Raw genomic sequence first — 230,686 nt, forward strand, 5'->3', positions numbered from 1 at the left:
CAGCATAAGCCAATTCTAAATTATTATTCCTGAAAGCAAGCGTTCCTTTTAAATCTTTATAATAATTTACATTTGGCGCTATACTTCCGGCACAAATATATTTCTCAAAAGGTGTTTTATTTACTTTCTGCTGCAAAGCTATCAGGCGATCCATATCCTTTACAGTTGCAGAGCGGTCAAAATACCCAATATAGCTGTAAAAATAAGGAGTATCATATATCGAATATTCTCCTGCATTTTTACTGTCAGATTTCATAAGCAATAAACCCGCAGTTACTCTGTCACCTTGCTTAAAAAATTCACTGCTTGCAATTCGATACAAACTATATAAATTTTTAAATAAACCACTATCACTTTCTATCAAATTTTCAACAGAATTAAAATAACCAAAAAGTTGATTCTGAACTTTTTCGTCGTGCAAATCATTTTGTTTTAAAGCAACCAAAGCCAACTGAATATTTTTTTGCATCTGTATTGATGCATTTGCTTTATCAGAGATCATATTGGTGTATTTTTTTCCTAAATCAACTTCATCATCAATAAAACAAAGTTGGGCAATTGCAGTTGTTACATAATCTTTTTGCTCTCCTGAAATTTGACCATGAATACTAATCAAAAAATCCTTCAATTCTCTTAAATACAAAATATCCTTAGCCAGATTTTCTTGTTTTGCTTTGGCATAATCTTCATACCAATTTGTACCATCAAAGACAACCGATGGACCACCACTGGTATATTGTGGCGTAAAAATCCAATCTTCCAGCTTGTTGATTTCTCTTCCAATCAAAAAACTCAAATACAGACTATTTGGACTTAATTGATAAATTTCCTTTATCGCTTTTAAATCCGGTGCAGGATTGCGCAAACTTTCAATAGATAAAATAACACTTCGTTCTTCATCATTTCGGGCCAAAGCCAAAGTTTCTGCAGTTAATTTCCAGTTATAATGCTGCACAACGGCAAAAGACTTTTCTTCACAGGCAGCAAAAACTTTGCTCAGCAAATAATTCTGCAAAGGTAAATTATCAATGCACAAAGCCTTATAATACAAAGCCCAGGGTGCTAAAATCGTATTTTTATTATTAGAAAAATAAGTGTCATATAAACGAATCACTTGATTTGGATCCTGACCGTAGAAACTGTATCTTAAAATTAAAAAAGCATAACGCTGTTTTAAAAAAGCATCTTTTGCAGACGTAATTTTTTGCTCAAAATTTCCCGGATCCAACCATTTTTTTCCATTACTGCCTGAACCGATATCTCCCCAGGATTCCCACTTCTCAACCGGACTCTTATCGTATTCCAACTTTTTGGCAAATACAATATATTCTAAAAAAGCTTTATTTTTAGGTTGTAATAAAGCTTCAACAAAAGTGTTTCTAACAAAAACATCTTTTAAAGTCTTGTCATCATAAGCATTTTGAAAAACTTCTGCATCTGTTTGATATAAAATAAAATTAATATCCTCAGGGTTTATCTGGCCGTCTAATTTTTTCTTCCATTCCAAACAATTCAATTCCCGATCTGCATTAGAAATTGCATCTGTAGAATAATAAGAATCTGCCGAATAATAAAAAGGAGTAAGCTTAAAAAAAACCTGACGCTGTGCTTTAAACAAAGCCAATCTGCTCGTTTCGGGCGAAACGCTCCATCCGCAGGCAAAAGAAACCTGAAAACTTAACAGTAAAAAAATTAAACTGCTAAAAACGCGCATAATAGCTGGAGATATTTTGGGTTCCATAATCATTTATATATTTTTTATCAAAGGAAAAAAACGTCACTCGGGTTTGATTGTCAATCTGAATTTTGTCTTTTACAATAGAAATCATTTTATCCAACTCGTCATCCGAGATCTTTTCAATCCTGATTTCATCTCCGTTTCTCAGATAAGTTTGTCCAATCAGAATATCATCCTGTAAAATATATTTATCAGATGCTGATTTCTTTAATTTAATGGTATCATTCATCAACTGTTCATAATCGGATAGAATTCCTTTGAATTTATTTCCTCTAAAAACAACCGCCCAACTGTACAACGGCAAAGCGATATCTAATTTAAGTTTATATTGATTATGCGTAATGTATTGTGCTAATTCATCACTTGTTCCTATTGAATTTTTAGTTTGAAAATCATCCGGTTTTGATACATTATAACACATCAGCAGACCTTTATCAACCGGAGGAGTTCCGGATTTTTCAGCATATTTATATTGCCATAGCCGAATTGTAGCAGTAAGATTTGACTTGGGATTTTCTTTTTTTATTTTTTGGAGTAAATAAAAATAATTTTCTTTCGATTTTTCTGACCAGTCACAGTCAAGCAGGATCTCTTTGAAGCCCATTTTTAATTTAGTTAATTCAGCAGATTTTACAGAGTCATAATTTAGTTGCTTAAAGCCTTTCTTATTGTTATAATTTTCCGGATATACAATCTTATAAGCAATTGATTCTGCCTTAATATCATTCATTTTAGTACCAATTTGCTGTATACGCTTGGTAATTTGCACTGCCAGGCTATCCAATTGTTTCTTGTCGGACTTTAAAACAACTTCGTTTGTTATAAAAATACTCGGTGTAATTTCAGGATTGCTTTCATTCAATCTTATGTCATGAATCGTAGCTACGGGTAAGGGCTGTTTTAAAAAAGGGTTCCAGTCTACATCAAAAAATCGAACATAAAGATGGCTCACTTTCATATCTTTAATAATAGAATCTTCTTCTTTCCCGAAAGATAAATCAGTTTTCCAATAACAAAACGACCGAATGACTTCGGCTTCGTTTTCCTTCTCACAACTTCCTGAACTCAGCACCACGAAAAGCAAAACAAAAATGACATTCTTCATATAAAATAATCTCTTATAAATCTTACTCAAAATTAACATTAATATTTGTAAGGATATTGATTATTTATAAACAACTTCAACTTTCGATTCTTACCTTTGCAAAAAAATTATTTATGTCAAATATATATTTAGGGTATCATTTTACAATTGAACCAAAAGAATCGGGATCAGAAATTTTAATTGCTGAATTAGGCGAAAAAGCGTTCGAAAGTTTTACGGAAACTGAAAATGGGATTTCGGCTTTTGTGAAAAAAGATTTATGGAACGAGAATATTCTGGATGACATTTATATTTTACAATCTGAAGAATTTAAAATTGAATACACAGTTGAAGAAATTGATCAGGTAAACTGGAATGAAGAATGGGAAAAGAATTTTGAGGCCATCGATGTTGATGGAAAATGTCATGTTCGTGCTCCTTTTCATGAAAAAACCGATGCTGAATTTGATATTGTAATCGAGCCGAAAATGAGTTTTGGAACGGGACATCATGAAACTACCCATATGATGATTCAGCATTTACTGGAAACTAATGTTGAAGGGTTAAAAACTCTTGATATGGGTTGCGGAACTGCAATTTTAGCTATTTTAGCTGAAATGAAAGGTGCTCAGCCTATTGATGCTATTGATATTGATAACTGGTGTTATTTGAATTCGATTGAGAACGCTGAACGTAACAATTGTCAACATATTACTGTTTATGAAGGCGATGCGGATTTATTACCGGGCAGAAAATACGATTTGATTATTGCCAATATAAACCGTAATATTTTATTGAACGATATGCTAAGTTATGTAAATTGTTTAAACCCAAAAGGAACGTTGCTTTTAAGTGGTTTTTATGAGGAAGACATTCCTTTTATTGATGCATCCTGCACTGAAAAAGGTTTAACGTATGTAAAAAAGTTTCAAAGAAACAACTGGGTTTCATTAAAATACGTAAATTAGATAGTTTATTACAAACAGTACAAAAACCTAAAAACATGAGTACTAAAGAAAAAGTAAGAGAAAAAGTTCGCGAAAAGGAAGCTACAGGTTTCAATAACGAAATCATTGTTTATAATGATGATGTAAACACTTTTGATCACGTAATTGACACTTTAATGCGTGTATGCAGCCACACTCCCGAGCAAGCAGAACAATGTTCCTTAATTGTTCATTATAATGGAAAATGCACAGTAAAAACAGGTCCGATGGATAAGTTAAAACCACAATGTACACAACTTCTGGAAGCTGGACTTAGTGCCGAAATCGTTTAATTGCAAATATTTTCAAAAACATTCTGTTTTATTCTATATTGGAGTAAAACAGAATGTTTTTTTATGGAAGAATACCAAAGCCTCTTTATCTTATGGCATAATATATGTAACTAATAAAGACTACACTATCCGTATAAAACTGATTTGCGTTGATTTTTTTTAAATAATTTAAAATTCCTGCATTCAAAAAAACCTATTACATTTGTATACCAATACTCATTAATCATGAAAAAAATAGCTGCTTTTATCTTTTTATTAATTACTGTAACTTCTTGTGTGAGCACAAAATCAACTTTAAAGAATGTAGACGATAATGCTCCGGATTTAGTTTTGTCAAAAAATAATACGTTTGTCATTACACTTTTCAGCAAAGACAAAAAATATGGTTACAATCCTGATTATCCAATTAATATCTTTTACAGAAATACTAAAGATGAAGCACTCAACGAAACCCGTTTTTTAAATGCTCTGGCTGGACCAAACGGAGAAAAAATCACATATACAAGATTAGAGGCCTGTTGCCCATTTCCGACAAAACGAAGCGATATGGGAGCCGGATTCCTGAATGTTTATGAGTTGAAATGGGAAGGACAAAAAAAGCCGGTTACACTTTATTTAAATATTTATGAAAAAGGTGTTTTGATGGTTCCAATGGGATTGAGTTTAAAGAAAGATTAATAGGTAAACTCAAATTATTATCTCTTTTAATTACATAAAAAAACCGTCTTAAGACGGTTTTTTGTTTTTTAATCATCAATTTCATTATTATGAAATTCTTTCATTCATAATATCCTCGACAACTTCAGGATTTAATAAAGTTGAAGTATCTCCAAAATTAGAAAAATCTCCTTCAGCTATTTTACGCAGGATTCTACGCATAATTTTTCCTGAACGTGTTTTTGGCAATCCTGATACAAACTGAATTTTATCTAATTTAGCAATCGGACCAATATGATCCGCTATATATTGATTAATTTCCTTAGCTAAGTTTTCTTTATTTCTAACTTCACCTGTTTCTTTTAAGATTACATAACCATACAAAGCATTCCCTTTTATTTCATGAGGGAAACCAACAATTGCTGATTCAGCAACTGCAGGGTGCTCATTAATAGCATCTTCAATAGGTGCAGTTCCTAAGTTATGTCCCGAAACAATTACAACATCATCTACTCTACCGGTAATTCTATAGTATCCTACTTCATCTCTTAAAGCTCCGTCTCCTGTAAAATATTTCCCAGGGAAAGCTGAAAAGTAAGTTTCTTTGTAACGTTCATGATTACCCCAGATAGTTCTGGCGATTCCTGGCCATGGAAATTTAATACATAAACTTCCTACTACTTGATTTCCTTCAATTTCATTACGTTTTTCATCCATTAAAACTGGCTGAATTCCCGGTAATGGTAAAGTTGCATATGTCGGTTTTGTTGGTGTTACAAAAGCAATTGGCGAAATCATAATCCCACCTGTTTCTGTTTGCCACCAAGTATCCACAACCGGGCATCTTTTATCTCCAACGTGGTCATTAAACCAGTGCCATGCTTCTTCATTGATTGGTTCCCCAACAGATCCAATGACTTTAAGTGATTTTAGAGGATATTTTTGGATATAATCTAAGCTTTCTTTTGCCAATGAACGAATTGCAGTTGGTGCTGTATAAAATTGTGTTATTTTATGTTTTTCTATAATTTCCCAAAAACGGCTAAAATCAGGATAAGATGGTACACCTTCAAAAATTACAGTTGTGCCTCCATTCAATAGTGGACCATATAAAATGTATGAGTGTCCGGTAATCCAGCCAATATCGGCAGTACACCAGAAAATATCATTTTCTTCATGACTGAAAACATTTTTAAAAGTATAAGCTGTGTAAACCATATATCCGGCGGTAGTATGTACCATTCCTTTTGGTTTCCCTGTTGAACCTGAAGTATATAAAATAAATAAAGGATCCTCGGCATCCATGATTTCTGCCACATTGTAATCAAGGGCAGCATCCAATAAAGGCTGTAACCAAATGTCACGACCTTCCTGCATTTTTATTTCTGTCTGGGTTCTTTTTACAACTAAAACTTTTGTAACTGATGGGCAGGTATCTAAAGCTTCATCGACGATTCCTTTAAGATCAATTGTTTTATTTCCTCTGTAGCCTCCATCTGAAGTGATTACCATTTTACATTCGCAATCATTTATTCTTGCAGAAACTGCAGAAGCTGAAAATCCGGCAAAAATAACCGAATGTATAGCACCAATTCTGGCACAGGCCAAAACTGCTACTGCAAGTTCCGGAATCATTGGTAAATAAATACAAACTCTGTCTCCCTTAACAACACCTTGCTCGCGCAAAACGTTTGCCATTTTAGAAACTCTTTCGTATAATTCATTATAAGTAATATGTAAAGCATTTTCTTCCGGATTATTCGGTTCAAAAATAATTGCCGTCTTTTCTCCTCTTTTACTTAAGTGTCTGTCAATACAATTTTTTGTAATGTTAACTTTTGCTTCAGTAAACCACTTTACTTCGGCATCAGCCATATTAAAATCAACAACTTTTTCCCATTGCTGGTACCAGGTAAAATTTTCTTCAGCTATTTTACCCCAAAATTTCCTTGGCTCTCTTATTGACTTATTGTAATGTTTAAAATATTGTTCTAAATTTTCTATTTTATAATAACTCATAGTTGTTGTAATTTTTTATAAATGTATTAAATAACAATGTATTCTTAAAATTATTTAATTCATAAATTTCATCAAAAAAAAACACATTTTAAAAAAAAGAATGTCTTTTAGTATATTTAATATAAAATTTTAAAATTTAATCAAAATATAGATATTAAAAAAGGCATGATATTTAAACATCATGCCTTTTAAATTTAACAATTTCAATAACAATTAATTTCTTAAACATTAATCTGCTTTATAAAAACAGCAGTAATATTATTTAATTACAACAGAAATTCTACAAGTATATTTAATTAAACATACCTCAATAATTAGGGATTACTTCACTTAACTTACCAATAAATTAGAAGTTAAGTGAATGTAATATGCCTATACCCGGATTATCTTAATAAGTGCTTACTAATTCAAAATATTATATAAAACAAAGATACAGTGCAAAATCCCCCACACACAACGTGGTGTGTAATTCTAATTTATATTATCCGATTTTTTTCATTGCTGTCATAGATGCTCTCAACCATGCTCCTACTTCTTCGATAGGATGTTGACGAATTTCTTTATTCACGGCAATTAAAATTGCATTATCTACTCCGTTTGAAGTTGAGAATGGTTTTCCTATTATATTTGTATCTACTTTTTTCATGAATTCAGTCAATAAAGGCTTACAAGCATGATCAAATAAATAACAGCCATATTCTGCTGTATCTGAAATAACACGGTTCATTTCAAATAATTTCTTTCTTGCAATAGTGTTTGCAATCAATGGCAATTCGTGTAATGATTCGTAATAAGCAGATTCTTCAATGATACCGGCTTCAGTCATTGTTTCAAAAGCTAATTCAACGCCCGCTTTTACCATTGCAATCATTAATACTCCATTGTCAAAATATTCTTGTTCTGAAATTGGAGCTTCTTGTGGAGCTGTTTTTTCGAAGTTAGTTTCTCCTGTAGCTGCTCTCCAGGTCAATAAGTTTTTATCGTCATTTGCCCAGTCAATCATCATAGTTCTGGAGAATTCTCCGGAAATAATATCATCCTGGTGCTTTTGGAATAACGGACGCATGATATCTTTTAATTCTTCAGCAATTTCGTAAGCTTCAATTTTTGCAGGATTTGAAAGACGATCCATCATATTTGTGATACCACCATGTTTCAAAGCTTCAGTGATGGTTTCCCATCCGTATTGAATTAATTTTGAAGCATATGCAGCATCAATTCCTTTCTCAACCATTTTATCAAAACATAAAATAGAACCTGTTTGCAATAACCCGCAAAGGATAGTTTGCTCACCCATTAAATCTGATTTTACTTCAGCAACAAATGATGATTTTAAAACTCCTGCTCTATGCCCGCCAGTTGCTACAGCGTAAGCTTTTGCCTGGTCTAAACCTAATCCGTTTGGATCATTTTCCGGGTGAACCGCAATAAGTGTTGGCACACCAAAACCTCTTTTATACTCTTCACGCACTTCTGATCCGGGACATTTAGGAGCACACATGATTACAGTAATATCCTTACGGATCTGCATTCCTTCTTCTACTATATTAAATCCGTGAGAGTATGCCAAAGTTGAACCATTTTTCATTAATGGCATAATTGCAGTTACAACAGCAGTATGTTGTTTATCCGGAGTTAAGTTACAAACTAAATCTGCAGTTGGAATTAATTCTTCATATGTACCAACTTTAAAACCATTTTCGGCAGCGTTTTTATAAGAAGCTCTTTTTTCAGCAATTGCATCTGCACGCAAAGCATAAGAAATATCCAAACCTGAATCTCTCATATTCAAACCTTGGTTTAAACCCTGAGCTCCGCAACCTACGATAACAACCTTTTTTCCTGCTAATGCTGCTATTCCATTTGCAAACTCTGATTGATCCATAAATTCGCAAACCCCTAATTGTTCTAATTGTAATCTAAGTGGTAATGTGTTGAAATAATTGGCCATTTTTTTAATATTTAATAAGTATGATGTTTAATTTTGTAACTATTTTAATTCGTTTAATAATAATGATGAAATTTCCATTTTTTCTTTAGAAACTGAAATTCTTCCTGAACGTACAAATTGCATAATGCCGTATGGTTTGAATTTTGCATATAATTCTTCAATTTCAGAACGTCTTCCAGATTTTGAAATCACAAAGAAATCGCGAGAAACAGTCACAATCGTAGATTGACTGTCTTTGATTATATTCTGAATTTGTTTCTCATCAAACAATAAACCTGATGCTATTTTGAATAAGGCATTTTCCAAATAAATTGTCTCTTCATCTGTATGATAAAATGCTTTTATAACTTCAATTTGTTTCTCTATTTGCCCTACTATATTTTTAACCCATTTCTCAGTAGTTTCAACTACTATGATGAATCTTGAAACATTCTCTATTTCTGATTCTGAAACGTTTAAACTTAATATATTGATGTGGCGTTTTAAGAATATCCCAGATATTCTATTTAACAAGCCCACATTATTTTCCGAATATACCGAAATGGTAAATGTTTTATCTTCCATGTTTTTTTAACTTAATCTGATATCAGAAACCGAAGCTCCTGTTGGAATCATTGGAAATACATTATTCTCTTTCTCTACCATAACCTCTAAAAAGTACGAATCTTTAGAAGCCATCATCTCTGCCACAGCAGCATCAAGATCTTCTCTCTTAGTTACTTTCTTTGATTTGATATAATACCCTTCAGCAATAGCGCAAAAATTTGGATTTATCATAACCGTAGAAGCATATCTATAGTCGAAAAATAATTCTTGCCATTGACGTACCATTCCCAAAAATTCATTGTTTAACACGACAATTTTTACCGGGACTTTTGTTTGGTGAATTGTACCTAACTCCTGTATATTCATTTGAAAACCACCATCACCAATAATAGCAACCACTTCACGATCTGGTCTTCCCATTTTGGCACCGATAGCAGCAGGCAAAGCAAATCCCATTGTTCCTAATCCTCCTGAAGTAACGTTACTTTTAGTTGAATTGAATTTAACATAACGGCAGGCAAACATTTGATGCTGACCTACATCCGAAACCATTATTGCATCACCTTTCGAGTGCTTATTAATCATTTCTATAGTTTCTCCCATGGAAATTCCTTTGCCATTTGTTGGAGCTAACTCTTCATTAATAACCTTATCTAATTCAATTTTATATTTTTCCTTGAATTCATTATGCCATGAATCATGTGATTTTTTATCAATTAATGGAATCAAAGCAGTCAATGCCTCTTTAACATCTCCTAAAACAGCAACTTCAGTTTTTACGTTTTTATCAACTTCAGCAGGGTCAATTTCGAAGTGAATTACTTTCGCTTGTTTAGCATAAGTAGCTAAATTTCCGGTAACACGGTCATCAAAACGCATTCCAAGTGCAATTAAAACATCACATTCATTAGTCAGAACGTTAGGTCCATAATTACCGTGCATCCCTACCATACCTACATTCAAAGGATGATCTGTCGGTAAAGCTGAAAGGCCTAAAATTGTCCAGGCAGCCGGAATCCCTGATTTTTCAACTAATCTTTTTAATTGTTCTTCTGCTTCACTTAATATAATACCCTGACCAAAAACAATAAATGGTTTTTTTGCATTATTAATAATATCAGCAGCTTCCTGTACTTTTTTCAGATCCAACACCGGTTTTGGGTGATAACTTCTAATCCCCGTACATTTTTCATAACTAAAATCAAACTCATCAAACTGGGCATTTTTAGTAATATCGATTAAGACCGGACCTGGACGGCCTGATCTTGCAATATAAAACGCTTTTGCAATAATTTCCGGAATTTCGTGAGCTTCTGTAATTTGGTAATTCCATTTGGTTACTGGAGTTGAAATTCCAATAATATCAGTTTCCTGAAAAGCATCAGAACCTAATAAATGTTTTCCAACCTGACCCGTAATACACACTAATGGTGTAGAATCGATTTGAGCATCGGCAATACCAGTTACTAAATTTGTTGCTCCTGGTCCCGAAGTTGCAATCGCTACACCCACTTTACCAGTAGCTCTTGCAAAACCTTGTGCCGCATGAGCTGCACCTTGTTCGTGACGCACCAAAACGTGGTGCAATTGATCCTGAAATTTATATAATTCGTCATAAACCGGCATTATGGCTCCTCCCGGATATCCATAAACCAAATCTACTCCTTCTGCCAATAAACACCTGATAACGGCTTCTGCGCCAGATATTTTAATTGTTTCCATTTTATATCTTTTTTAAAACCTCTGAATATTTTTTGAATCTAGAGGTTTCTATTTTTTTTAAATTTATTTGTCAGTAACACATCCTTCAGAGGCACTGGAGACCGAACGCATATATTTAAGTAAAACTCCTTGTTTAATTAATGATTCCGGTCTTTTCCAATTGGCTTTACGTTTTGCCAATTCTTCATCGGAAATCTTCATATTAATAGTATTATTTACAGCATCAATTGTAATAACATCGCCGTTTTCTATCAATGCAATTCCACCGCCTTCATATGCTTCCGGAGTAACGTGACCCACAACAAAACCGTGAGATCCTCCAGAGAAACGTCCGTCAGTAATTAAGGCTACAGAACTCCCTAAGCCTGCTCCCATAATGGCAGATGTTGGTTTTAACATTTCAGACATACCGGGACCGCCTTTTGGACCGCAATAACGAATAATCACTACATTTCCAGGCTTCACTTCACCTGCTTGTATTCCTCTGATTACATCCTTTTCACCTTCAAAAACTACAGCTGTACCTTCAAAAAACTCTCCTTCTTTTCCGCTAATTTTAGCCACACAACCTTCTGTTGCTATATTCCCGTATAAAATCTGAATATTTCCGGTAGCTTTTAAAGCTTTTTGAATTTCAAAAATTACTTCTTGCCCATCTTGTAAATCAGGAACTGAAGCTAAATTCTCTGCTATTGTTTTTCCTGTTACAGTTAAACAATCACCGTGCAATAAACCTTCTTTTAATAAATATTTCATTACTCCCGGAACACCACCTACATTGTGTAAATCTTCCATTAAATATTTACCGCTTGGTTTCAAGTCTGCTAATAATGGTGTTTTATCGCTAATATCCTGGAAATCTTTTAGTGTCAATTCAATACCTACGGAGTGAGCCATTGCAATTAAGTGCATTACTGCATTGGTCGAACCTCCTAAAACAGCTACCATCGTAATTGCATTTTCAAATGCTTTACGAGTCATAATATCCCTAGGCTTAATATCTTTTTCTAATAATATTCTGATGGCTTTACCTGCATCAACACATTCTTGTTTCTTTTCTGGACTCAAGGCAGGATTAGAAGAACTGTAAGGCAAACTCATTCCCAATGCTTCAATTGCAGATGACATTGTATTTGCAGTGTACATTCCACCACAGGCTCCGGCACCCGGACAAGCATTTTGAATTACTCCTTTGAAATCTTCAGGTGTAATCGTGTTCTTGATTTTTTTACCTAAAGCTTCAAAAGCAGAAACAATATTCAAATCCTCCCCTTTCCATTTTCCCGGATGAATAGATCCTCCATAAACCATAATAGAAGGGCGATTTACTCTTCCCATAGCCATTAAAGCTCCCGGCATATTTTTATCACAACCCGGAACGGCAATCAGACCATCATACCATTGTGCTCCCATAACCGTTTCGATAGAATCTGCAATTACATCACGTGAAACCAAAGAAAAACGCATTCCATCATTACCATTAGAGATACCATCACTTACACCAATAGTATTAAAAATCAAGCCAACCAAATCCTCTTTCCAGACGCCTGTCTTAATATCTTTAGCCAGGTCGTTTAAGTGCATGTTACAAGGATTTCCGTCGTAACCCATACTCACAATTCCTACCTGCGCTTTTTTAAGATCCTCTTCTGTCAAGCCAATTCCGTAGAACATAGCCTGAGAAGCTGGTTGTGTTTCGTCTTGCGTGATTGTTTTGCTGTACTTGTTTAATTCCATTATGTAATATTTGTAATTTAATTTTATTTCTAAAAAAAACCTCCCAACTAAGTGGGAGGTTATAATATATATCTTTCAATTATATTTATACCATTCCCGATGCAGATGTGCTATACACATTGACAACAATGACAGAAGTAATAATAATTGAGATTTGCATCATTTATTTTTTTGGTGTCACAAAAGTATAAAAACTAATAGGACTAAAAAAATAAATCTCAACATTTTAAATACTTCTTGTTATTTATTTCAACATTTAACAAAAAACATTAAACAATCGTTGATTGTCCGATATGAACATTATCATTATTAAAATAAAGCAGGTCATCTTTACTAAAAATAAAGTTTGAAATAAATTCGCCTACTTCATTCGTACCAAATTTTGAATCCGATTTTAAATCAGTAGTAACAACTTTAAATTCGATTGCTTTTTCGACTGCTTTATAAATCACATTTGATTCTTTAAACAACCCAAAATGTTCTAACAACATTGCAGCTGATAAAATAGAGGCAATTGGATTAGCTATATTTTTTCCTTTTGCTTGTGGATAAGATCCGTGAATTGGCTCAAATAATGCATTTTTCTCTCCTAAAGATGCCGAAGCCAATAAACCGATAGAACCAGTAATAACACTTGCTTCATCTGATAAAATATCTCCAAATAAATTTTCTGTCAAAATCACATCAAATTGTTTTGGATTTAAGATAATCTGCATTGCTGCATTATCTACAAATAAAAAATCGAGGACAACATCAGGATAGCTTTCGCTTACTTTCTGAACTACTTTTCGCCACAATCTTGAGGTTTCCAAAACATTTGCTTTATCTACCATAGTTAGCTTTTTGCGTCGGTTTTGTGCCGATTTAAAAGCCAAATGTGCAATTCTGGTAATTTCTTCTTCTGAATATTCACATAAATCTGAAGCATGAGTTCCTTCTTCATTTAATGTTTTTGCTCCAAAATAAGCTCCGCCTGTTAATTCTCTGAAAATAGTAAAATCAGCTCCTTCAATAATTTCTCTTTTTAATGGAGAAGAATCAATTAGCGATTTATAAGGTTTAATAGGTCTAATATTTGCAAATAAACCCAGCTCCTTACGCAGTTTTAATAACCCTTGTTCCGGACGGACTTTTGCATTCGGATTGTTATCATATTTAGGATCTCCAATAGCTCCAAACAAAACTGCATCTGTATTCAAGCAAAGATTCAGTGTTTGCTCAGGAAGCGGATTTCCTGTTTTGTCAATAGCTACAGCTCCCATCAGGGCTTCTTCAAAAACAAATTCATGATTATACACTTCACCAATTGCATATAAAGCTTTTTTGGCTTGCAAAATTACTTCCGGTCCAATTCCGTCTCCTCCTAAAACTGCTATTTTCAAATTCATAATGCCTCGTTCTTTATGTATTTAAAATTTTATTTTTCTAAATTTAATTTCTTATTAAATCGCCCTGAATTTTAGATGCTTCTATAATCTGATGAATATCTTCGTCTAAAACTTCTTTTTTGATATCAGCGAATTTCAGGAACTCAATATATACGATATCCAATTGTACTTTTGTAAGTTCATAACCTACTTTCTTAGCACGATATGCCAATGCAGCTCTTCCACTTCTGGCAGTAAGAATAATCGAAGATTCATTTACACCAACATCCAATGGATCCATGATTTCGTAGGTTGCTCTGTTTTTGATTACTCCATCCTGGTGAATCCCGGAACTGTGTGCAAAAGCATTTGCTCCTACAATAGCTTTATTTGGCTGTACCATCATACCCATACTTTCAGAAACCAAACGACTCATTTCGTTTAATTCTCTTGTATTGATATTAGTATCTAAATTTAAATAAGGATGTTGTTTAAAAATCATCACTACTTCTTCAAGTGCTGTATTTCCGGCTCTTTCACCAATACCGTTTATTGTACACTCGATTTGTCTGGCTCCATTTATAGCACCCGAAATTGAGTTCGCAGTGGCCATTCCTAAATCGTTATGACAGTGACATGAAAGAATTACATTCTCTATACCTTTTACGTTTTCTTTTAAATATTTAATTTTTGCTCCGTATTCTTCAGGCAGACAATATCCTGTTGTATCCGGAATATTTAATACGGTTGCTCCTGATTTGATTACTTCTTCACAAACTTTTGCTAAAAAAGCGTTATCAGTTCTACCGGCATCTTCTGCATAAAACTCAACGTCTTCGACATAAGATTTAGCATGAGAAACTGCAAATTTTGCTCTGGCAATAATATCTTCCGGAGTAGTGTTTAATTTATGGAGTATATGAGATTGTGAAGTTCCGATTCCGGTATGGATTCTGGGTTTCTTAGCATGCTTTAAAGCAGCTGCAGCAACGTCAATGTCGTTTTTCACGGCTCTTGTCAGTCCGCAGACGGTTGCATTCTCTACGATCTTACAAATCTCAGAGACCGATAAAAAATCGCCCGGACTTGACACAGGAAAACCTGCTTCGATGATATCAACTCCCATTTTGTCAAGTCGTTCAGCGATAACTAATTTTTGTTTAGTATCTAACTTACATCCCGGAACCTGTTCTCCATCACGCAAAGTGGTGTCAAAAATTTGAACTTTCTCTCTATTCATATTCATTTATTTAATGTAATTTCACATCTTGATAACAAATATATATTGTACTACTTCAGTATGAAATTCATTTTAATGAAATTATACTGTTCATAAAACAATTTATAACGTATTAAATAACTAACAACCAATAAGTTACATTATTATATTTTACAATGGCTAACCATCAAAAAGATTTCTTATTTGTTCTGATTAAATCCCTTTCAAAATCTGAGAAAAGACAGTTTAAAATTTTTGCAAGCCGATTAGAAACGAGTTCGAACACTAAATTCATTGAGTTATTTAATATTTTAGATAAATCGGAAACCTATGATGAGAGGCTTATTTTAAAAAGCGGAATCATCAAAAAAGTACAGTTATCTAACTTAAAGTCATATCTGTACAAACAGATTTTAGTTAGCATACGTTTGAATATTCCCAGTCAGAACATTCGTTACCAATTGCGTGAACAGATTGATTTTGCTGTTATTTTATACAATAAAGGATTATACAAACAAAGTTTAAAAATTCTGGATAAAACCAAAATCATAGCGCTTGAAAATGACGAAAAATACATGGCATATGAAATTGTCGAATTCGAAAAACTCATCGAATCACAATATATTACACGAAGTATTCAGGGTCGTGCCGATGAATTGGTTATTCAGGCCAAAGAATTAAACTATCGGAATACTATTTCAAGTAAATTATCGAATTTATCGCTTCAATTATATGGAATAATGCTTAAAACCGGCTATGTAAAAAGTGATGAGGAATACAAATATATTGATGATTATTTTAATAAACATATTTCAAAGTTAGACGAAAGCAAGTTTGGTTTCAGAGAAAAGTATTGGTTCTATAATGCTAATCTTTGGCGTAGCTTCCTTGTTCAGGATTTCCTCGCAAGTTATAAATATGCTTATAAATGGGTTCGCCTTTTTTATGACAACCCAAATATGATCTATCAAAATCCTGTATTCTTTCTAAAAGGAAACCATTATTTCCTGGAATCTCTTTATATGTTGAAATATAAATCAAATTTCAAAAAATATTTAACGCTTTTAGAAGAAACTATTGAGGATTCGAAATTTCCTGTGAATGATAATATTGCATCACTATCCTTCTTATATGTGTATAATAATAAGTTAAATTATCATATTCTGGAGGGAACTTTTGCCGAAAGCGAATATTTGATTCCTGAGATTTTAGACAAAATAAAATTACACAGCGAGCACCTCGATGAGCATCATGAAATGCTGTTTTACTATAAAATTGCCTGTATTTATTTTGGAAATGAAAAGTATAATGAATCTATTTTTTATTTAGATAAAATCATTAATAACAAAAACTTAACGATGCGCGAAGACTTAATGTGCTTTGCACGTATCTTGTCGTTAATTGTACATTATGAGCTTGGAAAAGATTATTATTTAGAAAATCATTTGAAAAACACGTACAAGTTTTTATTGAAAATGAATGATTTACACGAGGTTCAGAAGGAAATCATTAAGTTCCTGAAAAACCTGAATAATTTCTATCCAACCGATATTAAAAAAGAATTTATTAAAATGCGTGAGCGTTTTATTGAATTGGAAAAAAACACTTATGAAAAAAGGGCTTTCCTATATCTGGACATTATTTCCTGGCTGGAAAGTAAAATAGAAAACAGAAAAATTGCCGATATCATGAAAGAAAAGGCAAAATTAAATAGCCGTTAAAACAATGTAACAAATTTAACTAAAAGCTGTTTTTATGCTTTTGGAGGCTCAAAAAAGCGTTTTAAAAAATCTTAACTTATGTCCAACAAAGTAATAACAAAACCTTAACAGCAAAAGATTCATATATATATGATCTTTGTAATGTAATAAACTGGTTATTTATTATTTTGGTTTTGGTTAGTTAAATGATGCCGGCGTCTTCCAGATGCCGGCATTTTTTTGTACAAATTTTGCTTCAGGTTTTCTTTGTTTCAGGTTTCAGGTTGTTTGACTTTGAGCATAAATATTAACCGTACAAGATTTACCTAAAAATGCAAATATATTCCTTTGCAAACCTTGCGAAATCTTAGCAAACTTTACGATTAAAAAAACACAATCCAAAAAACTTGAAACCTGAAACAAAGAAAACTTTAAACTAATTTCCTAATCTTTCGTGTAGTAATTTAAAATACGGAAAAGCCTTTAATAATCGGCTTCCATGCCAGGAGAACATTTCACCATCAACAAAAACGGTTTTGGCGTGATGTGTAAATCTTCCAATTTCAAAAGCGTCTTCTTCCTTAAAAGGATATGGCTCTGAAGAAAGTAAAACCAGGTCCGGATCACCCTCTAAACGCATTTTTTTAAGTTCGATTTCAGGATAACGCCCTTTATCTTCGTAGATATTCTGAAAATGATTCAATTTTAATAATTCATTGATATAAGTATCCTTTCCTGCAACCATATAAGGATTCTTCCAAATAAAATAAGCAGCTTTTTTTTGTGGAATATCCTGAACATATTTTTTAAAATCGCTTAAAACAAAAGCCAATTTGTTATTCCATTTTTGGGCTTCAGTCCTGCAATTAAAGAGCTGTCCGAAATCTGAAATCATCTGAAAATTATCTTCAATCGTAATGATATTTGTGACCCAAACTGGACAGATTGTATTTAATTGTTCAACAATTTTCTTAGTGTTTTCTTCCTTATTGCAAATAATAATATCCGGCTGTAATAGTTTTATCTTCTCAAAATGAATTTTCTTAGTTCCGCCAACAACTTTCTTAGTTGATTTTAAATGATATGGATGCACACAGAACTTTGTTATTCCGATGATCTTTTCTTCTAAACCAAGATCATATAATAATTCGGTTTGAGAAGGAACCAACGAAATAATACGTTTTGGAACTGTTTCAAAAGAATGCGAATTACCAATTTGATCAATTAATTGTTTCATGTTTTCTTTGTTTCAGGTTTCAAGTTTTGGGTTGTCTTTTACAGTAAAAGTTCGTAAAGGTTTACACTACTGTAACGCAAAGTTATTTCTTTACGAAATTTTGCTTTGCCGTAAATTATGTTCAAAGTAAAACAACGTGAAACTTTAAACCTGAAACTTTAAACCAATAATACTTTTCATTTCCTGTTGCACTTTCAAAGCCTCTTCCCTCGCCTTTTCAGCAAAATCTGTTCCTTTGGAAGCATAAATAATGGCTCTGGCAGAATTTACCAATAGGCCAACTTTATCATTCATTCCGTATTTGCAAACTTCGGACAAACTTCCGCCCTGAGCGCCAATTCCGGGAACTAATAAGAAACTGTCCGGAACAATTTTACGAATTTCTGCAAAATATTCTGCTTTAGTAGCACCAACAACATACATCAAATTTTTACTATTTTTCCATGTTTTGGAAGTTTCTAAAACTTGTTTGTATAATTCTTTTCCGTTTGTAGTCAATGTCTGAAAATCGAAAGCACCTTCGTTTGACGTTAAAGCCAGCATAATTGTATGTTTATTCTCGAAAGCCAGAAAAGGCTCAACAGAATCTTTCCCCATATAAGGAGCAACGGTTACACTGTCAAAATTCAAATCTTCGAAAAAAGCTTTTGCATACATGCTCGAAGTGTTTCCTATATCACCGCGTTTTGCATCGGCAATGGTAAATATATCAGGATAATTATCGTTGATGTAATTAATTGTTTTTTGAAGTGAAAGCCATCCTTTTATGCCATAAGCCTCAAAAAAAGCAGTATTTGGTTTATATCCCACAGTTAAATCGTGTGTGGCATCAATTATAGCTTTATTGAACTCGAAAATAGGATCTTCGGTTTCTAATAAATGAGACGGGATTTTTGATAAATCGGGGTCTAATCCGACACATAAAAATGATTTTTTCAGAAGAATTTGTTCGTGCAGCTGTTGTGTTGTCATTCTTGTTTTTTTGGAAAGTATGCAAAAATAAAAAAAGCCACTCAATTAAGAATGGCTTTTTGATATTATATTCAATTGTGATTAAAAATTACCTAAATAAACAATCTCGGTTCTTCTGTTCTCTGCCCTTCCTGCAGCAGTTTTATTTGATTTAACCGGTTTTGCAGCTCCAAATCCCTGAGAAGTTAAATTTGCAGGATTAACCCCTTTTGCAATTAAGGCATCCATAACAACTTTTGCTCTTGCCTCTGATAATTTTTGGTTTACTTTAGCATTTCCTACATTATCAGTATGCCCATTGATTGCAAATCTGGCATTTGGATAGTTTTTCAAAATTTCTTTGATAGCATCTAATCTTGCTGAAGTTTCATTATTATTAGCATTACTTAAAACAGCTTTTCCTGATGTGAAGAAAATAGATTTTGCTTCTACCTTTAACTGTTCCAATACAGCTTTGTTAACTACCGGACAGCCTTTGTTTTCTGCAGGACCGGCAATTGCAGGACAAGCGTCATCTTTATCTAAAACACCATCTTTGTCGGCATCCAAATTCGGACATCCTCTATTTTCAACTAAACCGGCAACTTCCGGGCAGGCATCATCTTTATCCAAAACGCTATCTTTATCAGTATCTTTCCAAGGGCATCCTTTATTTTCTACGGGACCTGCAACTGTGGGACAAGCATCAGCATTATCCAGTAAAGTATCTCCGTCAGAATCTTTCCATGGACAACCTTTATTTTCTATCGGACCGGCAATTTCAGGACAAGAATCATCTTTATCAAAAACTTTATCTCCATCTGTATCCGACCAAGGACAACCATGGTTTTCAACTGGTCCGGCAACTTTTTTACAACCATCTTCTTTATCAATAACACCATCTCCGTCAGTATCTTTAAATTTCTTTTCATAAACCGGAATCTTCATACCAACATGAAAGTCAGCCCCTTTTGATTCTTTAGAAACTACGTTGCTAAGTACAGAACCCGAACCGACAAAGAAAGCTCCCAGTCTAATTCCGGAACCTACCTGCATTCCGCTATATTCCATCCATGTCATTGGCACATAAAAACTAAACCATCTGCTTTCATAACGAGGTGTCAAAGATACCCTGTCGGCAATTCCGTAAGCGTTAAGTTTATTTGTAGAAACCATATTAATGTCTCCATTCAGGTTTAGATAGAATTTTTTGTACATATTCCAATCTACATCAGCATGAAGTGCCGTTGGCAAATTTGTTTTTGCTCCTTTTGAAGTTGACGTTTTAGTATAATGTTCGTTTAGGAAATCATACAAATTATCCGCATCATCAATCATTTGCTGTGTTACAATACCATTTACATCATAAGTATCCTGTTTTGCATTTTTATAATCTATCGATCCAATATCTGTAACAGACAATCCAAAACGTACTTTATATTTATTTAGGTCCCTAAAGTTATTATCCGCCGGTTTTGCATTATTTAAATCATAATCTGTATAATTAGGTCTCCATTCGTAAACAAGTCCTAAATCAAAGCCAAATCCTCTTGAATCAGCATCAAACTTATAATCTTCATTGGCTTCAAAATCCTGGCTTGCACCAATGGTAATTTCTCCGTTAGAAATCAAGACTCCGGCACTGGGATTTATATTGTTTTCTGCATACGTTACATTAACATCCTTTCCCTGAATATATCCGTTTACGCCACCCTGCAGATATTTGGCTGTTAAACCTCCTTTTAAAAAGTGCTGGTTGTGCTGATATAAAACGGCAGCATAAGAAATCCCTAATTCTCCCCATGTATTTGAAGCTCCTTTTGCGTTCCCTGCATTCAGATTAAAATCGCTCGATTCATCTAATCCGTCTTTAACCTGATCAATAAGGTTTCCATTAATATCTCTTAAGTTTGTTATAGATCTCGCTCTTGTAAAAACTGCCAATGTATGTTTTGGTGCAATATTAAACATAAACGATGGCCCCATAATATCAAAATTAATACGGGCATTATTTGCATTTGAGGGAGTTATTTTGGCTTCACTGTCGATATCATAATCCTTTTTAAAAACATCAAAAAATTTAACACCATACAAATCATTTCCTACTGTACCACTAACAGAAAACAAATTAATATCTGTTTTAAAACGAGAGTCTGCTATTGATGCCGGATTAAAAAGTACGCTTTGTACACCGGCATAATTATCATGAAAATAGCCTGTGTAAGATTGCGCAGTTACTGTTAAACCGAAAATTAAGAATAGTAAAATTAAAAATGTCTTTTTCATTAAGATTTATTTTTTGGGTTTCAAATTGGGCGCAAAACTACAATAATTGATTTACAAATAGAGTATCTTACATTGAATTGATGTAACATCTTTAATAAATTATGTAAAACAAAAAAAAGTTGATTTTTTAAATTTGAAGATGCACACAACAATCGGCAATACGCTATAATGTGAATTATACAACAGTCACGAAAATATATATAACACAGACCCGGTTAATAATTCGGAATTTTACATAACACAAATAATTTAATTTTAATAGTTATGAATATTACCGAAATAAAAGGAAACTGGAATGAATTGAAAGGGAAATTGAAACAAAAATATGCTACATTGACTGATGATGATTTGATGTTTGCCGAAGGAAAAGAAGACGAAATGTATGGAAACCTTCAGCAAAAATTAGGTAAAACAAAGGAAGAATTGCATCAGATTTTGTCAGAATTGTAAACTTTTTCAAATTAAACCAGTTATACCGCCTAATTTAAATTAGGCGGTATTTTTTTGATTTTCAAACTTTAAAGATTTACATTTATCAAAAGCTTACTTTAAATTAAAAAACCAAAAATAAATTAATTATCTTTAACCATATTTTTTAAAAATGAAGTTATTTATAAAATTTGATATTAATACTATTTGTACTCTTTTTTTAAAACAAAAACTGGAGGAACAAAATTTAAATTTTTCTACCTTAGGATTCGGAGAAATTGAACTTGATGAAAATCTTAGTGCTGAAGCATTGGAGGATTTGAAAAATAATTTAAGTCCTTTAGGTCTTGAGATTGTAGAAAATCAGAAAAGTGTTTTAGTTCAAAAAATAAAAGATGCAATAATAGAATTAGTTTACACTGATGATAATAATAATTTTAAAAGTTCAGCATATTTAGCTGATAAATTAAATCATAGTTATGGTTATTTATCCAATGTGTTTTCTGAGGTAACCTATTCTTCTATTGAAAATTTCATTATTATTCAAAAAATAGAAAGAGCAAAGCAGTTAATGATTGTTAATGAAATGAGTTTAACCGAAATTGCTTTTTTACTGAATTATTCGAGTGTTGCACATTTAAGTACTCAGTTTAAAAACACAACCGGAATAACACCTTCAGCATTTCTCAGAATTATTAAGAAGCGAAGAGAAAATTTAAAGTAAAACCAAACACCTATATTCAATGCAGAAAAACGCATTACACATTTTGCTCGCTGATGACGACGAAGATGATAGACTTTTTTTTAAAGATGCCTTTGAAGAAGTAAAAGTGCAGACGAAAGTCGAATTTGTTTTCGATGGATTACAATTAATGGAACATCTTATGAATCCTGATACAAAATTACCTGATATTTTATTTCTGGATTTAAACATGCCTAAAAAAACGGGTAAAGAATGTTTGATCGAAATAAAAAAAACAGAACATTTAAAAGACATAATAATTGCAATTTACTCCACATCGTCTTCCGATGAAGATATTGAAGATACATTTATTGAGGGAGCTAATATTTATATCAAAAAACCGAGTGATTTTAATGCGCTTAAAAAAATTATTAATGAAGTTATAACGCTAAACTGGCATTATCATACATCAGGATTAAATCGTGATAACTTTCTTTTAAGCCTTAAATAATTGCAATAATAATGAAATGGATACCTAAGTTTAATTCCTCAAATTATTTGAGAGTTATTTTTATAATAGCTATTTTCATTTTACTATTTCTTTCATCGATAACTTACAAACACAATCGTGGTCTAAACAAGTCCACTAAGTTATTAATGCACACGTATGAGATAAACATACAACTTGAGCGGCTGATGTCAGCTATTAAAGATGCTGAAACTGGTCAGCGTGGGTATATGATTACCCGAAACAGCCGATTTCTCACTCCATATCTCTTTTCCCGCGACAAGGTAAATACATCTTTCATTACTTTAAAGAAGCTTACCGCTGATAATCCAAAGCAAAAACAAAATCTCAAAAAGTTATTCAAATTAATTATTCAGCGGTATGTTTCTTTTGAAAATTGTTTAAAATACAGTGATCCTAAAACTTACGATAAAAGAAAATTAGACAACCATATGTTTGGCGGTCGTATCCTGATGGAAAACATCCGTTTTCAGGTTGATGAAATGAATGACATCGAAAAAACATTTTTAGAGAAAAGTTTAAGAGAATATGACGAAGAAATTTCTCTTGGTCCTGTTTTTTCAATTTCCTTATTTCTGGCAGCATTAACCTTTATTTTGCTAGCTTACAGACAAATAAGCAATGATATAGAACGTCTTAAGGTATATAATAAAAAGCTTTTAATTTCGTCAGGCCTAATAGCAGAATCTGAAGCAATAGGTAAATTCAGTACCTGGCAATGGGATTTGGCTACTGACAGAATTGATTATTCTGAAAATCAATTCCGTCTTCTGGGATTCCAACCCAATGCATTTATTCCTGATAAAGATACTTTTTTGAACTTTGTACACCCTGACGATAAAGAAGCAATTGCTGAATCGATGGAAGGCGTAATCAATAATGGGGAATTACCTTTTATCTACTATAAAATTATTCAGCCTCATAATGAAATCCGGTATTTTAAGTCTACAGGCAAATTACTTATAGACAAACAAGGCAGTAAAATTTTACTGGGAATTAATTTTGATATTACCGACGAACATTTATTAAACATCAAACTTAAGGAACGCAATAATGAACTTGAAAAAAGCAATCAGGAACTAGCTTCTTTTAATCATGTTGCCAGTCATGATTTACAAGAGCCTCTTCGCAAAATCCAAACTTTTATTTCCAGGATTTCCGATGCCGACAAAGCCACTCTTTCTGACAATGCCAAAGATTATATTTCAAAAATCGAAACATCAGCCAAAAGAATGCGTGTACTGATTGATGATTTATTATTATTTTCAAAAACTAATACTACCAAGAAAGAATTCATTAAATCTGATCTGAATGAATTATTAGAAAATGCCAAATTAGAATTAGCCGTAATAATTGATGAAAAGAAAGGAAATTTTAAAATTGATAAATTACCCAAACTTAAAGTAATTCCATATCAGATAGAACAGCTTTTTATTAACCTTATTGGAAATTCCCTAAAATACAGCCAGCCTGGTATTACACCTCAGATTACTATTGGATGTGACAAAATTCTTTCAATTGAGTATCCTGAATTATTAGACCAGTCTTTTAAAAAATTCTACAAAATTTCTTTCACTGATAACGGAATGGGATTTGATCCACAGTTTAAGGACAACATCTTTATATTGTTTCAGCGGTTACATTCGAAAACTGATTATCCCGGAACCGGAATTGGATTAGCAATCTGCAAAAAAATTGTTGAGAACCACAAAGGTTATATCACTGCAGACAGTGAACCAACCCGAGGCTCAGTATTTACTGTGTTCCTTCCCGAATAATTCTTCAAAAAAAACACCATGTTATGCGTTATATAACTTCCATTATGGGAATTATATAACGTTTCTTTTTTATGCTGTAAAGTAAAACCTACTCTTGGTTTGCATCTTTGTAATGTAATAATGAAGTAATAAAACAATGCCTCTAAAATCATCATTTTTAAAAACAATTTGCATAGTGATTTTAATAATAACTATTTCATCTTGTAAAAAAAATGAAGGTTCCGAAAAGGTAAATAATAAATACGTTCTTACAAAAAATAGTGAAGAAATTGAAGCTTATTTTTTTATAGCGGTTGCAAATTTAACAAAATCGATTATTTCAAAAAGTCAGCTGGCACAACATAGGAGTTTAAGAAATACTATAAAGGGTATCAGCATTAAAATAGAAAACAATCAAAATTTGTTACTGCAGGAAATTAATAAAATAGCCATCAAAAAACTCATTATAACAAATGAAATAAATTCAACGGTTACTCCTGGAGACCTATATGAACTGGTTGATAAAAGACAAGTAGGTTTTGATAAATCATACGTCAATTCGATCATAAAATCTTTATCTGAGCAAATAGACTTATTTGAATCTATTTCAAAGAAAACAGAAGATATGGAAATATTAAGCCTAATTGTTCATTATTTACCAAAACAATATGATTTTTTAAGAGAAGCCGAAAAAATTAAAAAAGAAATCAATTAAAAGCCTACAATTATTATTAACTAAATTTTAAAATTATGAAAATGCGATCAAATATTTTATGCGCCTTAACACTTTTCTTAACAGCTTCATTCGGAATGCTGCATGCTCAGGATAATAATGTAAATACTGAATTTGGTGTAAAGGGAGGACTTAACATGTCTAATTTATATACGGACGATGCTGATGATGAAAACGTATTATTCGGTTTTAATGCCGGTGTATATGCTACATTACCTGTATCAGATTTTATTGCTATTCAGCCAGAGTTATTATTCACTACAAGAGGTTCAAAATTAGAGTATAACAATGCCCTGGCCCAAGGAAATGTAAAATTAAAATTAAATTATATTGAACTTCCTTTGTTGGTAAGAGTAAATATTACTAAAAATTTCAATATACACGCTGGTGGTTACGCATCTTATATGGTTAGTGCTAAATCGACAGGTGATGGAGATTTCGAATTCGAAGATCAATACGATACCGACGACTTTAACAAATTTGATGCTGGTATAGCTGCCGGTGTTGGAGTAGATTTTAACCCAATTAGCGTTGGATTACGTTATAATTACGGATTGACAACTATAGAAAAAGATGGAGATGATTCATCAGATCTAAAAAACAGCAATTTGTCCTTATACCTTTCATACAAATTAAATTAAACAATTAATTATTAACCATAAATTTTAAAGACCATGTCAAATTTATTATACACAATTGCAGTTATTTTAGTTATTCTTTGGGCTCTCGGGTTCTTTGTTTATAGCGCAGGAAGTATTATCCACGTATTATTAGTAATTGCTGTAATCGCAATATTATTCAGACTTATCAAAGGTCGTGAAATTTAAAAATCAACATTATTAAATATTATATTAATCTATTAAATCAAATATTATGAAAACTAGCACAACAGTTTTAGGAATTTTAGGAGCCGCAGCGGCGGGAGCATTTTTAGGAGTTTTATTTGCACCGGACAAAGGAACCAATACAAGAAAAAAAATCTCAGATAAATCAAAAGATTACGGAGATAATTTAAAAAGCAAAGTAGATGGTATCATAAATACTATTACTTCAAATGGTAAAGACATTATTGAAGAAGGAAAAGCCAAATTCAATTCTGTAAAAGACGACTTCAATTCTGAAGCAAAAACTGTAAAAACGAACTATTAAAAAAAGTGAATTTTTCAAATCATAAAATTTTTTACCATGGAATCAAATGCAACAACAAATGAAAACTTAAATCTGTATGAAAAGGCAGAAAATTATGCTAAAACGAGTTTAGAATTAATTAAACTCAAAACGGTATTAGCCTCTGCTGACGCACTGTCAACAGTAACATCCAGAATAGCAGTCGGAGCTGTTGTTGCATTTTTTACCCTGTTCCTGAATATAGGAATCAGTTTATGGCTTGGAAAAATACTTGGTGAGTATTATTACGGTTTTTTTATAGTGGCATTATTTTATCTCATTGTGGCTGTTGTTTTGCATAAAACACAGCATAAACTAATAAAAACACCTATTGGAAACATGATTGTTTCCAGCATTTTAAAAGATTCTAAAAACTGATTTAATAATTCATAAAGAAAAAGACAGTTATGGAAACTATTTACACTATTGATTCATTAAATCAGAAAATTAAACTTTTAGAAGAGCAACAAGATAGAGAATGGTGTGATATTAAAGATGAAATCGATGAAATTAAAGAGAATTTAAAACCTCTTAACCTGATTCGAAATACTGTGGAAGAAATCAATGAAAGTATAGGATTTAAAAGTAATCTGGCCCAATCAGCAATAAGCATTGGAATAGGTTATCTGGCAAAAAAACTGGTAGTAGGAAAAACCCATTCGACATTTAAAAATATCCTTGGGTCGTTAATACAGCTGGCCGTTACCACTTTAATTTCTAAACCGCAGGAACCATCACATGAAGAAGCATCACAAGAGTAATTGTTAAACCTTAATTACAAATATTATGGAAAAGTTAAATGAAATAATAATAAAAAACGGTGTACACCTTTACTCAAATCTATATAAATGTTTTGAATTCACAAGAGTATTTCTAGGTATCTAACCCGTTTATACGTTTTATAGACAAACGGTTAAACAGTTAATACCTTCACTATAAACCCTAATTTTTATAATTAGAGCCTTATAAAAAAAAGCAAAGTTTACATTAGTGAACTTTGCTTTTTTGCCATAATAAAACCAAACTAAAATTGAATATTTGTCTTTTGTTGTTATTTATAATTTTGATAGATTGGAAGCTTCAAACCAGCATAAAGATTACAAGCTTTAGAATTGTTTGAAAACAAATTAGAAACAACAGAACCGGAACCAATAAATAAAGCACCAATTCTAAAACCGGCTCCTACCTGAGTACCGCTGTATTCCATCCAGGTCAATGGAACATAAAAGCTAAATTGTCTGATTTCATATCGCGGTGTAAATGTAACCGAATTAGCAATTGCTGTTCCGTTTATTTTTTCTGCATTTACCAGTCCAAAATCACCACTTAGATTCAAATAAAATTTATTGTTTACATTCCAGTCAAAGTTAGTATGCAAAGCGGTTGGCAAATTTGCTTTTACCCCTTTTCTTGCAGAAGTTTTTGCATAATTTGTATCAAAAAACTCAAAAATATCTTTTGCATTATCAATATCATTCTGAGTAACCGTTCCTGTTAGGTTGTAAGTATTTTCAATAGTATTTTTATAGTTAAGCTTGCCAATATCAGTTACAGCCACTGCAGTTTTAAGTTTATATCTGTTTCCTTCACAGGTATGGCAGTTGGTACGATACTCGTAGGTAAAACCTATATCAATGCCTAAGCCTGCTGATGAACCATTAAACTCCGGATCTTGTCCGTTTTGATAATCATAACTTGCAGACGTTCTTAATGTCCCTGTTGAGTGAAATTCACTCAATGCCGGATCAATATCATTTTTATTAAAAGTAATACTCAGATCATTTCCGTTGATATAAGCGTTTGCTCCCGCCATTAGATATTTTAATGTAATCCCGCCTTTTATAAAATGTTCATCATCATCCAATAATACAGTACCATACCCCGCTCCAATTTCTGCCCAGGAATTACTGACTCCATTGGGGTTTCCTCCTGTTATCGAAAAACTGTTCGATGCATCTGCGTCCTGATTAAGTTCATCAATTAGCGCACCATTTACATTAACAAGACTGGTTATGCTTCGTACGCGGGTAAAAAGAGCAATACTATGCCTGGGCGTAATATTCATCATAAAGGAAGGCCCCAGAATATCGACATTAAAATTCCCTCTGTTATTCGTTTTAATATTTTTGCGGGCCTGTGTTTCAAAATCATACCCACCACCTAATGCCTCGGTAAAATTAACACCATACAAATCGTTTTGCCCTGTCGAACTTACTGAAAACACAGTAATATCGGCTTTGTATTTTGAATCTGCAATAGAAGATGGATTAAACAACACTCCCTGAATTCCGGCGTAATTATCATCCCGAAATCCAAAATACGATTGTCCGTTAACGTAAAAAATGCTTCCCAAAAAGCAATAAAACAGCAAAGTTCTTTTCATAAAATTATTATTAAGTGATTGGTTAGTTAATAATTTTGTGATTTAAGGGCACGCAAATATGAAACAAAAAATGACAAAAAAAAACCTAACTAATTGCAGATTAGTTAAGTTTTGCTATTATAGTGCTAATATTCAGAAAACCTCAGAAGCTTCTTTCAATTTCCCAAGTAAAAAAACCGAACATTAGTCCGGCTTTTATGTTATTCTTTACTCTATTTTCTATTCTCTAAAATTTTAGAACACCTCCGAAGCTTCTTTCAGTTTCTCCATATTGTTTACCAATTGCAGCTCGGCAATAATTTTCTGAATATCACCATTCATGATATTTCCTAAATCGTAAAGTGTCAGGCCAACTCTGTGATCCGTTACACGACCCTGCGCATAATTATACGTACGAATCTTAGCCGAACGGTCTCCCGAACTTACCTGCGATGTACGTTTTGTAGCATCCTCAGCCTCTTTTTTGGCCAATTCCTGCTCATATAAACGGGAACGTAAAACCGTCAAAGCTTTGTCTTTATTTTTATGCTGTGATTTCTGATCCTGACATTGCGCCACCAATCCGGTTGGAATGTGTGTTAAACGTACAGCCGATTTTGTTGTGTTAACCGATTGTCCTCCAGGCCCTGATGAACAGAAGAAATCTACACGAACATCGTTCATATCAATCTGAACATCAAACTCTTCTGCTTCCGGTAAAACCATCACTGTTGCAGCCGATGTATGCACACGACCCTGAGTTTCCGTCTGAGGAACACGCTGAACACGGTGAACACCCGCTTCAAACTTCAAAGTTCCGTAAACATCTTCTCCGGTAACTTCAAAAATAACCTCTTTAAAACCTCCCGAAGTTCCTTCGTTCATATCCACAACCGAAGTTCTCCAACCTTGGTTCTCACAATATTTGGTATACATTCTGAACAGATCTCCGGCAAAAATACTCGCTTCATCCCCACCCGTACCGGCACGAATCTCGACCATCACGTTTTTAGCATCTTCAGGATCTTTAGGGATCAGCATAAACTTGATTTCTTCCTCCAGTTCCGGCAATCTTTGTTTTGCTTCGTCCAGCTGCATTTTGGCCATTTCGGTCATATCTGCATCACTTCCATCCGCAATAATTTCGTTTGCCTCATCTATATTAGCCATCAAAAGCACGTATTCATCACGCTTTTCAGCCAATGCTTTCAGGTTTTTGTACTCCTGATTCAATTGCACATAACGTTTCTGATCAGAAATAACATCCGGCTGGATAATCAAATCCGAAATCTCGTCAAAACGCTGTTTTACTATTTGAAGTCTATCTAACATTTTCTAATTCCTTTTATTGGAGTGCAAATTTACGAAAAATAGTTGATAGTTAAAAGTTGTTCGTTGATGGTTTTTTCAGGAGCTGTTTCCTGCTCTCCGCTATATCTTTTTAGGCAGAATGTTTACGGTTGAATTAGATATTTTTCGTTTACCTAAAAAGGATGCCGCTGCTATCAGGGCTAGGGATTTTTGTTTTTATAATTTCGTTTATGGTTTTCCGTAAAATCAATTCACTGAAGAGATTTACTTTAGCAAAAAATCAGGTGTTTTTACTTGGTGGTTGATTTAAATTAAAGGCGATGTTTGTTTTTTATAAGAACTTAATTATTGTAACTATAAAACCAACAAATATTAAAGGCAAATGGAGCAAAGAATTAAAATACAACAAAATATTCCAAACAAAATTACGACTGATAAAGTTTTATTCTTTGATATGGATGGAACATTGATTGATACAGATCTTGCTAACTTTCTTTCTTACATGAAAGCGATAAAATCAGTAACGAAATTAGATCTAGATCTAATTTATAATAACGATAAACGATTTAGCCGTAGTGATCTTAAAAATTCAGTTCCTAATTTGAGTAAAACTGAATATGAAAGAATAATTCAAGAAAAAGAAAACTATTATATAGACTTTTTGTCAGAAACAAAACTTATTACAAGAATTGCAGATATTCTTTTTAAATATTCAAAAACAAATACAACTGTTTTAGTTACAAATTGTCGTGAAGAAAGGGCTAGGGTAACATTAAAGTATCATGGTCTCTTTGATAAATTTGATAATCTTTTTTACCGAGGATTAGTCGTTAATGAAAACGAAAAAATAAACAAATTTCAAAACGCAATTTTTAAATTAGGTATTCCATCAAATTTAGTTGTCATTTTTGAAAATGAAGAAATAGAAATTACTGATGCAAAAAAAGTAGGCATTGAAATTATTAACCCTATAATCATTTAGAAATGAATAGCTTTGAAATTCTTCCAGAAAGAAGTTGGTATACAAATCCAACAACGAATAATCGACAACTTGGGCGATTTATTTCAAAATCTACTGATGCATTTTATCACTCTGATTATCACGGAGGAAATGAAAGTATTAGAAATACAATAGGAACGACTGAAAATATCATTTGCACTCTAAAAAATCAATTTCATGAAAAAAGTAAAAATGAGTTAGAACAGGCAGAGAAAAATTTAATTACAATTTTGGAAAAAGATTTACCACAAATTCTACAAGAAACAGGAAAAAATAATCTCTATATTTGTGTTATCCCAAGAGCAAGAGCAGAAAAAAATTATACAAAAAATCAATTAACATTTAAACTATCTGTTGCTAATGTCGCACATAAGTTGAATGGCTTTATCGATGGAACAAATTATATAATAAGACATACAGATACGCAAACAACACATTTGGCTAGGTCAGGACATGGTGGTGGAGGGAATTTACCTTACCCTGGAATAACAAATGAAACCTGTAAAATTTCATCAGAAGTTGATGGTAAAGATATTTTATTGATTGATGATTTATATACTAAATCAGTTAATATTGATGAAGATGCCATTCAATCATTATTCGATAATGGAGCTAATTCAGTCGTATTCTATTCTATTGGTAAAACCCTATAAACAAGTATATTTTTATAACTTTATAATAATTTAAAAACAATGAAATATACAAAAAACACACTCAATATACTGACTGCTAAATCATACAAAGGAATTGGCAATGCTTGGATAGTGAAAAATCTAAAAGGAAACGAAAGCGTTGATATTATTGTTTCCTTACTAAACAAAACAATTAAAGGTGAACTAACCACTTCTGAAGAATTTGAAAACCTAAAAAAAAGTTTTGAAGTTAAACTTCTAGAAAAATTTAAAGATTGTTGTGATGGTTTTGTTGCTTTAGGAGACCCAAATTTTCCACAGTATAGAGGAAATGTAAAAGATAGTGAGAGACCTATTTTTCTTTATTACAAGGGCAATATAGATTTACTAAGTATTGAAAACAAAAATATTTCTGTAATTGGACTTTTGAACCCAGACGGAGATATAGAAGAAAGAGAAAGAAAGATTGTCGCTGATTTTGTTAAAAATGGTGCAACAATAGTAAGCGGTTTGGCTTTTGGTTGCGATAGTATTTCACATCAACAAGCATTAGATTCTAATGGAAATACAGTTGCAATCTTACCAAGTCCCCTAAATAATATTTTACCCACAAAAAATAAATCTTTGGCATTTCAAATTGTAGAAGAAGGAGGGCTGCTTGTAACAGAGTACGGTAATGATTTTAAAAGTCCAATGGAATTAAGCACTCGCTATAAAGAACGTGATCGGTTACAAGCTTTGTTTTGTGATACAATCGTTTTGGCTGCGAGTTATGCACAGAATTCGGCTGAAAAATGGAAAATCCTTGGAAGAAAACTTGATAGTGGAGCGCGTTTAGCAATGGGTTACGCAAAAGAATATAACATTCCTCGTGCTATAATGTATGACCAAAATTTCGATAAAAATAATCCAATGTTTGATTTAAACAGAGAGCTTATTGACGAACAAAAAGATATTACAATTATCTCAGACAACAATATTCACGAAACTGTAAAAGAAATTATTACAAAGACAACAACAATTAAAAATATAACATCTTCTCAAACAAGCTTGTTTAATTAGTAACAAGTAATAGCAAATCTGCGCTAACCATTTGCAAGGATATGCAACCATAAATTAATAATAAACTTTCTTGGATATGGGAAAAAGCATTCCTAACGTACGTTTTGAACTCAACAAGGTTTATAAAACTTATGTCAGCCAACTTCAGCTAGCAGGCGATATTTCCAATATCTTATTGGACAATACTAATATCGATTCGGCTGGTGAACAGGTAGAAGGCTCAGTCCGTATACTTTTAAAAGAACTTCTTCCTGAAAGAGTTTCGGTTACACATGGTTACATAGTAGACAAAACAACAAATATTAGTTACCAGCAAGATATTTTGCTAGCAGAAAGTTTCTATACTAAAAGCTTAATTAAATCACTAGATGGAACCGAATTTTTTCCTTTCGAAGCAATATTTGGAAGTGGCGAGGTAAAAAAAACCTGGTCACAATCTAAGTTAACTGCTGCAATAAAATCTATTACAAGAAATAGAGAAGTCTTGAAACGTTACTCGATTCCATCAGATGTGATGTCAACTGGATCGAATTTCATAAAAGTTTCAGAATCGCTGACTAACAATTCATTTAGAAACCCTCTTTTTTGTTTTACATTCTCAATAGATTTTGACAAAACTTACAACGAGGCAGAAATTATGAAAATCTATGAAGATACAAACAATTGGAAATCATTACCAAACATTTCAGTTATATTAAATCGCGGAATTGTCGTTTGTATAGATAAATTAAAACTGGAAAAACATAATGAACTATCAATTATTCTTTATCCGGAATTTATAAGTGATTTTGATAAATATAGCTGGATTTTGTTAACTCTTGAGCCTGAACAAAATTTAGCTTATTTAATATTTATGATTACACAACATATCAATGACACTATTTTAGAAAAAGTGTCATCAATGGAATACGGAAAATCGTTAATTCAAATCAACCAAACATCAATACATCCTCTAAAATGAAATTTGAAAATCTACAAATAAAACGAGTAACAATACACAAAATATTTGCAAAATCTAAAACTGTAACGGAACCGTATGCTGACGATTGCACAGAGTTTGCAAAATTGGGCAGTGAAGGTTTAAAAACGCTACACGATAGAATCGGATCTTGCTTAAATCACAAGTCTAAATTTTTTGAACTGCATCTTGCAGATCTTGCAGATACATCAAATTTTTTCACAATTCAAAAGCCACTTTGGAATTCTAATGATGGCGCTTTTTTAAAAACTTCACAAGATATTGCTGACAAAGCTGCAACAGCACATAAAAATGCAAATATTCCTGATGGTCTATTAGTTGTTATTGAATGTATGGTATCCAATTTAAAATGTGTAATTGTAATCAAAGCTGAAAAATCAGATGCTTTTTCTATGGCAGGAACGAATGTACAGTTAATTAAAGATATTTTTCTTTCTTCGGACAAGGCACTTTATAAAATTGGCTTTACAGTTCATTATAATGAAAAAAGCAAAGCTGTAACAAACTATAGATTTTTTGTTTATGACGATTCCTTTTCGCCATCTAAAGAAGATTTAGCATATTATTTTTATCACACATTTCTAGGTTTTTCGACTGAAAAAAATAGCCAACTCCAAACAAATAAATTACATAAGCATTTGTCTAAATTTACTTTAAAACACATTGCTTATGGAGACAGATATACTGTTTTAAAAAATATCGATCGCGCATTTTTAGATGATACAAATAAGACTCTAAATGCTAAAGATTTTTTAACTTATTTTCCTGAAGAAATACAGGGACTTTTCATAAAAGAAGTTGAAGAGCATTTTCCTACTGCATTTGTCAAAGATATCGCTATCACAACAACAATTAGCACTAAACGTATTGAACTTACGGAAGAAACTATATTGTTGCTAAAAAATGCTCCAGAAGGCATTATTACTGGAAGTACAGACAACATAGAAGATGTAAAAAAACTCAACGCAAGTATTGATTCTGGTAATAAATATAATTTTGCCTTAATTCCCATAGAAAAAGTCAACCACCGCTAGCAAGAGCCTCGCTACATCGCCAAGTTGCAGAACGTTATAAGCAAAGAATATTGCTCACCTAACTTATTAATTCATTATTATTCATTATTCTATTATTAATTTTAAAACTATAATTTATGAGATTTTTACTTTTCCTTACACTATTTTCTTGTTTTTCAAACGCCCAAACTAAACTTTCCGAACCTTCACAATTCATAGAACGATCTTCATATGTTCAAATCAATATGGATGAAACGGAAAAAGCTAGCTTCAAGTCTGGACTAGGAGAGTCTGCAGAGTTTTATCCTTGTCAAATTATTGATTTAAAAAGCAATAACAAAATGAATGGAATGCAAGTAGAAAGTCGATTTATAATTGGTCAACAAGGCATGAGTAACATTTGGGCAAAAGAAACTGCCTGGATAGGTTTAGATGAAATCTCTGATTTAGTAATATGGTTTGAAAACTATGTAATTCCAAATCTGAAAGATGCAGCTGGGAAAAAGAAAACTGTAAAATATATTTTCAATTGTAAAGAAATGATGTTAAAGTTTGAAATCATAAATAAGACACAGATTTTCTCTGTCATAATGAATAATACAGATTATCCTGCAAAATATTTTTGGACGGAATCGCAAGTCGACAACATTCCTAATGTTGTAAAATCATTGAAGTACTTACAAACAAAAAATTAATAAATAATACCCCAGCTGTGCGAAGTGTTCTTCTTAAATGTCATAGGTTGCTGTGCGAAGTCTCCCGACTTCATACCCGTTCCAATAAGCAATTGCTACTCGGCAAGTATTTTACTTCAAATAAGATTTTTATTGGAACGAGAAATGCAGAACTGGTATAGCATGCGGGTACGAAGTCAGGAGACTTCGCCTTTACTTTGGATTTGATAAAAAGCTTTAAATTTATTCAAAGGAAAGCAGAGGTGAACTTTCGACTCCGCTAGTTAAGAACTATGCTGTGCATTAGTCCTCTGCCTTCCCCTTGAATCCCGTTGAATTGCTTCAAATAGAATGATAGACATAGCGGTCTAATAAAGGCTCTAAAGAAGTTCAACATTTTTGTTTATCTTAAATTCAAAGTTATGAAAAAGTATTCATTTTATGTCGGCATTGATGTATCAAAAGCTAAATTAGATATTAATATTCTTGATGCTTCAACTCTTAGGTCAGAGCATTTTAGCATAGAAAATAATATCAAAAACATTTCTGTTTTTATCAAAAATATGAGCAGGCAGGTTAATAAAGAATATATTCTTTTTTGTTGTGAAAACACAGGTATTTATACCAATCATATATCAAGTGCTTCAGTAAAACTCAATCTGGATTTATGGATTGTTCCTGCGATTGAAATAAAAAAATCAAAAGGAATTTCAAGAGGAAAAAATGATAAAATTGATGCCAGGGATATTTCTTATTACAGTTACAGAAACATAGATAAATTAAAACTATTTACTTTAACAGGCATAGAGATTCAAAAACTAAAAATTCTTTATACCGAAAGAGAAAAAATGCTAAAAGCCTTATTGCTTATACAAGCTACAAAAGAAAATAAAGATTTTACAGATAAAATAATTTTCAGGGAAGTATCTCAAATTAACCAGGCTCTGGCTAAATCTATTAAAAATTCGATCAATAAAATTGAGTCGAGAATTAAAGAAATAATTAAATCAAACGATCAATTAACCAAACAAATCCAACTTATCAGATCAATTCCCGGGCTCGGAGAACAAACCAGCGTGTATTTGATTATTGCAACAAAAGGATTTACAGCGTTTAAAAACTGGAGGCAATTTGCCTGTTACTCTGGTGTTGCCCCTTTTGAACATAGCTCTGGTTCCAGTGTAAAAGGAAGGACCAGAGTGAATCATATGGCTGATAAAAAAATGAAGTCACTATTGCAAATGTGCGCTATGACAACATTAAAATATGATCCACAATTAAAGGAATATTACAATAAGAAAAAAGTGGAAGGCAAAAACTCAATGTTGGTTTTAAATAATATCAGATGCAAACTTATAAGCAGGGTCTTTGCTGTTATAGCAAGGGAAACTCCATATATAAATACCTATAAATTTGCATCGTAATTTTTTAGTACTTTTTGTTGTTTTTTATCATAGAATGCACAGCGTCAATAAAACCATTTTATTTCAAATAAATTCAAACCACTGTGGCGTTTAACACCCTGCTCCTTGATTACTTACTATGTCTAAAATGCTGGAAAATGTCTCTAGATTTACTCTCCGAAGTGTTCCCATCATCGCGATCACTGCGAAGTCTCCCGACTTCGTACCCGTTCCTATAAGCAAAGAACTATGTGTAAAAATGATTATTTGTAATAAAAATCTGTATATTTGATAAAAAAGTTGTGCAAGAAGGATATAAGATAAGAAGCCAAACTTTACCACATTTTATAACGGCGACCGTTGTTGATTGGGTAGATATTTTTACTAGAAAAAATTACAGAGACATAGTTGTAGAATCTTTAGATTATTGTATCAAAAACAAATCAATGATTTTGTATGGCTATGTAATTATGAGTAATCATATACATATGATTGTTCAATCCAGCGATGGAGAATTGTCGGATTTATTGCGGGATTTTAAAAAATTTACTGCTGCAAAAATTATAGAAAAAATTAAATCTGATCCGGAGAGCCAAAGAGAATGGATGTTGGAACGTTTTAAATTAGCCACCGAAAGTCATTCCAGGAACAAAAATTATCAGTTTTGGCAATATGGCAATCATCCCGAAGAGATTTACAGTACCAAATTTATGTGGTCAAAGTTAGATTATATACATCTAAATCCTGTTCGTGCCGGTATTGTCGAAAAAGCATCACATTATATTTATTCGAGTGCCAGTAATTACATTTCTGATACAGGTTTAGTAAAAATAGAAAAAGCTGAAATTCCTATTGTTGATGTGCTAAATTTGAATAACTTCATAAGATACAATGAGTATTAAATTTGAAAAACTGCAATGGAATATTGGAGCGGGTACGAAGTCGGGAGACTTCGCACAGCACACTAAACCTGACATTAATTTCTAAAAATATAAAGAATGTTTTTATCCAAATTTATATTTTTTTGATCTATTTTTTTATAACCAATAAGATTTTCAATCAATTACACCCAACAGGTCATACTATTTTATTTATACCCATTTTTCTTGTCTTTATACCTAAATATGGAAGGCTTAAGACATTTTTTCAGAAGTCAGTTTCTTAATTGCTTACTTTCAAGTCTTCAAAAGAGATGAATACAAAAATTAACCAAAGAAACCCAATATGAAAACTACAAAAAAGGTATTACTTTTAATCACGCTAATCTCATTCTGTGCCTGTAAAAAGGAATCAGGAGGAGAAAAATCCAATTATACAACTATAAAAAAAAGTGCCGCTGCTTCTGAGTGTTTAGCTCCTGCTGATTGGTTTACGATCGTAAACAACACCCGCCGGACTCCTCCGCCAAATGAAGGACCAACAAGCGTATTTGCCAACAATGCAACAGTAACTAATTGTGATTTTCATCAATGGTCCTGGCAAAAATTTCTTTGGCTCACCAATGAGGTCAATGGAGTGCCATTTTTTATGACCAATCTGATTCAGGTGAATTCAACAGGTCAAAGATTAGATCCCGGTAATGGGATTGTTTTGACAGATACTGCTCAGGCAAGTTCTACTTCTGATATTTTAAAAACACCTAATTATCCATCGGGTGTTCCTAAATCTACTACGGTCTATTATTCTATATTTATGGACAAACTTATGTACACAACAATGCTAAAATATGGTCCAATAGCAAAAAATGACCCTTCTAAAGTGAAAGACATCACTTTTCCTGTAGGATCATTAGAACTTAAAACCTCCTGGATTGATGCAAGCGTTCTTAAAGATCCTTCTTCTTATTTTATTACTCAGGGAGTAATCAATGGAGTAAAAACAAAAGTGGCACTTTTAGGAATGCATGTAGTTGGAGTTGTAGAGAATCATCCCGAATTTGTATGGGCTACTTTTGAACATGAAAATCTTGCACCTGCTTACGACTGGTCAAAAGCTACACCAACTACTGATGCGCCGGTGACGAGTACAGTTGATTATCCTTTTTTTAATAAAAGCAGCACTGCAACGGTTACGAATATAACTTCAAAAAACGGGATTTATACAGATGTCTTTTCTGTTTATAAATATGGTGTCCCTGTAGAAAAAGCAATGAAAGGTTCATTTAACGTTCAGCTTTATATGAAAACAAGTCAAAATGGTTCGCAGAATTTCAACAATATTCGGATTATTAACCAGAGTGTTAAGTCACAGTTGAAAGGTATTTGGAATAATTATTTTTACAACGGTTCATTATGGATTAATACAGAAGGATACAATGGTACTCCGGCACAAGCTGCTTTATTAGACTCGTTAAGTGGTACTCTTTCAGAATCTACACCAGGGAAATTGACAAGAGGCTCCATTGCAGCCTACAATATTACCATGGAAACCTATGTTCAGGCAGGATTTGGAAAACCATCGTCTATACATGCGAATACAGTTGATAATATTGTTAATTGCTTCTCCTGTCATAACACGTCTCATAAATCGAATCTTTCGCCTCTTTATATTAGCCATGTTTTTACAGGATATGTAGGAAGCCTGCAGGGTTTAAACAGAAAACAAATCAAACAGGAGCATGTTAATGAAATTATGGAAGATTACAACTTACGTCTAAAATTAAAATAGCCAAATAGCAAGCTACTTTATCTTCTAATGTACTGCAAAAATTTATAAGTACAAAAAACCACAAACTTCTGTTTGTGGTTTTTTTTATGCTTTATTCATGGGATATTATACCGGTTTAGGAAATAATTCAGCTATAAATTTTATTTTAAAGTATTACACTTTATTTATAAACTAAATAACAGCAAATCCGCGCGATCGATTGAGAAAAATGTTAATTGAAACATCAAATTTTCAACAACTTACTATAATAAAAGGGAAACTTTCAATTAACTATAGTTATTCATACGATATTAAAGAATTTTATAACCGGGTAATTTTACCTGGAAAATTCTAAAAATATAAAACCATGGCAACAAAAGAAGATTTATTAAAAGAATTAGAAATTCAATCGAAACTATTCACCTTAAATATGTGAACCTATTTAAAAACTCTGAGCAGGATTTAAAAAGTTTTTTTGAAGATAATAAGTAGTCCTTTACATAATCTAATTAAGTAAAACTACCGCTAGCAGTCGTTTGGCGCACATAGTAGTCCACATCACGAATTCTTTAGAATTTGAGAAAAAAAAACTTTGTGCTTGGAATAATTAGTGATAATTTTATAGTCGCTTCGCCAAGTCGCGGAACGTTATGACAAGTTATTGAATAATCCAACGTAATTTAAAACCCCAAAAAAATATGAAGAAATTTTTAAAAGTATCCAGTCTTATAATCTTATTATTGATTACTCCTATTTGCAGTGCACAGAAAAACGATAAAGAGCTAAAAGAAGAAAAAATAGCTATTGTTCTTGATGTTGTTGAAAATGTAGTTAAAGATTTTAATAAAAGGAATGAATTTATTAAAAGATTCAATTTTGATTCGTCTCAGCAAAAATCAAATCTAATAAAATTTGATAGTATCAAAATACTTACAATTAATATAAAAAACAATAATAATGAAGGCTTGTCAATTTTGAAAAATAGATTTAAAAATGATAATAACGAAGAAATTTACAATACCGGCATAAAATATTTAGAATCTATAAAAAAAACAGAAATTGTCTTGCTAGCTTTATTTGATAAAATGTATAAACTCATAATGGGCGAAGACATTAGCGGTGAAGAAATAGAAAAAGCAAAAATTTCTTTAAAAAACTTTGAAACAGCAAAAGCAATTTATAAAAATGAAATAAAGGAATATGCTGGTAAGAACAATGTTATATTGAAATTATAGATATATTTTAATGCTCTGCGAGTGTTCTTTGTAAAAGTTGCAATTGCTCTGCGAAGTTTCTCAACTTCGCAGTGACAAACAAACTTCGCCATTTTTATTTGTGTTATTTTTTGAAATCATATAACAGCACACTCAATCTTTTTTTCCTGAATTATTTTCAAATCGATTATTTTTTGAGCAACAGTTCCTTTTTCGAATAAGCGAATGAACTTGAAAATGGCACTAACAAAATATCCCGGGTTTGAAACTAATCGGGCTATTTCTGTGATTCTTTCATCTCTTAACTGTATACAGGCTTCTATTTGGTTTTCCGGAAGTGCTACAAATTCATTGGCAAATTTCCAGGCACCGTCTCTGGCGGTTTTCATGCTAAAGTCGATAAAGAAGTTGTCTATTTTGCCTGATAATTTTAGTATAATCGTGAGCGTTGGCCAAATTTTGATTAAGCATGTTTCTACACTTGCTACCAGATTGCTAAGAATGGTGTTTATTTGGTCAAAATCAGATTTTAAGTCCCCTATGTTTTCTACTGTACTGACCTGGGCTGATGCTATTCCTAAATCCAGGTTCACATGTGCATTAATTCCAAGCAATAAGTGCTGAGCTACTATTGGCCAGAAAGTTTCGGCCTGCTGAAAGGAGAATTCCCAACATCCGGATGGTTTTTCTTTGGCTTTATATTGATAATAGGCTTTTAAATACCGATTAGCAAAAATAACATCGAGTTTTTCCATTCGCTCCCCGTTTTGAAAAGAACCATTACCGATTCCTTCTTTTATTCTCAGGGTAACTTCACGGTATAATATTGTAAACAAACCTATAGCGCTTTGTTCCAGTTTTGATATTTCAATTATTTCATCCAATAACTGGATAACTTCATCTATAGTAGTGGCTTGTTTTATATTCATTATTAGTTATGGTTAATTAAGCGGAGCGAATATACGGATAATTCAAAATAAGAAGAAGAAAAATATTACAATTACAAAAAAAACGTTAAATTTATTTTTTTTTAAACAATCATTACTAACCAATTAACCAAACTTAACCGATTATGAAATCAAAATTTATTACAATAACCCAGTGTATTCTGGCAACCGCAGTTGTTGCGTGTACAAATCCAACATTGGAATCAGATGTAGAAGCGCCGGAGTCAAATATCAAAACCAGCATATCGACACAAAAAATGGCTGGATACAACCTGGTTGTAGATCTCAATGGTACAGGAGATTATAAAACAATCCAGCAAGCGTTTACTGCTGTAACCGCAAACAATACTGCCGAAACAAAAATTTTTATAAAAAACGGAAGATATAAGGAGAAATTGGTACTGCCAAAAGACAAAATCAATGTCACCATTGTGGGCGAAAGCAAAAATGGCGTGATTATCACCTATAACGATTATGCGTCTAAACTCAATAGTTCGGGAACAGCAATAGGCACAAGCGGATCGGCAAGTTTTGTTATTGCGGGGAGTAATTTCAAAGCCAATTCGGTTACATTTGAAAACAGTTCGGGCAATGTTGGACAGGCAGTAGCAGTTCGTGTAGATGGCGACAAAGCCATTTTTAACAATTGTAATTTTTTAGGATTCCAGGACACCTTATACACACGAACAGACACCAGCCGACAATATTACTACAAATGTTACATTGCGGGAGCCACCGATTTTATTTTTGGCGCATCGACAGCGATTTTTGACCAATGTCAAATTTTTGCCAAAAAAGGCGGCACCTACATCACAGCCGCAAGTACCAGTCAGTCCAGTAAATTTGGGTATGTCTTTCTTAATTGTTTTTTAATCACAGATTCGGGCAAGGCAACTTATTATTTGGGCCGTCCATGGGGTAATTATGCAAAAACAGTTTTTATAAATTGCGACATGGCCAATCATATCAAACCGGAGGGATGGCATAACTGGAGCAAACCGGAAGCCGAATCAACCACTTTTTATGGCGAATATAAATCCACAGGATTGGGCGGTAATATGGATTCAAGAGTAAAATGGGCACATAAGATCACAGATACACAAGTGAAAGAATATACTGTTTCTAAAATATTCAATGGCTGGGTTCCTGTATTGTAAATTTATTATTATTGGCGCTCGTTACAAACGAGCGCCAATAATAATTTATAATACAACCACTGCTTTTTGTTACGACATTACTACCATAACTTAATGGATATTAAAAGATTAACTTCAAATCATATTTTTGATTGAAATATGGAAGTATAAACTTCCTTTTTTTGATATAAATTTGACATTGTTATTGCAGGATTTAACATTTGTAACAGCAAAAATCAATCAAAAACATGAATAATGACTTTTATTACAAATTCATCCTCCCGGATAAGCTGCTAGCTGACTTTATAGAAAATATCGGGATGTTTCATAATCAGTCAGACAGAGCAAAAGAAGTGGTTCTGATGCCTGATGGAAGAGTTGATTTGTTTTTTATGCAGTCTGAATCAGACTCCTTTCATGTTACACTTATTGGTTTGGAAACAGTACCGGAAGAAAGAATTATTCCGCCACACACACTTGCCTTTAAAGTCAGTTTTAAACCACTGGGAGCTGAATATATTTTGCAAACTTCTATTGCTGATATTTTAAACAGCGCAAAAAACTTACCAGTAGATTTTTGGGATTTTACTATCGATGATTTGAAAGATTTTGATAGATTTCATAAAAAAATAACACAAAAAACGCAAGACCTTTTACCCACTGAAATTGACGAAAGAAAGCGCAAACTTTTCGATTTGATTTACGCTTCAAACGGCGAAATAAAAGTAGAAGCACTTTCAGAAAAAATAACCTGGAGCAGCAGACAGATCAACCGCTATTTCAACAAGCAATTCGGACTTTCGTTAAATGCATTCTGCAAAATTTTACGTTTTAAAGCATCATTGAAGCATATTGCAAAAGGAAAACTTTTCCCGGAACTAAACTTCACTGATCAAACCCATTTCATAAAAGAGATCAGAAAATTTTCAGGCGTTGTACCCAGCGAATTGCTAAAAAATAAAGATGACCGATTTATACTATTATCCGTCCTGAAACAACAATAATTTTGAACCGTATTTAAAAACTATACGGAATGTTACCAGAAAACAAACAAGTTGCCATCATCGGCGGCGGTCCGGGCGGACTTACTTTAGCCAGACTTTTACAATTGCAAAGCGTAAATGTAAAAGTGTACGAAAGAGATTTGAATAAAAATGCACGAGTACAAGGTTCTCCTTTAGATTTACACGATGAATCAGGTTTAGCTGCTATTCATAAAGCCAATTTATTTGAAGAATTTAAAAATAATTTTATGCCCGGCGCAGACAAAATGATGATCCTGGACGAAAATGGCACTATTTTTTTCAGTGACCATGAAACTAATTCTGAACAAGATTTTGGCAATGAACATTTTCGTCCTGAAATTGATCGTGGTGTACTGCGAAAAATATTGCTGGAATCCTTGTTGCCCGAAACAGTAATATGGAACAGTCATTTTATTTCGATGGAAAAACAAAATGGAGGCTGGTTACTGCATTTCAAAAATGGCTCATATGCTTACGCAGACATTGTAATTGGTTCTGATGGTGCCAATTCTAAAATCCGGCCTTACATTACAGACATCAAACCATTCTATTCAGGCATAACAATGCTTGAAGGCAATATTTACGAATCCAAAAAAGCAGCACCTTATATGGATTCATTACTAAATGGCGGTAAAATAATGGCGTTCGGAAATACAAAAAACATATTAATGGGACAAAAAGGTGGTGGCGCCCTTGGTTTTTACGCGAGTTTTAAAGCAAATGAAAATTGGACTTTAACCAACGAATTGAATTATGCTGATAAAACACAAATGCTGGAATGGTTCAAAAAAGAATATCCTGAATGGAGCAGCATTTGGTACGAATTATTCGAAAATGTTTCAGTACCTTTTATTCCACGTCCGATTTATTGCATGCCTTTAGATCAAACCTGGGAAACTTTGCCCAATGTAACAATGATTGGTGATGCCGCACACGTAATGCCTCCTTTTGCAGGAGAAGGTGCCAATATGGCTATGCTTGATGCTTTGGAATTAAGTGAATGTCTAACATCTGATAAATATAAAACGGTTCAGGAAGCTATTTCTTTTTATGAATCAAATATGCGTGAAAGAGCATCAAAAGCAGCACAGGAATCTTTAGAAAACGGCGAAAAAATGCACTCTAAAGATTCATTGAAAACGATGCTTTCTTTTTTTAGTCACTAAGTTGCTAAGCAAAAAAACTTTGCGCTTTCGCGCCTTTCGTGATATAAAAGCTTTTAATGTAAATACAAAATTTTCATGCAAAGGCGCCAAGTCGCTAAGTTTAAATGAAATAATAGCAAGGAAAAACTTTGTGTCAGGAGCCTTGGCGGCAAATCCACAAAAAATTTCAATACCAAATTCTAAATCCCTAATTTCGCTTTCAAATTACAAAGAGAAAAATGAAGGTCTGTATTGCCGAAAAACCAAGTGTAGCACGTGAAATTGCATCCGTTTTGGGAGCCAATACCAAGCACGATGGTTATTATGAAGGCAACGGTTATGCCGTGACTTACACTTTTGGGCATTTATGTACTTTGAAAGAGCCTAACGATTATAAACCGCATTGGAAAAGCTGGGACCTGAACAACCTGCCCATGCTTCCTGAAAAATTTGAAACCAAAGTGGTGCAGAATTCAGGTATTGAAAAGCAATTTAAAATCATAAAAGACTTATTTGACAAGGCTACAGTGGTGATCAACTGCGGGGATGCCGGGCAGGAAGGAGAATTGATCCAGCGTTGGGTAATGAATGAAGCCAGTTATAAAGGCGAAGTACAGCGCTTATGGATTTCGTCCCTAACCACCGAAGCCATTAAAGAAGGTTTTGAAAACCTGAAACCATCTGCCAATTACGATAATTTATTCTACGCAGGATTTTCAAGGGCTATTGGCGATTGGTTATTAGGCATGAATGCCACACGGTTGTATACCGTAAAACATGGCGGCTACAAACAGGTTTTGTCTATCGGACGTGTACAGACACCAACGTTAGCCATGGTTGTTGACCGTTTTAAAGAAATAGAAAATTTTAAGCCCCAGCCCTACTGGGAATTACAGACTTTATACAGAGAAACACTTTTTAGTTATGAAGAAGGCCGATTTCTGAAAAAGGAAGACGGTGAAATTTTAGCCAATAAAGTTAAAGAAAGTGAGTTTGAAATTGTTTCTGTTGAAAAAAAGAACGGAAATGAGTTTGCACCAAAACTATTTGACTTAACAGGTTTACAAGTATATTGCAATACAAAATTTGGATTTTCGGCAGATGAAACGCTTAAAATAGCACAAAGTTTATACGAACAAAAAGTTGTTACATATCCAAGAGTCGATACTACGTTTTTACCAAGCGATATTTATCCGAAAGTACCGGGAATACTGCAGAAATTGACGGATTATGCACCACTGACAGAGCCAATTTTAGAAAAGAAAATAAAAAAATCACCTAAGGTTTTCAACGATAAAAAAGTAACCGATCACCATGCGATTATTCCAACTGGCGTACAGAGCAATTTGCCATACAATCAGCAACAAGTATATGATATTATTGTAAAACGTTTTATTGCTGTTTTTTATGACGATTGTTTGGTTGCCAATACAACAGTAATTGGAAAAGCAGCCGATGTAATGTTCAAAACCACCGGAAAAGAAATCCTGAAAAAAGGATTTCGTGTTGTTTTCGAAGACCCAAACGCAAAAGAAAAAGAAGCTGATTTATTACCAGGTTTTGTTGTGGGAGAAAAAGGTCCGCACGAACCTTCTTTTTTAGAAAAAGAAACCAAACCACCGAATCAATTTACGGAAGCTACTTTGTTACGTGCTATGGAAACTGCGGGCAAACAGATTGATGATGAGGATTTACGCGAATTGATGAAAGAAAACGGTATTGGTCGTCCGTCAACACGGGCGAATATTATTGAAACGCTTTTTAAACGTCAGTACATTGTTCGAAACAAAAAACAGGTATTGCCAACACCAACAGGCATTCAGCTGATTGATACGATTCAGAATGAATTAATAAAATCGGCTGAACTTACGGGTTCCTGGGAAAAGCAACTGAAAGATATTGAAAAAGGTACTTTTACCGCTGCTGCATTTATTAAAAACATGAAACGCATGGTTGAAGCTTTGGTATATGAAGTACGCAGCGAAACCACGCACGCCAATATTTCGCATGCAGGAAATATTCAAAAACAGGTTCCTAAAGTTGAGAAAAAGAAAGCTGCAGGTATTTTGGCGGAAACTTGTCCGAAATGTAAAAAAGGAAATCTCATAAAAGGAAAATCGGCTTTTGGATGCAGCGAATATAAGTCTGGCTGTGATTTTTTATTACCCAATGTTTTTGCGGGTAAAAAAATATCAGAGGGCCAATATTTACGATTAGTTCAAAAAGGTTCTACGGTAAATTTAAAAGACTTTAAAACCGATGAAGGTACAGTCGAAGGCCTGATTCGTTTTGAAGAAAATTTTAAACTTAAATTAGAAACTAAAAAAACAGCAGCAAAAGCAAATTCAGATACAACATCAGATACACTAATATGTCCGAAATGTAAAAAAGGAACGATTCTGAAAGGTAAAACCGCATATGGCTGTGGCGATTATAAATTGGGCTGTGATTTTAAAGTAACTTTTGATGACGTCAGAACGAAACTAAAAGATCAAAAACCTACTAAAGAATTGGTTTATGCTATTCTTTGTGGCTAAGTGTTAAGTTATGAGTTAGAAGCGACAATTAACAATCTCTAATTATTTAATTATCCAATTTTATAATTCTATTTTTTATATTTTAGTACTTCAATATAAACACTAAATATTCAAATATATGTTTCAGAAAATTACTCTTTTAGCAGTTTTAGCAGCCGTTGTTTCTTGTCAGAAAAAAGATGCTGCCGAAAAAGATAAAATCAAAATAGCCGACTGGCTGATCGGAAATTGGGAAAATACTTCTCCGGATGGCATTCTGACTGAAAACTGGCAAAAACTAAACGACAGTACTTTTAGTGCAGCATCCTATTTAATAAAAGGAAAAGATACCATACATTTGGAGAACATTGTTTTGGCACAAAAAGGAGAAACACTAACCTACTTTGCCACTGTAAAAGGTCAAAACGACAACAAACCTGTGGCTTTTACTTCTACTAATGAAACCGAAAACAAATTGATTTTCGAAAACCCACAACATGATTATCCTCAAAAGATTACATATACTAAAGGTTCTAATAATACTCTAACTGCTGAAGTTACAGGAAAGTTGGAGGGAAAAGTGACTACCGAAAGGTTTATTATGGTGAAGAAGTAAATCTCTCACGAGTCACAGAGATGCAAGAAATAATTTTATTAAAAAACTTAGCACCTCTGTGACTTTACAAAAACAAAAAAGCTACTCGTCAGCCCCAATCTTATTCACCATCATTATCATAAGCCCGCCTAATAAAGCCATTACCAAAAAAGCCCATTTCATACTTAGAAATTCAGAGATAAAACCCACCATTGGCGGAACTAACAAAAAGCCTAAATATCCAATCGTTGAAATAGAAGTCAAAGCTGAACCATTGCTTAATTTTGATGATCTTGCGGCAATGCTAAAAACTAAAGGCACCACACAGGAAACTCCTACTCCAATTAAAACATAACCAAAGATTGTTGGGTAGACATAAGGCATTATAAAACAAATGAAAAATCCAATAGTAATTAAGACTCCGCTGTAAAAAAGGATTTGCTTAACTCCAAATCTCATTACTGCAGAATCACCTAAAAAGCGACCTAAAGTTACAGCTGTCATAAAAAATACAAATGCTGCAGTTGTCATCTTTGGAGAAGCGTGCAATATATTCTGAAAGTAGATTCCGCTCCAGTCGTACATAGTATTTTCGCATGCCATCGAAACAAAACAAATTAAGGCAAACTTAATCATGTTTTTATCAGGCAATGTGAGGAATCTCCTTTTTTCCTGCGGTATCGGTTCGGTAAGAATCGCCATCGGATAAAAACAAGCTGTTATTGCCATCATCGCAACACTTATTCCAAGTAAATGATAAGACGGTGCTATATGCTGTGTTACCATCACATACCCTAAACCTGCCCCGGCAAATCCTGCCAGACTCCAAACAGCATGAAAACGGGTCACAATTGATTTAGGATACAGTTTCTGGACTTCAAGAGCCTGAGCATTTATCGATAGATTAAAAATATTTCTGGAAGCTCCAAATATCAAAAGTATAAGTATCAATTGCCATACAAAAGCTGCAAACCCGGGCAATGCTACCATAATATTAAATAATACTGCTCCCAAAACCATACAAAATCTGCTGCTGTATTTATTCAACAGCTTTCCGGTAAAAGGCATCGTAAACATCAATCCAATCGGGAAAGCAAATAAGACAGCTCCAAATTGGGCTTCGGTTAAATTTAATTGTGTCTTAATATCAGGAATTCGGGATGCCCAGGAAGAATATCCAAATCCTGAAACGAAAAAAAATACAGTATTGGCTATTCTATACCCTTTGGGTGTGTTCTGTATTTTTTTAAAAAATGGGATAATCATCGGGTTGTTTCTATTTTAATTTGGCTGCAAAATTAAGTTTTTTTTCATATAAGGTAATTTTTTACATTTGTATCGACTGATTTATTCCAAAAACCACTAATACCACTTAAACTAACTACAACTCTATGAACTATTCTAACCACCGAATTTTACATTTTATTTTTATAATTTGTTTATTTTTAATTTCTTCTGCCAGTGTTTTTTCTCAACAAAGCCACGGAAAAATAAAAGGGATTATAACCACATCAGATGGCGATCCTGCAGCTGGTGTAAATATTGTTCTTAAAAATTCAAAATACTCGACTATATCCAATGAATATGGTGCATTTGAATTTAGCAGGGTGAAACCCAACACATATTCTTTACAAATTTCATTAACCGGTTATGAAACACTTACACAGGATGTAACGGTTACCGAAAATCAAACTACAACGCTCCAATTACAATTAACCATTTCTAATAAACAATTAAAAGAGATTATTATTACCAATGGCAGGGGAAAAGCTTTTCCGAAGCAAAGTGTGTATGTTTCTAAAATGCCTTTGAAAAACATTGAAAATCCACAGGTTTACAATGTAGTTTCTTCAGAAATAATGAAGGAACAAGCCATTACTAATTATGAAGATGCCTTAAAAAATGTACCCGGAATTCAAAAATTATGGGAATCTACAGGGCGTGGCGGTGATGGAGGATCTTATTATACTTTGCGTGGCTTTGAAGTTCAGGCCAGTGTCGTAAACGGATTACCGGGTTTAACCCATGGAAGTCTTGATCCTGCCAACATAGAAAGAATTGAAGTAATAAAAGGGCCATCCGGAACTTTATTCGGTAGCAGTTTAGTTAGTTATGGAGGTCTTATCAATACGGTTACTAAAAAGCCCTACACAGGTTTTGGCGGAGAATTTTTATATACCACCGGAAGTTTTGGCCTTAACAGGGTAACTGCCGATGTTAATACCTCATTAGACGATAATAGTGATATTTTATTCAGGATAAATACTTCTTATCAAACAGAAAACAGTTTTCAGAATACGGGGTTTCGTACTGCTTTTTTTGTAGCCCCTTCCCTCTCTTATAAAGTAAACGATAAACTATCTTTTCTTATCAATACTGAATTTATGCAGGAAGAAAAAACAACACCGTCAATGTTGTTTTTAGGAAGGGATTCACAACTGCAATTTGCAAACTTAGACGAATTAAATTATAATACAGACTTGTCTTTTTACAGTAATGATTTATCCATTAAAAATCCTCGTTTCAGTTTACAAGGACATATGAATTATAAAATATCTGATAAATGGACATCTCAAACTGTATTATCACGAGGCTCTTCTAAATCAAACGGATACTATTCCTATATTTATGATAATGAAGATGGTAACGGAGATTTTGCATTATGGATTACCAAAGAACAATCACAAACCAGTACTACTGATATTCAACAAAATTTTACAGGTGATTTTAAAATAGGAAGCCTCCGCAATCGTATTGTAGTGGGTCTTGATTATTTTGAAAGAAATGTAATGTTTGGCGGTTCAGGTTATGCCAGAATTTATAATATTACTCCGCAAGGAGAAATTAGACAATTTGATGATACTGCTCCAAATTACCTGTCACAAACCTCTGTTGATAATGTGTTATCTAAAGAAGAGCCTGTCAATTATAACTCAAAAGATGCAACATACAGTGCCTATGCTTCAGATGTTCTTAATATTACGCCTGCCTTGTTAGCAATGGCAAGTTTAAGAGTTGACTATTTTGATACGGAAGGCAATATTACAACTGATGGTGATGACTATACTCAAACTGCTTTTTCACCAAAATTCGGGTTGTTGTACCAGCCTATCGAAGATAAATTAGCTGTATTTGCGAATTATATGGATGGTTTTAGAAATGTGGCACCAGGCAGACTTTATGATGCCGGAGGAAATTTTTTAGGAACAAAAACTTTTGAGCCTGAACATGCAAATCAATTGGAATTTGGAGTCAAAGCAAATCTTCTTTCTGATAAATTAAATGCAACTGTGAGTTATTATGATATAAATGTAAAAAATCTGGTTATCAATTCTAATATGTCCAGCACACAAGGAGGTGAAGCACAAAGCAAAGGTTTTGAATTTGATCTGAATGCTGCTCCAATAAAAGGACTGAGTATTATTGCCGGATATAGTTATAACGACAGTAAAATTACAAAAGGAAATCCTGGCGATGTCTGGCTTGAAAACGGAAGAAGACCTTTTTGGGCCGGTCCAAAAAATTTAATAAACCTATGGGCAACTTATAAATTTGATTATGGTACGCTTGAAGGATTTGGTTTAGGATTTGGAGGAAATTATGCCAGCGAAAATGCAATATTGGATGGAGCAACAACCGGCAAATTTGTTCTTCCGGAATATACTGTTATGAATGGTTCAGTTTTTTACAGTACTAAGAAATTCCGTATTGCTTTAAATGTAAACAATATAGCTGATAAAGAATATTTTAATGGTGGTTGGTCTACTGTAAATCCGCAAAAGCCAAGAAATGTAGTAGCCAGTTTTTCTTATAAGTTTTAAATCTCTTTTTAGTCATATACAAAGCCTCAAAATCAATTAAGATTTTGAGGCTTATTTTTTTAATTCAAATAAATTATCGTCCTACTACATATCATGCACTTTATACGAAGGTGTATCAGTAAAAAAACAAAAAGTAAAAGCAATTACACTAAATGGCTAGAAAAGAATTATGGACAAATGACAAGGGAGTAACCTCTTTTTATATTGATTTAGTCAAATAATTATATGGTAGAGTTTTGCATATACTGAAAAAAAGATGAAATCTGGAAAATAGCAACCTATTTAATTACTGTAAAATAATTAAAAATTTGTTTCGGAGAATTTTAAAAATTATTAGTTCTAAGCCTTTTTCTGATTGAAAGAGGTTTATTTTTTGTTTTAAATTGTCGCCAAAAACATGATTTTTTTAATCATTTTCATTTTTACTCTATAAAAAAAATTACAAACAATTATCACTTAAAGAGTTACAAAATTAATAATAATTAATCTAAATAAACTTTTAAATAAAAAACTTACCCATTATATTTGCAGAAAATTTTATTTTAAATTATTCTAAATAAACGATATGAAATACATCTTACTTTTAAGTTTATCATTTTTAAGTTTAGCCTCATACAGTCAGGATTACTCAAATAATGATACTGCATCTGCAATTAACGACACTGTGAAAAATAAAAAAGGGGAAATCCTGAAAGATGTAATCATTACAACCAACAGAGAACCAAAACCAGTGACAGCTGTCCGTTCAGGCTTAAAACCAATGGACAATCCACAAGCTATTCAGGTTATTGGTTCAGAAGTTATCAGTCAACAACAAGCTATTCGTTTAAGTGAAGTTTTAAAAAATGCCAATGGTGTTTATGTAAGTTCTGCTCGTGGTGGAGCTCAGGAATCATTTTTCTCCAGAGGATATGATATGTCTGCCAATAATATGTTTAAAAATGGATTTCGCTATAATGCAGGTTCAATTCCGGATATTTCGGGTTTAGATAAAGTTGAATTTCTTAAAGGAGGTGCCGCTTTATTATTCGGAAATGTTGCGCCGGGCGGAATATTAAATTTGGTTACCAAAACACCATCATTCACAAGTGGTGGCGAAATATCAATGCAAATGGGAAGCTATGCTTACTATAAACCATCCATCGATTTTTACGGACCTCTTAGCAAATCAGTTGCTTTCCGAATTAATGGTTCTTACGAAAATTCTGAAAGCTTTAGAGATGTCGTAAAAAACGAACGTTTATATGTTAATCCTTCCTTACTTTTTGCAATCAGTCCAAAAACACAAATTACAGTACAAGGAGATTATTTAACAGCAAACTGGACTCCGGATTTTGGAACCGGAATTATTGGAAAAAAGATTTTAGATTTGCCACGTAACAACTTTTATGGATCTCTTTGGTCAAATGGAAACACTAAATCTGCAAGTGCATCGGTATTATTAAACCACGATTTCAATAAAAACTGGAAATTAAATTTTAACGGTTCTTTTCAGGATTATGACAGACGCTCAAAATCGACAGCTCAATTATCAACTATAAAAGATAATGGTGACTGGACCAGACCATTAGTGCAAAATAAAAACCTGGAGCAAATAGTTGGAGATCAGTTAAGCTTACAGGGTACTTTTAATACAGGAAGTGTTAAACATCAGATATATACTGGTGCAGATTGGGAAAATTCTCTTGCAACGGCTTATACGTATGTATTTAACCCTGCAAATTATGACACTATTAATCTTTTTAATTTTGATCCTGCTACTCAAAGAATGGATGAACCAGCCGCTAGAAATTCTCAAATAGCAAAAACAGATACAAATCGTTTTGGTGCTTATTTTCAGGATTTAATTTCGATTACAGAAAAATTTAAAGTATTAGCAGGTGTTCGCTGGTCCTGGCAAGAAACAGAAGTTAGTACATACAAAGAAACATCTACTGGTGCCGGAAATCCAGAAAATGCAGTACCAACTGTTGCTCCGAAACGTTTAGACAATGCATTTTCTCCTAAAGCAGGATTAGTATTCCAGCCAACAAAAGATGTTTCTTTATTTGCGAGCTATTCTAATTCATTTACACCAAACACAGGAACAACTGTAGATTTACAGCCAATTAAGCCTTCTATTATCGATCAGTACGAAGCTGGTGTTAAAACAGATTTCTTTAAAGGTTTATTGAGCACTAACGTAACTGTTTATCAAATCACCAACAGCAATTTAGCGCAAACCGCCTTACAAGCTGATGGAACACCTTATAATGACACAAGTCTAAAAGTTTTGAGTGGAGAAACAAAAAGTAAAGGTATTGAAGTAGATATTACAGCTAAACCACTAGATGGTTTGAATATTATTGCCGGATACAGTTATAATGATATGCGTTACACTAAAACATCTGGTAAAAATGGAAGTTTTATTGAAGGTGACCGTGTGGCCAGAACACCATCCAATACTGCTAATTTAAGTTTCTTTTATACTTTGCAGTCAGGATTCTTAAAAGGCGTTTCTGTTGGAGCTATTGGAAATTATATTGGAAAAAGAATTGGTGGATGGAACAATCAATACAATACTGATCTTACTAAATACCCTGATGGAATTTGGTATAGAGAAGTTCCGATAGAAGGATATACTACAATTGATGTTTCTGCCGGTTATGAATGGAGAAAGTTCTCAATCTTATGTAAGTTATCCAATATTACAAACGAGTTGAATTATACAGTTCACGAAAACTACAGTGTTAACCCAATTGCACCACGCCAGATTATGGCAAGCTTGCGATATAAATTATAAAAAACCTAACTTGGTTTTATCTAAAAAACTTTTTCTGCCTCTTTCATTTTGAAAAGCAGAAAAAGTTTTTTCTTTTAAAATAAAAAGTATTTTTGCGGAAAGAAATTTCAATCATTACAAAACCTTACAGATAAAAAATATGCCTAGTCCCGTTTCAGAATGCCTTTATTGTCAAAATAATGACACCTTACATCAATTAATGATAAAAATAGGAGATTTAAAAGTATCACAGCTTTTCCTTTTTAAAGAACAATCCTATACAGGCCGCTGTAATGTAGTTTACAATGATCATGCTGTTGAACTTTATGAATTAAGTGACGAACAACGTAATTTATTTATGGAAGACGTTGCTGTTGTTGCTAAAGCAATTGCAAAAACGTTCAATCCTGACAAAATTAATTATGGTGCATTTAGTGACACATTATCACATTTACACGTTCATATTGTTCCTAAATACAAAGATGGTTACGGATTTGGAAGCGTTTTTGAAATGAATCCTCAAAAAACATATTTGACTGATACCGAGTATGAAACTACTATTGAAAAAATCAAAGCAAACTTATAAATAGCCACAAAACCTAATTTGGTTTTATCTGTTAAAAACTTTTTCTGCCTTCCTTTATTTTCGAAAGCAGAAAAAGTTTTTTTTATAACCACAAATTTAAATTACACCCATTTTTTGCATTAAAAAAGTAGCACTTTTATTCTTGCAGATTCCGCTTCGGAGTTTATAATCAAAGTGTAAATCATTATCCTTAATTTCTACTTCAAAGCATTGATTCGTTAAAATTTGAGGATAATCATTCGTTGTCAGGCAAACTTCTATATCATGTGTTGCAATTGCCCCAATTGCTTTTCTTTCGATTATTTTTTTTACAACTTCAATAGTTCCGTTGCGTTTATCATCTGAATTAGTACCACGCAAAATTTCATCCAGTAAAACAAAAGCAGGTTTTTCTTCCAACACATCCATAATTTGTTTTAATCTTTTTATTTCAGCAAAAAAATACGATTCGCTATCAGCCAAAGAGTCAGATAATCGCATCGAAACTAAAACCGGTAAAGGGTGAATTGTTGCTTCTGAAGCACAAACAACAGAGCCAATCCCTCCCAAAACCATATTTATACCCAAGCTCCTCAAAAAAGTACTTTTCCCGGACATATTAGAACCCGTTAATATCATAAACGATTCCGGATAAAAATGAGTATCATTACCTACCCGTGTTGCCGGATTCAGCAATGGATGGCCTAAATCTTTAAAACCAATTTTATATTCTGAATTAATTTCCGGGAAAACAAAATCCTGATTGTTGTAACTCAAATTTGCTAAACTGTTTAAAGCCTCAAATTCACCAATAACAGCAATCCATTTTTCAAGCTCTCCTGAATAGTTTTCCTTCCATTTCAAAAGCGATCTCAATACATGAAGATTAAATAAAAATGTCCCGTTAAACAAAATTGCCGTTACAAAATTTCCAATGGTATCCATTCTCGAAAACAATTCGGATAAATCTTTTAAATGACTGCTTGCAGTTGCATTTTTAAAAATAAGCTGTTGCTGCAAATCAATTAATTTTTTGGATTGAAAATTTTCCGTTTCAATTTTCTGAACTAATAAACTATACTGTTTAATAATTTTATCAATATTATCCGCTTTAGCAATTTCTGATTGAATCCGTTTTAATGATCTTCCCAAAACAACCAAATTGGCTATAAAGACATATGTTAAATAAGATAATAAAATTGTTTTTGAAGTGACAAAATAGGCGGTTAAAAGCCCAAAAAACAAAGTTGGAAGCAGTACAGAAAACACAATTAAAACTTTAGGTAAATTATTATTTTTAAATGACTTCCAATACATTAAAGACTCATATGATTCTTTCGTGTCGGTACTGACAGCTGCAAGGGCATGAAAATCCTGACGCCATTCTATTTTTGATTTGAGTTCCTTGACAGCCTGCTGATTTTCTAAAATTGTTTTATTTGGAAATTGTGACAATAATTGATTTGCGAGTGTCTTTTTTCCAATAAAAGTAGCTGTCCTGTTTAAATTTTGAAATAATGAATGAGCACCAAAAATATCCAGATCATAAGCATACGGGTGATGAAAATCATTAAACTCAATACCATTCTCAAACGGAATCTTTTCTCTTTTTAAATACGTAATTTCGTTTTCATTAATTTTCAAAAGTGCTGTAGTAAGTTGTTTTTGAAAAGATAAACGCGAATGAAAACGCATTAAAAAAACAAACCCGATAAAAAATATAAAAACGCTTATTAAGTATAAGATTTCATTTGTTTTGATATAATAAAACCCCAAATACAGACAAATAAAAATGCTGAAAAGCCTTAAAACACTAATACTGTTATACTTTTTATTGGTTTTATTTAATACGTCTGTGTAATGAACAACCTTGTTTTGATAAAAATCCATGTTTTTGATTTAATGAAACACAAATATAAGTTTTACCGGTACAAAATTGCTCTTGCTCCGGAAATTAGTTATCATGCATAATCAATACCGGAATTGAAACCTCTTTAGTTATTTTTTTACTAAAACCGGAAGAAAAAAGACTTTCAAAAAAGGATCTTTTGTGGGTAATTGTGGTCAGGATATCAATATCTTTAAAAAGAATAAAATCGATTATTGTTTCTTTTACATCATCACTTGGCAGGACCAGGAATTCTACATTTTCATCAGCAAACTCTCTCTCCCATTCTTTAATGGTTTCCACAGAAACATCTGACGTTGTAGTTTTTACATATAAGCTTTTAACTTTTGCATTGGTTTTTTTGGCTATCTTCAAAACTTTTCTCAGTTCTTTTTTATCTTTTTCACGATAACGCGTAGTAAAACCAATCGTTTTTATTTTTTTAAATTTCGCATCTATCGGTACACATAAAACGGGAACTTCCACTCCTGAAATTACGGAGCTTGTGTTGGATCCAAAAAAGAATGTTGTCCAGTCAGAAATTCCGTTTGTACCCATAATTACAAAGTCAATATTATCCTCGGCAACAACATTTTTTAAGTTATATAGCAAGTCACCATCCATTAAGCGATGTTTAATCACAATATCTTCTAAATTTCGTTCTGCTGCTATAGCCTTCAATTTTGGTATTTCATCTTTAAACATTTCAAATTTTGCCAATTCAATAGAACTATAAATTGCTGCATAATTTTCAGGAAAAAACTGGCTGTCATATACCGGAATTTCAAAAGTATAAAGTAAGATAAGCTCAGCATTAACAATTTTGGCAAACTCTAAAGCATGAATAAATGCATTTGTGGCTGCTTCAGAAAAATCGGTAGGGAATAATATCTTTTTCATCTTACATTATATTAAGGTTAATTACTCAAATTTAACGATTCTGAAAACATTTAAACCTGATAATTATCAGTTATTTAACAGTTAATAATTTCTTAAAACTGCTTTTTGAAAGTTCAAACAGAATTTTAAGTATGAGCAGCCTCGTTCGCAGATTTTGAGCCTTTTTTTATACCTTTGCCTTATGATAAATCAAGATTCTATAGTTGCTTTGGCTACCCCTTCCGGAGCCGGAGCTATTGCCATCATTCGAATTTCAGGTTCAGAAGCTATCGCTATTGGGAACTCCGTTTTTAAATCCATAAAAAATAAAGATTTAACCACACAGAAAACACATACACTGCACTTAGGGCATATCGTTGATGATAACAAAACCCTGGATGAAGTATTGGTATCTGTGTTTAAAGGACCAAACTCCTATACAGGCGAAAATACAATCGAAATTTCCTGTCACGGTTCTGCTTATATCCAACAGCAAATTATTCAGCTATTATTAAGAAAAGGCTGCCGTATGGCAGATCCCGGTGAATTTACGCTGAGAGCTTTTTTGAATGGAAAATTGGATTTATCTCAGGCAGAAGCTGTTGCCGATTTGATTTCATCAGACAATGAAGCCTCACACCAAATTGCAATGCAGCAAATGCGTGGTGGTTTTAGTAATGAAATTGCCAAATTACGTGAAGAACTTTTGAACTTTGCCTCTTTAATTGAATTGGAGTTAGATTTTGCAGAAGAAGATGTAGAATTTGCTGACAGAACTCAATTTCATGAATTATTAAACAGGATTGAGTTTGTATTGAAACGTTTAATTGATTCGTTTGCAGTTGGAAACGTAATTAAAAATGGAATTCCCGTGGCTATTGTTGGAGAACCCAATGTTGGAAAATCAACCTTACTGAACGCTTTGTTAAATGAAGAACGGGCAATTGTCTCTGAAATTGCAGGAACCACACGTGATACTATTGAAGATGAACTAGTTATTGGAGGAATAGGTTTTAGATTTATTGACACTGCAGGAATCCGTGAAACTAAAGATGTTGTAGAAAGCATCGGAATCAAAAAAACCTTTGAAAAAATAGAACAGGCACAAGTTGTGGTCTTTTTGTTTGATGGTTTCAGGTTTCAGGTTTCAGGTTCTGACTATATTACCGAAATTGAAAAAGTTAAAAATAAGTATCCGCTTAAACCGATTTTAGTTGTTGTAAATAAAGTCGATTTATTAAGCGAAAATGAAATCGAAAACATCAACGAAAAACTTGAAACTTTAAATTTGAAACTTTTAAAAATTTCTGCTAAAGAAAAAATTGGAGTTGATGATTTAAAGAATGAATTACTTTCATTTGTGAATACAGGTGCTCTTCGAAATAATGAAACAATTGTAACAAACACAAGACATTATGACTCATTACTAAAAGCATTGGATGAAATTATAAAAGTAAAATTCGGTCTTGAAACAAATTTATCAAGCGACTTAATAGCCCTTGATATTCGGGAAGCTTTATACCAATTCGGTCTTATTACGGGGCAAGTCAGCAATGACGAATTATTGGGGAATATTTTTGCCAACTTTTGCATCGGAAAGTAGCAAAACATCACAAAACAACAACAAATAAATAAGTTAAATTATTTATTATCAATATTTTAACTCGTTTTTATTTATACTTTCTTTTAGATATTTGGCGATATTTTGATTAAAAGCCATGGAGTTTGGAGTATAGAAAATATTACAGATGAATAGTGAATGATTATCTGGAACATGCAGAAGAAAAAAAGTAGATGATAATTCAAAATTCATTCAGGAATGAAATAAAAAAGAGGGACCAAAGTCCCTCTAAAATAACCTCCGCACTTCAGTACAGAGTGGTTTAGTTCTTGATAAAGCGTTTAACTATTCGTTTACCGTTCTTATCAAAAACAATGAGATAAGCTCCGGTTTTTAGATTAGAAACATCCAGGTTATCGTCATTGACTTTTTGTGTTGAAACCAAACGTCCAGTGCGGCTATCCACAATGCTAACATCTCTGCCGGTTATATCTGCTGTAAAGAAAAGTGTATTTGAAACCGGATTTGGATATATATTGAATACAGCATCAGTAGTAGCCCCATCCATAATGCCTGATGCAATTTCAGGGGTAGCTGCTGCAGTACCAATACTGGTTATTCTTATCCAGTTGATGTTTACCGCGCTGGTTTGAATGTAGATTCCAAAACTATACGTTCCGGCATTTACATTTACGGTTTGTGTCACCGTTTGCCAGTTTTGCCACCCTCCGGTGTTAGGAATATCAACATTGCCTAAAATGATAGTTCCGCCATTTAAATCAGAGGATATTCTGGCTCCGGCAACTTCACTCGCCACTCTGTATTCGATTAAATATGAACCTGTTGTTGGGAAATTTATATTGTTATACGCCATCCAGTCGCCTGTATCGGTATACGCCACATTCAAACCTCCTCCGGCATCTGTTGTTGCTTCGGTTTGAATTCCGTTCATGGCTGCGTAATCTTCGGCCTGAATTAAAGTTGAAGTCTGCGCAGTTGTAGTTGAAATTAATTTCCATTGTCCGCAAACCTGTCCGTTATCCTGCCATTGTTGTACATTGCCACCATTTGCCGTACTCGCTCCTGCAACCTCTACAATTTTACCGCTGTGTCTGGCAATAATCTTATAAAATCCGTCGCCGGCTGCGTACAAAATAAACTGCTGATTGGTTGTTCCGTTATACGGATATTGCTCTACATTGGCACCATTATCTTTATTAAAATTATTTACATCTAAAGACTGACCGCTGTGATTGGCAATGATTTTATACAATCCGTCGCCCAAATGCGTAAATGTAAATTTCTGATTGTTTCCTGTATTTGCAGTCCCCTGAGCCACATTGGCACCATTTGATAAACTTGCATTCCAAACATCCATATTTAAATTACTGTTTCTGTTCTGCAAAAAGAAAGTCTGATTTCCTAAAGTCGTAACTCCGTTTGCCAAAATTCGGATAGAAGTAACTTTATCATTCCACGTTGTATTCAAACAAGAATTATCAGAATTAATTACGGTTGAAGCTCCTGTAAAATTATCATCCTGATACAAAATTGCCTGAAATCCCTGCGCAACTCGCAACGAAGAAATATCATCGTTTAAAACTCCTAAAGAATTCAAACGTGCCAGGTTATAATCTCCAATCGTTAATCCGCCAGAAAATCCGGTGTAGTTGCAATCTTTATAAACCGTAATTAAATCTGTAGAAGAAGCAATGTTTCCTCCGGGAGGAATTGTTCCTGTAACCGAATAACTTCCGATAGATGCATAAGCCGAATATCCGCCATAACCGGCACTTCCTGCGCCATTGCCATCAACTCCAATAAAATATTTTCCGGCTGGCAAATTAACATTCATAGAAGCATTCAAAGCAAACGGATCGGAGTTCCAGTAGGTTCCCATTTCTGCTCCAGCGGAATTATATAATCGAATTAAAAGATGAAGATTTCCATGTCTTGAAACGGTATTGGCGTTGATCGAAACATTTCCTCCGCCAGTAGTAAACGTAAAGAAATCATAATCTGCATCGCTCGAAATAATTCCGTTTTTTTGGTTGATGGCTCCGCTTGCATTATAATCTAAATTGGCTGCAGCAGCGATTGTGTTTCCGTAATCATCTCCTCTGTAACCTACGCCAAATTTATTGCCTGCAATAATCGCAACGTCATCTTGTTTGTTGTTGGCATAATCGTATTCGCCTTTACTCCATTGAACCACAGGCCTGTAATAACCTGCACCCATAATTGGCGCCCACGCAGTATTGTTGATCCCTACGAAATAATCTTCGGCAGGATTCGTACGCCCATCGTGACCAAGATCGAAAGTATGTCCAACTTCATGCGCAGAGGCATCACCACCAGATTTACCCGAAGTAATAAATACCCAGCAAGGCACATCATTGTCCCAGTTGAAGGAGCCAATATACGCAACTCCCCCTGCTCCCGGAGCCGCAGTATTGGTTGGAGTCACCACCACACGCATTCTTCTGTTTCTTGGGTATGAGTTAAAAACAGCTTCACTTGTTGTAACATTCAAGTTAAAAGGTCTGTAGTCTTCAGCCACAACTTCCCAATGTTCCTGCACGGCCGCATCGCTCATTCCGGATGGCGCTGCATTGATTGCGTTTCCGTTGTTCCAAAGATTCCCTGCCGGCATATTATACCCGTCAAAATCTAAAAAGACACAACCTGCCGCTCCCGGTAAACTTTGTAAATTCAGTAATGCCGGAGCAATTTGAACTGCGACTGTTTTATTTGTTATCTGGCTTTTTTCGGGAACATTTTCATAATTCACGCAAATCAGTGTGTTGATATCTACTTTTGAGACGAAAGCATTTCCATTTAAATCAGAGTAATATTTGTATGCTTCTTTTGTTTTCTTCAAAATGATATGTCCTTCGAGCGATTGATCTTTGACTTTAATGTAAAACGAAGACTCTGCCACGTTTTTTATTTCTCCAATCAAAAACTCACTTGATGCATTCGATTCTTTATAATTAATTTTTCCGTTGAATGTTTTTGAATTTTCAACTTCAAGCAAAATGGTTTTGTTTGTGCCTTTTGCAGTGACAGAATTGACTAATTCTTTTTTCAAATTATTCATAAAAGTTCTGCTTGAACCTAAAGAAGTCTGCGCTGCGGCAAAATAACCAAAAGCCAGAAACACGAGTAAACTTAACGTAAGTCTGTAATTGTTTTTCATATTGATTTGGGGTTAAAGGGTTACAATTAAATATAAAAGCACTGTCCTTCCTTATTGAACTTAACAAAGAAGAAACAGTACTTTTAAGAAAGTTTATTTTTTCACAAAACGTCTTACTGTTTTGATGCCGTCTTTTTCTACCAAAATCAAATAGATTCCGGTTTTTAAACCACTAACATCAATACTGTTGCTGTTTGCTTTTTGAGAAGAAATAGTTCCACCATCCTGAGAATTTATAATACTTATGTTAGCTCCTGAAACCTCAGCAGTAAAGAAGAGCTCACTTTCTGTCGGACTTGGATAAACAGCCAGGCTTTCGATTTTTCCTGTGGAAGCAGATTTTGCAGCCAGAGCAGATGCTGATTTTGTGATGCGGAACCAGTTTAAATTCACACCCGAATTTTGAATGTATATTCCGAAGTTATAGGTTCCGGCATTCACATTTACAGTTTGAGATATTGTCTGCCAATTTTGCCATCCTCCTGTATTGGGTACATTTACAGCTCCTAACTGAATAGTTCCGGCATTTAAATCAGATGATAATTTAGCACCTGAAACAGCACTTGCTACTCTGTATTCAATTACATAATTACCTGATGTTGGAAAATTGATATTGAAATAGGCCATCCAGTCACCTGTATCTGCGTAACCTACATTCAGACCTCCATCAGTATCTGTTGTTGCTTCCGTTTGAATCCCACTCATTGAAGAATAGCTTTCTGCCTGTATTAGAGTTCCTGTACCCACTGGCGGCTGGCTTCCCGTAATAACCTGATTGATTGCCGTTAATAAAGATTTAGAACCTACAGCATCCTGAGATAATTCCCAAATCATAACACCTCCTGCATTTTGAATTGCGAATGTTGTTTTTGCTTTAATAGTTGGAATACCATTGTAGTAAATAGTATTCCCTACCTGATCCTGATTTTCCGAACCCGGATATTGCGCTATAATATTCGCATAAGAAATGCCCTGATTGGCTGCTGCTCCGAAACCATATCCGTAAAAAGGTAATCCAATAATGGCTTTGCCTGCCGGTAAACCTCTTCCTGTCCAGTAGTTAAACTGATTAACTGCCATACTGTAAGGAGAATGCGGTCCAGGATTTCCAGGAGCCCAAGGTCCGGTTGCATCATAGGCCATAATATTGATCCAGTCGTAAGCCGCAAAAGTAGATGATGGTACGTTGGCTCCGCCATATCCTTCAGACAATGCTGCAGTAATTTGTTTTCCTCCTGAATGCAATTTATTCGCCAAAGCAATTACAAAACCTCCGTAATCGCCATTGATTGCAGGCCCTTCCAAATCTACATCGACACCGTCAAAATTATGCGCTACCACATAATCGTAGATTTTCTGGATAAATGCCGTTCTGTTACCTGGCGTAATCAGATTAAAATAATTGTCCCGAATGGCTCCTCCTTCAGAAATGGCACCTCCTCCAAGCGAAACAAAAACTTTTACGTTTTGTGCATGAGCTGCATTAATAATTGTATTAGAACCTGAATTGAAAGTCAGATATCCGTTAGCATCCGGATTTTCAAACGCAATATTAATGTGGGTTAATTTACTGTATTGAATAGTAGTCGAAAAGGAATTCAGATCAATCCAGTTTGGAATGTAAGCGATTACTTTTTTTTGGGCCATTGACAAATTGAAAATACCCACAACGAAAATTATGACCCATCTTAACTGGGTCATCTTGTAATTGTTTTTCATGGTAACTTTTTTAATAGATTAATAAATTTGTAAATATTGGGGAATAATTAAAAGCCTCAAACAATTCTGCTTTTGATCAGAATGTCTGAGGCTTTATTTATTTAAAACTATTTTTTAATGAAACGTTTTGTCGTTTTTTGTCCGTCTTTTTCCAAAACAATCAAATAAACACCAGTTCTTAGATGTGAAACATCTACGCTGTTGCTATTGATTTTTTGGGAGGAAACCGAAACTCCTGTCTGGGCATCTACAATACTCACATTTCCGGAAATTTCTGTTGTAAAGAAAAGCGTACTCTCAACCGGATTCGGATAAATATTTAATGGAGTTTCAATCACAGTTTCTTGTTCTGTAATTTGAGTTGAAGCCGGTTTTATAGTTGAAGCAGCATCTACTTTCGTAATTTTAATCCAGTTGATATTCATTCCGGTATTTTGAATATAGATACCAAAATTGTAAGTTCCCGCGTTTACATTTACTGTTTGAGAAACGGCCTGCCAGTTTTGCCAGCCTCCGGTATTAGGTACATTAACAGTTCCTAACACAATCGTTCCTCCATTCAAATCAGATGATAATTTACCACCTGCTACGGCGCTTGCAACTCTATATTCAATTAGATAAGAACCTGTAGTTGGAAAATTTATACTGTTATAAGCCAGCCAGTCGCCTGTTTCTGTATAACCAACATTTGAACCTCCTCCCGTATCTGTAGTAGCTTCTACCTGAATTCCGTTCATGGCTGAATAATCCTCAGCCTGAATTAAAACAGATGTTTGTGAAGTGGTTGCCGGAACCAGTTTCCATTGTGCGCAAACCTGTCCATTATCCTGCCATTGCTGTACATTAGCACCATTTGCTGTACTTGCTCCTGCCACTTCTACCAATTTACCACTATGTCTGGCAACGATTTTATAAAATCCATCTCCTGTAGCAATCAAGATAAATTGCTGGTTTGGAGTTGCATTGTATGGATATTGCTCAACATTAGCACCGTTATCTTTACTGAAATTATTTACATCCAAAGACTGCCCGCTGTGACTTGCCACAATTTTATACAATCCATCACCTAAATGTGTAAATGTAAATTTCTGATTTGCGTTTGAATTTGCAGTCCCCTGAGCAACATTGGCTCCATTAGATAAACTGGCATTCCAGACATCCATATTTAAATTACTGTTTCTGTTTTGCAAAAAGAAAGTCTGATTTCCTAAAGTCGTAACTCCGTTTGCCAAAATTCGGATAGAAGTAACTTTATCATTCCACGTTGCATTCAAACAAGTATTATCAGAAGTAATCGTTGTTGAAGCTCCTGTAAAATTATCGTCCTGATACAAAATCACCTTAAAACCCTGTGCCACTTTAAGTGACGAAATATCATCGTTCAGAACTCCCAAAGTATTCAAACGGGCCAGATTATAATCACCAATAGTCAATCCTCCGGAAAATCCTGTATAATTACAATCTTTATAAACCGTAATTACATCTGTAGAAGCCGGAATTGAAGGAACCGTTCCTGCATAACCTCCAAAAGCAGCAATTACTTTCGTCGGCTGTGGCGTATGAAGCGATGGCGATTGGTCAGCCACGTCATCATAAGCAAATCCATAAGCCAGATTATCAACACTGATTCCCGGCAAATGCCAGAATTTTGAATAATGATTGGTTGGGTTTACCTGATAAAATTTTGTGGCGTCATACCAATTTTGCTGACCCGGATTTGCAGTTGTAGTATTCACAACATGTCTGTTAATGGCTGCTGTAAGTTGTGCCTGAATCACAAGATCCAAATCGCCGTCAACCAGTCTTCTGTCCAGAACACCTTTTCCTTCCAATGCTTCCTGAGTTGTTGGCCTGTTTTGAACTCTTCCTGTACGGCCAGTAAAACCCCCGGATTGTCCAACCATTTCAAGTTGTTCTCCAATAACACGTCCTTTAAAAACTCCGGCATCTCCTGCATAAAATATCAAATCTTCATTTTTATATTTATTCCAGATAGCATCAATATACGGTTTTAAATAATTCGCCTGAGGTCCTACAGAAGTTCCTCCGGTTCCGTCTGCAAAAGCTGGTGTTTTAGACGGAGCTGTAATTTCGCCGGTTGCTTCATTTACACAACCCTGAAATTCTGATGGCACATTGGCTTTGAAAGCCGCCACAATATCAGCGTGTTTTTTTAATTCACCCACTCGTTTTTGATAACCGTTTGCACCAAATAATTCCAGTCCCATTGGATATTTGTACGAATCCACCCTTGATGGATTTCCGAAGAAACCATATTGATTATTCGTCAATTCGATAATTTCATATAAAATACCCTGATTTGGATCTGTGACGTTCAACGGATTCGGCGAAGTATACCCTGAAGGAGCACCATTAGCTCCAAAAAAGTAAAAATACAGTTGCTGTCCTTTGGCTATAAAAACCCTGCAGCCTGCAATTAAGGGCAGTGTGAAAGTCTTGTTCGGAATTTCGCTTAATTTGGTAAAACAAGCGGCATATTTCGAGTTTTGTCCCGGGCCGGTATTGCCACCAATCGTTGGTCCTGTAACCGTATTGTAAGAAGAACTCATTGGTAAAACCTGACTCGTTTTGGCATTGACCCAAACGTGATTTCCGGTAGTATAATCGATTCCAACAATGGCTACATATAATTCGTTATCATTAAATGTAGAGGTATTGCTGATTGTAAAAGGAATAGCTCCCTGACCGGACATTAAATTTGAAAACACCAGAAACAGTGTCAGAAAAGAAATTTTTGTAAGTTTAATTTTATTCATATGTAGATAATTTTGGGTTACGTAAATAAATCTTAATATCATTTTCGAAATAACTTATTATCCGTCAGGTGCAAATATTTTCTTGAATTTATTTCTAATTTGGGGACATTGAAATAATATTCCAGACAACTTACACCCAATGGATTTTTTATTTTATTGCTTAATCAGTTTTTTAGTCCAGCTTTTTTGATCTGATTTAAAATTCAGAATGTAAATTCCTCTTGACAGCTTGCTAATATCAATTTGACTTTCATTGGCGTTATCGCCTAACTGAGTCTGCCATATCAGTTTCCCTGAATTGTCATAAATCGTAATGATTTTATTATCTAATTTTTCAGGTATTGAAAGCTGAACATAATTGCTGGCAGGATTTGGATACATGGCAAATACTCTGGTTTCTGCTTCAGCTTGTTCAGCAATTACTGCTTTTTTAGCTGTTGATGCCGATCCGTAAGCTTCTATTGTATACAATGAATATCCATAAGGAGCCAGAGCTTTTGCAGTACATAAGATTCTCAGGTATCTTCCTGTTCCACTTACCGTTAAGTCGTCTGTACCTCCATCTCCGGAAGTTTGCGTATTTATCGTTTCGTTTTCTGTAAAGACATTGTCTATAGAAAGCTGCACTTTGTATTGGGTGGCAAAAGCTGCTTCCCATTTTAGTACCACACGGTTGATATTATAATTACTTCCCAAGTCAACATAAATCCATTCTGTTGCATTGGCAAACGAACTTGCCCATCTCGACACAGTTGAATCAGTATCCGTTGCCTGACTGGCGGTGTAAGTAGCATTTTCTTCTGTAGAAGCTGTAGCCGTTTTTCCTAAAGCTAAATTGACATTGATATTTGGAGGCGTATTATTTCTAACAATCACATCGCTGAAAACACCTGTTGTCAAAGTTCCGTTATTATGTGATGTTACTGCCATTCCTACATAAATTGTATTGGCCATTGCAATTGTTCGTGCTGTACCAACCTGAGTCCATGTTGTTCCGTTATCTGATATGTAAGACGTAAATACGTTTCCTGCCCTGACAGTACGAATCCATTTCGGGAAAGTTCCTGCTGCTCCCTGCTGAATTGTTGGCACTGAAACCGCATCTCTCGATAAAAATTCTACTCCTGCTGCAGCCGTAATAGTGGTCATAGCATGTTTAGAAGTTGTCGTAAGCGTTTCACGGAACATCACTCCTGCTTTAGCATACGTATTGGTATCGGTCAATGAAGTTACTCTGGCAATAATTTCTGCATCACCTGTTATCGGTTGGTATACATATTGAAACTGATCACTCGATTCCCAAATATCTGTTCCAGCACCTTTAATGGTAAAAGTTCCATTAGCGTGAGTTGCTTCTCCGGCTGGTGTTACAGCACCCAAATCTGTACTTACCCATGGAGCCGGTAAAGTTGCCGGCGGATTTTCTGTAGAAACTAAATTCAGCGCCCTGATATTATCAAAGAAATAAGTATTTCCGGAACTTGTTCCCGGTTCGAATAAGAATACAAAACGATTTACTTCACTATCCAAAGTCGAAGCATCCGGTGAACTTGCATAGGTAAAAGTTACCGTATGCCATGTATTGGTTTGTTTTACAACTCCCTGATAAACGCTGTGTCTTCCTGCTGGAAAATTAGACGGAATAGAAGCATTGCTTTCTGCCTGCCAGGATATTATTGATCCAACCGGCGCAGATGTATAGATATCCATAGCGAATTTTTTTGTTCCGTTTTTGAAGTCTGCAATATTAGTTAAAGTTGTATTGAATGAAAAGTTATCATACAACTCGGTCGATTTTCTAACATATTTCCCAACATTTGAAGAAGTATTGATTCCTGTCGCACTTGGATTTACAGTATTTGGAGTATAGGTTCCAATGGCATCCCTAAACGTAATATTGTGTGTATTTTGGTAATCTTCGTAAATTACTCCAGGCGTAAAAGTATCCGGAAGTTTGGTAGTACCAATTCTGATATTATCAAAATAATACGTATCGCTTGTGTAGGAACCTGAGTTAAACAATAAAACCATTTGGTTGATTGCCAGATTGGAAGTTCCTAAATCCGGACTTGCATTGTAATAAAAAGTCAATGTTTCCCATTGATTTTGTTTAGTGGTAATCGCCACATAATTACTGTTTCTTCCCGTTGGAAAATTGGTGGGAAGTGATGTTGCACTGTTTTCCAGATTCATACTTACTACAGTTCCAATTGGCGCCGAAGTGTAAACATCAATCATGATTTTATTGGTTTGGTTTTTCAATAAACCGGCATCTTCGATCGTGCTTTGTGCATTAAAGAAAAGAACATCATATTGTTCCGTTACATTTCGAACATATCTCGCCACATTGGCAGAACTGTTAACTGAATTAGAACCCGGATTTGCTACCACAGAATACGTTCCGGTAGTAGTTCCTTTAATAATTCTATTGGTATCGTCATAATTCAGTAAAACATCTGTTGCGATAACTGGCTTTTCAGGTGCTGCTTTCGTAAGGAGATTATCAAAATAATAAGTAGCTCCTGAATTCGAATTCGATTCGAAAAGGAAAACAACGGTGTTAATGGTTAAAGCACTTGTGTTTGGATCGATTACTTTTTCAAATTCAAATTCAATCGTTTCCCATTTGTTTTGTACGGTAGTCGTGGCTTTGTAACCGCTATGTCTTCCTGACGGAAAATTAATGGCTGTTGTTACCAGACTGTTTTCAAGCTGCATGGAAATTTTAGTCCCAACCGGTGCAGAAGTATAGATATCAAAAGAAATCTTTTTTCTGCCGTAAACATAATCATTGGCATTAGAGATTACTACGTTTTTGATATTTATCACATCATATAACTCGGATGAGTTGCGGACATATCTCCCTACCAATGTAGAAGTATTAATTCCCGTCGCCGAAGGATTCGCAACAGCTTCTGTCAGAACTCCCGTTTTATTTCCGTAAACAATATTTCGGTTTGATTGAAAGTCTTCCTGAATCTTTTCTACCGGCAAAGGCACTTCTGTAGTGACAGCTAGTTTATATGTATTGGCAGCGCATCCCGAAACAGTAGTAGCTACGGCAACATCTCCCCCGGATGTTCCCCAGTTTACTGTAATTGTGTTAGTACCTTGTCCTGACGTAATTGTCGCTCCCGTAGGAACTGTCCAATTATAAGCGGCTCCGGAAATAGCATTTATAGAGTATGTTTTATTTGTTTCGTTATTATATACTTTGGCATCTCCCAAAACGCCGTATGTAAAACTGCCACTGTAAACACGAACATAATCAACCTGCATTTTTGCCGGAAAATCAGCCGGAATTGGCTCAACTCCAGCACCATTAACACTTGTATAAGGTGTTCCTAAACTTCCAACAGCTAAATTTAAAATAATATAAAACTGCTGATCATTAAAAGGCCATCCCCCATTTACAGTCGTATTTGGCGTAGCCGTATGAAATAAATTTCCGTCAATAAACCATTTTATGATATTTGGTCCCCATTCTACCGCATATACATGAAATTCGTTGGATAAATCAGTTGGCGAAGTATAACTTCTACCGGTATAATGATAACCTCCACCATCGTAATGAATTGTACCGTCTATGGATTTTGGATTCCTGTGTTTGGCTTCCATAATATCAATTTCACCAGTGTATGGCCAATTTGCTGTGCCTGCCGGTAGCATCCAGAAAGCAGGCCATGCTCCCATTCCGGTTGATAACTTCATACGGGCTTCAATCCTTCCGTATTTGATGGCGTATTTTCCTTCCGTAGTTAATTTTGCAGAAGCATACGGCTGTTGAGGAAATTGTGAATTAGGTTCGTATTTGGCCTGAATATTCAAATAGCTGTTGGTTCCTTCTTTAACAATGGTTGCCTGATTAGGATCATAACGCTGTGCCTCAGCATTTCCGAATCCGCAAAGCGAAGGGCAGCCGTTTCCGGAAATACTTTGCCATTTGGTTAAATCTACGGTTGTGCCATTAAATTCATCTGCCCAAATAAGCGTATTACATTGCGCTTGGGTTTTCAATAATGGCAACAATAGCATAAATGCCAAAATGGTAATTTTTTTTAAATAATGGTAATTTGATTTCGGTGGTCGGCCGAAGACAGAGTTTTTTTGTTTCATTTTTTTAGTTTTTATTAGTAAAGTGCTATTGGTTAAATAAAATAAACTCCGAAAAAATGGATTATTATTTTACCAATAATTGCCAATATTAACAAATAAACTAAGTAAAATCTGTATTTTACTATACGGTTTGACTACGGTGTTAATAAAAAAATGTAATCTTAAACCCTCAGAAAAGTAAAACTGCCTGGGATTTTACTTAATAATAAAACTAAAAATTTAAAATAAATTCAGTGATGTTGGCATCGGATGGAAGCTGAAGTTTTTTTCGGATACGGTAACGGGTATCTTCAACCCCTCTGACAGAAATTCCCAAAAGCGGAGCAATTTCCTTAGTATTGAAATTCATTCGCAAGTAAGCGCACAATCTCATATCACGAGGCGTTAATTCCGGATAGCTTGTTTTGAGTCTCTGCATAAAATTATCATGCAGCTGATTGAAGATTTCCTCAAACTCATCCCAGTGTTTATCTCCCTGCAATTCGTGATCTATCAATTTGTTTATTTTGGTTAATAAACTGAAGTTCACATTAACATCATTCTTCCTGTCAATCTGGCTAATCAATTCTTTTATCGAAAGGAGAATTTCATTTAAATGGATGAGGTTGACAGTATTTGAAGCCACTTTTGCATTTTTTAAATTAATTGTAGATTCCAGGTTATCGCGCATAATGGCCATATTTTCCTGTTCTAAAGCGAGTTTTTGCTCGTTTAATTCGGCACGATTTCGCAACAGTTCTTTTTCCTGATTGAGAATTAATTGTTCACGGTCCCGCTCTGCAATATTTTTTTGATTTTTTATAATGGCGTAAATCAAAGTGCAAAAAAGCAGTAAATACAGTATATAAGACCAGATAGTACGGTACCAGGGTGGTGAAATCTCAAATTTAAAAACAGCTTCTTCGCTTACAACATCATATATATTTTTTGCCCTTACGTGAAAAACATATTCATTTTCAGGCAGATTGGTATATTCTTTTTCAGTTTGAAGGCTCCAATCCGACCATTTGGGTTCAAAACCTTCCAGCCAATATTCGTATTTTGTCGCATCGGTTTCATCGTAATGCAGAGATGCAAATGCAAAATGCAGTGCGTTATTCGAATATGATAAAACGGGAGAAAATTCTTCTCCTGATTTAATATTGGCAGGAAGCACATTAAACCTGTTTGAAAAGAGCAGGCTATCCTTGGGAAAAATACTTTTAACTTCTGAAATTACGGCTTTGTACTTCGACTGATAAAGTTTGTTTTTGGCTACGTTATAATGAATTAATCCATTTTGTGTACCAAAAAAGACATCTCCATTTGTGGTGGTCTGGATATTTTCGAAACCCGGAATATATAAATACCTTAGTTTTCTAAAAGGCAATTCTTCTAAATGTAAATTCCCTTGTTTTCTCCGGTTTATTTTTCCTGTATTTTCTCCCGAAACATACCATGTGTTATTTTGATTATCTGCTTTCAATAAACGAATATGGTTTTCCATACCGAGATATTTCTTAAAAACCGGATCCGGAATCATTTTTCCTGAAGCTACATCTTGTTTGTAAACCCCTTTCGTTGTTCCAAAAAGAATCTCATTATCAATTTTGAAAGTATTCAGAAACAAACTCGAAGGAAAACCATCTGCCTGATTATAGAATATAATGTTTGAAACGGCGTCGAATGTTGCATTGAACCTAATTTTATAAATTCCCTTGTATCCATGTGCTATCCAGATATTTCCTTCTTTATCCGTTTCTATTATCCGACTGCTTTCACCAAAGCCTTTAATTTTGTTTTGAAACACCCATAATCCCTTTATATTCTTTAATAAATATAATCCGGTGTAACCGCCAACAAGCAATAAATCAGGATTTTCAGGGATAATTATACCCTTCCACGCTCCATCCGTTTTGGCTACTAATTTTGCCGAATTACCGGAAATTTCAAATACACCATTCTTTTCAAAAGCCAAAAGGGAACTGCCAAAAAAACCAATATTCCACACATTTTCAGACATTCCGGTAATGTGTTGAAAATGTGCATTTTCACGCTTTCCACTTTTATAAGCTTCCCAATCAATCCAGAATAAACCATTGTCTGTACCGATATACAATTTATTTTGATAAATGTGGCTACAGTATATTTTTGTTTCCGAATTTGATACATCCAATATTCTTGACAGTGGTGAAGAAATCTGGATCAATGAAATCCCTTCTTTCATCGTTACCCACAAATTGCCCTCCTTATCAGTTTTAAGATTGGTTACATATTCATTCTGCAGGCCCATCTGCCTGTTGATATGCTGAATCAATTCTCCTGAACTATTCATTATTATCAATCCGGATTGACGTGTTCCGATTCCAAAATAACCATCAGAAAGCTGAATTGCAACTGTAATTTGATTTTGTTTGAGCAAATAATCCGCTTCTGTTGCAAAAGGCTGTATTTGATTATTTTTATAAATAAAAAATCCTTTTTTCTGTGTGAGAAGTAATAAACCTTTTTTTGTTTGAAATATTTTACTAATCTTCATTCCTGAAAATTGTGCACTATTCGGAATTGCTTTCAGAATATCATTGTCGAGTTTCAGTAAACCTTTTGTATTATCTGACACATAAATATCTTTGTTGACTTCATAAAAATCATCAAAATTAGTTTCGGAAAAGATGACTTTGATTTTGTTGTTTTTATAAATAAATATTCTGTCATTAGTAAAGAAAACGACATCACTTTTACGGGCAACGGTATGGAATACATCTCCTAAATTTCTGGCGCCATCCGGAATTAATTTTACTAAAGAAGTATATTTATACTGTCCGTTTGCCAGCTGAACCGTATATCCAAACTCGCCCTGGGCTCCAACATATATTTTATTTTTTTTATCAATCGCCAGAGAGCGAACCATACTTCTGTTTTCAGGCTGCAAAACAATACTCCATCTCACACCATCAAACTGCATAATTCCGAAATGATTCGCAAAAAACATCATTCCCCTGGAATCCTGGAGAACATCCCAGTTTTCTGAAGCAGCCTTATAGGTTTTCGGGTTATAATTAGTGATAAAGGGGACTCCGATTTTTTTAATTTGGGCATTAAGAATTGGAGGAATAAGCGATATTACTAGAAATAAAATTCTAATTATAAATTTCGTCATTTGTTTTATATGTAGGTTATTTTGTGATTTGGGAATCACATTAAACAGCATCTTGGGGAGAAGCCATTTTTATCACAGCATTCTACTTTCATGCAAATTGAAAATAGAATATTGAAAATCAAATATATATATTTTTTTTAAATGCAACAAATTACATTAATTACTAAAATATAATAATATATTTTTCAAATTAAATCGTCATCAAATTGCTAAAAGTTTTTGAGTAATAAATAATACTTTAAAGGAAAATTATTATATTTTTTTAAAAAAATTGCTGTAAAGCAGTTAAAATTGGGGTTCAAAAATAAACAAGGCAAGAAAAGTAAACCTTTAGTTCCACACCAAATAAAAAACCGCACAAAGTTGTGATGCAATTAGAAGAATAGTTAAAAAAACAGCCTGTTAATTCTGCTTGCAGACACACCTGTTCATACTAAACTATTAATTAGATTTCTCCAGTATTATCTTTATTATCTCATCCTTTGACAATACACCGGACTGGCGCCACAGCTGTTTTCCGTTTTGGAATAACATTATCGTTGGAACACTTCTAACATTATAGGAAGCTGCAATTTCCTGGTTTTTATCTATATCAATTTTAATAATGGAAATACGTTCGCCCAAACTGTCTTTTACCTGTTTCAAGACAGGACTAAGTACTTGACATGGACCACACCATGTAGCATAAAAATCAATCAATACAGGTGTTTTTGCATTAATTATTTCATTAAAACGTGCATTCATAAAATTATTTTTAAGTAATAAAAGCGCAATAAATATTACTAAATTCAGTAAAACCAATAAAACATTTTTGCTATTTAAATTAGTTATTCTAAAGCATAAATGAAAATTATAATTTCTGGCGAATCTAAATCCCAGATCTTAAAAGCCATCTTCATACAAAAATAATCAATTTATTATTGGCTTAAAAGAAGAACACCATATATAAAATCATATTGCTTCATCGAAAAATATGTTGATCATGCTCGTTGGTTTATCATCATTTTATATACCAATCCGAGATATTAAATTTAATAGACCCATAAAGCCACGGGAACTAAGGTCATATAATACAACTTGCCATAAATTCAAACATCGTAAGCGAAATAATGTTGCCGAGCAATTCAAATAATAATTCCACATTCTATAAAAGAAATATCAAATGGTCCGGAATATTCCAAGAATCAATTTGACTTCCGTCAGCCTCCAATAAAGAAGCCTGATTGTAAGCAGTTCATTTTATGAATATAAAAATCCTGTAATATAGAAAACTTTACATTATATCAGTATTCACTTTATTGCTGACAGTCTGCTATTCTATCTCTTTTTTTTCATGGAATAACCCTTAATAAGTGTTTCGACAGCCATCCACGGCCGATTAACCCGAAAAAACGAATTACCACCGCTTTCCAGAATTTTTGACGCCATTACCACCTATTAGGGCATAATTTTTAAAAAATCCGTATAAATACCTTTCTTTATATCTAATTACTCTTTATTCATTATATCCTGTAATTTTTATCATTTTAATAAAATTAAACATTTTAATCAAAGAATTCAGAAAATATTTGTCTCATCAATTTTTGAAAACCGGTAAAAATCTTACAAAAAAAATACAAAAAGTCTTACTAATTACTAAAATATATATTTAATCAGATTTTTTTCACATTCGTTTGATTTATTAATTAACTTAGCTAATAATCCTTAAATAGCAGTTATATGAGATATATATTTTTATTTTTTTCAACAGCTTTTTATGGACAAATATTACACCATCAAATGCTTTCTTCACAAGGAAAATCAATAAAGACAGCTGATGGTCTGATGGTACAACAAACTATTGGCCAACAAAGTCTTACAGGCTCTGCTATTAATAAAGATTATATTGTAATACACGGATTTCAACAAAGCTTTTGGTATAAATATATCAATGCAAATAATGTAGATCCTATCGAGAATATTAAAATAGTAACTTATCCTAACCCATTTACAGAAAATATTAATTTCCAATTTTCAAAAACTATCAATGATATTGTATCTATTTATGTTTTTGATTCATCAGGACGTTTAGTTTACGAACAAAAGAAAAATGCCATCAATAATATTCTGACTATTAATTTGGCAAAATTGCCGACCTCTGGGTATCTAATACGATTAAACGCTGTTAATCTCAATTACTATACTAAAATTATCAAACAATAAAAAAACCAGCTAATTTATTAGGAGCATAATTTAAATGTTTTCTCACTAATAGAATCTGATATATATTTAAAAAGTATAGATCATTTAAAATAGCTCTCTAAATATATCCTGCCTTTAATCCGAATCAAATTCTATTTGCATTTATTTAATATAAAAAATTATGAAAAAGATAACTTTACTTTTACTCTTATTTGTTTCATCTATAATTTATTCTCAAACAAATGGAATAACTTATCAGGCTGTTATTATAAATCCTAACGGAGGAAAAATACCGGGGACAAATATCAATACCCCATTGGCAAATAAAAATATTTGTTTACAATTCACAATTGTAGATGCCGGATCCAGTATGGAATATCAAGAAACGATAAACACATCAACTGATGAGTTTGGTATGGTAAATACCATTATTGGGTCGGGTAATCAATCAGCAGGTTATGCATCATCGTTTTCAAATATATATTGGAGTGTTAATCAAAAAAGTCTGAAAGTAGCATTGGATGTAAATGGCCAATGTTCAAATTTTGTAGAAATCAGCAATCAGCCTTTTACTTCAGTTCCTTCTGCTTTTTCTGCAATAAATGCTGAAAACGTTATAGGAATTGTCCCAATTGGAAATGGAGGAACTAATGCTGCAACAGTTATTGGTGCAAAGACAAATTTAGCACTTGAAAATATTGACAATACAAGTGATTTGAATAAACCAATTAGTTTAGCTGCCCAAACTGCACTAAATCTGAAAGAGGATTTTTTTAATAAAAGCACAGATCTAACGATTGATGGTACTTCAAATATAAAATACCCTACTGTAAAATCTGTTAAAACCTATATTGACACAAATTCATCAATTGGATTAATGGCGATAGCAGCAGAAGTAACTCGTGCCACAACGGCTGAAAGTGTGCTGACAACAGCTTTGGCAACCGAGACCGACGCAAGGACCAATTCTGATACCACATTAACAAATGATTTGGCAACAGAAACTACAAGGGCAACAACAGCTGAAAGCGCTTTGGCGACAGCTCTGGCAACAGAGACAACCGCAAGAACCAATGCCGACGCTACATTAACGGCAAATCTGACAGCAGAAACCGCAAGGGCAACAACAGCAGAAAGTGTTTTGACAACAGCTTTGGCAACCGAGGCCACTGCAAGAACCAATGCCGACGCTACATTAACGGCAAATCTGACAGCAGAAAGCGCAAGGGCAACAACAGCAGAAAGCGCTTTGACAACTGATCTGGCAACCGAAAATACAAGAGCTACAACAGCTGAAAGCGCTTTGGTGACAGCTTTGGCAACCGAGACCGACGCAAGGACCAATTCTGATACCACATTAACAAATGATTTGGCAACAGAAACTACAAGGGCAACAACAGCTGAAAGCGCTTTGGCGACAGCTCTGGCAACAGAGACAACCGCAAGAACCAATGCCGACGCTACATTAACGGCAAATCTGACAGCAGAAACCGCAAGGGCAACAACAGCAGAAAGTGATCTGACAACTGATCTGGCAACCGAAAATACAAGAGCTACAACAGCTGAAAGCGCTTTGGCGACAGCTTTGGCAACCGAGGCCAATGCAAGAACCAATGCCGACGCTACATTAACGGCAGATCTGACAGCAGAAACCGCAAGGGCAACAACAGCAGAAAGAGCTTTGACAACTGATTTGGCTACCGAAAATACAAGAGCTACAACAGCTGAAAGCGCTTTGGCAATAGCTTTGGCAACCGAGACCGACGCAAGGACCAATTCTGATACCACATTAACAAATGATTTGGCAACAGAAAGCGCAAGGGCAACAACAGCAGAAAGTGTTTTGACAACTGATCTGGCAACCGAGGCCACTGCAAGAACCAATGCCGACGCTACATTAACGGCAGATCTGACAGCAGAAACCGCAAGGGCAACAACAGCAGAAAGCGCTTTGACAACTGATCTGGCAACCGAGGCCGCTGCAAGAACCAACGCCGTTGCTACATTAACGGCAGATCTGACAGCAGAAACCGCAAGGGCAACAACAGCAGAAAATGCTCTGACAACTGATCTGGCAACAGAGACAACCGCAAGAACCAATGCCGATGCTACATTAACGGCTGATCTGACAGCAGAAGCTACAAGAGCCACAGCGGCTGAAAGTGTGCTGGCAACTGATCTGGCAACCGAGGCCACTGCAAGAACCAATTCTGATACCACATTAACAAATGATTTGGCAACAGAAACTACAAGGGCAACAACAGCAGAAAGTACTCTGACAACAGCTTTGGCAACCGAGGCCAATGCAAGAACCAATGCCGACGCTACGTTAACGGCAGATCTGACAGCAGAAACCGCAAGGGCAACAACAGCAGAAAGTGCTTTGGCAACTGATCTGGCAACCGAAAATACAAGAACTACAACAGCTGAAAGCGCTTTGGCGACAGCTTTGGCAACCGAGACCGACGCAAGGACCAATTCTGATACCACATTAACAAATGATTTGGCAACAGAAACTACAAGGGCAACAACAGCAGAAAGCGCTTTGACAACTGATCTGGCAACTGAGGCCAATGCAAGAACCAATGCCGATGCCGCATTAACAGCAGATCTGACAGCAGAAACCGCAAGGGCAACAACAGCAGAAAGTGCTTTGACAACTGATCTGGCAACTGAGGCCAATGCAAGAACCAATGCCGATGCCGCATTAACAGCAGATCTGACAGCAGAAACCGCAAGGGCAACAACAGCAGAAAGTGTTTTGACAACTGATCTGGCAACAGAAACTACAAGGGCAACTCTAACTGAAGCGACAAAAGAAGATTTAGCTAATAAAAGTACTGATGGAACATTTGACTCAGATTCTGATGTAAAATTTCCAACCGAAAAAGCTACAAAAACTTATGTTGATACGCAGGTAGCTTCTAATTTAGTTAGAGAATTAACTGATGAATTTAGTTCAGTTATTTCACAAACAGAATTCACTTTAAATCAAATTCCTTCAATTAATAGTAAAGTTAAAATGTATATCAATGGAATTCGGATCAGTAATTCTGCTTATAGCTTAAGTGGAACTACATTAACTTATATTCCTTCCAATAATGGTTCCTACATATTAACTGTAAGTGATAGAATTCAGTTTGATTATTTTTATTAATAACTTCTAATAAAATTATACTATGAAGTTTTATAAAAAAATATTTTGTCATCTTCTTATTTTTGCCAGCCTTCAGGGATTTGCACAAAACACTTTAGACAATTTAGGACTAACGAGCAGCACACCTGCAGCAGTAGCCTATAGTTTGAGAAAATTAAGTAGTTCTTATACTGGCAATGCTATACAAGTGCGTCGCAGCAGCGATGATACCACTGAGGAAATTGGTTTTGATAATAACGGAGATTTAGACACAAGTGCCTTATTAACTTTTGTAAATGGAGATAATGGTTATGTGAGTATTTGGTATGACCAGAGTGGAAATGCCAGAGACATGATTAAAACTGATTATAATTTTCAGCCACAAATAGTATTCTCTGGGGCTTTGAAATTAATTAGTTTAAGAGCTACAATTGATTTTTCAGGAAATAAAGGGTTGGTTTATACAGGTTCACTAAATTTATTTAGTATTTCGACAGTTATAAAATCCGAATCTGCAATATGGCCCAGTTTTCATTCTATATTAGATGCTACTCCTAGAATTGGAGGAATATTGACATCAGGAGGCACTAACTTTTGGCAGGATTTATCACAGCTTGGCATATGGAAAAATGGTATTTCAAAAACAACTTCAGAATCTCTGTCACCTGTTGACCAGGCAATGATTTTATCAATTAGCTCACAGACTCACAATGTAAATCAAATATTCATCGGAAATTATGACGGCGGCGGCGATGGTGGTTCTATTTTAGAAACAGAAGCTATAGCGTTCTCTTCTTTGATTTCTAATAATGACCGGCTACAGTTAGAGTGTAGTCAGGGAGATTATTATGCTATTTCAACAAACTGTAATACTATAGTCAATGTACAACCATCATCAGCCAGTCATTCTGAATGTATGGGAAATTCAGCAACTCCTTTAACGGTAGAAGCTTCTGGCATTAATCTAACTTATCAATGGTATAGTAATACTACAGCCAGTACTATTGGGGGAACACTTATTAATGGTGCTAACAGTAATTCTTTCATCCCTCCTACTGTAGTTACAGGGACTACTTATTTTTATGTCGAAATATCAGGCTCATACGGAGCACCAATAACGAGTACTGTTTCAGGTGCTGTTATTGTAGATGCCATGCCTTTGGTTAGTATTAACCCCGCCACAGTCACCATTAATTCAGGAGATTCAGTAACACTCACAGCCTCCGGGGCGAGTAGTTATACATGGGGATTTAATAATGCCACCCCTTTGGATAAAGTATCCGGCTATAAATTAGCGGTAGGATTACGACTTTTAAGAACCGCCTATTCCGGTAATGCAATCCGCTTGAGAAGAGCGAATGATGATATGGAAGCTGATTTTGGATTTTCAGGAACGAATTTGAATACAGCCGCTATAACTGCCTGGTTAAATGGATCAACCGGCTATTGTGTAAAACTATATGATCAGTCAGGTAACGGGAATGACATGATTGCATCCTATAATGGTGCACAGCCATTATATGTTTTTGATGGTTTAAATAATAAACCTGTATTAAGATTCAACACCAGTCAAAATCTAAAGAACAACGTAAATTTTACTCCACCCTATACTGTTATTTATGCCGGAAAACAAACCGGCCCTAACAGGGGCAGAGTATTAAATGCCAATAATAACTGGTTACTGGGATGGTGGGGAGGCAATAAAAGTCAGGCTCATTTTGATGGTTGGGTTTCACAGCCAGGTGGTATTACTGCGGATAATGATCCGTATGTTTATACAGGAACAGGAAATGGCAGTGAATCAGCCTTTTTTGAAAATGGAGTTTCTAAGACTGTCTCACAAAATGGCGGTTTGTCAGGACCAAACGGTTTAAGAATTAATGACAGTGAATCTTCAGATGCTGATGTTGCAGAGGTTTTTGTTTTTGATTCGGTATTATCAACTAATGACAGATTAGCTGTCGAGAAAAGTTCAGCTTCTTATTATGAAATTTATGGAGGAGGATTTTTAGCCAACACCCCATCAATTATACTGTCACCAATAGAAACCACTACTTATGATTTATTAGGATACTCAGCTAATGAAGGCTGTTCGGTATCCAATACCGTAACAGTGACGGTACTAAAAAGCCCCAATTTAAATAATTTTAATTCGCAGATTAAAACCTATTTTGATAGCTTTTATACAATTTCACCTCCAGGCAGTGATAGTATTGGCGCTATTACATATAGCAGCAGTAATACAGCAGTAGCAACAATTAGTGGTACAACAGTTACTATAACAGGACCAGGAATGACCACGATTACAGCTACTCAGGCAGGCAATGCCACACACTATGGTGATACTATAACTGCCGATTTGACTGTAAATGCTATTTCTGCTTTGACCAAAAACGGTAGGGTTTCGACTTCTGATTTTAATTACGTTAATAAAAATGGGGCTTTGGCCACAAGCAATTCATTGACTATTAACGGACAAATAATAGCTGTTAAGTCTAATGATGGATTATCAGCAGCATCGGCCGGGACAAGTGCTTCACAAATAAAAAGTGATTTCCCGGGAGCCACAGATGGATTATACTGGATTAAAAACTCAAATATAAATGGTGGTAATCCTTTTCAGATTTATGCCGATATGACTACTGATGGCGGTGGATGGACCTTGATATTATGTAATAACAATCCCTCAGGATGGGATGCAGACAATGCTATTTTAAGAAATGAAACTGCCCCTACTACTAATGGACAATATTCAATCATAGCATATGCGGATTATCTTAAAAAGAGCCCAAGCGGTTTTCAATACATGATAGATGCAACTGCCAGAGGGCATTGGGGTGGAATCTGGACAGCTAATCAAGCCTATAGTTTTGTTAAGACAGATAATACTCAAAACAATATTACATTAAATACTAAATTTGATTCATGGTCTTATCAAGACAGTGGAATAGAAGAAATAATGCCCTGGTATTCACCTGGTGCTTGCGGGACCATTACAACAAGTAACGATTCTAATGGGAACTGGTGGGGAACTTTAGTATCTGTTTGTGGTTTTAATCCTGCGCCGTGGTTTGGTTGTTGCGGTAATTCAGATCCGGGCATTATTTGGTATTGGGTAAGATAATAGGCTAAATCCAAATTATTCCTGTATCCAATATTTTGCTGGCATAAAGGGAGTCAAGTGCTGGTTGAAACAGGATAAAAAATGAAAAGTTAAAAATAAGGAAGAGCAGCAAAACAATAAGTGAGGCTAATCTTATTTGCCTTTGGACTGCAATTAAACAAATCGATTCTGGTCCAGAATAATAGTCCACCACCAAATTGTTGAACACTTATCAATTCAATTAGACTTGAAATCCTCCTTATTTCTTAAGACTGTTTAAAAGAAGGATGAGACTATGTTTAGGCATCAACTAAACAGAGAAAGTTTGTAATTGAATTTACTCAATTTCCCCACAGAAAAGACATGTCTCGTGAAAAAGTAAATATTATTAAATAATAAAAAACAAAAAAATGATTTAAAATACTAATAATAAATATTTTAAATCATTTTATTCATGTTTTACTTTTAAATACTATCCAATGTTTTGATTTAAATTTGTAGCTCGAAATTTTAAGGTACAAAAATATATTTTGTCAAATCATGATACACTTAGATTCCACTTCTTCAAAAGTCAGTCGGATAACAAAGGATTACTAAAAACATGCGTATTTTAATGCACATATAATGGCTTCAACCTTACCAGGATATTCGCCAAAAATGTTCCTTACAATATCTTACTTTTTAGTTTTTCTAAATGTCAATTCAAATACGAAATAACAAAGAGCAAGAATTCCAAAACCAAAAACAGCATCACCAATAGCACGCAGCCATTTCAGGGTAACCATTGTGGGCTGCTGCATAAATTCTGCCGAGCGTGCATACCACATACCGTGTTCAATACTCGCTACAGCCTGCAAAACACCTACAGGAAGTAAACTTAGCAATGCCATTGTCAAAAGGCCAATATTGGTTGACCAGAATATAAATTTCAGTAATTTTTCATTCCAAATTTCATGACGATATAAGCTTCTTAAAACAAATAGCATCAATCCAATTCCTAACATTCCGTACACGCCAAATAAAGCAGTATGTGCATGAAGAGCCGTGGTATTTAATCCTTGAATATAATATAAAGCTATTGGTGGATTAATAATGAAGCCAAATATTCCGGCTCCCAAGAAATTCCAAAATGCTACAGCAATCATAAAGTATATTGGCCATTTGTAGTCTACAATCCATGGTGTAGCTTTAGACAGGCTATAATTGTGGTAGGCTTCATATCCAATCAATACTAAAGGAACAATTTCCAAAGCACTGAATGTAGCTCCAAAAGCCATCACAGCAGTAGGTGTCCCGGAGAAATACAAATGGTGAAAAGTACCTAAAATACCTCCTGACATAAAGATGATGGTTGAAAAAATCACATTTAGTGTGGCTGTTTTTGTTTTGAGAAGTCCAAGACGAACGAATAAAAAGGCGATAACAACCGTTGCAAATACTTCGAAGAATCCTTCAACCCAAAGATGTACTACCCACCATCTCCAGTATTCTGCAATGGCTAAATTTGTTTGTCTTCCCCACATTAAACCGGCTCCGTAAAATGAAGCTATGGCGGCACATGAAATTAAGAACATTATAATCAAATTGCGTTCTTCAGTACCTTTTTTAAGCACTGGAATTAATGGGCGAATCATTAAAGCTAACCATAAGAACAGACCAATTAATAAGAAACATTGCCAAAAACGGCCTAAGTCTACATACTCATATCCCTGATGCCCAAACCAGAAATTATCTACCATGTTTAATTTTTGCATTACCCCAAACCATTGTCCGGCCATTGACCCCAAAACAATAATCAGTAAGGCAAAGAACAAAAAATTAACTCCAAAAACCTGAAATTTAGGATCTTTTCCCGAAACAGCAGGAGCAATATACAATCCTGTGGCAAGCCAGGCTGTCGCAATCCAAAATATGGCTAATTGAGTGTGCCAGGTTCGGGTTACGGCATACGGTAAGAATTCATCCAGAGGGATTCCGTAAAAACCATTTCCTTCTACACCATAATGGGCTGTAATGACACCAAAAATAACCTGCAAAATAATGAGTAAACTGACTACCCAAAAGTATTTTTTTATTTGATACATCGAAGGTGTCATCCCTTGTTTTAATAAAGGGTCAAAAGCAGGCGTTTCCAGATGCTCATCTGCACCGGATTTAACATGATAGAAAATTAAAAGACCGGTACATAAAATTAAAAGGATGATACTGACACCAGACCAAATAAGTAAATTTTTTGTAGCCACATTGCCCACTAATTCGTCTGAAGGCCAGTTGTGAGTATAAGATATGTCAGAATCCGGTCTATTGGTTACCGTTGCCCAAGTTGCCCAAAAGAAAAACGCACTCATTTTATGCATTCTTCCCTTGTCTTTTATAGACAGTTTCGGAATGGCATAGTCATTTCGCAATTGATCAAACTTTGGATCATTCATAAACAAACCTTCATAATAAGTACTCAAATAAGCAATAGCTTCAATTCGGTTTTGAGAAATAGTGATCGTTTTGTTTTCTTCATTATAAGTATTTTTTCGAACGTCATTTTGCAGGCGGATCTTCATCATAGCTTGCTGCTCATCAGATAAATCGACAAAGTTTTTTTTGAATTCCTCCTGCGATAATTTATCCAGTATAAAAACTGCTTCGCGATGCAGCCAGTCGGCTGTCCAATCTGGAGCAACATAAGCGCCGTGTCCCCAAATTGACCCCACTTCCTGGCCTCCCATACTTTGCCAGATGTTTTGGCCATCTTTAATTTCTTCCTCTGTAAAAATGGTTTTGTTGTCAGTAGAAACAATTTTAAGCGGAATTGGAGGGGCTTTTTGGTAAATTTCATAGCCATAGTATCCCAAAACTGCAAATGAAATACTCATAACGAGAGCAAACGCAATCCATAGTTTTTTTTCTCTTCTCATCTTTATTGATTTTTAAACTAATTCGTTTAATTATTTATAATAAGTAAAAATAATATTCCCTTAATAAAAGGTTTATGAGTCAAATCATAAAAACAATACTATTTACTTAAACAATTAAAGGTCAGGATAATGTTTTTAGTAAACACTTAAAAAAGAGCGTTTTAAATGTTGTTTGCCGGTTTTTTTGTCGTAATGAATAGTTGAAATAATGAAGCCAGCTGCGCAGGTTTTGCAGCTTTGTCAAATAAGTTTAAGCAATTGACCGATTTTTTTTAAAAGTTGGTTAGTGAGTTAAATTTTTACAAACCCACCACGATTTTCATTCCTGTTAATAGATTGTTGAACGATTAAATCACCAATAGTAATCATATTGTGTAATTCATACAATTCGGCACTTACATTATAGTTCTTTATTTGCTGCTCTATTTCTTTTTTCCAATAAGAAAGTTTTTTATTGGCATTTATTAAATCAGTATCATTACGAATAATTCCGGCATTTTGACGCATCAAAAGTTGTAATTCAGCTTTCGTTTTGGTAACATAATCTATATTGATTTCCGGATTTTTAGTGAATTTCCAGTTAGAAACTGTTTCCGCAGCTTGATTTTTTATAGCAGAATTTTGAGCCAAATAATGATAAATTTTATCCGAATAAACCAAAGCTTCTAATAATGAATTGGATGCCAGACGATTCGCACCATGGAGTCCGGTTCGGGAACATTCACCACAGGCAAACAGATTTTCTATAGATGTTTTTCCGTTTTTGTCCACTACAATTCCGCCACAAAGATAATGTTGCGCAGGAACAACAGAAATCCAGTCTTTGGCAATGTCAATACCAATACTTTTGCAACGTTCGTAAATCATTGGAAAATGTTTTTTGAAACCATCTAAATCTAAATGCGTACAGTCGAGATAAACACAATCATCACCAGTTTTTTTGAGTTCCAAATCAATACTTTGCGAAACAATATCCCGCGAAGCTAAGTCACCTCTGGAATCATAACCAGGCATGAATCGATGCCCATTTTTAGTACGTAAATAAGCGCCAAAACCACGAACCGCCTCCGAAATCAGGAAAGAAGTTCCGGAAGAAGCATCATATAAGGCGGTGGGATGAAATTGAATAAATTCCATTTCTTTAATCACAGCATTGGCTCTCGAAGCCATTGCAATTCCGTCACCGGTTGCAATCATGGGATTGGTCGTATGACCGTATAAATGACCGATCCCGCCAGTAGCGAGTAAGGTAAAATCCGATTGAAAAGTGAGTACTTCTTTGGTTTTCTGGTCTAAGACATAAGCTCCTGAACAGCGGTTGTTTTTTGTAATTAAATCAATTGCCAAATGATAATCTAAAACAGTGATGTTTTCTTTTTGGTGTACCTGGCTTAAAATAGCACGTTGAATTTCCTGACCTGTCTGGTCCTTGTGATGCACGACTCTATTTTCAGAATGCCCGCCTTCTTTGCCTAAATCCAAAGTTCCCTCAGTATTTTGGTCAAATTTAGCACCCCATTCTATCAACTCTTTTAATCGTCTTGGCCCTTCTGTAATTACCATTTCTGCCACCGATTCATCGCACAAGCCATCACCGCAAATTAAAGTATCTTCAATGTGTTTTTTATAGGAATCGCCCACGATATCGGTAACAATAGCAATTCCTCCCTGCGCATATCTGGTATTAGATTCGTTTTCGTTTGCCTTTGTCACAATCGTAACTTTTTTATCCGGAAATTGTTCTGCAATTTTTACGGCAAAAGTCAATCCTGCTACTCCCGAACCTATAATTAAGTAATTGGTATGGATCATTATTTAGATAATTCAAGCATTCTTTCAATAGGAAGCAATGCTTTTTTCATAATAGCAGCAGGAACTGTAATTTCCGGAGCTTCATTCAGCAAACAGTCATACAATTTTTGTAAAGTATTCATTTTCATATACCCACATTCACTGCAGGCACAAGTATTGTCTTCGTTTGAAGGTGCCGGAATTAATATTTTATCAGGAACTTCCTGTTTCATTTTATGAAGGATTCCCACTTCGGTAGCTACGATAAATTTGTTGTTTGGATTGGTTTTTACATATTCAATCATTCCTGCCGTCGAGCCAATATAGTTGGCCGCTTTTAGAATATGGGTTTCAGATTCCGGATGGGCAATAATTTGAGCATCAGGGTTTTGTTTATACAATTCAATTAATTTATCCAATGAAAATGCTTCGTGAACTACACAAGCACCGTCCCAAAGCAGCATTTCTCTGCCCGTTTGTTCCATTACATATTTTCCCAAATTTTTGTCCGGAGCAAATATAATGGGTTTGTCTTTTGGTATAGAATTTACGATTTTAACGGCATTAGAAGAAGTTACCACAATATCTGTTAAAGCCTTAACCTCGGCAGAACAATTCACATACGTAATAACGATGTGGTCCGGATGTGCATCGATAAATTTTTGAAACAAATCAGCAGGACAGGATTCAGCCAATGAACAGCCTGCATTTAAATCGGGAAGAATTACTTTTTTGGACGGATTCAAAATTTTTGCAGTCTCAGCCATAAAATGCACCCCTGCAAAAACAATTATATCGGCATGCACTTTTGTTGCTTCCTGAGACAATCCCAGGCTATCGCCTACATAATCTGCAACGTCCTGAATATCGGATTCCTGATAATAATGCGCCAAAATAACCGCATTCTTCTCTTTTTTCAGTTCCAGTATTCGTTCTTTAAGATTCTTCATTATAATCAATTTTAGTATTCTTTTTTAGTAATTCTCTCTTTTTTAAAAGGAAAACAGTTAGGTGTTTATAATTTTAGGTTGATTTTTTAAACCTGAAATTTTAGAATGATTTTGTTGCGTTTTGTAAATAAAGATTCATTTTTGGCACAAAAAATTAATACCTCAAAAAAGTATCACCCGATTTAATTCCCAAAGCCAATTCTTCGAGATTGGTATTTTCGAGCATAAAAACCAAATCGTTTCGAATCGATTTGAATTTATCGTGCATCGGACAAGGATGGTCTTCAGAACAATTGGTCAATCCCAGCCCACAACCTGTAAAAATGCTGTCGCCATCCAACGCATTTACTATTTGCGCCAATTTAATTTCTTTCATTTTTTCTTTAGGGATCTCAAAACCACCGCCCACTCCTTTTATAGAATTGATGATATTGTCTCTCGATAGGATTTGAAGAATTTTGGCTGTAAAAGCCTCTGGGGAATCTATTTTTTTTGCAATATCTTTTAAGCCGGTACGATTGCCCTGATACGATTGAGAAGCAATAAAAATAGTAGCACGAATGCCGTATTCACAGGTTTTAGAAAACATAATCGTTTTTTTACAATATTAAGAAATTAAGTTTTAATCCCTATTCCAACTTTAAAAGGAAGTTTAATGAAAATTTTATCAGGGCGTGTCCCTGCGTAAAAACTTCGGGTCGGGTTTTTCGTTCCCGCTTTTTTTTATCCCGTAAAAAACGGTATAAAAAAAGAGCTCCACTGCAACCCCTCACGCGAGCAGCTGCTAAACGACAACATTTTTTTTAATTACAATCCTCCAAAACGCACAAAAGATCCAAAAATAACCATCAAAACCCCAATTATGGTAACCGAAACTATATGAAAAGTCATTTCCGGCAATTTCTCAGCACTCTTTTCAAGCTTGGGCAGCACTCTAAATTGAGCACTTAAAGCAAAAAGAACCGTCAATAATAACAAAGCTAATTTTGTTGAAACGATTTTTTCTATAGGTGTTTCAAATTGAAACCAATATTCAATACTAACACCATATTGATAAGCCATCAAAATCCCGGTGATGACCAATAAAACCAAAGCAGTCATTCCTACAGGTTCGTACTTTCTTTCATAATTCAGAATTATATTTTGATTTTTTTCTTTTAAAGCTTGTGGCAAAAAGCCAAATACAAGCAACAAATGACCACCAACCCAAATGGCGGCACTCAAAAGATGAATGATTAACAATAGATGGTGGTTCATATGTGTTTTTGTTTAAGCTTTAAAATTTCAACAGATAACAATAAAAGACCTGCCGGCAGAAAGATACTCGATAAAAATAGATTTTGATAATAATTCGGAAACACTCCTTTACCAAACAAAAACCAAATACCCTGAAGAAACAAAAGAATTTCGGTTGTGACAAATCCCAGTAAAAAAGTTACGATTCCCCATCTTTGTATACGTTTTCCCGAATTTAAAAAATCATTTTGCAGGGCAAATCCAAAAAGAAAACCCGTAATAATTCCCAACATCGTCAAATGGATATAGCCAATCACAAAATTCCTAATCTGATGCGATACCTGTGCCAATTCGGGAACCAAAACAACCAATTGAATAACTACTTTTAAAGCCAATGAAAACAAAGCAAAACCATAAACCGTTTTTGTTATCGTTGGCAAAGCAGTAAAGAAGGATTGAAATTGCCGACGAATAAATCGTATAAAAAGTACAGCAGCAAACAACTGAAGCGCTACTCCAAGAGCATTTAACCAATAAAAAACAGGATTAGACAAATACCAGCTCACCGGCAAAGCCAGTGTTAAAATAGTCGAAGCAACAAATAAATTATAAAACAAACGAAATTTTTCAGCTTCAATAATAAGTTTTGCCTGTTTAAAAAATAAAGCCAAAATAGCAAACAGAAACCAGCCATTAAATTGAAAATGAAGAAAAAACTGAATCGCAATTTGATAAAAAGCGCTTGCTTTTCCTAACAATCCTACTGTGGGACCCAAACACCAAACACCCAACGTAGAAAAAATCATAAAAAACAAAGCCGTACGAAGTATCTTCTTTTCAGTCAAGGTCGCGGAACCGGCATCTTTCTTTATTAAATAACAAAAATAGTAACTGCAGAAAATATGCAAAGTCGAAAAAAGAATAGAAGCAAAAGCATAGCCCTGCGCCGGAAAATCGATCATCATTCCAATTACTGCCAGTTCTGTTATCCAAAATAATCGGTTGTAGATGGGTTTTTGTTGTTTTTCTTTTGGAACAAAAAAATGAAAAATCAAACAGTACAACATCAAATACACCCAACCCAACATCGCTACATGTGAATGACCGTGCATTAAAAACTGAAAATTGACTTTTTCCATTGGTGCTACATACATCCAACGAAGGCATAATCCCATCAATGAAGCGATAAAAAAATTGACAAAACAGATTAGAATCCAACTCTTTCTCATAATTTATCCCCTGTAATTAATTTTAATTTTTTCTGTAGAAAGATTATGATTTTCTAATTCTTTAAAAGAATGTCCAAGTTTTTCTATTGTCGAGGCACCATTTACGAAGTGCTGAATGTAATAATCTCCCGAATATCCCAGGTTTTCCAGAAAGAAAATCATTTCCTGAATATTTTCCTTCTTTAATAAAGCTGAATGTACTGTTGTACGAACTTCAAAAGGTACGCTGTTTTGAAGCAATAAAAGCAATGATTTTGAGAAAGGAATAAAAAGTTTAGACCGGGTAATTTTTTCGAAATTTGCAGGCATTGCTTTAAAATCAAGTGCTACATAATTAATGAGTTTTTTTTTGATCAGTTCTTCCAGTATTTCAGGGTGCGAACCATTGGTATCAATTTTGATTAAAAACCCCATTTTTTTGACTTCTGTAATAAATGAAACAGCTCTTTTGTGCAACAAACATTCGCCTCCGCTAAAAACCACAGCATCCAGCAAATGAATCCTGCTTTTGAGAAACTGAAGTGCTTTGTCAAAAGAAATACTTCCTTTTCCAAATACAATTTCAGGGTTATAACAATACAGGCACCGCATATTACAGCCTGCAAACCAAAGAATGCAAGCCGATTGGTGCGGATAATCTAATAACGTGAACGGCGTAATACTGTAAATAGGGGTACTAACATTTTCCTTCATTGAAATGGGTTCGTTGTTTGTGTTCTCCTTTTTTACCAATATTAAAACTCTCTACAGGTCTGTGGTAGCCCATTACTCTTGTGTACACCAGGCATTTGGTGCGTAATTCCTGATTTTGTTCTAAAATCGCGTTGGTTGTTAGTTTCATTTTTACTGTTTTTAGGTTATGGATTATAGGTTTATTGCTGGTCACAAAGAAGCGAAAAGCTTAGCAATCCTTTACGGTTAATTTTTTTTCAAATCTCAATAAACTTCGCTTTTTCTTCAATAATAATTTCATCACATTTTGGGCAGTATTCATATTCTCCGTTCAAATAACCATGAAGAGGGCAAACACTAAATACAGGTGTTACGGTTATGTATGGTAATTTAAAATTGGTAATCACTTTTTTGACAAAATTTTTGCAGGCTTCTGGGGAGCTGATTCTTTCGCTCATATACAAATGCAAAACGGTTCCTCCGGTGTATTTGCATTGCAATTGATCCTGGGTAAAATCTACCGGAATTTGAGAGCTATTCGTGTAATAAATATTTTCTTCCTGTCCCGCCTGAATAATATCTTCAAAACGTTTTTTGTCTTCTTTGGCAAAACGATAAGTGGTTCCTTCGGCCGGAGTGGCTTCTAAATTGTAAAGATTTCCGGTTTCCTCCTGAAATTGTTTCATTAGGCTGCGGATGTACTCCAGAATTTCAGAGGCAAATTCAATACCGGTTTCAGAAGTTATATCGTCTTTATTATGGGTAAAATTCTGAATCATTTCATTCATCCCGTTCACACCAATAGTCGAAAAATGATTTCTGAAATGCTGTAAATAACGTTTGGTGTACGGATACAATCCACGATCGTACATTTCCTGAATAAAAACTCTTTTTTTCTCTAAAGTCGATTTGGAAATCAACAAAAGTTTGTCTAATTGATGAAATAATGCTGCTTTGTTTCCTTGGTATAAATAACCCAAACGAGCCATATTGATGGTTACTACGCCAATACTTCCCGTCATTTCAGCACTTCCAAAAAGTCCGTTTCCGCGTTTTAATAATTCGCGTAAATCAAGCTGCAAACGACAGCACATACTGCGAACAGCATTGGGCTTGTAAGCATTTTTATTTTCTGTTTGATTGCCATTTTCGTCCAAAACATATTGACTTCCAATAAAATTTTGGAAATAAGAAGAACCAATTTTAGCTGTGTTTTCAAAAAGTAAGTCTGTATTTTCGCCATCCCAATCAAATTCTTCGGTAATATTTACCGTTGGGATAGGGAATGTAAAAGGCTGTCCATTGGCATCACCTTCGGTCATTACGGTATAATATGCTTTATTAATGAGATTCATTTCTTTTTGAAAATGTTCATAGCGTAAATCGGTTACTTTAGAAACACCTCTTTTTTGGGCTCTTGACAAAAGGTCTGAAGTATTGATTCTTTCAAAAATATGACGATCATTTTTGGTCGGGATTTGTGTTTTTAAATCCTCAGGAACAACCCAATCCAATGTGATATTGGTAAACGGAGACTGTCCCCATCGTGCAGGCACATTCAGGTTGTAGACAAAACTTCGTACGGCTTTTAAAACTTCATCATAAGGGAGATTGTCTTTGAATACATAAGGAGCCAAATAGGTGTCAAAAGAACTAAAAGCTTGTGCACCCGCCCACTCACTTTGCAAAATACCCAAAAAATTGGCCATTTGTCCTAAAGCTTCCCTAAAATGAGAAGGGGGTTTGCTTTCCACCCGGCCTCTTACACCGTTAAAACCTTCATTGAGTAACACACGCAAACTCCAACCCGCACAATAACCCGTCAGGCAATCTAAATCGTGAATGTGAAGATCACCATTTCGGTGCGCATATCCTTCTTCTTTTGAATACACTTTATCCAGCCAATAATTAGCAATAACTTTTCCTGCTACGTTACTCACCAGTCCAGCGTTCGAATATGAGGTGTTGGCATTGGCATTAATGCGCCAATCTGTTTGTTGAATATACTCTTCAATTGTTTGGGTGCTGTCGACATAAGTTGTATCATCATTCAGGCCTTCAAGATGTTCGCGCTGCAGCTTTCGGGTGTGTCGAAAGAGCATAAAGGAACGCATTACATCAAAATGTTTTCTATCGAATAATTCTTTTTCGATTAAATCCTGAATCTCTTCCACAGACCATACCTTTTTGTTTTTCAAATAAATAAATATACTTTCATAAACACTTTCATCAACAACTACGGAGATACTCTGAAAACTTTTTTCAATTGCATCTTTAATTTTATAACTTTCAAATGGCTGGTACTTTCCATTTCTTTTGATAACATACTTTTCCATAATTGTTGATTCTTAGTGGTTAGTGTTACTTATTTTGAGTTGAAAAGTCTTTTTCAAGTTTAGCTGCTTTTGGAAACAAAATATTATTTTCCAAATGAATGTGTTTGTGTAAATCCTGTTCGAATTCTTCCAACATTGCAAATGTTACTTTATAGGTGTTGCATCCATCTGCCGGCGGTGTGTAATTACTGCTTAGCTCTGCTATTTTTCTAAAGCGAACCCCTTCAGCATCGTGTTCGTGCATCATCATGGCGATTGGGTTTTCAATTGTTCCAAAATGTGGCAGCTCAATTAATTCATCAGATATAGCAGCATGAACCATTTTTTTGATAAAAGGGAATAAAATCAATTCTTCTTTTTTCATGTGCTGTGCCAATTCTCCGGCACAGCCTTTAAAGAGTTCGTTAATTTCAAGGAGTTCAGGGTGATTAGCTCCGTGTACTCTGCTTAACTTGTCTAAAAACTGCAGCAGTATTGGTGTTTTTTCTGACACATACCTGTGATGTGTTTTCTCAATATAATCAGCTAATAAATCAATCGGCCACGCATTATAATCAATTCCGGAATCACTTTTTGAAGACAGAACTGTTTCAATTTCCTGTAATAAAACATCTGGACTGACTGCTTTTTTCTTGCAAGCTTCTTCAATGCTTCTGTTTCCGTTACAGCAAAAATCTATTCCGTATTTTGAGAATAAGGCTGCTGTTCTAAAATCTTTTGCCACGTATTCTCCTATTGTAATTTGTTCTAAAGTTTCCATAATTTTATTTATCTGTTAAAATTTTCTAATGCAAAACAATGACTGCTTCAATAAAAGAGTTTTTTGTCTTTTAATTAAAAACACTTCATTACTTCGTTGTTATCCAGTTGTGTGATTATTATTTAGTGTATTATTTTAATACTGTAAAATTCGTTTAACTTTTAAAAGCAGAATATGATTTAAATCATATTCTGCTTTTTTTAAATGTGTTTTGCAAAAAAATAATCAGTTATAAGTAGTTTTTTTCAAACAGATTTATTTAAAAAAAATGGTGAACATGATAAATATCATAATAAAGGATGTTTTTGTCCTTTATTTTTACATCATAAATTTCAAACCAAAATAATATGAAAACCAGGGTTAAATTACACACACAAATAAGGGTGATTTTTATGATGTTGCTTACTCTTGTCGGACTTTTTTCTTGCAAAAAAGAAAATGATAACGCAAAAAACTACGAAAATATTGAGGTCAACGGACAGCAGGCAGCCGAACTCACGGCACCTCCGTTGGTTCCAAAACCTGTAGGAAATCGTGAGGCAACAAAATTGGTGGTCAACATGGAAATTAAAGAAATTGAAGGAGAAATGGTTGATGGCGTTAAATATACCTATTGGACTTTTGGAGGTTCCGTACCGGGAAGTTTTATCAGAACCAGAGTTGGTGATGAGGTAGAATTTCACTTAAAAAACCATCCGGATAACAAAATGCCGCATAATATTGATTTACATGCGGTAACCGGACCGGGAGGAGGAGCAACTTCATCGTTAGTAGCACCAGGACACGAAAAAGTGTTTAGTTTCAAAACCATGAATCCAGGTTTGTATGTCTATCATTGTGCCACAGCACCAGTTGGAATGCACATTGCAAACGGAATGTACGGCTTGATTTTGGTTGAACCGGAAGGAGGTTTGCCTCCTGTTGATAAAGAATATTATGTTATGCAAGGTGATTTTTATACCAAAGGCAGCTATGGCGAGCAGGGCTCTCAACCGTTTGATATGGATAAAGCAGTTAAGGAACAACCTGATTATGTAGTTTTCAACGGAAAAGTTGGGGCTATAGTCGGAGATAAAGCTTTAACGGCCAAAGTTGGAGAAACTGTCCGTATTTATATGGGGAACGGAGGTCCGAATTTAGTGTCTTCTTTCCATGTTATTGGAGAAATTTTTGACAAAGTACATATTGAAGGAGGAGATCTGATCAACAAAAATGTCCAAACTACTTTAATACCTGCGGGAGGTTCCGCTATTGTTGAGTTTAAGGTGGATGTTCCCGGAACTTTTATATTAGTTGATCACTCAATTTTTAGAGCTTTTAATAAAGGAGCACTTGGAATGTTGAAAGTCGAAGGCCCGGAAAATAAAAAATTATATTCCGGAACCATACAAGATGGAATTTATTTACCAGAAGGGGGAACAATTCAAGGGATGCCAAAAGGAAAAGCCGTTCCTAAAAGCACTGTTGCAAAAACCGTCTCTGAACAAATTAAATCAGGTAAAGAATTATTTGACAGAACCTGCTATGCCTGTCACCAATCTGGAGGACAAGGTATTCCGAATGCTTTTCCTCCATTGGCAAAATCAGATTTCCTAAATGCTAACCCGGACAGGGCAATTGGTGCGGTATTGCACGGATTAAGTGGGGAAATCACCGTTAATGGCAAGAAATTCAATAATGTAATGACCAGCCAAAACCTGACTGATGAACAGGCAGCAGATGTTTTGACGTATGTCTACAGTAGTTGGGGTAACAATAAAACAGTAATTACTCCGGCAAAAGTAAAAGCAATCAGAGCCAGGCCAGCACCAAAAGTTACTGCAGAGCATTAAAAATAAAATAAGCAAAAAAATAAATTAAAAAAATCAATCAAATGAAAAAGTTTGTATTAAGTATCGTATTGATGGGAATGGGTTTGTATGGTTACAGTCAAAATGCAGCCAATGGTAAATCAGTATATTCCAAAACCTGTATTGCTTGTCACCAGCCAACCGGAGCCGGAGTTCCAGGAGCATTTCCTCCATTGGCCAAAGCTGATTATTTGAATGCCGATGTAAATCGTGCCATCAAACAAGTAATCAAAGGATCTAAGAGTCCGATAGTTGTTAATGGTAAAAAATACACCACACCAATGCCTGCTCAGGCTTTGAGTGACCAACAAATTGCAGATGTTCTAACCTATGTATATTCCAGTTGGGGGAATAATAAAAAAGTGATAACAACAGCTATGGTAAAAGCCCAAAGAAAATAATAATAATAAGTAAAAGAGTACCAATGACAGCACTAAAAACAATAACAGTCTTTTTTATATTCTGTACAGGTACTCTTTTTGCTCAAGAAATAAAAATGGTATCCATAAAGAGTGGTAATTTTGTGCCTCTTTATGGAGCCACTTCTGAAAAACCGGTCAATATTGCCTCTTTTAATATCGATGTATATCCGGTGACGAATGCACAATTTCTTGCTTTTGTCAAAAAATACCCCGCTTACAGTCGTTCTAAAATGAAAGGGATTTTTGCTGATAAAAGTTATCTAACGCAATGGGTAAGTGATTTTGATTATGGCTCAAACAATTTAAGCAATGCTCCAATAACCAATGTTTCCTGGTTCGCTGCCAAAAAATATTGCGAATGTCAAGGCAAAAGACTGCCAACAATGGACGAATGGGAATATGTAGCCATGGCCGATGAAAAACGTATTGATGCCCGTTCTAAAAAAGAATTCAATAAATACATTATGTCCTGGTATGAAAAACCCAAAACCTATCTGAATCCCGTGGGTCAAACCTTCAGGAATTATTGGGGTGTTTATGATATGCACGGTTTGGTTTGGGAATGGACAGGAGATTTCAACAGTATATTTCTTTCCGGCGAATCCAGAAAAGATAAGGCTACTGATAAAAATCTCTTTTGCGGCAGCGGATCCGTGAATGCCACCGATTTAATGAATTATGCCGCTTTTATGCGTTATGCTTTCAGAGGCAGCCTGAAAGCCAATTATACTACCAAAAATCTGGGTTTCCGCTGTGCCAAAGATTTAAAATAGGTTCTAAACCATTTATATTAAAAAAATGAAAAAACTGTTTCTGGGATTAACGTTAATCCTTTTAGTTTTACAAGGGTGTACAACTAATAAAAAATCCGAAGACAAACCAATTTCGGATTTATCCATATACAATCTGCCTTCAAAATGGACCAATCAAAACGGACAAAATCTTGAAATGAAGGATTTAAAAGGGAAAGTACTCGTTATGGTAATGATTTATACTTCCTGCAAAGCAGCCTGTCCCAGATTAGTAGCTGATATGCGAAACATAGAATCCCGTTTGCCTGGTAATATCAAACCAAATGTCAAACTTGTATTAGTAAGTATTGATCCGGAAGTTGATACCCCAAAACGCTTAAAAGAATTTGCTATTGCCAATAAAATGGATGGTGAGCAATGGGAGTTTTTGAGATCTAGCGAAGAAAATACCCGGGAATTTGCAGCAATTTTGGCCGTAAATTACAAGAAAATCGCTCCTTTAGATTTTTCTCATTCTAATATTATAAGTGTCTTTAATGCTGAAGGAGAATTAACATTTCAGCAAGAAGGCCTGGGCGTAAATTCTGATGCAACAATTAAAAAAATTACTGAAGAAGCCGAAAAGATAAATTAGAACTTTTATAAAATCTAAAAAAATGAAAATCCTAAAAATAATTTTTCTGACCCTTATATTAGTAGTCAGCAGCAATACTTTTGCTCAGGAATTGGACGCGAATTTGCAAATTAGACCTCGTTATGAGTTTAGAAATGGTTATAAAGCACCTATTCTTTATGGAGAAACGCCTGCTCAGTTTGTTTCAGCCAGAACCCGTTTGAATTTGAATTTCTTGCAAGATCAATTTATTACTAAACTTAGTCTGCAAAATGTTCGGGTTTGGGGAGATGTACCCATAAATACTAAATCGGATGTAAATGGAATTCAGTTATATGAAGCCTGGGTACAATATAACTTTAATCAAAAATGGAGTGTACGTTTAGGCCGTCAAGTGATTTCGTATGACAACCAACGTATTTTTGGTGAAGCCGATTGGGCACAACAAGCACAAAGTCATGATGCTTTGATGGCAACTTTTAAAAGTAACAAAAACCATTTGGATATCGCGATTGCGTATAATGCAAATACCGAAACTGAACTTGCAATTCCTTATACCGTAGCAAATTACAAATCGATGCAATATGCATGGTATCATACTGAGTCAGGAAAAATAAATATGAGTTTTTTATTTCTAAATACCGGCTACGAAAATAAATTAACCCCACCAATTCCGACACCGCTTCCGGAGCTAAAAGTAGATTATATGCAAACTTTTGGAACCTATTGGAACACCAAAGGAAAATCCTGGGATGGGGATTTATGGTTTTATGGACAAACAGGAAAAAATGCAAATAATCCGGTAAGTGCTTTTGATGCTGCTTTTAATTTTAATTATGCGCTAACCAATAAATTTAAAGTTGGTTTCGGATACGAATATCTTTCCGGAAAAAGTCAGGAAAATACTAGTTCGGCTATAAAATCATTTTACCCTGTTTTTGGAACCAATCATGCTTTTAATGGCTATATGGATTATTTCTATGTCGGAAATTATAGAAATTCAGTAGGTCTGCAGGATGCTTTTTTGAAATTGCAGTACAAAACAGATCAATGGCAATTTGCTTTATTGCCTCATACTTTTAATTCTGCGAATACTGTTTTAGATGTTAATGGCAATAAAATGAGTTCTTATCTTGGAACAGAAATTGATTTTACAGCAGCTTATTCCGTTCATAAATATATAAACATTTCGGGTGGTTATTCGCAAATGTTTGGAACAGATTCGATGCAGATTTTAAAAGGAGGTGATGTAGATCACACCAACAATTGGGCTTGGGTAATGATTAATGTAAATCCTCAAATTTTTTCGTATAAAAAATAATTTTAAGCGCTACAATTTACAATTTTATTCAAGCATTATAATGTTATAAAAATTTTAAAAAATTATATAAGCTTTCAATATTTGGCTATTATAATTTTAATTCATTAAAAAAATCGGATATAATGTTCAAAATGGAACAGCAGTAAAAAAAATAGAATAAAAACAAAATCTTTAAAATCATGAAAAAATTAATCAGTCTTTTGTTTGCAACAGCATTGGTTTCTACTTCATGCAATGCTCAGGATAAGAAAGAGAAAAAAGAAAATGTAACTCCAAAAACTGCTATTGAAAAGCCAAAGGTTAACATTAAAGTCAATAAAAAATATGACAAAAATGGAAATTTGATTTCTTATGATTCAACTTACACCTCATTTTATTCCAACAGAAAGGGGGACAAAGTTTTGATGGATAGTCTGTTTCGGGAATTTAAGCCAAAATTTGACAAACAATTTCCGCTTATGAAAGACAAAAGTTTTAACAACTTGTTCTATAACGACTCTTTGCTGTATAATGATTTCTTCCATGATGATTTTTTCAGTAAGCGAATGGAGTTAAATCAGGAATACATGCGTAAAATGATGCGACAAATGGATTCTATTAAAAATGCTTATTTTAAAGAACAAGGCAAGCAGCTAAAAAACAGAAAAGGGTGATCAATAAGATTATTTTTCTGCATTGGCAAATAGACTAAAACATTAAAAAAGGCATTAATTCATGAATTAATGCCTTTTTTTTGCAATTATAAAATTTCCTGATCAAAAATCTAATCTAAGCCTTCCAGAAATCCTGTCTGCGAACTTTTTACAACAAAATTTGAATCATACAGTAAAGGCCAGTCATTTCCAACATGATTCAGTTCTGTATTATATGGAATCATAAGTCATTATCTCTCAATCCCCAAATCGTTAAAGCGTATTTATTTGCTGCCGGAAGTGCATTATATAGCTGCCTCATCTCTTTGTATTTTTCTTTCTGTGTCAATCTTCTTTCATTTGTAAAAACAGAGATGTCATTAGATGGATTTACTTGTATCTAACTCCGAAACCTGGATTTTTAAACCTTTTGCTACAGCTCTGTTAATATCCGTTTCTATTTGAGCTTTGGTTGGGCTTAAATATTTATTATGCATTTGGAAACCAAGACCATCAATAAGATTACCTGCTTTTAAATCATCTACAATGCCAAAAACTTTGTCTTGTTTTGCGATATTAGTTGAAGTAGCATAAACATTATAAAACAATAATAAGTTGCATCACCTGCGGCATTTGCTGCATTTATGGCCCGTTGAAAACAATCTTTTATGTAGTTAGGCCCCATCCGATTAAGAAAAATAGTATTTCTCAGGGTATTGCAAATATCTATTCCAAAAATTTAATACTGCCAATGAAATTTATTGAGTCCTGAATGGAATGTAGTACTTTTGTTCAATGGCTGGATTTATAATAATTTGAACATTATTTTATACATATATTAAAAATAATACATTCATGTCCAATATTGAATACATTTCAAGCACTTTAATTTTTTCTTAATTAATACTTTTACGTCCAATATTTTTGCTTCTTATTGAAACAAAATTGAGAAATAGAGATAAAGCTGTTAATCGACTAAATAATTATAATAAAAATAATCGCAAAAGAAAATTGGCCGCTGACGCCAATAGCAGCTATGCGAATTTATATGACCAATAAAAAAAATATCATCTATGAAAGGAAATAAAATATGTTTAGGCTTAATCACCGGATTGGTATTCGCATCTTGCGCTACTAAACATTACAAAAAGACGGATAATGGCATAATTGTAAACATAAGCCATCCTAAAGAACATCAATTGAGCAAATTACGCTTACAGGTTTTAGGAAATGATTTGATTCATGTGTCTGCAACACCAGAAAATGAATTTCGAAAAGACTCCAGTTTAATTATTGTGCCTCAGATCGATAATGTTCCTTTTAATGTTTCTAATGAAAAAGATTCTATTAAATTAGTTACTGAAACTTTAAATGTAATGATTTCCCAAAAAGATGGCGGCGTTAAGTTTAAAGATAAAAACGGAAAACTTATTTTGTCCGAAAGTGCCGGTGGTGGTAAAACATTCAGTCCGGTGGAAGTTGAAGGGAATAAAGGGTATACAGTTCGCCAAATTTTTGAATCACCAAAAGATGAAGCTTTTTATGGCTTAGGGCAGCATCAGTCAGACGAGTTTAATTACAAAGACAAAAGCGAGGAATTATTTCAATACAACACTAAAGTTTCTGTACCATTTATTATTTCCAATAAGAACTATGGGCTTTTATGGGATAGTTATTCATTAAGCCGTTTTGGAGACAGCCGTCCTTATGAACAATTAAATGCTGTTTTTAAATTATATGATAAAAATGGTGAAGCTAATAGTTTAACGGGTACTTATAACACGCCGGATAATGGTAAAATAAATCTGGTTCGAAAAGAAGCATCCATTTTCTTTGAAGATATTAAAAGTTTTAAAAACTTACCGGAAAATTTCCCTTTAAAAAATGCTAACGTTACTTATGAAGGCGATATTGAAGCACCACAAAATGGAGAATATAAATTTACTTTGTATTATTCAGGTTATGTTAAAGTGTATCTGAACAATCAATTAGTAGTTCCAGAGCGTTGGAGAACCGCCTGGAATCCTAACAGCTACAAGTTTTCAATGAATTTAGAAGCCGGAAAACGAGTTCCTTTACGAATAGAATGGAAACCAAATGGAGGTACATCTTACTGCGGATTAAGAGTAAGAACCCCTCAACTAACTGAAGAAAAAAGCAATCAGGTCTGGTGGAGCGAAATGAATAAAAAAATAGATTATTATTTTGTTCATGGCAGTTCTATGGATCAAATAGTTAAAGGATACCGTACTTTGACAGGAAAAGCTCAAATTATGCCAAAATGGGCAATGGGTTATTGGCAAAGTCGTGAACGATATAAAACTCAAGACGAAATTCTAAGCAATTTAAAAGAGTTTAGAGAGCGTAAAATTCCTATTGATAATATTGTACTGGATTGGAATTACTGGGAAGAAGATGCTTGGGGAAGCCATAAATTTGACCCAAAACGTTTTCCTGATCCAAAAGGGATGGTAGATTCTATCCACGCGATGAACGGTAAAATGATGATTTCAGTATGGCCTAAGTTTTATAAAACTACCGAACATTTCAAAGAATTTGACCAAAAAGGATGGATGTACCAACAAGCCATAAAAGATAATGTTCGTGACTGGGTTGGTCCTGGCTATGTAGGTTCTTTCTATGATGCTTATTCTGGCGGTGCCCGAAAACTATTCTGGAAACAAATTTACGAAAATTTATATCCAATTGGAGTTGATGCCTGGTGGATGGATGCCAGTGAACCAAATGTACTGGATTGTACAGATATGGATTACCGTAAAACATTGCAGGGACCTACCGCTTTGGGCCCGGCGACAGAATATTTCAACACCTATGCTTTAATGAATGCTGAAGCCATTTATGACGGACAACGAAGCGTAGAACCAAACAAACGCGTGTTTTTATTAACAAGATCAGGTTTTGCAGGTTTACAACGTTATTCAACAGCAACATGGAGTGGTGATATTGCAACACGCTGGGAAGATTTGAAAGCACAAATTTCAGCAGGTTTAAACTTTGCAATTAGTGGTATTCCGTATTGGACTATGGACATTGGAGGATTCTGTGTCGAAGATCGCTATGTAGCTGCTCAAAATGAATATGATAAAAATGGAATAGAAAATTCAGACAATAAAGAATGGAGAGAATTGAATACACGCTGGCATCAATTTGGTGTATTTGCACCATTATACAGATCGCACGGACAATTTCCTTATCGTGAGCCTTGGAATATAGCTCCAAAAGGACATCCGGCTTATGAGTCTATTTTGTTTTATGACAATTTGCGTTATAGATTAATGCCATATATCTATACTATGGCGGGGATGACTCATTTTGACGATTATACAATTATGCGTCCATTAATCATGGATTTTTCTAATGATAAAAAAGTTGTTAATAGTAATGATCAATTTATGTTTGGTCCAAATTTTATGGTTTGCCCTGTTTATAATTATGGGGTTCGTAAAAGAGATGTATATTTTCCTGCCGGAACTAATTGGTATGATTTTAATACAGGAAATTATATTAAAGGGGGACAAACTTTATCTATAGACGCGCCATACGGCCGCATTCCACTATTTATTCCTGAAGGAGCCATTATTCCTGTTGGACCTGAAATACAATATACCGATGAAAAACCAGCTGATACTATTCTTCTGTATGTATATAAAGGCAAGAACGGAAGTTTTAATTTATATGAGGACGAAGGTGTAAATTATAATTATGAAAAAGGATTCCATTCCAATATTCCAATCAGTTATAATGAAACAAACGGTGTCTTAACTATTGGCGAGCGAAAAGGAGAATTTAAAGGAATGTTAAAAAACCGAAGGTTCGTTATTATAGCTGTAAGTAAAGAAAACCGTAAAGCTTTTGTATATGATGCTCAAGGGCAAGTTGTCAATTATGATGGCCATTTACAAACCATTACATTAAAATAATCACAAAACCTATGATGTAATTACAAAAAAAGCGGATGATTGAATCTGGAAAATATATTCTTAAATTGGTAATTCTTCCGGAAATTCATTGTTAGACGCCTTATAAATGTAAAAAAAATTCGACGTCTACAAGTCCCGGTAAAAACAGATTGTTAATTTCTGCATCGGAAAAATAGGCTTTAAAACATAAAAAAGGCATTAATTCAGGAGAGTTAATGCCTTTTTTTCTTGCAATTTATTAAAATATCCTAATTCAAAACTTTAAAATTTAATCTAAACCTTCCAGAAATCCTGTATGTGAACTTTTGACAGCAAAATTTGAATCATACAGTAAAGGCCAGTCATTTCCAACATGATTCAGTTCTGAACTATATGGAATCCACGAGTCAATATCTCTCATCCCCCAAATCGTTAAGGCATATTTATTTGCCGCCGGAAGTGCATTATATATTTTCACCATCTCTTTGTATTTTTCTTTCTGTGCCAACCTTCTCTCATTTGTAAAAACAGAGATGTCATTAGATGGATTCACTTGTATGTCTAACTCCGAAACGTGGATTTTTAAACCTTTTGCTACAGCTCTGTTAATATCCGTTTCTATTTGAGCTTTGGTTGGGCTTAAATACTTATTATGCATCTGGAAACCAAGACCATCAATAAGATTAGCTGCTTTTAAATCATCTACAATGCCAAAAACTTTGTCTTGCTTTGCGATATTAGTTGAAGTGGCATAATCATTATAAAACAATAATAAGTTTGTATCACCTGCGGCATTTGCAGCATTTCTCGCCCATTGGAAACAATCTTTTATATAGTTAGGTCCCATTCGATTAAGAAAAATAGTATTTCTCAGGTTATTGCCGCTGTCATCTACTGCTTCATTAACCACATCCCAGGATTTTACTTTTCCTGCATAATGGGTAACAACAGCAGTAATATATTTTTTTACTTCCAACGCAAATTCAGCATCAGTCCCGGAAAAATCTTTTAACCATGCTGGCACTGCATTATGCCATACCAAAGCATGACCATGAACATTGATGCCATTTGCATTTCCGTAAGCAACAATTTTATCAGCAGCTGTCCAGTTGTAAACCCCGCTTGCAGTAGAAATGGGATCCATTTTCATTTCGTATTCGGCAGAAATACTGCTGAATTCATTTTTCAAAATTACATCATAAGGGCTTCCGCTGGTTAATTGCGAAGCCTTTACTGCCATGCCTACAAAAAATGGGTTTGCCAGTTTATTTGCTTTTACCTTTAAAAATGTAGGGTCTTCGGGAATACCACTGGAACCTGTAGTTACAACACTAATAACATTTGAATACTCCGAAATTTGTGCCTCATTTTTGGCTCTGACTCTGTAATAATACTGCGTCCCTCCTATTAGACCAACTACAACTTCGTTTAAATCAGTAACTTCTTTTGAATTGTAATTGGACACAAAAGTTGCAAAATTTTCGGTGGTCGAAACATCCAGAAGATAGCTTTTAGAATTGGAAACGTAATTCCATTTAGCTTTAAAACCAGTATCATTCACCTCTTTTGGTGCATTTGCAACTGGCTTTTCTAAATTATTGGCAACTGCATTGTCTTCTTTTGAACAAGAATTTAAAAAAAAGATAATGCTGGAGAGCACTAGTAAAAATTTAATTTTCATACTGTTTTTTATTATAGAATATTCTCTTAGTTAATGCGAATACTCCTTTATTTATAATTTCTGTTATATTATTTGAGACTGCATATTACTCCTATAAAAAAGGCTGTTTTTGACCACAACCTTTTTTTAGGAAACTAATACAAAACATCAATTACTGGTACCGAATTTTAATATTATCAAATTTTATTACACTTGGGTTCGGTGTGTCTCCCTGAGCGATTCCCACCTTAATTTCATTGATTTTAGAAACATTCAATGTAGTAGCCGGATTCGAACCATATCCATAATTATCTTTAAAGTCTGCTAATGATATTGTCTTTGTAGCCCAATTCACATCAGTTATTTTAAAATTATAGCCGTAGTTTACGCCATCAATAGTATTCAATTGAATAGCAAATTGAACACCTGGAACATTCGCGCTTACATCAATATCCAGAAAAGCCCTTGCTGCGTCAGTATTAGATGCACTTAAAAAATTAGCTCCACCTCCACCACTGCTTCCGTTGTAACCATTGGCAGTTGAACCTGACCATACGAATGTTGCATAATTGCCTGTTGGGCCGCCTGCCGTGTTTGTGTTAAAAGTATCGACATCACCATAAGCACTCCAATCTTTTCTAAGACCAGCTCCGTCAAAATCAACTACAAGAATTAATGTAGCAAACTCTATTGTTTTTTTTGCCATACCTCCCGGCGTAGTGATTACTAATTCTGATCCGGAAACTGCATCTGCAGGTAAACCGATAATGATTGAAGAAGATGAATTTACAGAATAACTGATTGCTTTTCCTGCTAACGTTATCGAAGAAACATTATAAAACCAGGTGCCTTCAATTTCCAGAGGAAACCCCGGAGTTGCTACAGCCGGAATTGTTTTTACAATAGTCGGGGCTGGCTGTAAAATCTCAATATTTTTAGTTACTGAACCAGTTCCCGTTACAAATGTAATGGGCTGTACGCCAAATCTGCTCCCCAGTTTTTCATCAAACGGAATAGTAAAAATAAACGCTTTATCTGAATTATAGTTTGGATTGAAACTGACATCAATTTTATTGTCCAGTGTAATCTTTTTTAATCCCTCTAAACCTTTGCCTTCCACTCTGACTTTATTAAGTGGAAAGGCCTGATTCAGTAAATCTCCGGGTTCAGCAACCATTGCGTCTACATTTGCTGTAACCATATCATCATTTTGACAAGCCGTAAAAGAAGCCAACGCCAAAAGAATTATAATTCTGTATTTAATTTTATTGATCATAGTATAAGTTAATTAAAGTTAAAAGGAACCGGAGCTTCTAATAATGATGGATTAGTATCAATGGCAGATTGCGGTAATGGCAATTCAAAATAATTACTTCCCGGAGTTATCTTTCTGGAAACCAGCTCTGTTCTGGCATCATCAGAATAAAAACCAACTTCCTGATTCGAAATAATTGCTGTTGCTTCAGCCAGGCCGCGACGTTTTAAATCAAAGAAATACTGCCCTTCAAGTGCAAACTCAACTCTTCTTTCATTAAACAATTCGTCTCTTGTAAGTACTGTTTTAATTGGTAATCCCGCTCTGGTTCTCACTTCGTTGAAGGCACTTAATGCAGACGCCGCTGTTGTAGAATTGGCTCCAGCCAAAACGGCTTCGGCATGCATTAATAAAATATCAGAATACCTTAATATAATCGTGTTTTGTGAAGTTCTCATAAAAAACACATCGTTTCTTTCGGCTGCAGAACCTACAATATACTTTCTGAAATTAGCCGCAGTAGAAGAATATATTTTTTTATACAGAAACCCGCCCTGATTCTTTAACAATTCAGGATAAAAGTCGCCATCAGTCATGATCGTGCTCTTTTTTCTGCTATCCTTTGGTTCGAATCCATTTTGCAATGAAATAGATGGCAGATAAACTCCCCAGCCGTCACCGCCTCCGGTTATTCCTGTGCCTCCAGGAACAATATATGCCTGATTGGTATTTTGAGTTCCCCATTCTGTAGCGATAGCTTTCCATTGCAAAGCAAACATACTCTCATTACTGTTATTGTTTTCCGGACTGCTAAATAAGTTTCCGTATTCCTGAATTAAAGTATACTGTTTTCCGATAATTTGCTGGGTTAAACCGGTACATTCTGCATATTCATGCAGGGTTAAATGCACTTTTGCAAGAATACCCATGGCGACCGTTTTATTAACATATCCTTTCTTTGCTGAAGTTTCAGGTAAATTTTCGATGGCATATTGCAAATCCAGTTTTATAAATTTATAAACATCTGCAACAATATTTCTTTTTGGCTGCGGTGCAGAACCTGCTTTATTAATAATCGGCACAGCTCCAAAAGTTCTTACCAAATAGAAATAAGCATTTGCTCTCATGAATCTTGAAATTGCAATAGCGTTTTTATACGAGGCTTCAGGTAATTCACTTTTTCTCTCTTCAACCAGACTCATTAGATTATTGGATTGATCGATAACCGAAAATAACGAAACGTATCCTTCTGTTAAGATTGGATTTTGTGAGGTTACCTGGGCATCTTTAAATTGTGCATAGGCACCATCAAATGTAAAAGCGTTGCCGGCGTACATATCCCCTACAGCAATTAGGAATTTATCATTAAAAGTAAACCAGGGCTTGAAGTACAGACTCTCAGCGATTCCGTCAAAAGCTGTAATTCCTTCCGGTAAATCGCCCGGGGTTAATTGATTTTCAGACGGTGCATTCAAAAATTCATCCGAGCAGGAAAGTAAAGACAGTAATGGTATAAGCATTCCCATCATAAAAAGTTTAAAAAGTTTTTTCATAACTGGTATTTTTGTGTTAACGATATGAATCATTAAGTTAAAATGTATGTTTTTATAATTTTAGAATTCTAAATTCATTCCTACAGAAGTCGTTCTTGGCACAGGATAACGCCCTAAATCAATACCACTCAGTGTTATATTTTGATCTAAATTTCCTAAAGCAGGATCAAATCCGGAGTATTTTGTAAACGTGTATAAATTTTGGACATTTACATACAATCTAATTTTAGAAAAAATAGATTCTTCGAAAATCTTATCAGGCAGATCATAGCTCAAAGAAACATTTTGAATTCTTAAATAAGAACCATCTTCAACAAATCTGCTCGAAATTCGACCATTACCATTTGGATCATTAAGTGTAATTCTTGGCACATCAGTATTTTCGTTTACTCCTGCTTCAAAGGCATTTAAGGCCTGAGTACTTACATTTGCAAACCGATCTCCAAATCCCGGGTAAATACCATCTGTGTAATGACGCGTAAAATTGTAGATTTCGTTACCCTGGCTTCCGGTTAAAACAACTGATAAACTGATGCTTTTGTATTTAAAGTTATTGGTGAATGCATAAGTAAAATCAGGAATTGCACTTCCTAAAGCTGCCTGATCCTTACTGTCAATTTTTCCATCTTTGTTTAAATCCTTAAAACGAATATCTCCAACTCCGGTTCCCGTTTCCTGAATTGGGCCTGCTGCTAATTCAGCAGCATTTTTGAATAGTCCATCGGTAACATATCCATAAAACTGTCCGACTGGCTGTCCTTCTGTTGTTCTGGTAACGTTATATAAATCGAATTGTACTTTTCCTAATAAAGATTTGCCGTCACCCTGAAAACTGGTCAGCTCATTATTGTATTTTGAAAAAATAATTGTGCTGTCCCACGTAAAATTATCGGTAACAATATTTCTTGTATTCAGTGAAAGATCAATTCCTTTGGTTACAATTTTACCTGTATTCAGATAGTAATTAAGGGCGCTTTGATTAGATTCATCATTGATTTGTTTTGTCAGGAAATCCGAAGAATTTTTAACATAATAATCAAAGTCTAATTTTATTCTGTCATTTAGCAATCCTAATTCAAAACCGGCATTGAAAGACTTAAGTGACTCCCATTTAATATCCGGATTTCCTAAATTATCAATTGTTGGAGATACTCCTCCAAAGGGAGATGAAATTAACGTCAGAATGGTTTGATATCTGTTTGACGGAATATTTTGATTTCCTACCGATCCGTACCCGGCTCTAAATTTCAAATAATTTACAGTAGTCGATAAAGGCTCAAAGAATTTTTCGTTGCTGACTGTCCAGCCTCCGGAAAATGAAGGGAAATAACCCCATTTATTATTAGGTCCAAAGTTTGACGAAGCATCTGCCCTTAATGAAGCTGAAAAAGAATATCGGTCTGAAAAGCTATAATTTAATCTCGAAATATAAGATGCCATAGACCATCTTCCGGAACCGTTTCCATTCAGTGCAGTATCGATATCACCTATGTTTAAGTTGGTAAAATCTTTATTTAAAAACTCCCCCGTTCTGTAACCGCTTAAATACTCATATTGACTTTCCTGCGCTTCCTGACCCAATAAAAAAGTAAAATTGTGCTTATCGTTTATTGTTTTATTATAAGTCAAATAATTTTTAATGTTCCAATAATAGCTTTGATCCTGCTGTTTGAATGATTTGTTTAAAAGTTCAGATACATTTCCTAAAGTATATTTAGGTGCAAAAGCACTGCTTTTTGAAAAATTTAAATCATATCCTAACTCTGATCTGAAAACCAAACCTTTGATAAGCGTAAAATCAGCAAATAAATTACCATTAATTTTAAATCTTTCACTGGTTGAATTATTGTATTCCGACAGTGCCACAGGATTTGTTGCTTCATTTGCCGAAGATCCCAATGTACCGGAAGGACCTGCAAAAGAACCGTCAGCATATCTGACCGGTAATTCAGGAGATTGTCTTAAGGTGTTCATAACTAAACCACCTCTGTCATCGTTTCTTACAACTTGTTGGGACGACTTACTTACCGATAAGTTGTTACCTATCTTTAACCAGGATTTAACATTAGAATCTATGTTTAATCGCATAGATAATCTGTTAAAATTTGAATTTAAAACAATTCCTTCCTGATCAAAATAATTTAAGGAAGTATAATAGCGTGTTCCCTCCTTTTCACCGGAAAAGGACAATTGATGGTTGTACATTGTAGCCGATCTGAAAAGTTCATCCTGCCAGTTTGTTCCCTTTCCTAACAAATCAGGTTTCTGATATTGATACGGAACAGGTTCACCATTTAATTGATAAATTTTTGTCTGATACTTAGCATATTGCGGTAAGTTTAAAACATCAACAGAATTTGTTACTTCCTGAGTAGCTAAATATGTTTCATATGCAAACTTTGATCTCCCTTTTTTTCCTTTTTTGGTTGTAATCAAAACAACACCATTTGCACCATTTGCACCATAGATTGCAGTTGCTGAAGCATCTTTTAAAATATCAATAGTTTCGATATCCGAAATATTCAAACCTGACAATGCAGAGTTTTTAGTCTGTCCACTTCCTCCGCCTAATGCGCTAAACGAAAATGAGTCATTATTTTTATCCGCAAAAACCGGAGTTCCATCGATAACATACAATGGTTCATTACCATTAATAGAAGTAATTCCCCTAATCTGAACAGAGATACCACCACCGGGCGTGCCTGAATTTTGAGTAACATTTACACCGGCCGCTTTACCCACAAGTGCCTGATCAATAGAGGTAAAAGGCTTGTCCTGAATTTCGGAAGCCTTAATAGAGGAAATGGCACCATTAATATCTTTCCTTTTTGAAGTTCCATATCCAATAACAACTACTTCATTTAATTTTTCAAGATCATTGACCATAGTTACCTGCATCACTGATGTTGTATTTGCCCGCAATGATAAATTTTTATATCCTACGTAACTAAAAAGCAGCATAGCATTTGCTTCCACATTGTTTAAAACAAAACTGCCATCAAAATCGGTAACTGTTCCTTTTTTTGTTCCTTCTACTATTACACTAACACCTGGCAAGCTGAAACCGCCTGATGTCACTTTACCTTTAACAGTTTGCGCAAAGAAAAAATTCCCCCACATAAATACTATTAAACACAATAGTTTTTTTAATGTTCTTTTCTGCATAAAATTTGGTTCTTTTAGAGTTAATTAAATAATTAGTTAATTTTTGGTTTAGAAAACATTTAATATTAATGGCTTGTTATCGCTCATTCTTGAATTGTGAGCAAAAATCATTTCTTAAATATTTCTTAACGAAAGTAAAATGTAGAGGAGTGCTATTATAGAACAGATGAAGCATATTGTGCAACAAATGATGCGAAAAAAACTTCTGAGACCCTATAATCATTAAAAAAGACAAAAATTCAAAATACAACTGTTGAAGTATTGGTAAAAATTTTAGTGAAAAAATAGCATTCGTTAAAAAAAAGCAATACTATTTTTTATATATGACTTTTTATTTGAGCTCAAAAGCAGCAGTTTTGAAAAAATTGACTGACAAAAAAAAGAGCTTCGATTTTAAAATCGAAGCTCTTTTTATTGCGTTTTTCTCTCAAAACGGCTTGCTTTAGCGTTTCATTCCTTTGTTCTTTTTTCTTGTGTAGGCAAGTGCCCGTATTTAATTTTATAGCATTTGGCAAAATAAGAAGGCGAAGTAAACCCAACTTTATAGCTGATTTCATTAATATTATTATTCCCCTGTTCGATTAGTTGTTTTGCTTTTTCTAATCGTACATTTCTAATAAACTCATTTACTGAAACACCTGTTAAGGTTTTTATTTTTCGGTATAACTGACTCCTGCTCAGGAAAATTTTAGTAGACAGCAACTCTACCGTCAACTGAGATTCGCTTATATTCTCATTGATAAAATGCAGAATTTTTTGAATGAAATCATTATCCAGTGAAGTCGTTTTTTCTTTTCCGTTTTTTGTGATTCCGCTATAAAATTTCTTAAACATGATTTGCCTGCTTGTAATAAGCTGTGCCAGACTGGATTTTAAAATCTCTAAGTCGAATGGTTTGCTCAAATACATATCGGCACCCGAATCTATACCTTCTAATCTGTCTTTCACCATTGCTTTTGCCGACAGCATTAATAGAGGAATGTGACTTGTTTTTAAATCTCCTTTTATGTTTTTACATAATTGCAGACCGTCCATTACAGGCATAATAACATCTGTAATGATTAAATCGGGTAATTTCTGGACAGCAAGTTCGTATCCTTTCTGACCATTTTCGGCTACAATAACCTTATATAATGTACTGAGTTCATCTTTCAAATAATTTCTTAATTCAGAATTATCTTCAACAATCAAAACAGTATACGCTTTTGCAGTTTCAGCTACAGAATTTTTAATTTCCTGATCAGCAAAATCATCTTCATCGTCCTGATCATTAGCAGATTCAGGTGACATTTTATTTTTGTTTTTTTCTATTTTAAAAGTCTCATCAACTACTTCATTTTCCTTATAAAAAGATTTACCTAACGGAAATAGTACCGTAAATTTCGTGCCTTCTCCCAGCTTACTTTCCACATCAATTTTTCCTTTATGCAGCTCAACAAATTCTTTTACAACCTCTAATCCGATTCCTGTGCTGCCGTAATAATCTTTATTTACGTTATTGAGCTGATAAAATCTGTCAAAAATTCTATTCAGATCTTTTTTGTCAATTCCTGATCCTGTATCTGTAATTGTTATTGAAAATGAAGGAACTTTACTTCCGTTAATTAACAACAAATTATTTTCATCTGATTCATCTATAGAAATAGCAATAAAGCCATTGTCCGGTGTAAACTTAAATGCATTTGAAATAATATTAAATATTATTTTTTCCAGCATTTTAGGGTCTAACCAATCTTCAAGTTCATCTGGTGATTCAAAATTAATAGTGATGTTTCGGACAGCTGCTTCCTCTTTAAAATAGCTAATAATTTCTTTTGTAAATGCCACCACTTCAATTTTTTTCACCTGAAGGAAGATTTTATTAAACTCTAATTTGTTAAAATCCATAAGCTCATTGATCAGCCTGGAAAGCCTGTCCGAACTTTTGTGTACGATTTTTAATTTATTATGTATTTCAGGAGACAAATTTTTGATTCTTAAAATATCTTCCAGGGGGTTAATGATCAACGTTAATGGTGTCCTGAATTCATGCGAAATGTTGGTGAAAAACTGTAATTTTTTATTATTTAATTTCTCTAACTGAATCGTTTTTTCTTTTTCTAAAATTATTGCATGTCTGGCCTTAAAACGATTTTGATAAATTTTATTGAAGTATATAATCAGGAAAACTAAAATAGATACATATATTAAATAGGCCCAAATGGTTTTCCACCAGGGAGGCAGAACTTTTATTTTTAGTTCTAATTGAGCATTGCCCCAGGAACCATCTGCATTAGCGGATTTTACTTTAAAAACATAATTACCGGGCTCCAGGTTTGTATAGGTTGCGGTTCTGTTATTCCCAACATAATTCCAATCTTTTTCGAAACCTTCAAGGTAATAGGCATATTGTTTTTTTTTAGAATTATTATAATTAATTCCCACATATTCAATCGTAAAAACGGATTGTGCATGGTTGAGAATAATTTCTTTGGTTTGAGAAATTACTTTGGTTAACGGCGAAGAATCTTCATTTGGTTTTACGGATCGATTGAATAATTTGAAATCACTGAAATAGAGCCTTGGTGCTTTTTCTGTTTTTTTGATTTCGTTAGGATTAAAATAATTTACTCCCTCGTATCCGCCAAAATACAGCTCTCCATTTCCATCTTTAAAAACTGCATTATTATTAAAATCGTTATCAATAAGACCATCATCTTTGTTAAAATTGGTGCTTTTTTTACTTTTAAAATTGAGTTTTGTTAATCCGGATCCGCCACTTATCCATAAAGAGCCATTATTATCAGAAATTATAGCACGTATTGATTTCTCTTTAAAACCGGGAAAATCATCATAATTTGAAAATACCTTATTTTTTTTATTATAACTGAACAATCCTTCGCCATCTGTTCCGATCCATATTTTTTTATCATTAGACTCATAAATTGATAAAATAGTTTGAATACTGTTATACTTCGTTTTATCGCTGAACATTGCATCCCGCATATTTGTCACTTTAAAACCTGAGTCCGCATTTAAGCTTACCTGATATAATCCTAAAATTGTTCCCACCCACAAAATATCATCAGAATCTACAAAAACTCTGCGAATAAAAGCTTTATCCAAAGAGTTTTCTACAAATGGTTTAGAGTCACAATGGACAAATGTGTTGCTTTTATTGTCAAAATAATGCAATCCTTTTATAAAAGTTCCGATCCAGATTCGGCCTTCTGAATCTTCCGAAAAACTAAAAATTCGATTCGATTTTAATCCTGCTGTATTTGCTGTATTGTAGTTTATGAATCTGGTAGTTCCATCTTTCAAAAAATAGATTCCACGATCCCAGCTTCCTATCCAGATATTTTGTTTACTGTCTATAAATATGGTCTGAATATCAACAGCATCTAAACCTGAATAGTACTTTTGAGTATTTTTGTTAACGTGAATATAACTTTTGTCAGTAAAATTATAAATATCGAGTCCTCCGCCTTCATTGCTTATTAATAAATTACCCTTTTTATCTTTTATAACCGAAGTTACATGACTGGCCTGTAACGAATTATCATTATTTACAAGTGACTCAAGTGAATTAAATTTGTTATTAGGTTTATCAAATACGCCAAGTCCCTTATTAAAATAACCTAACCAGAGCCGCTTTTCTTTATCTTCGTATAAGGACCAAACGGAATTAGATTTTAAACTGAAATTATTATACTTACTGTGCAAATATTTTTGCAGTACTTGTCCTTTATAATTTACAACCAATAATCCATCATTTTCGGTGCCGCAAATTATATAATCGTGACTGCTTTGTATAATAGATAAGATTTTATTTTTGGTAATAAAATAATTTTCAAATTGATAATTATCTGTTTCAGGTTTAATTTTTATCAGGCCATTTTCAGTCGTTCCCAGCCATAAATATCCAAATTTATCTATAACAAGATTTTCTATGTCATCTAATAAAGGCTCTCTTTTAAATTTGTCTTTATAAACCTGTTTAACTTTTCCATTTAAATCGATCTCTAAAAGGCCATAACTAGTTCCTAAATAAATAATTCCCTGCTTATTTTTTGCCGAGCATTTTATTAGAAAATTTGGTCTGTCCAATACCTTTGAGTGAACTAAAGAAGCTTTTAAAGTTTTTATATTAAGCTTGAATAACCCAAAACCATAAGCCCCTAAGATTAGGTTACCGTTATTATCCTGAATAATTGTTTTTACAGTAATTGGCTGATTATAACCTTTTACAATTGCATCCTCAATATTGATTTTAGTAAAATTATCAAGATCTCTATTGTACAAACACAAACCTTCATCAGTGCCGACCCACAAATTATTATCAGAATCAATAAAAGTGGCATAAATAAAGTTGCTGTTTACTGAACCTGGTTTTTTCTGATTGTATTCATATCCAAAATAATTCACCCCATCATATCGATACAAGCCCGCACCGTTCGTACCTATCCAAATAAAACCATTGTTATCCTGAATAATAGAGGAAACAGCTCTTTTTGATGTAGTTTCCTGTATGCTTCTAAATTGGTAGTTGTCAAATTTATCCTGAGAAAACAGATAGTTTACAAACACAAAATAGCATACAAGAATATATTTAATATTTTTCATTTACATCCAATATTATTATTTACCAATTTTATCTGAAAATAAAATTTACAAACTGATTCTATTTTTAAACATATATAAAACAATATTAATAAAACTAAACAGAATACTTACTTTTTCTATACAAATTCTGCCGTATTGCCAAAAACCTGAGTACGATTCACAAAGATTAATCGTACTCAGGATATAGGATCTTTTCAAAAAAAAATATACTATTTTTGAGAGTTTTCTTTCGAGTTCCTCAACATTATTTTAGTTCAAACTTGCCGGTAAGTCCTTCATTAGAATTCCAGCCGACCATGACATTAAACATACCTGGTTCAACTAAAAATTTGCCGTTATTGTCATAAAAACCAAGTGCTGCATCAGTTAATGTAAATTGAATAGTTTTAGTTTCGCCTTTTTTTAGTGCAACAAGCTCAAAACCTTTTAATTCCTTAACGGGCCTAACTACACTCGCAGCAACATCATTTATATACAATTGGACCACTTCTTTTCCGTCAAGATTTCCTGTATTGGTAACATCAACAGAAAGTTCAATTTTGTCTCCTTTTTGAAAGGAAGTCTTTGCCATTTTAAGATTTTTATACTCAAAAGAAGTATAGCTTAATCCATATCCAAACGGGTATAGAGGTGTTTTTTCTACATCAGTATAATGTGACCAAAAAACATTTTGATCTTTATCTGTCGGTCTTCCTGTATTGTACAGATTGTAATAAATTGGGCATTGACCTACATTTCTCGGGAACGACATTGGCAGCTTGCCGCTTGGGTTATAATCTCCATACAAAACCTGAGCGATTGCATTCCCGGATTGAGTTCCTAACTGCCAGGCTTCAACAATAGCAGGAATGTGCTCTGCAGCCCAGGGTAATGCTAACGGGCGGCCATTATTTAAAACCAAAACAATATTAGGATTTACTTTGTAAACTTCCTCTAATAACTGCTGTTGATTACCCGGCAGGCCTAATTCCGTTCTACTGCGTCCTTCTCCGCTTTGAAAACCGATTTCTCCTAAAACCATTACCACAACCTCAGCGTCTTTTGCTGCTTTTTTAGCTGCTTCAAATCCTGAAAAATCAGTGGTATTAATTTTTACTTCGTCAACAAACATTTGTTTATTTAGAGCCACATCAGTTCCTTTTTCATATACTAACGTGTTGTTTTTGTATTGCTGCATCCCTTCAAGAACCGATATTGCTGTATTATCATCAGCTGCAATTCTCCAGCTTCCCAAAGGACTGTTTTTATCATTTGCCAAAGCACCGATTAAAGCTATTTTAGCTCCTGCCTTTTTTAATGGCAGTAATTTTTTATCATTTTTCAATAAAACAATCGATTTTTTGGCTATGTCCAGAACGTCATCATTATTTGCCTTGCTGCCAATACTTGATTTTTCAAGGGCTTCATCACAATTTTTATATGGATTGTCAAACAGCCCTAATTCAAATTTTACTCGCAGAATTCTGCGAACGGCATCATCAATCACACTTTCTTTAACCAATCCTTTTTTTACTAACTGAACTAACTCTTTTACATAAATACCTGATTCCATATCCATGTCAGAACCGGCAATAGCTGCTTTTTTAGCCGCATCGGCACCATCAGCCGCGTAACCGTGTGTAATCATCTCGGCAATAGAAGCCCAGTCAGAAACAACAAAACCCTTAAATCCCCAGGCTTCTTTTAAAATATCTCTTTGCAAAAAGCTGTTTCCGGTTGCCGGAATACCATTTAGAGTATTAAATGAATTCATAAAAGTGCGAATTCCTGCATCGACTGCTGCTTTAAAAGGCGGTAATACAGTATTGTATAACTTAGAATTACTCATATCTACACTATTATAATCCCTGCCTGCCTCTACAAAACCATAACCTGCAAAATGTTTGGCGCAAGCCACGATAGAAGTATTGGCACTTAAGTTTTTTCCTTGAAAACCGCTGATTCTGGCGGTAGCAATTTTGCTTCCCAGATAAGGATCTTCACCGGCACCTTCCATCACTCTTCCCCATCTGGCATCATTCGAAATATCTACGTTAGGTGCAAAAGTCCAGTTCAATCCGGCAGCAGAAGCTTCAACTGCAGCCACTCTTGCCGAATTTCTAATTGTTTCTAAATCCCAACTTGCGGCCTCTGCCAATGGTATAGGACTAAGTGTTTTGTAACCATGTATAACATCAAATCCGAAAATTAACGGAATCCCAAGACGGGTTTGCTCTACAGCCATTTTTTGTACTGCCTTGACGTCTTTAACACCTCTTACACTCAACACAGATCCTACCCAACCCTTCGTTATGTTATTGTATTTTTCTTCATTAGAACCCGACTCCGGTTTTGGTCCTGTAAAATCCCACGAACCATTGTATTGATTCATTTGTCCTACTTTTTCTTCCAAAGTCATTTCTTTCATCAAAAGTGAAATACGCTCTTCAATCGGTTTATTGGCATCCATATGCTTTTTTGTCTGAGCATACCCGTTTCCAAAAACGATTAGCAATAAAAATGCATATTTTTTAATTTGTTTTTTCATCATTGTTGTTAATAAAGTCGTTAAACATGTAACTATCTCTTAGATTATATGTTTTTATTATAATTTATTTTGAATAGTATAATTCTGCAAGTTCATTTAACATGAAATCAATAAAATTCAAGGCTGTAAATGTAGTTTTACCAGTAGTTATCAGAATAGTACATTTGAAGCATTATACAAAACAAATGATGTATTTACATAACTCCACTATCAATAAATAAAGAGATTACTTCTATTAAAAAATGAAAAAATATTTTTCAATTGCCAGCTTTTCATATCCCTGACATTAAATTTATACCGTCTTTCAGTTTCAATTGTAGTACCTCTTTGCTTATCAACAAGAGGCAGTATAATTTTTTTCTGTACAATCTTTTTACAAAAACCTGATTCATTAGCCTCAAAACCCAATATTTCCTTATAAAGATTTGTTAGCTCAGATAATGTAAATTCCTTTGGTAAAAGCTCAAAACCCACTGCTAATTCACGTAAATCATTACCTAATTGATACAGACCAAAATCGAGAATTTTATTATGATTAAACAATAAATCCGGTACATCAGTGACTTCCACCATCTCTTATAGTACTGACTGATGCCAAAAATCGTTTTATACTCTTCAATATTTATCAGTCCATAATATCCTATTGTTACCTTCCGATCTGACTCTTTCTGTCCAAAATCGATAAAAGTTTTTAACTGCCTTATAAATATATTTTTTCCAATTCCATATTCCTGCATCAGGCGAGATGCCGCATCATCGGCACTTTCATTATTTTGAAGCGTGCCGGTTAAAATTTCCCATTTGGCATTTGTACAAATGTTCTCCTTTGATAATAGAACTTTAAGAGTGCCATCATCATAACAAAAAACAGCAGTGTTTATGGCAATCTTACTCATAACATATATTTCTAGATTATTAAATTGCTATCGCTAAATTTAACATCAGGCAGTTTGGTACAATAAGTATAAGATGACAGTCACGAAATTATATTTTCAAATTACAGATTTCGCTGTTTTCATTTTATTTATTTTACCGGAAATTCATTATTCATTCCAAACCATCACACCGGCAGGTTTCAGCGTTTTCTCCCCAACCAGTACTTTGGCATTTGCAGGCAAATTCATTGTATAATCGTTCGAGGAATAATTTACAGCCATATAAAATCCGTCGCGCCAGTAAACGTATATTCCTTCAGGATAATCCTCTGTGGTGGCCCCCGCTTTCGCATAAATCTCACGTAAAACATCCTTTTCAAGCTTTGAATCGTCAGTATCTACACCTATATAAGTAACTGTTCCTTTTCCTATCTTGCGTTGTACGACTGCTGCTTTACCTTTATAGAACTGGTTATTGTAAGTAGCAAGCACTTCGGTATTTTTATCGGCATCGAGCAGATCAGCCCAGTTGTTCCAATTATAATGGGATGATCTCATCAAAATATCTCCTTTGGCATAACCCGAAAGCATATCGGTGGCTTTAACATGTGCACCAATAAGATCAGAAATGGGAGTCGCCCATTCTCCTTCCCAGAAATGTCCTGCGCGATCTTTGGTCGCCGTGCGGCAGGTAATAATCAAATGACCACCGTTTGCTGCATAATCGTTCCATTTCTTTATTAATGCCGAATCGGCCAATTCATAGGCCGGAACAATAAGAAATTTGTATTTTGAAAAATCCGCAGTTTCGGGAATCACAGCTGTAGGAGCACCAAAGGATTTTGCCATTTCAAGAAACTTTACAGGGTAGTTCCATGCGTCCCATTGGAAGGTTTGCTTTTGTCTGTCGATGGACCAGAAATTCTCCAGATTCCAAAGAATGGCTGTTGACCTTGCAGTCAGTTTTTCGGGTATTTTTGTATTGGGTTTGAAGTGCTTTCTAAGCTCTTTTATTTCCTTTATGAACTGCATATAATCCTCCCCTCCCGCTGATGGTGTCACGCCATCGGTCTGCATAACTCCGGCATGGTACTGCTCAGAACTGTACAAAACCTGACGAAAACGATAGGAACAGGCAATCCTCCCACCGGCAGCAAAGCTGTGATACAGCCACATACGCACCGTACCGGGCATCAAGAGCGGGTTATAAGAGCCCCAGTTAACCGGTCCCGGCTGCATTTCCATTACTCCGGAAATACCTCCGACCGATTTATAATACTCAGCTGCAAAAAGAACGACCTTACTATTGCCTAATCGAAACCCTATGTCACCAATATTATCAGTCCCGCTGTTAGGATAGGCAGTATAGGTAGCAAAATCCATTTTCTTTGTTCGCCTTGGATCCGCTCCGGTACAAATGGCAGTATAATTTGTGGTAATGTATTGTTCCTTCGAAATCGAATTACGCAAAACAGTTGCCTGTAAATCGAGGAATTCGGCCTGTGCATCTGCCAGGTAACGTTTAAAATCGAGCAGCGCATGAGGATTGTTACCCCACCATCCTACCAAGTCTGTGTTGGGAATGATTACCTGATCGAAACTGTTGAACCATTGACTCCAGAACGCCGTTCCCCAGACAGCGTTTAAAGTATCGATGCTTTTGTACTTGTTTTTAAGCCATTGCCTGAAAGCCTCCTGAGAAGAAGGGCTATAGTCGGAAATTGCGGGAGGCTCGTTATCAAGCTGCCATCCAATTATGTTTTTATTCTGCCCGTAACGCTTGCCCATTTCGGTCACGATTCTTTCAACAAATGTGCGGTATTTAGGATTGGTGATCGAGCCTAATCCCCGTGTACCATTCTCGCCTCGGATGTAATTGCTGTACATGATAAAAGTTTCAGGATAATTCACTCGCATCCATGTAGGAGTGGTTGCCGAAGGGGTACACATCAGTACCTTCAAATTGTTTTTTACACACAGGTCAACTACCTTATCCAGCCAGGCAAAATCAAATTTGCCTTCTTCGGGTTCCATTTTATACCAGGCAAATTCCGCCAGATGGACGAACTCGAAACCCATATCGGCGATTTTCTTGATATCCCGCTCCCACTGGTTTTCTTTCCACTGCTCGGGATAGTAATAGATTCCGGTTGTTACCAGATTTTTATCCGGAAAATACGAGCTGGTATTTTGTGATTTCACGGTCATTCCGGAAATCATTATTAACATTAATGCCATTAAATACTGCTTCATAATCTTATATTATTGCATTTTTTTAAACTATTCTAGTTTTAAAAATTCAAAACCAGAATAGTTTTGTAAATAATGAACTGATCCTAATTCAGGAACAATGATGATTATTTTGTTTATTTTTCTGCAAGGTTTTTTGACCTTATAGCATTAGATTTTTTAGAAACATATACCTGTAAGACTTTGAAAACCTTGCAGAGTTTTAAACAACTTTGAAAATCAATATTCAGCAATCCAGCGCTGTTTATTAATTATCCTCATTATTTCTTAACAATTTTGAAAGTTTTTACCCCATCAGTAGCAGAAACCTTAACGATATAGACATTAGATTTTAGGGAAGAACCTATAGACATGGAACTTGTAATTTCAGAATGCTGTATACTTTCAACTAGTTTACCAGTCATGTCAAAAATTGAAATATCATTTATTTTATTTGGTTCATCAACTTTAAGAGTAATGGCTGACGAGAATGGATTTGGATACAACATTATCGGTAAACTTGATTCTTCCAGATTATTCTGTTTGGATATTGAACTCGTTTTTGCAGAGGATACTGTATTTATTGACCATTGCTGATTAAAATGGCTGCTTGAGCTCCATTGAGCTAAATCAGCGCCGTTGGTCGTATTACCTATTCCATCAATATACAGACCTGTAGCTTTATTCTTAAACTTAACATAGCTTCCTGCAGTTTCGCGTGTCCAATATTGTGCATCACTGCCACTATAACTATATTGTCCTACAACGGAACCATTGGAATTTCTATACATACCATCAAGATATAAGTTTGTAGCACGATTTTTCAACATCACATAGTTTCCAACCGTTTCAATTGACCATTGTTGTGCCGTGGCGCCGCTGTTGCTATATTGCCCCGCATTGGAACCATTGTCGGACCTATACATACCATCCATCAGTAAATTGGTACCTCGATTGGCTAAAGTAACATAGGTAACAGAAGGTGCTGTCGTTTTTGTCAAAAGTATTGCAGTAGTCGAAAGTTTTGGCACAGATATGGTCAACGAATTTGAATTCACTCCTACCTGACTTGTTTTAAGTGCATTTTGTGTCTCCGATACAAAAGTTTCTTCATTAGGCAGAGACGATAATTGCAAAGTCTTATAATTTCCGTTGGCTACCTGAAATCCGTTAAGATTTACCGTCACATTTTGGGCAGAGTTCATGTCCTTGTTCACAATTATTACCGTCATCTGGTCTGCGGCTTCATTTATCGAGGAATAAGCAGAAACTGTATTTTCTACTGAAGAAACACTTGAAACACTATATTTTTTTGCATTTTTGCTAAATAAGTGCAAGGTTTCCCACATACCGGCAGACCAGTTCCATGGAGAAAAAAGTTCAACGCCATTGTTGGCAAACGTTCCAAGATGCGAAGCATATATAACCGATTCCAGACTTGGATTGCTGCTTGACCCGGTTCCCCATTCGCTTAAACCGGTTGTTATGCCATGATTTGCCCCAAAATGTTCATTTAGCCAGCCATCGATACGCTTGAAAATATATTGTTTTTTAATTGAGGTATCCCATCCCCCGTTAATTTTGCTAATACCATTTGAACTCGGGTAATCATAGTTTTCATCATAATAAATTCGATGTCCCTGCAGTGCCTCAGCATCATTATTATAAGTAGGGTAATTGTGAATATCTATTACATCAACCAGTTTCATACCGGTTGCCTTGTACTCATCGCCCAGACGTTTGATGAAATACTCCATCCATGTATAAAACCTGCCATTTATCCGTATATTTTCATCTGCCCAGTTGTACCAAAACCATTCGGAGGTGTTAACAGGTCCGCAAAGTTTGATACCCGGATAGATTGCTTTCGCTTTCTTTGCCAACTCAATGTAACGATCGATAAAAGCAGCCGCCGATAGCTGTGTTGGCATAGCCCATTTATGTGTGCTACTCCATATATCTACTTCGTTGTCCATATTCCAGTATACAAACTGGTTTTTGTTAAACCCTTTACCACCGGCTCCAAACCAATCATTTAGAATTCCCACAGAAGAGTCTGCCGACCATGGCTTACTGAATAACTCAGGGTTACCGTCAACCTGGGCCTTGTCACCACCAGCTGGGTTAACAACTCCTCCACCGGCTAAATCCTGGTGAGTACCAGACCACTGCTTTGCCTGGTTGAATGCCCAGTCATTGAAGTTATTATTGGTGTTGGATGCAACCCTGCCCAGTAACTGAAAGGCGAACATTCCCTGCATACCGGGAAGGCTGGTATTGATTCTTTGCGCCGCGACACCCCAATCAGTATCATAAACATTATTATACCAGTCGGGATGAACAGTAAGTTTTGCCTGCCAGTTATAGGATGATGCATTGTTACCTCCATTCAGGCGGGCAAAGTTCAAGCCTGCATCTTTATAAAATTGGTCAGGGCGGTCAAAGAAGTCATTTTTTCCATAGATATTCGGCGATATCAAACGCTTATTTTTGGTGGCATCCACAGTTATGGTGGCTGACTGTGCCCACCCGTTCGTGAACATTAAAAGTCCGATAGCAAAAATTGCCAAACGAATACCTCTTCTAAATTGAGGAATAAAAGTAACCGGTTTTTTTTTCATAATAATTAGTGGTTGATAGTTAATAATAATTGATAAAATTTAATTCATAAATGTTAATTTGATTAATAGTTGTGGTTTTTGGTTTAATTTACTTTTCATCCAGATTACTTTTGGTTGTTTTTATTAATCACTTCGCCAGGCGAAATGCTATTAAACCTGGATCACTCTAAATTTCCCGGTTTGTAAATAAACTTATCAAAATCAGCAGAAGCTTTAGTATTTTTACCTTGGGATGAGGCATATAATCCAATATAAACTCCGGTGAATCCCCCATTGGTTTCAGAACTCAAGTACCATACGTTCATCTTGTTTAAGAAATTAAATTGCTTGCCATCCACAGAATAATAAAACGAGTAAAAGTCCTTATCCCCTTTTACTTTTAAATAAATTTTATCGCCGGGAATTTCCATCTCGTATGCGGTGTGGTTCAGTACTCCCATATGATAACGTACTACCAGTTTACGCCTGCCTTTTTCCGATTTTTTTAAAAAGATGTCATAATGAGCCTGAGGTGAGTAGTAAATTGTCATTCCCGCTTCGTCACCTTCCATGGCATCATTCAACGACAGCACAGTGGTAGCCGAAAAATCAATATGTTCCTGTCTGCGTCCCACAAAAGTTGGGGAATCAGCAGCATCCAAAGAAACCGGGCTTGCTTTGAGCCTCAATGAGCCTTTTTTTTCCGTCAAGGAGTAATTATTCATAAATGGGTTTCGGAGGTAGTTCCAGTCAATACCTAACTTCGCTTCATCAAAATCGGTAGAGAGGTCATGTTGCTTTACAGGTTTTAACGGTAAAGTAGGTACATTCATGTCAATATCAACTGTACCGTTGCCATTTATCACAGGCCATGCATTAGTATCCCATCTTACCGGAGCTAAAAATGTTTCACGTCCTAATACGTGATGCAGTAAGCTTTGTGGACGAAAGCCCAGGAATACTATCCACCAGGAACCATCATGTGCCTGAACAAAATCGCCATGCCCGGTACCCTGAATTGGATTGTTTTGTGCAATTTCATTTATGTGCGTAAAAATCGGATTAGAAGGGTTAGACTCATAAGGTCCATAAAGAGATTTGCTGCGCGCAATTGTCATTTTATGTCCATACTCAGTTCCACCTTCCGAAATCAGTAAATAATAAAATCCATCTTTTTTATAAATATGTGGTGATTCAGGATAACGTCCTCCTGTACCATTCCATACAATCCTGCTTTCCGTAAGTCTTTTTCCTGTTTTAATATCTATTTCAGAAATGGTGATGCCTTTACCGTTTGACACAAAGTAGCATTTACCATCTTCAAAATATAACGTAGGATCAATACCTCCCTGATCTACATAAACAGGTTCAGACCATTCACCGGCAGGATTAGCTGTATACACATAAAAATTTCCAGTAGATACATTTGTGGTCACCATATAAAAAAGACCATCGTGATAACGGATTGTAGGTGCATAGATCCCCGCAGAAGGCAGGCATTTCTCTAATGGGAACTGAGAAGGACGTGTCAGGCAATGCCCAATCTTTTCCCAGTTTATCAAATCCTTACTATGAAAGACCGGAACCCCAGGAAAATATTCGAAACTGCTGGTTACCAGATAATAATCATCACCAACCCTGCACACACTCGGATCCGGGTGAAAACCGGAAATGACAGGATTTTTATATCCCTGGGCGTTAGAATAGTGATAGAAACCAAAAATGCAAATTATAAAAACAATTATTTTTTTCATATTTAAAATTTATTTAAAATCAATTACAATGACCTATTTATTTCAAAATAAAGTCTACTGTTCCCCTGATATCAGTGGCCGAAGCTCCAATCATGATTTTGAATTTGCCGGGTTCTGCAATCCAGGTATTTTTTTTGTCATCGTAATAAGAAAGGTCCTCTTTTGTCAAAGTGAAGCTCACCGTTTTTTCCTCTCCAGGCTCTAAAGAAATTTTCTTAAACCCTTTTAATTCTTTAACCGGACGAGACAAACTTGATTTCTCATCATTAACATATAATTGAACTGTTTCCTTTCCTACAACTTTGCCCGTGTTCTTTACTGAAATTGTCACAACTAATGAATCGGCTGCTGTAATTGATTTAGAAGAAATAGCAGGCTTCCCGTATTGAAATGTTGTATAGCTCAATCCATATCCGAAGGGGAAAAGAACAGGGATGTTTTTGGTATCATACCAGCGGTAGCCTACTAAAATATCCTCTTTGTAATATACGTTGACACCATCACCCGGATAACTGAGTTTGTCAAAGGCATGTGCCCCAACGTCTTCCAGTTTTTTAGGAAAAGAAACAGGGAGTTTTCCTGAAGGGTTTACTTCACCGGAAATAATATCCGCCAAAGCATTTCCGGCCTCAGAACCAAGATACCATCCCTGCACAACAGCTGGTGTTTTATCTAACCAGGGCATCAAAACCGCATTTCCGCTTAGTAAAATTACGGCAACGTTTTTATTGACTTTCTGTATCGCTTCAATGAGTTTATCTTGTCCGAATGGCAAACTAAGGGATTTACGGTCCCCACTTTCGCAATCCTGAAAATAATTTTTATTCAAACCGCCAACAAAAAGTACCACATCAGCATGACGGGCTACCTCAACGGCTGCGTTTTGCAAGGAGTCTGTATTTAATTTAGAGGGTTCTTCTGCCCCATATAGCGACGGACCTGAAGCATATCCCATGCTGTAAACAATATGATTTTCACCGTATTTATTCTTTAATCCCTGTAATGGTGTAATTTCATAAGCGGCTTTCAGCGATGTAGAACCTCCTCCAACAATCAGGCTACGTACGGCATTTTCGCCTATCACAGCAATCTTTGTGTATTTATCTGCAGGAATAGGCAAAAATTGTTTGTCGTTTTTAAGAAGAACAACTCCCTCTTGTGCTATTTGTCGTGCTGCTACGCTATGCTCTGGCGACACAAAACGACCGAAAGGACGATTGGCACTCATCGTCGTGCGAAAAATCATTTTCAAAATTCGGCTTGCTTTATCATCAAGCTTCGACATTTCGTATTTCCCCGATTTAATTCCTTTCAAAAACGGATCGGCTAAATAATAACTGGAAAAAGGAAAATGACCTTGTGTGGTCAATCCATTGGTATAGGTGCCCATCTCAATGTCAAGTCCGCCATTGACAGCTTCATCGGTATTATGTACACCGCCCCAGTCACTGATCACTACGCCATCAAACTTCCAGTCATTTTTCAGGATTTTATTCAACAAAATGTCGTTATGACAGCAATGCACGCCCCATATTTTGTTATATGCCCCCATGATTGACCACACTTCCCCTTCCTGAACGGCAGCTTTAAAGGCCGGAAGATAAATCTCGTGCAATGCGCGGCCACTTACATTTACATTAATTTCGCCACGGGAAATTTCCTGGTTGTTGAGCGCAAAATGCTTTACGCAGGCAGCAACTCCATTAGACTGTACCCCCTGAATGTATGGAACCACCATGCGTGAAGCCAAAAAAGGATCTTCACCCATATATTCAAAATTCCGGCCATTGAGCGGGGTACGATAAATATTGACTCCCGGTCCCAACAACATGGTTTTGTTTCGATATCGGGCTTCTTCTCCAATAGATTTGCCGTAAAGCAGCGATATCTCGGGATTGAATGTTGCCGCAAGACATGTCAATGCCGGAAAAGCGGTGCAGGAGTCATTCGTCCACTGAGCCCCGCTCCATTCATCCCATAATTTCTCATCGCTCACACCATGCGACCCATCGGCAGACCATACATCCGGAATACCCAATCGGGGAACTCCTTTTGAACTGAATTTCGACTGAGCATGACAGAGCGCTACTTTTTCTTCTAATGTCATCCTTGACAATGCGTCTTTTATACGAGCTTCTATTGGTTTGCTTTCATCCAGGTAAACAGGCTCCTGTGCCCATCCGCTAGCAGACAACAGCGTAAATAGTATTACGAAAACGTTAATTTTTCTTTTTCTCATGATATTGTATTCTCTTCTATTATTTATCAAACTACATCGTTACTTTATTTTATTATCCCAACAAACCCTCCTCTTGAAAGGCATTCAATTTTTAATGTATCTCCTTTTTTGACTTTTATTATTTCTGAAGAAAAAGTTTTATCATCCTTTCTGTCTTTGATAAGCTGAAAACTATGGTTTCCTTTGCCAAGAAAATCAAACCTTACTATTAAAGTCTGGGACTCATCTTTTCCGTTCAGCCCGGCGATATACCATTGATTTCCTTTCTTACGGGCAATGATTACTTTTTCTCCCGGATAACCGTCGATTAGTTTTGTATCGTCCCAGGCAACCGGTACCTGTTTCAAAAAGTTTTTTGGTTCTGTTGGTAAAGATTCATACGCTTGTGGCCTGTCGGCAAAGTGCTGTAACCCTGATTCAAATACAACAGACAAAGCCAATTCGTGAGCATAAGATGTGATATGCGGATGTTTTGAATTTGAAAAGGTAACCGGAGTGTAATCCATCGATCCGATTACATTTCGTGTAAACGGAAGCGTCGCATTATGACCTGCTGCCTTATCAGTCAATACCTCATTATTATTATACCATTCTGCGCCGTACACCGCCTCGGTAGTCATCAGGTTGGGATACGTGCGAGCCCAGCCGCGGGATACTGTAGCACCGTGAAAATTCACCAATAGATGATATTTTGCCGCATCTTTTAAAATATCAATGTAATATTGCATCATATCCTGCTGGTCACCGGCAAAAAAATCAACCTTGATTCCATACACACCAATTTTATTGAGCCATGAAAATTCCTTGGCACGTTTTTCTGCTGTAAGCAAACGGTCATTCGGCGTCGGGTCAAGCCAGATTGTACCGGAATTATACCACATCAATGGTTTTATTCCTTTGCTTTTTGCATAGTTCACTGCATCATTTATATTGCCGCCATTGCCCATTACATCCCATTCCCAGTCGATCAGCACATAAGGCCAATTCATTTCCACGGCAAGATCAACATATTCAACTACTTTTTTGTAGTCTTTTGAACCGTGATTGTTGGCCCAATAAACCCAGGAAACCGCACCTGGTTTAATCCAGTCTGTATCTTTTAATTGGTTCGGTTCGCTTACATCCGTAATCAGGGTTGATTCGACAATATCTGACAATTTACCAATGATAAGGGTATGCCACTGGGAATTCCATGGTAATGTAGTTTCGACTCCTGTCTGTTTAAAATTATCACGGGGAGAAGGATATGTAACCTTATATTCATTAGCATTTGTCAGGTTAGATAATTTTGCGGCACAATTATTCTCTGTTATACCTGCCTCAGAAATTAGCGCAAAAACTGGTTTGCCATTCACTTTGTACAAAGCCGGAAAACCCCATTCGTGTTCTTTGTTACCAGTCGAACCCGTTTTACTTAATGGGAAAAATTTTTCATACGAAACATCATAAGGCTGCATCCAACGGTCTGTATTTTCGGGTAATACATAAGTGGTAGCTTCGCCAATAATATTAACCTTTGAATCTGACTGATTGGGAAAAATATAGCGAAATGCAATACCATCATTATAAACCCTGAAAATAATATCCAATGGCTGATGATTGGAGTTCTGAAAACGGAATGTTTTTTCAGTACCTAAATTCTCGCACAGCTTGCGTTTGCCACAAACCATTTTATACTTATCGTGTATGGAGACAGGTTTTGATATGGCAATCAAATGCAAGTTATCTGCAAACTGTTCATCGATACGATTAATACCTAGTTTTGAATCGGGTAATACTTCTGTAAACTTGTTTTCAATTTTATACAATACTTTAAAAAAAAGATGGTGTGCAGCATTTTTTTCAGACAAATTCAAAACAACTTTTACTTTTCCGTTGGGTGAAATTATTTCCTGTGCATTTATACTTAAACTTAAAATAAAAAACAGGAAAGAAATGGTCTGCCTCATTAATACTCTCATATACTAATTATTTTTCGTTGATTTAATAATTATACTTTTTCCCTCCAATTCATTGGATGTTACCGATAATTTAATTTCGCCCGTCTGATGATTGCTTTTTATTACTACCAGCGCCCGTCCTTTCCATGCTTTGCGTGTATCTCCTACATATTGTTCGAAGTCTTTCAGATCAGCATTATCTACACCTGCTATGACACCCGGTCCATCAATTTTAAAATCAAGGCGGTTGGCGGCATTCGGTTGGAATATCCCTTCCTTATCTGTTATTTCAATAGTTATGAATGATAAATCCTGTCCGTTGGCCAATATTTCTTTTCGGTCGGCTGTCAATTTTATTTTTGAGGCATCGCCGGCAGTCTGCAGAATGGCTGATTCCATTTCCCTATCATTCTCTACTCCGACAGCTTTAAGCAAACCTGCAGCATATGGAATCGGAAAAGTAGCCTTAAATTGTTCCTCTTTACTGATTTTTTTTTCACCAATGAGTTTGTCGTTAAGGTATAACCTTACTTTCGGATATTTTGAATATACTTCAACCTGAACCGTTTTATTTTCAAAACCGGGCCATGTCCAGCTTTCCCATGTTGGATAAACTGACCACCATGTTTCTTTGATTTCTAACGGTTCCGGGGCTGGTTCACGAACTGCCATGTAAAGTTTCTCATTAGTATTATACAGCATGCTTCTGTAATGCGAAATAGGTTTTCTCCAGCCAATCAAATCTATATCACCGCAGTAAGCACCGTGATAAGGGAAGAAATCATTTTCCCAGTGCTGGCCTGGAACTTCTCCCGAATAATAATAACGGCCGATACCTGACTCACCCAAATAATCCATGGCTGTCCAAACGAAATCCCCGATTACATAATTGTTTTCCTGCACCAGTTTCCAGTTATTAAAAGCATCTTTAGGATAAGATTCGGTTTGAACGATGATACGCGAAGGCACTCTTTTATGATCCTCCGCAGCAGTATGCAGGTTGTAATTATAACCGGCAACATCGTGTACATTTATCAAAGGATCCAGGTTTTCCCATTTGTCGAAATTCACAACTGCAGAAGTTACAGGTCTTGTAGTGTCTATTTTTTTTATTTCCTGCAAAAGCATTTTAGCTGTTTCAACAGCCTCGGGTTTTCCTCGCTCTGCAATTTCGTTACCGATGCTCCACATAACAATAGATGGATGATTACGATCCCTCAAAATCATTGTCTGCAAATCTTTTTTCCACCATTGGTTGAAATACTTTGCATAATCGTTACTGTTTTTTCCAATTTTCCAGCAATCGAAAGATTCGTCCATTACCAGTAAACCCAATTTATCGCAGGCATCCAAAAATGCTTCAGAAGGCGGATTATGGGAAGTTCGAACGGCATTGAATCCACCGGCTTTAAGCAATTCAACTTTGCGTTCTTCGGCACGATCGAAAGCAGCAGCTCCTAAGCAGCCATTATCGTGATGCACACAACCGCCGTTTATTTTCACTGTTTTTCCATTAAGCTGAAATCCATTTTCGGCAGTAAATTTTAGGGAACGAATTCCAAAATTGTTTTTTGTATCGTCCAGCACTTTTTTATCTTTTACTACCTGAACCTGAGCCTGATACAAATGCGGTGTTTCCGGTGTCCAAAGCATAGGATTTGACACTTGTATGGTTTGGCTTATTTCTCTCTCGCTATTGGCAGGAAGTTCAACTTTCACCTGACCATTTCCTGCGCTTTTAGAATTCTTATTCCAAAGAAAAGTCTTTACAATAATGCTCTGGGCGGATGCTGTTTCATTTTTAACCTTTGTTTTTACCTGTACTGTTGCTTTTTTTGAAGATACATCGGGAGTTGAAATAGCAACACCCCAATGTGCCACATGTACAGGACAGGAAGCGATCATCCAGACATGACGATAGATTCCCGAGCCACTGTACCAGCGACTGTTCATTTGTTGTGAATTGTCGACCCGCACAGCGATAACATTCTCTTTTCCAAAATTCAGATAAGGAGTAAGGTCGTAACTGAATGAGGAGTAGCCATATGGATAAACACCCAGCGATTTTCCGTTGATAAAAACTTCAGAGTTCATATAAATACCTTCAAAATAAATAGCTGTTTTTTTTGTTTTCCATTCATCGGGTGCCAGAAAGGTTTTTCTGTACCAGCCAATTCCTGACGGAAAATATCCGCCACCTCCGCCAGTAGTATTTTTAGGATGGATTTTTCCTTCGATACTCCAATCGTGGGGCAAGTCGAGTTTACGCCAGCCCGCATCATTGAAATCATTTGTCTTTGCTTCCGGAGCATCGCCTAAAAAGAATTTCCAGTCATAATCAAATAACTGTTTTCTTTCTATCCCATTTTGTGCATAACCTGAAAAAAAGCTTATAAATAGTATAAATATGAATACTATTTGTTTTGCAAAATATTGTCTTTTGTATGAATTTAAGCGCTTCATTTTGTTGTTTTTATATTTCTAATTCATTCATGGTATGTAATTATAATAAAGACTTTACAGCGCTTAACGCCTTGCAAGGAATATTATCTTATCGCAAAGGAGTTATCCTATACAATCCTGCCCCATGTTGTGGTAAGTCACGTCCAAAACTCCCTTTAAAGGTTCCCAAATCTTTGTGATTCCACAAATCGCGCACTTTTACTTTGCCTTTTATATTAATAGCTTCAAAGTTTACTTTTACACTGGCCTGGTCGTGGAAATTTAATGTTCCTTTATCAACCAAAACTCCAAAATTCACTGAGCCTATTTCTGTTGTTACGTAGCCGGTTGCTGTAAAAGAATCATATCCTTCAGGCAATTGATAAACGATCACTGACTCTGCATGAGCACCAATTCCCTCCCGTGTTTCATCATTTATAATAATTGGGTTATTGTCGCAGGTACGATTGACATTCGCTTCTCCCCAGCCCGAAGTTGCGCCCAGCCATTTGAGGCTGGTCAGTTTTAAATCGCCTTTGGAACCGTGAAGTACCGGATCGACCCAAACGATATGATCCCAATCATTAGTGTTTCCGCCATCTTTCACAAAGAGAACAAGTCTTTTACCCTCTTTTACCGATACTTCTATCTTTTGCGAACTTCCTTTGCCGGCAATTATTGGACTTACATAATCAGCATTGTTTAAATCAAGATTTTCTCCCTTGGTTTGCGCATTGAAAAGGGCTACATACTTGTCTTTGCTATTAGGCACATCGGCTGTCCACACAATCAGATTCTTTTCGCGAGACACCTGACGGTTATTTATGCTGTGTTGATTTACTTTGAGCATTTCGGGATTGGTGAGCATTTCCTTGGTAAAATTGTCAATTTTGGTCATATCTCCACCAAAAATAAGTGGCGAACGGCCAATAGCCCAAAGGCTCATAAGTGTATATTGTTCGTTTTTAGTGAAATTGGTTGGACGTTTGAATTCAACAATTCCAATGGGTAACATATCGGCATCAGGGAAATGTCCGGATTCACGAAAAGGTGTCCACACATCCATTCGCTCAAACATGCCTTGCAACAATCCCCAGCGATCCCAAAAATCATCGGTGATACGCCACATATTGGCATGATTCATAACATGTTCGCCCATTTTAACCGGTGTTGCTCCTGGCGATAAACTTAACAGAATAGGCCGCCCGGTTTTGTCTATTGCTTTGCGAAGAGCCTCAATTTCGGCCATTTGCACATCATCATAAGGACGTGAAATATCGTCACACTTGATAAAATCCACTCCCCAGTCGGCATACATCTGCACAATGGAATTATAGTAAGCCTGACCTTCAGAGCTATTAGCATTAACACCGTACATATCAGGATTCCATCCACAGGTAGAACTTTTAATGGCAATATCCTGAGCTTTTACGTTTGTGCCGAGTACCTGTGTATTTTTTTCGACAGCCTGACGGGGAATTCCGCGCATAATATGAATGCCGAATTTCAGTCCTTTGGAGTGCACATAGTCTGCAAGGTGTTTGAAACCTTTTCCATCGGCGGCCGAAGGAAATTTTTTCAAACCTGGCATTAAGCGGCCATATTCATCCATGGTAAGCATCGCCTTGGGATCGTAAGCATGTCCTTTTGACTCAGGCTCATACCATTGAATATCTACTGTGAGATAGTTGTATCCGCTTGGTAAAAGGTATTTTGCCATCGCATCTGCCTGTTCTTTTATTTGCTGTTCAGTAACCGTTGTTCCAAAACAATCCCAACTGTTCCACCCAAGAGGTGGTGTGGATGCCCATTGATGATACTCTTGCGCCTTTTGTGCATTTATAACACTAAAAACAAGTGCCAAAACCAGGGTAAGCTTATATTTCATTTTTATTTTAATTAGGTAATATTATAGTTTTTCTATTTTAGTTTTTAATTATTCGGTTTAGGAACGCAACAAATCCAACTCTTTGAAGTATTTTTATCTGTCACAATAATCTATTGTTTCCAAATATTCTTATTCACTCTTTGGATATTTGGCTTCGTATCCCAACAGAGTAAGCATTTCAAGACCATATCGCCTTCCTAATTCCCTGTAACCATTGGAATCAAAATGAGCATTGTCAAATCCGGTGCAGCCTTCCGAAGAAATAACATGTGCTGATGGAATAGTATCGGGTAACTTCCGTATAATCGGATTCATTTTTGAACAACAATTGCCATCAGCAGATAATAACTCACCTGCTAAAAGTGGAGCCGAATCTGCATTTAACGAAAGGTCGGTCAACATATCGCCATAAATTTTCTTGACATATGATGGCCATTGTTCTTGTCCTGCATTCGTTTCACCCTGGTGTAAAAGGATTCCTTTAACAACTCCATCTTTTTGAGCCAATTTGGTCAACCCAACAAGATATTGATAAGGATTTCCATCATAAGATGCTACCAGCGAGGTAAACCATTTGTCCTTGTAGGTCGAATCGAAATCCTTGTAAATATCTTTGTCGAACAGCCTGATGTCACAACCGGCAACAGAAACGTTAATAATACCAACTGTAATGTTATCCGGGAGATTGGCAACCAAAGTTCTTCCAAAATAATCTGCTGGCGATAACCCCGAATTGCATTGACATGTTGGTGGAATGGCAGGACTCCATTCAGCCTTTTTTCTATTCAGGCTTGGACAATCCAGTGCCTGAAACACTTTGAACCGATTATTTGTTTTCATGTCCTGGCTCTCTATTGGAGCCGCACCTTGCATGTTTGATTGTCCAAAACAGATAAAGATGTAAAAATTACGATCTTGCGCAAAAGCTCCCGTATTCAAAACGAATAAGCTTACAACAGTAAAAATGAAAATATTTAGCCTCTTCATATTATTAAGTTCATTATTAACACCACATCAAACCGAGATTAATCAAACTAATCCCTAATATTCATTTAGTATAGTGGCATACACTCCATATGACTCATTAGTTACTTTTAAAAAGGCAGAAGTGTATATTCTTTTCCATTATTTTTCAATGTAAATGACATAGAATTCTCTCGTTTAGAGATACTTTTCAAAATATTTGTCTCACTTCCTTTTAATATTGTTTCTTCATTAACTTGAAATGCTAATAAAACCGGCCCATAAAACAGCTGCTTCGCCTTGTCAAGGAATAATTATCCAAAAACAGTCTGACAAACAAACAAAAACAACCCAATATATTTTATTTTATTTTTCACATTAAAAATTGAATATTAGAAAAAAATTATCACTTTGTATTCACCCTAATTACTGTTAGTGAATTTCCCGGAAAAGTTCGCTTGAAACCAGCTCCATTTAATTTCACATTTTCTGTTATCGGATACACTTTCTTTGGATTTTCCAATGTATTCTCATCGAGCGGACTGGCTGATGTAAGCACAATGGCTTTTCCTTTCCCAGTAAAAACTTTTGTATCTTTCAAATCAATTTCCGTTTTTATTGATTTGGCTGAAGCATTTACAACTTTAAGAATCACATCGCCTGATTTATCGTCTTTCACAGCACTCATAATCAATCCCTTAACAGTAAGGTTTTTTTCTAAAATTTCCTGTATTAACTTTCCGTCAAGATAGGCTCTTACGTTGCCTCCTTTGATTTCAATTTTCACATCATACCATTGTTCCGTTTTGGCTTCTCCTTTCATTTCTGTAACAGCCATGCCCATTTCCAGATGCGTAACAGAATTGTTCCAACCTCCTACTTCGAAACGGTTACGTTCCTCATTATTCCTATTATGGAACAATATCTGGAATCCGTTTTCGCCCGAAATCCTGCGAGCTTTCAGAGTGATCGTGTAGTCTTTCCACGTAGAATCTCCCATAAAAATGCTCACTCCTGGTTCTATTGCTGATTGTTTGAGAACTCCATCTTTTACACTCCATTCACCTTTTCCGGTTTGTCTCCAATCCTTACCAAGGTCCGCAAAATCGGGTTTAAACAAAATTTCCCCGTTAGGAGCTGTAACCACAACATCTTTAAATTCGGCCGAATTCATCCAGGTGCCAAAACCAATGCAACCCATTCCTACAGGCATTTCAATGACCGGATTATTCTCTACAGAGAAAGGCAATACATTCGTTCCCTGGTTGTTTGAAAACATTTCCTGAACATAATAGCTTGGCAAGCCAAACCACTGGTGGCTATCGAAATTAATTAGGTTTACCGGCCATGCTTTGTGATTTGCATTGCACAACAACGGTGCATAAGCTCCCAGGACAACTACATCCGAGTTTCGTTCCATGCCTGTCATCCAGGCAGCTTCGCCTATTGCACCGCGCAGGTTACCGTTTCGTGTGCCTGAAGTTACCGCATATTCACCAACAAAAACTTTGAAACCATTGCGGTCGTAGCTGTCATATTTATTTGAATTCCAGATAAACCAATCGGGATTGTTGTAATAATGCTCATCAACTAATTCTGGCTTTGGCTCTTTAGGGTGCCCACCAGCCCACTCGTTGGCAATGAGTTTCATGTACGGGTATTTTGCCTGAATTGCCTTTACAAACAATGGCCAGCGTTCGTTGTAAGGAGTTCCGCCATTTTCGTTTCCAATTTCAATGTATTTCATATTAAATGGTTCCGGATGTCCGTTTTTTGCCCGAAGACTTCCCCAAACCGAAGATTCTGGTCCATTGGCATATTCGATTGCATCAAGCGCATCTTGCACCCATTGTCCCATTTGGTCGAGCGGAACTACTTCTTTGTGTGACATTCCAATGTTTATGCAATAAAGTGGTTCGGCTCCCAAATCTTCGGAAAGTTGAAGATATTCGTGAAACCCAAGTCCGTTAGTGGCATTGTAACCCCATATATTCCAGAGTGCTGTGCGTGTATCAATGCTTCCGATTGTATTTTTCCAGTGGTTCATGTGTTTTAAATCGTCACCTTCCACCCAGCAACCTCCCGGGAAGCGCAGAAATTTGGGATGAAGAGCATCAAGTGCTTCGGAAAGATCGGTGCGTAAGCCATGATTTTTCCATGTTTTATCTGGGAGCAACGAAACCATATCCAGAAATAGTTTACCATTGCCTTCGCCTGAAATTTGCAGGCTTGCTTTAGGATCGCCTGTACTTATTTTCAGATTTACAGTATAATATGCCCAGTCTCCGGTAATTCCTTTTATTTCAGCAGTTGCTATTTCATTACCTTTTGCATTAAGAATTTTTATTTTTAAAGGAGAAGAAAAACCTTCAATTGCACGTGCGGCAAACTTCAGCGTATAACTTTCGCCTTGCACCATATTCATGCCCCAGTAGCCTGAATTTTCCAGTTTAAAAGAACCAGAAGCATCAATTAACAATGCTTTACGATTGAAGGAGTTTAATGGCGGTATCACTTGTTTCGCGAAAAGGTCGGCATTGCTGATCGAAGCCGTACTTTTACCATCGGCACTTGTAAACTTCCAATCCTGAGGGATATCAGCATCTTCAAACGAACGGTTTGTTACCATTTCGGGATACAATCCTCCATCGGCAGAAAGGTTAATATCTTCAAAGAAAATACCGAACAAAGTAGGTGAAATTGCATGCCCCGGATTGTTTACATCAACCGTGATTTTAGCCTTATCCGCTTTGTTCGTCTGAGCGTTTAGAACAGTGCTCAATCCGCAAAGGAATAAACCCGCAATAAGCTTTTTATTTATGTCTTTTTTCATTAGTTTATTAATTTTTTTCATTTACAGCTAACTGTAATGAAGGTGGCAGTTTATTAACCGCCACCAGATTATTGACAGTTCCTGTTTGTATGGCTTTATCTGACTCTTTAAGCTATCGTTTGTGGAATTGCCTTTTGAAATAATATTTTTAAAGCTGTTTTTATCGGGCAATTATAAAAGGTATACTTTTTTTATACCTGCTGTTTTTTACTGATAAGAAATACGAACCGGCAGAGAATGCACTCACGTCCAAGGTTTGTACGACTTGTCGGTCACTATTTACAGTCAGGACTTTTAGCCTTTGACCTGCAAGATTATATATTGCCATTTCGGTTGGTTCTGCAATTGCCAAATCAAATTTTACCTGAAGTTTATCGTTTACCGGGTTAGGATAAATCATTACTGTTTCACTAGTCGGCAGTGTGCTTATATCACCAACCGACAATGGGGCTGTTGCCTTAAGCAAAACTGCAGTTGTTGACAAAGCAGGTACAGTAATAGTAAATGTATTTGAATTAACACTTACAGAACTCTTTTTTAAGGCATTATCAGTGTGAGATACAAATGTTTCCGTTGCTGGTAATGAGGAAAGCTGTAGTGTTTCTGAATTTCCGTTTTCTGCAGAAAAACCATTAAGGTTTACCGTTACAGTACGTGATGCATTCATATCCTTGTTCACAATCATTACAGTCATTTCATCTGCAGTTTGGCTGACAGTGGTGTAAGCCGAAACTGTATTTTCAAGTGAAGAAGTACTGGAAACACTATAATCTTTGGCATAACGGCTGAAAAGGTGTAAAGTTTCCCACATACCTACAGACCAGTTCCATGGGCTAAACAATTCAACACCATTGTTGGCAAACGTGCCCAAATGTGAAGCATATATAACCGATTCCAGGCTTGGGTTGCTGCCTGACTGGGTTCCCCATTCGCTTACACCGGGAGTTATGCCGTGATTGGCACCAAAATGCTCGGTCAACCAGTCGTCGATGCGCTTGAAAATATATTGTTTTTGAGGTGTGTTCTCCCAACCACCGGTAATTGTTTTAATACCGTTTGAACCCGGATAATCATAAGTTTGATCATAATAAATTCTATGTCCTTGCAGTGCCGCAGCATCATCACCATTATACCAAGGGTAGTTGTGAATGTCTAATACATCTACTAGTTTAATACCGGTTGCTTTGTACTCATCGCCAAGACGTTTTATAAAATACTCAATCCACGGATAATAACGGCCATCGATATATATACTTTCATTTGACCATTTATACCATTGCCACTCGGAGGTTGTAACAGGCCCGCAAAGCTTGATACCTGGATATATAGCTTTTGCTTTCTTTGCTAATTCGATGTAGCGATCCATAAAGTCAGAAGCAGATAACAGCGTTGGCATAGCCCAATCATGCGTGCCATTCCATATATCTACCTCGTTGTCCATATTCCAGTACACAAACTGGTCTTTGTTCAGCCCTAAGCCATTGGCCCCAAACCAATGATTAAGAATGCCAACCGAAGAGTCGGCTGGCCATGCCTGACTAAACAAATTAGGGTTTCCATCAACGAGAGCCTTACCCCCGCCGTTTGGATCTGGAGTTCCTCCACCAGCCAAATTCTGACTAACCCCTGACCAGTATTGCGCCTGGTTGTACCCCCAGTCATTAAAATTATTATTGGTGTTGGATGCAGCTCTGCCCAGTAACTGAAAGGCATACATCCCCTGCATATCAGGAAAACTTGTATTAATTTTTTGTGCTGATACATCCCAATCAGCAGCATAAACATTATTATACCAGTCAGGATGAACAGTAAGTTTTGTCTGCCAGTTATAGGCTGACGCATTATTACCACCATTCAGACGGGTAAAGCGCAAGCCTGCATCTTTATAAAATTGGACAGGGTGATCAACAAAGAAATCATTTTTCCCATAGATGTTTGGTGATACCTTTTTTTTATTTTCAGTTGCTTTTACCGTAATCTGAACAGCCTGAGCAAACGTTACAGTGCCGGAAAGACAACAAAAGCTTACTGTAAAAAAACATTTTTTCAAGAATAAAAATTTCAAATTCATATCTAATTTATTTATTTACTACTATAAATTTTTTAAGTTGGTGTTGCGAATTATTACTTATTTTTACAAAATACAATCCGTTGGATAAATGAACGGGAATACGTACAAGGGGTTCTCTAACTCCTGTCTTGTTCATTACCAATCTGCCCAATGCTAAAATAAAATCTGTCAATATTTTTACTAACTATTCTATTTACTGGTTCATCATATATACAATCACTCGTTTATTTGTCCATTTTATAAATCCGATCCATCAATTGCCATTTTTGGTCGGCGGTTGCCTCGGCAGAGCTGTCCTGAAATTGCGACATATGTGCTTCCCATTCACTTTGGCGAGGCTTTAGTGCTAATTCTGTCATTGCCTTGTCGTGATCAAAATCTGCTGTGGTATCCATAATCATGAAAAGTTTTGTTCCAAAAAGAGAGATTTCCATATCGATAATCCCGACCTCTTTCATGCCCTGGGTTATTTCAGGCCACGCAGCCCCTTTGGCATGCGCTTTTTTATAGGCATCGATTAGTGTTGGATCGTTAAGCAACTCCATGGTTTTACAGTAACGTTTGAATAATGTCTGCATATTTTCCTTCATATTATTTTATAAACTATTTTGCTTAAAACTATAACAACTTCCATTTTATATACTAGACCATCAATCGAATTTGATGGATAATTTTCTCATTTAAAAAACCAACACTTGTTGGTAATAACCACTAACGGCTGGTTAACGCCACATTTTATCATTATGCTCGAAGGAGCTCTCTAATGCAATCATCCGGTACTCTTTTCTTCTTGAATCAGAAGAATATTTCATTTTTTAATGGATTATAATATAAGGCTGCTCCACAACTCGTAAACAGTCTTGTTTGGGTATTTTTTTTGGAATGCCATTATTTTAAAAAGTTGCGTGTAAATTACACGCAACTTTTTTTACTTCTAATCAATAATTCAATTGTTATTTTTTAATAATCTTGAATGATTTTGAATCCTTTGCATTTGCACCTTCAACTTTCACTACATACACTCCTGAATTCAATGAAGATCCCATTGACAACTGATTTGAAGACGACTTTGCAGTTTCTACTTTTCTTCCCAAAACATCAAAAACGCTAACTTGAAGCGGCCCTTCTGAATTTGCTGCGTCAACTTTAAATTCGTTGGCAAATGGATTTGGATAAACCTGAACAGAATTAGCCGTAAAATCTTTTGTGGATAATGTAGTGGTAGCAGATAGTTTCATATCATCAAAATAATAAACATCATTTGCCACAGTTCCGCCAGTTAAATCCTTGTCAAAAGATACTCCAACTATATTATAATATCCCCAAAAATTACCAGGAGCCCCGTATTGAATGTCACTACAATTAAATTCGACTGTTACCCATTGGTTAATAGTAGTCACGCTTTGGGTTTTCGTTGTAAATTCTGGATAATAGCCGTTATTTTTAAATTCAATACTTACGCTTACCGGCTTATTTACCCATACTTTCAAAGTAAAATATGGAGTAGCAGTAAAATCAAAGTTAGGAAGAACTGCACTTCCTACATCCTCAGAACTAAGTTGTGCATTCGTACCACCGTTAGCTATGAATTTGCCTACATTGGCAGATGTATTAATCCCCGAAATATTTGGATTAGCTACTTTTGCAAATGCTGTATTTGGCCAGGTACCATTCCATCCCTCTTTAAAAACCTGATTTGCATTAACAGCGTCAAAATCAAAAAGCATTTGAGCGTTGGCTACATTTAACATCCCTGTTAAAGCCAAAAATAATAGTGTAATTTTTTTCATGGTAATTGTTTTTTTAGTTAATAAATATTGATTAGAAATAGGTGATAATTTGTTTAAAAAACCAAGACAAATAGTTTAAAGTCAATCATTTAAACCTATCCGGAACCCAGTTATTAAAAACAATTTTTTTGAAATATTTTCGCCTTTTAAACTAAAATAAGTCTATATATTTTTCTTTATTTTTATTTTATTTTAAGCACTATTGCAATATCGTTTGGGATAATCTTCGGTTTTATAATTACCAGCGAATCGGCATATTGTTTCCATGAAAGTTTTTCTTTACTGCCAAGGATCCGGATGCTTTTGATTTTGGCATTATTTTTATTTTTGCCAAGCGATTTTAAGCAGATATTCCTGGAAGGCACTCCTAAAAGAGTGGCGTAAAGAGTTTTCCCATTTTGATTATAGCGAATATCATTGGCAGACAACTTTACTTTTCCTTCATTGAAACTTTTGTATTCACCAGGTTTTACAGCATCTGAAGCTGGCCCTTCACCATAAAGCTTCCATGGTCGTGTATCAAAAATACTTTCTTTGTTCACGTCCATCCAGGCTGCTATTTTTTCAAGAATGGCAACCTCTTTATCATCGATTGTGCCGTCTCCCTTAACAGGAATATTGAGCAGCAGGTTTCCATTTTTACTGACAATATCAACCAACATGTGGATTACTGCAGCTGCGGATTTGTATCCATTATTTTCATAAACTGATTTGCTGTAGTGCCAGTCGCCGATACAGGTACAGGTTTGCCATGGGGGGTTTTCAATTTTATCAGGAGCACCTCTTTCAACATCCCATACCATGCATTTTTTTTGTTCATCGTTCAGCATTTTCCCGAACAGGACAGCCTCCAGCTTGTTATTGTGGGTTGCCATATTATGGTTATAGAAATCAGCCGCAATTTTTAATCCTGCATCGCTTACCGGGTAAAGCGGCAATACGCTGTCATCAAAATAAAGCAGATCGGGATTGTACTTGTTGATAAGGTCTATGGTACGATTATAGAATTTTTCACAGTAAGCCTGTGAAGGGATCGATGCGCCATTGTTCCAATCCCACTGTTTCCAAAGGCCAAATATATCATCACTTCCTGTGCTTAAAGGGTGATTTTGGGCATAAAGTCCCTCAGGATCAAGCCCTTCCCACCATGTTCCTTTACCATCGGCTTTGGTCAACTTTCCGTCGTATGGAACACCTGCCAGCGTTCCGTTTTTATCTGATTGCTGAGATGTTTCAAACCATGTCCATGTATGTGAAGCGTGTACACTAAGTCCGAATGGAAGATTATATTTTTTGGCTGCTTTTGACCAACCACTGATAATATCTTTCTTAGGTCCCACACGTACAGAGTTCCATTCCTGATATTTGCTGTCCCATAAATCCAGATTGTCATGATGATTTGCCATGGCAAAGAAATATTGGGCTCCAGCCCGTTTGTACAGTGCTACAAGTTTTTCAGCATCCCAATTTTGGGCTTTCCAATCATTAATGACTTCTTTAAATCCAACTTTGGATGGATGCCCGTAATGTTCAACAAACCATTTATATTGGCCACTACCTTCATTATACATATATCTCCCAAACCAGTCTCCCTGTTCCGGTTGACATTGAGGTCCCCAATGCGCCCATATCCCGAACTTGGCATTGCGGAACCATTCAGGAGTTTTATATTGCTGCAGCGATTGCCACGTTGGCGCAAACTTTCCGGCAGCAACAGGTTCATTACCTTCCCTTATCGGGGATACGTAATTTTCCTGAGCTGTCAAAAAATGTGAAAACAGGATACAAACCACTATAAACCGGTCAATTTTCATATGCCTTTATATTTATACTTTTTTCAAATCTCAACAAACAGACCCTATTAAATCGTTCCAACAACATTGCTGAGATAAAACAATTATTTATTTTTTAATAATCTTAAATGATTTTGAGAAATTTAAGTTTACTCCTTCAACCTGCACTATGTATAATCCTGGTTTCAATGAAGATCCCATTAACAATTGCCCTGATTTAGGAGAGGATTCTGCTGTTTCTACTTTTTTTCCCATCATATCAAAAATGCTGACACGAATTGGCTCATTCAATTTTGTAGCTTCAATCTTAAAATCATTAACAAATGGATTTGGAGAAAAATTTATCGAAAAGTTTGGCTCCTCTGCAATATCATCTATAGACACCGAATCCATTTTTGCAGTTTGAGTACCTACTATATTTATTGACCATTGCTGATTAAAATGGCTGCTCGAGCTCCATTGCGCTAAATCAGCACCGTTGGTCTTTATACCCATTCCATCAAGATATAATCCGGTCGCCTTATTCTTAAACTTAACATAGCTTCCTGCAGTTTCGCGTGTCCAATATTGGGCATCACTGCCACTATAACTATATTGCCCCGCAGCGGAGCCATTTGTTTTTTTGTACATGCCATCAAGATACAACCCGGTAGCCCGGTTTTTCAGCATCACATAGTTTCCAACCGTTTCTATTGACCATTGCTGGTTAAAACTTCCGCCACTACTCCATTGTCCACAGTTGGAGCCATTAGTGGTTCTGCCTATTCCATCCATACGCAAGCCGGTAGCCCGATTGGCTAAAGTAACGTAGGTAATAGATTGATTATATCCTGCAATAATGGCATCTAACAGAGGCTGATCCTTTACTACATTATTAGCTCTGTCAAACATAAAACCTGTTTCAAAATAGTATGGTATAATACCATTTGCTTTAGCTTGTTTAGTCACATATTTTGTCCAGTAATCCACAGACTTGTTATGCTTATCCAGATCTTTAGGAAGATAATTCGCATTGTTAATGGCATTCCTCCTCCATGCTGCATATTCACCCAGTATCACAGGGATCCCTTTATCAACAAAATTCTCTTTTATCTTTTTGAATTCAGCATCGATAGCAGTCTCTTCTTCACCACTGGCGTTGCGCTCTGGCTCAATAGTAGAATGATTCCCGGCTCCCCAATAGTAAACCATCTTGCCCCAGCTTGCATCTCCCTCCGTTAATATCGTAAATGTAGCAGGTGTGTAATCATGCACCTCAAGCATCAACTTGTTAGGAATGTTGTCTGCTGGAAGCGTAGTCATCAAAGTAGCAGTTTTGTTAGGGTCAGTGTGAGGTCCCTGCACAACCAGCACTCTATAACTGTTTCTTCCCCCCGTAGAACGAACCGCCTTGATGAAAGTTTCGTGATAACCATTAAGAATTGCCATCTGCTCAGGAGTATCAGCCTTAGGTTCATTCGTGCCTGCAAAAAGAAGGTGCTCGTCAAAATCACGCATGGTTGTAGCAATCTGTTCCCAAATCGCCTTTTGCTTCGCATTAACCGACACTGCCATTTCTGCATTAACATTATCTTCCAGCCAGCCAAGATCCGCATGAGCATTTAGTACCACATACATATCATTAGCCACGCACCATCCAACTACTTCCTTCACACGACTAAGCCACGCAGGGTCAATTGTCATTTTTGCCGGATCGCTTAAATGAGTCCAAACCCAGTTACAAGAAAGCCGTACAGTATTGAAACCTTTTTGTTTTACAAATTGCACATACGATTCGGTAATTTTACTATTCCACTCCCCTTCGACTGGGGATACCATCGTATTGCCAAAATTTATTCCCAAATGCATTTTTGCCGCCAGTTGCACGGCATTACTGGACATACCCGTAGCATTTGAAGGCAAGGCATTGGTATTATAAGACGGATAGCTCACGGTTTGTGAATATGAAGAAAGAAAAATCATATTAACAATAAGTAATACTAATACTTTGTGAAAATGTTTGAAATTCATAATTTTAATGGTTTAATTGGTTAGATAGTATAGAAACACTTTAAATATTATTCTACCTTTTTGTTTCAAATTCTGAATCATCTGAACTCAAAAAAGCTTTATTGCCTTTCATCCTTTTTATTATGACCAAAAAGAAGTATGGGGATACATCTGTGCTGTTAGTTACAAGACCTGTAACGGATTAATAAATGAATTTCCATTCATCAAACAAAAAATCCTCTCCATTAAATACAAAATAAATATTCCCTACTCCTTTGTCTATTTTCTGTCCTATTTTCTTTGAAAGTGTAGCCCATTCCTTTCCATCACCTATAAGGGAAACAATAGGAGTACCTTTCAGATTATTTACATACACATCAATTTTACCTTTTCCTTTTACCCTGGCCTCGAATTTGACAGGAAGCTGTTTGCTGAAATCGGCTCCCCGAACCATAAGACATTGCTTGTCTGTTTTTCCTTTGGCAACCATATTGCCCACATTCCCAACAGCTTCGAACTGGACTTGCCCTGAAGTGCCTGCAATGGTTTCTGCTTGCTGGAGTACAAATGGATTCAAGAGGCTAAGTTGTGACGGACCTTTAAAAGTTGCTTTGCCCATGGGGATATTCACATTCTTTTCATCCACCTGCATTTCTTCGATGCCTACATTACGAAAACCGCCCTTAGTGCCAAAATAATCCTGTAAATACATGGCATGGTAAGTAATATAATATTTCTCTTTAAACTTGAACAGGTGCGTGTGATTGTTTGTCAAAGGACCCACATTAACGTCGCCGGTATTCTTAAAGTAATTATCGCGGTACTTCCAGCTATCCGGATTTAAGGGTGTTTTACTGGTCATATAGGACATACTGCATTGGGTTGGTTTATCAATATTTGTATAAGGCCATTCAGTGCGTTGTTCCCAACTCGTATTATAGGTATAAACCCAGGTTCCATTGATAAAGTTAAGGTCGCTGGCCTCAAAAAAATATGGAGCGGGTATCTTGGCAACATCGCTTGCCAAACTGATCATATCTGCTCCTAATTTGACGATTCTGGCATTATCCGGCATATATTTCGTTTTAGGCGTTCCGCCTCCAAAAGTCAGCCAGCCTGCACCTTTGTCGTCAATCAAAACTCCGGGATCGAACGGAGCATCTACATCGACACCGGGAACAGAACGGTCGACTATGTTCTTTCCTAATGGATCACTCCACGGACCAACAGGAGAGGTGGAAGTAAGCACGGCTGAACCACCACCGCCATTGGAGTAATACAGATAGAAGTGCGTCTTACCGTCTGCTTCCAGCCTGGATGTAATGGAAGGCGCCCAGGAATTCGTACTCCATGGTGCCACCTCGGCAGTATTTATAAGACCATGATACGTCCAGTTGACCATATCATCGGTAGACATCATGACCAGTGTACGGATATGCTCGTATGAATTTTTCCCATCCTTTCCTACATGCTCATACTGTTGATGATCATTCGTGCCATACACATACATTCTTCCATTGTATTCTACAGCTGTCGGGTCGGCTGTAAACATAAAATCTAATAATGGATTCGCATCATTGGAGGTAAGTTTCGGCGAAACATTTGCAAATTTTGCTTCCAGGTTTTCCTTAAACTTTTTCGGTTTACCTGCACTGGTCTGAGCTTCTGCAGATTCTCTGCCTCCCAGAAAAGCCATAACAATGGCTGTACTTAATAATATTTTTTTTCTAAACATGCTTTTTTTATTTTACCCAAAAACGGATACTCGTTAAGGGTTAATTTTTCAATTAATTATCTTTAAGCTCCTGTAACAAAGAGGTTAATCTTCCCTGGAACTGGCAAACGCTTAAATTTCAAGGAAGGAAAATAACCTATGCTATAATTGACACTATACTAATTAATAAATGAATTTCCATTCGTCAAACAAAAAACCCTCTCCATTAAATACAAAATAGATATTCCCTGTTCCTTTGTCTATTTTCTGGCCTATTTTCTTTGAGAGTGTAATCCAATCCTTCCCATCACATGTGAGGGAAACAATAGCTTTATCTTTAAGATTGTTTACATACACATCAATTCTGCCTTTTCCTTTCACCCTGGCCTCGAATTTTTTAGGAATCTGTTTGCTGAAATCAGCTCCTCTGACCATAAGACATTGGTTATCAGCTTTTCCTTTGGCAACCATATTGCCCACATTACCAACGGCTTCGAACTGCACTTGCCCTGAAGTGCCTGCAGTGGTTTCTGCCTGCTGAAGAACGAATGGATTCAAGGGGTTAAGTTGTGACGGGCCTTTAAAAGTTGCTTTGACCATAGGGAAATTCACGTTCTTTTCATCCACCTGCATTTCTTCGATACCCACATTACGAAAACCACCTTTAGTGCCAAAATAATCCTGTAAATACATGGCATGGTAAGCAAAATAATATTTCTCTTTAAACTTGAACACGTGACTGTGATTGTTTGTCATAGGACCTACGTTAAGGTCGCCGGTATTCTTAAAGTAATTATCGCGATACTTCCAGCTATCCGGATTTAAGGGTGTTTTACTGGTCATATAAGATATGTTGCACGCGGTTGGTTTATCAATATTGCTATAAGGCCATTCAGTGCGTTCATCCCAACTCGTACAATAGCTATAAACCCAGGTTCCATTGATAAAGTTAAGGTCGCTGGCCTCATTAAAATAAGGAGCGGGTATCTTGGCAATATCACTTGCCAAACTGATCATATCTGCTCCTAATTTGACAATTCTGGCATTATCCGGCATATATTTCGTTTTAGGCGTTCCGGCTCCAAAACTCAGCCAGCCTGTACCCTGGTCGTCAATCAAAACTCCGGGGTCGAATGGAGCTCCGACATCCACACCTGGGACAGAACGGTCGACTATGTTCTTTCCTAATGGGTCTTTCCACGGGCCAACGGGCGAGGTGGAGGTAAGCACAGCGGAGCCACCACCACCATTGGAGTAATACAGATAGAAGTGCGTCTTCCCATCTGCTTCCAGTCTGGATGTAATGGAAGGGGCCCAGGAATTTTGACTCCATGGTGCCAGCTTTGCAGTATCTATGAGACCATGATACGTCCAGTTGACCATATCATCGGAAGACATCATGACCAGTGTACGGATATGCTCGTATGTATTTTTTCCATCCTTTCCTACATGCTCATACTGTTGATGATCATTCGTGCCATACACATAAATTCTTCCATTGTATTCTACAGCTGTCGGGTCGGCTGTAAACATAAAATCTAATAATGGATTCGCATCATTGGAGGTAAGTTTCGGCGAAACATTTGCAAATTTTTCTGCCAGGTTTTCTTTAACCTTTTTTGGTTTACCTGCATTAGTCTGGGCTTCTGCGAATTCTCCGCCCAGAAAAGCCATAACAACGGCTGTACTTAACAATACTTTTTTTCTAAACATGTTTTTTTATTTTACCCAAAAAACGGATACTCGTTAAGGGTTCATTCAATTAATTAGTTATTGTATCACAGGAATCTCTTTGTCAATAAACCTGGGTTTCATCAGACCGCATAACCATAATATTCACTTTTATCTCCCAACTTGGATTCCCGATCAGATTAAATAATCCCGCCTCAACTTTAAAACCTTCATTTTAAATTCTTCATATTAAGTTTATTCCAAATGATAACCAGTAAGCTTCTTTACTTATAAAATCGAGCTCAGGTTAAGAGATCTTATCCTGCTATTTAACCGGCGTAAATTTGTACAGAACTACTCCATGCATCGGAGCCTTCACCGAAAGAGCTTCTTTGTCCGCATGAATTGTTGCAATATCTTTCTGACGCCAAAGATCACGCACCTTTTGCTTTCCTGAAATACCAAGCTTATTCAGATCCTTGTAAGAGATATCCACTTTCTCCAGTCCAAAATTGCAAAAGCCTACTGCACGACTGCCATCCTCCAATTCTTTTGCATAAATGCGCAGATCTCCGATAGTCTGAACACAGGTAGCCTGTTTGCCAAGAGCATCCTGATTAACTGCAATCACTTCATTGTTTGTCAATAAATTCAGGGTAAAGGCATCCAGCTTTTCCATATCGCAGCCAATTAGCAGGGGAGTAGAGAAAAGGCTCCAAAGGCTGACGTGAAGATACTGTTCATCTGGTTTAAGCCTGCTCGGATGCAGGCTGCCCCAGCCTACTGTTCCTACAACCAGCATGTCCGCATCGTTCCAGTTACCGGGTTTGGCCCAGGCTGCAGTCCGATCCTGAGCTAATGCAATGGCTTTAACGTTGGACCAGGTGTCCAAAATATCATTCGTTGTACGCCAGGAGTTTCCACTTACCGAATCGCCCCATTTCCAAACATCCGACATTCCGTACTGACACAAGCTGAAAACAATGTCGCGGGGTTGCTGACGGATATATTCTCCCATTAGTTTGTATGGTTTGACGGCGGTAGACAATTGATAACCTCCATTGTAAGATATAGAGATTACTTTGTTTGGGTCGTTGTCAGGTATTCCATTTACCGCTCCACCATAGCTGCACCAATCGTATTTCAGATAATCGAAACCCCATTTGGCATACGTTTCGGCATCTTGCTTTTCATGACCATAACTACCGGCACAGCCACCACATGTCCAGGGGCCGGGACTGGAATAGATGCCGATCTTCAAACCCAGGCCATGCACATAGTCTGTCAGGGCTTTCATGTCTCCAAACTTTTTGTTAGGAACTATATTACCAGCCTCGTCCCGCAGCTTGCCCTGCAGGGAAGGATCTTTCGAATCGCGGTTATTTTGCCAGTAGTCGTCAATATTTACATAATTCCATCCATAATTTATAAGCCCGGTTTTCACCATTACTTCCGCAGCGCGCTTAATTTTTTCACCGGAAACTTCATGAGCGAAACAATTCCAGCTATTCCAACCCATTGGCGGGGTTAGTGCAATTTTATCACCACAGATAATGCGTAAACTTTTTTCGGCTATGCCTTTCGCATTCTTTGCCTTCAACTGAACAGCATAAGTGCCGGCTTTTTCAAGCTTACCGGTGATAAATCCTGTTTTTTGATCCAGCTTTAGTCCCTGAGGCAAGCCGGTAACCTGAAAGGTCATTGGCCGGTCTCCGGTGGCAGGTATCCTGAACTGAAACGGAGAGCCTGGGCGGACACCGAAAACGCTTGCGCTATTGATCTTCGGTTTTGCCGATGGTTCAGGGGTAAGAATGTAGGGCTCACTTGGGACAGGATAATAAGTGGCAAAATTTGCCACACCGACCGCCTCAAATTTTGCATCTGCCCAGTCGGCATGATCGCTGTTGTCACCGTTTCCTCCGTCAGTTACCCGCAGCTCAAGTTGTTTCACACCCGAAAGTTTCACATTACATAGCCGGGCAACATCATCTTCATGCATTACACCGCTCGACCAAAGCTTCGCTCCATCGCCGTATACAATAAACTCTGCGGCGGGCTGACGCCCTTTCACCTCATCATCAATGCCAACCTGCGCGATAAACGAATTTGCCTTACCATCGAGCTGAATAAAAAGAGAGCTTTCTGCGTGTGTGCCGAAGCCACGCTCAAAAGTTTTGCCTGCAATGGTCATGATGTTGTCATCAACCGACCTGTTTTTTTTAGGTACACCCCAACCCTGTGAAGCCGGGCTAAGATCCAGCTGATCCAACCAAACAGTTTGTGCGGAAAGACTACCGCTAACGATCAGCAGTAAAATAATTTTATAAAAATGTTTGAGTTTCATTTTTTGTTTTTTTTTAGAAACAATAAATTTTAAATCCATTGTTTCACTGAGAATTCTTTATAAGTAAATCTGTGACTCATAAAAATCACAGATTTTTTAATTCAGTCCTTGCTTAATCGTACCAATACATGATGCCCTGCAAAACTGTATTTTTATTTAGAGTGTCTTACTTTTTAATTATATCCTGCTTTAACGGCATCTAGCATAGCCTGATCCTTTACCTTATTATTAGCTCTGTCTAACATAAAACCTATCTCCCACAAGAATGGCACCATACCATTAGCTTTAGCCGTTTTGGTCACAAAAGTTGTCCAGGCATCTACAGATTTGTTGTGCATCTCCGTATCTAGAGGAATCTGCCCGTTATACTCGGCAGTACGCCTCCAGGTTCCATATTCACCCAGCATCACAGGGATACCTGCATCAACAAACTTTTTAATCTTTCCGATTTCTACACGGAGATCATCCTCTTCTCCATCAGGGGCGTTGCGCAATGGCTCAATAATAGAATGGTTCCCAGCCCCCCAGTAATAACTCGCTTTGGTGTCCGCATTATATACTCCATCTTTTGGTAGATTAAAATGCCAAGGTCCATAAAAATGTACCTCAAGCATCAAACGATTAGGTACCGGGTCATGAGGAAGCGTAGTCGGAGTCATCAGCTGAGAAGTTTTAATAATGTCAGTTGAAGGCCCCTGCACAACCAGCACCCGGTAACTGTTCTTGCCTCCGGTAGCGCGAACTGTCTTGATGAAAGTTTCGTGATAACTATTAAGTATGGCCATCTGCTCGGCATTCTCAACCGAAGGTTCATTTGTACCGGCAAATATAAGATGCTCATCAAAATCACGCATTTTTGTAGCAATCTGCTCCCATATCGCCTTTAGCTTCTGATTAATCACATCTTGGTTTGCCGCATTGACATTTTTTTCCAACCAGCCATCATCTCCGTGAGCATTCAGCATTACATACATATCATTATCCACACACCATTTAACCACTTCGTGCACACGATCAAGCCATTTAGGGTCAATTGTCATTTTATCCGCATTACTTAAATGACTCCAAACCCATCCAGTAGGAAGTCTTACAGCATTGAAACCTAATCCTTTTACAAATTTCACATACTCTAGGGTAATTTTACTATTCCACTCCCCTTCAACTGGAGATTCCATGGTATTGCCAAAGTTTATTGCCATTTCCATTTTATTCGACAATTGCATCGCCGTACTGCTCATTCCTGTTGCATCGGGAGCTTTAGGCGTTAAATTATATGTTGGATATAAGCTGCCTCTTTGTGTAATGGTAATTCTTCGGGCCTGACCATTCCCTGCCTCAACAGTTAGTATAACAGAGCGGGTTAATCCGGTTTCATTACTTAAAGCTGTAAATTGTGTTACAGTAGCGCCACTATTGCCACTTGTTTTGGTTAATTGTAACCAGGATGTTGCCGAATTACTAACACTCCATGTACTGTTTGCTTCAATGGTGATTTCTTCTGATGTACCTCCGTCCGGCTCAAAAGAAATTGTTTTTGCTGAAACCGATAATTGTGGGGCTTCGTCATCGTTTTTTGAACAAGAGACCGAAAATCCGGTAACGATCAGCAGTAGCACAATTTTATAAAAATGTTTAAGTCTCATTTTTTGTTTTTTTAGAATTAATAAATTTTAAGCTTAAAATCTATTGTCATTGTTTCACTGAGAATTCTTTATAAGTAAATCTGTGACTCCTAAGAGTCACAGATTTTTTTAAATTCAGTCTATGCTTAAGGGTACCAATACATGATACGCAAAACTGTATTTTTATTTAGTTATAATGTCTTACTTTTTACTTACCTCCTGCAATAATGGCATCTAGCATAGCCTGGTCCTTTACCGCATTATTTTTTCTGTCTAACATAAAACCTATCTCCCACCAAAAAGGTACAATACCATTAGCTTTAGCCTGTTTGGTCACATAATATGACCAGTAATCCACAGACTTGTTGTGCATAGCCATATCCTTAGGAACAGGCTTACCGAGACCTTCAGTTCTTCTCCAGGTTGCATACTCACCCAGCATCACAGGGATACCTTTATCAACAAATTTTTGTTTCATCTTTTGGAATTCAGAATCAATCACATCCTCTTCTCCGAAGGTAGCGTTGCGTTCCGGCTCAATAGTAGAATGATTTCCAGCTCCCCAGTAATAAATCATTTTGCCCCAACTTACATCTGCATCCGTTACTATCGTAAATAAAGAAGGTGTGTAGTTATGTACCTCAACCATCAATTTGTTAGGAATGTTGTCTGTTGGCATCGTATTCATCAGATCATAAGTTAAAACAGCATCAGTTCTAGGTCCCTGCACAACCAGCACCCTGTAACTATTTTTTCCTCCGGTAGCGCGAACTGCCTTGATGAATGTTTCGTGATAACCATTAAGTATAGCCATTTTTTCGGCATCATCAGCCGGAGGTTCGTTTGCACCGGCAAAAATAAGGTGCTCATCAAAATCACGCATGGTTGTAGCAATCTGTTCCCAAATCGCCTTTTGCATTGCATTAACGGACTCTTGCTTTGCCTTAGTGATATTATTATCAAGCCAGCCATTATCCGCGTGAGCATTTAGCATCACATACATATCATTATCCACACACCATTTAACCACTTCTTTCACGCGGTTAAGCCACGCAGGGTCAATTTTTGCTTTTGCAGGATCGCTTAAATGGGTCCAAACCCAGCCACAAGGAATCCTTACAGAATTAAAACCTGATGCTTTTACAAATTTCACATACGATTCGGTAATTTTACTATTCACCCACTCAGCTTCGGTTGGTGCTTCCATGGTATTGCCAAAATTTATTCCCAAATGCATTTTTGCAGACAATTGCATCGCTGTGCTGCCCATTCCTGTTGCATCGGGAGCTTTAGGCGTTAAGTTATATGTTGGATATAAATTACCTCTTTGTGTAATGGTAATTCTTCGGGCCTGACCATTAGCTGCCTCAATAGTTAGTATAACAGAGCGAGTTAATCCGGTTTCATTACTTAAAGCTGTAAATTGTGTTACAGTAGCGCCACTATTGCCACTTGTTTTGGTTAATTGTAACCAGGATGTTGCCGAATTACTAACACTCCATGTACTGTTTGCTTCAATGGTGATTTCTTCTGATGTACCTCCGTCCGGTTCAAAAGAAACTGTTTTTGCTGAAACCGATAATTGTGGGGCTTCGTCATCGTTTTTTGAACAAGAGACCGAAAATCCGGTAATGATCAGCAGTAAAACAATTTTATAAAAATGTTTAAGTCTCATTTTTTGTTTTTTTTAATTAATATTTTTTTTATTACAATACCTGCGGAAGTTCAAGTTTTATGGAATATCCGCAGGTTTTAATTTTTAATGACTATTAATCTGTTTATTAAATTAAAGAGTTATTTTATTTTCACAATCCTAATATTATCAATGCCTGCACGAAGACCAGTTGTTGGCTTGTCACTGTTATTCATGGTAAAGAAATTTATAGTCTTCTTTTTTGTGCCAAATAATTCTGACAAGCTTACTGCCGAATTACCCGTACCATCTTTGCCATCCTTTTTTGTGCGGAATTCAGTCAATGGAATTGTTACTGTTACCCATTTTCCTGCTGTAGTGAAAGTAGTTGTTTTAGTTTCTGAAAGTTTCCATGGCTCAAAACGTGCTATAAAATCCCAATTGTAATCTCTAAGAATAAAAATAGAAGTGTCTTTCCAATTTCCGGGAACATTAAGTTCAAACTTAAGCACAAATTGATCTATATCTAAATCCAAATCAGCTGCTGAAACCCATTCTGACCCATTTTCAATATTAATGCATCGGCCACCTTCCCACCATGACCCATTACCGGCACCAAGAACACCAGTATTTAGGATAGGATACCAACCATGGTTACCCGGGAAATCGGGATCGTTATTACTGGTCGATGTACCCCATGCCATGCTGCCAATAGTATCAAAATTACAAAGCATGCCTGTTGTTAAATCATTTACATTAAATGTTGTAAGGATTTCACCTGATGCTGTAGTTATTTTTAAAGGCCCGCTAGTTGTGCTATTAGGCATTACAAAGCTAATAGCAGTTCCATCATCTTTACTTATATAATCGGTTATTCCTACCCCTCCAAAACTTAACTCCTTTATAAGAAATAAATTTGTTCCATATACAGTAACCGAATCGTTTTCAACAGGGTTTTCGTTTGAAATACCAGCAAGTGCAGGTGGTCCCGCAACGATATCAATATTGAAAATAGTTGAACCGCCTGTCGTAGCAACTTCAATAGTGTTTAGCTGATTTTCAGGAACCGAAGGAAAAGGAATTACATAAGGGATCTGTACAACAGCATAAGTATCCGAAAACAATCCTGCATCGAACTGAGCTGCCACACCGTTGAAGGCTATCTTAACAGCATTTTTTAAATTTGAACCTTTCAGGACTACCCACTGACCCGGTACCAATTTATTTACAAGAGTATCATTAGGAGCGGCTGCATAATTCCTTATCTCTGTAATAACAGGAGCACCATTTGAATCATCATCATTATTACAAGATGTCAGCGTTGTAATCATAATCATCATGCCTAAAAAAAGCAAATGACTAATACGGTTATTTAATAATTTTTTCATGTTTATATATTTTTTATCACTATTCATAATACGGTACTGATGGCTCGTTCAATTTAGGATTCGCAATCACCTCTGTTGCCGGCAACTGTAAAGTAAAAGTGCCGAAGGTAGCAGGAGAAATAGGCCCAATAGGATCTTTAGGCGTAGCTACTTCGGTATCAGCATTATAATCAAACGGAACCCTTTGTTGATTACTAAGAATATTAACCGCTTTTACAGGATTATAATAAGACAATCTTACCAAATCATACCAATATTGTCCTTCACACGCAAACTCAACTCTTCTTTCATTTAAAATGATATCTGTATTTAGTACTGTTACCGGATCAACACCTGCACGCTTTCTTACCTTATTAAAATACAATAACGCATCAGCATTACTTGTAGATGCATCATTGCCAAGGATAGCCTCAGCATATATTAAATAAATATCTGCTAATCTTAATAATGAATTATGCTCTATAGAAGATGTAGCTGTCATTGCAGGTGAATTATTATCTGCTTCATTACCAATAATATGTTTCTTCATGCCCGGTGCTGTTGCAGTATAACCACCACCGGCAGCATTTAATTCGGCATAATGGTCACCGGTCATCATAATACTCGCTTTCCTTCTTATAGAATCCTGCTTTGTATAAGCTAAAAATAGGTCATAACTAGGTGCCGGAGATCCATAGGCTGATGATTTTTGTGGATTAATCTCGTTACTTGGTGACCAAGTCAGCAATTGATTACCTTCCAGCCATCCACTACTGACACTGGACCATTGCAGTGCAAATAATGATTCCGAATTATCATTATTTTGCGTTTTAAAAAGATCATAATAACTTGGAAACAAAACTGAACCACTGTTTTCGATTACATCCTTTGCATACAGTTTTGCCTTGTCTAAATAGTCCTGATTACGTGTACCTCCCAATTGTCCTAATCCTGCCCAGGTTAAATATACTTTACTTAACATTCCCTTTGCTGACCAGCTGGTAACCCTGCCTTTCTCATCAGTTTTAGGAAGATTCTCTGCAGCAAAAGTCAAATCTTCAGTAATAAATCTGTAGACATCTGCTGTTTTATTTTTATTTACCAAAGGCGATTGGATCAACTTCGTATTATCTTCAATGATAGGCACTTCTCCCCACAATATGGCAAGGTGGTAGTAGGCCATGGCACGTATAAATCTTGCCTCAGCCAATCCTGCATTTTTATCTGCGGCGGAAACTGTTGCCGGCGCATTTTCAATACCCTTAATTGTAGCATTACAGTGTGCAACTATAATATATAGTCCTGTCCAGCCGGTTGTTAAACGTCCATTGGATCCTGAAAGGGTAAAAGTATTAAGCTGCACCAGGTCTGTACCCTGATATTGAAGATAAAGATTTCCGCTTAATATATCCCCTAATGGAATATATGCGCTATTATGCCATTGACCCCATACTTTACCGCCATAAAGTCCTGCCGTAGCTAACCTGATTTCTTGTTTTGTCTTATAAAAATTTTCAGTGTTTGTCTCTGACAGATTGGGACGATCGAGAAAATCATCCGCGCAGCCGCTCAAAACCAGTACGCCCAACAGGGTTAAAATAGTTATTTTGTAAATTGATTTCATATCTGTTAAGTTTAATTTTTTATTTAGTTAATCCTACATTAATTCCCAAAGTAAATGTTCGGGCCTGTGGATAAAAGCCATAATCAATTCCGGCTGCTAACGGGTTCCATGAACCTACTTCCGGATCCATTCCTGTATATTTTGTAATAAGAAAAGGATTGGTTACACTAACATACATACGCAGGGAACTTATATGCATTTTTTGCATCCACTCATTTGGCATTGTATACCCCATAGTCATGCTCTTGCATCTGATAAAAGATCCATTTTCAACGTACTTGTCAGAGAAACGGTTATTTCTGTTGCTGTCACTATTTCTAAGCCCTACAATTGTGGTGTTTGGGTTGGTAACATATACGTTATTGGGATCTGAAGCTGAACCATTTGGATCAATTAAGGCCAATTGAGCATAGTCATTTAATGATTTCAGGTAACCATATTGTGTCAAAGGGTTTTCTCCGGTAATTCTCATACCATTTATTACTTCATTACCAATATTGGCACTAAAGAAAATATTCAGGTCAAAACCTTTATAGCTGAAGTTATTACCAAGGCCCAGTTGAAAATCAGGAATAGGAGAACCTAAATAGGTTCTGTCTTTTTCTGTAATTACGCCATCCCCGTTTAAATCCTTAAACTTAAGGTCTCCATACCATACCCCACCGGAATTTGGTGTGACTGGCAAAACATTGCCATCGGTATCAGTAGGCAAAGCATGCGTTTGAAAATCGCTCGGAGTTGCAAATATCCCCTCTACTTTATAGCCGTAAAAATCACCAATAGATCCACCCACTTTCGTTTGGGCAATAATGTCATTTCCAAGGTATCCAGGCAATGAAGCACCGTCTGTATTTAGTTTCATTACTTTATTTTTGTTATGGGATAACGTAAAATCGGTACTCCAGTTAAAATCTTCTCCGTTTCCTATTATGTTTCTTGAACTCAAATGAAGGTCTAACCCTCGGTTTCTAACAGTTCCTGCATTGATATACGGGGCTGCAATTGCTCCCGGAGAATACCCGGTAGTCGTTCCGGAATACAATGGCAAGGGAACCTGGATCAACAATCCGTCTGTAAGACGATTATAAACATCAACTGAAAGATTAAGTTTCCAGCCAAAAAGTGCTGCGTCAATTCCGGCATTGCTGTATTGTGTTTTTTCCCATTCAAGATCAGGGTTTCCTAAATTAGAAGTAACTTGTGCATTACCAGCCAAACCATTTTGAGTTGAAGTCAATAAAGTTAAATTGGCATTATTTCCGGCATTCTGGTTATTAGTAAGACCATAACCTACCCTTAACTTTAATTCATTGACAATTTTTGAGCCTTTTAAAAATTTCTCGTTATTTAATTTCCAGGCAAATGCCCCTGAATAAGTGGTCACCCAGCGGTTCTCTGCTGCAAATTTTGAAGTACCGTCTGCACGGACATTAGCCGTAAACAAATATTTGTCGTTATAAATAAAATTTACACGCCCAAAATAAGACTCCTGTGCACTCTCTCTTTTAGTCCCGCCATTGGTTGCTGTCAGCGCATCACCGCTGCCTATATTGGTAATATCATCCGAAATGAAATTTCTTCTTGCTGCAGAAACATCTTCGTACTGGGACAACTGTGCCTCATGTCCTGCCAGCACATTAACATTATATTTGCTTTTAAACACTTTAGCATACGTTAAGAAACTTCTGAAAGTCGTAAAATAGTCCTGACTATAGGAATAAAATGCGTCATTCACTACTCTCTCCGCCAACCCAAACTTGTAAGTAGGACTATATCTATCCTCTGTCCTGAATGAAAAATTTCCTGACACTTCGTTTCTAAAAGACAAGGCCTTTGAAAATGCTATTTCTGTATATAAGTTACCAAATAATTGATTTCTTTTAGGGTTATTTTTGTTAATAAGGGCAAGGGCATAAGGATTTACACGCTTTGCAATCCATCCTTCACTGCTTTCTTCTCCGGCATAACTGCCATCAGGATTTTTTACAGGAATATCCGGTGTCTGACCCAATGCCTCTGCGATAACATTTGAACCTGTTGAATTTACATTCTCATCAATATGGGTCAACTGTAAACTGGTTCCTACTTTTAACCAGTCTGTGGTTTTGTTGTCTAAATTCAGCCTTAATGAAGTCCTTGTAAACTCAGACCCAATTGCTATACCATCCTGATTGAAATAAGACCCCGACAATAAATATTGCGTTTTATCATTACCGCCGCTCAAAGTAAGGGTATGGCTTTTTACTGGAGCTTTTCTGAATAATTCGTCCTGCCAGTTTGTACCCTTGCCCAAATATTGTGGATTGGCAAATTCCGGTCTGGTATCAAAATTCCAAACAGCAGCCCTGTCGTTAATAAACTTAGCATATTCCCTTAAATCCATGGTTGGATATTTCTTGATCAGCTCCTGATATCCGGTGGTAAATTCATAAGTGATTTTTGGCGCTCCTTCTTTACCTCTCTTGGTAGTAATAACAATTACACCATTAGTTGCCTGTGAACCATAAATGGCTGTTGCCGATGCGTCTTTCAAGACGTCGATAGACTGAATATCCGAAGGGCTGATAGCTGCCAATGGATTTGTACCATTCCCTGTACCATAACTTTGGCCAATTATAACGCCATCAATTACATATAAGGGAGAACTGTTGCCAAAGGAAGACAGGCCTCGTATTTGTATATTGACACCACCTCCAGGTTGGCCTGAAGTCTGCTGCACTACTACACCGGCCACTTTACCCTGCAAAGCCTGGTCAAATGTTACTGGATGTGTTTTAAGAAGCTCCTCACCGGATATGGAAGATATGGATCCCGTAAGATCTTTTCTCTTTGCTTTACCATATCCAATTACTACTACTTCGTCTAATGCTTTTCGATCTTCTTTTAAACGAATTTTTAATTGGCTGCCTGTAACTTTTACTTCTGTACTTGCATAGCCCAGATAGTTCGCAACAAGTGTCTCTCCAATTTTAGCTTTAATAGAAAATGACCCGTCTACGTCCGTAGTTACACCTGTCTTGGTTCCTTTAAGAAAAATGGTGACTCCAAAAAGTGGCTGACTGTTCGAATCTTCTAATACTATACCAGTAGCTTTTACATCAGAATTTTGGGCTGATGCAAGGCTAAACGAACAAAGCATAAACAACAAGGCATACTTGCCAAAGAGTTTTTTTGCTTTTACATAGCGTTGAATTACGTGTTTTTCATTCATAATTAAATTAGTTTTAAGTTAGTTAATTAGTTAAAAAATAAGTGGTTTAATTTTACATGAAAAGATGCCTTTTGTCATGAAATATTTTTAATGTTGGTTATTTCATTTTGTCATACATTTCCATGTAACATTAGGAACAAATTAACAATAAAGCAGCGCCAAACTACGGCTCATTTTGTATCAAAAAACGGTATCAATTGTTGCATTTGTACAAGAGCCATAAAAAAAAACCTATAAATATTTCATTATCATATTTAATCTCACAAAAAATTGTTATTTCAATAATTTAAAACAAGCTCTGATTCGAAATAAATTCAATATATAAAAGTTAATTTTTTAACATTTAGTTTGCATTGTGGAGGGAGATTCTTTAACAGAATTCTATAGATTTTGGAGGAGTCTTTTGTCTCCATAAAAGCTGCTTTATTTGTTATCCCTTTTAAAATTAATTTTGCTGAAAAATAGAACTGTATGAAAGTTGATGCATCACAAATTAAAGTCATGCTAAAAAGGCAAAATGGAAATAGAAGCTATTGAGTAAACTTCAAAATAATTTTAGAAAAGACCTTCAGTATTCTTCTGATAATACTTGTTTTTAATCCGGGTTCGATTATTAAAAAGAAGGTTTTGAGTTGATTTCAGCCTTAACTGGAGGATTATAATTTAAATACCAAAGTACTGTAGAAGCAAAACCGATTTAAACATGTAAGCTTATCTGAGTTTACCAATAGTTTGGTGCATTTGGAATAAATGGAGACTTACTTTACTTATTCGTTAATGTGTCGAAATTTGATCGAAATTTCAGGGTTATTGTTGAAGAAAAAATTTATTGAGCTTAAAAATCGTTTATTACAAAATATTAGCTCAAGTGCAATCAACATTATTTAGATTTTTTGGAACAATATCCACAACTTGCATTAAGATTGCCTAATATAACTTCTTATCTTGGCATTACACCTGAGTTTCTTAGCAAAATTCGTAGTGAAACTAATCACATTATTTTAGTGATGCGCAATGCTGTAAAAGGTTTTTGCGGAAGCTGAATTAAATTTTTTCCGCTAAATTCTCCCTTAACAGGCGTAATTGTCATATCCCATGCATTGATAATTTCAATTTTATATTTTGAATTTTCGGGTAAATATACAATTTGGCTGCGTGACTGGTCAACACTAAAATAGTGCAGAAAATATTCATCCTTAAAAGCAACATATGAATAGGGCACCCAAAATTCCGTATTGATACTTGGTGTTAAATATCCTGGGGCAGATTCAATTATACTTCTTAGAAACTTAATCCTTTCCTGACTTTGCCCTCTGAGAACTCCCCCTTTTGACCACCACAAAATATCTTGCGATTCATATCCCCATTTAACGGGATTTTCAGTAACATAAGTTTCTCCATGCCCAACAAAGCCACCATTTACAGCAGCACGCCAAAATTTGTTCACCATCTCCTGAGCTGTTAAATTCCCCCACGGCCAATTAATATTTCCTTCGTACCGGCATTCATCATAAACTATTGGTTTTTTATATTTTGGCCTTAATTCTTTTGCTTTATGAGTGTCTTCATTTTGTATGCTCACATGTGTAATCAGGGGGTTTGTCTGGTCATAGAGGTCAGCTCCATTGTGTATTGAACGCAAGTGATTGTAGGGGTCTTTTTCGGCAAATAACTGAATAAAATGGTCCCAATCGTCTGTCTTCTTAGACTTCATAAAATCATATTCATTGGCCAGGCTCCACCATACGTTTTTATAGGCAGCAAAGCGGGCAATAATATAATTGATATATAAATCATCGGTTTTTCTGTCCATTTTTTGAAACCCCCAACGGTCGTAAGGATGAAAAACAATTAAATCGGCTTCGATGCCAAGTGAATCCAATTGCGCTATCCTTTTCTCAATATTCTGAAAATATACAGGGTTAAATTTCGTGTAATCCCAATCAGTTAAAGGCTTTCCCTCAAAAGGATACAAGAGTGGCTCGTTTTTATTCCAATCGTAGTCTTTAGGGAAAATACACATACGCATTTTGTTGAAATATCCATTAGCAAGGGTTTTCAATGTTAATCGGGCAAGACTGTCTCCCTGATGCACCCATGCATAACAGGTCGTACCAAAAGGGTAATATGGTTTATCGTCTGAATAAGCAAAATTAAAAGTATCTTTCACTATCACTTGTCCGTGATTGCTATCGGTGTTTGAAATACATTCAAATTTGCCTTTTTTATTATTGAGTGACTTTAAATTACTTGATGTGATATAAGTCCAGGCACCTGTCGCTTGTGGCATAAAACGGATTTTATATGTCCCGTTTCCATCATAAAAGCCTGAAACTATTTTTATATTCTCACCATTTGTAAATTTAGCAGTTAGCTGTACATCAGTGAACGGATTGCCTTTTGAATCACTTTTAAGAACAATCTCACAAATACGCCATTTTTCAACTTTATTTTGAGCCGAAATACTCGAAAAAGATAAAGAGACTGTCAATAATAGTATTAATTTACGCATAATTATAATTGTTTAATAAGTATCATTCCATATGACATTTCTTCGGTACGGGCATCCTTATTTTTAACATCAGAAACATATCCCAAAGAGTCTCCTACTTCAAATAGATACGGTTTGGACCTTCAAAATCATCGTGGTCTGCTTTGGCCAATTGCTTTTTTTATAAAAAATTATTTTAAAAATTTCCAATAATCAAAATACAGTATATCGGTCTTGGCTTCTCCTTTAAAAACAAAATACAAATCGTGAATTCCTGAAACTTTTTTAACATCAATTGTTTGCGATGCCCATTTGTCATTGCCTCCCGTCATTGGTACATTTACGGTTCCGAGCAACTCTCCATTTTTAGAGTCCAATCGTATCTCCACTGAAACATTTCCGTTGTGCGTTGTGCCAATTCTTGTCGTGAATTTCGAAGCACCTTTACGGAAATCCACTTCTTTTACTTTGATAAAAGCGTCATTGTATTTTGCCATAATATAATTACCAACCACATTATCTTCCATCGACTTCACTCCTTCGGACCAGGCAATGGTTTCAGCTTCCGTTTTGACATAAGGGTTTAATGGATTTAAACTCTGTTTAATACCTTCAGTCATATTCATTTGCACAATCGAACCATCTTTATTAAACGTGACTTCTTCTACACATACTGAACGGGTAAAACCACCACCTTGCGGTAATGCACCATTGTGATAGAAAAAATAGCTCTTTCCCTTAAAATCAATTATACCGGGATGATTGGTAAAAGAATTTCCTTGTGTAGGCATGACGACACCCTGATATTTCCAGGGTCCTGTTATACTTTTACTGGTTGAATAACCAATATGTTCCGATATTGGCCCTGCGGCAAATAATAAATAATACAGACTATTGCGTTTATACAGCCATGGTCCTTCCTCATAAGTGGTAGGTCTTATATCATTTTTTTCTCCTTCGCGTTTACCAAAAGATTCTATAGTATTGGGTACTTGTTTCACTTCGCCCGAACAGGATATCATGTCCTTATTCAGTTTTACATAATACAAGCCGGGATTTCCCCAAAACAAATACGCCTGACCGTCCTTATCAATAAATGGGGTAGGATCAATATCATTCCAGGGATGATGATCGATAAGTTTCTTGCCAATAGCGTCTTTAAACGGACCATAAGGACTATCTGAAACCAAAACCCCTATACCTCCGCCATGCATGGGACAATACAAATAAAATTTGCCATTTCGTTCAATACACTGAACTGCCCAGGCTCCATTATCCTGCTTTGCCCAACTAAAATCTTTTAGGGAAGCAACTATTCCATGGTCTGTCCAATTGACCATGTCGGTTGATGTATAAAGCGACCAATTAAGCATTTTAAAACCCTTGCCGTCGGCATTGGCATCGTCTTCATCATGGCTTGTATACAAATACACTGTGCCGTTATGTACCATTGGTGCCGGATCTGCCGAATATTTGGTCTGCACTATAGGATTTTGTGCTTCTCCAATAGAACAATTTAAGATCGTTATAAGTGTTGCTATAAGTTTATAGGTATGTTTCATTTTATTTAGTTATTAAATCCTCCGTTCGGTTGGATAGTTATACATGATTTTATCTTACTATTTAATTCTGAACCAATCAAAATCAGCATAACCGCCTGTTTCTTTTGTTGCATAATTAAACAAGCCAAAACGATACCCCATAAAATGCGGGATGTCATATTTCATTTTCAATATATTTCCAATAGGATTCCACACTTTTCCATCTAAGCTGTACGAGAATTTAGCTTCATCTTTCCCATTAAGAGTGTAAAGGCTATTAGCTTCATCGTTCATGCCTGTAAAATCGCAATCAATCTTTAAATAAACGCTCTTTTGTGTTAAAGGAATTTGCTGTACTTCTACAGGTTTATCTGAACCGGCACTTACCATTACTATCGATTTTTGACCATTTTCGACCTTCACTCCAACCTGTCCGTATTTTTTTTGAAAGGCACATAATCCTGCGAAATCACCTTCCTTCATTTTGGAAACATCCAGGACAACAGAAGCTGAACTTGTTGGACCAATAGTACGTTGTGTAAGTGTGTTTCTGGCCTGAAGAAAATCAGTGTCCACTCTTCCTGTTTTGAGGCGCAGGAATCCTTTTCTTTCCGTTACAGACCACAGCGCATTATCCGGATTATGATTCCACTGCCATACTAAAGAAAGTGCTGCCTGTCCTTTTTTTCGATTGAATTCATCAGAAGCAACCAAATTCGGAATCAAACCTTTACTGGCTGGCAGGTCTAATATTTCCGGGGCTTTACCATTTTCTCCTAATACAGGCCAACCGTTTTCCCACTTTACGGGAACGAGATAAGGAACGCGGCCAACAGGACCATAATCGCGAAAAAGATAAGAGAACCAACGTCCATCGGGAGTGTCTATCAATCCTCCCTGAGCAATTCCTCTATCTTGAAAAGCAACTTTTCCTTCCCAGGGACCGTTGATATTATCTGCCCTATGTATAAGTACAGTTCGCATTTCACCGCGTGGCGCGCAAATGTTAAATAGATAATATTTCCCTTTTACTTTAAATAATTGAGAACCTTCAGCTGCAAGGCCTACTTCTTTTCCTGTTGGTGCACTGGCGTTTTTGATGAGAACTCTCTCCGGAACGTCTTGTTTAATCTCTGTCAGATCGTCATTTAATTCAACAATTTTTAGTAAATCCCCGCCATAAATCATATATACTTTGCCATCATCATCAAAAAACAAAGAACTGTCATGAAGGGATGGCTTAAAAGAAACTCTTTGCCAGTTTCCTTTATCTATATCTTTTGTTTTAAAAACGTAGGTTTCACCTGGTATGTCATGAGCAAAAGTGGTTAGATAATACATACCTTTGTGGTAGCGCAGACTACTTGCCCATGAACCTCTGCTATAGATGTTTTTTCCTTGTTCCAAATTTAGTGCCGGCAAATCTGCCAAAGTATCATAGGCATAGTTGATGATTTTCCAATTGACAAGATCTGTAGATTTCATAATGGGCACACCCGGGTTCATGTGCATCGTTGTACTGGCCATATAATAATTTTTACCAACCCTGATCATAGACATATCAGGTACATCAGCAAAAATTATTGGATTTTTGGCTTGCGCCAAACCAACGGCCTGAACAAGCAAAACAAGGAAGGCGAAAATAGGCCTAATTTCTTTTCTCATAATTTAAAAATTGGTCAATAGTTTGTAAATGGTTTCAATAAACAAAATAACAAGAAAACAATACCTTACAACGTTTCCTTTTGTATCAAAAAAGTGCGCTAATTGTATTAAATGAAGCCTATATCAAATACATTTATAAATCAGTCTGAAATTTTATGGAATTATGCCAATAAGATTTTGGAAATAGTATAATTCATTGACCGGATTAAAAATATAAGTAGTATCAAAAAAAAGTAGTAAACCTAAGCCTACTACTCTCTAAAATTGTTTTGTATTTGTTATTTAATCCTGTATCCTTTTTTAGTTAGGCATTTGGGAATCCCTCTCAACAGATATTATTGCTGTTTATATATGCGCAGATATTCAGAAGGCAAGGACCCAAATTCTTCTCTAAAGTACTTAGCAAATCTTTTCGGGGAATTAAACCCTACTTCATATGCTATTTCAGCAATTTGCATTTGGCTTTTTTCAAGAAGCTGACGCCCGCGTTTCAATCGTATTGTTCGGATAAATTCAATAGGTCCCTTACCGGTAATGGCAATTAATTTTTTGTATAAATGACCACGGCTCAGGCCTAAAGCTATACTAAGGGTTTCAACAGAAAAATCAATGTCGCTTATATGTTCTTCTACAACTTTAATAGCTTTGGCGATCAGGACTTCATCCAAAGAGGTTATGGTAATTTCTGCAGGAGAGACATCTAATTTTTGGCTAAACGAGACATGACTTTTCTCTGTCCATTCTACAAATTTCTGAATGCGCAGTTTTAGTAAAATAAAATTAAAAGGTTTGGTTATATAATCATCAGCGCCTAGTTCCAAACCTTCCATTACATGTTCTTCAGCGGTACGTGCCGTCAATAGGATAACCGGAATATGAGACCAATAAATATTAGTTTTTATTTGTCTGCAAAGTTCTATTCCGTTCATAACAGGCATCATTACATCACTTACAATAATGGTTACATTAAACTTCTGCAGCAATTGCAAGGCTTCTTCTCCATTATTGGCAGTTATCACATAATATTCATCCTCCAGATTATCTTTAATAAATTCACAAAAATCATTGTTGTCATCTACAAATAATAATATTTTTTTATCTGTAATGCTATTTGTTCCTTCTTCTTCCTGAATAGTAAGTTCGTCTGAAAAAATTTCTGTTGAATACTCTTCTACCGTACCTAATTCAGCTATTTTAATTGGAATATGGAAGGTAAAAATACTACCCCGTGGCACATTATCTGTAACATTTATTGTTCCTCCGTGAAGATTGACATATTCATGTACAATATGTAATCCTATACCTGCCCCGGTTTTTTCCTGTTCTTGCTGAGCCTGATAAAACCGTTCAAAAATATGTTCTTTTTCTTTATTGCTAATACCGGATCCTGTGTCTGAAACACTTACAGAAACAGTATCATTTGCTTGTTTTATATGAATGCGGATGGTACCGCCGTCTAAAGTATACTTGAATGCATTTGAAAGTATATTTGTAAGTATCTTTTGAACTTTATCCCGGTCAAATGACATTGTTAAACTTTCTATATCTGTGAACAACAATAAATTAATATTACGTTCTTCTGCATAAACACAAAATGAAGTGTAAATTTCATTAATAAAACTAACAAAATCGCCGGACTTTAAATTCAGCCTTTCTACACCAACATCCAGTTTATGAAAATCAAGCAGTGAGTTTATTAATGCCATTAGCTGTTGTGCATTTTTATACATAATACCCAACTTTTTTCTCATGCTTTCGTTGGCTGCATCTTTCAATAAAATCTGCAAAGGGGTAATAATGAGTGTAAGTGGTGTACGCAAATCATGGCTGATATTAGTAAAAAACCTTAATTTTATCTCGTTAATATGTATTTCCTTCTCGTGATCCATTTGCATACGCTGCTGTTCCAGTTTTACAACATGATTTTCTTTTGTTCTGCGCACATAAAATGTCAGTGCACTAATAATTAAAATGGCATATATGATAAAAGCCCAGACTGAAAAATAGAAAGGAGGCATTACATTTATAAATAATTCTGTAGGGACATTGTTCCAAACACCATCACCATTTCGTGCTTTTATTAAAAGTTTGTAATTACCTGTTGGAAGTGAGGATATTACAATTTTATTATTTTGAGTAGGCACCCATTGTGTATCAAAGCCTTCTATTTGATAAATATATTTTACTTTATCAGCATTCAATAAATTTCCTGTAGTAAACTGTAAGGAAATAAGTTTATCATCATGCCTGAAATTTAACTCGGAAGTTAATTGCATTGGGTGTTCGAGCAACTTGCGTCCATCATAATAGGAGTCTACCTGAATAGTATTATTACCTACTGTCAATTCAGTAAATATAACTTTTGGTGTAGTTTGGTCCTTTTCAGATATTTTATTCGGATTCAAAATAGTATATCCTTCGACATTACCAAGCAGAATATCACTATTTTGTAATTTGCAAACAGCGCGATCATTAAAATAATTATTCATAAGGCCATCTTTGACTGAGTAATTTTTACTTGAAAAAGTAAATCCTCCGTTTGATGCAGGCGTAACAGTAAGTATTGAAAGCCCATTACTGGTTGTTACCCAAATATTATTGAGATTATCTTCTGTTATCCCTTTAATTGAATTATCACATAATCCATTTTCTTTATCAAAATAATAAATAGTGTCTTTTTTTTGATTCCAGATCATCAGTCCTTCATTACTGCCTAACCATAGAATGCCACGTTTATCTTTATAGACATTTGAAATCAGAGATTGGGGAAAAGTTTGATTTCCTTTCTTATTACTAAGATACAAAGTCTTTTTATAATTCGTGATATCAATTACCAAAAGGCCAAATACAGTACCAACATACATTTTATCACCGCCATCATAAGACATATCCAGCGCATAAACAATATCATCAAATGGGGTAATCACAGCATTAAAATTATCCGAGTCCGATTGTAATACCTGAATTTTTCCCCCTAATGATCCTATCCATAGATTTCCATACCTGTCTTCTTCTAAATTCCAAATACTATTACTGGTTATTTTGCTGTTCTTTGTAGTATACTGGATCATTTTGCCATTTTCATAACAAAAAAGTCCTTTTTGATAGGTACCAATCCAAATACGATGCTTCCTGTCTTCCAGTATAGATATTATCGCGATGTTTGGAATTGGGAGTTTCTTAATGGTCTCTGAGTTCTTTTCTTTTATATACAATCCGTTTCCATCTGTTCCCAACCAAATATTTCCATGATGATCTTCCATTATAGACATAATATCGGAGCATTCAGGGTGTCGGAAATTGATAAAATTCCGAAAACTTTCATGATAAAACGAAAGTCCCTTTTTATTGTATCCAATCCAGATGGTTTCATTGTTGTCTTTGTACAGACACTTCACACTGTTCGATGACGGACCTGTTTCAACCCATGGATCAGATGCTACATTTTTAAATAAATCTTTTGCTTTGTCATAGATAAACAATCCTTTGTGGTCTGTTCCTATCCAGATTTGTCCCGGTTGGTTTTCGATAATACTTGTTATATGATTGGCTTCAGTTTTTAATTTTGAAGGCAATTCTAATCTTTTCCACTCTTCAATTGAGTTCTTTTTGTAAAAAACCTGTTCACTTTTATCTGAACAAATCCACAGCCCATTATTGCTGTCTATATAAATTATATTAGTGGCATTAATGGCATTCTGTTTTATAAAATCAGGTAATTCTATGAAGGTTAAAACCCTGGATTTTTTATTCAGTTTCCAGCAGATCCCTGAATCATATTGAATTGCGTACAGAAATTCACCATTATCAGCAATAGAGACTCCCTCTTTTAGAGGAGTTTTTAATTGGAATACAGAAGTCTTTTTTTTCTTAATATCATAAAAAAACACCTTCTTTTTGTTCAACACCCAGAGATTACGATTTTTATCGACAAAAATTTTAGCATTAAGATCCGGCTCTATGCCCAGATTGAGTAACAACTGTTTTGTGTCTGAAAAAGAATCTTTATCTCTTTTATATACCATGTAAGAATATCCTAAGTCTATCCAGATATTACCCAGGCCATCTTCCTGCAGTTCAACTATATTATTTGAAGACAGAGCATTAGATACACCGGGATGCATTTTATAAACCTTAAATCCATATCCGTCGTATCTATTTAGTCCAGACTCTGTACCTATCCAAAGAAATCCGTAACTATCTCTCAAAATAGTTTTTACATTATTATTTGAAAGACCTTCATTAGTTTCTAAATGATGAAAAACATAGGATGACTGCCCAATACTATTTTGGAAAGAAATAATCCAAAATGTTACGAGCAGATGTATGCGGATTTGTCTTAGATTTTTTTTCATACTAAAATGGTCAATAGAAAATTAGAGTATTATAAGCAAATAGGTAAGCTGAATTTTTCTGTATTTATTCAAAAAGATCTTATTTAGAAATAAAATCCTTTCAAACATTCTATTCTTTTATCAGGAAATTTTTGTCCTGTTGTATTTTAATAAGCTCAGGTAATAAGAAGCGATTGTAAAAATGCCTTTTTAATTTTCATCAAAAAGGTATTTTGATTCTCTTTTCGTTTCTGTCTCTTTTGACTCTCTGCTAAATCAAATATAACGAAGTTTTTTATCTATCTGCCTTGCCGTTTACATTCAGAATAACATCAGGCGTTTTTTTAATCCCTAATTCATATAAGCTCATCAACAATAGATTAGGCAAACTTTTATCAGCAAGCAAGCAAACATATATTAATTTAATTTGCCCCTGCTTTAATAGCGTCAATTGTACGCTGATCAAGGATTTTGTTATTACTTCTGTCTATAGCACCACCTATGTCCCAAAAAAATGGTACAACCCCAGTATCTATCGATTTTTTTGTAATATAAGTTATCCAGTAATCTACGGCATTTTGATGAGCCGTCATATCTAAAGGAAGCCGGGAACGTCCATCTCTTCTGTAGGCACCATATTCGCCTAAGATAACGGGCATACCTTTATCTGTAAATTTTGTCTTAAGTTCCTGAAAACTTTTATCCTGATCCTTTTCTTCACCCCAGGTCGCATTGCGATTAGGTTCAATAGCAGAATGATGATTCTCTCCCCAATAAAAAAACATTTTTCCCCAGTCTGCATCTTTTTCCAAAAGTGTAAACTGGAAAGGCGAATAATTATGTACCTCTACCATTAAACGTTTATCTGCTGAATCAACAGGCAGGACATTCATTAGGGAATTCGTTTTTCCTATGTCAGTTGCAGGACCCTGAACTACCAAAATACGATAGGCATTCTTGCCTCCTGTAGCACGAACGGCATCAATAAAAGTTTGATGGTATGATGTTAAAACTGCCATCTGTGCTGCATCTTCCACATTTGGTTCATTGGCACTGGCAAATATTAAATGTTCATCAAAATCTCTTAAATGAGTGGCTATTTGTTCCCAAAATGCTTTTTGTTTTGCATTATTTTCCAGTTTCTTGGCTTCGGTAACGTTATTTTCGAGCCATCCCCCATCCCAGTGGATGTTAATTAATACATACATTTTGTTATCTACACAATATTGAACCAGTTCTTTAACTCTGTTAAGCCATGGTTTACTGATTTCTCCGGTATTTGGATCTGAATATTGATTCCAGGTACAAGGAATTCTTATGGAATTAAAGCCTTTCGTTTTTAAAAAATCTATATATGATTTAGTGATTTTTGGACTCCCCCAGGCACTTTCTCCTCCTATGGCTTCTAATGCGTTTCCAATATTCCAGCCTAAGCCCATTTTTGCAGCAATTTCGGGAGCAGTATTTTTCATACCGGCTGCATCAGCAGGAAGGGGACTTGTATTATAATTTGGATATTCTCTGTTTACAATCGGATTAACTCCGGCTTGCTGAAGGATCTGAACGGTTGCACCTGATTCTTTTTTTACTGAACTGCTGGAGCTGCAGGCAAAAAACATCATTAGAACCAGACTGGTCAAAACGTAAATAACTTTTTTACGATTCTTTTTTTTCATGTTGCCTAATGTTTTTAATTTCTTTTTAATACCTCTGCAAGGTTACCAATTGTTTTTTGTCCTTTATTTTTAATAACTCTCTTTAAAAATTTCAATACTTTGAAATACTGATCATTAAAAATCCAAAAATAGCAACAAAAAACTAGGGAGACTATAAAACTCCCTAGTTTAAAAAGCAAACTAACTTAAACTTAACCATTCAATTTAAAAATTGTCATGTTCAATGTATATTGGAGAGGGCTCAATCAACTCCTTTTACATTAATTCTACAGCAAAGAAGCAGATGTTTCTATAATCTCAAAATTCTTACTATCTCTTGCGAGAATGCAGAACTCGTTAATCCAAATAAAACTTCTGTCAAAAAATGATAATGAATGCGTTTCTTACCAAATTAAGTTAAAGTCAATATTTAAAAACATTCTTTCCGTTCAGCTTGTCATGCAATAAAAAATTGTATTGCAAACATCATAAAAACTTCACCAAACTATGGTATTGTTTTGTATCAAAAAGCTGTCTCATTTGTTGCAATTACTAAATAAAACAAGATCTGTATATTTTTAATATACATTCTAAACTTTAATTGATGTATTCAAATTAACATTTTGTTTTATACTTATAAATAAGCAAATAAATTAAGGTGAAATATTCTTACAAATAATAATATATTATTAATTTTGTATTTTGTTTCAACTACAGGATTAATGACTTCATGAAACATAAAGATTGTCCATATCTGATAAATACCATTGCTGATTATTTCGCTCTTTTTTCAGATGTTATTCTAATACATGGAATACAAATACAGCCTGTCCGAAAATGTAAGACAATGGTTTAGTTGGTGAAAAATGATTTAATAATTAAAAACTGAATCAATTATGAAAAAGTATTTAATAATTCTAATATTCTTTTATTCACTTAATATTGTTTCTCAGGGTAAATCAGGTTTTCAGGTACTAGTGACAACTGAAAATGATTTTTTGGGCATTAATAACAAAGATGAGAACTACACTGGTGCTGCTAAAATAGAATTACTTACTCCTGAAATAAAATGGAAATGGTTGCCGTTTTTCAAATTCAAACAGGATCCAACTGTATTGAATGTTCAGCGTTTTGGATTTGGAGGAACGGCTTATACTCCACAAGACATTGGAACCAGCGAGGTAGTTATGGGAGATCGCCCCTACGCTTCTTTAACTTTTTTTAGTTTTGGCAATGCTTCTTACAATAAAACTAAAAAACTGTTTCTTCAGTCCGATTTAATAATTGGTTCAATAGGATCCCCGGAACCAGGCAATGTGCAGGCTTATATGCATAAACATCATTGGTTTGGTTCAGACAGACCTGAACCTCAAGGCTGGAATAATCAAATTGGTTTTAACGGTTCATTAATCATTAATTACAATTCCCAGTTAGAAGGATTGATTGAAATCACAAAAAACAAATCAAATTTTCAGTGGATTATCCCTTCCTGGGTTGCCAAAGCAGATATCGGAAACTACATGATAAATCTACAGGGAGGCATAAAATTGAATTTATTAAACTTTAATTCTAATATATTGCAGGATTATATTGTGGAAGTTCCAACAATTACAAAACAAACAGCCAAAAAAAATATTAGATTTAATTTATTTATTGAACCTGATTTCAGAATTGCAGCATATAATGCAACTTTGGAAGGAATAATGTTTAATGATAAAAGTATTTATAAAATTGAACATACGCAGGTTAACAGATTATTGTTTGAGATCAATGGCGGATTAAATGTACTTATAGGTGATTTTTTCTATGCCAAATACTCGTTCTATGGCAGAAGTAAAGAATATGAAGGAGGAAAATCTTTTCATACCTGGGGCGGAATTACTGTTGGTTTCTCACCTTCCAGATGGAATCATAAATGAGTATGAACTAATTTACCTCCTTAAATAGCAATTAGGTATAAATTATAGCTACCTTAATTTATAATACGAATGTAATCCTTTAGGCAATTGTTAAGCGGTACTCAGAAGGTGAAAGTGACGTACGTCTTTTGAAGAAAGTGCTGAAAGACGAAGGAGTACTAAATTCTAATTCGTCAGCTATGTCAACAATAGTTATTTCGGGATTATCCAATAATGCCTTAGCTTTGGTAATCAAGGCTTCAGATATGAGATCTTTGGCATTTCTATGTGTAACCTTCTTTACAATTTTGTTTAAATGCGCAGGGGTGACACAAAGCGCATTTGCAAAAAACTCAACACTATGCTGCTCTTTGCAATGTGTAGTAATATGGCTTAGAAATTGTGATACCAGAAGCCCTTTTCTTGTTTGTGAAAAAATCATATCATTTTTTTGGTATTTATTATAAATCATTCGAATCTCATGCAAAAAAAGAGTAATGGAGTTCTGTCCCAATTCTTTGCTGTTAATAGAATGCTCTTCTTTTTTACTTTTAAGATGTATTACTTTAAAAAGCCATAGCATCAATTTAAAGTCTGTAGCATCAAGACTTATACTTGGAGAATTTATTGAATTTAAAAAATGGAAAAAGAACTTTTGCTGTGCAACCAAATTCTCTTTAACTACATATTCCCATGAAAATACCATAACACATATCTGAAGCTCTTCATCCATGTTGAGTATACGGCAATCGGTATCCTTTGGTATTAGAATTAAATCGTGTGCGGAAAATTCCTGAATTCGATTATTCAGCTGAAGTTTTATACTGCCTGACCGAATCAACAGTATTGTAAAATTGATAGTCTTAAAAGATTTATTTGGATCGTAACCCTTAATTTGCTTAATAAAACAAACAAACAGTCCTAATTTGCTATCTGACTCAAATTTGTTATTTATGAAATCTTCAATCATGGTGGTTCTCTTTTTAATGATTTAATGAAGTACATACTGCATATTGCATTTATTGTGCATATGCCTGAAACAAAAATTAATAAGACAAGCAATAATTATTTAATTATAGTCATGAAGGTAGAAAATAACTATAAGATAAATTATTGCTTGTACAGAATTCTTAAAGTATCAATTGGCAGTTGAATTCTTACATCTGAGTCCGGTTACCAAGGCCATAGTAACTGGTGATAAAGATGAATTTAGTGCACCGACTGTTCCTCCTATAATGTTTCCGACTGAACTATCCCAATCTCTATCCCTAATCTCATCGTAATAAGCAGAATATCGTGCAATTGATGAGGTAGTCAGTATAATTCTCTTATCCTCATTATTCAAAACAGTACTGGAGAGAATTTCAGATTCATATGATGCGATAAATTCATGAATATCCTGATATGACTCGTCCTTAATCGCAGCTAAGGAATCAATCAATGTTCTAAGATCGGCCTTGCCCTGGAAAGTCAATATTGAATTTTCAATAATACTAACAGTACTGTTTTCTGGGTTGGTGACAATAGTATTAATAGTATTATATGCAAAGGGTGAGCTACAATCCTTGGCAATATTGATGGTACCAGAGCAAGCGATCAATTGAACTTGTGTCATAATGTCTTCTGTCGATATATTCTCTGACAATGAATTATCAGAGTTGGTTGACAAATATATTTCAAGGACTTCATTGTGAAGTCTTCCTATACTATCATAGGGGTTTAATGTGTTTTCTGGGTTTGATAAAATCATAGCAGGTTTTTGAAAATTGTTTTTTTTATCAATTGTCAAATCCTCTATATTTTCTTCAGAAGTACAGGAAATCATAATCAATGGGAAAATTAAAATCCCAATTAGCATATGTCTTTTCATGATTCTTGGTGTTTTTTAGATATTATTGAACATTTTATTTTTGCTCAATTCATTTTACCCGGTAAGCAGAATTTTTATTTGGCACAATACCAAACTTTATTATTTGAATTCAGAACAAAACTAAAATTAGAAATCATCACCCGCAAATCATTGCTTATTGGATTCCGCGAATTGTACTATTGATTTCGTGAAAATCCATACATAATTTTATTTTAATAATACTTTATTTATAACTTCTTTGTGTTACTTTTGAAGTATAAATACCACAAATTTCTTGGTCGTACTATTATGAATATCTCCCCCCAAATCTATATATCATGCATATTTACCCAATCATGTCTGTATTATTGGCAACACAATTTACTGTTGCACAACAAAAGACATATGCTATTTCGGACTCATTACAATCTAAAAATTTTGAATATTTAGATGAGCGAATTGATCTTTTTAAAAGAGATCCCTCTAAAGCAGCTCCTTATATTATTTCTTATTTGTCAAAGGCGAAATCAGAAAAAAATTCGCAGGAAATTGTTAATGGTTACAAAAACCATCTTTTACTGCAACGTGACGAAAAATCAAAATTGATCTATACAGACAGTATGGTATATGCTGCAAAAAAGTCTAAAAATAATGCACTGATTGGCTCAGCATATCTCTCCAGAGGAGTCGTTTATTATGCGCAGAAGAAGTATACCGATGCTCTGGATAATTACATCATAGCTAATGACTTTATCTCCAAAACAAAAGACGATTATTTGTTTTACAAGATAAAATACAATATGGCGCTTATTAAATATTACCTCGGTTTGTATGATGAATCTCTGGTATTGTTTAAAGATTGTGTAAATCATTTTAAAAACAACAATGACAGAGCCTATCTGAATTCATTACATTCCCTTGGACTTACATACAATAAATTGGGCAATTATGGCCTGTGCAGTGAGACAAATAAAATAGGGTTAGAAGAAACAAAAAGACTTAACATTAGTGAAATGGAACATTACTTCCATCATTCTGAAGGAGTTAACCAATATTTCAAGCAAAACTATGTTTTATCCATAAAAATTATCCAAAGCGCATTACCGGGCATTCGCTCAAATAAAGATTTCGCAAATGAAACGGTAGGCTACCTGTATATTGGTAAAAGCTATTGGGCATTACAAAACACCCAACAGGCATTATACTATTTTAATAAGGCAGATAAAATGCTTAGTGAAAAGCAGTATATCCATCCTGAACTTCGGGCAATGTACGAGCTATTGATTGATTATTACATTACAAAGAAAAAATCAGAAGCAGGACTCTATTATATTAACAAGTTGCTCAAAACAGATAGTATTTCAAATGTCACTTATAAATATTTATACGGTAAAGTGCTCAAAGACTATGATACCAAAAAATTGCTGACAGAAAAGAAGAAAATAGAGACAGCTTTGAATCGAAAAAAATATACGGAAATAATTTTTATTTCTATTATTTCTTTATTGGTCTGCTCTTCCTGTTATCTAACCTATAGAAATCTTAGAAATAGAAAAAATTACGGAAAAAAATTCGCTGAGCTGATGGATGAAAATGAAAAAACAAAAGACACGGCAAAGCTTAAAAAAATACCTTTGGATGAATTGGATATCAACCCTGATGCCGTGGTTGCCCTGCTGAAACAATTGGAAAAATTTGAACGGGATAAAAAATTCCTGGAAATGGATTGGACATTGGTAAAACTGGCTGCCTCTTTTAACTCTAATACCAAATATCTCTCTAAAGTAATTTACTTTCACAGAGGTAAAAAATTTGTAGATTACATAAACGACCTTAAAATTGATTACCTGATTGAACTTTTGAAAACAAATAAAGTCATACGGAATTATACCAATAAAGCATTGGCTGAAGAAGTTGGTTTTAGCACAACACAACGCTTCACTAATGCCTTTTATTCAAGAGTAAAAATTTCCCCTACTTTTTTCATCAAAGAGTTAGAACGGCAACAATTGTAGCAATAACTCTCTGAATTTATAAAAGATACTGCAAGAGGTAGAGCCTATATCATATAAATAAAAACAGAAGTATTCAATAGGCTAAAAAATTTGCTGGTTTATGGTTTTTATATTTTTGCATTCAGGCAATTTCACTTATGCAAATCATCAAATCTTAATTCAAAATCAAAATTCAGCAAATCTTTTGGATGAACACCTAAACCAGTAGCAATTCTTGCGATAGTTTCAAGTGTTGGGTTGCCTTCTCCTGTTTCATATTTATTATAATTACTGGCATCAAATCTTGTTAGACTATCCACACCGCTTAGGGTTTTTATTTTTTCTTCTCTAATTTTTCTTAAATTTTCACCAAATCTTTTTCTATAATCCTTAAGTAGTTCCTCTTTAGCCATATTCATAATTTGAACGTACAATTTTTAACTTTTAATAAAAATATTTATGGTGATATATCACCATGAATATTTTTTTTATATATTTGTGATAATTCACCGTTTAAATTAGCGTATTTGTTATTTTTTTACATAAAACATTGAAGCATTCGCTTTGGATCTCGTTATCGAAAACCGCGTTTAAATAACCTTGAGACAATAAGTGAAAATGCTCACGTCTTACCAGTCGTGGGCACACTCATTGTTCCCCGGTAATTTCAATAGCTTTGACAGCGATTAAGCTGAGTTCGGAGCCATTTTTATTGGCAAAACTCTTCAGCTTTCATTTCTGGCATTCAATCTTCATTGTTTTTTAGACTTTTCATTAACATTTAATTAACTCAACAAACAAAAAACCAGTGCCTATGATTCAACAGAAATGGTAGTCCATACCATAAAATTTAACACATAAAAAAAGGCCCTCTAATTCGTCACCAAACTAGTATAGAGGACCGTAGCTAACAAAATCAATGTTTCACTTTAACTAAACCAATATTATGAATAATTTTTCATACTACAAAGGTTGGAAGGCTTTTTATTGCCTAATTTTTTTCGGCTGTTTCTTGTCTTCATCCTTTGTTCTGGCAACTAATTCACTAAGGCAACAGCAACCCAATCCTTCGCAAAACATTGTTCACGGCATTATCACGGACGGCGCCAATCCTTTGCCGGGAGTCACCATTGCCATAAAAAACAAAGCCAACTCAGGTACTATTTCCGATTATACCGGACAATATGACATTATTGCTGCAGGCTCAGATACGCTGGTAGTTTCTTTTATAGGGTTCAAAACCGCTCTGGTTCCTGTAAATGGACGTCGAACTTTAAACATAACACTACAGCCTGACATTACGGCTCTGCAAGAGGTCCGGGTCAACGCCGGATACTATTCCGTAAAGGAAAGCGAGCGTACGGGCAGTATCTCCAGGGTTACAGCCAAAGACATCGAAAACCAGCCTGTTACCAATGTGCTGGCTACCATGCAGGGCCGAATGGCAGGAGTTCACATAACACAAACCACAGGAACCCCGGGAGGAGGTTTCGACATCAAAATCCGCGGACAAAACAGCCTGCGCAGCGATGCAAACTCACCGCTTTATATCATTGATGGTGTGCCCTATTCTTCGGATCCCATCGGAGAAAGTCAGACTTCAACCGCTTATCCAACTTTTTCGAGCCCTCTTAACAGCATTAATCCCGATAATATAGAAAGCATTGAAGTGCTTAAGGATGCCGATGCAACCTCTATATATGGATCCAGGGGAGCCAATGGTGTAGTGCTCATCACTACAAAAAAAGGAAAAAAAGGAAAAACAACTTTTAATATTACAAGTTCTACAGGAACAGGCAGATCTACCAAGTTTATTAAATTAATGAATACCCAGGAGTATCTTGCCATGCGCAGACAAGCTTTTATTAATGACGGTCTTACAGAATATGGTCGACGCGATTACGATATCAATGGAACCTGGGACCAAAATCGATATACAGACTGGCAAAAAGAAATCCTGGGAGGAACCTCCCAGATAAACGATGTACAGGGAAGTGCATCAGGAGGTTCCGATAAAACCCAATTCAGGTTAAGCAGCAGCTACCATCAGGAATCCACCATTTATCCTGGAGATTTCCGATACAAAAAGGGTGGGGCCCAGCTCAACGTAAACCACATCTCTGAAGACGGCAAGTTCCGCTTTTCTTTCTCGGGAGGCTATAACAGCCAAAACAATAAGCTGCCGTCTTTTGATCTGAGCTCAATTGTACGGTTTATTCCACCCAATGGTCCTGCTCTTTACAAAGCTGATGGCAGCCTCAATTGGGAAAATGGCACCTGGCAAAATCCTCTTCGCAATCTAAATGCCGAATACCGATCCAAAACCAATGATCTTGTTGCCAATACAGTTCTGTCCTATGAAATTATAGACAATCTTACTGTAAAAAGCAGTTTTGGCTTTACTGACCTGCATACTATTGAAACCCGAACTATACCTTCGACAATTTATAATCCTATCTATAATGTAGGAAGCGATCGTTCGTCAGTTTTTTTCAATAATACAGACAGGTCTTCGTGGATCATAGAACCTCAAATCAATTACGAAAGGGTAATTGGCGGAGGCAAATTGGATATTCTTCTTGGCGGGACTTTTCAGAATCAGGTTACAAATACCCTGTATCAGTTAGGATCTGGCTTCATCTCCAATAGCCTGATATACAATTTGGCAGCAGCCAAAAACATTACAGTAACTAATAATGATCAGACCCAATACAAATATCAGGCATTCTTTGCAAGGGTCAACTACAACTGGCAACAACGTTACATGCTGAACCTGACAGCCAGACGAGACGGATCCAGCCGTTTCGGGCCCGGGAATCAATTTGCGGTCTTCGGGGCAGTTGGAGCCGCATGGATTTTCTCTCGTGAGAATTTTTTACAAGACAGCCAATGGCTAAGTTTTGGAAAGATACGTTCGAGTTACGGTACAACAGGTAATGATCAGATTGGTGACTATCAGTATCTCAACACGTATAGCACCACCGGGGTTGACTATGGCGGGATGATCGGACTTCAGCCCTCGAGACTTTTTAATCCGGATTTTGGATGGGAAATCAACAAAAAACTGGAAGTTGCACTCGAATTGGGCTTTTTTCAGGACCGCATCTTCACAACAGCATCCTGGTATCAGAACCGATCTTCCAATCAGCTCGTAGGAATACCATTGCCCGGAACAACAGGTTTCGCCTCTTTACAGGCCAATCTTGATGCAGAGGTTGAAAATAAAGGACTCGAATTGACTCTTAGAACGGTCAATTTCAATAAAACGGATTTTAAATGGTCTACCAATCTTAACATCAGTTTTGCCCGAAATAAACTGCTGCGCTTCCCTGGTTTGGAAGGTTCTACCTATAGCCAACAATATCGTATAGGACAGCCGTTAAACATCAATATACTTTATCAATATAAAGGTGTTAATCCTCAGACTGGTGTCTATGAATTTGAAGATTTCAATAAGGATGGAGTGATATCGCTTTCTGAAGACGCTAAAGTTATAGCTGACCTTAATCCAAAATTTTTCGGCGGTCTGCAGAACCAACTGACCTATAAAAGATGGAACCTTGATTTTCTTTTCCAGTTCACAAAACAGAAAAAACGAAGCTATCCACTGGGTCTGGCAGGAACAATGTTAAACCAGTATAAAAAAATAAAAGATTCATGGGTACAGCCCGGAGATAATGCGGCTTATCAAATCTTTACCACCGGCTACAACTACGACGCTGTAATTGCTGATTATAATTATTCGACCAGTAGCGCAACGGTTACTGACGGCTCTTTTATCCGTCTTAAAAACATAGCGCTTTCCTATAATCTTCCATTACCTCTTAAGGATACAACCTGTAAAATAATGATTGAGGGACAGAACCTGCTTACTTTTACTAAATATGAAGATGGTGATCCTGAATCTATTTCCAGCTTTTTACCTCCTCTAAAAGTGATTAGTGCTGGAGTACAATTAACGTTTTAAATCGATAAAAATGAAAAATTTAATAACAAAACTGTTATATTTGGCCAGCTTTTCGCTATTGCTGATTTCCTGTGATTCTTTTGTAGAAACCGATCTTCCGAAATCGCAACTCCATAATGCAGCCGTATTTGAAAATTATGCGACAGCCTCTGCTGCCCTAGCCGACATCTATTCCAAAATAAGGGATAACGGAATGCTTAATGGAGGTGGTTTATCTCTGCAGCTGGGGAACTATACTGATGAAACCGATTCTTACCAAGATCCCTCCAGTCCTTCTGAAGCTTTCTATCACAACAGGCTACTTCCTTCCACTTCAACATTACAGGATTTCTGGAATGTGGCCTATAACCAGATTTATGCAGCTAATACTCTAATCGAAGGGGTACAAAACAGCAAAAATCTCTCAGACCAAAATAAAAAACAATTGCAGGGAGAAGCACTCTTTATTCGGGCATTTATTCATTTTTATCTGGTAAACCTGTTTGGAGATGTCCCTTATATCGTCGAGACCGATTACAGAAAAAATAGTAAAGTCCCAAGAACGAGTACCCAAAAGGTATATGAGAACCTGATTGCAGACCTGCAAAACGCTTCCTCTATGCTGCCTGATACCTATAGTCCCGTTCAAAGAGTGCGCCCTAATAGGTTTACCTGTCGCGCTCTTATGGCTCGCGTATATCTGTACAACAACCAATATGCCGAGGCTGCCAGTGAAGCTTCTGTCCTGTTGAACCAGACAGCACTGTTTTCACTGGAGCAGGATTTGAATAGTGTGTTTTTAATAAATTCAAAAGAAACAATCTGGCAATTGCAATCGGCCAGTCCTGGGAATAATACCGTAGAAGGTACCGTATTTATTTTTGAATCCGGTCCTCCAATTATTGCTCTTACTGATAATTTGGTAAATTCCTTTTCAGCTACAGATCTTCGAAAATCCAGTTGGATTAAATCTGTTACGGATGGTACCACAACCTGGTATCATGCTTTCAAATATAAAGAGCGTGATAATACTCCTACTTCCCGGGAATATTCAATTATGTTCCGATTAGCAGAACAGTACCTGATACGCGCTGAGGCTCGCGCTCATTTGGGCGATCTTACCGGAGCCAAAGAGGATCTAAACAAAATCAGGGAACGCGCAGGACTTAGTCAGACAACGGCACAAAGCCAGGCTGAAATTTTAAATGCCATCCTGCAGGAAAGAAGATGGGAACTTTTTAGTGAATTCGGCCATCGTTTTTTCGATCTCAAACGTTTCGGAGAGCTTGACAATACATTGTCAGCTGTAAAACCGGGATGGACTAGTAATGACAGGCTTTTTCCGATTCCGCAGAATGAATTAAATGCAAACCCTAATCTGCTGCCGCAGAATCCCGGGTATAATTAAATAAATAAGCATGTCAAAAAACATTTAACTCTGGTTTATGCGCGAGTCATAAACCTTATATCTATTTTTTAGTTTATTATTTATTTTGCCATTAGATGCCTGTCCTCTTACGGGGGCAGGCTGGGTAAAAAAATGGACAGTGAGAAGAAACATTTTCCAATTCCACAGAATGAATTAAATGCAAACCCTAATCTACTGCCTCAGAATCCAATCCCATGTATTAAATAAAAAACAATCATGCAAAAAAATCTGTCAGTCCATTTTATACACAATCTCCAAAATATTACTTACACGCTTTATTTTTAGTTTTATTATTAGATGCCTTTCTCTTCTGAGGGCAAGTGGGGCAAAAAAAATGGAAGATTAAGACAAGGCATTTTCCGAGTTTACAGAATGAATTCAATACAATTCCTAATCTGCTGCTGCAGAATCTAAGGTATTAAATAAAATAGTCATGCAAAAAAAACACTTATCAACAGCTTTATACACAGGTCCCAAAATCTTACACCACTTTTTATTTTTAGCTTTATTATTTATTTTGCCATTAATAAACTCTCCTCTGCGGGGGCAGGCAGGGCAAAAAAAAGATCTAAAAGTAACAGACTACGCTCTATGGGAATACACCGAAATGGATAAGCTTTCTCCTGATGGGCACTGGGCAAGTTATATCGCGGCATTCCTTAGCGGAAGCGACACTTTATTTGTACGAAATACATTCAATGCTAAAACCTATTTTATACCTTCAGGCCGGAACTCCGTTTTTACACAAGATGATTTTTTTTATTGTCAGGCTGGAAAGGACCTTCAATACATAAATCTGAAAAATGGAAAAAAGCAAACTATTCCTAGTGTAGCAGAATATCAATATTCACAGCAACACAATTTAATTATATATCTCAACAAGGCTTCCCCAAAGAATAAAACACTTCATATTCAGTCGCCATCAGGGAAAATTTTGAAATCAATCGACAATGCAGTACAATATTCAATCAGCCCCGATGGACAACAGTTGATATACAGCGTTTTTAAGAACGAAAAATATGCATTATTACTTGTAGATCTAAAAAAAATAAATTTTGAAAAATGGATTATATCTTCAAATTCAAACCAACCAACCCAGTTTGTTTGGAGCAAAAACAGTAAAGCTGCTGCCTTTTTCTCGACATCTAAAAATAATACCATAGAATCACTTTTTTGTTATAGACCTGATTTTGAGAAACTTTTTGAATTTAACCCTACTTTACAGAATGGTTTTCCTGAAAATTCATCAATTATCAGGTCATCGGATAAAGTTATAATTTCAGATGATTTGCAGCGCATCTTTTTCCATATTAAGAAAAATGCAACAAATTTACTTCCCGACTCCTCCTCTCCGGAACCAGAAATCTGGAATGTGAATGATAAATTGGTCTATTCTTTGAAAAATAATGACGGTAAACAGGCAGAACCTGAAAAAGTAATGATGTGGCGGCCTATGACAGGAGGATTTTCGCTGCTCACGACAGAAGAACTTCCTAAAATTATACTCTCAGGAGACCAGCAGCATGTACTTTTATCCAACCCGCTTGACTATGAACCGCAGTTCAATTATGAAGGCCCTCGTGATTATTATCTTCTGAATCTTACCACAATGGATAAAAAGAAAATCTTTAACAAGGCTTCCTTCTCTTATCCTGATATTATTCCGTCACCTGACGGACGTTATATTGCCTATTTTAAAGACAACAATTGGTGGACATACGATATTCTGCAAGACATTCATACCAATCTCACTGGCAGTACAGGCACTGCATTCGCAGGAAAAGTACGACTTTTAGTTAGCAATTCCGTATTTGGAAACCCGGGTTGGAGTGCCGACAATAAAGAAATATTGCTTTATGACCAATATGATATATGGGCTCTAAAACCTGATGGCAGCGCATCGAGAAGGTTGACCTACGGACGTGAGAAAGAAATCACCTATCGTATTGGAGACATTCCAAACAACAACAGGCTGTATGTTATATATGATGGTTACACAGCAGGCAACTATGATTTAAAGAAGCAGCTCATTTTAAATGCTAAAAGCAGTGAAGGAAAAACCGGTTATTTTATATGGAAAAACAGCGGTACTGAAAAAATAGTCTTTGAAGATTCCTATATTGATCAGCTGCATTACACTGCCGATAAAAAGAAAATAATGTATCGCAGACAGAAATTTAATCTTCCTCCACAGCTAATTTTCAAAGATGGAAAAAGTAAAGAAAATACATTCCTGCAAAGCAATCCACAGCATCAAAATTACCATTGGGGAAAAGCCGAACTGATTCATTTTGAAAATTCAAAACATCAAAAATTAAAAGGTGTGCTATATTATCCTGCTGACTATAATTCACAAAAGAAATACCCAATGATTGTTAATATTTATGAAATACAGTCCGACAATATCCACAATTATTCAATACCCACTATGTATAACGAGACTGGTTTTAATCCTGCGATTTTTACCTCACAGGGCTATTTTGTTTTCCTGCCCGATATTTTACACGAAGATGAAAATGTCGGCCCTTCGGCTTTGGACTGTGTTACTGCAGGAACTGAAAAAGTAATTTCACTGGGAATGATTGATCCGGATAAAATAGGATTAATGGGTCACTCATTCGGAGGGTATGAAACTACTTTTATAATCAATCATACCAAACTATTTAAAACCGCCATTGCCAGCGGCGCCATAACAGATCTGACTAGCTTTTTTCTTACTATTGGATGGAGAAACGGCGCACCTGATATGTGGCGTTTTTATAGTGAACAGTGGAGAATGAAGGGGAAAACACCATTGGAGAACCCCGAAGACTACAGTCGTAATTCTCCACTGGCTTCTATAACGAATCTACAGATACCTTTATTGTTATGGACCGGCAAAGAAGATGTACTGGTTGACTGGCATCAGAGTATTGAATACTATCTGGCAATGCGCCGTCTGGGCAAAAAAGGAATAATGCTTCTTTATCCACAAGAAGGACACACTCTTACAAAACCATCCAATCAGGAAGATGTGACTCGCAGAGTATTACAATGGTTCGGATATTTTTTAAGAGAAGAAAAAAACACCGAATGGATCAACAACGGAATTAAGTAATTCCGGAAGCAAGTATAGAGTAATGCCATTCCTAATGGAATGGCATTGTTTATATATTAAATTCCTATGGCTGTTGAGGGTATGAAGACTCTTGAGTGCTTTTCCATAAGCTATTGGCCCTAATATTCCTAAGCAGCAAAAACGAATACCGGACACCAAATGTCACTTCAATATTACATTCAACTTTACATTTGTGTATCCAGCTACTGACTCTTAGCATTACTCTCCATTGAAGTGATTGCAAAGGCTCTCAATAGCCAAAACAGCTGTAGCAATTGGCATTCTATTAAAAAAAAATGTTTTTTATACTATTAGTTCAGATTAAACTTTACTCTGTTTTTTAAGCATTAGTTTATACTAAATCTTTTATGGGGTACTCTTCCACAAAATATTATGACAATTTCCGTGAAGACTTTTACCAAAAGCCAGAGGTCCATTAGGATATACTATACGGCACATGGTAAGTGATACAGCATTACTACATTCTACGGAAATGTCACAGTAGCCCTCTGAATCTAAGTTATAGCCAATGACATTTGCAAAATTCTTAGAGGTACTCTGCATCGAAGTTGTGGCAAAGGCTCCTACAATTGCCAAAACAGCCGTGGCAATCGGCATTCCATTTTTAAAAAATAATATTTTCATACTATTAAATTTTTAGGTTAGACTTTTGACCTGTCCCTGCCTGCCAATTACAGGCATTGTGTTTTTCCTGGTCTCTCTCCATTTTTATATGGTGGTTCTAACCGGAGTTTTACTTTTGGATGAAAATCCCGATCAGGCCGATCAAAAGATAAACACAAAGAATCCTGACATTTTTGAAAGCAGGGCCAATTAAAATAATATAAGACTGCGTTAGCAGTAATGCTGCTCCTGATTATGAAACGGAACCGCGGTTTTTATTAAATCCATTATAATTGTGGACGATACAAAACAGTAATACATGTCCCTGTAATAGGGCTTTTACCATAAGCTGTCGGTCCGGCAGGATACGATAATTTACAAACATAAGCTGATGGGATATCACTACATGTCACGGCAATACCGCATGTTCCATCAGGTTCTTCTACGTAGCCAATTTTTAGTGCAAAAGCGCTTGCTGAGCTTTGCATTGAAGTAGTGGCAAATGCTCCTCCAATTGCCAAAACAGCCGTGATAATCTGCATTCCATTTTTAAAAAATAACGTTTTCATACTATTAAATTTTTAATTAAACTTTGATCTGTTTTCTTCTACCCATATTCGGTCTGAGATCAGCTTTTAGATTTATATGTTGGTTTAATCACACCTTCCGCCTTCCATATAAAATCCCATTCAAGCCAATCAAAAAAAGCAAATCCACAAGGTCTGAACACATTGACCCTGGGGGTTTTTACCATAAGCTATTGGTCCATTAGGATACCATGAACGACATATTTGTGCACTTGGAACATCACAACATGACACGGGAATATTACATTCGCCCTGCGTATTTAATGTGTAGCCTGCCTTTGGTGTAAAAGTGCCGGAGGCAATCTGTATTGAAGCGGTAGCAAAGCCCCCTGCAATGGCCAAAATAGCTGCGGCAATCGGCATTCCATCTTTTAAAAAAAGGGTTTTCATAATACTATTTTTAGATTAAACTTTGCTCTTCTTCATCCTAATAGGTATTTATTTTTTCCTAAGATCATCTCCGTTTTTATATACTGGTTTTGGCAAAGCTTTTATCTTTAGATAAAAATCCCATACAAACCAATCAAAAAGACACATACAAAAAATCCTGATATTTTTGAAAACATATAAGCATAATATTCATAAGACTATTATAACAAAAGTGCTGTTCCACAATCTGGAATGGCACTTTTGTTATACTAATATCTCCACAAAGTACGAACACATTCCCCCGTAATAGGATCTTTACCAGCAGCAATCAGTCCATTAGGATATGACAAACGACAAATTTGTGAACTTGGCACATCACTACATAGAACAGCAATTTCGCATTCAGGTATCACATAGCCAACTGTTGGTACAAAAGCGCTTGATGAGCTTGAGCTTTGCATTGAAGTAGTGGCAAAGGCTCCTGCAATGGCCAAAACAGTCGTGGCAGCCGGCATTCCGTTTTTAAAAAATAATGTTTTCATAATATTAAAATTTAGGTTAAACTTTATTGAATTTTCAGGTTAAACTATATGGCGGTTTTACCGGATTTTACTTTTGTATAAAATCCCACTTAAACCAATCAAAAAGATAAGCTCAAGACATCCCGGCATTTTTGAAAGCAGACCGATTAAATTAGGTAAGACTGCATTCGCCAGCAATGCCGTTTCATATTATATGGAACGATATGTAGCTGCTACTAAATACTTTATGGCACATGCCCCCATGACATGTATTTAATGTCCCATCAGGTGGATTTTAGCAAAAGCTATCGGTCCATTGAGCCCTAACGGCAAAAAATGAACCCAGATGGGACATATCATGTCCAGACTTTTATATGCTGATTTTAATCAGACTGTTGCTTTAGGATAAAATCCCATTCTAACCGATCAAAAAGATAAACACAAAGAATCCTTATATTTTTGGAAGCAGGTCGATTAAACTTATTAAGACTACATTAATAGCAATGCTGCTCCATGTTATGGAAACAGCATGCAGCTTGCTGCTAAATACATTGTCATAATGGACGATACAAGACTTTTAGACAGGTCCCCGTAGCAGGAACTATCTCGAAGGCAGGATCACCAATCGGATACGAATATCTACAAATTTGAGATGATGGGATAGTACTACACATCACGGCAATATCACATGATCCATCTCCTAATGCGTAGCCAATTTTTAATTGATAAGCGCTTGATACGCTTTGCATGGAAGTAGTGGCAAAGGCCCCTGCAATGGCCAAAACAGCGGTGACAACCGGTATTCCGTTTTTTAAAAATAGTGTTTTCATAATGGTATTTTTTAGATTAGACTTTATTAAATTTCAGGTTAAACTTTGGTCTGCCTCCAGTTAGGCATTGCGTTTTTCCGACCATTCTCCGGTTTCTATATGGTGGTTTTAACCGGAGTTTTGCTTTTGGATAAAATCCAGCTCCAGCCGATCAAAAAGGTAAGCACAAAGAATCCTGGCATTTTGAAAACAGGCCGATTAAATCAGGGAAGACTGCGTCACCCTGCAATGCCGTTCCATATAATATGGAACGGCATTGCAGCTGTTACTAAATGCATTGTCATTATGGACGATACAGGATTCTTGTACAGCTCCCCGTAATAGGATTTTTCGCGTAGGCCGCATCACCAATCGGATACCAAAGTCTGCAAACTTGATTTCCTAAATCAGCACATGACACGGCAATATTACATGTTGCATCAGCTTCTAATACGTAGCCAACTTTTAGTTGATAAGCGCTTGATGCGCTTTGCATGGAAGTAGTGGCAAATGCCCCTGCAATGGCCAGAACAGTCGTGGCAGCCGGTATTTCGTTTTTTAAAAATAGTGTTTTCATAATGGTATTTTTTAGGTTAACTTTCGTCTGCCTGCCCGTTACGGACATTGCATTTTCCCTGGCCGCTCTCCCTTTTTATATGGCGGTTCTAACCGGAATTTTTTGCTTTGGATAAAATCCTACTCCCGATCAAAAAGGTAAGCACAAAAAAAGAATCCCAGCATTTTGAAAACAGGCCGATTAAATCAGGGAAGACTGCGTCACCCCTGCAATGCCGTTCCATATAATATGGAACAGCATTGCAGCTGTTGCTAAATCCATATCATCATGGACGATACAGGACTGCTGTACAGTTCCCCGTAATAGGATTTTTCTCATAAGCCGCATAACCAATCGGATACGTATATCTACAAATAGGACCAACTATAGTAGTACATGCCACGGGAATTTCACATGTTGCATCAGCTTCCAATACGTAGCCAACTTTTATTTGAAAAGCGTTCGATGAGCTCTGCATTGAAGTAGTGGAAAAAGCCCCTGCAATGGCCAAAACAGCGGTGGCAACCGGCATTCCGTTTTTTAAAAATAAGGTTTTCATAATAATATTTTTTAGATTAGACTTTATTGATTTTTAGGTTAAACTTTTATCTGCCTGCCAGTTACGGGCATTGTGTTTTCCTTCCCCCTCTCCCTTTTTATATGTCGGTTCTAACCGGAATTATTATTTTTGGATAAAATCCAGCTCCAACCGATCAAAAAGATAGGCACAAGGCATCCCGGCATTTTTGAAAACAGGCCAATTAAATTAGAAAGACTGCGTCAGCGATGTAACTGCTGCTAAATACATCGTCATTGTGGACGATACAAGACTTGATTACACTTCATCGTAATAGGATTTTTTCCATAGGCCTGCACACCAAATTGATATGATATTCTACAAACTTGAGGTTGTGAAACATCACTACATATCACGGCAACATCACATTCGCCCAGCGTATCTAAGATGTAACCAGTTTTTAGTGCAAAAGCACTGGGGACACTCTGCATCGAAGTAGTAGCAAAGTCTCCTGCAATTGCCAAAACAGCCGTAGCCACCGGCATTCCATTTTTTAAAAATAACGTTTTCATAATAGTATTTTTTTAAGTTAAACTTTATTGAATTTTCAGGTTAACCTTTGGCCAGCCTGCCCGTTACCGGCATTGCGTTTTCCAGACCATTCTCCGGTTTTTATATGGCAATTTTACCCGGAGTTTTGCTTTTTTTTTGGATAAAATCCAGTCCCAGCCGATTAAAAAGGTAAACTCAAGGTATCCTGACGTTTTAAAACGCGGATCGGTACAAAAATCATAATATTACTTAGTTGCAGTACCTGTCAGGTTAAGGAATGCCCCTACAGTTTATACTAAATCTTGCGACACATATTTCCCACCTATGACATGTATTTAATGTCCCATCAGGTGGGATTTTAGCAAAAGCTATCGATCCATTGATCCCTACGGCAAATGGATCCTGATGGGACATATTATATATGCTGGTCTTAATCAGAACTGTTGCTTTTAGGGTAAAAATCCCACTCCAACAGATTAAATTATAAGATTGCGTTAGCAGCAATGCCGATACGGATTATGGAACAGCACTGCAGCTGCTCTAAATCCTTTATCATTGTGGACGTCCCAAGAGAGTAGTACAATTTCCGGTAGCAGGATCTTTATTAAAGACAAGTGGACCATTCGGATAAACAAATCTACAAGTTTGAGTTGGGATATCACTGCACATTACGGCTATATCACTACAGCTTCCATCAGCTTGTAATAAGTAGCCAATTTTTGGTGCAAAAGCACTTGATGCGCTTTGCATTGAAGTAGTGGCAAAGGCCCCTGCAATGGCCAGAACAGCCGTGGCAGCCGGCATTCCATTTTTTAAAAATAACGTTTTCATGATATTAAATTTTAGGTTAAACTTTGGCCTGCCTGCCCGTTACGGGCATTACGTTTTCCTGGCCATTCTCCCGTTTTATATGGCAGTTCTAACGGAATTTTGCTTTTGGATAAATCCCGCTCCAGCCAATCAAAAAAATAAACTCAAGGCATCCGGCATTTTTGAAAACAGCCGATTAAATTAAGTAAGACTGCATTAGCCTGCAATGCAGTTTCCATAATATGTAACGCATTGCAGTTGCTATTAAATCCAATTAATTAAAGTGGACGATACAGAACCCTTACACAATTCCCCGTAACAGGATCTCTCTCGAAGGCCTGCGGTCCACTAGGGTACCAAAGTCTACAAACTTGAGGTGACGGGATAGTAGTACATGCCACGGCAACATCACATGTTCCATCAGCTTCCAATATGTAGCCAACTTTTAATTGAAAAGCGCTTGATGCACTTTGCATGGAAGTAGTGGCAAAGGCCCCTGCAATGGCCAGAACAGCTGTGGCAACCGGCATTACATTTTTAAAAAATAACGTTTTCATAATATTAAATTTTAGGTTAAACTTTATTGAATTTCAGGTTAAACTTTGGCCTGCCTGCCAATTACAGGCATTGCCTATTTCCTGACCATTCTCCCGTTTTATATGGCGGTTTTAACCGGAGTTTTGCTTTTGGATACAATCCAGCACAAATACGATCAAAAAGATAAACTCAAGGCATCCGGCATTTTTGAAAGCAGGCCGATTAAATTAGGTAAGACTGCTTAGCCAGCAATGCCGTTACATATTATATGTAACGGCATTGCTGTTGCTATTAATCCGTTAATTAAGGACGATACAGAACCCTTACACAATTCCCCGTAATAGGGTTTTTCTCGAAGGCCGGATCACCTAGCGGATACGACCATCTACAAACTTGAGATGATGGAATAGTACTACATGCCACGGCAATATCACATGTTGAATCAGCCTCCAATATGTAGCCAATTTTTAGTTGATAAGCGCTTGATGCACTTTGCATGGAAGTAGTGGCAAAGGCCCCTGCAATGGCCAGAACAGCTGTGGCAACCGGCATTACATTTTTAAAAAATAACGTTTTCATAATATTAAATTTTAGGTTAAACTTTATTGAATTTCAGGTTAAACTTTGGCCTGCCTGCCAATTACAGGCATTGCCTATTTCCTGACCATTCTCCCGTTTTATATGGCGGTTTTAACCGGAGTTTTGCTTTTGGATACAATCCAGCACAAATACGATCAAAAAGATAAACAAAAGAATCCCGGCATTTTTGAAAGCAGGCTGATTAAATTAGGTAAGACTGCTTAGCCAGCAATGCCGTTACATATAATATGTAACGGCATTGCTGTTGCTATTAATCCGTTAATTAAGGACGATACAGAACCCTTACACAATTCCCCGTAATAGGGTTTTTCTCGAAGGCCGGATCACCTAGCGGATACGACCATCTACAAACTTGAGATGATGGAATAGTACTACATGCCACGGCAATATCACATGTTGAATCAGCCTCCAATATGTAGCCAATTTTTAGTTGATAAGCGCTTGATGCACTTTGCATGGAAGTAGTGGCAAAGGCCCCTGCAATTGCCAAAACAGCTGTGGCAACCGGCATTACATTTTTAAAAAATAACGTTTTCATAATATTAAATTTTAGGTTAAACTTTATTGAATTTCAGGTTAAACTTTGGCCTGCCTGCCAATTACAGGCATTGCCTATTTCCTGACCATTCTCCCGTTTTATATGGCGGTTTTAACCGGAGTTTTGTTTTTGGATACAATCCAGCACAAATACGATCAAAAAGATAAACAAAAGAATCCCGGCATTTTTGAAAGCAGGCCGATTAAATTAGGTAAGACTGCTTAGCCAGCAATGCCGTTCCATATAGTATGGAACAGCATTGCGCTGCTATTAATCCATTAATTAAGGACGATACAAGACTCTTACACAGCTCCCATTAACAGGGTTTTTCTCGTAAGCCGCATCACCTAGCGGATACGAAAATCTACAAACTACATTTGGGATAGTACTACATGCTACTGGAATGTCACATGTTGAATCAGCCTCCAATATGTAGCCAAATTTTAGTTGATAAGCGCTTGATGCGCTTTGCATGGAAGTAGTGGCAAAGGCCCCTGCAATTGCCAAAACAGCTGTGGCAACCGGCATTACATTTTTAAAAAATAACGTTTTCATAATATTAAATTTTAGGTTAAACTTTATTGAATTTCAGGTTAAACTTTGGCCTGCCTGCCAATTACAGGCATTGCCTATTTCCTGACCATTCTCCCGTTTTATATGGCGGTTTTAACCGGAGTTTTGCTTTTGGATACAATCCAGCACAAATACGATCAAAAAGATAAACAAAAGAATCCCGGCATTTTTGAAAGCAGGCCGATTAAATTAGGTAAGACTGCTTAGCCAGCAATGCCGTTCCATATAGTATGGAACAGCATTGCGCTGCTATTAATCCATTAATTAAGGACGATACAAGACTCTTACACAGCTCCCATTAACAGGGTTTTTCTCGTAAGCCGCATCACCTAACGGATACGAAAATCTACAAACTACATTTGGGATAGTACTACATGCTACTGGAACGTCACATGTTGAATCAGCCTCCAATATGTAGCCAAATTTTAGTTGATAAGCGCTTGATGCGCTTTGCATGGAAGTAGTGGCAAAGGCCCCTGCAATTGCCAAAACAGCTGTGGCAACCGGCATTACATTTTTAAAAAATAACGTTTTCATAATATTAAATTTTAGATTAAACTTTGATCTATTTTTCCTACAGGTATTCGATCTTTTACCTGATACCGGCCGGTATATTTTTGAAATGTTAGTTTTTTACATCAAAACTTCCATTTTTTATTTCATTAGCTAAGATTTTCCTGAACTTATAAACTGCAAGCTTGTTTCCAATTAATGCATATAAATTCTCCCCAGCGACTACGAAATCTTTAAGTTTTTCATCTCCGATGTTATAGATTGCCAAACTCATGAGATAAGCATTTTTATTAATATCATAAACATCAATTATAGAGGCCTGTTCCCATAACGTGTCATCTTCAAATTTTCCTTTTATCCTGGAATTTATAAAAAGAAGATTCCGATAAATAGCAGCATGTGCATTGACCGTAAGTGGCGGTGCTTTCATTGTTCGCTCATTCTGTTTGTCCTTTGTCAAATAAGCAACTTTAATTTGTGCCTTCGAAATCGTATCGATAGTATGACCACGATGGATTAACTCTCCATCCTTATCAGCAATGATGTATTGATTGCGATAGAAATACAAGTACAGCTGTCTTTGGAGTTCCTCATCGTATAAGAGCATGCCATCTGTATCAAAAAAGCCGTCTATCTGCTTCTGAAGAAGCGCATTTTTAAATTTTATCTGAGGTTTCTTATTCTCATTATAGACTCCGAGTATGTTAGCCATATTTTTGGTATTGGATCTAAATGTGATGCTGCTGCTGTCCATAGGCTCTGCCAGCGTAAAATAGGGAACTCCCTGCATCTGATGATTGAGTTTCCAGTCTCTCGTGTTTCCTCTGAAAATAGTCGGTACTTTACCATCCTTCAAATAAAAATAAGATTCCCTTACTGAAATTTTAGTACTCTGAAAAGGAATTTTCTTCCCCGGGTTAAAAATAATTTTTTCAACTTTTACATCCAGATTCTTATCCACCGATTTTAGCATCAATGGAGCCGTATAATTTGCAAGATATATCCGCCCTGCAGATTTTCCTGCAAAATAGTATGAATTGTACTTTAAATCTATTTCCCTTTTATACTGTGCCGGATGCTGAGGATATCGTCTGATAAAAGGATTTTCATAGTGCATGATATTTTCTGAGTAAAGAAATAAAAGGACAACTACTGCACTGCTACCTAAAACAGTCAATAAGAGCTGAACAGGATACGATACCATTTTTTTTCTGCCGGAATTATCCCGCGGATGATTCAGCCAGAGTGCTGATCCTGCTAATAATACAAAAACAATATTAAAAACCAGGTGTTGCTTCCAACTCATTTTCTCTAATACACCCCCACAGGAACAGGGGATAAATGAGCCATAATTCAAAATAACAAAAATATAGACTGAGAACATTGTCATTAAGGCAAATCCGGCATACAGTGCCATTAAGCGTGTTCTGCGAAAAAAAAGGAATAGGGCAATAAGAAATTCTATAATCAGGACCATCCAGGAGACCCAATCTGCAAAAGCACTTAATAAAGGAGATTGCCCCAGTTGAACTTTAAAGTTTTCAAAATCAAGCCCTTTGTTCATTGCTGCATAAACTAATAAGAATATATACAGCAGGCATACTACATCTAAAAATGTCTCTTTGGGGTTTTTAAATAATCTCATGTTGAGGTTCTTAAATAATTTCATGTTTAGTAGGAATTACATTAAATAATTAATAAATCGATCAATACACTTACAAAGTTACTTTGATCATAATCAAAATTCAATCTTAAAAACGAGGCAAAAACTTACAAAAACAAGCCATTTTTAAATAAACACCCTGATTAATCATATAGAATAAAAAAACAGGCTGCAATTGCAAAAACCACAATATCAGGTGAGCAGATTATTGAACAAAAAATAAGAAAGGTGTAAATAAGAAAATAAATTTCGGTAATTTTAAAAATACGGAACCAAAATGTCTAAAATGCAATTAAATCTTGAAGAAGCACGGTAATGTTACTCCAGCCTTCACTGAGCGGAGTCGAAATGTGTTAAACAAAAATTTCATGAATGCACCAACAGGCTAAGTACCAAAATTTTAAGCATAATATAATTATAGTGGAATTTTGATGTTAAAGACCAAAAAAAAGCAAATATTTGAATTAAGCATCAAGTCTAATTAATTTTCTTCTGCTTTTCGTCTGGATTCTTTTTTATCGGATGCAAAATTTCCAATTTTATAAGATAAAGAAAACATCACATATCTTTTTAGAACCGTGTTTTCTTCATCGCGGATTGATGTCGAAGAAATTGTTCTTACAGCGCTTTGATTTTGGTTTAAAACATCATAAACTTTTACTTTTAAAAACAATTTTTTATTCAGGAATCCATAGGCCAAACTAGTATTCCACAAATAAAAACCTTTCTTAAAATCACTTGAAAGAGCAGAGTTATACGTATAGCCAAAATCATTCCCGAAAACCAAATTTTCCGGCCAATAGGACGTTGTTTCTAAATCAATTTTATGAATTACGTTAGAACTAGCATTTGTAGAATAATTCTCGTAATTGGTTTGGTTATAAGACAAACTGTATGATGGAGAAACAGTAAGCAGCTCGCCATAATTGTATGCTAAATTTATCTGAGGGGTAATTGCTGTTGATTTTGCATCATACAAAACAGTATTTGTATATCCTTTATCGAAAGAATAACTCCCATTTAGTGCTACACTATAAACTAAAGCATGAGCACCCTTTTTTATAGAGCGATACCAGTATACCCCACCAGAAGTTGTATAAGTTCCTGAAATGTTTGCATAAGTAGTGGTGCTTTTTCCGCTGTCATCATAGTCTGAAATTGGGATCACATTATTGTTATAGTAATTAGCATTAGCATATACAATGTAACCGGAGCGTTTAGGGATATCAAAATTCCTGAAATTTAAATTAACACTGCTTGTTTCAACAGGATTCAGATCCGGATTTCCAGTTATGGTATTCAAAGGATTGCTCAGATTCCGGACCGGCAGCAGCTGACTCGAAACAGGAAGAACATTGAAATGATTGAAATTAAGCATTAAATCTTTCGACTGGTTAAACTTATATCTTATAAGAAAATCACTATAGGGTAAAGCGTATTTCTTATTCAAATTGGTTACTTTATCTAAATACAAAGAATGATTATCATAATTAGTGATAGCCATTCCGGAATTTATGTTTATGGTAAATTTATTGTTTTCCCATGTAATTCCTGCTTTAGGACTAATCGTATTTTGCCTGGAAGTTATATAATTGGTCAATGACAAATTTAAATCCGAATAAGATTGCGTGGCCGGATCAAAATTGAATGTTTTTTCATCGTCTTTAATATCTGCCAAATTAAATTCTGACCCAAGTCTTATTCTCAACGAATCTGTCAGAGGCTCAGTATATTCAAAATTTAATGAGTAAGCATCATTCTTAGTATCCTTTTTTGTATTCTGATTTCTCTCATCATTAGGTTTGCTGTCGTGATAAAAAATAGTTTCCGAAAGATTTAATGCATCCGAGTTGCTCCCGGAGTTGGTAGTAGAAAAAATCAAGCTTAGATTACGGGATTTTTTCTCAAAAGTTTTATTAAAATTGATACTGTTACTAAAACTAGTATTTGTAGTTTCTGTATACGATTTTGAATTACTTTCGTTTAAGGATTGTCCGTTTTCATCCTCAGAAAAACTGGAAAAATCAGAATTATTATGGTTACGGGACTGATCGAATTGAGACGAAATAAAAAATTGTGCAGTCGGATTGATTTTATATCCTAATTCAAGATTTGCTTTATTCCCGGTATTTTCATCTCTCGTCTTCGAGTCCGAGCTCGTTCGGATACTTCCTGCAGGCAAAAAACTGGTTTGATCCGATCTGTTTTTGTTTTTATTGACTGTATTCGAAAAATTATAATTCGTCCCGGCTTCCAGATCTTTGAACCATTCATCCGAATAATTAAATCCTGCCAGGTTAGACTGTGTGATTCCATTCCTGCTTACAGGATTGGAAGCTGCGTTTTTGTCATTATTATTTCTTCCCCCTCCCATAGCACCAAACACATCATCCATAGAGAATCCGGTAGAATTAATATTATTCGAAGAAGCCAAAACGCTTATCTTTCGTTTATTATTAAAAAGATTCATCATAAGACTGCTTTCATACCGATCATCCGAACCATAACCTCCAAGTATCTTTCCAAAGAAACCTTTATTTTTATTCTCGTCTATAGTTAAGTTAATGCTCGAATGATCCGAAGTCGATTCCTGCCCGGACAATTCTTCTTTTTTGGTTTTAAAATCAGATACTTGAACCTTTTTTATAATATCTGCAGGCAAATTTTTTATGGCGATAGCGCCATCCTTATCAAAAAAAGTTTTTCCGTTTACCAGAAACTGAGTCACTTTTTTTCCGTTTACAGTAACTTTGCCATCATTATCAATGTTAAAGCCGGGTAATTGTTTTAATAAAGTTTCGATATTCGAGTCCGGGCGTACTTTATAAGAGGAAGCATTAAACTCCAGTGTGTCTTTCTTTATTCTAATTGGTGCAGCCTCACTTTTTATAACCACGTTTTCCAGGGCATTTGCTTTTTCCAGCAAATATAACTTCCCATAATCCTTACTTGCATGAAATCCTTTTTCCTTCTCATAAAAAGGCTGATATCCCAGATAACTTATTTTCAAAATAACCGGTTTATTGTATTTTCTGGTATTTATGCTAAAAAAACCATTTTTATCTGTTGTTGCATATGCAATAACAGAGTCTTTGGCAGTAGTAAAATAAACTGTTGCAAGCTCTACGGGCAATTGTGTCTTAACATCAATGACAGTTCCTTTAATAACAATATCATTCTGAGCGCTAACGATATGACTTAAAAGAAAAAACAATAAAAAAAAATATAGTCTTAACATGAAAGAATTTTTAATACTATGAGACCAAAAAAAGTCTAAGGTTTGCTGTTTTAGATTACTTTTTACCAGCTTTTTTAACTTCATAAATTATCTTATTCAACTGGAATAAATTTAGTCAAAAAAAGTTTTTAAAACAATAATACATAAGCACATAAATAAAAAATGTAAAATTTTACTTTCAAATTTAGCGTAATGTAGTTCAGAAATGCGTATCAAAAACAATCCAAAACTTTACAAAAACGTGCCAGTTATTCCGTAAAATCTTTAAAATCAAACTTAATTAACAGATCATAAGAGATTATTCTCATGATTGAAACACCTTAAAAGCATTTGTATGCTTTAATGCAGCACATCGTATTCTATTAACAAATCCCCTTTTTCTACGAGGCTATTTTCAACAAGGTGAATTTTTTTAATAACTCCTGCACATCCCTGTACGGTGTTTTCCATTTTCATCGCTTCAATAGTAAATAAAGGCTGATCGTGCTTAATTATATCTCCTTCTTTTACCCATATTCTGCTCAGTAATCCAGGGAGAGGTGCGCCAACTTCAAGATCTGTCACTGCTTTTCGATTTTGGGCAACCCCGCTTTTTATCGATTTATCTTTTATTTCAATAGCTTTCGTCTGTCCGTTCAGCTTAAAATAAACAGTTCTTATTCCCTTCAAATCTGGTTCGGACTTGTATAAAAATTTTACGATAATGGATTTTCCCTTAGAAATATTAATAATTATTTCTTCATTGGGTTTTAGTCCATAGAAAAATGCCGGAGAGGGAATAACACTAACATCTCCATATTTTTCCTTTGTCATGAAATAGTCTTCAAAAACTTTTGGATAAAATTTATATGATAAAAAATCAGCCAGTGTGCAGTGTGAAGAAAATTTTTCCTGAAAAGCTTCAAACTCTTTATCAAATTCAATAGGGGCTAAATGTGCATTGGGCAGATCTAAAAAAGGTTTATCCTGCTTTAATACCATTTTTTGAAAATCTGCCGGCCATCCATCATCAGGCTGACCCAGTTCTCCTTTGAGCATTCCTTTTACAGAATCCGGAAAAGACAAGGAATTTCCTTTATCGAACACATCTTGTTTACTTAGATTACTGCTAACCATAAACATCGCTAAATCTCCCACCACTTTAGAAGACGGTGTTACCTTTATTATATCTCCAAGGAGACTATTCGCATCCTGATATGCTTGTTTAATATCTGTCATTCTGGTCTCCAGACCCAGCGAATATGCCTGAGTCTTAAGGTTTGAATATTGTCCGCCGGGAATTTCATGTTTGTAAACTTCAGCTGTATTTGATTTCAAATCCGATTCAAAAGGATAGTAGTACTCTCTGACATCTTCCCAATAATTGCTGTACTGATTTAGCTTTTCAATATCAAAGCCCAAATCGCTTCGGGTTCCTTTTAGTGCTTCCAGAAAGACGTTAAAATTTGGCTGTGATGTAAGCCCTGACATAGAAGCCAATGCGACATCAATGATATCAACTCCTGCCTCTACAGCTTTGAGATAAGTCGCAGACTGAATACCGGCTGTGTCATGAGTATGTAAATGAATTGGAATTTCAATAGACTTCTTTAATTCGGTTATTAATAATTCAGCGGCATAAGGCTTTAATAATCCTGCCATATCTTTAATGCATAAAATATGAGCACCGGTATCTTCTATTCTCTTTGCTAAATCCAGGTAATAGTTGAGATTATACTTCGGGCGTTCAGGGTTAAGAATATCGCCGGAATATCCCATGGAAACCTCAGCCATAGAATTTGTATTTTGGAGTACCGCATTAATACTGGTTTTCATATTCGCTATACTATTTAACGAATCAAAAATCCTAAAAACATCTATCCCTTTCTGAGCAGAAATCTCAATGAATTTTTCAACTAAATTATCAGGATAAGCAGTATACCCTACACCATTGGATCCCCTGATTAACATTTGAAGCAGTACATTAGGCATTGCTTTACGCATTTGTTCCAAACGATCCCAGGGGCATTCATGTAAAAATCGCATAGCAACATCAAAAGTTGCTCCTCCCCATACTTCCATAGAGAACATTTGAGGAAAATCTTTTGTAAATGTCGATGCGAAAGGTATCATATCAATTGTTCGGACTCTTGTTGCCAATAAAGACTGATGTGCATCCCGCATAGTACAATCTGTGAATAATATTTGATTTTGATCCTTAATCCACTTTGAAAATGCTTTGGGTTTCAACTGATCCAGCAACTGCTTGGTTCCATCAGCATGGAATGCATTTGAAGGTACCGGTAATTTTGGTGTCAGGAATTTTTTCTCAGGCAAAATAAATTTGACGTCCGGATTTCCATTTACAATTGTATTACCTATAAAAGATAATTTTTCAGTTACATCATCAGATTTTGTTTTAATGTTCATCAAAGAAGAATTCTCTCCTATAAAATTAACTGTAATGCTTCCGTTCTGAAAATCAGGATGAATAATTAAGTTTTCCAGAAAAGGAATATTGGTTTTAACGCCTTCAATGGTAAATTCTTTAAGCGCTCTTAAAAGCCGCTGGCTTGCTCCTTCCAATGTTCTTCCTCTGGAAGTAATCTTCACTAACATGGAATCAAAAAAAGGAGAAATCTTAACGCCCGAATAGGAACTTCCTTCATCAACCCTGATTCCATAACCGCCTGCATTTCTGTAAGCTATAATTGTCCCATAGTCAGGGGTAAAGTCATTCGCAGGATCTTCTGTGGTGATTCTGCATTGAATTGCAAAACCACTGCATTTTAAACTTCCCTGATCAAGAATATGTATGCCGGGACTGGACAACTTATGACCACAGGCAATAAGAATCTGACTTCTGACAATATCAATTCCGGTTATTTCTTCTGTAACGGTATGTTCAACCTGAATACGGGGATTTACCTCAATAAAATATATATTTTCGTCTGCATCAACCAAAAATTCGACTGTGCCTGCATTATTATATTTTACTTTTTCTGCAATACTAATAGCATAACCGTATAATTTATCCTTGGTTTCCTGTCTTAGGTTAGGTGCAGGAGCTATTTCCACAACTTTTTGAAATCTTCTCTGAACACTACAGTCTCTTTCGAATAAATGAACAATATTTCCGTGCTTATCCCCTAACAACTGTACTTCAATATGTTTAGGGTTATCAATGAATTTTTCTAAAAATAAGGTATCATCGCCAAAAGCCGTTTTTGCTTCTCTTTTAGCATCATTGAATAATGCCTCCAATTCACTGGCTCTTCTTACCACACGCATACCACGGCCACCGCCGCCTGCAGCAGCTTTTAGCATTAAAGGATAACCTATTCTATCAGCTTCCTGCTTCGCAACAGTTGCCGAAGAAAGATCTATTCTGCTGTCTTCTATCAAAGGCACGCCGGCAGATAGTGCAATTTTTTTCGCAGCTACTTTATCGCCTAACTGTTCCATAATTTTGGGATCCGGTCCAATCCATAGAATACCGTTTTCAATACATTTAGCCGCAAACTGGACATTTTCGGATAAAAAACCATAACCGGGATGAATGGCATCGACTTCTTCTTCTTTGGCTACTTTAATAATTTCGTCAATGTCAAGATACGGTTTCAAGGGTTCTGTATTTTTTCCTATCTGATATGCCTCATCGGCTTTGTACCTATGCAGTGAATACCTGTCTTCATAAGTATAGACTGCAACAGTTTTAATTTTGAGTTCCGCAGCAGCGCGGAAAATACGTAGTGCAATCTCTCCTCTATTTGCAACTAATAATTTAGAAATTACTCTCATGGTAATAAATTAAGTTAAATATCCAAAAAAATCATTTTGAATAACGTAACAACAATTGATCTCTTAATATATGATGCTTAAAATCCTCTTTATTCAGACTCACTCCCGAATGTCATGGATGATAGATTAATTAATATATTTTGTTTTCATTATTCATAAAATAATAATACTATAAAATTTCTGCGCAATAAATTATTACAAATTCATCCCAAAGAGTAGCTAACTTCTATAAAAGATATAATGACTGCAGCTATTTTCTATACGAGTATTACTTATGAAAACGAAAGTAAGCTATCCACAGCATAGTCTCTGTGTCTTTTGTCACAGTAATACCCTACATAAATATTTATTTTATAATTAAGCACTCACAGTATGCCACGATCCTATTTTGATCCGGCATCCGCTTTCCTGTTAAGACAAGACAGTTTAAAAAAAAACTCCAAAATCAAATGACTTTGGAGGTTTGTAATTGTTGTGGGTGATAAAAAATCCGAATCATAAATTCTATTTTTTCACTACTTAAAAAATAGGAGATCAGTTACGTTTCTTTTTTTTATTCCGTCCCCACCAAATCAGAAAACCGCTGACAGGGAGAAAAGCACAAAATAAAGAAACCAGCGTTGCTAAAATTTTGGTTGGCAAACCATAAATACTGCCCGTATGAATGGCGTAATTACTGTTTCTCCATTTTGCTCCCAGTGTTTTATCTTTGTGTGTAACTGTAAAATAATTTTCAGCTGACCTGCTATTGTAAGTATAACTGTCAGATTCATCCCAGCCTGAATTACCTTTATGCCTTACAAAAGATGCGACGGGAACTGAAATTCCACCGGGCTTTTCCGGCAGTGATAAACCAATAGAAGACCAGTGCGGAACTTTCTTTTTTGTATCCGAAACGATGTATTGCAGTGGGTTTGCTACTGTTTTATTACTGTTATCTCTGATTTTAGGAGCTTTATTCCATACTTTTTCAGGATCATTTCCCAAAAGTTTATAAATTCCGTTTGTCCACCAGTCAAATGTCCATACTAATCCCGTAGCTGCAAAAATCAAAATAAACAAAAAAGTATAAATCCCCCCAATATTGTGAAAATCATAGTTTTTACGTTTCCATTTTGTGGTGTCTTTCCATCGGAACCATACTCTTTGTTTCAGTGCCGCTTTATTTTTGGGCCACCATAAATAAATGCCAGTAAGGATCAGAATAAAAATAATTAAAGTTGAAATTCCTACGATATAATGACCGACGTCATAAGTTATCAGCAGATTTTGATGCAGTATTCTCAAATTAAATATCCAATCATACCTTAAATCTACCTCACCTAATTCTTTGCCCGTATATTGGTCAATATAAATACGGCTATAATTTTCGTAATCAGAAGCCGCTGTCCAATGCTTTTTAGTGCTTTCTTTATAGCTTGTAAAAACGTAACTCTTTTTGGGATTGCTGTCAATTTCTACATAGTCAGCAAGAGGATATTTTTGTTTTACAATATTAGTCAGGGAATCTAATGGTAAAACAATGCTTTTAACCTCTGGCACAAAATACTTGTCTTTATGGTACCATGATGATAATTCCTGATCCCAGACAAAAATACTGGCAGCAAGCATGCTTATAAATACAACAAGCCCGGACGAAAGCCCGAGCCATAAATGTATTTTATTAAACAGTTTTCTCATTTCGTTAAGATAAAATTTAGAACGTATAACCAACATTAACAAGGAAATTGCTTGGGGCTCCTGTAAAATTTCGCTGATAGTTATAACCTCCTGTTAAATATTTTTTATCAAAAATGTTGTTGAAATTAATTCCAATTGTAAAACGGTCTACTTTATAATAGGCCGCAGTATTAAAAACAACATATGAAGGAAGCTGCAGTGTTCGCACAAAAGTCTCTCTTTTTGAAACCTGGCTGTGTCCCACTGCAAGGCCAAATCCTTTAATTTTTCCTTCAGTAAAATTGTATTTTATCCAGCTTCCGCTAATATTTTTCGGTGCATTTTCTTTGGTTCTGCCTGCATTATTATCCGTGTCATCTTTTGCAGACTTAGTAATTATCGCATTGTTATAAGCATAGCTTAAATTAATGCTCCAGTTATTATCGATTCGGCCTGTTGCTTCAAATTCAAAACCTCTGGCACGTTCCTGTCCTCTTTGTTCTAATAAATCCGGATTTGCTGCGTCATTGGCACTTACCAGTATATTATTTCTCGTAATCTGATATATAGCTGTACCGATAAAAAGTCTTTTGTTAAAGAACTCCCCTTTTGAACCTATTTCATATAAATTACTGGTCATCGGGTCAAAAGGACCGCCTATATTTGCATTGCCCACAATTGAAGCATCCTGTGCCTCAAAACCTGTAGCATATGTCCCGTAAGCATTTATATTATCTGTAATACTGTAAGTAAGCCCGACTTTTGGCAATAATGCTTTTTCTGATTTTTTCCCTTCAGTAATACCGGCTGAAGCGTTTTCGGGAAAAGTATAAAATTCTTGTCTCAGACTTAATAATAACTGAATTTTTTTATACTTAATTAAATCCTGAACATAAAAGCCGTTTGTATAATATTTACTAATCTCATTCGTAGGATCATTAAAATTATATTTCTCAACAGGACGGATAAAATAAGTCGGATTAGATAAATCAAAGTTGCTTACATTCCCCGTTTCATTCTCTGCATCTCTTTGATACTGGTTAATTTCTCCGCTGATATAATCATATCCCGCAACTGCCTGATGTTCCAGACTTCCCGTTTTAAATTTGGAAGAGAAATAAGTTGACAGGTTATTTCCATGCTGGACTGTCTTTCGATCATTAAAATACATCGCAATCAAGGTTGGTGTGATATATCCATTAAAACCGTGCTCATTTAATTCTTCGTCATATCTTACTTTCAAATAAGAAGCGTTAAATGTCAAATATTTATTTATTGCCTGGCTAAAAGATAAAGTCAATGCTAATGTTTTGCTTTTCAAATAATCATTAGGCTGGGCAATGTTAAAACTAATAGGAGTTGCAAAAAGATCTGTAGTACCTTGTACAATAGTTCTTCCTCTGTCAAGTTTGGTGTCCAGATTCGTGTAAACCAAATCAGCATTAAAACGAGTGCCTTCTTTTGGTATAAAAGAAATAGATGGAGCAATCACAATTGATTTATTACTGATCTGATCTCGATAGGTATCAGCATTTTCATATCCTAAATTTAATCGGTATAAAAGTGTTTTGTCTTCATTTACAGCACCGGTAAAATCTGCAGAAGTCCTAAATGTATTAAAACTTCCCGTTGTAAACTGAATTGCCTGCCTGGTTTCATCTAATGGTTTTTTGGTAATCATATTGATAGTTCCTCCCGGGCTTGAGTTGGCAAAAACAGCCGATGCCGGTCCTTTTATATATTCGACTCTTTCAATATTAACCAACAAAGGACTGGTCCAAAAGTTATTTACACCACGAAGTCCGTTTATTAATCTTCCATTGCTGTCGTTATTTCTAAAACCTCTGATAGTTATATCGTCATAAGTACTAAATTCATTTACCCCTGCCACGTTTTTACCGACATCTTTTAAACGTAGTGCCTGCTGATCCTGAATCAGCTCTTTTGTTACAAATGATATGCTTTGAGGGACATCAATAACCCTCATTTCCAGCTTGGTTGCCGAAAATGTATTGTCATTTTTATAGGATGATTTTTTTCGCCCTGTAACTTCAACTGACTGGAGCTGATTTGTCTTTTCAATCAGGACAATTTCAGGTACAACCGTAATTTCGTTATCCTTTAGTTGAACAGCTGTTTCCTGGGTTTCATAACCAGTGGCAGAAAGGATAAGAATTATATTTCCGGCATGTAAGTTTTTGATTTCATATGCTCCACTATTGTCAGTTGTAGTAGATATTGAACTTCCTTTGATTTTAATATTTATTAATTCAGGGGAATCAATATTTGCAGTTTTCACACTACCCGAAACGCCTGCTGTTTGCGAAAACATATAAGTGCTTATTAAACTAAAGAATAAGCTTAAAGATAATTTGGTCTTCATTATTTGGATTGTTAATTTTTGGCAAAAATATACTATTTTTATTAATTCCAAATAAGAATAAAATTATATTCTCAAAAAAAATGAGGGATTGTGAGATCCCTCATAATTACTACAAAACTAAACACTATAAAAACTAACTTTCTTTCTGTCTGATAAATCTATTTTTTAATAATTCGGATTATTTTATCAGGATAAGACTGAAGTTTTACAAAATACAATCCTGCTGTGTTACTCTCCAGATTCAAATGAATTTTACCATTTTCAACTTTATAATCCGATTCAGAAATTAATTTACCCTCTACAGTATAAATTGCAATTTTTTGCAAATCCTGATTCGTCGTAAAATTAATATCCAACTGCCCCGATGTAGGATTTGGAAAAGCCGTTATATTCTCAATAAATTCTGCCAGTGATTTACTTGTAGATAAGGTAGTATCAATACTGCCGTAAAATTCAAGTTCAGCTATATTTCCATTACCATTAGGCGTATACCAATATATGTATCTGTATTTTTGGGTTGCCAAACCGCTGTCCGTTGTAAAAATATCGTTGGGCGGCGTCTGCGTGATTACATGTAAAACGTCATAAGAATTGAGATAATCCTCGTTATTCGAACCTCGAATCTCACTTCCGTTTACGCGTGCACCAAAACCGCTTCGGGGAACATATCTGATGTCTGTTAAACGGGCTTTTTTATCAGGTCCAAAATCGTAACCCAGATAGCCTATGGCTGTTGGACCATCCACGAAAGTGCTAACATCTCCATCAAAAGCCTTTTCGATTGTCAAGCCACTATTTTGGTACGATCCCTGATGACCAATTATAGTACCCGTAATCTTTTGCCCTTGTGCTGGTGTTGCACTTAAAATACCGGAATCAGGACCTTCTCCCAACGCATTAAAAGCTGAAATTTTATAGTAGTAAGGATTTCCGTTTACCACAGCTGCGTCCTGATATTCATTTGTCGTAACGGTTGCTATAACGGTAAAAGGCCCTGATGGTGAGTTGGATCTTTTTACATAAAAATTAGCGTCATACATAAAATCCCAATCAAGATTTACCTTTGTGTCACCGTATGCCAAATTAGCATTTGTAACGGCGGGCGGAATTGCAAACGACAATGTTTTGACCTGTAAAGGTGAAGAATACTGACTTTCTCCTCCCGTATTTACTGATGCCAGTTTATAAAAATAGTTTGTATTCTCTTCTAAATTGATATCATCAAAAGTGGTCTCTTTAAGATATACAGCAACATTTTCATACGTGCCATCCACAGTTGCCGATCTTTTAATTGTGTAAGATTCTGCTCCTGCAATCGCTGACCATTTCAAATTGATTATTGATCTCGATAATGCTTTTCCTTCAATATTTGTTGGTGTAGCTGCAATTGGAGCTTGCTCAAATACTAATATCGCCGAATATGCTGACTCTACATTGTCTTTACCGACGACTTTGATTCGGTATTCTGCTCTTGAATGAACCTGATCAGCCTTTTTAATAACCTTATAATCTGTTGATTCATAGAAAACCGAAAAATCATTTTCGCCGGTTAACTTTCTTTCAACAATATATTTATTTACTAAATCCTGATTGGTACCTGTCCAGTTTATGGTAATATTTTGATAATCTGATGACAATTCATAACTCAGTGTTTCAACTTTTGTTTTCCAGGTTGGAATGAATTCTCTATTTGAACTGAAAGCTTTTGCCGAAGCATTATTGGCATAATATTCTCCTGCCGGGGTTAAAACCACATAACTTGTAGCTGTACTTGAAATCACTGGCGCGGTTTGAAGCCACACGTAATTTTGCCAGTTTGGATTTCTCGTTTTAAAGGCATCGTCTATAGTAACATACATTGCCCTTGCATCCTGTACCCAATTGTATATGGAATAACGTTCTACATAATCTGTAGTTTCCAAAACAGTTAATATTGCTGCCAGATCATTTTTGTGTTTAATAGCATTTGCATCAGTAAGTACAGTAGGTCCGTCAGGAAAATTATTGCCTGTCCAGTTTGCGCCTACATTCCATTCTGTAATCCAAAGAGGCCTTTTGTATCGGTCATATACATTTTGAAGATCACTTTTCCATTGGGCCGCAGTCTTATACCAGTAACAGTGAATCGCTACATAATCAATTCGGTAATTATTAGCCTCTGCCTGAGTCATAAAATTGCCCATCCACGGATTGAAAGGATCTGATGTTGCCGGAGAGCCCAATCGTAAACCGGATTTCATCAATGCAGGCCAGGAAGTTATAGCCGCTTCAACCGTCATATTGGACTGATCGGGTCTGTCCGGTTCATTAAATCCTAAAAGGTGCGTATAACCTTCTTTTGTATAGGCCGGAGTAAATGATGGCCAGAAATTAGTTTGCCTTATGGGTACATATTCAATATTTGGTGTCGTATCCATTCCGGTGTTCCAGTTGTAATACCACGTAATATTCGTAGCATTCATAGCTTCTGTACTTCCGCCCGCAAGACCTTTCTTGTTGACTTCGTGCCACTTCATTGTTCTGATAAACGAAATGGTTCCGTTTAAATTAACAGGTAAAATGGCAACTTCCAAATCCTGATTTTCTGCTATAAAAACCCTGCTGTAGCCGGAACCATCTGCATTGGTAGCGAAGGTTGCCATATAGCCTTTTTTCAATTTAAATGATTTGATAGTATTATCAAATGTATCTAAATTATCAAATGGTGTAACCGTTGCATATTGCCGGGAAGTTCCTCCAAAATTTTCGGCAGTAAAAACTTCTAATGGTTTTTCATCTACAGAATAAGGAGCTACTACGGCACCTCCTGCATAATTGGAAACATTTGCATTAACGCCATTACCAGCAAGGACGCCGTTAATCGATACAAATTTTAGATATGAATTAATAACTTCACTAGGCTTAACGTTTTCAAAATACAATCGTGCATTTGCCGAATTTAGATTTACTGTTGAATTAATTAACGGATTGTAGGCATTTTTTAAATATAAAGATGCCGCCGCATTTAAAACCACTTTTGATTTTGCATAAGCTCCAACATTCAGATTGCTTGTAATTTCCACAGTTTCGGCTGAAGGACTGACAACTTTTTCAGGCGCATAAGCTGTATTTTCAAAAGTTACCGAACTAACGACCATATCAACGGCGCCCGTGGCATAATTTTTACCAATCACAATATTGGCCATTTGTTGTGTCTGAACTTTTAAATCTCCTATTCCAAAAAGCGCATTATCACCGGTTATGTTAATGTAATAAGTACCGCCAGCCTGAGATTGAAAAGACAAATCTCCTTTTCTTAGTTTATTAACATCGCCTGTTGTAAAACTTTTAGTCGCAAGAACTGTCCCTCCGCCATTGATTGCTGTTGAAACAGATACATTCATTTGAGATCCGGGAGCTAAATTTGAAATATAATCGTATAGCCAGGAAAACTGATAATCTTTGGAAGCTTCCAATTGTACCGGAAATGAATAAACGGAATTCTCCATGCCGGAATCCCATCTGACATACAGTAATCTTCCGGAATAATTCGAACCATCCGATTCAAGGGTATGTCCCGAAGTCACATCCATATACCGTACACCACTTGCTGAGTTTGCTGCATTAAAAATTGCGGAAGAAGCAGAATTTGTCCAGCCATAAGCGGCTGGTGTCCCTAAATTATCATTAACAAAACCATCCCAAACATTAATTAAATTTGAAGATTTAAGTTTTAAATCTCCAATTGCCATAAGTCCGGATCCTGCAGTAATTGTCACATAATAGATACCATCAGCATTTGAGATAAAAGAAAAATTTCCTTTTCTTAATTTATTGGCATTTCCGGTTGTAAATGTTTTAGATGCTAAAACTCCTGTTCCGTTGGCAGCTGTTGCTATCGCAACATTAATATTAGTTCCCGGAGCCGAATTGGATATATATTCATAAATCCATGAAAACTCATATTTCAGGTCTTTTTCTAATTTTACAGGATAACTGTAAGTTGAAGTTGAGTAAGCGCTGTTATCCCAGCGAATGTACATGATTCTTCCGTTATAAGCCGTATTGTCCGATTCGAATGTATGTCCGGAAGTCACGTCCAGATATCGGACGCCACTAGTGGAATTGGCTGTATTCCACGGAATACTTGCCACAGTATTCGCCCAGCCGTAATCATTAGGTTTTCCTGAATTATTGCCTGTAACTCCGGCCCATCTTCCGAGCAGGTTATCAGGTCCGTAGACAATAGGTGCTGCTGAATTATCAAGTACAAAATCCAATGGTTTTGAAGCCAGGTAATGACCATCCTGATAAATATTTGCAACACCATTTTTCACAGCATATCTGTAAGTCTGTTCCTGGGCATTATCAACTGAAGTGCTTAAGTTATCTATTAATGATAAAGCTGTTGTATTATTAAAAGTTGTTTTGTCTAAAGAGGTCCTGAATCCAAGTCCGGCTGTGTTTTTAACTTCCACATCCAATCCTCTGCCCTGTGCTGCATTGATTTTTGCTTTTACTTCCAATGTAAATTCTGTCTGATTGGATAATGGAAATGATATAACATCTGAAGTTGCACTATTGCTAAATGCCTTAGAACCGCTTAATGATGTCGCTAAATTTACTTTGACTGGCAAATTAGGAGCCTGTGCCTGTATCCGGAATAAAAAAACCGATAACCAGGCTAATAAAAAGGTGTATAATTTTTTCATATAAAGTCTTATTTAAAAATTGTTTTAAAATTTTTGTTTTTACTCTTTCGTTAGTGGCAAATTAATCTGATGCAGAAACCAAACGACTCCTGCAGTTAGGAACCGGTAAAATGTATTGATTCATGGGAACTATAACTGAATTAGGCAGAGCAGGCAATCCAATTTCATAAAGACCACCGGCATTATTCTTTACGAATAACGCCTTCGTGGTCAATACTTCTTAAAACTATTAATTGAGGGGCAAAAATTTAAATCTTTTGAAAATGAATGTAAGGTTGTTTAAGCTTAAAACTTTAGGGGGTTTTAGCTATCAACGCTGTGGTATTGTACATTCAAACTGGTGTTTTTTTAGCATACTATAATACACTTTCATCTGCAACAGCATCCTGCCATTTATCCCAAACCTTCACATTAGGATCGTAACCATCATAACCGTAGTTCTGACTTAATTTTCCTTTAGTATTAGCCGTTATGGCGCTATTCGGAATAGGCCAGTAGTTATTACGTTTGTCCATGGTATAAAACTTAGTACCGTTTGGCACAACAATCCCACTAGGATATTTGTTGTAGAGTGTATAATGTACAATACGCTGGTACCAGTAACTGCCTCCGGCTGCATCAGTTCCGGACTGTTTATCCCAATCCGTTTTATTGTAAGTCTGTCCCCATTCATCCGGTTTTCCGCTAAGAGCAAGACAGTGCGAGATACGTTTTAATTCTACATTTCTCCATTCTTCCAGGTAAAGTTCTCTTCCTCTTTCTGCACAAATATCACCTATCGTTACCTGTCCGTACATTTGTGATGCACCGGCTCTGGCTCTGATTGCATTTACATCCTGAGCTGCTCCGCCAATATTACCCTGATAAAAACGTGCTTCTGCCCTTAACAGATAAGTTTCGGCTAAACGATATAAGTACCAATGGGCTTTACTTCCCGTACTCGCTCCCTGAAAATCAGTTGCATTTGGATTGGTTTCATTTACAACATCATGCAGATATATTTTATACAACGGAAAATCAAACCATTCACGAAGGGTATCCTTTGATAATAAAACATTTCCTTCTTTCATTCTAAAATTTTGCTGATAATATGCCGAAGTCTTATCACTGTATTTAAGATTTTCCATATTTACCCAGTTACCGACAGTATTATTATGCCTAAGATCCTGCTTATCTTCAATACCGTTTACGACCCACATAGGATGCTGTGAATAATAGGAAGCACTAATAGTAGCAATACCACGTCCCAGTGCTCTTGCATAATCATATTTAGCCTGGTAATTAGCATTATTCGAGGCAAAACGACCTGCTGCTTGTTTACCATCAGGAGTGGTAAGAGTACCTGAATTCCAGTTTGGCCCAAAAATTCTCATGGATGCAAAACTTAAAAATGACTGTACTCCACCATTTGGCATCACCATTATGGCTTCTCTGTTAGCAGCAATAATCTTGTTTTCAGGTCTGTGTAAATCCCAAACGACATTTCTTGTAATTGCCCATGTTTGTGGATTTCCTCCCGGATCAAAAGTTCCAAAATTGCTTTGCATTAAAGAATAACCTGACTGGTTAATAAGAATATTTGCTTGTGCTTCAGCCTCTGCAAATCTGCCGGAAGCCAAATAACACTTAATCAATAACTGCCGGCATGCCCCTTTATTGACCAAACCCAAATAAGGCAATTTTGACTGCTCCGGCACCCATTCTACAGCCTTCTCCATGTCTGCTGTAATCATTTCAATAATCGCTTCCTTTTTAGTAGAATAATAACTTTGTTTTGGAACTTCCAAAATTTTAGTAATTAAAGGTATATCTCCAAATTGATATACTAAATTCAGATAGCGGTATGCTCTATGAAAATAGGCCTGACCGATATACTTATTTTTAACTTCCTGAGTTAAACTTGTCACATTATCAATGTACGTCAATACGGTATTGGCATGCTTGATACCGTTATAACCTTCAACCCAGTAAAATCCGAGGTAAAAATCATCATTTGTGGCTGTTTTAAAGCTTCCGGTAGGAACTATAGTATTAGCAAAATCAGAAATGGTACTGCTATTATCCGTTTTTCCATATTTTGCCATATCAGAGAAAACATATTCCGTTCCGATAGGCACACTATTACCGGCAGCATTATAATGAATATAATTATTACGCAATTGTTTATCGGCACTTGCTAAAACTGCCTGCAACCCGGATTCAGTAGTAAATGTGGTTTCAGGTTCGTAAAACGAAAGCGGATCCGGATCCAGAAAATCCTTTGAACAAGAAACCAAAAGAGCAGTAACCACTACTAAAGGTACAAATGTTGATATTCTATTTTTTATATATCTTTTCATTGTTGAGTATTATTAAAGTGAAACGTTAAAACCTAAATTAAACATTCGTGTCGCCAGTCCCCCTGTTTCCGGGTCCCCATAATATTTCCATTCGCGGGAAGCAGACCATGTGGCTACGTTCTGGACCGAAGTATAAATTTTGAAATTTCTCACATGCAGGCGATCTAAAAGATCTTTAGGGAGTGTATAGGCTAAGGAAATATTGTCTAAACGAATAAAACTACGATCGTATAATTTTGCTGTTCCGGCTCCTGCAGGCCCTCTGGCATCAAGGCGTGCCCAGTCATTGGTTGGATTATCAATTGTCCAATATGGATTTACAAATGGATTGTAGTTGTTTGTATACAAACTACCATCATTATAGTTATTCATATAACGTCCATCAAGCGATTTGTGCCCCATGTAGGAATACATATTAATGGCCAAATCCCAATTTTTATAAAATTTAAATTCATTGCGAAGCGACCAGTTAATTGGAGGCGCCGTTTGTCCTAAAAATTGTTTGTCTTTTTCGTTATAGGTTGGTTTTCCATTAACATCGTCGGCAGTGTACTTGTTTTCAACCTTTGGATCACCGGGCCGCTGTCCGTATTTTGCAGCTTCTTCCCACTCTTCTTTCTGCCAGATTCCAATCACTTTATAATCCCAGATTTGAGAAACAGGTTTGCCAATAAACCATCCATTAGTTTTATCATCTGCCTCCTTAGTTCCAATAACATTACCATTGGCATCCTTGACATCCTCCATATTGCCATATAATGCCTTAATGCTATTCTTGTTATATGAAAAAGCAACGCTGGTGGTCCATTCAAAATTTGGATTTTTTATATTTATAGTATTTAGGCTTATTTCAATCCCTCTATTTTCAACCTCGCCAAGATTGGTTGCAATTGATGAAAATCCAGTGAACTCAGGCAAACGCTGACTCATAATCATATCATTGGTAATCATTCTGTAAATATCTATAGTACTTGTAATTCGGTCATTTAAGAAACCCAGATCAAGACCGATATTTGTTGCAGTTGTTTTTTCCCATTGAAGATTTGGATTTGCCATACGATCAATTCCTAAATATTTCATATCAACAATATTTCCTGAAGCATCGATATACCCCATTGTTGCTCCGGTACCTGAAGCTAAGTTTGCCAAAGCCAAGTATGGATCAGCAAGCGATCTGTTTCCGTTTTTACCCCATGACAAGCGTAATTTACCTGTACTCATAGGAGTCCAATTGAACCAGCTTTCTTTATCAAAGTTCCATCCTAATGCTATAGAAGGAAAAGTTGCATAAGGATACGAAGCTCCAAATGCGGAATATCCATCACGACGTACTGTTCCTGTTATCATATAACGATTATCAAACGAATAGAAAAGTCTCGCCATTAATGCATCGGCTGTCTGATGTGTATCTGTAGTAGAAAATGAGCTGTTTAAAAGTGTTGCATTAGAAGTATTGTGAAACCCTAATGCATCTGAAGGCAGGATATTACGTGCTCTTATAATATCAGACCATGTTTGAAGTTCTTCAGCTTCCTGAACAAAAGTTGCTACGATATGGTGCTTTTCAGCAAATGTATAATCCCATGCTAATGTATTATTCAGGTTCCATGTAAAATTTTTACCGCTTTCTCTATCTGCTCCTATGTTGACAGGATTCCAGCCTTTATGACCTGATGACTGAAAATAACGATTGTAAAAAAATTGATAACGTGGCGCAACATTAAATGAATAAGTAATACCAAAAGGCAAATTTACCTTAGTATTGAAAATTGTATTCAACACCGTATATCCTTTCTCAAGTTCCATAAATTGGCGATCATAGTAATAATTATACCCTCCGATAGTTGGTCCCATTGGTTGTCTTGCAAAATCACCGTTTGCATCTTTAAAGTTAGAAAACGGGCTGTTTCTCAACATATTTGCATCCCAATAATTAGTCCCGGTACCAACAGCTATGTCTCCGTCTGTACGATCCTGAAAATTAACGTTTGCTCCAAATTCAAGCCAGCTTGTAATTTTGGCATCAACTTTCATATTCGCACGAACTGCAGCATAATCATTGCCCTGAATAGCTCCTTCTGAAGTTAAATACCCCAAAGACATATAATAATTCACTTTATCGCTTGCTCCGGAAACACTTAAATTATTGTCATGATTTATTCCTGTCCTAAAAGTACTGCTATACCAGTTGTGTGTTTTTCCTTCTGTAAAATTTTTCAAAAGCATGGCATCAGTAATGCCCAAACGGAGTCCCCATACTTCATTCAGACTCTTCCCTTGCGTTTGTCCGGCGGGTTGATATCCTAACCATTGAGCCTGAGTTATACCATACTGCTCTAATTGGTCAGGGTTTGAGAAATACCCCGCCTGACCAACACGGGCTGCAATATAAGCTTCATACTGCCCTGACGTTGTATTTTGACCATACGTTTTGGCAGTCTCCCAATCTTGACGATATTTTACATACCCTTGCGGAGAATACACGTCCCGGTAGGCACTTTTGTTGACAACTGTAGTGTTTGTAGTAATATTAATAACAGGTTTGCCGGTTTTTCCTTTTTTTGTTGAAATAACAATAACTCCTGCTGCTGCTTTAGATCCATATACAGCCGTTGCTGATGCATCCTTTAAGATATCTATCTGACCAATATCATCAGGATTAATTTCTGAAAGCTCACCATAGAATTGCATTCCGTCTAAAATAATAAGTGGTGAATTATGACCTCCGTCAGAATAAACAGAAGTCTGTCCACGAATCTGCAAAGACCCTCCTCCCTTTGCATCAGCGGAATACCCAACTTTTAGACCGGGAACGCCACGTAATATATCCTGGACAGTCTGCGGATTCTGATTTGCTAAAGCTTCCGGTTTAACCTGAACAATTGCCCCCGTTAAATCCTTTTTCTTCATTTTACCGTATCCTACGACTACAACTTCCTCTAAAGAAGCGGCATTCTCTTTTAATTGTACAAGAATGTTAGATTTGTTTTTTACGATAATTTCCTGTGTTACATACCCAACAAAAGAAACTATCAATACTGAATTTTCATCTCCTGCTAAACTAAATTTTCCATCAAAATCTGTTGTGGTACCAATTTTTGTCCCCTTTATCAACACAGAAGCACCTGGCATCGGCACACCATTTTGGTCTTTAACTTGCCCGCTTATGCTATTTTGCGCCTGTACTTTTTCAAGCCTTGTTATGCTATTGGAATTAATAGTGTAAGCTTGCATTTGAGAAAAAGAAACCAATACACAAAATATGGTAAGTTTCTTTTTAAAATCAAATCCGGATACATAATCAGGAGCCTTGATTTTCCTAATAAAATTTGTCATCTTTGGTTGTAATTTTGGTTAATAGATAGTTAAGTTTATGAATTATAGCTACATCATTAAAAAAATCAGTACTGCTTAAATTTTACTTTTTTACAAGTTTTTTAAGAATACTTCATCTCTGATACATGTAATTCACATTGTAAATCTAATATTACACTTACAAGCAAAGGGGGGGCATTACAACATTATAAAAGGGTCAAATCAACTATTTTGTAAATAAAAAGGTATTTTTTTACGTGTCTAATAAAAAACAGCTGCTTAATTTCTCAAGAATTCAAACCAAAGTTTAACAAATCCGTGCAGTCAAAAATTACAGGAAGCAACATACAGACTGAAACCAAAAAGAGCTGCCTTATCATGGCAGCTCCTTGTCAATTATTTTTTCCTGATTTACTTTTTAATAATTATTTTATCCAATAAATTCGGCAAAGATGGCTAGATTAATACTCTTTTATATTTAGGGATATCTTTTAAGACAATACCGGTACCTATAACTACAGCTCTTAAAGGATTTTCTGCAATATAAACCGGCAAATCTGTCTTTTGAGAAATCCTTTTATCCAGACCACGCAACATTGCCCCTCCTCCTGCGAGATACAAGCCCGTATTATAAATATCTGCGGCCAGTTCCGGCGGTGTCAGGGAAAGTGTTACCATAATAGCATCTTCAATTCTGAGTATTGATTTATCCAAAGCTCTTGCAATTTCTCTGGAAGTAATCCTCACCTCTTTGGGTTTCCCGGTAAGCAAATCCCTTCCCCGGACCATTAAATCATTGGGAGTATCCTCGAGTTCTTCCATTGCGGCACCCACATCTATTTTTATCTGTTCTGCAGTAGCCTCTCCAATATACAAATTATGATGGGTTCTCATAAAATACAAGATATCATTGGTAAAAACATCCCCGGCAATTTTTATAGACTTGTCACAAATTATTCCCCCAAGGGCGATAACCGCAATTTCCGTAGTCCCTCCTCCAATATCAACAATTATATGTCCCTTTGGCTGCATCACATCTAAGCCAATACCAATAGCAGCGGCCATAGGCTCATGAATTAAAAATACTTCTTTTCCGTTTACACGTTCACAAGACTCTTTTACGGCTCTCATTTCCACCTCAGTAATACCGCTGGGAATACATACCACCATTCGCAATGCGGGAGTAAAAAAACTTTTCTTTAATTCAGGAATATTTTTTATAAGCGAACTGATCATTTTTTCTGAAGCATCAAAATCTGCAATAACACCATCTTTAAGCGGTCTGATTGTTTTAATATTCTCATGCGTTTTACCCTGCATTAAACTGGCCTCTTTGCCAACTGCAATAATTTTCCCTGTTCTGATATCCCTTGCTACAATGGAAGGACTGTCGACAACAATTTTTCCATCATAAATTATTAAAGTATTAGCCGTTCCTAAATCCATAGCTATTTCCACTATCATAAAATCAAATAAGCCCATAATATAGTTTTTGTTTAAATAATGAACGCTTTTGTTGGTGTTTTATTCTCTAAAACTCAACAACAATCCAATTGATTAATAATTTATCAAATTTTTAAAAAGTAAAATAGTGTTAATAATACAAGACTTTGTGATAATTGTATAATAGATCTGCATCATAGCACCATCACCTTTACCAAATGAATCTAACTCTCTTAAAAACAAAATAAAATGAAAATTAAAACTTTACTATTCACATTTGCCATATTATGTATTGCATTAATTACAGGATGCGAAAGCGATGATTATAAAGAAGTCATTGGAGTATGTCCTGTAGTGGAATCAACAACGCCTTTGAGTAATGCATTATATGTTCCATTGGGACAAATCATTACCGCAACATTCAACGAGGAAATGGATCCGGGTTCCGTTATTTCTTCGTTTACTGTTACAGGAACAGCTCCTGTTACAGGAACAGTTAATTACTCGGGAAAAACCGTATCATTCAAGCCAGCAGCTTTGCTTGCGGAGAATACCACTTACACGGCAAGGATTACTACAAAAGCCAAAGACGTAATGGGAAATTTTTTGCAGCAAGAGTATGTGTGGACATTCTCTACAGGTATACTTTTAAAACCTGTAGTAACTGCGACAGATCCTGTTAACAATGCTATTAATGTTGCCTTAAATCAAACAGTAACGGCTGATTTTAATACTGTAATGGATGGTTCTACAATCAACGAAACTACATTTACTTTGAAAGAAGGAACAACAACTATTTCCGGAACGGTTTCTTATTCCGGTACTACAGCTTCGTTTAAACCAGCAAATTTGCTGGTATTAGGAAAGGTTTACACAGCAACAATTACAAAAGGAGCAAAAACTGCATCCGGAATTCCATTGGATAATGACTATGTTTGGCAATTTACAACTATGCTGGTACCGTCTGCACCCATAATCGTGGAGCTTGGAACAGCAGCTATGTTTGGAACTTTTGGTGGAAACGCCGGAGTAACAAACCAGGGTTTAAATACCGTAATAAACAATGGAAGTATCGGGACAACTGCAGCTTCAACCCTAATCACAGGATTTCATGATGGTCTTGTAATTTATACCGAAACTCCTTTAAATGTTGGAAATGTTACAGGTGATATCTTTACCGGACCTCCTGCGCCGGGAACAGCCACATCATTAGCAATTGCACAAAAAGCATTACTAGAGGCAAAAGCGGCATATATAAGTATTTCGCCAGCAGCAAAACCAGGTGGTTCAGATCCAAATGCCGGAGAATTAGGCGGATTAACATTAGCTCCGGGAGTTTATAAATCAGCAAGCGGTACTTTTAAGATCAGCAATGGTAATCTGACTCTTGATGCACAAGGTGATCCAAATGCTACCTGGATTTTTCAGACAGCTGCAGGACTTACGGTTGGAATTGCAGGACCTACAGGTGCCAAAAGTGTAATAATGACAAATGGTGGATTACCTAAAAACGTTTTTTGGTATGTGGGTAGTGCGGCTACTATCAACAGTGCCGGAGGTGGAATAATGGTTGGAACTATTATTGCTAATTCAGGTATTACTTTTTCTACTGCCGGAAATGCAAAACAAACAGTACTTAACGGAAGAGCAATATCTTTAGTCTCATCTGTAACTATGGTAAATACAACCATTAATGTCCCACAATAACATTCCTAAATAATATATCCCGTTTTCGGACGGGATTATTCTCAATAAAAAAATAACAACTAAATAAACGTAAATGAAAACTAATTTTAAAACAAAATTATATATAACGTGTATTTCAGGTAAAACCTTATTAAACAGACTTTTACTATTGACTTTATTATGTATAAGTGCTCATACAACGCTTCAGGCACAAGAAGTTTATTACACCAAGCCTACATGGTTCTTTGGTGTTGCAGGTGCAACCAACTATAGTTTTTACCGTGGTTCAACACAGCAGCTTAATTCGAACTTGACTTCACCCGTTACTTTTCATAACGGAGAAGGTGCAGGACTTTATTTGGCACCGCTTGTTGAGTTTCATAAGCCGGATACCAGACTGGGATTCATGTTTCAGGCAGGTTATGACAGTAGAAAAGGTTCTTTTGATCAGAAAATTACTTCTTGTAACTGCCCGGCAGATTTATCTACAGGTTTAAGTTATATTACTGTTGAGCCAAGCATTCGTTTTGCGCCTTTTAAATCTAATTTTTATTTATATGGTGGCCCGCGTTTGGCTTTCAATATAGATAAATCATTTAAATATTCATTAGGAACTAATCTTGATTCTCCAAACCAGGGGCCATCAACTGTGGTAAGAGGTGATTTTGATGATACAGACAAAATGCTTATTTCTATGCAAGTTGGAGCAGGTTTCGATATTCCGTTATCCTCACAAAATCATAAAACACAATTTGTTTTGTCCCCTTTTATAAATTTTCAACCTTATTTTGGACAACATCCCCGCACAACAGAGACCTGGAATGTGACTGCTCTTAGAGTAGGTATGGCACTTAAATTTGGACAGGGAAGTAAAGTTGGCGCCCCTGAAGCTGTAGAATCTCAGGTACAGTTTTCTGTAAATGCTCCTAAAAATATTCCGGGAGAACGTAACGTACGCGAAGTATTTCCTTTACGCAATTATGTTTTTTATGATCTTGAATCAAATAAAATACCAAGCCGTTACAAATTATTGAAAAAAGAAGATGTAAAAGACTTCAATGAAGATCAGATCGGAATTACAGCTACTGTAAATCCATCAGGCCGTTCTGCAAGACAAATGACGGTTTATTATAATGTAATTAATATTCTTGGAAGCCGAATGGTTAGAAATCCTTCAACAAAGATTACACTTGTGGGTTCTTCAGAAAAAGGATCCGAAGATGGTGTTGCAATGGCTGAATCTATCAAAACCTATTTAGTGAATGTATTCGAAATAAATTCGGCAAGAATAACAACTAAAGGACAGTTAAAACCTAATATTCCATCTGAACAGCCTGGAGGAACAAAAGAACTAACACTGCTTCGCGAAGGGGATCGCAGAGTTTCTATCGAAAGTAATTCGCCTGAATTATTAATGGAATTTCAAGCTGGTCCTGATGCCCCATTAAAACCATTAGAGTTTGTTACTGTTCAGGAAGCTCCGATAGACAGTTATATTACTGTTGATGCAGCCGGTGCAGGCCAGGCATATTCATCATGGTCCTTAGAAACTACTGATCCGGATGGAAATGTAAAAGTTTTTGGTCCTTATACCCAGGAAAAAGTAAGTATTCCCGGTAAAAATATTATGGGAACCCGTGCTGAGGGTGACTATAAAGTGAAAATGATCGGAAAAACCAAAGATGGCAAGACTGTAGAAAAAACAACCACTACTCATATGGTGCTTTGGACACCGTCTAAAACAGACGAAGGACTTAGATACAGCATAATTTTTGAATTTAATAAATCAAAAGCGATAGCTATGTATGAGAAATATCTGCGGGAAGTAGTTACACCTAAGATACCTAAAAACGGTGTTGTCATTATTCATGGCCACTCAGATATCATTGGAGAAGAGTCTTATAATCTGAATTTGTCTTTAGACAGAGCCAATGAGGTAAAGAATATCATAGAAAAGGCATTATCAGATTCCGGCAGAAAAGATGTAAAATTCAAAGTACATGGTTTTGGAGAAGACGAAAGCATGTCTCCTTTTGAAAATAATCTTCCAGAAGAGCGTTTTTATAACCGTACCGTAATAATTGACATTATTCCTGCTGTAAAATAAAAAATTTAAATTCAATCAGAAATATTCTTTAGATAAATAAAAGATAGGAATTTAACCGCCTATCTTTTTTTCTTTGTTTAAAATTCTAAAAATGAGTTCAGTCATTTAATTATCAGAATGTTTTTGTTTGAAAATTATTTGGGAATTGTCTAATTTCGACATACGAAATTGATTGTAAATATTGATTCAATTACTTTGTTTTCTTCAAAGTTTTTCCTTTGCCGGAAGACAGCCAGATAGCAGCCACGCAGTTTATTTAGCATTGAAACAATACATTAGTCGTCAAGATTGCTTATATTCGTGGCATATACCTGATCTTATTCAAATTTCTGGTATCCGTTCTAAATACTAACTAAAAATATAGGTACTTTTCCAGCAAATTACTGCCATTATTTTTCCACATATAAACTCGCTTTATGAGCATTAAAGAAAAAAATGGTAATAAGGAAATCATCCTTACCCAAGAAGAGATTCTCTTCGCTGAAAAAGAAAATAATCCAAACGCAGGGTCATCCAGTGAAGCAAAAGAACTGCAGATCACTCCGGGTACAAAAAAGAAAAATAGCGTTACGGAACTTATTACAGCCTATAATGATCCTGAATTTCAAAATAAGATAAAGCAGGAAACACAAAACTTTCAGGCACAGCTTATCGCAAAGGACCAGCAGTTAAGCAGTTATATCAATGCCGTTGACACCACAAATGCGTCAATAGAATTCGATCTGGAAGGCAATATTCTTCGTGCCAATAAAAATTTCCTCGAAATTATGGGTTACCTCGAAATTGATTTGACGGGAAAGCACCATCGTTTTCTTGTTGATTCATCTTATGCAGAATCTCAGGCATACCAATTATTTTGGGATAGTTTAAAAAAAGGAATTTATCAAAAAGACGAATTTATACGGGTGGCCAAAAATGGTAAATTAATATGGCTCTTTGGCAGCTACAATCCGATTTTTGATGCAAAAGGCAACCTTTATAAGATCTTAAAAATTGCCACCGATATTACTCTTGCCAAAACACAATTTCTGCAGCTTGCAGTTCAGGCGCAGGAAAAAGAAAAAAGGGCCTCTGAATTAATTATCGCTAATAAAGAACTTGCTTTTCAGAATGAGGAAAAGGAAAAACGTGCAGCCGAATTAATTATTGCCAATAAGGAATTGAAATTTCAGAATGTCCAAAAAGAAAAACGCGCACAGGAATTAATTATAGCCAACAAAGAACTTGCCATTCAGAGTGAGGAAAAAGAAAAAAGAGCATCAGAATTGATTATTGCTAATAAAGAACTCGCCTTTCAAAATCAGGAAAAGGAAAAACGTGCAGCAGAATTGGTTATAGCCAATAAAGAACTTGCCTTTCAGAGTAAGGAAAAAGAAAAACGTGCCGCTGAGTTGATTATTGCAAACAAGAAATTAGCTGCTGAAAATATTCTGAAACAGAAAAGAAAAGCAGAGAAGGAAAAACAGGCCGCCGAACTCATTGTTACAAATCGGGAACTTGCCTATCAGGAAAAGCGAAGTACAGAACTGACACTGGCCAATGACGAACTTAAAAAAGCGCAGGGAGAACTGGAATCATTTTCTTATTCAGTTTCACATGATTTAAGGGCCCCAATTCGTGCAATTAATGGATATACACAAATTTTGGTTGAGGATCATGCAGATTCCATTGATGAAGATGGACAAAAAATCCTTGATGCCATAATTCAAAATTCAAAGAAAATGGGAATACTGATAGATGACCTCCTCTCTTTCAGTAAACTAGGACGTAAAGAGGTAACTTTTACTTCTATAAACATGACCAAATTAATACAAGGGGTCATAAGTGAAATGACGATTGAAGAAGATGAAAATACTCCGGTTTTTGAGATGGAAGAACTTAAACAGGCTGCCGGAGATCCATCACTTATCAAACAAGTCTGGATCAATTTAATTTCTAATGCAATTAAATATTCAAAATATAAAGCAGAAACTAAAATTAAGATTACTTCAACTCACAAAAAGGACAAAATCATATACAGTATACAAGACTGGGGATCAGGCTTTGACATGGAATATTACGATAAATTATTCGGAGTCTTTCAGCGCCTGCATTCACAGGAGGAATTTATGGGAACAGGCATTGGTCTGGCTATAGTTGAAAAAATAATAAACCGCCACGGCGGCACAGTTTGGGCAGAATCAAAATTAGATGAAGGAGCCGTCTTTTACTTCAGTCTGCCCGTTATTAAACATTAAAAATAAAAAAAATGAACTACGACGATATTGAAATTTTATTTGCTGAAGACAGTATGGAAGATGCCCTTCTAACAATTCGTGCGCTTAATAAAAGCGGCTTTAAAAACAAACTCTTACATGTAAAAGATGGCGCCGAAGCACTTGATTTTATATACTGCCGGGGAATTTATTCTGAAAGGAACCCAAAAACATATCCCAAACTTTTTCTTTTGGATTTAAAAATGCCAAAAATGTCCGGTATGCAGGTTCTGGAAAAAGTTAAAAGTGATGATGACCTAAAATCAATTCCAGTCGTAATCCTCACTTCTTCGCAAGAAGATCCTGACATAGCCAAATGCTACAGTCTGGGGGCGAACAGCTATATTGTTAAGCCTGTTGACAGTAATAATTTTTTTAATGCTATAAAGGAAATGGGAATGTACTGGATGATACTCAGCCAGCCTTCCAATTAAGAAATTTTATAATTATAAAAATGATTCCATATCAAATGAATAAAGACATTAAAGTATTGGTATTGGAAGACAATACTGCAGATGCGGATTTAATCGTACGCCATTTGAAAAAATCAGGTATGTCTTTTATCTCAAAAATTGTTGAGTCAAGGAAAATATTTGAAGAATCTCTCGATTCTTTTTTACCGGATATTATATTATCAGACTATTCGCTGCCCGCATTTGATGCCGTTTCTGCATTTAAAATAATCAAAAACAGAAATCTCAATATACCTTTTATAATAATTTCAGGTACAATCGGCGAAGAAAACGCTGTAATGCTTGTAAAAGAAGGCGTAACAGATTATATCTCTAAAAATAATTTAGCCCCTTTAGGACAAAAGATAAGCCGCGCCCTTAAAGAAGCCGAGGAACTGATTGAAAAAGAGGATCTGATCAAAAAACTGAAAATACAGACTGCCGCACTTTTATTGGCAAATCAGGAACTGGAAATCCAAAATGCCGAAAAGGAAAAGAGAGCAGTTGAATTACTCAATGCAAATAAAGAACTGCTTGCTTTTAATTTCATTTCAAGCCATGATCTTCAGGAACCGCTTCGGAAAATCCAGACTTTCATTTCTATTATTATGGATAAAGAGTCGCAAACAATGACCGAAGGCGGCAAAAACCACCTGAATCGCATACATGCCGCAGCAACAAGAATGAGGCAGCTTATTAAAGATCTGCTGGATTTTTCAAGGGTCAGCACTGCAGATCATAATTACGAAATGAACGATCTGGAGGATATTATTGAAGAAGTGAAATCAGAGCTATCCGATACGATTAATCAAAAAGAAGCACTTTTTAAAATAAATGAGTTAGTACCTGTACGTATAATGCCATTCCAGTTTCGACAGCTTATCTACAACCTGATCAGCAACTCCTTAAAATTCTCTATTCCTGATGTACAACTCCATATTACCATACAATCTAATATCCTTAAAAGCAATGAATTCAGGCGGCTTAACCTGCCAAACAGCCTACAGAACTGTGATTATTGGAATCTGAGTTTTAAAGATAACGGAATTGGTTTTGAAGCCGAATATAACCAGCTCATTTTTATAATTTTTAGAAGGCTGCACCATATTGCAGAATATTCCGGAACAGGAATTGGTCTTGCCATCGTTAAAAAAATTGTAGAAAATCACAATGGGATTATAATTGCTGACGGAGAGCTGAATAACGGGGTTACATTTAATATATACATTCCGATAACGGAATCCTTATAAAACAAAAAGGGCTTGGTTCTGCAATTCTTCCATCGCCTGCATATGTAAACTTTCCTCTCCATTATTTTGCTGTGACATCTCTCGCATCATTCGGGCAAAAGCCTATTCCTGTTTGAGGTAAAATTGTAAATCATTCTTTTGTTAATAAACAATAGTTTTGGTGATACTTTTACCTGACTTTCGGTCTGTATTTGGTAATTAGCAGGCAACTTACCCTGATAACCAAATTTAAATTTATCTAACCGAATGGCAGGATTAATCAGCCATTTACCCAAACGAATCTCTGAATTTAAATATGTAAATATATTTGACTCACCAATATTCGCTGGTGATTTGTTAAAGTAGTCCTGATACACATTATCGGCAAATTCAATTAAAAATAAAGTGTTGTTTTTACACTTGATAATTGTACTTTTGTTTAGACCCTAATATATAATCTAAACAAAATAATATTGCTTATGAAAGTATTGACAATTAGTTATTTTTTCCTTTTATTTTCTAATATCCTTCATGCACAGACAGTTTCTGCCACAAGTCCCGATAAAAATATAAAACTGGACATAACAGTAATAAATGGTTCTGCCTATTATAATGTATTTTACCTAAATGATGAATTTCTTGGTAAATCACCTCTAGGGCTTATAAGCTCGGCAGGAGATTTTACTAAAGGACTCAAAATGATTAGTCATACTACGGGTAAAGTAAAAGAATCCTATAATTTGGATCGTTCTAAAATGAGTCATGTAAACTATCAGGCAAACGAAATAAAATGCCTATTTACAAATACTGCCAATGACACTATAAACTTTATTTTCAGGGTCACAAATACAGATGTAGCATTTACTTATCTTATTCCAAAAAGCAGAAAAAATTCTACCGACTGTACTGTTGATAAAGAAATAACAGGTTTCAAACTTCCTGCAGGGTCAACTGCCTTTATTACACCGCAGGCGCCACCTTTAAGCGGTTATGAAAAGACAAAACCATCTTACGAAGAAGAATATACCAGAGAACAGCCTGTAGGTACAAAATCACAATATGGACTGGGTTATACTTATCCTGCACTTTTTCATCTGGCTGATAAAGGATGGCTGCTAATTTCTGAGACTGGTGTCAGCGGTAATTATGTCGGAACAAGGTTAAGTGATGCTACTGCAGAAGGACTATATACAGTCACATTCCCTCAGGAAGGTGAAAACAATTATAAAGGAGCCGTTACAGCCACAGCTGCATTGCCTATGCAGACTTCATGGAAAACCATTACACTTGGAAAAAGTTTAAAGCCCATTGTTGAATCTACGGTTGCAACCGATGTTGTAAAACCTCTTGTAAGTTCATCAAAAATATTTGATTCCGGCCGAGCCAGCTGGAGTTGGATTGTATGGCAGGATGCCAGCTGTAATTATAATGATCAGGTAACCTATATTGATCTGGCAGCATCCCTCAAATGTGAATTCATATTGATTGATGCACTCTGGGACGTCAATATTGGAAAAGAAAAAATGGCTGAACTGGTAAATTATGCTAAATCAAAAAATGTAAGCGTATTGTTGTGGTACAATTCCAATGGCCAGTGGAATACAGCACCACAGACACCCAAAGACCGAATGGATACTCATGAAGTCCGCTTAAAAGAAATGCAGTGGCTGCAGCAAATTGGGGTAAAAGGATTAAAAATAGATTTTTTTGGCGGAGACAAACAAGCCACCATGCAGCTTTATCAGGATATACTAACAGATGCTGCAGCCTTTGGACTGAGTGTGAATTTTCACGGTACTACCCTTCCTCGCGGCTGGGAAAGAATGTATCCTAATTTTATGACCAGCGAAGCTGTACTGGCTTCTGAAAACCTGGTTTTTCAGCAATCTTTCAGCGATAAATATGCATCAACTGCAACCATTTATCCTTTTACCAGAAATGCCGTAGCAGCTATGGATTTTGGTCCTGTGTTTCTTAATAAACGTCTAAACCGTGATCCTGACAAAGGAACAATACGCAAAACTACAGATGCTTTTGAGATGGCAACGGCTGTTGTGTTTTTTTCAGCAGTACAGCATTGGGGATTAACACCTGAAAATTTAAAAGAAAAGCCGGCTTATTTATTTGATTTTCTTAAAAAAGTTCCAACCGTATGGGATGAAACCCTGCTGGTTGACGGTTATCCGGGTAAATATTGTGTCATAGCCCGCCGTAAAGGTGCAAAATGGTATATCGCAGCTATCAACGGAGAGAAAAACGAAAAAGAGATTACTGTAAATTTGCCTATGCTTAAAGGTAAAAAAACGAGTATCATACAGGATGGTGAAGGCATGGAATCTAAACTTGACAATAAGAAATTTGATAACAATACCAGCTTCAATCTAAAGCTTTCA

Annotated in this window: 155 protein-coding genes (2 of these 155 running past the window's edge); 58 read left to right on the top strand and 97 right to left on the bottom strand. The window is 35.7% G+C overall.

Annotation, left to right across the window (positions count from 1 at the left end):
* Together ACEN92_RS05000 and ACEN92_RS05005 are read right to left on the bottom strand one after the other, a co-directional pair.
* Window positions 1-1,741, bottom strand: partial view of a hypothetical protein gene (locus ACEN92_RS05000; protein ID WP_495641271.1) — the 5' portion only. The gene continues 593 nt to the left of window position 1, outside the view; the window shows 1,741 of its 2,334 coding nt (coding positions 1-1,741); it begins with the start codon at window positions 1,739-1,741; the stop codon falls past the left edge of the window.
* A complete protein-coding gene (locus ACEN92_RS05005) occupies window positions 1,701-2,843 on the bottom strand; it encodes a hypothetical protein (protein ID WP_495641272.1) in 1,143 nt (380 codons plus the stop codon). The genes ACEN92_RS05000 and ACEN92_RS05005 overlap by 41 nt, the downstream gene beginning before the upstream one ends.
* A gap of 113 nt (window positions 2,844-2,956) precedes the next feature.
* Between ACEN92_RS05005 and prmA the strand changes: the two genes are divergently transcribed.
* The 3 genes from prmA (at window position 2,957) to ACEN92_RS05020 (ending at window position 4,779) form a co-directional block, all read left to right on the top strand.
* Window positions 2,957-3,790 (top strand): 50S ribosomal protein L11 methyltransferase, encoded by an 834-nt coding sequence (gene prmA / locus ACEN92_RS05010; RefSeq protein WP_495641273.1) that lies wholly within the window; start codon window positions 2,957-2,959, stop codon window positions 3,788-3,790.
* A gap of 35 nt (window positions 3,791-3,825) precedes the next feature.
* Window positions 3,826-4,101, top strand: a complete 276-nt coding sequence (locus tag ACEN92_RS05015) for an ATP-dependent Clp protease adaptor ClpS (RefSeq protein ID WP_007811508.1) — start codon at window positions 3,826-3,828, stop codon at window positions 4,099-4,101.
* A 225-nt stretch (window positions 4,102-4,326) separates the two neighbouring features.
* Complete coding sequence (locus tag ACEN92_RS05020) at window positions 4,327-4,779, top strand: 2-dehydro-3-deoxyphosphooctonate aldolase (protein WP_495641274.1); 453 nt, start codon at window positions 4,327-4,329, stop codon at window positions 4,777-4,779.
* An 87-nt stretch (window positions 4,780-4,866) separates the two neighbouring features.
* Here the strand turns inward: ACEN92_RS05020 and acs are convergent, their stop codons facing one another.
* The 7 genes from acs to ACEN92_RS05055 form a co-directional block, all read right to left on the bottom strand.
* Window positions 4,867-6,777, bottom strand: coding sequence for an acetate--CoA ligase (acs, locus tag ACEN92_RS05025; RefSeq protein WP_495641275.1), 1,911 nt, complete (start codon window positions 6,775-6,777; stop codon window positions 4,867-4,869).
* A gap of 481 nt (window positions 6,778-7,258) precedes the next feature.
* A complete protein-coding gene (gene ilvC / locus ACEN92_RS05030; protein ID WP_495641276.1) occupies window positions 7,259-8,728 on the bottom strand; it encodes a ketol-acid reductoisomerase in 1,470 nt (489 codons plus the stop codon).
* Between the two features lie 39 nt (window positions 8,729-8,767).
* Entirely contained in the window at window positions 8,768-9,292 is a 525-nt protein-coding gene (gene ilvN / locus ACEN92_RS05035; RefSeq protein ID WP_495641277.1) for an acetolactate synthase small subunit, read from the bottom strand.
* A 6-nt stretch (window positions 9,293-9,298) separates the two neighbouring features.
* A complete protein-coding gene (ilvB, locus tag ACEN92_RS05040) occupies window positions 9,299-10,996 on the bottom strand; it encodes a biosynthetic-type acetolactate synthase large subunit (protein ID WP_495641278.1) in 1,698 nt (565 codons plus the stop codon).
* Window positions 10,997-11,059: 63 nt separating this feature from the next.
* Complete coding sequence (gene ilvD, locus ACEN92_RS05045) at window positions 11,060-12,733, bottom strand: dihydroxy-acid dehydratase (RefSeq protein WP_495641279.1); 1,674 nt, start codon at window positions 12,731-12,733, stop codon at window positions 11,060-11,062.
* 269 nt (window positions 12,734-13,002) lie between these two features.
* The gene (leuB, locus tag ACEN92_RS05050) at window positions 13,003-14,121 is read right to left on the bottom strand and encodes a 3-isopropylmalate dehydrogenase (RefSeq protein ID WP_495641280.1); all 1,119 of its coding nucleotides are present in this window, start codon (window positions 14,119-14,121) and stop codon (window positions 13,003-13,005) included.
* A 43-nt stretch (window positions 14,122-14,164) separates the two neighbouring features.
* Complete coding sequence (locus ACEN92_RS05055) at window positions 14,165-15,340, bottom strand: 2-isopropylmalate synthase (protein ID WP_495641281.1); 1,176 nt, start codon at window positions 15,338-15,340, stop codon at window positions 14,165-14,167.
* A 155-nt stretch (window positions 15,341-15,495) separates the two neighbouring features.
* On the opposite strand from ACEN92_RS05055, the gene ACEN92_RS05060 reads away from it, so the two are divergent.
* Window positions 15,496-17,040, top strand: coding sequence for a hypothetical protein (locus tag ACEN92_RS05060; protein WP_495641282.1), 1,545 nt, complete (start codon window positions 15,496-15,498; stop codon window positions 17,038-17,040).
* Window positions 17,041-17,455: 415 nt separating this feature from the next.
* Here ACEN92_RS05060 and ACEN92_RS05065 read toward each other — a convergent pair whose 3' ends face one another.
* From ACEN92_RS05065 to ACEN92_RS05075, 3 genes are all read right to left on the bottom strand, one after another.
* Complete coding sequence (locus ACEN92_RS05065; RefSeq protein ID WP_495641283.1) at window positions 17,456-18,256, bottom strand: ABC transporter substrate-binding protein; 801 nt, start codon at window positions 18,254-18,256, stop codon at window positions 17,456-17,458.
* 144 nt (window positions 18,257-18,400) lie between these two features.
* On the bottom strand, window positions 18,401-19,228 hold the full coding sequence (gene pyrF, locus ACEN92_RS05070) for an orotidine-5'-phosphate decarboxylase (protein ID WP_495641284.1): 828 nt from the start codon (window positions 19,226-19,228) through the stop codon (window positions 18,401-18,403).
* Between the two features lie 81 nt (window positions 19,229-19,309).
* On the bottom strand, window positions 19,310-21,493 hold the full coding sequence (locus tag ACEN92_RS05075) for a DUF5723 family protein (RefSeq protein WP_495641285.1): 2,184 nt from the start codon (window positions 21,491-21,493) through the stop codon (window positions 19,310-19,312).
* Window positions 21,494-21,757: 264 nt separating this feature from the next.
* Here ACEN92_RS05075 and ACEN92_RS05080 point away from each other — a divergent pair, with 264 nt between their 5' ends.
* The 10 genes from ACEN92_RS05080 to ACEN92_RS05125 all read left to right on the top strand — a co-directional run bounded on the left by ACEN92_RS05080 (window position 21,758) and on the right by ACEN92_RS05125 (window position 27,551).
* Window positions 21,758-21,943 (top strand): CsbD family protein, encoded by a 186-nt coding sequence (locus ACEN92_RS05080; protein ID WP_495641286.1) that lies wholly within the window; start codon window positions 21,758-21,760, stop codon window positions 21,941-21,943.
* A 151-nt stretch (window positions 21,944-22,094) separates the two neighbouring features.
* Entirely contained in the window at window positions 22,095-22,646 is a 552-nt protein-coding gene (locus ACEN92_RS05085; protein WP_495641287.1) for a helix-turn-helix domain-containing protein, read from the top strand.
* A gap of 19 nt (window positions 22,647-22,665) precedes the next feature.
* A complete protein-coding gene (locus tag ACEN92_RS05090; RefSeq protein WP_007811483.1) occupies window positions 22,666-23,115 on the top strand; it encodes a response regulator in 450 nt (149 codons plus the stop codon).
* Window positions 23,116-23,126: 11 nt separating this feature from the next.
* Window positions 23,127-24,911: a sensor histidine kinase gene (locus tag ACEN92_RS05095; RefSeq protein WP_495641288.1), complete on the top strand. Its 1,785-nt coding sequence runs from the start codon at window positions 23,127-23,129 to the stop codon at window positions 24,909-24,911.
* Window positions 24,912-25,047: 136 nt separating this feature from the next.
* The gene (locus ACEN92_RS05100) at window positions 25,048-25,605 is read left to right on the top strand and encodes a DUF4142 domain-containing protein (RefSeq protein WP_495641289.1); all 558 of its coding nucleotides are present in this window, start codon (window positions 25,048-25,050) and stop codon (window positions 25,603-25,605) included.
* Window positions 25,606-25,640: 35 nt separating this feature from the next.
* Window positions 25,641-26,264 carry a porin family protein gene (locus tag ACEN92_RS05105; protein ID WP_495641290.1) on the top strand — a complete coding sequence of 208 codons (624 nt, stop codon included), beginning with the start codon at window positions 25,641-25,643 and terminating at the stop codon, window positions 26,262-26,264.
* A gap of 33 nt (window positions 26,265-26,297) precedes the next feature.
* Complete coding sequence (locus tag ACEN92_RS05110) at window positions 26,298-26,450, top strand: lmo0937 family membrane protein (RefSeq protein WP_495641291.1); 153 nt, start codon at window positions 26,298-26,300, stop codon at window positions 26,448-26,450.
* A 46-nt stretch (window positions 26,451-26,496) separates the two neighbouring features.
* Window positions 26,497-26,772 (top strand): YtxH domain-containing protein, encoded by a 276-nt coding sequence (locus ACEN92_RS05115; protein WP_495641292.1) that lies wholly within the window; start codon window positions 26,497-26,499, stop codon window positions 26,770-26,772.
* A 36-nt stretch (window positions 26,773-26,808) separates the two neighbouring features.
* Complete coding sequence (locus ACEN92_RS05120) at window positions 26,809-27,168, top strand: hypothetical protein (RefSeq protein ID WP_495641293.1); 360 nt, start codon at window positions 26,809-26,811, stop codon at window positions 27,166-27,168.
* Between the two features lie 29 nt (window positions 27,169-27,197).
* Complete coding sequence (locus tag ACEN92_RS05125) at window positions 27,198-27,551, top strand: hypothetical protein (RefSeq protein WP_495641294.1); 354 nt, start codon at window positions 27,198-27,200, stop codon at window positions 27,549-27,551.
* A gap of 290 nt (window positions 27,552-27,841) precedes the next feature.
* Here the strand turns inward: ACEN92_RS05125 and ACEN92_RS05130 are convergent, their stop codons facing one another.
* Together ACEN92_RS05130 and prfA are read right to left on the bottom strand one after the other, a co-directional pair.
* Window positions 27,842-29,173: a DUF5723 family protein gene (locus ACEN92_RS05130; protein WP_495641295.1), complete on the bottom strand. Its 1,332-nt coding sequence runs from the start codon at window positions 29,171-29,173 to the stop codon at window positions 27,842-27,844.
* A gap of 234 nt (window positions 29,174-29,407) precedes the next feature.
* Window positions 29,408-30,484 carry a peptide chain release factor 1 gene (prfA, locus tag ACEN92_RS05135; RefSeq protein WP_495641296.1) on the bottom strand — a complete coding sequence of 359 codons (1,077 nt, stop codon included), beginning with the start codon at window positions 30,482-30,484 and terminating at the stop codon, window positions 29,408-29,410.
* A gap of 361 nt (window positions 30,485-30,845) precedes the next feature.
* Here prfA and ACEN92_RS05140 point away from each other — a divergent pair, with 361 nt between their 5' ends.
* From ACEN92_RS05140 to ACEN92_RS05185, 10 genes are all read left to right on the top strand, one after another.
* Window positions 30,846-31,445, top strand: coding sequence for an HAD family hydrolase (locus ACEN92_RS05140; protein ID WP_495641297.1), 600 nt, complete (start codon window positions 30,846-30,848; stop codon window positions 31,443-31,445).
* A 2-nt stretch (window positions 31,446-31,447) separates the two neighbouring features.
* The gene (locus ACEN92_RS05145; protein ID WP_495641298.1) at window positions 31,448-32,116 is read left to right on the top strand and encodes a hypothetical protein; all 669 of its coding nucleotides are present in this window, start codon (window positions 31,448-31,450) and stop codon (window positions 32,114-32,116) included.
* Window positions 32,117-32,155: 39 nt separating this feature from the next.
* The gene (locus tag ACEN92_RS05150) at window positions 32,156-33,157 is read left to right on the top strand and encodes a DNA-processing protein DprA (RefSeq protein ID WP_495641299.1); all 1,002 of its coding nucleotides are present in this window, start codon (window positions 32,156-32,158) and stop codon (window positions 33,155-33,157) included.
* 76 nt (window positions 33,158-33,233) lie between these two features.
* Entirely contained in the window at window positions 33,234-34,118 is an 885-nt protein-coding gene (locus ACEN92_RS05155; RefSeq protein ID WP_495641300.1) for a DUF6602 domain-containing protein, read from the top strand.
* Window positions 34,115-35,170 (top strand): nucleoid-associated protein, encoded by a 1,056-nt coding sequence (locus ACEN92_RS05160; protein ID WP_495641301.1) that lies wholly within the window; start codon window positions 34,115-34,117, stop codon window positions 35,168-35,170. Before ACEN92_RS05155 ends, ACEN92_RS05160 begins: the two co-directional genes overlap by 4 nt.
* Before the next feature lie 116 nt (window positions 35,171-35,286).
* Complete coding sequence (locus ACEN92_RS05165; protein ID WP_495641302.1) at window positions 35,287-35,844, top strand: hypothetical protein; 558 nt, start codon at window positions 35,287-35,289, stop codon at window positions 35,842-35,844.
* A 401-nt stretch (window positions 35,845-36,245) separates the two neighbouring features.
* On the top strand, window positions 36,246-37,247 hold the full coding sequence (locus ACEN92_RS05170; RefSeq protein ID WP_495638805.1) for an IS110 family transposase: 1,002 nt from the start codon (window positions 36,246-36,248) through the stop codon (window positions 37,245-37,247).
* A gap of 281 nt (window positions 37,248-37,528) precedes the next feature.
* Window positions 37,529-38,128, top strand: a complete 600-nt coding sequence (locus tag ACEN92_RS05175; protein WP_495641303.1) for an REP-associated tyrosine transposase — start codon at window positions 37,529-37,531, stop codon at window positions 38,126-38,128.
* Window positions 38,129-38,450: 322 nt separating this feature from the next.
* Window positions 38,451-39,893 carry a hypothetical protein gene (locus ACEN92_RS05180; protein ID WP_495641304.1) on the top strand — a complete coding sequence of 481 codons (1,443 nt, stop codon included), beginning with the start codon at window positions 38,451-38,453 and terminating at the stop codon, window positions 39,891-39,893.
* Window positions 39,894-40,570: 677 nt separating this feature from the next.
* Window positions 40,571-41,107: a hypothetical protein gene (locus tag ACEN92_RS05185; protein ID WP_495641305.1), complete on the top strand. Its 537-nt coding sequence runs from the start codon at window positions 40,571-40,573 to the stop codon at window positions 41,105-41,107.
* 116 nt (window positions 41,108-41,223) lie between these two features.
* Here ACEN92_RS05185 and ACEN92_RS05190 read toward each other — a convergent pair whose 3' ends face one another.
* Window positions 41,224-42,015 (bottom strand): DUF5995 family protein, encoded by a 792-nt coding sequence (locus tag ACEN92_RS05190; RefSeq protein WP_495641306.1) that lies wholly within the window; start codon window positions 42,013-42,015, stop codon window positions 41,224-41,226.
* Window positions 42,016-42,158: 143 nt separating this feature from the next.
* Between ACEN92_RS05190 and ACEN92_RS05195 the strand changes: the two genes are divergently transcribed.
* The 5 genes from ACEN92_RS05195 to ACEN92_RS05215 all read left to right on the top strand — a co-directional run bounded on the left by ACEN92_RS05195 (window position 42,159) and on the right by ACEN92_RS05215 (window position 48,471).
* Complete coding sequence (locus ACEN92_RS05195; protein ID WP_495641307.1) at window positions 42,159-43,190, top strand: pectinesterase family protein; 1,032 nt, start codon at window positions 42,159-42,161, stop codon at window positions 43,188-43,190.
* Window positions 43,191-43,417: 227 nt separating this feature from the next.
* Window positions 43,418-44,173, top strand: coding sequence for a helix-turn-helix domain-containing protein (locus ACEN92_RS05200; RefSeq protein ID WP_495641308.1), 756 nt, complete (start codon window positions 43,418-43,420; stop codon window positions 44,171-44,173).
* A 29-nt stretch (window positions 44,174-44,202) separates the two neighbouring features.
* Window positions 44,203-45,360 carry an FAD-dependent oxidoreductase gene (locus tag ACEN92_RS05205; protein WP_495641309.1) on the top strand — a complete coding sequence of 386 codons (1,158 nt, stop codon included), beginning with the start codon at window positions 44,203-44,205 and terminating at the stop codon, window positions 45,358-45,360.
* A gap of 218 nt (window positions 45,361-45,578) precedes the next feature.
* Window positions 45,579-47,876 (top strand): DNA topoisomerase 3, encoded by a 2,298-nt coding sequence (locus ACEN92_RS05210; protein WP_495641310.1) that lies wholly within the window; start codon window positions 45,579-45,581, stop codon window positions 47,874-47,876.
* Between the two features lie 118 nt (window positions 47,877-47,994).
* Window positions 47,995-48,471, top strand: coding sequence for a DUF6265 family protein (locus tag ACEN92_RS05215; protein WP_495641311.1), 477 nt, complete (start codon window positions 47,995-47,997; stop codon window positions 48,469-48,471).
* Window positions 48,472-48,552: 81 nt separating this feature from the next.
* Here ACEN92_RS05215 and ACEN92_RS05220 read toward each other — a convergent pair whose 3' ends face one another.
* Window positions 48,553-49,716 carry an MFS transporter gene (locus ACEN92_RS05220; protein ID WP_495641312.1) on the bottom strand — a complete coding sequence of 388 codons (1,164 nt, stop codon included), beginning with the start codon at window positions 49,714-49,716 and terminating at the stop codon, window positions 48,553-48,555.
* Between the two features lie 125 nt (window positions 49,717-49,841).
* On the opposite strand from ACEN92_RS05220, the gene ACEN92_RS05225 reads away from it, so the two are divergent.
* The 3 genes from ACEN92_RS05225 (at window position 49,842) to ACEN92_RS05235 (ending at window position 55,618) form a co-directional block, all read left to right on the top strand.
* A complete protein-coding gene (locus ACEN92_RS05225; protein ID WP_495641313.1) occupies window positions 49,842-52,271 on the top strand; it encodes a TonB-dependent siderophore receptor in 2,430 nt (809 codons plus the stop codon).
* A gap of 565 nt (window positions 52,272-52,836) precedes the next feature.
* Window positions 52,837-55,053 (top strand): TonB-dependent siderophore receptor, encoded by a 2,217-nt coding sequence (locus ACEN92_RS05230; RefSeq protein ID WP_495641314.1) that lies wholly within the window; start codon window positions 52,837-52,839, stop codon window positions 55,051-55,053.
* A 199-nt stretch (window positions 55,054-55,252) separates the two neighbouring features.
* Window positions 55,253-55,618, top strand: coding sequence for an HIT family protein (locus tag ACEN92_RS05235; RefSeq protein WP_495641315.1), 366 nt, complete (start codon window positions 55,253-55,255; stop codon window positions 55,616-55,618).
* 96 nt (window positions 55,619-55,714) lie between these two features.
* On the opposite strand, the gene ACEN92_RS05240 is transcribed toward ACEN92_RS05235, so the two are convergent.
* Together ACEN92_RS05240 and ACEN92_RS05245 are read right to left on the bottom strand one after the other, a co-directional pair.
* Window positions 55,715-57,487: a MutS-related protein gene (locus ACEN92_RS05240; protein WP_495641316.1), complete on the bottom strand. Its 1,773-nt coding sequence runs from the start codon at window positions 57,485-57,487 to the stop codon at window positions 55,715-55,717.
* Between the two features lie 64 nt (window positions 57,488-57,551).
* Window positions 57,552-58,385, bottom strand: coding sequence for a universal stress protein (locus ACEN92_RS05245; RefSeq protein WP_495641317.1), 834 nt, complete (start codon window positions 58,383-58,385; stop codon window positions 57,552-57,554).
* A 181-nt stretch (window positions 58,386-58,566) separates the two neighbouring features.
* Between ACEN92_RS05245 and mnmE the strand changes: the two genes are divergently transcribed.
* Complete coding sequence (gene mnmE, locus ACEN92_RS05250; RefSeq protein WP_495641318.1) at window positions 58,567-59,967, top strand: tRNA uridine-5-carboxymethylaminomethyl(34) synthesis GTPase MnmE; 1,401 nt, start codon at window positions 58,567-58,569, stop codon at window positions 59,965-59,967.
* A gap of 280 nt (window positions 59,968-60,247) precedes the next feature.
* On the opposite strand, the gene ACEN92_RS05255 is transcribed toward mnmE, so the two are convergent.
* The 6 genes from ACEN92_RS05255 to trxA all read right to left on the bottom strand — a co-directional run bounded on the left by ACEN92_RS05255 (window position 60,248) and on the right by trxA (window position 75,619).
* Window positions 60,248-63,124, bottom strand: coding sequence for an RICIN domain-containing protein (locus ACEN92_RS05255; protein ID WP_495641319.1), 2,877 nt, complete (start codon window positions 63,122-63,124; stop codon window positions 60,248-60,250).
* A 93-nt stretch (window positions 63,125-63,217) separates the two neighbouring features.
* On the bottom strand, window positions 63,218-64,843 hold the full coding sequence (locus ACEN92_RS05260) for a glycosyl hydrolase family 18 protein (RefSeq protein ID WP_495641320.1): 1,626 nt from the start codon (window positions 64,841-64,843) through the stop codon (window positions 63,218-63,220).
* Between the two features lie 107 nt (window positions 64,844-64,950).
* Window positions 64,951-67,620 carry a beta-1,3-glucanase family protein gene (locus ACEN92_RS05265; protein ID WP_495641321.1) on the bottom strand — a complete coding sequence of 890 codons (2,670 nt, stop codon included), beginning with the start codon at window positions 67,618-67,620 and terminating at the stop codon, window positions 64,951-64,953.
* 153 nt (window positions 67,621-67,773) lie between these two features.
* On the bottom strand, window positions 67,774-71,736 hold the full coding sequence (locus ACEN92_RS05270) for a family 16 glycosylhydrolase (protein WP_495641322.1): 3,963 nt from the start codon (window positions 71,734-71,736) through the stop codon (window positions 67,774-67,776).
* A gap of 211 nt (window positions 71,737-71,947) precedes the next feature.
* Window positions 71,948-74,875, bottom strand: coding sequence for a triple tyrosine motif-containing protein (locus tag ACEN92_RS05275; protein ID WP_495641323.1), 2,928 nt, complete (start codon window positions 74,873-74,875; stop codon window positions 71,948-71,950).
* A 441-nt stretch (window positions 74,876-75,316) separates the two neighbouring features.
* The gene (trxA, locus tag ACEN92_RS05280; RefSeq protein WP_495641324.1) at window positions 75,317-75,619 is read right to left on the bottom strand and encodes a thioredoxin; all 303 of its coding nucleotides are present in this window, start codon (window positions 75,617-75,619) and stop codon (window positions 75,317-75,319) included.
* 975 nt (window positions 75,620-76,594) lie between these two features.
* Between trxA and ACEN92_RS05285 the strand changes: the two genes are divergently transcribed.
* The 3 genes from ACEN92_RS05285 (at window position 76,595) to ACEN92_RS05295 (ending at window position 83,316) form a co-directional block, all read left to right on the top strand.
* Window positions 76,595-77,077 (top strand): T9SS type A sorting domain-containing protein, encoded by a 483-nt coding sequence (locus ACEN92_RS05285; RefSeq protein WP_495641325.1) that lies wholly within the window; start codon window positions 76,595-76,597, stop codon window positions 77,075-77,077.
* 160 nt (window positions 77,078-77,237) lie between these two features.
* Window positions 77,238-80,213 carry a beta strand repeat-containing protein gene (locus ACEN92_RS05290; RefSeq protein WP_495641326.1) on the top strand — a complete coding sequence of 992 codons (2,976 nt, stop codon included), beginning with the start codon at window positions 77,238-77,240 and terminating at the stop codon, window positions 80,211-80,213.
* Between the two features lie 22 nt (window positions 80,214-80,235).
* Window positions 80,236-83,316, top strand: coding sequence for a fibrinogen-like YCDxxxxGGGW domain-containing protein (locus ACEN92_RS05295; RefSeq protein ID WP_495641327.1), 3,081 nt, complete (start codon window positions 80,236-80,238; stop codon window positions 83,314-83,316).
* A 653-nt stretch (window positions 83,317-83,969) separates the two neighbouring features.
* Here the strand turns inward: ACEN92_RS05295 and ACEN92_RS05300 are convergent.
* The 10 genes from ACEN92_RS05300 to ric form a co-directional block, all read right to left on the bottom strand.
* Window positions 83,970-86,207, bottom strand: coding sequence for a nitric-oxide reductase large subunit (locus ACEN92_RS05300; protein WP_495641328.1), 2,238 nt, complete (start codon window positions 86,205-86,207; stop codon window positions 83,970-83,972).
* Window positions 86,208-86,498: 291 nt separating this feature from the next.
* The gene (gene nadB / locus ACEN92_RS05305) at window positions 86,499-88,019 is read right to left on the bottom strand and encodes an L-aspartate oxidase (RefSeq protein ID WP_495641329.1); all 1,521 of its coding nucleotides are present in this window, start codon (window positions 88,017-88,019) and stop codon (window positions 86,499-86,501) included.
* Window positions 88,019-88,948: a quinolinate synthase NadA gene (nadA, locus tag ACEN92_RS05310; protein ID WP_495641330.1), complete on the bottom strand. Its 930-nt coding sequence runs from the start codon at window positions 88,946-88,948 to the stop codon at window positions 88,019-88,021. The genes nadB and nadA overlap by 1 nt, the downstream gene beginning before the upstream one ends.
* Window positions 88,949-89,102: 154 nt before the next feature.
* On the bottom strand, window positions 89,103-89,537 hold the full coding sequence (locus ACEN92_RS05315; protein WP_495641331.1) for an RrF2 family transcriptional regulator: 435 nt from the start codon (window positions 89,535-89,537) through the stop codon (window positions 89,103-89,105).
* Window positions 89,538-89,755: 218 nt separating this feature from the next.
* Window positions 89,756-90,205: a CopD family protein gene (locus ACEN92_RS05320; protein ID WP_495641332.1), complete on the bottom strand. Its 450-nt coding sequence runs from the start codon at window positions 90,203-90,205 to the stop codon at window positions 89,756-89,758.
* Window positions 90,202-91,413 carry a hypothetical protein gene (locus tag ACEN92_RS05325; protein WP_495641333.1) on the bottom strand — a complete coding sequence of 404 codons (1,212 nt, stop codon included), beginning with the start codon at window positions 91,411-91,413 and terminating at the stop codon, window positions 90,202-90,204. Before ACEN92_RS05325 ends, ACEN92_RS05320 begins: the two co-directional genes overlap by 4 nt.
* Window positions 91,414-91,416: 3 nt before the next feature.
* Entirely contained in the window at window positions 91,417-92,106 is a 690-nt protein-coding gene (locus ACEN92_RS05330; protein ID WP_495641334.1) for an anaerobic ribonucleoside-triphosphate reductase activating protein, read from the bottom strand.
* A complete protein-coding gene (gene nrdD / locus ACEN92_RS05335) occupies window positions 92,090-92,254 on the bottom strand; it encodes an anaerobic ribonucleoside-triphosphate reductase (RefSeq protein ID WP_007808020.1) in 165 nt (54 codons plus the stop codon). The genes ACEN92_RS05330 and nrdD overlap by 17 nt, the downstream gene beginning before the upstream one ends.
* Window positions 92,255-92,342: 88 nt before the next feature.
* Window positions 92,343-94,421 carry a ribonucleoside triphosphate reductase gene (locus ACEN92_RS05340; protein WP_495641335.1) on the bottom strand — a complete coding sequence of 693 codons (2,079 nt, stop codon included), beginning with the start codon at window positions 94,419-94,421 and terminating at the stop codon, window positions 92,343-92,345.
* A gap of 25 nt (window positions 94,422-94,446) precedes the next feature.
* Window positions 94,447-95,181: an iron-sulfur cluster repair di-iron protein gene (ric, locus tag ACEN92_RS05345; protein WP_495641336.1), complete on the bottom strand. Its 735-nt coding sequence runs from the start codon at window positions 95,179-95,181 to the stop codon at window positions 94,447-94,449.
* A 347-nt stretch (window positions 95,182-95,528) separates the two neighbouring features.
* Here ric and nirK point away from each other — a divergent pair, with 347 nt between their 5' ends.
* The 6 genes from nirK (at window position 95,529) to ACEN92_RS05375 (ending at window position 100,792) form a co-directional block, all read left to right on the top strand.
* Window positions 95,529-97,013, top strand: a complete 1,485-nt coding sequence (nirK, locus tag ACEN92_RS05350) for a copper-containing nitrite reductase (RefSeq protein ID WP_495641337.1) — start codon at window positions 95,529-95,531, stop codon at window positions 97,011-97,013.
* A 41-nt stretch (window positions 97,014-97,054) separates the two neighbouring features.
* Complete coding sequence (locus ACEN92_RS05355; protein WP_495641338.1) at window positions 97,055-97,432, top strand: c-type cytochrome; 378 nt, start codon at window positions 97,055-97,057, stop codon at window positions 97,430-97,432.
* Window positions 97,433-97,455: 23 nt separating this feature from the next.
* On the top strand, window positions 97,456-98,226 hold the full coding sequence (locus ACEN92_RS05360; protein WP_495641339.1) for a formylglycine-generating enzyme family protein: 771 nt from the start codon (window positions 97,456-97,458) through the stop codon (window positions 98,224-98,226).
* A 25-nt stretch (window positions 98,227-98,251) separates the two neighbouring features.
* Window positions 98,252-98,839, top strand: coding sequence for an SCO family protein (locus tag ACEN92_RS05365; RefSeq protein ID WP_495641340.1), 588 nt, complete (start codon window positions 98,252-98,254; stop codon window positions 98,837-98,839).
* 22 nt (window positions 98,840-98,861) lie between these two features.
* Entirely contained in the window at window positions 98,862-100,139 is a 1,278-nt protein-coding gene (locus ACEN92_RS05370; protein ID WP_495641341.1) for an alginate export family protein, read from the top strand.
* A 179-nt stretch (window positions 100,140-100,318) separates the two neighbouring features.
* On the top strand, window positions 100,319-100,792 hold the full coding sequence (locus ACEN92_RS05375; RefSeq protein ID WP_495641342.1) for a hypothetical protein: 474 nt from the start codon (window positions 100,319-100,321) through the stop codon (window positions 100,790-100,792).
* A gap of 359 nt (window positions 100,793-101,151) precedes the next feature.
* Here ACEN92_RS05375 and ACEN92_RS05380 read toward each other — a convergent pair whose 3' ends face one another.
* Window positions 101,152-101,379 carry an endo-1,4-beta-xylanase gene (locus ACEN92_RS05380; RefSeq protein ID WP_495641343.1) on the bottom strand — a complete coding sequence of 76 codons (228 nt, stop codon included), beginning with the start codon at window positions 101,377-101,379 and terminating at the stop codon, window positions 101,152-101,154.
* A gap of 465 nt (window positions 101,380-101,844) precedes the next feature.
* Here ACEN92_RS05380 and ACEN92_RS05385 point away from each other — a divergent pair, with 465 nt between their 5' ends.
* Entirely contained in the window at window positions 101,845-104,712 is a 2,868-nt protein-coding gene (locus tag ACEN92_RS05385; protein ID WP_495641344.1) for a TIM-barrel domain-containing protein, read from the top strand.
* Between the two features lie 268 nt (window positions 104,713-104,980).
* On the opposite strand, the gene ACEN92_RS05390 is transcribed toward ACEN92_RS05385, so the two are convergent.
* From ACEN92_RS05390 to ACEN92_RS05565, 36 genes are all read right to left on the bottom strand, one after another.
* A complete protein-coding gene (locus tag ACEN92_RS05390) occupies window positions 104,981-106,372 on the bottom strand; it encodes an endo-1,4-beta-xylanase (protein WP_495641345.1) in 1,392 nt (463 codons plus the stop codon).
* A 151-nt stretch (window positions 106,373-106,523) separates the two neighbouring features.
* Window positions 106,524-107,627: a hypothetical protein gene (locus tag ACEN92_RS05395; RefSeq protein WP_495641346.1), complete on the bottom strand. Its 1,104-nt coding sequence runs from the start codon at window positions 107,625-107,627 to the stop codon at window positions 106,524-106,526.
* Window positions 107,628-107,635: 8 nt separating this feature from the next.
* On the bottom strand, window positions 107,636-109,159 hold the full coding sequence (locus ACEN92_RS05400; protein ID WP_495641347.1) for a RagB/SusD family nutrient uptake outer membrane protein: 1,524 nt from the start codon (window positions 109,157-109,159) through the stop codon (window positions 107,636-107,638).
* A gap of 60 nt (window positions 109,160-109,219) precedes the next feature.
* Complete coding sequence (locus ACEN92_RS05405; protein ID WP_495641348.1) at window positions 109,220-112,324, bottom strand: SusC/RagA family TonB-linked outer membrane protein; 3,105 nt, start codon at window positions 112,322-112,324, stop codon at window positions 109,220-109,222.
* A 450-nt stretch (window positions 112,325-112,774) separates the two neighbouring features.
* Window positions 112,775-116,929, bottom strand: a complete 4,155-nt coding sequence (locus ACEN92_RS05410; protein ID WP_495641349.1) for a hybrid sensor histidine kinase/response regulator — start codon at window positions 116,927-116,929, stop codon at window positions 112,775-112,777.
* Between the two features lie 244 nt (window positions 116,930-117,173).
* On the bottom strand, window positions 117,174-119,456 hold the full coding sequence (bglX, locus tag ACEN92_RS05415; protein ID WP_495642328.1) for a beta-glucosidase BglX: 2,283 nt from the start codon (window positions 119,454-119,456) through the stop codon (window positions 117,174-117,176).
* 210 nt (window positions 119,457-119,666) lie between these two features.
* Complete coding sequence (locus ACEN92_RS05420) at window positions 119,667-120,029, bottom strand: NrtR DNA-binding winged helix domain-containing protein (protein ID WP_495641350.1); 363 nt, start codon at window positions 120,027-120,029, stop codon at window positions 119,667-119,669.
* Window positions 119,954-120,352, bottom strand: coding sequence for an NUDIX hydrolase (locus tag ACEN92_RS05425; protein ID WP_495642369.1), 399 nt, complete (start codon window positions 120,350-120,352; stop codon window positions 119,954-119,956). Before ACEN92_RS05425 ends, ACEN92_RS05420 begins: the two co-directional genes overlap by 76 nt.
* 147 nt (window positions 120,353-120,499) lie before the next feature.
* Entirely contained in the window at window positions 120,500-122,584 is a 2,085-nt protein-coding gene (locus tag ACEN92_RS05430) for a beta-galactosidase (protein ID WP_495641351.1), read from the bottom strand.
* 257 nt (window positions 122,585-122,841) lie between these two features.
* The gene (locus ACEN92_RS05435; RefSeq protein ID WP_495641352.1) at window positions 122,842-125,181 is read right to left on the bottom strand and encodes a glycoside hydrolase family 44 protein; all 2,340 of its coding nucleotides are present in this window, start codon (window positions 125,179-125,181) and stop codon (window positions 122,842-122,844) included.
* 161 nt (window positions 125,182-125,342) lie between these two features.
* A complete protein-coding gene (locus ACEN92_RS05440) occupies window positions 125,343-126,914 on the bottom strand; it encodes a glycoside hydrolase family 43 protein (protein WP_495641353.1) in 1,572 nt (523 codons plus the stop codon).
* A gap of 37 nt (window positions 126,915-126,951) precedes the next feature.
* Window positions 126,952-129,153: a glycoside hydrolase family 3 C-terminal domain-containing protein gene (locus ACEN92_RS05445; RefSeq protein WP_495641354.1), complete on the bottom strand. Its 2,202-nt coding sequence runs from the start codon at window positions 129,151-129,153 to the stop codon at window positions 126,952-126,954.
* Between the two features lie 44 nt (window positions 129,154-129,197).
* Window positions 129,198-131,114 (bottom strand): glycoside hydrolase family 97 protein, encoded by a 1,917-nt coding sequence (locus ACEN92_RS05450; protein WP_495641355.1) that lies wholly within the window; start codon window positions 131,112-131,114, stop codon window positions 129,198-129,200.
* A gap of 3 nt (window positions 131,115-131,117) precedes the next feature.
* A complete protein-coding gene (locus ACEN92_RS05455; RefSeq protein WP_495641356.1) occupies window positions 131,118-133,556 on the bottom strand; it encodes a glycoside hydrolase family 2 TIM barrel-domain containing protein in 2,439 nt (812 codons plus the stop codon).
* A gap of 88 nt (window positions 133,557-133,644) precedes the next feature.
* The gene (locus ACEN92_RS05460) at window positions 133,645-135,423 is read right to left on the bottom strand and encodes an NPCBM/NEW2 domain-containing protein (protein ID WP_495641357.1); all 1,779 of its coding nucleotides are present in this window, start codon (window positions 135,421-135,423) and stop codon (window positions 133,645-133,647) included.
* Between the two features lie 129 nt (window positions 135,424-135,552).
* Window positions 135,553-136,410 carry a sialate O-acetylesterase gene (locus tag ACEN92_RS05465; RefSeq protein ID WP_495641358.1) on the bottom strand — a complete coding sequence of 286 codons (858 nt, stop codon included), beginning with the start codon at window positions 136,408-136,410 and terminating at the stop codon, window positions 135,553-135,555.
* Between the two features lie 382 nt (window positions 136,411-136,792).
* Window positions 136,793-139,219 (bottom strand): alpha-L-arabinofuranosidase family protein, encoded by a 2,427-nt coding sequence (locus ACEN92_RS05470; protein ID WP_495641359.1) that lies wholly within the window; start codon window positions 139,217-139,219, stop codon window positions 136,793-136,795.
* Window positions 139,220-139,379: 160 nt separating this feature from the next.
* On the bottom strand, window positions 139,380-141,269 hold the full coding sequence (locus tag ACEN92_RS05475) for a glycoside hydrolase family 44 protein (RefSeq protein ID WP_495641360.1): 1,890 nt from the start codon (window positions 141,267-141,269) through the stop codon (window positions 139,380-139,382).
* Between the two features lie 28 nt (window positions 141,270-141,297).
* Entirely contained in the window at window positions 141,298-141,462 is a 165-nt protein-coding gene (locus tag ACEN92_RS05480) for a T9SS type A sorting domain-containing protein (protein ID WP_495641361.1), read from the bottom strand.
* A gap of 52 nt (window positions 141,463-141,514) precedes the next feature.
* A complete protein-coding gene (locus ACEN92_RS05485) occupies window positions 141,515-141,880 on the bottom strand; it encodes an L-rhamnose mutarotase (RefSeq protein ID WP_495641362.1) in 366 nt (121 codons plus the stop codon).
* Window positions 141,881-142,243: 363 nt separating this feature from the next.
* Complete coding sequence (locus ACEN92_RS05490; protein ID WP_495641363.1) at window positions 142,244-143,080, bottom strand: T9SS type A sorting domain-containing protein; 837 nt, start codon at window positions 143,078-143,080, stop codon at window positions 142,244-142,246.
* 182 nt (window positions 143,081-143,262) lie between these two features.
* The gene (locus ACEN92_RS05495) at window positions 143,263-144,894 is read right to left on the bottom strand and encodes an alpha-L-fucosidase (protein WP_495641364.1); all 1,632 of its coding nucleotides are present in this window, start codon (window positions 144,892-144,894) and stop codon (window positions 143,263-143,265) included.
* Window positions 144,895-144,981: 87 nt separating this feature from the next.
* Window positions 144,982-146,835, bottom strand: a complete 1,854-nt coding sequence (locus tag ACEN92_RS05500; protein ID WP_495641365.1) for a cellulase family glycosylhydrolase — start codon at window positions 146,833-146,835, stop codon at window positions 144,982-144,984.
* Between the two features lie 229 nt (window positions 146,836-147,064).
* Window positions 147,065-148,597, bottom strand: coding sequence for a glycoside hydrolase family 43 protein (locus ACEN92_RS05505; protein ID WP_495641366.1), 1,533 nt, complete (start codon window positions 148,595-148,597; stop codon window positions 147,065-147,067).
* A gap of 162 nt (window positions 148,598-148,759) precedes the next feature.
* Window positions 148,760-150,289, bottom strand: coding sequence for a glycoside hydrolase family 43 protein (locus tag ACEN92_RS05510; protein ID WP_495641367.1), 1,530 nt, complete (start codon window positions 150,287-150,289; stop codon window positions 148,760-148,762).
* A 283-nt stretch (window positions 150,290-150,572) separates the two neighbouring features.
* Window positions 150,573-152,630 (bottom strand): NPCBM/NEW2 domain-containing protein, encoded by a 2,058-nt coding sequence (locus ACEN92_RS05515; protein WP_495641368.1) that lies wholly within the window; start codon window positions 152,628-152,630, stop codon window positions 150,573-150,575.
* Between the two features lie 134 nt (window positions 152,631-152,764).
* Entirely contained in the window at window positions 152,765-154,234 is a 1,470-nt protein-coding gene (locus ACEN92_RS05520; protein ID WP_495641369.1) for a cellulase family glycosylhydrolase, read from the bottom strand.
* Window positions 154,235-154,421: 187 nt separating this feature from the next.
* Entirely contained in the window at window positions 154,422-155,888 is a 1,467-nt protein-coding gene (locus ACEN92_RS05525; protein ID WP_495641370.1) for a cellulase family glycosylhydrolase, read from the bottom strand.
* Window positions 155,889-156,007: 119 nt separating this feature from the next.
* On the bottom strand, window positions 156,008-157,234 hold the full coding sequence (locus tag ACEN92_RS05530) for a glycan-binding surface protein (RefSeq protein ID WP_495641371.1): 1,227 nt from the start codon (window positions 157,232-157,234) through the stop codon (window positions 156,008-156,010).
* A gap of 19 nt (window positions 157,235-157,253) precedes the next feature.
* Window positions 157,254-158,837 carry a RagB/SusD family nutrient uptake outer membrane protein gene (locus ACEN92_RS05535; RefSeq protein ID WP_495641372.1) on the bottom strand — a complete coding sequence of 528 codons (1,584 nt, stop codon included), beginning with the start codon at window positions 158,835-158,837 and terminating at the stop codon, window positions 157,254-157,256.
* 19 nt (window positions 158,838-158,856) lie between these two features.
* The gene (locus tag ACEN92_RS05540) at window positions 158,857-162,048 is read right to left on the bottom strand and encodes a SusC/RagA family TonB-linked outer membrane protein (protein WP_495641373.1); all 3,192 of its coding nucleotides are present in this window, start codon (window positions 162,046-162,048) and stop codon (window positions 158,857-158,859) included.
* 991 nt (window positions 162,049-163,039) lie between these two features.
* Complete coding sequence (locus ACEN92_RS05545; protein ID WP_495641374.1) at window positions 163,040-164,560, bottom strand: DUF5605 domain-containing protein; 1,521 nt, start codon at window positions 164,558-164,560, stop codon at window positions 163,040-163,042.
* A gap of 170 nt (window positions 164,561-164,730) precedes the next feature.
* Window positions 164,731-166,101 (bottom strand): glycoside hydrolase family 43 protein, encoded by a 1,371-nt coding sequence (locus tag ACEN92_RS05550; protein ID WP_495641375.1) that lies wholly within the window; start codon window positions 166,099-166,101, stop codon window positions 164,731-164,733.
* Window positions 166,102-166,158: 57 nt separating this feature from the next.
* Window positions 166,159-167,745 carry a glycoside hydrolase family 43 protein gene (locus ACEN92_RS05555; protein WP_495641376.1) on the bottom strand — a complete coding sequence of 529 codons (1,587 nt, stop codon included), beginning with the start codon at window positions 167,743-167,745 and terminating at the stop codon, window positions 166,159-166,161.
* 335 nt (window positions 167,746-168,080) lie between these two features.
* Window positions 168,081-172,100 carry a hybrid sensor histidine kinase/response regulator transcription factor gene (locus tag ACEN92_RS05560; protein ID WP_495641377.1) on the bottom strand — a complete coding sequence of 1,340 codons (4,020 nt, stop codon included), beginning with the start codon at window positions 172,098-172,100 and terminating at the stop codon, window positions 168,081-168,083.
* A gap of 401 nt (window positions 172,101-172,501) precedes the next feature.
* Window positions 172,502-173,755 (bottom strand): glycoside hydrolase family 5 protein, encoded by a 1,254-nt coding sequence (locus ACEN92_RS05565; protein ID WP_495641378.1) that lies wholly within the window; start codon window positions 173,753-173,755, stop codon window positions 172,502-172,504.
* Window positions 173,756-174,630: 875 nt separating this feature from the next.
* Between ACEN92_RS05565 and ACEN92_RS05570 the strand changes: the two genes are divergently transcribed.
* Window positions 174,631-175,653: a lipid A-modifier LpxR family protein gene (locus ACEN92_RS05570; protein WP_495641379.1), complete on the top strand. Its 1,023-nt coding sequence runs from the start codon at window positions 174,631-174,633 to the stop codon at window positions 175,651-175,653.
* A 79-nt stretch (window positions 175,654-175,732) separates the two neighbouring features.
* On the opposite strand, the gene ACEN92_RS05575 is transcribed toward ACEN92_RS05570, so the two are convergent.
* Together ACEN92_RS05575 and ACEN92_RS05580 are read right to left on the bottom strand one after the other, a co-directional pair.
* A complete protein-coding gene (locus tag ACEN92_RS05575) occupies window positions 175,733-176,602 on the bottom strand; it encodes a helix-turn-helix domain-containing protein (protein ID WP_495641380.1) in 870 nt (289 codons plus the stop codon).
* 168 nt (window positions 176,603-176,770) lie between these two features.
* Complete coding sequence (locus ACEN92_RS05580; RefSeq protein ID WP_495641381.1) at window positions 176,771-177,502, bottom strand: hypothetical protein; 732 nt, start codon at window positions 177,500-177,502, stop codon at window positions 176,771-176,773.
* Window positions 177,503-177,819: 317 nt separating this feature from the next.
* Between ACEN92_RS05580 and ACEN92_RS05585 the strand changes: the two genes are divergently transcribed.
* Entirely contained in the window at window positions 177,820-179,496 is a 1,677-nt protein-coding gene (locus ACEN92_RS05585; protein ID WP_495641382.1) for a helix-turn-helix domain-containing protein, read from the top strand.
* Between the two features lie 131 nt (window positions 179,497-179,627).
* Here ACEN92_RS05585 and ACEN92_RS05590 read toward each other — a convergent pair whose 3' ends face one another.
* A complete protein-coding gene (locus tag ACEN92_RS05590) occupies window positions 179,628-179,888 on the bottom strand; it encodes a helix-turn-helix domain-containing protein (protein ID WP_495641383.1) in 261 nt (86 codons plus the stop codon).
* A gap of 533 nt (window positions 179,889-180,421) precedes the next feature.
* Between ACEN92_RS05590 and ACEN92_RS05595 the strand changes: the two genes are divergently transcribed.
* The 3 genes from ACEN92_RS05595 (at window position 180,422) to ACEN92_RS05605 (ending at window position 187,947) form a co-directional block, all read left to right on the top strand.
* Window positions 180,422-183,442, top strand: a complete 3,021-nt coding sequence (locus tag ACEN92_RS05595) for a SusC/RagA family TonB-linked outer membrane protein (protein WP_495641384.1) — start codon at window positions 180,422-180,424, stop codon at window positions 183,440-183,442.
* Between the two features lie 10 nt (window positions 183,443-183,452).
* Complete coding sequence (locus ACEN92_RS05600; RefSeq protein WP_495641385.1) at window positions 183,453-184,829, top strand: RagB/SusD family nutrient uptake outer membrane protein; 1,377 nt, start codon at window positions 183,453-183,455, stop codon at window positions 184,827-184,829.
* 454 nt (window positions 184,830-185,283) lie between these two features.
* A complete protein-coding gene (locus ACEN92_RS05605) occupies window positions 185,284-187,947 on the top strand; it encodes a S9 family peptidase (protein ID WP_495641386.1) in 2,664 nt (887 codons plus the stop codon).
* A gap of 366 nt (window positions 187,948-188,313) precedes the next feature.
* Here ACEN92_RS05605 and ACEN92_RS05610 read toward each other — a convergent pair whose 3' ends face one another.
* The 10 genes from ACEN92_RS05610 to ACEN92_RS05655 form a co-directional block, all read right to left on the bottom strand.
* Window positions 188,314-188,592: a hypothetical protein gene (locus tag ACEN92_RS05610; RefSeq protein WP_495641387.1), complete on the bottom strand. Its 279-nt coding sequence runs from the start codon at window positions 188,590-188,592 to the stop codon at window positions 188,314-188,316.
* A 266-nt stretch (window positions 188,593-188,858) separates the two neighbouring features.
* Window positions 188,859-189,140 (bottom strand): hypothetical protein, encoded by a 282-nt coding sequence (locus tag ACEN92_RS05615; protein ID WP_495641388.1) that lies wholly within the window; start codon window positions 189,138-189,140, stop codon window positions 188,859-188,861.
* Window positions 189,141-189,269: 129 nt separating this feature from the next.
* Window positions 189,270-189,548 (bottom strand): hypothetical protein, encoded by a 279-nt coding sequence (locus ACEN92_RS05620; protein WP_495641389.1) that lies wholly within the window; start codon window positions 189,546-189,548, stop codon window positions 189,270-189,272.
* Window positions 189,549-189,796: 248 nt separating this feature from the next.
* Complete coding sequence (locus ACEN92_RS05625) at window positions 189,797-190,069, bottom strand: DUF6520 family protein (RefSeq protein WP_495641390.1); 273 nt, start codon at window positions 190,067-190,069, stop codon at window positions 189,797-189,799.
* A 533-nt stretch (window positions 190,070-190,602) separates the two neighbouring features.
* Window positions 190,603-190,878 carry a hypothetical protein gene (locus ACEN92_RS05630; RefSeq protein WP_495641391.1) on the bottom strand — a complete coding sequence of 92 codons (276 nt, stop codon included), beginning with the start codon at window positions 190,876-190,878 and terminating at the stop codon, window positions 190,603-190,605.
* Window positions 190,879-191,161: 283 nt separating this feature from the next.
* Window positions 191,162-191,434, bottom strand: a complete 273-nt coding sequence (locus ACEN92_RS05635) for a DUF6520 family protein (RefSeq protein WP_495641392.1) — start codon at window positions 191,432-191,434, stop codon at window positions 191,162-191,164.
* 265 nt (window positions 191,435-191,699) lie between these two features.
* Window positions 191,700-191,972: a DUF6520 family protein gene (locus ACEN92_RS05640; RefSeq protein ID WP_495641393.1), complete on the bottom strand. Its 273-nt coding sequence runs from the start codon at window positions 191,970-191,972 to the stop codon at window positions 191,700-191,702.
* Window positions 191,973-192,223: 251 nt separating this feature from the next.
* Window positions 192,224-192,502, bottom strand: coding sequence for a hypothetical protein (locus ACEN92_RS05645; RefSeq protein WP_495641394.1), 279 nt, complete (start codon window positions 192,500-192,502; stop codon window positions 192,224-192,226).
* A 532-nt stretch (window positions 192,503-193,034) separates the two neighbouring features.
* Window positions 193,035-193,313: a DUF6520 family protein gene (locus ACEN92_RS05650; RefSeq protein ID WP_495641395.1), complete on the bottom strand. Its 279-nt coding sequence runs from the start codon at window positions 193,311-193,313 to the stop codon at window positions 193,035-193,037.
* A 257-nt stretch (window positions 193,314-193,570) separates the two neighbouring features.
* A complete protein-coding gene (locus tag ACEN92_RS05655) occupies window positions 193,571-193,849 on the bottom strand; it encodes a DUF6520 family protein (protein ID WP_495641396.1) in 279 nt (92 codons plus the stop codon).
* 45 nt (window positions 193,850-193,894) lie between these two features.
* Here ACEN92_RS05655 and ACEN92_RS05660 point away from each other — a divergent pair, with 45 nt between their 5' ends.
* Window positions 193,895-194,074 carry a hypothetical protein gene (locus ACEN92_RS05660; protein ID WP_495641397.1) on the top strand — a complete coding sequence of 60 codons (180 nt, stop codon included), beginning with the start codon at window positions 193,895-193,897 and terminating at the stop codon, window positions 194,072-194,074.
* A 58-nt stretch (window positions 194,075-194,132) separates the two neighbouring features.
* Here the strand turns inward: ACEN92_RS05660 and ACEN92_RS05665 are convergent, their stop codons facing one another.
* On the bottom strand, window positions 194,133-194,408 hold the full coding sequence (locus ACEN92_RS05665; RefSeq protein ID WP_495641398.1) for a DUF6520 family protein: 276 nt from the start codon (window positions 194,406-194,408) through the stop codon (window positions 194,133-194,135).
* Between the two features lie 45 nt (window positions 194,409-194,453).
* Between ACEN92_RS05665 and ACEN92_RS05670 the strand changes: the two genes are divergently transcribed.
* Window positions 194,454-194,633 (top strand): hypothetical protein, encoded by a 180-nt coding sequence (locus ACEN92_RS05670; protein ID WP_495641399.1) that lies wholly within the window; start codon window positions 194,454-194,456, stop codon window positions 194,631-194,633.
* Between the two features lie 58 nt (window positions 194,634-194,691).
* Here the strand turns inward: ACEN92_RS05670 and ACEN92_RS05675 are convergent, their stop codons facing one another.
* Window positions 194,692-194,967 carry a DUF6520 family protein gene (locus ACEN92_RS05675; RefSeq protein WP_495641398.1) on the bottom strand — a complete coding sequence of 92 codons (276 nt, stop codon included), beginning with the start codon at window positions 194,965-194,967 and terminating at the stop codon, window positions 194,692-194,694.
* Window positions 194,968-195,012: 45 nt separating this feature from the next.
* Here ACEN92_RS05675 and ACEN92_RS05680 point away from each other — a divergent pair, with 45 nt between their 5' ends.
* Window positions 195,013-195,192, top strand: coding sequence for a hypothetical protein (locus ACEN92_RS05680; protein WP_495641400.1), 180 nt, complete (start codon window positions 195,013-195,015; stop codon window positions 195,190-195,192).
* A gap of 57 nt (window positions 195,193-195,249) precedes the next feature.
* Here the strand turns inward: ACEN92_RS05680 and ACEN92_RS05685 are convergent, their stop codons facing one another.
* On the bottom strand, window positions 195,250-195,522 hold the full coding sequence (locus ACEN92_RS05685; RefSeq protein WP_495641401.1) for a DUF6520 family protein: 273 nt from the start codon (window positions 195,520-195,522) through the stop codon (window positions 195,250-195,252).
* Between the two features lie 45 nt (window positions 195,523-195,567).
* Here ACEN92_RS05685 and ACEN92_RS05690 point away from each other — a divergent pair, with 45 nt between their 5' ends.
* Entirely contained in the window at window positions 195,568-195,747 is a 180-nt protein-coding gene (locus tag ACEN92_RS05690; protein WP_495641402.1) for a hypothetical protein, read from the top strand.
* 57 nt (window positions 195,748-195,804) lie between these two features.
* Here ACEN92_RS05690 and ACEN92_RS05695 read toward each other — a convergent pair whose 3' ends face one another.
* The 10 genes from ACEN92_RS05695 to ACEN92_RS05740 all read right to left on the bottom strand — a co-directional run bounded on the left by ACEN92_RS05695 (window position 195,805) and on the right by ACEN92_RS05740 (window position 220,603).
* The gene (locus ACEN92_RS05695; protein WP_495641403.1) at window positions 195,805-196,077 is read right to left on the bottom strand and encodes a DUF6520 family protein; all 273 of its coding nucleotides are present in this window, start codon (window positions 196,075-196,077) and stop codon (window positions 195,805-195,807) included.
* A gap of 88 nt (window positions 196,078-196,165) precedes the next feature.
* Window positions 196,166-197,698: a MauE/DoxX family redox-associated membrane protein gene (locus ACEN92_RS05700; protein WP_495641404.1), complete on the bottom strand. Its 1,533-nt coding sequence runs from the start codon at window positions 197,696-197,698 to the stop codon at window positions 196,166-196,168.
* 499 nt (window positions 197,699-198,197) lie between these two features.
* On the bottom strand, window positions 198,198-200,954 hold the full coding sequence (locus tag ACEN92_RS05705) for an outer membrane beta-barrel protein (protein ID WP_495641405.1): 2,757 nt from the start codon (window positions 200,952-200,954) through the stop codon (window positions 198,198-198,200).
* A 339-nt stretch (window positions 200,955-201,293) separates the two neighbouring features.
* Window positions 201,294-204,734: a pyruvate carboxylase gene (locus ACEN92_RS05710; RefSeq protein ID WP_495641406.1), complete on the bottom strand. Its 3,441-nt coding sequence runs from the start codon at window positions 204,732-204,734 to the stop codon at window positions 201,294-201,296.
* Window positions 204,735-205,268: 534 nt separating this feature from the next.
* A complete protein-coding gene (locus ACEN92_RS05715) occupies window positions 205,269-206,414 on the bottom strand; it encodes a PepSY-associated TM helix domain-containing protein (protein WP_495641407.1) in 1,146 nt (381 codons plus the stop codon).
* A gap of 16 nt (window positions 206,415-206,430) precedes the next feature.
* On the bottom strand, window positions 206,431-208,776 hold the full coding sequence (locus ACEN92_RS05720; RefSeq protein WP_495641408.1) for a TonB-dependent siderophore receptor: 2,346 nt from the start codon (window positions 208,774-208,776) through the stop codon (window positions 206,431-206,433).
* 158 nt (window positions 208,777-208,934) lie between these two features.
* Window positions 208,935-213,467, bottom strand: coding sequence for a glycosyl hydrolase (locus ACEN92_RS05725; RefSeq protein ID WP_495641409.1), 4,533 nt, complete (start codon window positions 213,465-213,467; stop codon window positions 208,935-208,937).
* A gap of 356 nt (window positions 213,468-213,823) precedes the next feature.
* Window positions 213,824-215,806, bottom strand: coding sequence for a RagB/SusD family nutrient uptake outer membrane protein (locus tag ACEN92_RS05730; protein ID WP_495641410.1), 1,983 nt, complete (start codon window positions 215,804-215,806; stop codon window positions 213,824-213,826).
* A gap of 12 nt (window positions 215,807-215,818) precedes the next feature.
* Entirely contained in the window at window positions 215,819-219,142 is a 3,324-nt protein-coding gene (locus ACEN92_RS05735) for a SusC/RagA family TonB-linked outer membrane protein (RefSeq protein WP_495641411.1), read from the bottom strand.
* A gap of 435 nt (window positions 219,143-219,577) precedes the next feature.
* Window positions 219,578-220,603 carry a rod shape-determining protein gene (locus ACEN92_RS05740; protein WP_495641412.1) on the bottom strand — a complete coding sequence of 342 codons (1,026 nt, stop codon included), beginning with the start codon at window positions 220,601-220,603 and terminating at the stop codon, window positions 219,578-219,580.
* 210 nt (window positions 220,604-220,813) lie between these two features.
* Here ACEN92_RS05740 and ACEN92_RS05745 point away from each other — a divergent pair, with 210 nt between their 5' ends.
* From ACEN92_RS05745 to ACEN92_RS05770, 6 genes are all read left to right on the top strand, one after another.
* Window positions 220,814-222,271, top strand: a complete 1,458-nt coding sequence (locus ACEN92_RS05745; RefSeq protein ID WP_495641413.1) for an ice-binding family protein — start codon at window positions 220,814-220,816, stop codon at window positions 222,269-222,271.
* A 73-nt stretch (window positions 222,272-222,344) separates the two neighbouring features.
* Window positions 222,345-224,357: an OmpA family protein gene (locus ACEN92_RS05750; RefSeq protein WP_495641414.1), complete on the top strand. Its 2,013-nt coding sequence runs from the start codon at window positions 222,345-222,347 to the stop codon at window positions 224,355-224,357.
* Window positions 224,358-224,773: 416 nt separating this feature from the next.
* Entirely contained in the window at window positions 224,774-226,594 is a 1,821-nt protein-coding gene (locus ACEN92_RS05755) for a PAS domain-containing sensor histidine kinase (protein ID WP_495641415.1), read from the top strand.
* Window positions 226,595-226,605: 11 nt separating this feature from the next.
* Entirely contained in the window at window positions 226,606-227,046 is a 441-nt protein-coding gene (locus tag ACEN92_RS05760; RefSeq protein ID WP_495641416.1) for a response regulator, read from the top strand.
* Window positions 227,047-227,081: 35 nt separating this feature from the next.
* Window positions 227,082-228,314, top strand: a complete 1,233-nt coding sequence (locus tag ACEN92_RS05765; RefSeq protein WP_495641417.1) for a sensor histidine kinase — start codon at window positions 227,082-227,084, stop codon at window positions 228,312-228,314.
* Window positions 228,315-228,772: 458 nt separating this feature from the next.
* Window positions 228,773-230,686, top strand: the 5' portion of a protein-coding gene (locus ACEN92_RS05770) for a glycoside hydrolase family 97 protein (RefSeq protein ID WP_495641418.1). The gene runs 33 nt beyond the window's last position; only the first 1,914 of its 1,947 coding nucleotides appear in the window; it begins with the start codon at window positions 228,773-228,775; its stop codon lies beyond the right edge, outside the window.

The organism is Flavobacterium sp. Flavsp81 (genome assembly GCF_059491325.1).

Coding starts and splice junctions, on each gene's coding strand:
- ACEN92_RS05005 (WP_495641272.1), bottom strand. CDS start 2,843: ATGAAGAATGTCATTTTTGTTTTGCTTTTCGTGGTGCTGAGTTCAGGA.
- prmA (WP_495641273.1), top strand. CDS start 2,957: ATGTCAAATATATATTTAGGGTATCATTTTACAATTGAACCAAAAGAA.
- ACEN92_RS05015 (WP_007811508.1), top strand. CDS start 3,826: ATGAGTACTAAAGAAAAAGTAAGAGAAAAAGTTCGCGAAAAGGAAGCT.
- ACEN92_RS05020 (WP_495641274.1), top strand. CDS start 4,327: ATGAAAAAAATAGCTGCTTTTATCTTTTTATTAATTACTGTAACTTCT.
- acs (WP_495641275.1), bottom strand. CDS start 6,777: ATGAGTTATTATAAAATAGAAAATTTAGAACAATATTTTAAACATTAC.
- ilvC (WP_495641276.1), bottom strand. CDS start 8,728: ATGGCCAATTATTTCAACACATTACCACTTAGATTACAATTAGAACAA.
- ilvN (WP_495641277.1), bottom strand. CDS start 9,292: ATGGAAGATAAAACATTTACCATTTCGGTATATTCGGAAAATAATGTG.
- ilvB (WP_495641278.1), bottom strand. CDS start 10,996: ATGGAAACAATTAAAATATCTGGCGCAGAAGCCGTTATCAGGTGTTTA.
- ilvD (WP_495641279.1), bottom strand. CDS start 12,733: ATGGAATTAAACAAGTACAGCAAAACAATCACGCAAGACGAAACACAA.
- leuB (WP_495641280.1), bottom strand. CDS start 14,121: ATGAATTTGAAAATAGCAGTTTTAGGAGGAGACGGAATTGGACCGGAA.
- ACEN92_RS05055 (WP_495641281.1), bottom strand. CDS start 15,340: ATGAATAGAGAGAAAGTTCAAATTTTTGACACCACTTTGCGTGATGGA.
- ACEN92_RS05060 (WP_495641282.1), top strand. CDS start 15,496: ATGGCTAACCATCAAAAAGATTTCTTATTTGTTCTGATTAAATCCCTT.
- ACEN92_RS05065 (WP_495641283.1), bottom strand. CDS start 18,256: ATGAAACAATTAATTGATCAAATTGGTAATTCGCATTCTTTTGAAACA.
- pyrF (WP_495641284.1), bottom strand. CDS start 19,228: ATGACAACACAACAGCTGCACGAACAAATTCTTCTGAAAAAATCATTT.
- ACEN92_RS05075 (WP_495641285.1), bottom strand. CDS start 21,493: ATGAAAAAGACATTTTTAATTTTACTATTCTTAATTTTCGGTTTAACA.
- ACEN92_RS05080 (WP_495641286.1), top strand. CDS start 21,758: ATGAATATTACCGAAATAAAAGGAAACTGGAATGAATTGAAAGGGAAA.
- ACEN92_RS05085 (WP_495641287.1), top strand. CDS start 22,095: ATGAAGTTATTTATAAAATTTGATATTAATACTATTTGTACTCTTTTT.
- ACEN92_RS05090 (WP_007811483.1), top strand. CDS start 22,666: ATGCAGAAAAACGCATTACACATTTTGCTCGCTGATGACGACGAAGAT.
- ACEN92_RS05095 (WP_495641288.1), top strand. CDS start 23,127: ATGAAATGGATACCTAAGTTTAATTCCTCAAATTATTTGAGAGTTATT.
- ACEN92_RS05100 (WP_495641289.1), top strand. CDS start 25,048: ATGCCTCTAAAATCATCATTTTTAAAAACAATTTGCATAGTGATTTTA.
- ACEN92_RS05105 (WP_495641290.1), top strand. CDS start 25,641: ATGAAAATGCGATCAAATATTTTATGCGCCTTAACACTTTTCTTAACA.
- ACEN92_RS05110 (WP_495641291.1), top strand. CDS start 26,298: ATGTCAAATTTATTATACACAATTGCAGTTATTTTAGTTATTCTTTGG.
- ACEN92_RS05115 (WP_495641292.1), top strand. CDS start 26,497: ATGAAAACTAGCACAACAGTTTTAGGAATTTTAGGAGCCGCAGCGGCG.
- ACEN92_RS05120 (WP_495641293.1), top strand. CDS start 26,809: ATGGAATCAAATGCAACAACAAATGAAAACTTAAATCTGTATGAAAAG.
- ACEN92_RS05125 (WP_495641294.1), top strand. CDS start 27,198: ATGGAAACTATTTACACTATTGATTCATTAAATCAGAAAATTAAACTT.
- ACEN92_RS05130 (WP_495641295.1), bottom strand. CDS start 29,173: ATGAAAAGAACTTTGCTGTTTTATTGCTTTTTGGGAAGCATTTTTTAC.
- prfA (WP_495641296.1), bottom strand. CDS start 30,484: ATGTTAGATAGACTTCAAATAGTAAAACAGCGTTTTGACGAGATTTCG.
- ACEN92_RS05140 (WP_495641297.1), top strand. CDS start 30,846: ATGGAGCAAAGAATTAAAATACAACAAAATATTCCAAACAAAATTACG.
- ACEN92_RS05145 (WP_495641298.1), top strand. CDS start 31,448: ATGAATAGCTTTGAAATTCTTCCAGAAAGAAGTTGGTATACAAATCCA.
- ACEN92_RS05150 (WP_495641299.1), top strand. CDS start 32,156: ATGAAATATACAAAAAACACACTCAATATACTGACTGCTAAATCATAC.
- ACEN92_RS05155 (WP_495641300.1), top strand. CDS start 33,234: ATGGGAAAAAGCATTCCTAACGTACGTTTTGAACTCAACAAGGTTTAT.
- ACEN92_RS05160 (WP_495641301.1), top strand. CDS start 34,115: ATGAAATTTGAAAATCTACAAATAAAACGAGTAACAATACACAAAATA.
- ACEN92_RS05165 (WP_495641302.1), top strand. CDS start 35,287: ATGAGATTTTTACTTTTCCTTACACTATTTTCTTGTTTTTCAAACGCC.
- ACEN92_RS05170 (WP_495638805.1), top strand. CDS start 36,246: ATGAAAAAGTATTCATTTTATGTCGGCATTGATGTATCAAAAGCTAAA.
- ACEN92_RS05180 (WP_495641304.1), top strand. CDS start 38,451: ATGAAAACTACAAAAAAGGTATTACTTTTAATCACGCTAATCTCATTC.
- ACEN92_RS05185 (WP_495641305.1), top strand. CDS start 40,571: ATGAAGAAATTTTTAAAAGTATCCAGTCTTATAATCTTATTATTGATT.
- ACEN92_RS05190 (WP_495641306.1), bottom strand. CDS start 42,015: ATGAATATAAAACAAGCCACTACTATAGATGAAGTTATCCAGTTATTG.
- ACEN92_RS05195 (WP_495641307.1), top strand. CDS start 42,159: ATGAAATCAAAATTTATTACAATAACCCAGTGTATTCTGGCAACCGCA.
- ACEN92_RS05200 (WP_495641308.1), top strand. CDS start 43,418: ATGAATAATGACTTTTATTACAAATTCATCCTCCCGGATAAGCTGCTA.
- ACEN92_RS05205 (WP_495641309.1), top strand. CDS start 44,203: ATGTTACCAGAAAACAAACAAGTTGCCATCATCGGCGGCGGTCCGGGC.
- ACEN92_RS05210 (WP_495641310.1), top strand. CDS start 45,579: ATGAAGGTCTGTATTGCCGAAAAACCAAGTGTAGCACGTGAAATTGCA.
- ACEN92_RS05215 (WP_495641311.1), top strand. CDS start 47,995: ATGTTTCAGAAAATTACTCTTTTAGCAGTTTTAGCAGCCGTTGTTTCT.
- ACEN92_RS05220 (WP_495641312.1), bottom strand. CDS start 49,716: ATGATTATCCCATTTTTTAAAAAAATACAGAACACACCCAAAGGGTAT.
- ACEN92_RS05225 (WP_495641313.1), top strand. CDS start 49,842: ATGAACTATTCTAACCACCGAATTTTACATTTTATTTTTATAATTTGT.
- ACEN92_RS05230 (WP_495641314.1), top strand. CDS start 52,837: ATGAAATACATCTTACTTTTAAGTTTATCATTTTTAAGTTTAGCCTCA.
- ACEN92_RS05235 (WP_495641315.1), top strand. CDS start 55,253: ATGATAAAAATAGGAGATTTAAAAGTATCACAGCTTTTCCTTTTTAAA.
- ACEN92_RS05240 (WP_495641316.1), bottom strand. CDS start 57,487: ATGGATTTTTATCAAAACAAGGTTGTTCATTACACAGACGTATTAAAT.
- ACEN92_RS05245 (WP_495641317.1), bottom strand. CDS start 58,385: ATGAAAAAGATATTATTCCCTACCGATTTTTCTGAAGCAGCCACAAAT.
- mnmE (WP_495641318.1), top strand. CDS start 58,567: ATGATAAATCAAGATTCTATAGTTGCTTTGGCTACCCCTTCCGGAGCC.
- ACEN92_RS05255 (WP_495641319.1), bottom strand. CDS start 63,124: ATGAAAAACAATTACAGACTTACGTTAAGTTTACTCGTGTTTCTGGCT.
- ACEN92_RS05260 (WP_495641320.1), bottom strand. CDS start 64,843: ATGAAAAACAATTACAAGATGACCCAGTTAAGATGGGTCATAATTTTC.
- ACEN92_RS05265 (WP_495641321.1), bottom strand. CDS start 67,620: ATGAATAAAATTAAACTTACAAAAATTTCTTTTCTGACACTGTTTCTG.
- ACEN92_RS05270 (WP_495641322.1), bottom strand. CDS start 71,736: ATGAAACAAAAAAACTCTGTCTTCGGCCGACCACCGAAATCAAATTAC.
- ACEN92_RS05275 (WP_495641323.1), bottom strand. CDS start 74,875: ATGACGAAATTTATAATTAGAATTTTATTTCTAGTAATATCGCTTATT.
- trxA (WP_495641324.1), bottom strand. CDS start 75,619: ATGAATGCACGTTTTAATGAAATAATTAATGCAAAAACACCTGTATTG.
- ACEN92_RS05285 (WP_495641325.1), top strand. CDS start 76,595: ATGAGATATATATTTTTATTTTTTTCAACAGCTTTTTATGGACAAATA.
- ACEN92_RS05290 (WP_495641326.1), top strand. CDS start 77,238: ATGAAAAAGATAACTTTACTTTTACTCTTATTTGTTTCATCTATAATT.
- ACEN92_RS05295 (WP_495641327.1), top strand. CDS start 80,236: ATGAAGTTTTATAAAAAAATATTTTGTCATCTTCTTATTTTTGCCAGC.
- ACEN92_RS05300 (WP_495641328.1), bottom strand. CDS start 86,207: ATGAGAAGAGAAAAAAAACTATGGATTGCGTTTGCTCTCGTTATGAGT.
- nadB (WP_495641329.1), bottom strand. CDS start 88,019: ATGATCCATACCAATTACTTAATTATAGGTTCGGGAGTAGCAGGATTG.
- nadA (WP_495641330.1), bottom strand. CDS start 88,948: ATGAAGAATCTTAAAGAACGAATACTGGAACTGAAAAAAGAGAAGAAT.
- ACEN92_RS05315 (WP_495641331.1), bottom strand. CDS start 89,537: ATGTTTTCTAAAACCTGTGAATACGGCATTCGTGCTACTATTTTTATT.
- ACEN92_RS05320 (WP_495641332.1), bottom strand. CDS start 90,205: ATGAACCACCATCTATTGTTAATCATTCATCTTTTGAGTGCCGCCATT.
- ACEN92_RS05325 (WP_495641333.1), bottom strand. CDS start 91,413: ATGAGAAAGAGTTGGATTCTAATCTGTTTTGTCAATTTTTTTATCGCT.
- ACEN92_RS05330 (WP_495641334.1), bottom strand. CDS start 92,106: ATGAAGGAAAATGTTAGTACCCCTATTTACAGTATTACGCCGTTCACG.
- nrdD (WP_007808020.1), bottom strand. CDS start 92,254: ATGAAACTAACAACCAACGCGATTTTAGAACAAAATCAGGAATTACGC.
- ACEN92_RS05340 (WP_495641335.1), bottom strand. CDS start 94,421: ATGGAAAAGTATGTTATCAAAAGAAATGGAAAGTACCAGCCATTTGAA.
- ric (WP_495641336.1), bottom strand. CDS start 95,181: ATGGAAACTTTAGAACAAATTACAATAGGAGAATACGTGGCAAAAGAT.
- nirK (WP_495641337.1), top strand. CDS start 95,529: ATGAAAACCAGGGTTAAATTACACACACAAATAAGGGTGATTTTTATG.
- ACEN92_RS05355 (WP_495641338.1), top strand. CDS start 97,055: ATGAAAAAGTTTGTATTAAGTATCGTATTGATGGGAATGGGTTTGTAT.
- ACEN92_RS05360 (WP_495641339.1), top strand. CDS start 97,456: ATGACAGCACTAAAAACAATAACAGTCTTTTTTATATTCTGTACAGGT.
- ACEN92_RS05365 (WP_495641340.1), top strand. CDS start 98,252: ATGAAAAAACTGTTTCTGGGATTAACGTTAATCCTTTTAGTTTTACAA.
- ACEN92_RS05370 (WP_495641341.1), top strand. CDS start 98,862: ATGAAAATCCTAAAAATAATTTTTCTGACCCTTATATTAGTAGTCAGC.
- ACEN92_RS05375 (WP_495641342.1), top strand. CDS start 100,319: ATGAAAAAATTAATCAGTCTTTTGTTTGCAACAGCATTGGTTTCTACT.
- ACEN92_RS05385 (WP_495641344.1), top strand. CDS start 101,845: ATGAAAGGAAATAAAATATGTTTAGGCTTAATCACCGGATTGGTATTC.
- ACEN92_RS05390 (WP_495641345.1), bottom strand. CDS start 106,372: ATGAAAATTAAATTTTTACTAGTGCTCTCCAGCATTATCTTTTTTTTA.
- ACEN92_RS05395 (WP_495641346.1), bottom strand. CDS start 107,627: ATGATCAATAAAATTAAATACAGAATTATAATTCTTTTGGCGTTGGCT.
- ACEN92_RS05400 (WP_495641347.1), bottom strand. CDS start 109,159: ATGAAAAAACTTTTTAAACTTTTTATGATGGGAATGCTTATACCATTA.
- ACEN92_RS05405 (WP_495641348.1), bottom strand. CDS start 112,324: ATGCAGAAAAGAACATTAAAAAAACTATTGTGTTTAATAGTATTTATG.
- ACEN92_RS05410 (WP_495641349.1), bottom strand. CDS start 116,929: ATGAAAAATATTAAATATATTCTTGTATGCTATTTTGTGTTTGTAAAC.
- bglX (WP_495642328.1), bottom strand. CDS start 119,456: ATGAAAAAACAAATTAAAAAATATGCATTTTTATTGCTAATCGTTTTT.
- ACEN92_RS05420 (WP_495641350.1), bottom strand. CDS start 120,029: ATGGTGGAAGTCACTGATGTACCGGATTTATTGTTTAATCATAATAAA.
- ACEN92_RS05425 (WP_495642369.1), bottom strand. CDS start 120,352: ATGAGTAAGATTGCCATAAACACTGCTGTTTTTTGTTATGATGATGGC.
- ACEN92_RS05430 (WP_495641351.1), bottom strand. CDS start 122,584: ATGAAGCAGTATTTAATGGCATTAATGTTAATAATGATTTCCGGAATG.
- ACEN92_RS05435 (WP_495641352.1), bottom strand. CDS start 125,181: ATGAAAAAAAAACCGGTTACTTTTATTCCTCAATTTAGAAGAGGTATT.
- ACEN92_RS05440 (WP_495641353.1), bottom strand. CDS start 126,914: ATGAAAAAAATAATTGTTTTTATAATTTGCATTTTTGGTTTCTATCAC.
- ACEN92_RS05445 (WP_495641354.1), bottom strand. CDS start 129,153: ATGAGAAAAAGAAAAATTAACGTTTTCGTAATACTATTTACGCTGTTG.
- ACEN92_RS05450 (WP_495641355.1), bottom strand. CDS start 131,114: ATGAGAGTATTAATGAGGCAGACCATTTCTTTCCTGTTTTTTATTTTA.
- ACEN92_RS05455 (WP_495641356.1), bottom strand. CDS start 133,556: ATGAAGCGCTTAAATTCATACAAAAGACAATATTTTGCAAAACAAATA.
- ACEN92_RS05460 (WP_495641357.1), bottom strand. CDS start 135,423: ATGAAATATAAGCTTACCCTGGTTTTGGCACTTGTTTTTAGTGTTATA.
- ACEN92_RS05465 (WP_495641358.1), bottom strand. CDS start 136,410: ATGAAGAGGCTAAATATTTTCATTTTTACTGTTGTAAGCTTATTCGTT.
- ACEN92_RS05470 (WP_495641359.1), bottom strand. CDS start 139,219: ATGAAAAAAGACATAAATAAAAAGCTTATTGCGGGTTTATTCCTTTGC.
- ACEN92_RS05485 (WP_495641362.1), bottom strand. CDS start 141,880: ATGAAGGAAAATATGCAGACATTATTCAAACGTTACTGTAAAACCATG.
- ACEN92_RS05490 (WP_495641363.1), bottom strand. CDS start 143,080: ATGAAAAAAATTACACTATTATTTTTGGCTTTAACAGGGATGTTAAAT.
- ACEN92_RS05495 (WP_495641364.1), bottom strand. CDS start 144,894: ATGAAAATTGACCGGTTTATAGTGGTTTGTATCCTGTTTTCACATTTT.
- ACEN92_RS05500 (WP_495641365.1), bottom strand. CDS start 146,835: ATGATTTTTCTTTCTTCATATTCACAAACCGTGAGCTATCCGTCTTAT.
- ACEN92_RS05505 (WP_495641366.1), bottom strand. CDS start 148,597: ATGTTTAGAAAAAAAATATTATTAAGTACAGCCATTGTTATGGCTTTT.
- ACEN92_RS05510 (WP_495641367.1), bottom strand. CDS start 150,289: ATGTTTAGAAAAAAAGTATTGTTAAGTACAGCCGTTGTTATGGCTTTT.
- ACEN92_RS05515 (WP_495641368.1), bottom strand. CDS start 152,630: ATGGATTTAAAATTTATTGTTTCTAAAAAAAAACAAAAAATGAAACTC.
- ACEN92_RS05520 (WP_495641369.1), bottom strand. CDS start 154,234: ATGAGACTTAAACATTTTTATAAAATTGTGCTACTGCTGATCGTTACC.
- ACEN92_RS05525 (WP_495641370.1), bottom strand. CDS start 155,888: ATGAGACTTAAACATTTTTATAAAATTGTTTTACTGCTGATCATTACC.
- ACEN92_RS05530 (WP_495641371.1), bottom strand. CDS start 157,234: ATGAAAAAATTATTAAATAACCGTATTAGTCATTTGCTTTTTTTAGGC.
- ACEN92_RS05535 (WP_495641372.1), bottom strand. CDS start 158,837: ATGAAATCAATTTACAAAATAACTATTTTAACCCTGTTGGGCGTACTG.
- ACEN92_RS05540 (WP_495641373.1), bottom strand. CDS start 162,048: ATGAATGAAAAACACGTAATTCAACGCTATGTAAAAGCAAAAAAACTC.
- ACEN92_RS05545 (WP_495641374.1), bottom strand. CDS start 164,560: ATGCGTAAATTAATACTATTATTGACAGTCTCTTTATCTTTTTCGAGT.
- ACEN92_RS05550 (WP_495641375.1), bottom strand. CDS start 166,101: ATGAAACATACCTATAAACTTATAGCAACACTTATAACGATCTTAAAT.
- ACEN92_RS05555 (WP_495641376.1), bottom strand. CDS start 167,745: ATGAGAAAAGAAATTAGGCCTATTTTCGCCTTCCTTGTTTTGCTTGTT.
- ACEN92_RS05560 (WP_495641377.1), bottom strand. CDS start 172,100: ATGAAAAAAAATCTAAGACAAATCCGCATACATCTGCTCGTAACATTT.
- ACEN92_RS05565 (WP_495641378.1), bottom strand. CDS start 173,755: ATGAAAAAAAAGAATCGTAAAAAAGTTATTTACGTTTTGACCAGTCTG.
- ACEN92_RS05570 (WP_495641379.1), top strand. CDS start 174,631: ATGAAAAAGTATTTAATAATTCTAATATTCTTTTATTCACTTAATATT.
- ACEN92_RS05575 (WP_495641380.1), bottom strand. CDS start 176,602: ATGATTGAAGATTTCATAAATAACAAATTTGAGTCAGATAGCAAATTA.
- ACEN92_RS05580 (WP_495641381.1), bottom strand. CDS start 177,502: ATGAAAAGACATATGCTAATTGGGATTTTAATTTTCCCATTGATTATG.
- ACEN92_RS05585 (WP_495641382.1), top strand. CDS start 177,820: ATGCATATTTACCCAATCATGTCTGTATTATTGGCAACACAATTTACT.
- ACEN92_RS05590 (WP_495641383.1), bottom strand. CDS start 179,888: ATGGCTAAAGAGGAACTACTTAAGGATTATAGAAAAAGATTTGGTGAA.
- ACEN92_RS05595 (WP_495641384.1), top strand. CDS start 180,422: ATGAATAATTTTTCATACTACAAAGGTTGGAAGGCTTTTTATTGCCTA.
- ACEN92_RS05600 (WP_495641385.1), top strand. CDS start 183,453: ATGAAAAATTTAATAACAAAACTGTTATATTTGGCCAGCTTTTCGCTA.
- ACEN92_RS05605 (WP_495641386.1), top strand. CDS start 185,284: ATGCAAAAAAAACACTTATCAACAGCTTTATACACAGGTCCCAAAATC.
- ACEN92_RS05610 (WP_495641387.1), bottom strand. CDS start 188,592: ATGAAAATATTATTTTTTAAAAATGGAATGCCGATTGCCACGGCTGTT.
- ACEN92_RS05615 (WP_495641388.1), bottom strand. CDS start 189,140: ATGAAAACGTTATTTTTTAAAAATGGAATGCAGATTATCACGGCTGTT.
- ACEN92_RS05620 (WP_495641389.1), bottom strand. CDS start 189,548: ATGAAAACCCTTTTTTTAAAAGATGGAATGCCGATTGCCGCAGCTATT.
- ACEN92_RS05625 (WP_495641390.1), bottom strand. CDS start 190,069: ATGAAAACATTATTTTTTAAAAACGGAATGCCGGCTGCCACGACTGTT.
- ACEN92_RS05630 (WP_495641391.1), bottom strand. CDS start 190,878: ATGAAAACACTATTTTTAAAAAACGGAATACCGGTTGTCACCGCTGTT.
- ACEN92_RS05635 (WP_495641392.1), bottom strand. CDS start 191,434: ATGAAAACACTATTTTTAAAAAACGAAATACCGGCTGCCACGACTGTT.
- ACEN92_RS05640 (WP_495641393.1), bottom strand. CDS start 191,972: ATGAAAACCTTATTTTTAAAAAACGGAATGCCGGTTGCCACCGCTGTT.
- ACEN92_RS05645 (WP_495641394.1), bottom strand. CDS start 192,502: ATGAAAACGTTATTTTTAAAAAATGGAATGCCGGTGGCTACGGCTGTT.
- ACEN92_RS05650 (WP_495641395.1), bottom strand. CDS start 193,313: ATGAAAACGTTATTTTTAAAAAATGGAATGCCGGCTGCCACGGCTGTT.
- ACEN92_RS05655 (WP_495641396.1), bottom strand. CDS start 193,849: ATGAAAACGTTATTTTTTAAAAATGTAATGCCGGTTGCCACAGCTGTT.
- ACEN92_RS05665 (WP_495641398.1), bottom strand. CDS start 194,408: ATGAAAACGTTATTTTTTAAAAATGTAATGCCGGTTGCCACAGCTGTT.
- ACEN92_RS05675 (WP_495641398.1), bottom strand. CDS start 194,967: ATGAAAACGTTATTTTTTAAAAATGTAATGCCGGTTGCCACAGCTGTT.
- ACEN92_RS05685 (WP_495641401.1), bottom strand. CDS start 195,522: ATGAAAACGTTATTTTTTAAAAATGTAATGCCGGTTGCCACAGCTGTT.
- ACEN92_RS05695 (WP_495641403.1), bottom strand. CDS start 196,077: ATGAAAACGTTATTTTTTAAAAATGTAATGCCGGTTGCCACAGCTGTT.
- ACEN92_RS05700 (WP_495641404.1), bottom strand. CDS start 197,698: ATGAGATTATTTAAAAACCCCAAAGAGACATTTTTAGATGTAGTATGC.
- ACEN92_RS05705 (WP_495641405.1), bottom strand. CDS start 200,954: ATGTTAAGACTATATTTTTTTTTATTGTTTTTTCTTTTAAGTCATATC.
- ACEN92_RS05710 (WP_495641406.1), bottom strand. CDS start 204,734: ATGAGAGTAATTTCTAAATTATTAGTTGCAAATAGAGGAGAGATTGCA.
- ACEN92_RS05715 (WP_495641407.1), bottom strand. CDS start 206,414: ATGAGAAAACTGTTTAATAAAATACATTTATGGCTCGGGCTTTCGTCC.
- ACEN92_RS05720 (WP_495641408.1), bottom strand. CDS start 208,776: ATGAAGACCAAATTATCTTTAAGCTTATTCTTTAGTTTAATAAGCACT.
- ACEN92_RS05725 (WP_495641409.1), bottom strand. CDS start 213,467: ATGAAAAAATTATACACCTTTTTATTAGCCTGGTTATCGGTTTTTTTA.
- ACEN92_RS05730 (WP_495641410.1), bottom strand. CDS start 215,806: ATGAAAAGATATATAAAAAATAGAATATCAACATTTGTACCTTTAGTA.
- ACEN92_RS05735 (WP_495641411.1), bottom strand. CDS start 219,142: ATGACAAATTTTATTAGGAAAATCAAGGCTCCTGATTATGTATCCGGA.
- ACEN92_RS05740 (WP_495641412.1), bottom strand. CDS start 220,603: ATGGGCTTATTTGATTTTATGATAGTGGAAATAGCTATGGATTTAGGA.
- ACEN92_RS05745 (WP_495641413.1), top strand. CDS start 220,814: ATGAAAATTAAAACTTTACTATTCACATTTGCCATATTATGTATTGCA.
- ACEN92_RS05750 (WP_495641414.1), top strand. CDS start 222,345: ATGAAAACTAATTTTAAAACAAAATTATATATAACGTGTATTTCAGGT.
- ACEN92_RS05755 (WP_495641415.1), top strand. CDS start 224,774: ATGAGCATTAAAGAAAAAAATGGTAATAAGGAAATCATCCTTACCCAA.
- ACEN92_RS05760 (WP_495641416.1), top strand. CDS start 226,606: ATGAACTACGACGATATTGAAATTTTATTTGCTGAAGACAGTATGGAA.
- ACEN92_RS05765 (WP_495641417.1), top strand. CDS start 227,082: ATGAATAAAGACATTAAAGTATTGGTATTGGAAGACAATACTGCAGAT.